Source organism: Sulfitobacter litoralis (assembly GCF_900103185.1).
GTDB lineage: Bacteria > Pseudomonadota > Alphaproteobacteria > Rhodobacterales > Rhodobacteraceae > Sulfitobacter > Sulfitobacter litoralis.
Window position 1 is genome coordinate 1 of sequence record NZ_FNJD01000006.1, and the last position, 178,890, is coordinate 178,890.

164 protein-coding genes and 1 tRNA gene are annotated in these 178,890 nt (G+C 59.5%); 63 read left to right on the forward strand and 102 right to left on the reverse strand.

Going from position 1 to position 178,890, the window contains the following annotated elements:
* On the forward strand, positions 1-205 hold a 205-nt coding region (locus BLQ98_RS06520; RefSeq protein ID WP_141135306.1), incomplete at its 5' end, for an integrase core domain-containing protein.
* A gap of 34 nt (positions 206-239) precedes the next feature.
* Here the strand turns inward: BLQ98_RS06520 and BLQ98_RS06525 are convergent.
* The 6 genes from BLQ98_RS06525 to pdxH form a co-directional block, all read right to left on the reverse strand.
* On the reverse strand, positions 240-473 hold the full coding sequence (locus BLQ98_RS06525) for a hypothetical protein (RefSeq protein ID WP_141135307.1): 234 nt from the start codon (positions 471-473) through the stop codon (positions 240-242).
* 872 nt (positions 474-1,345) lie between these two features.
* Complete coding sequence (locus tag BLQ98_RS06530) at positions 1,346-4,999, reverse strand: vitamin B12-dependent ribonucleotide reductase (RefSeq protein WP_093732538.1); 3,654 nt, start codon at positions 4,997-4,999, stop codon at positions 1,346-1,348.
* A gap of 642 nt (positions 5,000-5,641) precedes the next feature.
* Positions 5,642-5,718 (reverse strand) — tRNA-Pro (locus BLQ98_RS06535).
* Between the two features lie 74 nt (positions 5,719-5,792).
* A complete protein-coding gene (locus tag BLQ98_RS06540; RefSeq protein WP_093732539.1) occupies positions 5,793-6,302 on the reverse strand; it encodes a DUF192 domain-containing protein in 510 nt (169 codons plus the stop codon).
* Positions 6,257-6,805 carry a cold-shock protein gene (locus tag BLQ98_RS06545; protein WP_208596028.1) on the reverse strand — a complete coding sequence of 183 codons (549 nt, stop codon included), beginning with the start codon at positions 6,803-6,805 and terminating at the stop codon, positions 6,257-6,259. The genes BLQ98_RS06540 and BLQ98_RS06545 overlap by 46 nt, the downstream gene beginning before the upstream one ends.
* Positions 6,806-6,877: 72 nt before the next feature.
* Positions 6,878-7,483, reverse strand: coding sequence for a pyridoxamine 5'-phosphate oxidase (gene pdxH / locus BLQ98_RS06550; RefSeq protein ID WP_093732540.1), 606 nt, complete (start codon positions 7,481-7,483; stop codon positions 6,878-6,880).
* Positions 7,484-7,702: 219 nt separating this feature from the next.
* On the opposite strand from pdxH, the gene fabI reads away from it, so the two are divergent.
* From fabI to BLQ98_RS06580, 6 genes are all read left to right on the forward strand, one after another.
* Entirely contained in the window at positions 7,703-8,509 is an 807-nt protein-coding gene (gene fabI, locus BLQ98_RS06555) for an enoyl-ACP reductase FabI (RefSeq protein WP_093732541.1), read from the forward strand.
* A 4-nt stretch (positions 8,510-8,513) separates the two neighbouring features.
* Positions 8,514-9,026: a xanthine phosphoribosyltransferase gene (gpt, locus tag BLQ98_RS06560; protein ID WP_093732542.1), complete on the forward strand. Its 513-nt coding sequence runs from the start codon at positions 8,514-8,516 to the stop codon at positions 9,024-9,026.
* A 174-nt stretch (positions 9,027-9,200) separates the two neighbouring features.
* The gene (locus BLQ98_RS06565; RefSeq protein ID WP_414718558.1) at positions 9,201-10,328 is read left to right on the forward strand and encodes an aminotransferase; all 1,128 of its coding nucleotides are present in this window, start codon (positions 9,201-9,203) and stop codon (positions 10,326-10,328) included.
* Positions 10,329-10,395: 67 nt separating this feature from the next.
* Positions 10,396-12,240, forward strand: coding sequence for a peptidylprolyl isomerase (locus tag BLQ98_RS06570; protein WP_093732544.1), 1,845 nt, complete (start codon positions 10,396-10,398; stop codon positions 12,238-12,240).
* A 12-nt stretch (positions 12,241-12,252) separates the two neighbouring features.
* Positions 12,253-13,764, forward strand: coding sequence for an anthranilate synthase component I (gene trpE, locus BLQ98_RS06575; protein ID WP_093732545.1), 1,512 nt, complete (start codon positions 12,253-12,255; stop codon positions 13,762-13,764).
* A 2-nt stretch (positions 13,765-13,766) separates the two neighbouring features.
* Positions 13,767-14,807 (forward strand): succinylglutamate desuccinylase/aspartoacylase family protein, encoded by a 1,041-nt coding sequence (locus BLQ98_RS06580; RefSeq protein WP_093732546.1) that lies wholly within the window; start codon positions 13,767-13,769, stop codon positions 14,805-14,807.
* Between the two features lie 65 nt (positions 14,808-14,872).
* On the opposite strand, the gene BLQ98_RS06585 is transcribed toward BLQ98_RS06580, so the two are convergent.
* Positions 14,873-16,456 (reverse strand): divergent polysaccharide deacetylase family protein, encoded by a 1,584-nt coding sequence (locus BLQ98_RS06585; RefSeq protein ID WP_093732547.1) that lies wholly within the window; start codon positions 16,454-16,456, stop codon positions 14,873-14,875.
* Between the two features lie 160 nt (positions 16,457-16,616).
* Between BLQ98_RS06585 and BLQ98_RS06590 the strand changes: the two genes are divergently transcribed.
* The 7 genes from BLQ98_RS06590 to lexA all read left to right on the forward strand — a co-directional run bounded on the left by BLQ98_RS06590 (position 16,617) and on the right by lexA (position 22,103).
* On the forward strand, positions 16,617-17,198 hold the full coding sequence (locus tag BLQ98_RS06590) for an anthranilate synthase component II (protein WP_093732548.1): 582 nt from the start codon (positions 16,617-16,619) through the stop codon (positions 17,196-17,198).
* Positions 17,195-18,214, forward strand: coding sequence for an anthranilate phosphoribosyltransferase (gene trpD, locus BLQ98_RS06595; protein ID WP_093732549.1), 1,020 nt, complete (start codon positions 17,195-17,197; stop codon positions 18,212-18,214). Before BLQ98_RS06590 ends, trpD begins: the two co-directional genes overlap by 4 nt.
* Positions 18,211-18,879, forward strand: a complete 669-nt coding sequence (locus BLQ98_RS06600; RefSeq protein WP_093732550.1) for a uracil-DNA glycosylase — start codon at positions 18,211-18,213, stop codon at positions 18,877-18,879. The genes trpD and BLQ98_RS06600 overlap by 4 nt, the downstream gene beginning before the upstream one ends.
* Positions 18,876-19,700, forward strand: coding sequence for an indole-3-glycerol phosphate synthase TrpC (gene trpC, locus BLQ98_RS06605; protein ID WP_093732551.1), 825 nt, complete (start codon positions 18,876-18,878; stop codon positions 19,698-19,700). Before BLQ98_RS06600 ends, trpC begins: the two co-directional genes overlap by 4 nt.
* Positions 19,700-20,173, forward strand: coding sequence for a cyclic pyranopterin monophosphate synthase MoaC (gene moaC, locus BLQ98_RS06610; RefSeq protein ID WP_093732552.1), 474 nt, complete (start codon positions 19,700-19,702; stop codon positions 20,171-20,173). Before trpC ends, moaC begins: the two co-directional genes overlap by 1 nt.
* On the forward strand, positions 20,170-21,342 hold the full coding sequence (locus BLQ98_RS06615) for a molybdopterin molybdotransferase MoeA (protein WP_093732553.1): 1,173 nt from the start codon (positions 20,170-20,172) through the stop codon (positions 21,340-21,342). The genes moaC and BLQ98_RS06615 overlap by 4 nt, the downstream gene beginning before the upstream one ends.
* Positions 21,343-21,404: 62 nt before the next feature.
* Positions 21,405-22,103, forward strand: coding sequence for a transcriptional repressor LexA (gene lexA / locus BLQ98_RS06620; protein WP_093732554.1), 699 nt, complete (start codon positions 21,405-21,407; stop codon positions 22,101-22,103).
* A gap of 3 nt (positions 22,104-22,106) precedes the next feature.
* Here lexA and BLQ98_RS06625 read toward each other — a convergent pair whose 3' ends face one another.
* Positions 22,107-24,152: a ComEC/Rec2 family competence protein gene (locus tag BLQ98_RS06625; protein WP_093732555.1), complete on the reverse strand. Its 2,046-nt coding sequence runs from the start codon at positions 24,150-24,152 to the stop codon at positions 22,107-22,109.
* Positions 24,153-24,278: 126 nt separating this feature from the next.
* Here BLQ98_RS06625 and gltX point away from each other — a divergent pair, with 126 nt between their 5' ends.
* The 3 genes from gltX to BLQ98_RS06640 all read left to right on the forward strand — a co-directional run bounded on the left by gltX (position 24,279) and on the right by BLQ98_RS06640 (position 27,747).
* On the forward strand, positions 24,279-25,679 hold the full coding sequence (gltX, locus tag BLQ98_RS06630) for a glutamate--tRNA ligase (RefSeq protein WP_093732556.1): 1,401 nt from the start codon (positions 24,279-24,281) through the stop codon (positions 25,677-25,679).
* Between the two features lie 114 nt (positions 25,680-25,793).
* The gene (gene gltA / locus BLQ98_RS06635; protein WP_093732557.1) at positions 25,794-27,089 is read left to right on the forward strand and encodes a citrate synthase; all 1,296 of its coding nucleotides are present in this window, start codon (positions 25,794-25,796) and stop codon (positions 27,087-27,089) included.
* 364 nt (positions 27,090-27,453) lie between these two features.
* Positions 27,454-27,747 (forward strand): hypothetical protein, encoded by a 294-nt coding sequence (locus BLQ98_RS06640; RefSeq protein WP_093732558.1) that lies wholly within the window; start codon positions 27,454-27,456, stop codon positions 27,745-27,747.
* Between the two features lie 5 nt (positions 27,748-27,752).
* On the opposite strand, the gene BLQ98_RS06645 is transcribed toward BLQ98_RS06640, so the two are convergent.
* From BLQ98_RS06645 to BLQ98_RS06690, 10 genes are all read right to left on the reverse strand, one after another.
* Positions 27,753-28,529: an enoyl-CoA hydratase-related protein gene (locus BLQ98_RS06645; protein ID WP_093732559.1), complete on the reverse strand. Its 777-nt coding sequence runs from the start codon at positions 28,527-28,529 to the stop codon at positions 27,753-27,755.
* Between the two features lie 72 nt (positions 28,530-28,601).
* The gene (locus tag BLQ98_RS06650; RefSeq protein ID WP_093732560.1) at positions 28,602-29,054 is read right to left on the reverse strand and encodes a cytochrome c-type biogenesis protein; all 453 of its coding nucleotides are present in this window, start codon (positions 29,052-29,054) and stop codon (positions 28,602-28,604) included.
* Positions 29,051-31,012, reverse strand: a complete 1,962-nt coding sequence (locus tag BLQ98_RS06655) for a heme lyase CcmF/NrfE family subunit (RefSeq protein ID WP_093732561.1) — start codon at positions 31,010-31,012, stop codon at positions 29,051-29,053. The genes BLQ98_RS06650 and BLQ98_RS06655 overlap by 4 nt, the downstream gene beginning before the upstream one ends.
* 92 nt (positions 31,013-31,104) lie before the next feature.
* On the reverse strand, positions 31,105-31,680 hold the full coding sequence (locus BLQ98_RS06660) for a holin family protein (RefSeq protein ID WP_093732562.1): 576 nt from the start codon (positions 31,678-31,680) through the stop codon (positions 31,105-31,107).
* The gene (locus BLQ98_RS06665) at positions 31,671-32,282 is read right to left on the reverse strand and encodes a holin-associated N-acetylmuramidase (RefSeq protein ID WP_093732563.1); all 612 of its coding nucleotides are present in this window, start codon (positions 32,280-32,282) and stop codon (positions 31,671-31,673) included. Before BLQ98_RS06665 ends, BLQ98_RS06660 begins: the two co-directional genes overlap by 10 nt.
* A gap of 79 nt (positions 32,283-32,361) precedes the next feature.
* Positions 32,362-32,805 carry a cytochrome c maturation protein CcmE gene (ccmE, locus tag BLQ98_RS06670; RefSeq protein WP_093732564.1) on the reverse strand — a complete coding sequence of 148 codons (444 nt, stop codon included), beginning with the start codon at positions 32,803-32,805 and terminating at the stop codon, positions 32,362-32,364.
* Positions 32,806-32,811: 6 nt separating this feature from the next.
* Complete coding sequence (gene argC / locus BLQ98_RS06675) at positions 32,812-33,840, reverse strand: N-acetyl-gamma-glutamyl-phosphate reductase (protein WP_093732565.1); 1,029 nt, start codon at positions 33,838-33,840, stop codon at positions 32,812-32,814.
* A gap of 36 nt (positions 33,841-33,876) precedes the next feature.
* Positions 33,877-34,686: a glutamate racemase gene (locus BLQ98_RS06680; RefSeq protein WP_093732566.1), complete on the reverse strand. Its 810-nt coding sequence runs from the start codon at positions 34,684-34,686 to the stop codon at positions 33,877-33,879.
* A gap of 12 nt (positions 34,687-34,698) precedes the next feature.
* Complete coding sequence (locus BLQ98_RS06685) at positions 34,699-35,598, reverse strand: lysophospholipid acyltransferase family protein (RefSeq protein WP_208596029.1); 900 nt, start codon at positions 35,596-35,598, stop codon at positions 34,699-34,701.
* Between the two features lie 88 nt (positions 35,599-35,686).
* On the reverse strand, positions 35,687-39,103 hold the full coding sequence (locus BLQ98_RS06690; RefSeq protein ID WP_093732567.1) for an indolepyruvate ferredoxin oxidoreductase family protein: 3,417 nt from the start codon (positions 39,101-39,103) through the stop codon (positions 35,687-35,689).
* 262 nt (positions 39,104-39,365) lie between these two features.
* Here BLQ98_RS06690 and BLQ98_RS06695 point away from each other — a divergent pair, with 262 nt between their 5' ends.
* A complete protein-coding gene (locus BLQ98_RS06695; protein WP_093732568.1) occupies positions 39,366-40,271 on the forward strand; it encodes a LysR family transcriptional regulator in 906 nt (301 codons plus the stop codon).
* A 252-nt stretch (positions 40,272-40,523) separates the two neighbouring features.
* Entirely contained in the window at positions 40,524-42,683 is a 2,160-nt protein-coding gene (gene purL, locus BLQ98_RS06700) for a phosphoribosylformylglycinamidine synthase subunit PurL (protein WP_093732569.1), read from the forward strand.
* A 3-nt stretch (positions 42,684-42,686) separates the two neighbouring features.
* Here purL and BLQ98_RS06705 read toward each other — a convergent pair whose 3' ends face one another.
* Together BLQ98_RS06705 and BLQ98_RS06710 are read right to left on the reverse strand one after the other, a co-directional pair.
* Positions 42,687-43,943 (reverse strand): vWA domain-containing protein, encoded by a 1,257-nt coding sequence (locus tag BLQ98_RS06705; RefSeq protein ID WP_093732570.1) that lies wholly within the window; start codon positions 43,941-43,943, stop codon positions 42,687-42,689.
* Between the two features lie 76 nt (positions 43,944-44,019).
* Positions 44,020-44,931, reverse strand: coding sequence for an AAA family ATPase (locus BLQ98_RS06710; RefSeq protein WP_093732571.1), 912 nt, complete (start codon positions 44,929-44,931; stop codon positions 44,020-44,022).
* A 212-nt stretch (positions 44,932-45,143) separates the two neighbouring features.
* Between BLQ98_RS06710 and BLQ98_RS06715 the strand changes: the two genes are divergently transcribed.
* From BLQ98_RS06715 to BLQ98_RS06730, 4 genes are all read left to right on the forward strand, one after another.
* Positions 45,144-46,133 carry a phosphoadenosine phosphosulfate reductase gene (locus BLQ98_RS06715; RefSeq protein WP_093732572.1) on the forward strand — a complete coding sequence of 330 codons (990 nt, stop codon included), beginning with the start codon at positions 45,144-45,146 and terminating at the stop codon, positions 46,131-46,133.
* 71 nt (positions 46,134-46,204) lie between these two features.
* Complete coding sequence (pyrC, locus tag BLQ98_RS06720; protein WP_093732573.1) at positions 46,205-47,245, forward strand: dihydroorotase; 1,041 nt, start codon at positions 46,205-46,207, stop codon at positions 47,243-47,245.
* A 93-nt stretch (positions 47,246-47,338) separates the two neighbouring features.
* Positions 47,339-48,019 carry an orotate phosphoribosyltransferase gene (locus BLQ98_RS06725; RefSeq protein WP_093732574.1) on the forward strand — a complete coding sequence of 227 codons (681 nt, stop codon included), beginning with the start codon at positions 47,339-47,341 and terminating at the stop codon, positions 48,017-48,019.
* 157 nt (positions 48,020-48,176) lie between these two features.
* Entirely contained in the window at positions 48,177-49,679 is a 1,503-nt protein-coding gene (locus BLQ98_RS06730; RefSeq protein WP_093732575.1) for a replicative DNA helicase, read from the forward strand.
* 30 nt (positions 49,680-49,709) lie between these two features.
* Here the strand turns inward: BLQ98_RS06730 and BLQ98_RS06735 are convergent, their stop codons facing one another.
* Positions 49,710-50,435, reverse strand: a complete 726-nt coding sequence (locus BLQ98_RS06735) for a sterol desaturase family protein (protein WP_093732576.1) — start codon at positions 50,433-50,435, stop codon at positions 49,710-49,712.
* Positions 50,436-50,447: 12 nt separating this feature from the next.
* The gene (locus BLQ98_RS06740) at positions 50,448-51,779 is read right to left on the reverse strand and encodes an alpha/beta hydrolase family protein (RefSeq protein ID WP_093732577.1); all 1,332 of its coding nucleotides are present in this window, start codon (positions 51,777-51,779) and stop codon (positions 50,448-50,450) included.
* A gap of 220 nt (positions 51,780-51,999) precedes the next feature.
* Between BLQ98_RS06740 and alr the strand changes: the two genes are divergently transcribed.
* From alr to BLQ98_RS06795, 11 genes are all read left to right on the forward strand, one after another.
* Entirely contained in the window at positions 52,000-53,034 is a 1,035-nt protein-coding gene (gene alr, locus BLQ98_RS06745; RefSeq protein ID WP_093732578.1) for an alanine racemase, read from the forward strand.
* On the forward strand, positions 53,012-53,539 hold the full coding sequence (locus BLQ98_RS06750) for a paraquat-inducible protein A (protein ID WP_244148382.1): 528 nt from the start codon (positions 53,012-53,014) through the stop codon (positions 53,537-53,539). Before alr ends, BLQ98_RS06750 begins: the two co-directional genes overlap by 23 nt.
* A 122-nt stretch (positions 53,540-53,661) precedes the next feature.
* Positions 53,662-54,429 (forward strand): DNA repair protein, encoded by a 768-nt coding sequence (locus BLQ98_RS06755; RefSeq protein WP_093732579.1) that lies wholly within the window; start codon positions 53,662-53,664, stop codon positions 54,427-54,429.
* Between the two features lie 60 nt (positions 54,430-54,489).
* Positions 54,490-55,857, forward strand: a complete 1,368-nt coding sequence (gene radA / locus BLQ98_RS06760) for a DNA repair protein RadA (protein WP_093732580.1) — start codon at positions 54,490-54,492, stop codon at positions 55,855-55,857.
* A gap of 28 nt (positions 55,858-55,885) precedes the next feature.
* Entirely contained in the window at positions 55,886-56,440 is a 555-nt protein-coding gene (locus tag BLQ98_RS06765) for a CvpA family protein (protein ID WP_093732581.1), read from the forward strand.
* Positions 56,441-56,625: 185 nt separating this feature from the next.
* The gene (gene purF, locus BLQ98_RS06770) at positions 56,626-58,110 is read left to right on the forward strand and encodes an amidophosphoribosyltransferase (protein WP_093732582.1); all 1,485 of its coding nucleotides are present in this window, start codon (positions 56,626-56,628) and stop codon (positions 58,108-58,110) included.
* Positions 58,111-58,326: 216 nt separating this feature from the next.
* Positions 58,327-58,593, forward strand: coding sequence for a type II secretion system protein N (locus BLQ98_RS06775; protein WP_093732583.1), 267 nt, complete (start codon positions 58,327-58,329; stop codon positions 58,591-58,593).
* A gap of 104 nt (positions 58,594-58,697) precedes the next feature.
* Entirely contained in the window at positions 58,698-59,348 is a 651-nt protein-coding gene (locus BLQ98_RS06780) for an SDR family NAD(P)-dependent oxidoreductase (protein WP_093732584.1), read from the forward strand.
* A gap of 72 nt (positions 59,349-59,420) precedes the next feature.
* Positions 59,421-60,206, forward strand: a complete 786-nt coding sequence (gene surE / locus BLQ98_RS06785; protein WP_093732585.1) for a 5'/3'-nucleotidase SurE — start codon at positions 59,421-59,423, stop codon at positions 60,204-60,206.
* The gene (locus BLQ98_RS06790; RefSeq protein ID WP_093732586.1) at positions 60,203-60,862 is read left to right on the forward strand and encodes a protein-L-isoaspartate(D-aspartate) O-methyltransferase; all 660 of its coding nucleotides are present in this window, start codon (positions 60,203-60,205) and stop codon (positions 60,860-60,862) included. Before surE ends, BLQ98_RS06790 begins: the two co-directional genes overlap by 4 nt.
* A gap of 76 nt (positions 60,863-60,938) precedes the next feature.
* Positions 60,939-62,210, forward strand: coding sequence for a M23 family metallopeptidase (locus BLQ98_RS06795; RefSeq protein ID WP_093732587.1), 1,272 nt, complete (start codon positions 60,939-60,941; stop codon positions 62,208-62,210).
* Positions 62,211-62,297: 87 nt separating this feature from the next.
* Here the strand turns inward: BLQ98_RS06795 and BLQ98_RS06800 are convergent, their stop codons facing one another.
* From BLQ98_RS06800 to BLQ98_RS06815, 4 genes are read right to left on the reverse strand one after another with little or no spacing between them, the layout of a single operon-like run.
* Complete coding sequence (locus BLQ98_RS06800; protein ID WP_093732588.1) at positions 62,298-63,137, reverse strand: ATP-binding protein; 840 nt, start codon at positions 63,135-63,137, stop codon at positions 62,298-62,300.
* Entirely contained in the window at positions 63,134-64,018 is an 885-nt protein-coding gene (tatC, locus tag BLQ98_RS06805) for a twin-arginine translocase subunit TatC (protein ID WP_093732589.1), read from the reverse strand. The genes BLQ98_RS06800 and tatC overlap by 4 nt, the downstream gene beginning before the upstream one ends.
* Entirely contained in the window at positions 64,015-64,680 is a 666-nt protein-coding gene (gene tatB / locus BLQ98_RS06810; RefSeq protein WP_093732590.1) for a Sec-independent protein translocase protein TatB, read from the reverse strand. The genes tatC and tatB overlap by 4 nt, the downstream gene beginning before the upstream one ends.
* 6 nt (positions 64,681-64,686) lie before the next feature.
* Positions 64,687-64,923 (reverse strand): twin-arginine translocase TatA/TatE family subunit, encoded by a 237-nt coding sequence (locus BLQ98_RS06815; RefSeq protein WP_093732591.1) that lies wholly within the window; start codon positions 64,921-64,923, stop codon positions 64,687-64,689.
* Positions 64,924-65,099: 176 nt separating this feature from the next.
* Between BLQ98_RS06815 and BLQ98_RS06820 the strand changes: the two genes are divergently transcribed.
* Positions 65,100-65,801, forward strand: coding sequence for a helix-turn-helix transcriptional regulator (locus tag BLQ98_RS06820; RefSeq protein ID WP_237271488.1), 702 nt, complete (start codon positions 65,100-65,102; stop codon positions 65,799-65,801).
* A 51-nt stretch (positions 65,802-65,852) separates the two neighbouring features.
* Here the strand turns inward: BLQ98_RS06820 and BLQ98_RS06825 are convergent, their stop codons facing one another.
* The 3 genes from BLQ98_RS06825 to BLQ98_RS06835 form a co-directional block, all read right to left on the reverse strand.
* A complete protein-coding gene (locus BLQ98_RS06825; RefSeq protein WP_093732592.1) occupies positions 65,853-66,956 on the reverse strand; it encodes an ABC transporter ATP-binding protein in 1,104 nt (367 codons plus the stop codon).
* A gap of 43 nt (positions 66,957-66,999) precedes the next feature.
* Positions 67,000-68,358 (reverse strand): SLC5/6 family protein, encoded by a 1,359-nt coding sequence (locus BLQ98_RS06830; protein WP_093732593.1) that lies wholly within the window; start codon positions 68,356-68,358, stop codon positions 67,000-67,002.
* 156 nt (positions 68,359-68,514) lie between these two features.
* Positions 68,515-69,294 (reverse strand): SDR family oxidoreductase, encoded by a 780-nt coding sequence (locus BLQ98_RS06835; protein ID WP_093732594.1) that lies wholly within the window; start codon positions 69,292-69,294, stop codon positions 68,515-68,517.
* A 183-nt stretch (positions 69,295-69,477) separates the two neighbouring features.
* Between BLQ98_RS06835 and BLQ98_RS06840 the strand changes: the two genes are divergently transcribed.
* Positions 69,478-70,491: a Hint domain-containing protein gene (locus tag BLQ98_RS06840; protein ID WP_093732595.1), complete on the forward strand. Its 1,014-nt coding sequence runs from the start codon at positions 69,478-69,480 to the stop codon at positions 70,489-70,491.
* Here the strand turns inward: BLQ98_RS06840 and BLQ98_RS06845 are convergent, their stop codons facing one another.
* Positions 70,492-70,851 (reverse strand): nuclear transport factor 2 family protein, encoded by a 360-nt coding sequence (locus BLQ98_RS06845; RefSeq protein ID WP_093732596.1) that lies wholly within the window; start codon positions 70,849-70,851, stop codon positions 70,492-70,494.
* 132 nt (positions 70,852-70,983) lie between these two features.
* Between BLQ98_RS06845 and BLQ98_RS06850 the strand changes: the two genes are divergently transcribed.
* From BLQ98_RS06850 to BLQ98_RS06860, 3 genes are all read left to right on the forward strand, one after another.
* Positions 70,984-72,603, forward strand: a complete 1,620-nt coding sequence (locus BLQ98_RS06850) for a peptide chain release factor 3 (RefSeq protein WP_093732597.1) — start codon at positions 70,984-70,986, stop codon at positions 72,601-72,603.
* Between the two features lie 42 nt (positions 72,604-72,645).
* Positions 72,646-73,590, forward strand: a complete 945-nt coding sequence (locus tag BLQ98_RS06855) for a glycosyltransferase family 2 protein (RefSeq protein ID WP_093732598.1) — start codon at positions 72,646-72,648, stop codon at positions 73,588-73,590.
* 137 nt (positions 73,591-73,727) lie between these two features.
* Complete coding sequence (locus tag BLQ98_RS06860; protein WP_093732599.1) at positions 73,728-75,371, forward strand: DEAD/DEAH box helicase; 1,644 nt, start codon at positions 73,728-73,730, stop codon at positions 75,369-75,371.
* Positions 75,372-75,531: 160 nt separating this feature from the next.
* Here BLQ98_RS06860 and BLQ98_RS06865 read toward each other — a convergent pair whose 3' ends face one another.
* The 35 genes from BLQ98_RS06865 to BLQ98_RS07025 all read right to left on the reverse strand — a co-directional run bounded on the left by BLQ98_RS06865 (position 75,532) and on the right by BLQ98_RS07025 (position 107,440).
* Positions 75,532-77,199, reverse strand: a complete 1,668-nt coding sequence (locus BLQ98_RS06865) for a ribonuclease J (RefSeq protein ID WP_093732600.1) — start codon at positions 77,197-77,199, stop codon at positions 75,532-75,534.
* Positions 77,200-77,203: 4 nt separating this feature from the next.
* On the reverse strand, positions 77,204-77,977 hold the full coding sequence (locus BLQ98_RS06870) for a type III pantothenate kinase (protein ID WP_093732601.1): 774 nt from the start codon (positions 77,975-77,977) through the stop codon (positions 77,204-77,206).
* A 21-nt stretch (positions 77,978-77,998) separates the two neighbouring features.
* Positions 77,999-78,760, reverse strand: coding sequence for a biotin--[acetyl-CoA-carboxylase] ligase (locus BLQ98_RS06875; RefSeq protein WP_093732693.1), 762 nt, complete (start codon positions 78,758-78,760; stop codon positions 77,999-78,001).
* 37 nt (positions 78,761-78,797) lie between these two features.
* The gene (gene nuoN / locus BLQ98_RS06880; RefSeq protein WP_093732602.1) at positions 78,798-80,243 is read right to left on the reverse strand and encodes an NADH-quinone oxidoreductase subunit NuoN; all 1,446 of its coding nucleotides are present in this window, start codon (positions 80,241-80,243) and stop codon (positions 78,798-78,800) included.
* Between the two features lie 11 nt (positions 80,244-80,254).
* Entirely contained in the window at positions 80,255-81,811 is a 1,557-nt protein-coding gene (locus BLQ98_RS06885; protein WP_093732603.1) for an NADH-quinone oxidoreductase subunit M, read from the reverse strand.
* Positions 81,811-83,922, reverse strand: a complete 2,112-nt coding sequence (gene nuoL, locus BLQ98_RS06890; RefSeq protein WP_093732604.1) for an NADH-quinone oxidoreductase subunit L — start codon at positions 83,920-83,922, stop codon at positions 81,811-81,813. The genes BLQ98_RS06885 and nuoL overlap by 1 nt, the downstream gene beginning before the upstream one ends.
* Positions 83,923-83,926: 4 nt before the next feature.
* Complete coding sequence (nuoK, locus tag BLQ98_RS06895; protein ID WP_005853964.1) at positions 83,927-84,232, reverse strand: NADH-quinone oxidoreductase subunit NuoK; 306 nt, start codon at positions 84,230-84,232, stop codon at positions 83,927-83,929.
* Positions 84,233-84,412: 180 nt separating this feature from the next.
* On the reverse strand, positions 84,413-85,015 hold the full coding sequence (locus tag BLQ98_RS06900; RefSeq protein ID WP_093732605.1) for an NADH-quinone oxidoreductase subunit J: 603 nt from the start codon (positions 85,013-85,015) through the stop codon (positions 84,413-84,415).
* Positions 85,012-85,413 (reverse strand): carboxymuconolactone decarboxylase family protein, encoded by a 402-nt coding sequence (locus tag BLQ98_RS06905; protein WP_093732606.1) that lies wholly within the window; start codon positions 85,411-85,413, stop codon positions 85,012-85,014. The genes BLQ98_RS06900 and BLQ98_RS06905 overlap by 4 nt, the downstream gene beginning before the upstream one ends.
* On the reverse strand, positions 85,410-85,904 hold the full coding sequence (gene nuoI, locus BLQ98_RS06910) for an NADH-quinone oxidoreductase subunit NuoI (RefSeq protein WP_093732607.1): 495 nt from the start codon (positions 85,902-85,904) through the stop codon (positions 85,410-85,412). Before nuoI ends, BLQ98_RS06905 begins: the two co-directional genes overlap by 4 nt.
* Before the next feature lies 1 nt (position 85,905).
* Positions 85,906-86,946 (reverse strand): NADH-quinone oxidoreductase subunit NuoH, encoded by a 1,041-nt coding sequence (nuoH, locus tag BLQ98_RS06915; protein WP_093732608.1) that lies wholly within the window; start codon positions 86,944-86,946, stop codon positions 85,906-85,908.
* A gap of 6 nt (positions 86,947-86,952) precedes the next feature.
* On the reverse strand, positions 86,953-87,321 hold the full coding sequence (locus BLQ98_RS06920) for a YNQ4 family lipoprotein (protein ID WP_093732609.1): 369 nt from the start codon (positions 87,319-87,321) through the stop codon (positions 86,953-86,955).
* A gap of 11 nt (positions 87,322-87,332) precedes the next feature.
* Positions 87,333-89,348: an NADH-quinone oxidoreductase subunit NuoG gene (gene nuoG / locus BLQ98_RS06925; RefSeq protein ID WP_093732610.1), complete on the reverse strand. Its 2,016-nt coding sequence runs from the start codon at positions 89,346-89,348 to the stop codon at positions 87,333-87,335.
* 4 nt (positions 89,349-89,352) lie between these two features.
* Positions 89,353-89,754: a DUF5333 domain-containing protein gene (locus tag BLQ98_RS06930; protein WP_093732611.1), complete on the reverse strand. Its 402-nt coding sequence runs from the start codon at positions 89,752-89,754 to the stop codon at positions 89,353-89,355.
* A 117-nt stretch (positions 89,755-89,871) separates the two neighbouring features.
* Complete coding sequence (locus BLQ98_RS06935; protein WP_093732612.1) at positions 89,872-90,198, reverse strand: hypothetical protein; 327 nt, start codon at positions 90,196-90,198, stop codon at positions 89,872-89,874.
* A gap of 91 nt (positions 90,199-90,289) precedes the next feature.
* Complete coding sequence (locus tag BLQ98_RS06940; protein ID WP_093732613.1) at positions 90,290-90,697, reverse strand: MAPEG family protein; 408 nt, start codon at positions 90,695-90,697, stop codon at positions 90,290-90,292.
* Between the two features lie 6 nt (positions 90,698-90,703).
* Positions 90,704-91,999: an NADH-quinone oxidoreductase subunit NuoF gene (nuoF, locus tag BLQ98_RS06945; protein ID WP_093732614.1), complete on the reverse strand. Its 1,296-nt coding sequence runs from the start codon at positions 91,997-91,999 to the stop codon at positions 90,704-90,706.
* A gap of 11 nt (positions 92,000-92,010) precedes the next feature.
* A complete protein-coding gene (locus BLQ98_RS06950) occupies positions 92,011-92,238 on the reverse strand; it encodes a DUF5337 domain-containing protein (protein WP_093732615.1) in 228 nt (75 codons plus the stop codon).
* A 21-nt stretch (positions 92,239-92,259) separates the two neighbouring features.
* Positions 92,260-93,246 carry a helix-hairpin-helix domain-containing protein gene (locus BLQ98_RS06955; RefSeq protein WP_244148383.1) on the reverse strand — a complete coding sequence of 329 codons (987 nt, stop codon included), beginning with the start codon at positions 93,244-93,246 and terminating at the stop codon, positions 92,260-92,262.
* A 43-nt stretch (positions 93,247-93,289) separates the two neighbouring features.
* On the reverse strand, positions 93,290-94,591 hold the full coding sequence (locus BLQ98_RS06960; RefSeq protein WP_093732617.1) for an NADH-quinone oxidoreductase subunit E: 1,302 nt from the start codon (positions 94,589-94,591) through the stop codon (positions 93,290-93,292).
* 78 nt (positions 94,592-94,669) lie between these two features.
* Complete coding sequence (locus tag BLQ98_RS06965; RefSeq protein ID WP_093732618.1) at positions 94,670-95,893, reverse strand: NADH-quinone oxidoreductase subunit D; 1,224 nt, start codon at positions 95,891-95,893, stop codon at positions 94,670-94,672.
* The gene (locus BLQ98_RS18235) at positions 95,893-96,069 is read right to left on the reverse strand and encodes a hypothetical protein (RefSeq protein ID WP_167354516.1); all 177 of its coding nucleotides are present in this window, start codon (positions 96,067-96,069) and stop codon (positions 95,893-95,895) included. The genes BLQ98_RS06965 and BLQ98_RS18235 overlap by 1 nt, the downstream gene beginning before the upstream one ends.
* Positions 96,066-96,671, reverse strand: coding sequence for an NADH-quinone oxidoreductase subunit C (locus BLQ98_RS06970; RefSeq protein WP_093732619.1), 606 nt, complete (start codon positions 96,669-96,671; stop codon positions 96,066-96,068). Before BLQ98_RS06970 ends, BLQ98_RS18235 begins: the two co-directional genes overlap by 4 nt.
* A 9-nt stretch (positions 96,672-96,680) precedes the next feature.
* Positions 96,681-97,217 carry a NuoB/complex I 20 kDa subunit family protein gene (locus tag BLQ98_RS06975; RefSeq protein WP_093732620.1) on the reverse strand — a complete coding sequence of 179 codons (537 nt, stop codon included), beginning with the start codon at positions 97,215-97,217 and terminating at the stop codon, positions 96,681-96,683.
* On the reverse strand, positions 97,208-97,573 hold the full coding sequence (locus BLQ98_RS06980) for an NADH-quinone oxidoreductase subunit A (protein ID WP_093732621.1): 366 nt from the start codon (positions 97,571-97,573) through the stop codon (positions 97,208-97,210). The genes BLQ98_RS06975 and BLQ98_RS06980 overlap by 10 nt, the downstream gene beginning before the upstream one ends.
* Positions 97,574-97,646: 73 nt before the next feature.
* Entirely contained in the window at positions 97,647-97,817 is a 171-nt protein-coding gene (locus BLQ98_RS18240; RefSeq protein WP_167354517.1) for a hypothetical protein, read from the reverse strand.
* 56 nt (positions 97,818-97,873) lie between these two features.
* Positions 97,874-98,659: a crotonase/enoyl-CoA hydratase family protein gene (locus BLQ98_RS06985; RefSeq protein WP_093732622.1), complete on the reverse strand. Its 786-nt coding sequence runs from the start codon at positions 98,657-98,659 to the stop codon at positions 97,874-97,876.
* Positions 98,659-99,516, reverse strand: a complete 858-nt coding sequence (locus BLQ98_RS06990) for a hydroxymethylglutaryl-CoA lyase (protein WP_093732623.1) — start codon at positions 99,514-99,516, stop codon at positions 98,659-98,661. Before BLQ98_RS06990 ends, BLQ98_RS06985 begins: the two co-directional genes overlap by 1 nt.
* A gap of 53 nt (positions 99,517-99,569) precedes the next feature.
* Complete coding sequence (locus tag BLQ98_RS06995; RefSeq protein WP_093732624.1) at positions 99,570-100,235, reverse strand: glutathione S-transferase family protein; 666 nt, start codon at positions 100,233-100,235, stop codon at positions 99,570-99,572.
* Between the two features lie 11 nt (positions 100,236-100,246).
* Positions 100,247-102,181 carry an acetyl/propionyl/methylcrotonyl-CoA carboxylase subunit alpha gene (locus BLQ98_RS07000; RefSeq protein WP_093732625.1) on the reverse strand — a complete coding sequence of 645 codons (1,935 nt, stop codon included), beginning with the start codon at positions 102,179-102,181 and terminating at the stop codon, positions 100,247-100,249.
* The gene (locus BLQ98_RS07005; protein WP_093732626.1) at positions 102,181-102,597 is read right to left on the reverse strand and encodes an ASCH domain-containing protein; all 417 of its coding nucleotides are present in this window, start codon (positions 102,595-102,597) and stop codon (positions 102,181-102,183) included. Before BLQ98_RS07005 ends, BLQ98_RS07000 begins: the two co-directional genes overlap by 1 nt.
* An 11-nt stretch (positions 102,598-102,608) precedes the next feature.
* On the reverse strand, positions 102,609-104,213 hold the full coding sequence (locus tag BLQ98_RS07010; RefSeq protein ID WP_093732627.1) for a carboxyl transferase domain-containing protein: 1,605 nt from the start codon (positions 104,211-104,213) through the stop codon (positions 102,609-102,611).
* 52 nt (positions 104,214-104,265) lie between these two features.
* Positions 104,266-105,789: an AMP-binding protein gene (locus BLQ98_RS07015; RefSeq protein ID WP_093732628.1), complete on the reverse strand. Its 1,524-nt coding sequence runs from the start codon at positions 105,787-105,789 to the stop codon at positions 104,266-104,268.
* Complete coding sequence (locus BLQ98_RS07020) at positions 105,789-106,280, reverse strand: lysozyme inhibitor LprI family protein (protein ID WP_093732629.1); 492 nt, start codon at positions 106,278-106,280, stop codon at positions 105,789-105,791. The genes BLQ98_RS07015 and BLQ98_RS07020 overlap by 1 nt, the downstream gene beginning before the upstream one ends.
* Positions 106,277-107,440, reverse strand: a complete 1,164-nt coding sequence (locus tag BLQ98_RS07025; protein WP_093732630.1) for an isovaleryl-CoA dehydrogenase — start codon at positions 107,438-107,440, stop codon at positions 106,277-106,279. The genes BLQ98_RS07020 and BLQ98_RS07025 overlap by 4 nt, the downstream gene beginning before the upstream one ends.
* A 146-nt stretch (positions 107,441-107,586) precedes the next feature.
* Here BLQ98_RS07025 and BLQ98_RS07030 point away from each other — a divergent pair, with 146 nt between their 5' ends.
* A complete protein-coding gene (locus BLQ98_RS07030; RefSeq protein ID WP_093732631.1) occupies positions 107,587-108,057 on the forward strand; it encodes a pyridoxamine 5'-phosphate oxidase family protein in 471 nt (156 codons plus the stop codon).
* 95 nt (positions 108,058-108,152) lie between these two features.
* On the opposite strand, the gene BLQ98_RS07035 is transcribed toward BLQ98_RS07030, so the two are convergent.
* Together BLQ98_RS07035 and BLQ98_RS07040 are read right to left on the reverse strand one after the other, a co-directional pair.
* Positions 108,153-109,346, reverse strand: coding sequence for a DegT/DnrJ/EryC1/StrS family aminotransferase (locus tag BLQ98_RS07035; protein WP_093732632.1), 1,194 nt, complete (start codon positions 109,344-109,346; stop codon positions 108,153-108,155).
* 13 nt (positions 109,347-109,359) lie between these two features.
* Positions 109,360-110,031: an HAD-IA family hydrolase gene (locus tag BLQ98_RS07040; RefSeq protein WP_093732633.1), complete on the reverse strand. Its 672-nt coding sequence runs from the start codon at positions 110,029-110,031 to the stop codon at positions 109,360-109,362.
* 118 nt (positions 110,032-110,149) lie between these two features.
* Between BLQ98_RS07040 and glmU the strand changes: the two genes are divergently transcribed.
* The 3 genes from glmU to BLQ98_RS07055 are packed head-to-tail and all read left to right on the forward strand — an operon-like array spanning position 110,150 to position 114,044.
* The gene (gene glmU, locus BLQ98_RS07045) at positions 110,150-111,493 is read left to right on the forward strand and encodes a bifunctional UDP-N-acetylglucosamine diphosphorylase/glucosamine-1-phosphate N-acetyltransferase GlmU (RefSeq protein WP_093732634.1); all 1,344 of its coding nucleotides are present in this window, start codon (positions 110,150-110,152) and stop codon (positions 111,491-111,493) included.
* A 2-nt stretch (positions 111,494-111,495) separates the two neighbouring features.
* Positions 111,496-113,316, forward strand: a complete 1,821-nt coding sequence (gene glmS, locus BLQ98_RS07050) for a glutamine--fructose-6-phosphate transaminase (isomerizing) (RefSeq protein WP_093732635.1) — start codon at positions 111,496-111,498, stop codon at positions 113,314-113,316.
* Positions 113,313-114,044, forward strand: a complete 732-nt coding sequence (locus BLQ98_RS07055; protein ID WP_093732636.1) for a DNA alkylation repair protein — start codon at positions 113,313-113,315, stop codon at positions 114,042-114,044. The genes glmS and BLQ98_RS07055 overlap by 4 nt, the downstream gene beginning before the upstream one ends.
* Before the next feature lie 86 nt (positions 114,045-114,130).
* On the opposite strand, the gene BLQ98_RS07060 is transcribed toward BLQ98_RS07055, so the two are convergent.
* A complete protein-coding gene (locus tag BLQ98_RS07060; RefSeq protein WP_167354518.1) occupies positions 114,131-114,652 on the reverse strand; it encodes a hypothetical protein in 522 nt (173 codons plus the stop codon).
* Positions 114,653-114,737: 85 nt separating this feature from the next.
* Between BLQ98_RS07060 and moaA the strand changes: the two genes are divergently transcribed.
* From moaA to BLQ98_RS07075, 3 genes are read left to right on the forward strand one after another with little or no spacing between them, the layout of a single operon-like run.
* Positions 114,738-115,745, forward strand: a complete 1,008-nt coding sequence (gene moaA, locus BLQ98_RS07065) for a GTP 3',8-cyclase MoaA (RefSeq protein WP_093732637.1) — start codon at positions 114,738-114,740, stop codon at positions 115,743-115,745.
* A 7-nt stretch (positions 115,746-115,752) separates the two neighbouring features.
* Positions 115,753-117,039 (forward strand): 3-deoxy-D-manno-octulosonic acid transferase, encoded by a 1,287-nt coding sequence (locus tag BLQ98_RS07070; protein ID WP_093732638.1) that lies wholly within the window; start codon positions 115,753-115,755, stop codon positions 117,037-117,039.
* The gene (locus BLQ98_RS07075) at positions 117,036-118,097 is read left to right on the forward strand and encodes a glycosyltransferase family 4 protein (RefSeq protein WP_093732639.1); all 1,062 of its coding nucleotides are present in this window, start codon (positions 117,036-117,038) and stop codon (positions 118,095-118,097) included. Before BLQ98_RS07070 ends, BLQ98_RS07075 begins: the two co-directional genes overlap by 4 nt.
* A gap of 35 nt (positions 118,098-118,132) precedes the next feature.
* On the opposite strand, the gene BLQ98_RS07080 is transcribed toward BLQ98_RS07075, so the two are convergent.
* The 5 genes from BLQ98_RS07080 to BLQ98_RS07100 form a co-directional block, all read right to left on the reverse strand.
* On the reverse strand, positions 118,133-119,296 hold the full coding sequence (locus BLQ98_RS07080; RefSeq protein WP_093732640.1) for a M20 aminoacylase family protein: 1,164 nt from the start codon (positions 119,294-119,296) through the stop codon (positions 118,133-118,135).
* Between the two features lie 44 nt (positions 119,297-119,340).
* Positions 119,341-120,504, reverse strand: a complete 1,164-nt coding sequence (locus tag BLQ98_RS07085) for a M20 aminoacylase family protein (RefSeq protein ID WP_093732641.1) — start codon at positions 120,502-120,504, stop codon at positions 119,341-119,343.
* A 25-nt stretch (positions 120,505-120,529) separates the two neighbouring features.
* Positions 120,530-121,876: an NAD(P)/FAD-dependent oxidoreductase gene (locus BLQ98_RS07090; protein WP_093732642.1), complete on the reverse strand. Its 1,347-nt coding sequence runs from the start codon at positions 121,874-121,876 to the stop codon at positions 120,530-120,532.
* A 130-nt stretch (positions 121,877-122,006) separates the two neighbouring features.
* On the reverse strand, positions 122,007-123,167 hold the full coding sequence (gene argE, locus BLQ98_RS07095) for an acetylornithine deacetylase (protein ID WP_093732643.1): 1,161 nt from the start codon (positions 123,165-123,167) through the stop codon (positions 122,007-122,009).
* 13 nt (positions 123,168-123,180) lie between these two features.
* On the reverse strand, positions 123,181-125,013 hold the full coding sequence (locus tag BLQ98_RS07100) for an ABC transporter ATP-binding protein (RefSeq protein WP_093732644.1): 1,833 nt from the start codon (positions 125,011-125,013) through the stop codon (positions 123,181-123,183).
* A gap of 309 nt (positions 125,014-125,322) precedes the next feature.
* Here BLQ98_RS07100 and BLQ98_RS07105 point away from each other — a divergent pair, with 309 nt between their 5' ends.
* The 4 genes from BLQ98_RS07105 (at position 125,323) to BLQ98_RS07120 (ending at position 130,440) form a co-directional block, all read left to right on the forward strand.
* Complete coding sequence (locus tag BLQ98_RS07105) at positions 125,323-127,044, forward strand: peptide ABC transporter substrate-binding protein (RefSeq protein WP_093732645.1); 1,722 nt, start codon at positions 125,323-125,325, stop codon at positions 127,042-127,044.
* Between the two features lie 139 nt (positions 127,045-127,183).
* Positions 127,184-128,251, forward strand: coding sequence for an ABC transporter permease (locus BLQ98_RS07110; protein WP_093732646.1), 1,068 nt, complete (start codon positions 127,184-127,186; stop codon positions 128,249-128,251).
* Complete coding sequence (locus tag BLQ98_RS07115; protein ID WP_093732647.1) at positions 128,244-129,242, forward strand: ABC transporter permease; 999 nt, start codon at positions 128,244-128,246, stop codon at positions 129,240-129,242. The genes BLQ98_RS07110 and BLQ98_RS07115 overlap by 8 nt, the downstream gene beginning before the upstream one ends.
* Positions 129,243-129,405: 163 nt before the next feature.
* Positions 129,406-130,440, forward strand: coding sequence for a YeeE/YedE thiosulfate transporter family protein (locus BLQ98_RS07120; RefSeq protein WP_093732648.1), 1,035 nt, complete (start codon positions 129,406-129,408; stop codon positions 130,438-130,440).
* A gap of 2 nt (positions 130,441-130,442) precedes the next feature.
* On the opposite strand, the gene BLQ98_RS07125 is transcribed toward BLQ98_RS07120, so the two are convergent.
* The 4 genes from BLQ98_RS07125 to BLQ98_RS07140 form a co-directional block, all read right to left on the reverse strand.
* On the reverse strand, positions 130,443-131,726 hold the full coding sequence (locus BLQ98_RS07125) for a DUF3422 family protein (protein WP_093732649.1): 1,284 nt from the start codon (positions 131,724-131,726) through the stop codon (positions 130,443-130,445).
* Positions 131,727-131,859: 133 nt separating this feature from the next.
* Positions 131,860-132,759 carry an MBL fold metallo-hydrolase gene (locus tag BLQ98_RS07130; protein WP_093732650.1) on the reverse strand — a complete coding sequence of 300 codons (900 nt, stop codon included), beginning with the start codon at positions 132,757-132,759 and terminating at the stop codon, positions 131,860-131,862.
* A 123-nt stretch (positions 132,760-132,882) separates the two neighbouring features.
* The gene (locus BLQ98_RS07135; protein WP_093732651.1) at positions 132,883-134,316 is read right to left on the reverse strand and encodes an NAD(P)(+) transhydrogenase (Re/Si-specific) subunit beta; all 1,434 of its coding nucleotides are present in this window, start codon (positions 134,314-134,316) and stop codon (positions 132,883-132,885) included.
* 13 nt (positions 134,317-134,329) lie between these two features.
* Positions 134,330-135,904, reverse strand: coding sequence for a Re/Si-specific NAD(P)(+) transhydrogenase subunit alpha (locus tag BLQ98_RS07140; RefSeq protein ID WP_093732652.1), 1,575 nt, complete (start codon positions 135,902-135,904; stop codon positions 134,330-134,332).
* A 246-nt stretch (positions 135,905-136,150) separates the two neighbouring features.
* Between BLQ98_RS07140 and BLQ98_RS07145 the strand changes: the two genes are divergently transcribed.
* Entirely contained in the window at positions 136,151-136,903 is a 753-nt protein-coding gene (locus tag BLQ98_RS07145; RefSeq protein WP_093732653.1) for an SDR family NAD(P)-dependent oxidoreductase, read from the forward strand.
* Between the two features lie 261 nt (positions 136,904-137,164).
* On the opposite strand, the gene BLQ98_RS07155 is transcribed toward BLQ98_RS07145, so the two are convergent.
* From BLQ98_RS07155 to BLQ98_RS07175, 5 genes are all read right to left on the reverse strand, one after another.
* On the reverse strand, positions 137,165-137,941 hold the full coding sequence (locus BLQ98_RS07155; protein ID WP_093732655.1) for a gamma-glutamyl-gamma-aminobutyrate hydrolase family protein: 777 nt from the start codon (positions 137,939-137,941) through the stop codon (positions 137,165-137,167).
* Between the two features lie 75 nt (positions 137,942-138,016).
* Positions 138,017-138,442 (reverse strand): GlcG/HbpS family heme-binding protein, encoded by a 426-nt coding sequence (locus BLQ98_RS07160; RefSeq protein ID WP_093732656.1) that lies wholly within the window; start codon positions 138,440-138,442, stop codon positions 138,017-138,019.
* Between the two features lie 86 nt (positions 138,443-138,528).
* The gene (locus BLQ98_RS07165) at positions 138,529-140,670 is read right to left on the reverse strand and encodes a malate synthase G (protein WP_093732657.1); all 2,142 of its coding nucleotides are present in this window, start codon (positions 140,668-140,670) and stop codon (positions 138,529-138,531) included.
* Positions 140,671-140,775: 105 nt separating this feature from the next.
* Positions 140,776-140,940 (reverse strand): DUF2256 domain-containing protein, encoded by a 165-nt coding sequence (locus BLQ98_RS07170; RefSeq protein ID WP_093732658.1) that lies wholly within the window; start codon positions 140,938-140,940, stop codon positions 140,776-140,778.
* 111 nt (positions 140,941-141,051) lie between these two features.
* Positions 141,052-141,348 (reverse strand): hypothetical protein, encoded by a 297-nt coding sequence (locus BLQ98_RS07175; protein ID WP_093732659.1) that lies wholly within the window; start codon positions 141,346-141,348, stop codon positions 141,052-141,054.
* A gap of 115 nt (positions 141,349-141,463) precedes the next feature.
* Between BLQ98_RS07175 and pepN the strand changes: the two genes are divergently transcribed.
* Positions 141,464-144,016 carry an aminopeptidase N gene (gene pepN / locus BLQ98_RS07180; protein WP_093732660.1) on the forward strand — a complete coding sequence of 851 codons (2,553 nt, stop codon included), beginning with the start codon at positions 141,464-141,466 and terminating at the stop codon, positions 144,014-144,016.
* Positions 144,017-144,075: 59 nt separating this feature from the next.
* On the opposite strand, the gene BLQ98_RS07185 is transcribed toward pepN, so the two are convergent.
* The gene (locus tag BLQ98_RS07185) at positions 144,076-144,921 is read right to left on the reverse strand and encodes a transglycosylase SLT domain-containing protein (RefSeq protein ID WP_093732661.1); all 846 of its coding nucleotides are present in this window, start codon (positions 144,919-144,921) and stop codon (positions 144,076-144,078) included.
* A 240-nt stretch (positions 144,922-145,161) separates the two neighbouring features.
* On the opposite strand from BLQ98_RS07185, the gene BLQ98_RS07190 reads away from it, so the two are divergent.
* From BLQ98_RS07190 to BLQ98_RS18615, 4 genes are all read left to right on the forward strand, one after another.
* Positions 145,162-146,442, forward strand: coding sequence for a hypothetical protein (locus tag BLQ98_RS07190; RefSeq protein WP_244148384.1), 1,281 nt, complete (start codon positions 145,162-145,164; stop codon positions 146,440-146,442).
* A 112-nt stretch (positions 146,443-146,554) separates the two neighbouring features.
* Positions 146,555-148,066, forward strand: a complete 1,512-nt coding sequence (gatB, locus tag BLQ98_RS07195) for an Asp-tRNA(Asn)/Glu-tRNA(Gln) amidotransferase subunit GatB (RefSeq protein ID WP_093732663.1) — start codon at positions 146,555-146,557, stop codon at positions 148,064-148,066.
* A gap of 79 nt (positions 148,067-148,145) precedes the next feature.
* Positions 148,146-148,613: a thioesterase family protein gene (locus BLQ98_RS07200; protein WP_093732664.1), complete on the forward strand. Its 468-nt coding sequence runs from the start codon at positions 148,146-148,148 to the stop codon at positions 148,611-148,613.
* Between the two features lie 46 nt (positions 148,614-148,659).
* On the forward strand, positions 148,660-149,334 hold the full coding sequence (locus tag BLQ98_RS18615) for a DUF4177 domain-containing protein (RefSeq protein WP_335755013.1): 675 nt from the start codon (positions 148,660-148,662) through the stop codon (positions 149,332-149,334).
* Between the two features lie 10 nt (positions 149,335-149,344).
* Here the strand turns inward: BLQ98_RS18615 and BLQ98_RS07210 are convergent, their stop codons facing one another.
* Positions 149,345-149,602 (reverse strand): BolA family protein, encoded by a 258-nt coding sequence (locus BLQ98_RS07210; RefSeq protein WP_093732665.1) that lies wholly within the window; start codon positions 149,600-149,602, stop codon positions 149,345-149,347.
* 74 nt (positions 149,603-149,676) lie between these two features.
* On the opposite strand from BLQ98_RS07210, the gene BLQ98_RS07215 reads away from it, so the two are divergent.
* The 5 genes from BLQ98_RS07215 to BLQ98_RS07235 all read left to right on the forward strand — a co-directional run bounded on the left by BLQ98_RS07215 (position 149,677) and on the right by BLQ98_RS07235 (position 155,802).
* Positions 149,677-150,303: a J domain-containing protein gene (locus tag BLQ98_RS07215; RefSeq protein ID WP_093732666.1), complete on the forward strand. Its 627-nt coding sequence runs from the start codon at positions 149,677-149,679 to the stop codon at positions 150,301-150,303.
* A gap of 224 nt (positions 150,304-150,527) precedes the next feature.
* A complete protein-coding gene (cobS, locus tag BLQ98_RS07220; protein ID WP_414718557.1) occupies positions 150,528-151,532 on the forward strand; it encodes a cobaltochelatase subunit CobS in 1,005 nt (334 codons plus the stop codon).
* A 159-nt stretch (positions 151,533-151,691) separates the two neighbouring features.
* Positions 151,692-153,569: a cobaltochelatase subunit CobT gene (cobT, locus tag BLQ98_RS07225; protein WP_093732667.1), complete on the forward strand. Its 1,878-nt coding sequence runs from the start codon at positions 151,692-151,694 to the stop codon at positions 153,567-153,569.
* Between the two features lie 57 nt (positions 153,570-153,626).
* Entirely contained in the window at positions 153,627-155,417 is a 1,791-nt protein-coding gene (locus BLQ98_RS07230; RefSeq protein WP_093732668.1) for an aminopeptidase P family protein, read from the forward strand.
* Positions 155,418-155,457: 40 nt separating this feature from the next.
* Positions 155,458-155,802 carry a DUF427 domain-containing protein gene (locus BLQ98_RS07235; protein WP_093732669.1) on the forward strand — a complete coding sequence of 115 codons (345 nt, stop codon included), beginning with the start codon at positions 155,458-155,460 and terminating at the stop codon, positions 155,800-155,802.
* A gap of 58 nt (positions 155,803-155,860) precedes the next feature.
* On the opposite strand, the gene BLQ98_RS07240 is transcribed toward BLQ98_RS07235, so the two are convergent.
* From BLQ98_RS07240 to BLQ98_RS07320, 17 genes are all read right to left on the reverse strand, one after another.
* Entirely contained in the window at positions 155,861-157,612 is a 1,752-nt protein-coding gene (locus BLQ98_RS07240; RefSeq protein ID WP_279614907.1) for a calcium-binding protein, read from the reverse strand.
* Between the two features lie 154 nt (positions 157,613-157,766).
* Complete coding sequence (locus BLQ98_RS07245) at positions 157,767-159,452, reverse strand: chloride channel protein (RefSeq protein WP_093732670.1); 1,686 nt, start codon at positions 159,450-159,452, stop codon at positions 157,767-157,769.
* Positions 159,453-159,531: 79 nt separating this feature from the next.
* Positions 159,532-161,193 carry a DNA repair protein RecN gene (gene recN / locus BLQ98_RS07250; protein ID WP_093732671.1) on the reverse strand — a complete coding sequence of 554 codons (1,662 nt, stop codon included), beginning with the start codon at positions 161,191-161,193 and terminating at the stop codon, positions 159,532-159,534.
* 37 nt (positions 161,194-161,230) lie between these two features.
* Positions 161,231-162,103 (reverse strand): outer membrane protein assembly factor BamD, encoded by an 873-nt coding sequence (locus BLQ98_RS07255; protein ID WP_093732672.1) that lies wholly within the window; start codon positions 162,101-162,103, stop codon positions 161,231-161,233.
* A 211-nt stretch (positions 162,104-162,314) separates the two neighbouring features.
* Entirely contained in the window at positions 162,315-163,238 is a 924-nt protein-coding gene (gene lpxC / locus BLQ98_RS07260) for a UDP-3-O-acyl-N-acetylglucosamine deacetylase (RefSeq protein ID WP_093732673.1), read from the reverse strand.
* A 337-nt stretch (positions 163,239-163,575) separates the two neighbouring features.
* A complete protein-coding gene (gene ftsZ, locus BLQ98_RS07265) occupies positions 163,576-165,225 on the reverse strand; it encodes a cell division protein FtsZ (RefSeq protein WP_093732674.1) in 1,650 nt (549 codons plus the stop codon).
* Positions 165,226-165,397: 172 nt separating this feature from the next.
* Complete coding sequence (gene ftsA, locus BLQ98_RS07270) at positions 165,398-166,732, reverse strand: cell division protein FtsA (protein ID WP_093732675.1); 1,335 nt, start codon at positions 166,730-166,732, stop codon at positions 165,398-165,400.
* A gap of 4 nt (positions 166,733-166,736) precedes the next feature.
* The gene (locus BLQ98_RS07275; RefSeq protein ID WP_093732676.1) at positions 166,737-167,624 is read right to left on the reverse strand and encodes a cell division protein FtsQ/DivIB; all 888 of its coding nucleotides are present in this window, start codon (positions 167,622-167,624) and stop codon (positions 166,737-166,739) included.
* Positions 167,612-168,532, reverse strand: a complete 921-nt coding sequence (locus BLQ98_RS07280; protein WP_093732677.1) for a D-alanine--D-alanine ligase — start codon at positions 168,530-168,532, stop codon at positions 167,612-167,614. Before BLQ98_RS07280 ends, BLQ98_RS07275 begins: the two co-directional genes overlap by 13 nt.
* Before the next feature lie 89 nt (positions 168,533-168,621).
* The gene (murB, locus tag BLQ98_RS07285; RefSeq protein ID WP_093732678.1) at positions 168,622-169,545 is read right to left on the reverse strand and encodes a UDP-N-acetylmuramate dehydrogenase; all 924 of its coding nucleotides are present in this window, start codon (positions 169,543-169,545) and stop codon (positions 168,622-168,624) included.
* Positions 169,546-169,619: 74 nt separating this feature from the next.
* The gene (locus BLQ98_RS07290; RefSeq protein ID WP_093732679.1) at positions 169,620-169,901 is read right to left on the reverse strand and encodes a hypothetical protein; all 282 of its coding nucleotides are present in this window, start codon (positions 169,899-169,901) and stop codon (positions 169,620-169,622) included.
* Entirely contained in the window at positions 169,898-170,158 is a 261-nt protein-coding gene (locus BLQ98_RS07295; RefSeq protein ID WP_093732680.1) for a DUF2484 family protein, read from the reverse strand. The genes BLQ98_RS07290 and BLQ98_RS07295 overlap by 4 nt, the downstream gene beginning before the upstream one ends.
* Entirely contained in the window at positions 170,155-170,406 is a 252-nt protein-coding gene (locus tag BLQ98_RS07300) for a DUF2484 family protein (protein WP_093732681.1), read from the reverse strand. Before BLQ98_RS07300 ends, BLQ98_RS07295 begins: the two co-directional genes overlap by 4 nt.
* A gap of 32 nt (positions 170,407-170,438) precedes the next feature.
* Positions 170,439-171,854 carry a UDP-N-acetylmuramate--L-alanine ligase gene (murC, locus tag BLQ98_RS07305; protein WP_093732682.1) on the reverse strand — a complete coding sequence of 472 codons (1,416 nt, stop codon included), beginning with the start codon at positions 171,852-171,854 and terminating at the stop codon, positions 170,439-170,441.
* The gene (locus BLQ98_RS07310; RefSeq protein WP_093732683.1) at positions 171,851-172,951 is read right to left on the reverse strand and encodes a UDP-N-acetylglucosamine--N-acetylmuramyl-(pentapeptide) pyrophosphoryl-undecaprenol N-acetylglucosamine transferase; all 1,101 of its coding nucleotides are present in this window, start codon (positions 172,949-172,951) and stop codon (positions 171,851-171,853) included. The genes murC and BLQ98_RS07310 overlap by 4 nt, the downstream gene beginning before the upstream one ends.
* Positions 172,948-174,117 (reverse strand): putative lipid II flippase FtsW, encoded by a 1,170-nt coding sequence (ftsW, locus tag BLQ98_RS07315; RefSeq protein ID WP_093732684.1) that lies wholly within the window; start codon positions 174,115-174,117, stop codon positions 172,948-172,950. The genes BLQ98_RS07310 and ftsW overlap by 4 nt, the downstream gene beginning before the upstream one ends.
* A gap of 111 nt (positions 174,118-174,228) precedes the next feature.
* Complete coding sequence (locus BLQ98_RS07320; RefSeq protein ID WP_093732685.1) at positions 174,229-174,756, reverse strand: redoxin domain-containing protein; 528 nt, start codon at positions 174,754-174,756, stop codon at positions 174,229-174,231.
* A gap of 113 nt (positions 174,757-174,869) precedes the next feature.
* Between BLQ98_RS07320 and BLQ98_RS07325 the strand changes: the two genes are divergently transcribed.
* A complete protein-coding gene (locus BLQ98_RS07325) occupies positions 174,870-176,051 on the forward strand; it encodes a BaiN/RdsA family NAD(P)/FAD-dependent oxidoreductase (RefSeq protein ID WP_093732686.1) in 1,182 nt (393 codons plus the stop codon).
* Between the two features lie 83 nt (positions 176,052-176,134).
* On the opposite strand, the gene murD is transcribed toward BLQ98_RS07325, so the two are convergent.
* Positions 176,135-177,538: a UDP-N-acetylmuramoyl-L-alanine--D-glutamate ligase gene (gene murD, locus BLQ98_RS07330; RefSeq protein WP_093732687.1), complete on the reverse strand. Its 1,404-nt coding sequence runs from the start codon at positions 177,536-177,538 to the stop codon at positions 176,135-176,137.
* 46 nt (positions 177,539-177,584) lie between these two features.
* Here murD and BLQ98_RS07335 point away from each other — a divergent pair, with 46 nt between their 5' ends.
* The gene (locus BLQ98_RS07335) at positions 177,585-178,496 is read left to right on the forward strand and encodes a glutaminase (protein WP_244148385.1); all 912 of its coding nucleotides are present in this window, start codon (positions 177,585-177,587) and stop codon (positions 178,494-178,496) included.
* Positions 178,497-178,890 lie beyond the last annotated feature (394 nt).

Here is a 178,890-nt window from a genome sequence, read left to right on the forward strand (position 1 = left end):
CCAGCCGGGCAAGCCACAACAGAATGCCTACATTGAGCGCTATAACCGCACCGTTCGCGGCGAATGGCTCGGGCAATACATCTTCGAAACCATTGAGGAGGCACAAGACCAAGCAACTGAATGGCTCTGGACTTACAACAACGAGCGACCCAACATGGGTATCGGCGGCATGACACCCGCCATGAAACTGAAAACAGCCGCCTGAATTCTACGGTTGGACCCCATTAAAAATGGGGGGATTACCTTAGCCCTGGTGAAGCTTGTTTGAGATCCAGCACCGTTAGCGCGAAAACTTCGGTATCAAGATCAGTATTTTCTTCGACATGTTGCGCGAGCGTTTTAAAGGTATCATCTACAATTGATTGAGCCGGGAACCCGTGGGCGATCCGCATTGTATCGGCCTGAGCAACCCCAGCGGCTGACATTAAACTTAGCGCAGCGGCCACCTTTATTAGATTATTTTTCTGCATCACTTTCCTCCTCCTCGCTTTAGCCGCTTGGGCCAAAGCACTCCCCTCGCCAGACTCAGATATCTGACAAAAAAATGATGCACTGAGACGGATTATTTATCAAGTATACTCATTATATTGGTAAAACTCATTTACTATCATATAGTTAAACCAACATCCTACACTCAAAAGATACCAAACCTATGGCAAGATATGGAACGAACTTCAAAACCCGAGGACCAAATTTTAGGTAATTACGAAAAGTGTTTGATGATTCTGTATTTCACAGCCATTTCCAAAATGAAGAAACTTTACACCCTTGCACTAGCTCCAAAAATCAAGTCGTAGACACCGACGTTCGCTGAGCAGCAGCGCGGATTTCGAGTGCAATGCGGACCTTATTACTCAGAATTAGCTATCAAAGTTCAATCTATCACCACACTGCGAATTCCATAGCGCTATTGCTTGTTGGTATAGAAACGAAAAAAGGTGCCCGGAGGGCACCCTAAGTTTCTCATAGCCAAGCACATCGTTTACCACTCGTTTGTTTTATGCCTGCGGCTTGGCCGTCGCTAGGGGCTTGCGCACCGGCCCCCTGTTCGATGGAATGAGAGAAGAAACTATCTCTTTTCTCATTTCGAAACTGCTAAGATCTTGAAGCCGCACTAGGGCTCGATGCTATTCCGTTTGTACCCACATGCCCCCAAAAGATGTCTCGTTCCCCTCCGTGATTGCTGTACTAGACCATCAAACTCCATAAAGGATCTGCCCCCAGCCCGCGTGAATAAAATCAACAACTTACGCGAACTGGGCGTTAATCAGCCTGTAAATGGCCGCCGAAACACTCGAAATGGGCTTCATATGCTTGGCTTTTTAACACACCCGCTCAACTTGGCTTAGCTGCAGCCGGATGTGCCGCCGCAGGTGTTGCACTTCATGCAGGTGCCGTTGCGGACCAGAGTGTAGTTTCCGCATTCGCCACAGGCTTCGCCCTCGTAGCCTTGCATCTTTGCCTTTACCCGTGCGTCCATGCTGACTGCGCTGCTCGAGACCGCAGTGGTTGACCCCATGGTCGTGGAGGCGGAGTGCTGCACAGCCTGTGGCATCGCACGGTCCAGGGTCTGGGTGCCGCCCGGCCCCTGCCCGCCTTGCAGCAAGACCAAATCTTGCGGCATCCGGTTGCGCAGATAACCGGTAGAGCTGATCTGCCTGAGAACTTCCAGTGACCGCGTTGCCGCAGTTTCCGAGAGTTCTGAGACGTTCGCAACGCTCTCCTGATCTCCGCGTCCGATGCTGTCAAAGCTGGCACCTTCAGGCTGGACATGGGCCAGATCGGTCCGATCCAAATAAGACACGGCCAGTTCGCGGAACACATAGTCCAGGATCGAGGTCGCGTTCTTGATGCTGTCATTGCCTTGCACCATGCCGGCGGGTTCGAACTTGGTGAAGGTGAACGCGTCAACGAATTCCTCGAGCGGGACACCGTATTGCAGGCCCACGGACACGGCGATGGCAAAATTGTTCATCATCGCGCGGAAGCCCGCGCCTTCCTTGTGCATGTCGATAAAGATCTCGCCCAAGGAGCCGTCTTCGTATTCACCGGTGCGCAGATAGACTTTGTGCCCGCCCACATTGGCCTTTTGGGTATAGCCCTTGCGCCGCTGAGGCATCTTTTCGCGGTGCGATTTAATGATCTCTTTGACGATAACTTTTTCGACGATCTTTTCAGCCAGTACGACAGCCTTCTCGTGGGCGGTGCCGGATTCCAGCGTTTCTGCCGCCTCGTCGTCATCTTCGACCAGCGCAGAAGCCAGGGGCTGCGACAGTTTCGATCCGTCACGGTAGAGCGCGTTGGCTTTCACCCCGAGGGACCAGGAAAGCTCGTACGCGCTTTGGCAGTCTTCGATGGTGGCGTCGTTTGGCATGTTGATCGTCTTGGAGATCGCCCCCGAGATAAACGACTGTGCTGCGGCCATCATGTAGATATGGCTATTCACAGACAGGTAGCGCTTGCCCTTCTTGCCGCAGGGATTGGCACAGTCAAAGATGCTGTAATGTTCAGGTTTGAGGAATGGCGCGCCTTCCAGGGTCATTGTGCCGCAAACGTGATCGTTGGCTGCTTCGATGTCTTTCTTGGAGAAGCCCAAAGATTTCAGCAGGTCAAACGTCGGATCATTCAGCTTTTCGGCAGGGATGCCAAGGACTTGGGTGCAGAACTCCTCGCCAAGGGTCCACTGGTTAAAGACAAAGCGGATGTCAAAGGCCTGCGCCAGCGCCGCGTCGATCTTGGCCAGCTCATTGGGACCGAAACCGTGGCCAACCAACGTGGTGTGGTTGATCGCTGGTGCGTTTCCGATGGTGCCGTGACCGACGGCATAGCTTACCATCTCTTCGATCTGGGCAGATCCGTAGCCGAGCTTTTCAAGCGCTGCAGGTACGGATTGGTTAATAATCTTGAAATAACCACCGCCCGCGAGTTTCTTGAATTTCACCAGCGCAAAGTCAGGCTCGATCCCGGTGGTGTCGCAATCCATGACCAGACCGATGGTGCCCGTGGGCGCGATCACAGACGTTTGGGCGTTGCGATACCCGTGCTTTTCACCAAGGCGCAAGGCCTCGTCCCATGTTGCCGTTGCAATGGCGATCAGGTTGGCTTGAGGGCAGTTCGCATGATCCAGCGGTACAGGCTTGACCGAAAGTGCATCGTAGCCGTCTGCATTTCCATATGCCGCGTTGCGGTGGTTGCGGATGACGCGCAGCATGTGGTCGGCATTCTTGGCATGGCCCGGGAAGGCCCCCAATTCACCGGCCATCTCGGCCGAGGTTGCATAAGATACGCCGGTCATGATCGCGGTCAGCGCACCACATAGCGCTCGGCCCTCGTCGCTGTCGTAGCTAAAGCCCATATTCATCAGCAGACCGCCAATGTTGGCATAGCCCAGACCCAGCGTGCGGAAGTCATAGGACCGCTGCGCGATTTCCTTGGACGGGAACTGCGCCATCATCACCGAAATTTCCAGCGTAACAGTCCACAGACGCGAGGCGTGCATATAGTCTTCGACCATAAACTCACCGTCTTGCAGGAAGGTCAGTAGGTTCATCGACGCAAGGTTACAGGCCGTGTCGTCCAGGAACATGTATTCTGAACAAGGGTTTGATCCGCGGATCGCGCCGTCTTCTGGGCAGGTGTGCCAGTCGTTGACCGTGTCGTGGTACTGGATGCCCGGATCCGCGCAGGCCCATGCCGCGTGGCCGACCTGTTCCCACAGATCACGGGCGCGGATGGTTTTCGACACGCGCCCTGTGGTGCGGTCCAGCAGTTCCCAATCGGCGTCTTTTTCGACGGCATGCAAGAACGCGTTGGTCACACGGATCGAGTTGTTGGAGTTCTGGCCCGATACCGACGAATAGGCTTCGGAATCCCAGTCTGTGTCGTAGGTCGGGAATTCAATCGACGTGTGGCCCTGTTTGGCATAATCCAGCACGCGCTTGACGTATGTTTCTGGGATCGCGCATTTTTTCGCGCTGCGGATTGCTGCCTTCAGCTGTTCGTTCTTAGCGGGGTCATAGGCATCGGCCTGCGTCCCATCCCACGCCTTGATCGCGGCGAAAAGCTTGTTCAGCTCGCGTTCATGCATTTTGGAGCCGGCGACGATAGACGCGACCTTCTGCTCTTCGATGACCTTCCAGTTGATAAAATCCTCGATATCGGGGTGGTCCGCATCGACGATTACCATTTTCGCCGCACGCCGCGTTGTGCCGCCGGATTTGATCGCGCCCGCCGCTCGGTCCCCGATCTTGAGAAAGCCCATCAGACCCGACGACTTACCGCCCCCCGAAAGCTTCTCCCCTGCCCCGCGAAGGCTGGAAAAGTTGGTGCCCGTGCCCGAGCCATATTTGAACAGACGCGCTTCGCGGACCCATAGATCCATGATGCCGCCGTCGCCGACCAGATCGTCAGCAACCGACTGAATGAAACACGCATGGGGCTGCGGGTGTTCGTAAGAGGAGGTCGAACGCGTCAGCTTGCCGGTTTTATAATCGACGTAATAATGCCCCTGTGCCGGGCCATCGATGCCATAGGCCCAGTGCAGACCGGTGTTGAACCATTGCGGGCTGTTTGGCGCACCGCGTTGACTGGCCAGAATGTGGCGCATCTCGTCATAATAGGCTTGGGCGTCCTCTTCGGTGGTGAAATAGCCACCTTTCCAGCCCCAGTATGCCCAAGCGCCAGCCAGACGGTCAAACACCTGCTTGGAGGACGTCTCTCCGCCCATCGTGGCATCTTCGGTGGGCACGGAACGCCACAGGAATTCCGGCACCCCCTTTTCTTTGACCTTCTTGGTCTCGGAGGGCACGCCCGCTTTGCGGAAATACTTCTGGGCAATCACATCAGAGGCGACCTGGCTCCAGCTTGAGGGTACTTCGACGTTATCGAGGCGAAAAACCACTGACCCGTCAGGATTGCGGATTTCGGAGGCGGTGCTCACAAAGTCCAGTTCAGCATATGCATCCTGACCGGATTGCGTGAATTTTCTTTCGATTTTCATAAGTGCCGCCCCAATTTCCAAACTCTTAACCCGCGGCATGATGAAGCCGCACGACGCTGTCGCAGATGTGCACCGTCGCCTGTACACCGGTCAGGCCAGCCCCGCATCGGTGCCATTTTGACTGGCGCAAACCCGCGGTACCTGAAGTCACCTGATCCAAGCGCCGCCCCCATCTGACACCAGATATAGTGCTGCGCCCATCAACTCACACAAACTGACGTATGCGGCCCTATCGGGTCAACGGGTTTATTATTGTCTTTCGGAAACTAGAGGCTTGACCGGATCGGCATTTTTTGAAGCTTTGGCGAATGCGGCGATTCAGCAAAATGATATGCACAGAGCACAAACGGGGTGACCCGAATTTGGCATCTCGGATAAAGTTAACAGACACTGGAGTTTAGCACAGTTGCCTCATGCATCGCCTGAGTTATCCACAAAACACCGCACAGCCGGCTGGGGATAAGAAATGCTGAACTGTGGACTATTATTTTTTTAGCCGTCACCAGATCTAGGCTGCAAAGCGGGGCCATTTGGCCACATCTAGAAGGCGGTTCTGTTGCAAAAACGTAAGATTGCACACAAATACAGCGTTCTGATCTGCATGAAGCAGATCAGGAACACTATATGTGGTGGTTCTTAAAGTGGTCGGGGCGAGAAGATTCGAACTTCCGACCCCCTGTACCCAAAACAGGTGCGCTACCAGGCTGCGCCACGCCCCGACTGCGGCCTACTTAGCCCCAAGCAATCGGATTGAAAAGCCCTAACTGCACAGAAAACGATAGTTTTTGAAGAACTAACAGGGCCACGCGGGATTACGCCCTGCAAAGGCAGGATGGCGCAGCTGTGTGCCGGTGGTAATGCCCATGCGCGCGCTTAACCCGCCGTTGATTTCCAACACAGCAAGCAACGCATCACTGCCCCCCTCCAACGGAGATTCGTCGAGCGGAATGGCGTTGCGGTGGATATTCTGAACCACACCCCGCGCATCAATGAATAACAGGTCCAGCGGAATCAATGTGTTACGCATCCAAAAGCTAAGGCGTTGGGGACGGTCATAGATAAAAAGCATGCCCGCACTACCCGGCAGCGATGTGCGATGCATCAACCCTTGGGCGCGCTCACCGTCATCATCGGCGACCTCGACGCTGAATCGCGCCTGCCCCCAGTCCCCCCGCAAGGTCACGCTGTCTGCGCGACACGCAGCAGACGCGCCACCTGCGACGGCCACCGCAGCAAGCGCCAGAACGCCCGTGCGGATCAGCTTTGCGCGGTGCCAGATGAATCGAGCCGTATCGTTTCCCATGCATGTACCTCAGCCGCCATTTGCCCGCGCTCACCTTGGATCACGCGGAGCGCCAGCGCCTCGCCCGGCTGCAAATCCGACAAACCCGACTGGCGCAACACCTCTATATGTAGAAAGATGTCTTCGCTTTTGCCAAACACATTTGCGAAACCAAAGCCCTTTGACTTGTCGAACCATTTGACCCGAGCAGGTTCCAGTGGTGCCGCAGCCACGAGGGCGGGGTCGATGCCCACAATATCGGACAGGGCCATGGCCTGGGCTGTGGCAGGCGGGTGCACGGCATGGATCTGCGTCGCTTGCACACCGCGGTCGGTCTTGTGAACCGTAAGATCAATGCGCGCACCATCTGCAACCGAGCTTTGACCGTAATTGCGCAACACATTGACATGCAACAGGATATCGGGCCCGCCTGAGTCTGAGACAACGAAACCGAACCCCTTTGCAGGGTCGAACCATTTCACCACGCCGGAAACGGCAGAGCTATTGCTGGATACTTCTGACACAAATGTCCTTTGGTCTTCTCTAGGTCAGGCAACTAAGTGCCCGCGTACAAAATATCAGCGACAAAAATCGCCTTATGGGTTTAATCTCGTTACGCTCCAATCGTCGCTTGGTCCGGCACGTCGCCAGACAAAACGGTCATGCAATCTATACTCTCCGTCAGCCCAGAACTCTATCTCAACCGGCGTAATCCGGTAGCCACCCCAAAAAGCGGGGCGGTCTGGGTTTGGTCCCTTCTTGGCGGTAACCTTTGCCACCTCGGTGACCAAGGCCGCGCGGCTGGCAAGCGGGGACGATTGGTCAGAGGCCCAAGCCCCCAACCGGCTTTTGAGCGAACGTGATTTATAATAAGCGTCCGCCTGTGGGCCTTCTTCTTTCGTAATGGTGCCGCGCACACGAATTTGTCGGCGCAGCGATTTCCAATGCATCACAAAGGCGGCTTTGCCCGCGTGATCCAGTTCTTGCGCTTTGGCGCTGGTATAATTGGTGTAAAAGACAAAGGCCGCGTCTTCTATCTCTTTCAGCAGAACCATCCGAGCATTTGGCAACCCGTCCGCATCCACAGTGGAAAGCGCGATGGCGTTCGGGTCGTTGATTTCGGTCTTGGTGGCTTCATCGAGCCAGCGGCGTGCGATCTCGAAAGGGTTATCGCCGGCAAATATACCTTTGCGCGCTTCCATAATCCTGACCCCCTTCTATGCGCAGCAGCGCAATCTTGCGCCATTGCTGTATATCAAATGACATATAAGAACAACTAAAGACACCCCCGCGCCTGGATCCGCCAAGGCGGCTTACTACGGAGTGCTCTGAAAGAGCCGCGGTCATCGTGCAGCCTTGATGCCAAACTATCAATAGCATAAACCGGATAAAAGCTCAGTGACATAGTCGAAGGAAAAACAATGGCAAATGACTTTATGGCAGGCAAACGTGGACTTATCATGGGCCTTGCCAATGACAAGTCGATTGCCTGGGGAATCGCACGCACTCTTGCTGACGCAGGTGCAGAGCTGGCGTTTTCCTATCAGGGCGAAGCGCTGAAAAAGCGTGTTGGCCCGCTGGCAGCACAGTTGGGTAGCGACCTGGTTCTGCCCTGTGACGTTGGGTCGGAAGAGTCGATCGATGCGCTGTTCACTTCTCTTGGCGAACGCTGGGACGGGATCGACTTTATCGTGCACGCGATCGGGTTCTCGGACAAAAACGAATTGCGCGGGCGCTATGTGGATACCAGCCGCGCCAACTTTGCAATGTCGATGGACATCTCGGTCTATTCCTTCACCGCTGTGATGCAGCGCGCGGAAAAGATGATGAAGCCGGGCGGCAGTGCCGTGACCCTCACCTATTACGGTGCGGAAAAAGTGATGCCGCATTATAACGTGATGGGCGTCGCCAAGGCTGCACTAGAAGCTTCGGTGAAATATTTGGCCGAAGATCTGGGCAAAGACGGCATCCGCGTCAACGCGATCAGCGCCGGCCCGATCAAGACTTTGGCCGCCTCGGGCATCGGCGACTTCCGCTATATCATGAAGTGGAACGAATATAATTCGCCGCTGCGCCGCAATGTCACCATTGACGATGTGGGCAAATCGGCGCTGTTCCTGCTCAGCGATCTTGGGTCTGGCACCACGGGCGAGAACTTGCATGTGGACGCGGGCTATCATGTTGTCGGCATGAAAGCCGTCGACGCCCCAGACATGACAAAGGAATAACGACATGAGCAAGGATGCCTCGCGTCTGCCCCACGAAAAAGGGTTTCACATCAGCTGGGACCAGATTCACCGTGACAGCCGGGCGCTGGCGTGGCGATTGGACGGTATGGGCCCTGACGACGGCGGCTGGCGGGCTGTGGTCGCCATCACCCGTGGTGGTATGGCCCCCGCAATGATCGCCGCGCGCGAGCTGGACATTCGCACTGTCGATACGATTTCGATCAAGTCCTACGACCATCAGGATCAATCAGATGCGGTCGTGCTTAAAGCCCCTGATGCAGAGCTGATGGGCGATGGAACGGGCATCCTGATCATCGACGATCTAGTGGATTCAGGCAAAACCCTCGAGGTCGTCCGCAGACTTTATCCCAATGCACATCTGGCGACGGTCTATGCCAAGCCCAAAGGACGCCCGCAGGTGGATACGTTCATCACCGAGGTCAGCCAGGACACGTGGATTTTCTTTCCTTGGGACATGGCCTTGCAATACGTCGAACCCTACCGCGGCAAGGACTGAACGCGCGCCCGAAAATACATGCCTTCGGCGAGGATTTAGGACCATTTGGAAGCAGCGGCTACGCGCCGCGTCAGACTTTGCGCTGGTCTGCTCGCCGGATCCCCCCTCCCTCGCCCAGCCTGGAGCACCTTTGACATGATCCCGCGTACCGCTGCGACTTTCTCTCCCCCGGTGATGGAGGCGCGCCGGTGGTTGTCGGGCGTCCATTTTGACGCTGACCGGCCCTTGATCAACGTCAGTCAGGCTGCCCCTGTCGACCCGCCCCCGCAGGCAATGCGTCAGGCGATGGCGGATGTCGCGCTGAATAATGACGACGCGCATCTTTATGGCCCTGTGCTGGGCCTGCCCGAATTACGCGACGAGCTGGCCGCTCAGGTCAGCGCTCATTACGCCGGTGCCGTGGAACCTGCGCAGGCGGCAATTACATCAGGCTGCAATCAGGCATTTGCCGCTGCGATTGCCACGCTTTGTGCCGAGGGCGACGAGGTGATCCTGCCGGTGCCGTGGTACTTTAACCATAAGATGTGGCTGGATATGTCAGGCGTGGCAGCCGTGCCGCTGGCTGTGGGCGACGCGCTTTTACCGGATCCCGATCACGCAGCTTCGCTCATTACCGACCGCACCCGCGCCATTGCCTTGGTGACGCCAAATAACCCCGGCGGCGTCGAATATCCCGAAGAGCTGGTGCAGGCGTTCTTCGACCTGGCCCGCGCCCGCGGCATCGCGCTGATCGTCGATGAAACCTATCGTGATTTCGACAGCCGTTCAGGCCCGCCGCACCGTCTGTTTCAAGACCCCGACTGGCATGACACGCTGATCCACCTCTATTCCTTTTCCAAAGCGTACCGTCTGACGGGGCACCGCGTGGGTGCGATTGTCGCATCTGAGGACCGGCTGACCGAAGTCGAGAAGTTCCTTGATACGGTTGCAATTTGCCCCGGGCAGATCGGACAGCATGCCGCCCTTTGGGGCATGCAGAACCTTGACAGCTGGCTTGCCGGCGAGCGGCGCGAAATCCTTGCGCGGCGTCAGGCGATTGCGGACAACATGCACCAGTTGGACGCCAAAGGCTGGAAGCTCTTGGGGCTTGGCGGCTATTTTGCCTATATGTCCCATCCGTTTGAGGAAAGCTCTGCTTTGCTGGCCCCGAGGCTGGTACGGGATGCGGCGGTTCTGACCTTGCCCGGCACGATGTTCCACCCGACAGAGGACCCCACCGGCGCACGTCATTTGCGGATCGCCTTTGCCAATCTGGATGTCGCAGGGATCGACGTGCTGTTTGACCGCCTGACACAGGTTTAACGGGCCTCTTGCCCCCCTGCCACGCACCGCATAGACAGGGCAAAATGTGCGTTTAAGGGATGAGACCATGAAAGCCAAAGGCAACAGCTTTACGAAAACCGCAGTATGGGGGCTCATGGGTCTTTTGATCCTGGGTCTGGGCGGTTTTGGGGCGGTCAATCTGAACGGCAGCGCACGCACCGTTGGCGAAGTGGGCGACAAATCGATCTCCGTCGATAATTATGCCCGCGAGCTGCAACAACAGATCCGCGCCATCGAAAGCCAGTCCGGCGAGCAGCTTAGCTTCCAAGAGGCGCAGGCCATCGGTCTGGACCGCGCCGTGCTGCAACGTCTGGTGCGTCTGCGCGCGCTGGACAATGAGGCCGACGAGATGGGGCTGTCGATCGGTGACACAAACCTGCGCGAACGTGTTGTGGAAATTCCCTCTTTCCAAGGTGTTGACGGGAATTTTGACCGCGAGGGCTATCGTTTCGCGCTGCAACAGGCCGGTCTGAACGAAAACGAATTCGAACAATCGCTGCGCGAAGAAGCGGGCCGGACGCTGTTGCAACAGGCAATCACCGGCGGTGTTTCCATGCCCGAAGCCTATGCGAACACGTTGGTGTCCTATGTGGGCGAGCAGCGCAGTTTTACATGGGCCAAGCTGACCCAAGACGATCTTGATGCGCCCCTGCCCGACGCGACTGACGCCCAGCTACGAGCCTTTTATGACGACAATGCCGATCGTTTCATGCTTCCCGCCAGCAAGACAATCACCTACATCACGATGGGTCCGCAGGATCTTTTGGACGAGGTAGAGCTGACCGACGAAGAGCTGCAGGCAGCCTATGACGACCGCGCCGACGAGTACATCCAGCCAGAACGCCGTCTGATCGAACGTCTGGTCTTTCGTGATCAGGAAGCTGCCGATCAGGCCGCCGCCGCACTAGAGGTCGACGGCACCACCTTCGAGGCGCTTGTGGCCGACCGTGGTTTGTCCCTGTCAGATGTAGATCTGGGGGACCTGAGCCAGCAGCAGCTTGGCGCGGCGGGCGACGCGGTGTTCAATGCTGAGGTCGGCGATATTGTTGGCCCCCTACCCAGCAACCTCGGGCCTGCTTTGTTCCGTGTGAACGGCGTGCTGCCGTCGCTAAACACCACCTTCGAAGAGGCGCGCCCGACGCTGGTACAAGACCTGGCCGCCGACCGCGCTGCACGTCTGGTCGAGGTCCGCGCCCGTGATCTGGACGATCAACTGGCCGGTGGTGCCACGCTCGAACAGATCGCAGAAGACAGCAAAATGACCCTCAGCACCATCGAATGGACGCAGGACAGCAGCGAAAGCATCGCCGCCTATGCCGGTTTCCGCGAAGCTGCGACGCGCCTGACCGAGAACGATTTTCCACAGATCGAACAGCTGGATGACGGCAGCGTCTTTGCCATGCGTCTGGACGGCACGAAAGAAGAACGCCCCAACCCATTCGACGCCGCGCGCGCCGATGTGGCAGCGGCATGGCGAAACGAACAGTTGATCGACGCCCTGCGTGCCAAGGCAGAAACCCTGCAGGCAGAGCTTGCTGATGGGGGCGATTTCGCGGAGCTGGGGCTTGAGCCCAAGACCGGGTCTGACCAATCTCGTGACGCGGTTGTCAGCGCTGCCCCCCAAGGATTCATTGCCGCTGTGTTTGATGCAGCACCCGGTGATGTGAAGCTGCTTGAAGGCACCGACGAGGTCGCACTTGTGCGCCTTGATCGCATAAAAGATGCAGCCGAGGATGACCGGATGACACAGGTCAAAACCCAGATTGCCGCGCAGCTGGATGATCAGCTTTCTCAGGCGCTGTTTGCTGCGTTTTCCGACGATGTGATCCGCCGCACGGCACCGCGCGTCGACCAGCAGGCGATTGACGCCGTTCACGTGAACTTCCCCTAAGGTAGGTCTCCCATGTCGTTGACACCCGATTATGACAGCTTTGCCGCCGGCTATGTGGCGGGCAACAACCAGATCGTTTACACCCGCCTGGCAGCCGATTTGGACACGCCAGTCTCGTTGATGCTGAAACTCACCGGTGCCGCGCAGAACGCTTTCGTATTGGAATCGGTGACCGGCGGCGAAGTGCGTGGGCGCTATTCCATCATCGGCATGAAGCCGGACCTGATCTGGCGCTGTCAGGGCACCACGTCGGCGATCAACCGTGCGGCACGCTATGACGTTGATGCCTTCGACGACGTCGAGGGGGACCCGCTTGATACATTGCGTGCGGTGATCGCGGAATCGAAGATCGACCTGCCCAATGACCTGCCCCAAGCCGCCGCAGGGCTGTTCGGCTATCTGGGCTATGACATGATCCGGCTGGTGGAACATCTGCCGAATGTGAACCCCGACCCCTTGGGGCTGCCCGATGCAATGATGGTGCGCCCTTCGGTGATTGCGGTGCTGGACGGGGTCAAGGGCGAGGTCACCATCGTCTCCCCCGCTTGGGTGTCGGACGGACAATCGGCCAAGGCCGCCTATGCCCAAGCCGCCGAGCGTGTGATGGATGCGGTGCGCGATCTGGAACGGTCGATGCCCGGCACCAGCCGTGATCTGGGGGACGCCCATGAGGAATCCGCCCCTGTCAGCAACTTCACCCGCGAAGGCTATAAATCCGCCGTTGAAAAAGCCCGCGACTATATCGTAGCGGGCGACATCTTTCAGGTGGTGCCGTCGCAACGGTGGGCGCAAGGGTTCTCGCAGCCGCCGTTCGCGCTCTATCGCAGTTTACGCCGGACCAATCCGTCGCCCTTCATGTTCTATTTCAATTTCGGTGACTTTCACGTCGTCGGGGCCTCGCCCGAAATCCTCGTACGAGTGTTCGGTGACGAGATCACGATCCGTCCCGTCGCGGGCACCCGCCGTCGTGGTGCTACGCCAGAGGAAGACCGCGCCCTCGAGGCCGACTTGCTGGCCGACGAGAAAGAGCTGGCTGAACATCTGATGCTGCTGGATCTCGGCCGCAATGACGTGGGCCGTGTTGCCAAGATCGGCACGGTGCGTCCGACCGAGGAGTTCATCGTCGAGCGCTACAGCCATGTGATGCACATCGTGTCCAACGTTGTGGGCGAGCTTCGCGAGGATCGTGATGCGCTGGATGCGTTCTTTGCGGGGATGCCCGCAGGCACCGTTTCGGGCGCACCGAAGGTTCGCGCGATGGAGATCATCGACGAGCTGGAGCCCGAGAAACGCGGGCTGTACGGCGGCGGTGTCGGCTATTTTAGCGCGGGCGGCGACATGGACATGTGCATCGCGCTGCGCACTGCCGTCATCAAGGACAAAACCCTGTATATTCAAGCCGGTGGTGGTGTTGTTTATGACAGCGACGCAGAGGCGGAGTATATGGAGACGGTGCATAAATCCGACGCTATCCGCCGCGCGGCGGCCGACGCGGCGCGGTTTGCAGGTCAAGGGAACAGCTGAGGATGCCGACGCAAGCCCCGTTCGAGATTTCGGGTCAACAAGTGGCACCCGGCTCTCGGGCACAGATCGACTTGCCGATCTCGATCCTGCCGGACCACACGCCTGTCGGTCTTTCACTTGAAGTGATCCACGGCAAACGCCCCGGCCCTACCATGTTTGTCAGCGCCGCTGTTCACGGGGACGAGCTGATCGGGGTCGAGATCGTGCGCCGTCTGCTGCGTGCGCCGCAGTTGAAATCTTTGCGGGGCACGCTGCTGGTGATCCCGGTGGTAAACTCCTTTGGCTTTTTGAACCGGTCGCGGTATCTGCCGGACCGTCGCGATCTGAACCGCTGTTTTCCGGGGCATCCCTCGGGGTCATTGGGATCGCGGCTGGCGCATATCTTTTTGAATGATGTGGTGCTGCGCTGTGATTTCGGGATCGATCTACACTCTGCCGCGATCCATCGCACCAACCTGCCGCAGGTGCGTATTTCTCCATCAGACGCCGTCACGCGGCGCATGGCCGCCAGCTTTGCTGCGCCGGTGGTGCTGACCTCGCCCCTGCGCGACGGATCGCTGCGCGCGGTCGCTGCCGCCAAGGGCACGCCCGTGCTGCTGTACGAGGCGGGCGAAGGGCTGCGGTTTGACGAGATGGCTGTGCGGGCGGGCGTTGCGGGCATTCTGCGGGTAATGCATGTCGAAGACATGCTGCCGGCCAAGGGCATCGCCCCCTCGCGCCGCCAATCCCATGTTTGCTCCAGCTCTACCTGGCTGCGCGCGCCGGTCGGTGGGCTGCTGCGTACCTTTAGGGCCGAGGGGGAAACCGTTAAAGAAGGCGACGCTTTAGCAACCGTCTCTGATCCGTTTGGCAAGACTGAAGAAGACATTACCGCCCCCCATGACGGCATCCTGATCGGCCGCGCGATCCTGCCCGTGGTGAACGAGGGCGACGCGGTCTTCCACTTGGCAAAACTGTTGCCCAAGGCCGTCGCAGATACGGTCGAGGATATGATTACGCAGCTCGAAAGCGACCCGCTGTTCGACGAAGACGAGATTATCTAGGCTCGCCACATCCGGCCACGTCGAAGCTCACGCAGCGCGCAGGTTTCGACGGTTTTATCAGCAGATCATTCAGGCGTGGCGTTTTTCAGCACGGCCGAGACAGGGGCGAGTGCCACTTGGCTTGCACGGTCCTGCAATCCCCAGACCAACAACGCCGAGATCGTCTCGGGCCGCATCCGCCCCATCATGATCACCGACCCTTCGATGCCCGCCTTGAATGCGGCCTGATCCAGAAAGCGCCGGATCACGGTGGACGTCTGGCCCTTGCTGTCAAAGTCGCGGAACACTGGTGCTGCCGGCACCCCCTCTTTGACGGCCAGTTTCGGCATGGTGTTCAACCCTTTATCCTGGGTCACCAGCCCATAGCCGCCCTGCCCGAGGATCGCCGTCACCTGATCGGCCGTGGCCCGGTCGGGCTGCAGGCCGGCACCCAACCCTTCAAGCACACCGATCACCTCTGGCAATCGCGAAAAAGCCACCGCCAGCGTGGTTTCGGCATCGCTGGGCTGCGCGCCTTGGGGCAGGTCGACCATCGCCAGCACCTCGAAGCCTTCGTCGCGGTAGATCTTCATCCGTTCTGCCGCGTCCGGTAGGCTGACATCAACCGCAAAGCTTAGAGGGTAAGGAAAGCTGCGCAACGCAGCGATGCCGACCTCTCCGCCTTGAAGATCGCTGCCGACATCCATCAAGAGCACGCTCATCAGGGGTTTGTCGTCAGGGTTGGCAAAAGGCTGACCGAAACGGGTGATCGCCGGGCCTTGACCCGCGGCCTGGACCTGCGGCGCGACCTGTTCACCTGACTGCGCGGTTGGCAAGCGGTTGATCGTGACGCCTGTATCGCGTTCCGATGTAATTGCCGCTGGCGTTCCAATCGTCGGGCGCCCGTCCGTGCGTTGGTCAGGCGCACCAAAAACGACATCAGCCGGTGCTTCCGTTGGCTGCGCGTCTGGGGCACTTGGCGCGGTGGCAATGTCGGTATCCGGCGTGGGTGTCGCGGGGGCCGCAATGTCTGCATCGGCCTCGATGCGCGGTGCCGTCTGGGTTTCAATCGCGAGCGTATCCGGTGCAGTGGGCTCCATCGGCGCAAGCGCCATCGGATTCGGCAGGATCGGATCATCAAGCGCAATGTCCGGTGTGGCGGCGTCAGGTGCAGTGACGGGCGCGGCTGCATCGATATCCAGCGCGACCAACGGTGCAGGTGCGGGTGCAGGTTCAGGCGCTTGTTCTACCTCGGTTTCTGCCATCTTACCCGATTCTGCATCTGGCGCAGCATCGGGGGTGTTCTCTGCTTGAAGTTCCTCGGCAACGGCAGCCTCGCTCTCGAGCACCACAACGTCCGGTTCATCCGCCTCGGGCACCGCTTCACTCTGCGGTTCGGGCATGGGGTCTGCGACAGGATCAGGCTCTGTCACGATCACAACATTGTCAGTGCTTTCGGCCAAATCCTCGGACGGTGCAACGATCTGTGACCGAGGTAATTGCGTCGTCTCAGGGGCTTGGGGCACAATATCAAGATCACTCTCGTCGCTTGGCGTAGGTGCGTTTGACAACGGCGCTGGCCCGATAGGCACCATAAACGAAGCAACCCCAGCCACGCCAACACTGAACACCGCACCAATAAGGATACCGCCAATAAACCCGCGTGACATATTATGATCGCTCCTGTTTTTGTTCCGGTTCGCGCGGCTCTGCCGACCTGCTGCCCTTGACGATGGGTCTTAACCCTGAACATGTATTAGTGGACATTATACCGTGTTTTTGCGCGGTTCCTCTAGCCCTAAACCCTGCCCCAATACAAAGAATTACCGTATGCTGCTCTTGATCGATAACTACGATAGCTTCACCTACAACCTGGTACACTATCTGGGTGATCTCGGGGCCGAAGTTGAAATCCGCCGCAACGATCAAATCGACGTGCAGGCCGCGATGGCGATGAACCCGTCGGGGATCATCCTGTCACCCGGTCCGTGCGACCCTGATCAGGCGGGCATCTGTTTGGCGCTGACCGCTGCAGCTGCCGAAACAAGCACGCCGCTGTTGGGCGTGTGCCTTGGGCATCAAACGCTTGGTCAGGCTTTTGGTGGCAAGGTCGTGCGCGCGGGCGAGATCGTGCACGGCAAAATGGGCATGATGCACCACAAGGGTCAGGGCGTTTTTGCGGGGCTGCCGTCGCCCTTTGCCGCGACACGCTATCATTCGCTGATCGTCGAGCGCGCCACCCTGCCCGACTGCCTTGAGGTCACCGCAGAGCTTGAAGATGGCACGATCATGGGGCTGCAGCACCGCGATCTGCCCCTGCATGGCGTGCAGTTCCACCCTGAATCGATCCGGTCGGATCACGGGCACCAGATGCTGCAAAACTTCCTGAACAACGTAAAGGTGCCCGCATGAGCGATGCTCTGAAACCTCTGATCGATGCGGCCGCCAATGGCCCGCTGACCCGGGATCAGGCCGAGACCGCGTTCCAGATCCTGTTCGAGGGCGAAGCGACCCCCAGCCAGATCGGCGGCTTTCTGATGGCTCTGCGCACCCGCGGCGAGACGGTGGATGAATATGCCGCCGCAGCCTATGTGATGCGCGCCAAATGCAATCCCGTCACCGCCCCTGCTGGAGCGATGGACATCGTGGGCACCGGCGGCGATGGCAAGGGCACGCTGAATATCTCTACCGCGACGGCTTTTGTTGTGGCGGGTGCGGGCGTGGTTGTCGCCAAACATGGCAACCGGAACCTGTCGTCGAAATCGGGTGCGGCGGATGCACTGACGCAGATGGGGCTCAAGGTGATGGTCGGGCCCAAGGTCGTCGAAGCTGCCCTGCGCGATGCCGGCATCGGTTTCATGATGGCGCCGATGCACCATCCCGCGATTGCCCATGTCATGCCCACACGGTCCGAGCTGGGAACCCGTACGATATTCAACATTCTCGGTCCGCTGACTAACCCCGCTGGCGTCAAACGGCAGCTGACCGGGGCTTATCGCCGCGATCTGATCCGCCCGATGGCCGAAACACTTGGCGCGCTTGGCTCTGAAAAAGCGTGGCTTGTGCATGGCTCTGACGGGACGGACGAGCTGACGATCACGGGTACCAGCTGGGTCGCAGCCCTGAACCCAGACGGCACCATCTCCGAGTTCGAGATCACGCCCGAAGACGCCGGACTGCCCGTACATCCGTTCGAAGATATCATAGGTGGCACACCCGAAGAAAATGCTCGCGATTTCAACGCACTGCTAGATGGCACCCCCTCGGCCTACCGCGATGCGGTCTTGCTTAATTCGGCAGCGGCGCTGGTGGTGGCGGATGCGGCACCCAACCTGAAAGCCGGCGTTGAGATGGCGCGCCACAGCATCGACAGCGGTGCTGCGCGTGACAAAATCACCCAAGTCGCGCGGATCACCCAAACCGCATGAGCACCCTCGATCTGTCGCGGCTAGGGGCTTGGCGCAATCTTGCGTTCTTTGACGATACACTGCCGGGGATCGCCACTGCGCTTGCTGCTGAAGATCGCCAGATTTTACCCCCGCAACCGCAATTTTTTGCCGCGCTTGAACACACGCAACCCGATGCGGTGCGGGTGGTGATCCTGGGCCAAGACCCTTATCCTACCCCCGGCCATGCCCATGGCTTTGCCTTTTCGGCCCACGCCGACACCAAACCACTGCCCCGATCGCTATCCAACATCTTTAAAGAGATGACCGACGACCTCGGGGCCTGTCCGCGCACTGCCGACCTACGGTTTTGGGCGGATCAGGGCGTGCTGCTGCTGAACACGACGTTGACGGTACCGGCAGGGGATGCAGGTGGCCATGCCAAGCTTGGGTGGCATCTGTTGACGATGCAAATTCTGGACCGCCTGTCGGACCGTCCCCGTGCCTATCTTCTGTGGGGGGCCCATGCGCAAAAGGCAGCACGAGACGTGGACGGCGCAGTGAACCTTAAGCTGGAAACCCCGCACCCTTCGCCGCTGTCTGCGCGACGTGGGTTTTTCGGGTCACGCCCCTTCTCGCGCTGCAATGACTGGTTGCACGCCCAAGGCCAAGGCTCCATAAACTGGGCAACCCCGGAGACATCATGACCGATACCAACACTGGCACCATCCTAGACAAGATCAAAGCCTACAAGCTGGAAGAGATCGCCGCCGACAAGGCCGCCAAACCGCTTGAGGCCGTAGAGGCAGAGGCACGCGCCGCCTCGCCCGTACGCCCCTTTGCCGACGCGTTGTTCGACGCCTCGCGCGAGGGGTACGGGTTGATCGCCGAGGTCAAGAAGGCAAGCCCGTCAAAAGGGTTGATCCGTGCCGATTTCGATCCCGCCGCGCTAGCAGCCGCCTATGCCGCCGGTGGTGCGACCTGCCTGTCGGTGCTGACGGACACGCCCAGCTTTCAGGGGGCCAAGGAATATCTTGTCGCCGCCCGCGAGGCCTGCACCCTGCCCGTGCTACGCAAGGATTTCATGTACGACCCCTATCAGGTCGCCGAAGCCCGCGCGCTTGGGGCCGATTGCATTTTGATCATCATGGCATCAGTCAGTGACGCACAGGCGATAGAGCTTGAAGATGCCGCCGCCCAATGGGGCATGGACGCGCTGATTGAAGTGCATGACAAGCAAGAGCTCGACCGCGCTGCCGTGCTCAAAAGCCGGATGATGGGGATCAACAACCGCAACCTCAAAACCTTCGAGACTTCGCTGGATACCACGCGCCTGCTTTCAAAACATGTAGATGTAGAAAAAATGATCGTATCTGAAAGCGGGCTGAACACGCCCGACGATCTGGCCGATATGGCAAAGTACGGATCGCGCGTGTTCCTGATCGGGGAAAGCCTGATGCGCCAAGACGACGTAGAGGTCGCAACCCGCAACTTGCTTGCGACGCCGTTGCGTCCGGGGGGCATGTAATGGCGCTTACGCATTTTGACGGCAAGGGCGACGCGCATATGGTCGACGTGTCGGACAAGCCCGTCACATCACGCGTCGCCACCGCAAAAACTCAAATTAAGATGCAGCGCGAAACCTTTGATATCATTACCGAAGGCCGCGCAAAGAAAGGTGACGTCATGGGCGTCGCCCGTTTGGCTGGCATCATGGCGGCAAAGCGCACCGCTGACCTGATCCCTCTGTGTCACCCGCTGCCCATCACCAAAGTCTCTGTCGAACTTACACCAGACCCCGAACTGCCGGGGCTCCAGATCGAAGCGACCGTCAAGACCACCGGACAGACCGGCGTCGAGATGGAAGCGCTGACCGCCGCCTCTGTCACCGCGCTGACCGTCTATGACATGGCCAAGGCCGTGGACAAAGGCATGGAAATCGGAGGCCTGCGGGTCGTGCTGAAAGACGGCGGCAAATCGGGCCGGTACGAGGCAGAATGATCTCCGTCAGCGACGCCCTGTCGCATCTCTTTGATCTCGTCATCGCCACCGAGGTGGAAGAGGTCCCGCTGCGTCTGGCCGCGGGCCGAGTGCTGGCACGCGATGTTATTGCCACCCGCACCCAGCCGCCTTTCGCAGCCTCCTCTATGGATGGCTATGCCCTGCGCCAGACAGAGGTCGAGCCCGACGCGATGTTCAAGGTCATCGGCGAAGCGGCGGCGGGCCATAGGTTCGACGGTGTGGTCAAGGCAGGTCAGGCCGTGCGCATCTTTACCGGTGCCCCTGTCCCCGAAGGCGCTGATTTCGTTGTGATCCAAGAGGATACGACCCGTCGTGGCGATCTGATCATGCTGGGCCATGACATCGGCCCCAAGACCAATATTCGCCCCGCCGGTGGGGATTTCCATGCAGGCGACACGATGGATACCCCGCGCCAGCTGCGCCCCGCCGATATCGCGCTGCTGGCGTCGATGAATGTGGCGGCGCTGCCGGTCTATGCCAAACCACGCGTTGCGATTATCGCCACCGGGGACGAGCTGGTGCAACCCGGTGAGGTGCCGAACCCCGACCAGATCATCGCCTCCAATACCTTTGGCCTGGCCGCTTTGTTGGAACAGCATGGCGCGCAGTGCCGCATGATCCCGATTGCCCGCGACACGGTGCCGTCGCTGACCCAAGCCTTTACGATGGCGCAGGATGCCGATCTGATCATTACCATTGGCGGTGCTTCTGTCGGCGATCACGATCTGGTCGCCCCTGTCGCTGCGCAGATGGGGATGGAGCAGTCTTTCTATAAAGTCGCCATGCGTCCCGGCAAACCTCTGATGGCGGGCCGGTTGCGCGATGTGCCGATGATCGGCCTGCCCGGCAATCCGGTATCAGCTATGGTCTGCGGCACCGTCTTTGTCGTACCTGTCTTGCATAAAATGCTGGGGCTACCGGCCGTCCCTGCCACCCGTGTTGATATGCCCCTAGGGGTCGATTTACCCGCCAACGGACCGCGTGAGCATTACATGCGCGCGATGGTGCGTGACGGAGCGGTTCACCCCGAAAGCAACCAAGACAGTTCGCTGCTGGGTATCCTGTCACGCGCCGATGTGCTGATGGTCCGCCCGCCCGACGACGGCCCACGTCAAGCCAAAGAAACCATTGGTTGTATCCCCCTGTGACTGTTGACACAAAACAAGAACATCTCTAGAACAAACCCCAAATAGAAACGGGGAATGTCCGGATGCTGACCAAGAAACAACTCGATCTGCTGGCCTTTATTCACAAGCGCGTCCAACGCGATGGCGTGCCGCCCAGCTTTGACGAGATGAAAGAAGCGCTTGATCTGCGGTCCAAATCCGGCATCCACCGGCTGATCACAGCGCTGGAGGAACGCGGATTCATCCGCCGCTTGGCACACCGCGCCCGCGCGATCGAAGTTGTGAAACTGCCAGATACTCTGGGTGGTATGTCTGGTGCCGGCTTTACCCCGCGCGTGATTGACGGCGACCGTCCCGACGGACCGCCCCCCTCTGCTGCGCAACCTGTCAGCGCGCCCTCCTTTGATGTGCCAATGATGGGCCGGATCGCTGCCGGTGTCCCGATCGAGGCGATCAGCACCATGACCCAATCGGTCGCCGTCCCAGGCGGCATGATCAGCGGCAGCGGCGAACATTACGCGCTTGAAGTCCAAGGCGATTCAATGATCGACGCTGGTATCAATGATGGTGACGTGGTGATCATCCGCGAAACCTCTGTTGCGGACGATGGCGACATCGTGGTTGCGTTGGTCGAGGATCACGAGGCGACGCTCAAAAAATTCCGCCGCCATGGTAGTTCGGTCGCATTGGAAGCCGCCAACTCCGCCTATGAAACGCGGGTTCTGCCGTCGGATAAGGTCAAGGTGCAGGGACGTCTGGTCGGTTTGATCCGCACCTACTAACGGTTATTTTTCTTCTTTTGACCGCCATGCTGTCCACAATCGCGCGCCCGCCTTTTGGCGGGCCGTTTGCATTGTCACCTGCCCCTTGTTGATCTTTAGTACAACCGAACCCGTGCCGCGCAGCCTTTCGGGGTCAAATATCTTACATCCGCCTCGAAGCGGTGGGTCAGCCATAACCGAGAGCACCACGATCTGACTGGCCTGACAGTCCCCGAAGGCAGTGCGCGCGCGTTTGCCTGACAGGTGAATGACCTCTGCGCCCCCCAGCTTGGGCCGAGCGCGCCAACGCGCTGCGGCTTGGGCCTGATCTGCACCATCTCCGTCATTCTCTAGCCAGTTGAGCGCCACGAACCCCGCGCCTTTTGGCTTGCTGAGCGCTCGGCCTGCGGGGGTCATCACACCCACCAGACTGCCAGTGTCCGAGATCAACACCGCTGGACGCTGTGCACTGTTCCACAACACCCCTGCCGCAACGACAGCGCCCAGACCGGCAAACCGCAACCAGCCCTGCCACAGCAACAGCCACAAAAATCCAAACGCCAGCAGTGGCAGCACCCAGGGGCTGGGTGCTGGTACGTGCCCCTGTGCCCCGTCGATCCCTGCAACGCTTTGCGCGACCAATAAAATCCAGCGCAACCCCGCGCCCATGACCTGAAGGGGGATCCACTCTAGCCCCAGCGGTGCCATGATCAAGGCCGCCACGGCAGCGGGCATCACCATGACCCCCATCAAGGGGACCGACAGCAGGTTCGCTATCAGCCCAAAATGCGCGATCGTATTGAAATGCGCCGCCCCGATGGGCGCGGTAAATGCCCCCGCCACGGCCGAGGAAATCACCGTCGCCAAGGCAGGAGCCAACCATTTCGGCCCGAGCGAGACGTCGGCGCTGCGCAGCCAGCCAAAGATGGCAACCAATCCGGTGGTCGCAGCAAAAGACATCTGGAACCCCGGCCCCGTCAACGCTTCGGGGCGCAGGACGAGGACGATGGTCGCAGCAATTGCAACGGCGCGCAGGGTCAGCGCCCGCCGCCCGATGATCAATGCACCAAGCGCTACGGCGACCATGATAAACGCACGTTCGGTTGCGACATTGCCGCCCGACAGCAACAGATAGCCGCTGGCCGCAATCAGCGCGCCCGCAGCTGCCATGCTGCGCGTGGGCCACCTGAGCGCGACCCACGGCACCAGCGCCAACATCGCGCGCAGTGCCCCGAACACCACGGCGCTCAGCAGCCCCATATGCAGCCCTGAAATTGCCAAAAGATGCGCGAGATTGCTGGCGCGCAGATCGCGCAACGCGTCTTGGCTGATCGCACTCCGATCACCGGTCGTAATCGCTGTGGCGAACCCGCCTATGTCACCGGGCAACACGGCTTGGATATGTGCCGACGCCGCCATCCGCAAACGGAACACGGCCAGCCCCCGGTGCCCCTCGGTGGCAGGGCGCGCCGCCAGCAAGGGCGTGCGACTATAGCCGACGGCCCCTAGGCGTGCGAACCAAGCGTGACGCTGGAAATCAAATCCCCCCGGCTCAACAGGTCCGCTTGGCGGTGACAGATGCCCCGTGGTCATCACCCTCAACCCCGGTGTGATCGCTGCATCAAAGGCTCTGTCCCCGTGCAAGGACACGCGGACATGCAGAGGCGTACGCCTTGTCGAGATGCGTTCTAAAACCACCTGATCCAGCGTCAGACGTTGCGCGTCAGACTGGCTCCGGTCCAGGGCCACCACCCGCCCTGCGATGGGCCCATAGTAGCGCCACGCCAGCACCGGTCCGCCAACAGCGTGCGCCCGCCACGCCGCGAGATCAAACCCGATCAAAACCAGCGCAGCGCCCAGAATAACAGGCCCCGCAGCCTCGCCCGCCCATACTGCGAGGGCCACCAGCAGTGCAGCACCACCAGCCCCCCACAGCAAAACCGACGCCGAAGGTTCTACGCGCTGCGCGAAATAGGCCCCAATGCCCACGGCCAGACATACGGGCACCCAGCCGATCAGATGCCCGCGCTGCGCGCGCATTGTCTGCGTCCCATAGGACAACAGCCCCATACTTGCCCCCGTTCTCTGCACTGGGTAGATAGTCGGTAACGCTAGCTCCAAAGGAGTTAGCAAATGATAAACGGCACCCCGAACGGGCGTTTTCCGTGAACTTCTGCTGCAAAGGATCCTCCGCCCATGACAACGCCCGTCGTTACCCGTTTCGCCCCGTCTCCTACCGGTTATTTGCACATCGGCGGCGCGCGGACGGCGCTGTTCAGCTGGCTTTATGCGCGCGGACGGGGCGGCAAGTTCCTGCTGCGCATCGAAGACACCGACCGCCAGCGCCACACACCCGCAGCGACCGAAGCGATTCTGCAGGGCATGGCGTGGCTGGGTCTGGACCATGACGGCGATGTGGTCAGCCAGTTCGAAAATGCGCCCCGCCATGCCGAGGTGGCGCTGCAGCTTCTTGCCGAAGGAAAGGCCTATAAGTGCTTTGCCTCGCAAGAAGAAATTGCCGCGTTCCGGGATCAGGCCAAGGCCGAGGGGCGCAGCATCCTGTACCAATCACCTTGGCGTGATGCCGCGCCCGAGACGCATCCCGACGCCCCTTATGTCGTCCGTATCAAAGCCCCACAAACCGGCGAAACTGTCATCCGCGACGCGGTGCAGGGTGACGTGGTGATCGGGAACGACCAGCTTGATGACATGGTTCTGTTACGTTCGGACGGTAGCCCCGTATACATGTTGGCCGTTGTTGTTGATGACCACGACATGGGCGTGACCCATGTTATTCGCGGGGATGATCACCTGAACAATGCCGCGCGTCAGATGATGATTTATACCGCCATGGGGTGGGACGTACCGGTTTGGGCCCACATCCCGCTGATTCACGGCGCGGATGGCAAAAAACTGTCAAAACGTCACGGTGCCTTGGGTGCGCAGGAATATCAGGCCATGGGCTTTCCTACCGCCGGTATGCGCAATTACCTCGCCCGTCTGGGGTGGAGTCATGGCGACGACGAATTCTTTACCGACGCACAGGCGCAGGACTGGTTCGATCTGGACGGTATCCGCAAAAGCCCCGCGCAGTTCGATTTGAAAAAGCTGGAAAACATCTGTGGTCAGCATATTGCCGCGGCGGATGATGCTGCATTGCGGCACGAGATCGAGGCTTATTTGACCGCAGCCGGGCTGCCAGCGCTCACAATTGCGCAAGCGGACGGGTTGGAGCGGGCCATGTATTGCTTAAAAGAACGCGCGAAGAAATTCCCTGATCTGCTTGAAAAGGCTGAATTTATCCTCGCCGAACGCCCCATTCAACCGGACGAGAAGGCGATAAAGCACTTGGACAATGTATCCCGTGGTATGCTGACTGAATTGACGCCGCAGTTGCAGAATGTTACTTGGGACAGAGAAACGCTGGAGGAGGCGCTGAACGGCTTTGCTGCCGCTCACGATACCAAATTTGGCAAATTGGCGGGGCCGCTGCGCGCAGCACTCGCCGGGCGGGCGGCAACCCCATCAGTTTTCGATATGATGCTGGTACTTGGGCGCGACGAAAGCCTTGCCCGCTTAAACGATGCAGCTATCTAAAATATGCGAATGCATATTCCTGATATGCACAGAAATAACTGAGGGGCGGACCGTCTCGGTACCACCCCAGTCGATGGCATAACGCGCGTCGATACCACAATAGGAAGGGACTTCATGGCCGAAAGTACAAAATCCGCAACGTTGACCATCGACGGGAACAGCTTTGAACTGCCGATCTATTCCCCATCGGCGGGACCGGATGTTTTGGATATCCGCAAGCTGTTCTCCCAGGCGAATGTTTTTACATATGACCCTGGTTTCACCTCGACGGCGGCATGCGACAGCACGATCACCTTTATCGACGGTGACGAAGGTGTGTTGCTCCACCGTGGGTATCCGATCGACCAGCTTGCCAGCGAATCCCATTACCTTGAGGTGTGCTACCTGCTGCTATACGGCGAGCTTCCCTCGGCAGCCCAGCTTGAAGAGTTCGAAGATCTGGTCACCAACCATACCATGATCCACGAGCAAATGATCAACTTCTTCCGTGGCTTCCGCCGTGATGCGCACCCAATGGCTATCATGGTCGGCGTCGTCGGCGCGATGTCTGCCTTCTATCATGACAGCACCGACATCAATGATGCGCACCAGCGCGAAGTCGCGACGATCCGTTTGATTGCCAAGATGCCGACGATTGCTGCGATGGCTTACAAATACACCATCGGTCAGCCGTTCATCTATCCGCGCAATGATGTGGATTACGCCGGTAACTTCCTGCGCATGTGTTTCGCCGTCCCTGCCGAAGACTATGTGGTTGATCCGATCCTGTCGCGCGCGATGGACCGTATCTTTACGCTGCACGCGGACCATGAACAGAACGCATCGACATCGACCGTGCGTCTGGCGTCTTCCTCGGGCGCGAACCCCTTTGCGTGTATCGCAGCGGGCATCGCATGCCTTTGGGGTCCCGCACATGGCGGCGCAAACCAAGCCTGTCTGGAAATGCTGAAAGAGATCGGCACGCCGGACCGGATCCCTGAATTCATCGCCCGCGCCAAGGACAAGAACGACCCCTTCCGCCTGATGGGCTTTGGTCACCGCGTTTACAAAAATCACGATCCACGTGCCACCGTGATGAAAGAAAGCGCGGACGAGGTTCTGGAACTGCTGGGCGTGGAAAACAACCCGATCCTGCAGGTTGCCAAAGAACTGGAAAAACAGGCGCTGGAAGATCCGTACTTTGCAGATAAAAAGCTATTCCCGAACGTCGATTTCTATTCGGGTATCATCCTCGAAGCGATGGGTTTCCCAACGTCGATGTTCACGCCCATCTTTGCGCTGGCACGGACCGTTGGCTGGATTTCGCAGTGGAAAGAGCAGATCAGCGACCCTCAGTTGAAAATCGGTCGCCCCCGTCAGCTGTATCTTGGCGAGACACCCCGCGATTACGTCGATATCGAAAAGCGCTGAATTCCAGTGTGTTAGATCTGAAACGCCCCGCCTCAATGGCGGGGCGTTTTGCATTTTTGATCAAGGGTACAGGGTACAGGATCGACTCAAAGAGATTCGTTTCGCAGCGGCACCATCTGGGCAAATGTGATCAAAGCACCCTTTTCAAGCCTACTGTTTCGACAGACTTTTCAGTATTTCGAAACCATCCCGCTTGAAATATGACGGTTTTGTATCGTTGTTTCGAAACCGCGCATAATCGGCGATCGTCATTGACCAAGTGGCGCGATCACCCCAAGTTCAGCGTTAATACATCACAAAGGCGTCCGATCAGACGCACCGTCGCGCAAATGGCGCGCGCCGCCTATGCGGAAAGGACCACCGTATGAAGGACCCTCGGCCCCGACTACAATGGGATAACGCGACCAGTCTCAGCTGCAAAACCGCACGGCACCACCCGGCACCGCAGGGGTCTTTTGTGCACGACACTCAGCAGAAATGCGACCAGATTGCAGTGGTTTATGACAAGGGTCAGATGCCGCCAAGGATCACCGTTAAACAGGTGTCGGGCAGCGTACATACCGTGCTGGCAGACGGAATAGCGGTCGCCGTCGTAGCAAGCGCCTCGCGTCCGACCCTCAACCCCGATGATGTGTTGCTGGTCGAACGCTCAGTTTAGACGAATTACCGCCCTTCAAAGCGCGCAGGGCGCTTCTGCATGAAAGCTGTCACGCCCTCTTTAAAATCACGCGACTGACCGCATTTTCCCTGCTCCTGTGCCTCCAGCGACAGCTGATCCTCAAGCGTGTTGTCCCAGCTGGCACGGATGGCATTTTTTGCAGCCGCATATGCGCTGGTCGGACCTTGTGCCAGATGCGCTGCTTTGGCACGCCAATGCGCGTCAAAATCCGCATCGGCAACGGCTTCCCAGATCATGCCCCAATCATCAGCCTGGCGGGCCGAAATCTTGTCGGCGAACAGGGCTGCGCCCATAGCCTTGGCGGTACCCATTTGACGGGGCAGCGTGTACGTTCCGCCAGCGTCTGGCATCAATCCAATGCGCGTAAAAGCCTGAAGAAAATAGGATGATTCCGTCGCAAAGACCACGTCGGTCGCTAGTGCGAGGTTTGCCCCTGCCCCAGCCGCCGGACCATTCACGGCCGCAATTGTGGGCACGGGGCAGTTGGTGATCGCCTGCAACATCGGGCCATATTCTTCGCGCAAGGTCCGCTCTAGATCCAACGATCCCTTGCTGGTGCTATCGCTCAGATCCTGACCGGTGCAAAATGCACGGCCTGCGCCGGTGATGACGACGCAACGCGCGTCTTTGCCGGCTTGGGTAAACGCGTGTTCGATCTCGGCCCGCATCTGCGTCGTGAGCGCATTCATCTTGTCAGGGCGGTTCATTGTGACCACGGCTAGCCCGTCGTTGAGGTCATAGGTCAGGGTTTGATAGTCCATGGCGCGGGTCCTTAATTTACAATTCCTCTGCACCTTACCCATAAGACGACGCGCTGCCAGCGAAACCCCGCGTTAATCTTTTAGAATATCGTCCAGACGTGCCTGTTCATTGGCGCTCAGCGGGGCCTGTTCTTCACCCGGTGTCCGAGCACGGCCGCGCAGATAGACAAGCCCGACCCCGCCTGCCAGCAATAGCATCAGCGGCCCCGCCGCCCAAAGCACCCAGGTTGATCCGCGCGCCGGTGGGTTGAGCAACACATACTCGCCATATCTGTCAACGATATAGGCCACCGCCTCTGCATCGGTGTCGCCTGCGACCAAACGCTCGCGCAGCAAGATACGCAGATCACGCGCGAGGCTGGCGTTGCTTTCGTCGATGCTTTCGTTGCGGCACACGAGGCAGCGCAACCCTTTGGACAAGGTCCGAGCGCGTTGTTCCAACACCGGATCAGACAGCACCTCGTCTGGTTGAACCGCCCAGGCTGGCGTACCCAATAACATCAGCGCGAGGACGAGCGCCCTCATTGCGCGGGTACCTGCTTTGTTTTTGCGGCCCCCGCCGCAACACGGTAGCGACGGTCCGAAAGGCTTAGGAGCCCACCAAGCGCCATCAAAGCGCAGCCAATCCAGATCCAGTTGGTCAGCGGCTTGATATAGGTACGCACCACCCAACCGCCGCCGGCCTGTTCATCCCCAATCACGACATAGACGTCGCGCAGCAGGTTATAGTCAATCGCAGCCTCGGTCGTGGGCATCTGTGCCACGGGATAGAACCGTTTCTCAGGCCGTAGCTGCGCGATCTCTGCCCCGTCATGGAGCAGTGTCACGCTTCCGGTGGTCGATACATAGTTTGGCCCCTGACTGCGTTTGACATCATCCAGCTGTACCGTATAGCGCCCCACGTCATAGGAACCACCAAGCGGCACCGCACGGATATCGTCCATAGACCACGCGGTAAGGCCCGCGACGCCTGCCATCGTGACGCCAAGCCCCGCATGGGCCACCATCTTGCCCCAGTCTGCCCGCGGCATCCGGCCAAGCCGGCGCAGACGGTTCTCACCGCGTCCGGTGCGGCCCCAGAGGTCGACAATGGTGCCCATCACAATCCAGGCTCCTAAAAACAACCCCAGCGGCCCCAATAAGCTGCGCCCCGATTGTATCGCATAGGCAAGCGCCCCGATCGCAATTGCCAAGACAAACACATACCGCAGCGGTTTCAGTGCGCGTGTAATAATCGCACGTTTCCACGGCATCGCAGACCCGATCGGTAGGATCAGGCCCAACATAACCATGAAAGGTGTGAAGGCCGCGTTAAAGAACGGGGGGCCAACGCTTAATTTTCTGTCGAAAAACATTTCTGCCAGCAATGGCCACATGGTACCGATGAAAACCACAAAACAAGCGACCGCCAATAAGACGTTATTTACCAACAGCGCCGACTCGCGGCTCACCATGCTGAAGACGCCTTTCGCTTCTAGCGCACGGGCGCGCGCGGCAAAGAGTACAAGCGCGCCGCCCATGAAAAATGCCATGATCATCAAGATAAAGACGCCGCGTTCAGGGTCATTCGCAAACGCGTGGACCGAGGTCAGCAGGCCAGATCGCACGATAAACGTCCCGATCAACGAAAAGCCGAACGCAAGAATCGCCAAAAGAATTGTCCAGCTTTTCAAACTCTCGCGCTTTTCAACCACGACTGCCGAATGCAGCAGTGCTGCCGCCAGTAGCCACGGCATAAAGCTTGCGTTCTCAACAGGATCCCAAAACCAAAACCCGCCCCAGCCAAGCTCGTAATAGGCCCACCAGGACCCAAGCGCGATACCGATGGTCAGGAAAATCCATGCCGCAAGCGTCCACGGGCGCACCCATCGCCCCCACGCGGCGTCGATACGCCCCTCGATCAGCGCGGCAACGGCAAAGCTGAACGTCATCGAAAGCCCGACATACCCCAGATACAAAAACGGCGGGTGAAACGCGAGCCCGGGATCTTGTAGCAGGGGATTCAGATCCTGCCCATCAAACGGCGGTGTAGCAAGACGCAGGAACGGGTTAGAGGTAAACAGGATAAAAGCAAAAAACGCGACGCCAATTGCAGCCTGTACCGACAACACCCGCGCGCGCAAGGTTGGAGGTAGATTGCCTCCGAACCACGCGGCCATGGCCCCGAAAAGCGCGACAATCAGAACCCAAAGCAACATGGACCCTTCGTGATTGCCCCAGGTGCCGCTGATTTTATACAATAGGGGCTTCATTGAATGGCTGTTTAACACCACCAGCCGAAGCGAGAAATCGGAGCTTACAAAGGCCCACATCAGCGCGCCGAAGGCCAGTAATGTCAGCGCGAACTGCGCGCCAGCGGCGGGCTCTGCTACGGCCATCCACCCTGGCCAGCGTTTATGGGCACCGACAAGGGGTACCACCATTTGAACAATGGCGACGCCAAAGGCGAGGATAAGGGCGAAATGTCCGAGCTCTGTAATCATCCTGCGACCATAGGGCGGAGCGCGGTGCCGTGCCATGGGAATTCACACCTAAATCACGTCAGTGTGCGCTGCAAAGCGTCGCAGGGCCCGCCTTAGGCCGCAGCCTTGCGCCAATCGTCCAGTGCAGCGTTGTCCGTTTCCCCCGGGGCCACCGTTGAAACAACTGGGATCGTGTTTTCGGCCTCTAATTGGCCCTCATCAGTTTGCAGCACATTCAAGTGTTCGATGTGTCGCATTACCGCCGGCGTCTGCGCTATGGTACGCGCGATAGAGCGTTGAAATTCTTGCGTTTTCACCTGATGCCGCGCGCCAAAGTAGAACGATACCACAGCGCCTAGTAACCACCATAAAGGTTCGGGCACCAACGCCACGCCTTGCATGCGACTGGCAAACCAAACCGGATTAACCATTGCTGCGACGAACAATCCCAATGTTCCAAGCGCTAAGGCCGGTCGCGGAAGGCGATTCACACCGTTCATAATGCGATCAAAACGTCCCACCGGCGCGACGTTGAACTCAGCCGCAAACTGCACCATCGCCTGCTCTAGCGCGGCCGCATCACGCGCAGCGGTATTTTCGGCATTCTGGCGGAATACTTCGACAGTATCGCGCAATACATTCCGGCCATCACCAAAAACGAGGCCTAAAGCCTTATCAATCACCGCCATGCTTCGACCCTTTCGTTAAAGTCACGCGGGCTCAAATGATACTGCGGGGACATAAATTCCTCAGCGCGTTTGATCCATCCCCCTTTCGTGCCAGCCCGCGTGCGGGCGTATTTGCGACTTGCCGGTCGCTGATCGGCCAGCCCGAAATAATAGTTGCGCCGCGCCACAGCATAGGCGTCCACAAACTGTGCCGGCGCTTGCGCATAAGCGTGTCCCGTCGCACTCAAGGTCTGCGGCCCAAGCGCACCATCTACAGCCACATCAAACCCCATATCTCTTAACAATCGCTGAAGAATTTTCACCGCATTGCCGCCCGCATTGACGTACATATCGAAAACAGACGGCTGCAACGGTTCTGGCAGATGGGCGATTTTAGGTTTGTGGAAATAATGTGTGATGAAAATCTCGGTCGCCTGAGCCTGGCTAAGCGCTTGAACATCTGCAACATTCACCGCGCCATCGCGATTTAAATCCAGCCCCAGACGGCGCATTGTATGGATAGTGACACCATGTTTGGTCGCCCCACCCGGATCATCTGGATCATTTACAAAGCCCCCTTCACGCGCAACGATGGACTTGGCAATTTCTTCAACAGTTTGCATCAAATCGGCCCTTCTTACAATTTTGTCCCTGCAAGAATGGCTGTTCATATGTTAATTAATTCCGGCATCGCCGTACGCATCAGCCCTCGGGGGCCACGTAGACGCCTTGCTCTTTCAATGCGTCCACGACTTCTTTTGGCATGTAGTTTTCATCATGTTTTGCAAGGATTTCAGTCGCTTCGAACGTTCCGTTGATGTATCTTCCCGTTCCAACCATCCCCTGATTTTCCTCAAAAAGATCGGGCAGCACACCGCTATAGGTCACAGGAACCGTCGCGCCGCCATCGGTCACGGAGAAGCGGATGGTCAGGCCATCGCCGCGCACAAGGCTGCCCTCTTCGACCAGCCCGCCGATGCGAAACACCTCTGTCGGGGCGGGCGGCTCTGCGATCACCTGACTGGGCGCGCGGAAAAAGTTGATCCCATCACGCAAGGCATATCCAATCAGCGCGGTAGACAGCACAAGCGCCACCACCGCGACACCGATAACCTGTATACGCCGCTGCTTTTTAAGACTTTTCATGAGACCTCAGGGAAATAGCGGAGCCATCATCAGCCCCTCGACCTCGTCAATACCTAGCATCAGATTGGCGTTTTGCAACGCCTGCCCGCTGGAGCCCTTGGTCAAATTATCAAGCGCTGCGACCACGATTGCGCGCCCTTCAATCCGGTCAGCCACCACACCGATATGGCAAAAATTCGACCCACGAACATGACGCGTGCTCGGGGCCTCGCCAAACGGAAGCACCTCGATAAAGGGCTCGGCATCATAAGCATCGGCCAAGGTCTGGTGGATATTCTGTGCTTCACCTTTAACGTAGACGGTCGCAAGAATACCGCGGTTGGCCGGCAACAGATGCGGGGTGAACTGCACTTTGACTGGGCGGCCTGCGATGGCTGAAAACTCCTGATCGAATTCTCCCAAATGCCGATGCGTGCCCCCCAACGCATAGGCGTGGTACCCCTCGGACAGCTCTGCATGCAGCAGGTTTTCCTTAAGCGACCGCCCCGCACCGGACACGGCGCATTTCAGGTCCAGTATGATATCGTCCAGATCGATAACGCCCTTTTCTATCAAGGGGCGCAGGGCGAACTGACCGGTGGCGGCATTGCAGCCGGTGCCAGCAACCAAACGCGCGGATTTGATTTCTTCGCGGTAGAATTCGGTGAGGCCATAGACGGCCTCCTCCTGCTGGTCTAGCGCGGCATGAGGATTGCCGTACCACTTGGCATAGGCTTCAGGATCGCGCAGCCGGAAATCAGCCGAAAGGTCAACGATCTTGAGGTCTTGGGGCAGGTTCGCGATGACCTCTTGGCTGGTTTTATGCGGCAGCGCACAAAAGCACAGATCGATCTGTGAAAAATCGATTTCATCAATGGTCACCAGGGCAGGTAGATCCATGTGGCGCAGGTGTGGAAACACCTCAGCAATTGTTTGCCCCGCCTTAGAGTTCGCCCCCAAGGCTTTGATCTGCATAGAGGAATGGCCGGCAATTAGCCGGATAAGTTCTGCGCCGGTATAGCCGGAGGCACCAAGAATGGCGATATTATGGGTCATGTCGGGTTCCGTTTGGAAGGTGTTAGAAAATTCGTGTTAGGCCGCCTGGAAGGTCAACGGTCGTCGCAAGAATTGCGTTGCACGGCTGCTGACCTTTTTGGGGTCGCCCGTGGTCAGGAAAGCCGCCACGCCCGTGCCCAGCATATTGGGGTGACGCTTTAGATAGTCGCCTAGACTATGGGCGACCAGATTGGCTTGGCTGAACACTTTGACATCGGGGCCAAGCGCGTCCTGAAAGGTTTCCTGCATCAGCGGGTAATGGGTGCAGCCCAGAATGGCCGCTTCGGGCGCGGGCATCTTGCGTTTCAGCGCGTCCACATGGCTGCGGACCAGCGCTTCGGCGAGGATGAAATCACCGTCCTCGATCGCGTCCACGACACCACCACAGGCCTGCGCTTCGACATCGACACCGATCGCCCGAAAGGCCAGTTCACGCTGGAACGCACGGCTTGCAACTGTCGCAGGCGTCGCGAACAGCGCCACGTGCTTTAGATCCACCTCGCGCGGGGGGGAGTTGTCGCCCCATTGGCGCTCAGTCATCGCCTCGATCAGCGGTACAAAGACGCCCAACACGCGCTTGTCCGACGGGATCCACCCTTCCTGCATCCGACGCAGCGCCGCGGCAGAGGCCGTGTTGCACGCCAAGATCACCAGATCGCAGCCCGCATCAAACAGACGCTGGGTTGCAGCTGTGGTCAGGTCATAGATGTCATCCGCATTACGCACACCGTAGGGCGCATGGGCGCTATCGGCCAAATACACGAAATCCACATCCGGTAGCTGCGCCTGTACGGCATCCCAAACGGTCAGCCCGCCTAGCCCAGAATCGAAAATACCAACTGCCATAACACCTTGCCGTCACCTGTCGGCACGATGCCGATCTTCAAATTCAAACCCCAGATCAAAGTATTTTGACGGGCCTGGTGACAACTCATACGTCGCTTTGCGCAGGAAATCCATCATAGCTTTTGCGTCTTTTGCCATGGGGTCCAGGACGTTTCTGCCGATGGGTTCGCCGATGACCACGCGCACGGGCGTGTCGACCCGTTTGCGGAATTCCTTGATCAGCAGACCCATGCGCAGGGTGTGGTGCATGTGGCTGGCAATCTGGAATAAGCGGCTGGTGTGCCCGTCAAAGTAGATCGGCACGACGGTGGCATCCGATTTCGCGATCATACGGGCGGTAAAGCTACGCCAGCCTGGGTCCATGGGGCGCGAAAACGGCCGTGCGCTGGTGCTGACGGTGCCCCCCGGAAAGATACCAACCGCGCCGCCCTGCCCCAAATACTCCAGCGCGGTCTTGCGCGTGCGCAGGTTCAGCGCCAGCGCGGCCTTGTCCTCGTCAAAACTGATCGGCAGTAGATGGCGGTTCAGGTCGGGTGCGCGGTTAAAAACCGAATGGGCCATGATCTTGAACCCGTCCCGCCGGCGCGCCAACATATGCCCCAGCATCAACCCGTCCAGAATACCATAAGGATGGTTCGCCAGCGCGATGACAGGCCCCGTTTCAGGGATATTCGCCAGACTGCCGCCCACGACGTCAAGCGTCAGCCCATAGCGCTGCACCATCACATCAAAGAAGCCGATCCCGCGCGCCATGTCGTCTTCATAGCCGGTGGCACGTTTCATCAGCCCCAACCGCCCTGTGCTATTCTCCATCAGCCGGATGAAGGCACGCGCGGGCCGCGACTTGGCGGAATAGGCATAGCTGATGTCACGCGCTGTCAGAGGCCGAAGATCGGGCTGCAAGAGGGTCAAGGTCGGTTCCTTTTCACGGGCTTTGCCCTGCCCTCTAGCAGTGGATCATGACAGTCGCGTGACAGACAGCCTATTCAGACTATTCAGACTATTCTGCCGCCCGCGAGCTTTGCGTACCCCCCGACCGGATCACCGCCAGCAGTTCCTCGCGACGCTTTGCAGCCTTGGCTTCATTCGCCTGTTTCACCGGACCAAAGCCGCGGATCTGCAAGGGAAGCTCTGCCAAGGCGACAATCGCGTCACGGGTGCCCTCGGTCAGCTTGGGCAGGACGTCCTTCATGTCGGCCTCATACTGGGTGATCAAGGACCGTTCCATGCGGCGTTCCTCGGTGCGGCCAAACGGATCGAACGGCGTGCCGCGCAGGAACTTCATGCGTGACAGCAGCTTGAACGGTCCCTCCATCCATGTGCCAAAGGTCCGTTTCATCGGGCGACCATCAGCGCCGGCCTTCGACATGATCGGCGGGGCAAGGTTAAAGGTCATCTTGGGGTCACCGTCAAACGCCTCTGCCACCTTGGCACGGGTGGATTTCAACAGGCGTGCGACCTCGTATTCATCCTTGTAAGACAAAAGCTTGTGATAGCCCAAGGCCACGGCCTCTTTCAGGCGGTCATCCGTGATCTTATCCAACATCGCGCCATAGCGTTTAGCCAAACCCTTTCCCTGATAGGCCGTCAGGTGGTCTTTCCGGAAGGCGATTTTTTCGTTCAAGGTTTTTGGCAGCGCGACGACATTTGGCGTCATTACACGCTTGGCGTCTTCGGGGTGCAGCACGGCCCAACGGCCCAGTTCAAACGCGCGCAGGTTCCGTTCGACCGCAGCACCGTTTAAGGTGATCGCCTGTTGCAGGCTGTCCAGCGACAGCGGGATTAGCCCCTGCTGCCAAGCCGCGCCAAAGATCATCATGTTCGAATAGATCGAATCCCCCAGCGTCGCCTTGGCCAGATCAGAGGCATCAAACAGCGCGACGTCATCCTTTAGCCGCGCTTCAAGCGCGAGGGTCAGCCGGTCATACGGCATCTGGAATTCAGTATCGCGGGTAAATTCCCCCGTGATGATCTGATGCGAGTTCACAACCGCCCCCGTCCGCCCAGCGCGCGTCAGGCCAAGTGTCTTTGTGCCGGCAGAGACAACAAGGTCCCCCCCGATCAACGCATCTGCTTCGCCTGTTGCCACGCGAATGGCGCTGATGTCTTCGGGACGGTTCGCAATACGGCAATGGATATGTACGGCACCGCCCTTTTGGGCCAGCCCCGCCATTTCCATCATCCCAGCGCCCTTGCCGTCAATCTGTGCCGCTTGCGCCAGCACAGCACCGATGGTCACAACGCCGGTCCCACCAACACCGGTGATCACCACGTTATGCGTGCCATTGATCGCAGGTAAGGTCGGCATGGGCAGGTCGGGGATCTTGACCTCTGTCGTGGGGTCTTTGCGGATCTTGGCCCCTTCCAGCGTCACGAAGGACGGGCAGAATCCTTTGACGCACGAGAAATCCTTGTTGCACGATGATTGGTCAATCGCCCGCTTGCGTCCCAGCTCTGTCTCTTCGGGCACGATCGAGACGCAGTTGGACTGCACACCACAATCCCCACAGCCCTCGCAGACATCGGTATTGATGAACACCCGCTTGTCGGGATCAGGGAACAGCCCCCGCTTGCGACGACGACGTTTTTCGGCGGCACAGGTCTGGATATAGACGATTGCGCTGACGCCCTTAAGCTTTGCGAAATTCTCTTGCACGGTTTGTAGATCGGCACGCTCGTACATGGGCACGTCGCCAAAGGCCTTTTGATCCACATCCTCTTTCTCGTCATAGACTACAGCGATATTCTTGACGCCCATCGCCTTGATCTCTGCCACGATACGCGGCGCGTCCAGATCGCCTTCGTTATGCTGGCCACCTGTCATCGCAACGGCATCGTTATAAAGGATCTTGTAGGTGATGTTCGTCTTGGCCGCGATGGCCGCACGGATCGCCAGATTGCCCGAATGGTTGTATGTTCCGTCACCGAGGTTCTGGAACACATGCTCGCGGGTCGAGAATTTGGATTCACCGATCCAGTTCGCCCCTTCCCCCCCCATATGGGTAAAGCCCGTTGTCTCGCGGTCCATCCATTGCACCATATAGTGACAACCGATCCCGGCGTAGGCGCGGCTCCCCTCTGGTAGCTTGGTTGATGAGTTATGTGGACAGCCTGAACAGAAGTACGGCACACGCGCGGCAATGTCTTCGGCGTTATCGGCACGTCGCGCGGTATCCAGCGCTTCCATACCGGCCTTGATGCCGTCGGTCGTCCGACCTTCCTCGATAAAGATACCGCCCAGCTTTTCGGCGATCCAGATCGGGTCCAGCGCGCCACGGGTGGGGAACAGCTCTTCGCCATGCTCCATCCCGGCACCACCGCCTTTGTGCCAGCCATAGACGCGGCGATGCGTATCCGAGAACAGCGCCTCCTTGATCTGCACCTCGATCAGCTTGCGCTTTTCTTCGACGACAATGACCAGATCAAGCCCTTCGGCCCAGGAATGGAAGCCCTTCATATCCAGCGGGAAGGTCTGACCGATCTTGTAGAGCGTGAGGCCCAGACGTTCGGCTTCGTTTTCGTCGATGTTGAGCAGGCTCATGGCGTGGATCACATCCAGCCAATTCTTACCCGCAGCCGCGATGCCGATCTTAGCTCCGCGTTTGCCCCACATGCGTTTGTCCATCTTGTTGGCATGGCTGAACGCTTCGGCGGCATATCGTTTATAGTCAATCATCCGCGCCTCTTGCAGATGCGGCGTGTCTTGCAGACGGATGTTAAGCCCCCCTTCGGGCATATCAAACTGCGGCGTGACCAGCTTCATCCGGTTCGGGTCGCCATTCACCACCGATGTCGCCTCTACGGTGTCTTTCATCGTCTTGAGACCGACCCATAGCCCGCTAAACCGGCTTAGCGCCCATCCATAAATACCGTAGTCAAGGATCTCCTGCACACCGGCAGGACTGACAACAGGCATATAGGCATCCACCATCGCCCATTCGGACTGGTGCAGCACGGTAGAGGATTCACCCGTATGATCATCCCCCATAGCCATCAGTACACCACCATGTGTGGACGAGCCTGCCATATTGGCATGGCGCATCACATCACCAGAGCGGTCCACCCCCGGGCCTTTACCGTACCACAGGCCAAACACACCGTCGTACTTGCCTTCGCCGCGCAGCTCTGCCTGCTGACTGCCCCACAGGGCGGTAGCGGCAAGATCTTCGTTCAGGCCCGGCTCGAACACGACGTTATGCGCGGCCAGCGACTTGGCGGCGCGTTCCATTTGCAAGTCCACGGCCCCCAAGGGCGACCCGCGATATCCGGTCACATAGCCCGCGGTGTTTAGACCTGCGGTTTTGTCCCTTGAGGCCTGCATCATCATCATGCGCACCAACGCCTGTGTGCCGTTCAGCAACACTGGCGATTTCTCAAGGTCATACCGGTCAGTTAGTGAAATTTTCTGCGTACCCATAGCGCGTCCTCCCCTACGTGCAATCAATAGCTATTCCCTCACACTAGGTCACAAAAGCTGACCTGTCTAGCGTTGTGACCACCCCTAGATCGCAATGCAGCGGGCGCGCGCCCTTGATCTTTTGCACACTCACCCGATCTAGCCGTGATAAGATAAGCCTATATGCCCCGATGCACCCTGTCGCAGGGTTGTTTTTAAACCGTATTCCGCGCAAAGATGGCTGCTCTTGCGAACAGCGCGCACATCACAAAAGGTCGCCCTCATGGATTGGGACAAGCTCAGAATTTTTCACGCCGTCGCGGACGCCGGCAGCTTGACCCATGCGGGGGACAAACTGAACCTGTCGCAATCTGCGGTCAGCCGCCAGATACGTGGGCTGGAAGAGCAGTTGAATACCAACCTGTTCCACCGCCATGCGCGCGGGCTGATCCTAACGGAGCAAGGCGAGCTGCTGTTTGATGCCACAGTCGCAATGTCGAAAAGGCTCGATACCGCAGCGGCACGCATCCGCGACAGCGAAGAAGAGGTCTTTGGCGAATTGCGCGTCACAACGACAACAGGCTTTGGTACATTGTGGCTGGCACCGCGCCTGCCCAAGCTTTACGAGAAATACCCTGACCTTAAGGTCGACCTGATGCTGGAAGAACGCGTGCTGGACCTTCCTATGCGCGAAGCCGATGTGGCCATCCGCATGAAGGAGCCATCGCAGGCCGATTTGGTGCGCAAGAAGCTGATGATGATCAAGATGTGCATGTATGCCTCACCCGCCTATCTCGCGGCGAACGGCACGCCCCAGCGGCTTGAGGATATGTCGGATCACCGCCTGATATGCCAGAACACAGACAGCAATCAGGTGCACGCGGGCCTGAACCTGATCCAGCAGCTTATGATGCATGACGTGCGGTCGATGCTGACGGTAAACAACTACTTTGGCGTGCTCCAAGCGGTCATTAACAATCTCGGGATCGGGGTTCTGCCTGACTATCTGATCCAAGACTTCCCCGACCTCGTGCAGGTGCTACCCGAGACCGAGTCGGCGGATGTGCCCGTATTCCTTGCCTACCCTGAAGAGCTGCGTTCTTCCAAACGCGTCGCGGCATTCAAGGATTTTGTCCAAGACGAGATCATCACCCACCGCAAACTGCTGCGCGAGAAGGAATCCCGCTAGCTATGCGAAAACCGCATAACGGGCATGTCATAGATTAACGATTCCCGCCTTGATCCACGCACTCGCGCCACTTAATTGAGCGGTATGAAGACGGGCGGCTCCGTGCCGCTTCTTCATACCTCCCTGTTGGACTCGGCCGAGCTTCGTGCTCGGCCTTTTTTTTGGCTGACGCTCTTCTCCCGCCTTAGGTCTTTTCCCCGCGCTGCGCTTGATCTAAGAGGTGTGGCATATTGCTAGGGGAAAACGCGCATCATGACCGAACCAGCCATCACGCAAGAACTGATTACAAGCCACGGCATCAACGCCGATGAATATCAGCGTATTCTGGACATCATCGGGCGCGAACCCACATTTACCGAACTGGGGATCTTTTCGGCCATGTGGAACGAACACTGTTCCTACAAGTCGTCAAAGAAATGGCTGCGCACGCTGCCGACCGAGGGCCCTCAGGTGATCTGCGGACCGGGCGAAAACGCGGGCATCGTCGATATCGGCGACGGCCAGGCGCTGGTTTTCAAAATGGAAAGCCATAACCACCCCTCCTACATTGAACCCTATCAGGGTGCGGCGACTGGTGTGGGCGGCATCCTGCGGGATGTCTTCACTATGGGCGCGCGTCCTATTGCGGCGATGAATTCGCTTAGCTTTGGCTCGCCTGAGCATCGCAAGACGCGCCAGCTGGTGCATGGCGTCGTTGCAGGCGTTGGCGGCTATGGGAACTGCTTTGGCGTTCCAACTGTCGGGGGCGAGGTTCGCTTTGATACCGCCTATGACGGCAACTGCCTTGTGAACGCTTTTGCTGCCGGCCTGGCCGACACAGACAAGATTTTCTATTCCGCCGCTTCCGGCGTTGGCATGCCGGTCGTTTACCTTGGCGCGAAAACCGGCCGCGACGGTGTGGGCGGCGCGACCATGGCGTCAGCCGAGTTCGACGACACCATCGAAGACAAACGCCCCACCGTTCAGGTTGGCGACCCCTTTACCGAAAAGCGCCTGATGGAAGCCACGCTAGAGCTGATGGCGACCGGTGCTGTAATCTCGATTCAGGATATGGGGGCGGCGGGTCTGACCTGCTCTGCCGTGGAAATGGGCGACAAGGGCAACCTTGGTGTACGTCTGGACCTCGAAAAGGTCCCGACCCGCGAACATGCCATGACCGCCTATGAAATGATGCTGTCGGAATCCCAGGAACGTATGCTGATGGTCCTGCGCCCCGAACTCGAAGCCGAGGCGAAAGCCGTCTTTGACAAATGGGACCTCGACTTTGCTATCGTGGGCGAAACAATCGCCGAAGACCGTTTCCTGATCGTGCACAATGGCGAGGTCAAAGCCGACCTGCCGCTCAAGGCGCTGTCGGGCAACGCCCCCGAATATGACCGCCCCTACGTAGAGACACCCGCAGCCGAACCTCTGTCGGATGTGCCGGGCATTGATCCCATCGACGGGCTGCACGCGCTGATCTCCAGCCCGAACTACGCATCCAAAGCGTGGGTCTATGAACAATATGATACGATGGTTATGGGCGACAGCGCCCGCACACCGGGTCTGGGGTCGGGTATTGTGCGCATCCATGGCACAGACAAAGCCATTGCGTTCACCTCGGATGTGACACCGCGCTACGTCAAGGCGAACCCTGTCGAGGGCGGCAAACAGGCCGTGGCCGAAGCCTACCGTAATCTTTGCGCCGTCGGGGCCCTGCCGCTGGCGACCACCGATAACCTGAATTTCGGCAACCCCGAAAAACCAGAGATCATGGGCCAGTTCGTCGGCGCGCTGAAAGGCATCGGCGAGGCAGTTTCCGCGCTGGATATGCCCATCGTGTCGGGCAATGTATCGCTGTACAACGAAACCGACGGCAAAGGCATCCTGCCAACGCCCACCATTGGCGCGGTCGGCCTGCTGAAACACACAGACGAGATCATCGGCAAAGAGGTCCGTGACGGCCATGTCGCTTTGGTTCTGGGTGCCAGCGAAGGGCACATCGGGCAATCCGCCCTGCTGCTCGAAGTCTTTAACCGCCGCGACGGCGACGCGCCCCATGTCGATCTGGCCTTGGAAAAAGCCCACGGTGAATTCATCCGTGCCAACCGCGAGCTGATCAAAGCCTGTACCGACCTGTCTGACGGTGGCCTTGCGCTTGCCGCGTTCGAGCTGGCCGAGGAAGCTGGCGTCGGGGTCACCCTGGATTCCGCCGATACACAGGTTCTGTTTGGCGAGGATCAGGCGCGCTACCTGATTGCGTGCAACTTCGACCAAGCCGAAGCCTTGATGGTCGCGGCCCAAAGCGCCGGTCTGCATCTCGAAAGCGTCGGGAAATTCGGCGGCGACCAAGTGAACTTTGGTGGTGTCAAAGCGCCGCTGGCAGATTTGTCGGCGACCTACCGCGGGGCCTTTGCAGCCACCTTTGCCTAAGCCCTAACGGTCGATTAGACCCATCAAACGCGTTTTCTCGCCCCTGTCATCGGGGCGGGAAATCACCTCTGCCAGCTCCTCGAGCGAGGCAATCGAATGGCCGGCGCGAAAACTGTCAACATAGGGCAGCATCGCACGAATGCCCGCCGCCTTGGGCGCAAAACCGTCCCACCGCAACAACGGGTTCAACCAGATCAGCCGCCGCGCTGACAGGTGCAGCCGCTGCATCTGCCGCGCCAGATCGTCGGGCGCGTCGCGGTCCAGCCCGTCAGTGATCAGCAGCACAACGACACCCTGCCCCATGACCCGCCGCGACCAATCGCGGTTAAACGCCTCTATGCTTGCGCCTATACGGGTACCGCCTTCCCAATCCTGCGCCTGTGCCCCTGCCGCCTTCAGCGCGGCATCCACATCGCGGGTGGCCAGATGGCGCGTGATATTGGTCAACCGCGTCCCGAAGGTAAAGGCATGTACCTGTGCCCATCCCGCGCCCTTGGCATTGCTCACCGCATGCAGGAAATGCAGCACCATGCGGGAATACTGGCTCATCGAACCGGATATATCACAAAGCACCACCAGATTAGGATAGCGGGGGCGTGGGGTCTTAAATGCCAGTTTATCCATCTCGCCGCCGCGCCGCAGCGCGGCCCGCAGGCTGCGCGCCGCATCAATCCGCCCCCTCGGAGAAGCCATAGCACGGCGCGAGGGCATGGGTTTAACCGGCAGGCTCAACCGCGCCAGCATCTTCTTGGCCTCGGCCACCTCGGCGAGGCTCATCAGTTCGAAATCAAGGCTGCGCAGACGTTCGCGCGAGGACATCGTGAGGCTCGCGTCGACCTTGATCTCTGTCTCGCGATCATCATCGGGCCCTTCTTCTTCGCGGTCGGGCGCCTCGGCACCATCCAGCAGGGCTTCGGCGGCGCGTTTCTCGGCGGCTTGAGCGGGGCGGTCTTCCTGTACGCCACGGATCGCCGGCAACATCGCCGCCATCATATGTTCCAGATACCGCGGATCGCGCCAGTACAAACGAAAGAGCTGCGCAAAGATGATCCGGTGTTCGGGACGGTTCACGAAACAGGCGTGCAGCGTCCAGTAGAAATCTGTCTTGTCGGTGAACCCCGCCACCTCTACCGCGCGGATCGCGTCAATCACGCCGCCCGGGCCTATTGGCAGGCCCGCGCGACGCAAGGCACGGGCGAAATGGGTGATATTGCCGGCAAGTTTAGGATTATCCGGCAGCTCTAATGGCAGATGTTCCATCAGGCAGTTGCCCACCGGGGGCTGTCAGCCCCCAGACCCCCGAGGATTTTTGTCCATTTGGAAGCAGTGGCGCGGCTCAACTGGAGGGGTCCAGACTGGCTTTGGCTTGATCCAGAATCCGTTTCGCTTCGGAACCTTGCAGCTTGGCGATGTCATCTTGGTATTTCAGAATAGCCCCGAGCGTGTCGGCGATGGTTTCGGGGCTCAGGTTGATCACATCCAGTGCAAGCAAGCATTTTGCCCAGTCGATTGTTTCGGCCACGCCAGGCTTCTTGAACAGATCTTCAGTGCGCAACTGCTGAACAAAGGCCACCACCTCGCGGCTGAGCGCGCTGGAGGCTTCGGGGGCGCGGGCGGCCAAAATCTCCATTTCGCGGGTGAAGTCTGGATAATCGACCCAGTGGTAAAGGCACCTGCGTTTAAGCGCATCATGCACCTCTCGCGTGCGATTAGACGTCAGGATCACGATTGGTGGTTCGGGGGCCTTAATCGTGCCAAGCTCGGGGATCGTGACCTGAAAATCGCTGAGCGCTTCAAGCAAGAAGGCCTCAAAGGGGGCGTCCGTGCGGTCAAGCTCATCGATCAACAAGATCGGCGCACCCCGCTCGTCAGGGCGCATCGCCTCGAGCAAGGGCCGTTCAATCAGGAAATCATCGCTGAACAATTCGGTCGTAAGCTGACGTCGCGAGGTATCGCCCGCCGCCTCCGCCGTGCGGATGGCGATCATCTGTGCCGGAAAGTTCCATTCGTAGACAGCCGTCGAAGCATCCAGGCCTTCGTAGCATTGCAGCCGGATCAACTTGCGGTTCAGCGCAAGGGCAAGCGCTTTGGCGATCTCTGTCTTGCCGACGCCCGCTTCGCCTTCCAGAAACAGCGGGCGGCCCAACGTTAGGCTCAGGAAGACGACTGTCGCCAGCGGGCGGCCGCAGACATAGCCCTGCCCCGCAAGCAGCTCTTGTACGGCATCAATCGAAGGGGGCAGTTGCATGGCGTTCTCCCGTTTTGGCTGGCACGAGTGGTGCATTCTGATCCGGCGCGGTCAAGGGCCAAGCGCGTCTGAGGCCCGAGACTTTGCCTTGGATGCACCACACAATGTGCTATAAATATGCCTTAAATCTCCGCATTTTTGCCTTAATGCGCTGATACCTCATACCAAAGCCTAGGGTGCCTTGTGCCCGTTTACGATTGAGGACGTTTACCATGATCGATACCCCCTTCACGCTCGAGACTTCATTTGCCGATTTTTCGAAAGATGCGTGGCTAGATGCTGTTGTCCAAGTCGCGCAGGACGATGGGTTCTACGAAACGCTCGGGCGCAAACATCATGCGATCTTTTTGAAAAAGACGAAAACTCTGCTGGTCAGCTTTGAAACCATCAGCGGGATGCGCGCCCTGTCATCATTGGCACACCCTTTGGGGTGGGAAATGGTCCGCAACGAAGACTGGTCGCATCTGTGCATCGCCTCCGAAGGGGATACGTGGTTTCGCGACGAAAATGTCTATGCGTTCTTCGACCGGTTGATTGACGACGGGTTTTTTGACGAATTCGACCGCGTTGTTTTTTATGGTGCAGGTCCGGGTGGCTATGCGGCGGCGGCCTATTCTGTTGCGGCCCCCGGCGCACGGGTTGTTGCCATTCAACCGCAAGCGACGCTGGATCCTAGCGTGGCCGAATGGGACGATCGTTTCATCGAGATGCGCCGTACCGACTTCACATCCCGTTTCGGCTATGCGCCCGAAATGCTGGACGCTGCCGAAGCCGCATATGTTATTTATGATCCAGCAGTGCCCTTGGATGCGATGCACGCCAGCCTCTTTACCCGACCCAATGTCACCAAATTGCGCATGCGCCGTATGGGATCAGCATTGCAATCCAAGCTGCTAGATCTGGATCAGTTCGAAGCCGTACTGACCTTGGCCGCCGAGGACGACTTGACCGTCGAAAGCTTTGCGCGCTGCGCACGTGCGCGTCGCGATCACCGCCCCTATTTGCGTAGCCTACTGAACGCACTGGAGCAGGATCAGCGCGAAACCTTTATCCTGATGCTATGTCGCTGGGTAAACGAGCGCATCTCTGCCCCGCGTTTCGCACGACGTCAAAAGCAGATCGAGGCCGACATCGCGCTTAGAAACGCGCCGGCGGGCGACGCTGACACGGATCAAGACGAGGCCGCCCAAAAGTCGGGGTAACTGCAATAGAACCGCCGCAGGTGCCATCCCAAGACTAGCGCGCCTGCACGCCCTGTGCTAGCGGGGAGCCCATGACACAGACCCTCACGCTTCGACGTCCCGATGATTGGCACCTGCACCTGCGCGACGGCGCGATGCTGGATGCCGTATTGCCCTATACCGCCGCGCATTTTGCCCGTGCGATCATCATGCCAAATCTCGTGCCTCCGGTGGTGCGCGGTGCAGATGCCGCTGCCTACCGTGATCGCATCCTGCGTGCCCTGCCGGAAGGCGCGGATTTCACGCCGCTGATGACGCTTTATCTGACCGAAGACACCGACCCTGATGATGTGGCCGCGGCCCATGCCAGCGGTCTGATCACTGCGGTCAAGCTTTACCCTGCCGGCGCTACGACCAACTCTGCCAGTGGGGTCGCAAATTTCGACAACGTCGCGCCTGTGCTTGAACGGATGGCCGAGATCGGCCTGCCCCTGTGCACCCACGGCGAGGTGACCGACCCCGAAATCGATATTTTCGACCGCGAGGCCGTATTCATCGACCGCGTGCTGGACCCGATCCGCAGCCGCCACGCTGGGCTGAAAGTCGTGATGGAGCACATCACCACCGCCGACGCCGCCCAGTATGTGACTGAAAGTACAGGCAATCTGGCAGCAACCATCACCACGCACCATCTGGTGATCAACCGCAACCATATCCTCGCGGGGGGGATCAAGCCGCATTACTACTGCCTGCCCGTTGCCAAGCGCGAGATCCACCGGCTTGCCTTGCGTGCTGCAGCGACATCCGGCGATGCGCGCTTCTTTCTGGGCACGGATTCCGCGCCCCACACGGACGCGAACAAGCTGCTACCCTGCGGCTGTGCCGGTTGCTTTACCGCGCCCAATACCATGTCGATCTTGGCAGAGGTGTTCGAACAGGAAGACGCGCTAGAGCAGCTTGAACGCTTTACCTCGCTCAACGGGCCCGATTTTTACGGGCTGGCACCGAATGATGCGACGATGACGCTGACCCGCACACCGGCACGCTATCCCGATCTTATTGACACGCCTGAAGGGCCGGTCACCGTTTTTGATCCTCTGATGCCGTTGAACTGGTCCGTCAACTCTGATTGACCACCCCGCGATATAGACTTTTGCCGGCCCAGCTATGATGCGGGCCGGCAACCAACGACTGCCTTTGCCAAGGCCCCAAAAGGAACGCACGACATGATCCCTACCAGCTACCCCGACTCGACCGAAATGGCGCGCCTGACCGCGCGGATGTTGCTGGAGATCAAAGCGGTCCATTTCAACGCGACAGAGCCTTTCACCCTTGCTTCGGGTCTGCCAAGCCCAACCTATATCGATTGCCGCAAGCTGATCAGCTATCCGCGCATCCGCACCACTTTAATGGACTTCCTGACGGTGACGGTGATGCGCGAAGCCGGTTTCGAAGCCTTCGACAATATCGCGGGCGGTGAAACCGCGGGCATCCCATTTGCCGCGATGGTGGCTGAACGCATGGCTCTGCCGATGACCTATGTGCGCAAAAAGCCCAAAGGCTATGGCCGCAACGCCCGCATCGAAGGTGAGATGACCGAAGGCCAACGGGTCTTGCTGGTCGAGGATCTGACCACCGATGGCGGCTCAAAGATCAGCTTTGTCGACGCGATTCGCGATACCGGTGCGACCTGCGCTCATACGGCGGTGATCTTTTACTACGGTATTTTTCCGCAGACCGAAAAGACCTTGGGCGATCACGGGGTTACGTTGCACAGCCTGTGCACCTGGTGGGATGTGCTGGCCGAGGCCAAAGCGCAGAACGCGTTTGACACAGAAACCCTGACCGAAGTCGAAGCCTTCCTGAACGCGCCCGAAGCGTGGCAGGATGCGCGGAAAAAATCCTAGGAAATCCACATGATATTGTGTCGCGTGGTGTAAAATCACGCGACATATGCTACGCTAGCGCATAGATCAGGTTATCCACAGCTTATAAAGATTGCGGGATGACGGGCGGCTCGGGTAGATAAGCCTCGGGTCATTAATCAGTGGGGCAACACGTAGCATGAACGAGATTTCAAGCATCGACGGTAACCAGCTAACGGTTCAAGCGGCCGAGACAATGCCGCATTCCATCGAAGCGGAACAGCAGTTGTTGGGCGCGATCCTGACCAACAACGACATCTATGATCGGGTGGCGTCTGTCATCGGCCCCAAGCATTTCTACGACCCCGTTCACGCCCGCATCTTCGAGATCGCCGCCGCACGAATTGCCAAGAACAACCTTGCCTCCCCCGTGACGCTCAAGGCGTTCATGGAGGATGACGAAGGGCTGAAAGAACTGGGCGGGCCTGCCTATCTCGTGCGTCTTGCCGGTGCCGCGATCAGTGCCTTTGCCGTACGTGACTATGCGCAGATGATATATGATCTGGCGGTGCGCCGTGACCTTATCCAGCTTGGCCGCGATATTTCGGCCAAAGCAGCACAGGTCGATGTCGCGTCAGAGCCGCGCGAACAAATCGTCGAGGCCGAACAGAAGCTTTATAAGCTCGCCGAGCAGGGTCAGACCGAAAGCGGTTTTCAAAGCTTTCTGAAAGCCGTGACCGATGCGGTCAACGTGGCCAATGCGGCCTACCAGCGCGACGGTGGCCTATCCGGTGTCTCTACCGGTTTGATTGATATGGATAAAAAGCTGGGCGGCTTGCACCCGTCCGACCTTTTGATCCTTGCGGGTCGTCCGTCGATGGGGAAAACCTCGCTTGCGACGAACATCGCCTTTAACGTTGCCAAAGCCTACCGCCGTGGCACCTTGCATGACGGCACCGAAGGCGCTGTCGATGGTGGCGTTGTCGGGTTCTATAGCCTCGAGATGAGCGCAGAACAGTTGGCCGCGCGTATTCTGTCCGAGGCGGCAGAGATCCCATCGCAGCAGATCCGGTCCGGTGATATGACCGAAACCGAATTCCGGCGCTTTGTGGACGCCGCCAAGGCGCTCGAGGCCTGCCCGCTGTATATCGACGACACGCCTGCCCTGCCGATCAGCCAGCTGGCTGCCCGTGCGCGGCGGCTCAAGCGGACCCACGGGTTGGACGTGTTGATCATCGACTATCTCCAGCTGGTGCGCGGTACGGGCAAAGGCGAAAACCGGGTGAACGAAATCTCGGAGATCACCATGGGCCTCAAGGCCATTGCCAAGGAGCTGCACATCCCCGTGATCGCGCTGTCGCAGCTGTCACGTCAGGTGGAAAACCGCGAAGATAAACGACCGCAGCTGTCGGATTTGCGTGAATCCGGGTCGATTGAACAGGATGCCGACGTCGTGATGTTCGTGTTCCGCGAGGAATACTATAAAGAACGCGAAAAGCCCGGTGATCACGAGCTGGACAAAATGGCGATCTGGCAAGAAGAGATGGAGCGTCTGCATGGTCGCGCCGAGGTGGTGATCGGCAAGCAGCGTCACGGACCGATTGGCACCGTCGATCTGAGCTTTGAAGGACGCTTCACCCGCTTTGGCAACCTTGTGAAACCATGGCAGAGTGAAAACAGCGGCGGCGATCAGGAGTTCTGATCGCCCCTCACATACGTTACGCGCAGCGGTTTAGACCACTGCTGCGCGGGCGATCTCTGCCTCTGACAGGTTGTATTTCGCGGCAAAGCGGTCCCGTGCCGCGACCAGCCTTTGGTCATCGGGGCGCATCCCCAACGTTCGAATGAATTCGATCCGTTGTTGATGCTTCAGCGCATCTCGGTCGATTGATGTCCCCATCACGCGATCGATCACTTCCCCGCCGGGGCTGACGTGAAACCATTTACTAAAATCGCGGAAATGGTGCTGGTTGTGCAGCGTGGTCACGTACCGCTCTACCCGCGTTTTGGACACGTTCACATGTGCTGTCATGTGGAACCACTCATAGATCAAAAACGTCAGCACGCCGCCCACAGGCACCACTGCCATCGAAACCCACCCCGCCTGCGGCACCCCGATCAGCGCGAGCACCCCCCAAAGCACGCCCCCGTTCATCACCAGCATCGGCAACGCCACCCAGATCGGAACGAAAAACAGCTTGGTGTTCGTCGGAAAATCATGGTGGCCGTAGTGCGCCATATAAAGCAGGTCAAACGCCCACTGCGCCCTTGGGGGTGTCAGGTGGAAAACATAACGATGCAGATTGTATTCATTCAGCATCTGCGCAGCGACCCCCAACGGGACCAGCGCCCAGATCCACAGCGGCGCGAACAGCGCCAAGCCGATAAGCCCTGCCACGCATGCGACCGCCATCACCGCGACAGCCGCATGCGAGAACATGATACGCAGACGCATCATGCGCGTGCCTCCTTATTCAGGAGACATGGTTTCATAGCGCAACCCCTTGGCGGTGTCCTTGTCGAACCCCTTCCAATAGTTGTGGTCCTCTTTCGGGGTACCGTCCTCGTTCATCGACCAGACCCCGTCGTTGGAGTTTTCGACGAGATCAAGATAGCCGTCCATTTCGGCGTCGCCTTTCAGGTGCTGCCCCATCCAGACCGTGGCGAAATGCTGGGCAATATTGTTCATACGCGCCGTGTCCCAGACCGGATCGGTGTAGTGGCTCGAGACATTGAACCCCAGATCAGCGTCATCGCGGAAGGATTCTGCCGGTGCAGGCATGGGTGCCGCCGCATTGTGGCCGCCATTTTCAAAAGTCAGCAAGGCACGGTCGACGCTGCTTGCGTTCTCCCAAATTCCGCGCACCCCCTTTTCGTAAAGCGATACCATGTCTTCCGACCCTGCCATGAACAGCATCGGAATCTGTACGCCCTTCAGCCCTTCGGCGTCCCAAAAGCCTGTGTTCATACCCCAGGGGCCGATTGCAATCGCGGTCTTGATCCGCGGGTCAGGCAGGTTGGTATGCGTCTCTGATCCCGCCTGATGGATACCCAAGGTGCCGTGCGGTCCGCCCCAGCCATATCCGACCGAAGCTTCCGTCACGCCGCCGCCTGCAGTAATCACCGCGCCGTAGCCGCCCATCGAATAACCGATCAAACCGGTGTTATCGGCATCAACTAATCCGTTCAGGAATGAACTTTCGTCCTGCGACAGACGCGCCATTTCATCCAAAACGAACAGCTGGTCCAGCGACCGGTTCACCAGCGTGGAACCAAAGGCAGCCTGCGTGCGATAGGTCGAATCCGTGTGGTCTATCGACGCCACAACATAGCCTTTCGACGCGATGTTTTCGGCCAGATGCGACATCAGGAACCGGTTACCGGGATATCCGTGAGAGACGATGACCAGCGGATAGGCAGCGTCTGGCTGGGCAGGATCCACGTCGCGCATGGCTTTGCCTTGCAGGGTGACTTCGGTCTTGCCATCGCGGATGAACGCCTTGATCGCGGTGTCGCCCGTGGCCCCCTCTGCTGCGGGGTACCAGACCTCGACGGTTAGGGGGCGGTCATAGCGTGGCAGGGTTTCTGGCTTATCAGCCGCCGGATCAATAGACAGAATATCGATCTGGTCCTTATGCACCAGATCAAGCTGGCGCACCCCGATGGCAGCATCCCCGTAGGCCGCCATATCCGGTGCGTTCGGCATCTGTGTGTCGATCCGGTTCTCTGCTTGCGCCATGGGTGCGGCCATTGCTGTAATCACCGCCAAAGCGGACCCCGTCGTCTTTGTTGCAAATCGCATGATGTTTTTCCCGTCCTATAATCCGGCTGCTGATCGTAGCCTGTCTTTTGTCAGGCACAGGCTACCCAGTTCGCGGCACCATGCAAGCGTCATGCGAAGGTTTCGTTACGTTAGGGAAATCAGTTCGATAAACCGCCGGTGGTCCCCAGGATGACGGATATTTGAACGCGACAGGTGCTGGTGGCTTGACCTTCGCGGGTATCCGGTCGAAACAAATCCTATGACAACAGCGACCCTCTCCATCGACCTCAACGCGGTTGCCGCCAATTGGCAGGCGCTGAATGAAATGACCGGCTGCGAAACTGGTGCCGTGATCAAGGCCAACGCCTATGGTCTGGGGATAGACCGCGTCGCCCCCGTTCTGGCAGCCCAAGGGGCGCGCAAGTTCTTTGTTGCCGTCGCCGAAGAGGGCGTAGCGCTGCGCCGCGTATTGGGGCCCGGCCCTGCGATCAACGTCTTTGCAGGGCATATGCCCGGAGACGCCGATATGATCCGCTCTGCCGCGCTGACACCGATGATCAATTCGGTCGACCAGCTGATCGCGCACGTGGAGACCCTGCCCGGCCATCGTTTTGGTATTCAGCTTAACAGCGGTATGAACCGTCTAGGCATGGATCCCGCCGAATGGAGCGCGCTGCGCGACATCGCACTGGCCCAGAACCCGACGCTCATTATCTCTCATTTGGCCTGCGCAGACGAACCGAACCACCCGATGAACGCCCGCCAGCTGAAAACCTTCCACGACATGACCGACGGGCTGAACGTACCACGGTCACTGGCGGCCACGGGTGGCATCCTGCTCGGGCGTGATTATCACTTTGATATGACCCGCCCCGGTATCGGACTTTATGGCGGGCTGCCCTTTATGGATGCACAGCCCGTGGTTACGCTGGATGTGCCTGTTATTCAGGTACGCGAGGTCAGCACAGGCCACCCTGTCGGCTATGGCTGCGCATGGACTGCGCCGCGCCCGTCGCAGGTCGCCACAATTGCTGCCGGCTATGCAGATGGGCTGATCCGCGCCTTGGGCAACGGGGCCACCCTGACACATGAGGGCCGCAGATTGCCGGTCATCGGGCGTGTCTCTATGGACTTGATTACGGTCGATGTGACCAGCCTTGCCGAGGTGCCCGAACACTTGCAGTTGATCGGTGGCCATCAATCGGTCGATACCGTCGCAGGGTTTGCGGGCACCATCGGCTACGAGGTGCTGACCGCGCTAGGAGCCCGCTATGATCGGGTCTATGTCGAATGATCCACCGCAAAAAGACGTAGGCCGCACAAAGACGCTGCTGCGGTTTTTGAACCTGTCGTTGCTGATCCTTTATCCCGTCGCATGGGGTGCGCCGCTGTTGCGTGCGGGCGTGCTACCGCTGTTCGGACTGACCGAGATCTCGGTTCTGAGCGGCTTGAGATCGCTTTGGCAAACCGACATGCTCTTAGCGTTGGTCGTAGCACTATTTGCGTTGGCGGCCCCTTACGCAAAGACCGTCGGGCTGACGCTGGTGCAGTTTGATCTTATTCGCCCGCGCACCCTACCTATCTTGCAGGTAGCTGGCAAACTGGCGATGGCAGATGTTTTTTTAATTGCCCTCTATGTGACCTTGGCCAAAGGGATCGGGATCGGTCGGATAGAGACGGCCTGGGGGCTCTATCTCTTTACTGCATGCATTTTAGCGTCTGTTTTCATAGGGTATCATACGCAAAACATGGTCGACCCTCGGAGGCAAACCTCACACCCCACTTCACGCTTGGGTTGAATTTAGGGTGTTTTAACCCTGTTAAATCGATTCATTTGCTAAAAAAAGAAGATTTTCTTCGCCTTTTGCCGGCGCCGGCATATTCTTGCTTATAACAGACACACAAGCACAAGGTGAGACAGATGAACGCGTTGACAGCACTTATCCAGTATATCTTTCAAAGACTCGCAGTCGCGCTATTCGCTATTGCCGCCGTGGCGATTACCGTCTCGACTGTGATGGCGGCCTTGGGATTGTGGGCATGGGTCGAACTGCCCATTAGCTATGCCGGTGAACCGGTCGAGAAAGCGGGCATGTACGCCCAAATCGGGCTGACCTTCTTGGCTGTCGGTCTTTGCTTTTTCTTACCGACCAATCGCCGTGTGATGCAGCTTGAGACGTCGCATCGCCAGTTCTCGATGAATATGGATGATGTAACCCGCGCTTATGGTGCTGTGCATGCGGCGGATCGCGGTGAAGTGTTTCAGATGTCGTCAGAGTTCGACTCTGTGCGTGAACGTCTGGCCTATCTGCGTGACCACCCTGACCTAAGCACGCTAGAGCCCGCCCTTCTCGAAGTTGCGGCACAGATGAGCCATATCTCCAGAGAACTCGCGACGGTCTATGCAGACGCAAAAATCGAACGAGCCCGCAACTTCCTGAAAGAGCGTCAGGAAGAAGTGAACCTGTTCAACAGCCGTCTGGATCAGGCCAAAGGTATCACCACCGAGATGAAGCATTGGCTGCACGAGGTCGAGCTTGAAGAAAGCGTTGCTGCGGCACAGCTGGACCGTTTACGCGCCGAAATGCGCGAGATCATGCCAGAGCTCGGCATCGACCGCATGGTGACCGCCGCTGACATGGCGCGCGATTCACGGGTTGTCGAACTGCCCCCCAAAGCCGCAGAGTAACTCTGCGTGACCTAAACGGTTTTACTTTGACGTTGCTCGTTTGTTCGGCCAGAAAGACGCATGGCTAAATCTCCCGTTACATTCTCTTGCGCCGCCTGCGGTGCTACCTACAACAAGTGGTCCGGGCGCTGTGACGCCTGTGGTGAGTGGAACACGATCCAGCAGGATAAAGGCGCGGCCTCGGGTCCGCCCAGCAAATCGCTGGGCACACGGCGCGGTGCCGCGATGGTGCTGACAAACCTCACGACCAAGGACACCCCCCCGCCCCGCAGCCAGTCCGGCATTGCCGAGCTTGACCGCGTGTTGGGCGGCGGGCTTGTACCCGCGTCTGCCATTCTGGTGGGCGGTGATCCAGGTATCGGGAAATCCACTCTTCTGCTGCAAGCCGCCGCGCATTTTGCCCGCAGCGGATTGAAAACAATCTACGTCAGCGGCGAGGAAGCATCGGCACAGGTGCGTATGCGGGCACAGCGGTTGGGGCTGGCCGATGCCTCGGTGCAGCTGGCCGCCGAAACCAACCTCCGAGATATTCTGACCACGCTGGAAGAAGAGAAACCCGATCTTGTGATCATCGATTCGATCCAGACCATGTGGGCAGATAATGTTGATTCCGCCCCTGGCTCTGTCAGTCAGGTCCGTGCCGCTGCGCACGAGCTGACGAGCTTTGCCAAAAGACGCGGCGTATCGGTCATCCTTGTAGGCCACGTCACAAAAGACGGGCAGATCGCCGGCCCTCGGGTTGTTGAGCATATGGTCGACACCGTGCTCTATTTTGAAGGCGAGCGCGGGCACCAGTTCCGAATCCTGCGCGCGGTCAAAAACCGATTTGGCCCAGCGGATGAGATTGGCGTGTTCGAAATGACGGGCCAAGGGCTGGCCGAGGTGACCAATCCCTCTGCCCTGTTCTTATCCGAACGCGGCACCCCTGCGGCGGGGTCGGTTGTTTTCGCAGGTATTGAAGGTACACGCCCCGTCCTATGCGAGCTGCAGGCGCTTGTGGCCCCCTCGCCTCATTCGCAGGCGCGGCGCACGGTTGTTGGCTGGGACGGCGGCCGTCTGGCAATGATCCTCGCCGTGCTAGAGGCGCGCTGCGGCATCCCCTTTGCGGGGCTGGATGTATATCTGAACGTCGCAGGCGGCATGAAAATCTCGGAGCCGGCAGCAGATCTTGCGGTTGCTGCGGCGCTGTTGAGTGCACGAGAAGACGTGGCCCTGCCCGCAGAAACCGTAGTTTTTGGGGAAATCAGCCTGTCCGGTGCGCTACGCCCCGCCAGTCAGACCGAAAATAGGTTGAAAGAAGCGCAAAAACTTGGTTTTACCAGCGCCATCGCGCCCGCGGGCGGAAAACCTGTGGGCAAGAACGGCATAACGCTTAATACCATGAGCGATCTAACCGGATTTGTAGGCGAAATATTCGGGGCTGGTTAACCGCCCCTTCAAGGAAGGCAAGACGATCATGGAAGGTTTTACCATCATTGACGGGGTTGTGGCGCTTGTCATAATTCTGTCCGCTTTGCTGGCCTATGGCCGCGGGCTTGTACGCGAATTTATGGCCATTGTCGGCTGGATCGCCGCCGCGATACTCGCGTTTCTCTTTGCGCCGCAGGTCGAACCGCTGGTGTCAGAAATTCCGGTTGTGGGCGAATTTCTTGCCGACAGTTGTGAATTATCGATTATCGGGGCCTTTGCCATTGTCTTTGCCATCGCGCTGATCGTGGTGTCGCTGTTCACCCCGCTGTTCTCGTCGCTGGTACAGCGATCGGTTCTGGGGGGTCTTGATCAGGGGCTTGGGTTCCTCTTTGGTGTGGCCCGCGGCATCCTGCTGGTTGCAATCGCGTTCTTTGTCTACAGCACCGTGATCACAGGCCAGTCCTTTACCATGGTTGATGAAAGCCGCTCTGCTCAAGTGTTCGGGCGCTTTACCGGCCAGATCGAAGACCAAAACCCCGAAGCTGCACTGGGTTGGATCACCACCCGCTATGAAGCCCTGGTTGGTGCCTGCGACGTCTGATCGCCGCCAAAACTTCGACATAACATACCTACGCCCCCGTTTTCGGGGGCGTTTGCGTTTCGGCATATGTTGCATCGCAGCATTTGACAGAGCAAAATGTAACGGCGGGGTGACAAGGCGCGTTCGAAGTCCTACATAGCCCCTATCCCTTCATCGGATTCGGAGTTTCCCCGTTGTCCAAGATCATGCCCCCCGCACACCCGTTTGATTCCTCGTATCTGCGTGACGCAGATGATGGGGATAAACTTAAAGAAGAATGCGGGGTGTTCGGCGTGATTGGCGTTGCAGACGCCTCGAACTTTGTCGCCCTCGGCCTGCACGCGCTGCAGCACCGTGGTCAAGAAGCGGGCGGGATCGTCAGCTATGACCCCACCGCCGGCTTCCAATCGGCGCGCCGCTTTGGCTATGTGCGCGATAACTTTACCTCGCAAAAAATCATGGAAACACTGCCCGGCGAACTGTCGATCGGGCACGTGCGCTACTCTACCTCCGGTCACAAAGGGCCGACAGCGATCCGTGACGTGCAACCGTTCTTTGGTGAATTCGCCATGGGCGGTGCAGCGATTGCCCATAATGGCAATATCACCAACGCCAACGCCCTGCGTCGCGAACTGATTGAACGCGGGTCGATCTTTCAGTCCTCATCGGACAGCGAATGTATCATCCACTTGATGGCGCGCTCGCTTCAGCAAAACATCCCCGAGCGGATGGAAGACGCCCTGCGCCGTGTCGAAGGCGCGTTTTCGGTTGTGGCCATGACCCGCACCAAACTGATCGGCGTGCGCGATCCATTGGGTGTGCGACCGCTGGTTCTGGGCAAGCTCGGCGACGGCTGGGCGCTAAGCTCTGAAACCTGCGCACTGGACATCATCGGTGCCGAATTCGTTCGTGAAATCGAACCGGGCGAAATGGTAGTCATCACCCCCAAAGGCGTCGAAAGCCACTTTCCGTTCCGCCGCGTCGCATCGCGCTTTTGTATCTTTGAACACGTCTATTTCAGCCGTCCTGACAGCATCCTTGGCGGGCGGTCGGTCTATGAAACCCGCGAGGCGATCGGCCGTGAACTGGCCAAAGAATCCCCCGTCGACGCGGATCTTGTCTGCCCCGTGCCAGACAGCGGTACGCCGGCGGCCATCGGGTTCAGCCTCGAATCGGGTATCCCATATGCAATGGGGATCATCCGAAACCAATACATGGGCCGGACCTTCATCGAGCCGACCGAACAGATCCGCAATATGGGCGTCCGGCTAAAGCTCAACGTGAACCGGGCGCTGATCAAGGGCAAGCGGGTCATTCTGGTTGACGATTCGGTCGTCCGTGGGACCACCAGCCGCAAGATCAAAGAGATGATTCTTGATGCCGGCGCGAAGGAAGTCCACTTCCGCATTGCGTCGCCGCCCACAGCATGGCCGTGCTTTTACGGTGTGGACACGCCGCAGCGCGAAAAGCTGTTGGCCGCGACCATGTCAGAAGAAGAAATGCGCGAGCACCTTCAAGTGGATAGCCTCAAGTTCATCTCGCTTGACGGGTTGTATCGCGCCGTGGGCGAAGCAGAGGGCCGCAATAACAAATGCCCGCAGTATTGCGATGCGTGCTTCTCGGGCGACTACCCTGTCACCCCTAGTGACCAGATCAATCAAGGGTTCGAGATGAAGCCAGCCGCCGAATAGGGCCGCTTCGTCCAAATCAACGCCGCAAGGGCGGGCGCAGGGATCAACCCCTCGCCCGCCCTTTTGCGTTTTTGCCCCTGCGCCACTGGCAAGGCTTTGCCGACCTACAAGCCAGTCTTCGCCAGCCTCCGTCCTGCCCTCTTCCGGATGATGGGCGGCTTTGTTAGCTCCGCGGTCTAACCACCTTTCGACACCAGAGCGCACCAAGAGGCACCCATGGCGACCGACGATAAAAGCACACCGACACCGCAAAAAGTTCTTAGCCTGGCGACGCAGCAGGCATCCTTGCCCAAGCTTGCGCTGATTGGCACTTTTGGCAGTCCGACCGACCCCGGCGCATTGATCCGCGATGGCCGCGGGCGTATCCACCGGGTCACTTTGAACGACAAGATCAGCGACGGAATTGTTGCAGCCATCGGCGACGACAGCGTGGTACTGTCGCAGCGCGGTCGTACCGTGACGCTGAAGCTGCCCAAGGGCTAAGCCGCGCGCACGATTGCCGCCTATGTTGCCCCCGTATTGGCTCCGTGCCGCTGCGACGCCGCGCCCCTCTTGACGGGGGGCAGTGGCTCAGGCAAAGCCACTTCATGACAAAAACAGCTCTTATCACCGGCGCGTCCCGCGGCCTTGGTGCCGCTTTGGCCGAAGCGCTTTGCGACACGCATCACATCATTGCAGTGGCCAAAACCACTGGTGCTCTCGAAGAGCTGGACGACCGGATCCAGGCCCGTGGCGGCAGTGCGACGCTGGCCCCGATGGACATCATCAATGTCGATGCAATGGCGACCCTGTGCCGTGGCATTTACGACCGTTGGGGCAGCCTTGATCTTTGGCTGCACACTGCCGTCCACGCCGCCCCATTGGCCCCGACCGATCACATCGACGGCAAGGACATGGCGAAATCTGTCGCGTGCAACGTCACCGCCACCTCGACACTAATTACCTATGTGGCACCGCTGCTGGGGCAATCGGGTCAGGCTGTGTTCTTTGACGATCCCGTCGTGGCGACCAAGTTCTTTGGCAGCTATGGGGCCACCAAGGCCGCACAGATCGCGCTGGCCAAAAGCTGGCAAGCCGAAAGTGTAAAAATCGGGCCGCGCGTGCACGTCATGACGCCTGCCCCCATGCCAACCGCCACGCGCGCACGGTTCCACCCCGGCGAGGACCGCGAAACGCTGAACACGCCGCAGTCGCAGGCCGCTGAAATTCTGGCGCAACTCGCGGCTTCCCAGCCCTAAAACTTGATGCGGTGAAGGCTCCTGCCTTGCCGCGCCGCGCCCCGTCGCTTATCAAGGCGCAAAGGGGAATTTATGCGCATTCTGATCACGAACGACGACGGTATCCATGCTCCGGGTCTTAAGACCCTGCACGCCATTGCCACCGCACTGGCCGGACCCGACGGCGAAGTATGGACTGTGGCCCCTGCCTATGAACAATCCGGCGTCGGCCATTGCATCAGCTACACCAAACCCATGATGGTCGAGAACGTCAGCGACCGCCGCTTTTCCGTCGAAGGCAGCCCAGCCGACTGCGTGATGGCAGCGCTGCACGATTGTATGCTGGATGCCCGTCCCGATCTGGTGCTGTCAGGCGTGAACCGTGGCAATAACGCGGCTGAAAACACGCTTTATTCCGGCACAATCGGCGGCGCGATGGAGGCCGCTTTGCAAGGCATCCCCGCAGTGGCCCTGTCGCAATACTATGGTCCGGAAAACCGCGATCTGGACGATCCCTTTGAAGCTGCCGCATCACACGGGGCCGATGTGATCCGGCGCATTCTGGACGCCACGCCGCCCCACGGGTCGGGCTACCGTCTGTTTTACAATGTGAACTTCCCCCCCGTGGCTGCCGCCGATGTCCAAGGTATCCGCCTTGCCCCCCAAGGGATGCGCCGCGACACCACGTTCTCGACGATCCCGCAGCTGTCGCCTTCGGGGCGGCGGTTCTTGTGGATCAAGGGGGCCGACCAACAGATCCCGACGGACGCCGGCACCGATGCGGCGCTGAACCTCGATGGCTATATCACGGTCACGCCGATGCGCGCTGACCTCACGGCTCATGACACATTTGACGCGCTTAAAGCCATCAATACATGAGCGACGAAGAAGAAATCACGGACGCGACCCGCAAGATGCAGTTTCTTTACGCACTCCGCTCCAAAGGCGTGACCGACGCCCGTGTCTTGAACGCGATGGAACAGATCGACCGTGGCCCGTTTATCCGTGGCCTGTTTGCCTCGCGCGCCTACGAGGACATGCCCCTGCCGATTGCCTGCGGCCAAACGATCAGCCAGCCATCCGTCGTCGCCCTGATGACGCAGGCGCTCGATGTGTCATCGCGTGACAAGGTGCTCGAGGTCGGGACAGGATCTGGCTATCAGGCTGCGATCCTCAGCAAGCTGGCGCGGCGCGTCTATACCATCGACCGCCACCGTCGATTGGTTGTCGAAGCCCGCCAGATTTTCGAAGACCTCGCCCTGTCAAACATCACCGCGATCATCGGCGATGGCAGCTTTGGTTTGCCCGAACAGGCCCCCTTTGACCGGATCATCGTGACCGCCGCCGCCGAAGACCCCCCCGGGCCCCTTCTGGCACAGCTCAAGGTGGGGGGCATCATGGTGGTGCCTGTCGGCCAATCGGACACGGTTCAACACCTCATACGGGTGCGCAAAACAGAGACCGGGCTGGAATATGACGAGCTGCGCAAAGTGCGCTTTGTTCCCTTGCTTGAAGGGCTGGGAAAAGACGGATAATTGCAGTATAGCAAGGGGAACTCCGCCCGAACGGGGACCCCAAGGCGCATACGGCACCGAATACGAGGACGAGCAGATGACCCAACCAAACGTGACCCGTACCCTGAGGCTGACGGTACTGGCGGGCAGCTCTGCGCTTTTGCTCGCTGCTTGTGACCGCCCCCTGGATATGGATTTGCGCGGCGGCTTTGGTGACGGTTTTACCACCGCCCATGCAGCCACCGGACCGCTGGACGAACGCCCCGCACCGGACAACCGCGGGGTGATCTCTTACCCTAATTATCAGGTCGCGGTGGCGCGGCGGGGTGACACGCTGGCTGATGTCGCAACCCGCGTAGGGTCTGATGTGGGCAGCCTGTCGCGCTATAATGGCATCGACGCCACAGTCCCCCTCCGCAAGGGAGAGATCATCGCCTTGCCGACGCGCGTATCCGAACCGTCACCAGCAACGGGGGCATCCGGTACCGGCCCGATCACCACCGCTGCGGTCGATATTCAGTCCATGGCCGGCGGCGCGATTAACCGCGCGCCCGCCACCCCCGGCGTGCAAACCACTGCCCTACCATCGGCCCAGACCATGACCCGCGAAAACCCAGCGAAACAGACCGGGATCGAACCCATCCGCCACAAGGTCGAACGCGGCGAGACCGCCTATACCATCGCACGCCTCTATGCCGTACCGGTAGAAACACTGGCCGAATGGAACGGGCTCGGTGCTGATTTCTCTGTCCGCGAAGGTCAATTCTTGCTGATCCCTGTCGCGCAACAGGCCGCGCCAAAACGCAGCGCCGCTGTGCCTGCCACAGCAACAGCCACTGCGCCGGCCCCCACGGCCCCGACACCCACCAGCCTGCCGGGCACCGGATCCCCCACACCAACCCCGCCAAGTGCAGCAAAGCCCCTGCCCCCTGTGGATGAAAAACCCGCTGCACCAAAACCCGAACCCGCGGCGGCCAAACCCGTCGCTGATGTGGGCAAGACCACACAGCCCGCATCATCGGGGCGCATGTCGCCGCCCGTTCAGGGCAGCATCATCCGCGCCTATTCCAAGGGCAAGAACGAAGGCATCAACATCAAAGGCACCCCGGGTGCTGCCGTGAAGGCCGCCGATAGCGGTACCGTCGCCGCGATCACCAAAAGCGCCGAAGGCGTGCCGATCGTCGTGATCCGCCACCCTGACAACCTGCTGACTGTCTATGCCAACGTCGCCAATGTGTCGGTCGCCAAAGGGGATAGTGTGGCAAAAGGGGCGAACATCGCCAAACTGCGGCCGGGCGACGATTCATTCGTCCATTTCGAGGTCCGCAACGGGTTTGATAGCGTCGACCCGACACCCTATCTGAACTAAGCAGCCTGAACTAAGCTGAATTTTCTAATGTTAAATTTGGTCCTGTGGCCCCCCGAAGGGGACCGCAGCTAACCTATACTGGCGCAGTCACAAAGTGACGCCGCGCCGCCCAGCCAGATCAACAAAGTACTGCCACGCCACACGACCCGACCGCGCACCGCGCGTGGCCTGCCACTCAATCGCTTCGCTATGTAGGGTCTTGGCGTCAATCTCTACGCCATAGGCATCACAGTAGCCGCGGATCATATCCAGATATTGCTTTTGATCGCAGGGGTGAAAACCCAACCACAGCCCGAAGCGATCCGACAATGACACTTTTTCCTCAACCGCTTCGGCAGGGTTGATGGCCGAACCGCGTTCGTTTTCGATCATATCGCGGGGCATCAGGTGGCGGCGGTTCGACGTGGCATAAAGCACGACATTCTCGGGCCGCCCTTCGATCCCACCATCCAGAACCGCCTTGAGCGATTTGTAATGCGCATCGTCATGACCAAAGCTGAGGTCATCGCAATACAGGATAAAACGCTGCCGCGCGCCACGCAGAAGGTTCAGCAACCGGCCCACCGACGGAAGGTCTTCGCGCTGCAACTCAACAATGCGCAACCGGTCATGGCTTTCGCGGACATGGGCGTGCACGGCTTTCACGAGGCTCGATTTGCCCATCCCCCGCGCGCCCCAAAGCAGGGCGTTGTTGGCAGGCAGTCCAGCGGCGAACTGCGTGGTGTTGGCCAGCAACGTATCCCGCGCACGGTCCACACCGACCAGCAGCGACAGATCGACTTTACTGACCGTTTCTACCGGTGCCAGATGGTCAGGCCCAGTCTGCCAGACAAAGGCACCTGCCACTTCAAAATCGGGGGCTTTCAGCGGCGCAGGAGACATCCTCTCCAACGCCGCTGCGATACGGTCCATAGGGTCACGGTTCACTTCAGGTCGTCCTCATCCTCTTCGAACTCTGCAAGGATCGGGTCATCATATTCGTCATCATAGTACCCGTCTGCACGCAGTTGTTCTTCTCGTTTGCGTTCGACACGCCGTACAAGAAAGATAGAGATTTCGTAAAGCCCATAGACCACAACAAACAGGATACCTTGGGTGATGACATCAGGCGGTGTGACCAGTGCAGCCAGCACCAGAATACCGACAACCGCATATTTGCGCACGTTGCCAAGCCCTTCGGCGCTGACCAGACCGGCCTTGCCCATCAGCGTCAGCAGAACCGGCAGCTGGAAACACAGGCCAAAGGCCACAATAAACTTGATCGTCAGGCTCAGATATTCCTGCGCAGAGCCCTGAAAGGCGATCGCCGCGATCCCGCCTGCGTTATCCGTGCCCTCCCCCACAAGCGTACCGGCCTGCTGGAAACCAAGGAAGAAATCGAACGCCAGCGGCGTGACGACGTAAAACGCAAAAGACGCGCCCAAAAAGAACATCAGCGGGCTCGAGATTAGGAACGGCAGGAAGGCACCCTTTTCGTTCTTGTAAAGACCCGGGGCCACAAACCGCCACAGCTGATAGCTGATGTAAGGAAAGCCCAAGACCAGCCCGCCCAGCAAAGAGATAGAGATAGCGACGAAAAAGCCCTCTTGCAGCTTGATTAGGATCAACCCGCAATCGTCCTGACCGCGCTCGGCCATCGCTGAACACAAAGGGTGCGTCAGAAAGTTAAAGATCGGATTCCACACGGTAAAACAGATCACCATGCCGATGATAAAGGCGATCACCGAATGGATCAGCCGCGTGCGCAGCTCTGCCAGATGCTCGATCAGCGGGGCGGCACTGTCGTCAATATCGTCCGAAGCACTCATGTGTCACTCTTTTTGGCCGCTGGCGCTTTAGCCGCGGCTTTCTTGGCCGCAGGTTTCGCTGCAGCAGGTTTCTTTGCGGCTGGCTTTTTTGCAGGCGTCGTCTTTGCAGGCGTCGTTTTTTCAGGTTGGGCTTTGGCTGCCGGAGCCTTCTTGGCCGGCGTTTTTTTCGCAGGGGCCTTCGCAGCCTCTGTCGCCGTCTTTTCGATCTGGGGTGCTGCGGACGGCGTGGCTAGATTTGCCTCGGCGGCTTCGGCCTGCGCCAGCGCTTCCGAGGCTTCACGCTGCTTGCGCTCTGCTCCGGCGCGGGCGGTCGCAGCCTGGATCTTTTTCACATCCTCGGCGCGCTCGGCTGCCAGCTTGCCGGTATTGCTGTCGGGGTCAAACTTCGTAAGCGATTTGGTCGCGGATTTCACCTCGTCCATCGCTGATCCCAGCGGGTTTGTGGCTGTCTTCAACGACTTGCTCAAGCCCGCCGACATCTCGCGCATGCCGGTGTCGTCGGCCGCATCATTCATTGCGCTGCTGAATTCACGCGCCATACCCTTGGCCTTGCCGACAAATTGACCGACCTTGCGAAACAGCACGGGCAGGTCTTTTGGACCCACCACGATCAGCGCAACAACGCCGACGACCAACAGCTCTGACCACCCCATATCAAACATGAGAGCTTACACCCGGTCCTTGTCGGTCTTCGTTTCGGTGACAACAATTGTGTCATCGCTCAGCTCTGCGGTATCCTTGTCGCCATTTTTGACGTCGTCTTCGCCTTCGCTGATGCCCTTTTTAAAGCTGGTGATGCCTTTGCCCACTTCGCCCATCAGGCTGGAAATCTTGCCGCGCCCGAACAGGACCAACACCACAACTGCAATCAGCAAAAGACCCGGAAGGCCGATATTGTTCAACATAGTCTCTACTCCATATTCCGAATATAGGCACGGGCGGGACTGCCCCCGTGCCAGAAAACTCTGATCCTTTTTAGGCCCGCGCTCCGGCAGCTTGAAGAGCCAAACCAACGGCGGCGCTACATCGTGTCGCAAAATTTGTGTGACCGGACTGCGCCCCATACGCTCCTGACAGTTTTTTGGCAGTTGCCTTGCGCCGCCGTCCGACACGTGGCACATCCTTTACCATGCGTCGCAGTGATCGATTGTTTTCCTTGCTCTCCACTTTGGGTGACCACCAATTGCACCGTGCCGAAGATCTGGCGCGGGCGAAGGGCGTGTCCTTACGCACGCTTTACCGAGACATCGCGAGATTACAGGCGTCGGGTGTGGCGATCACGGGCACCCGTGGTGCAGGCTACCGTTTGACGCCCGCCACCGTGCTGCCGCCCCTGTCCCTGTCGCAAGAAGAGATAGAGGCCCTGCAGCTTGCCCTCGCGGTTGTGCTCGAAACCACCGATCCCGACTTGCAGGCCGCCGCGACATCCCTCGCACAAAAGATCGACGCGGCGCTGCCTGAAAGTGGGCACCCTGACACGCTGGACTGGCAACGGGTCGAACACCCATTCGCCAATGCTGCACGCGGAATGGCGCATCTACCGGTACTTCGCGCCGCCATTCGCGCGCGCCAGAAGCTCAGGATCGTCTATAATGCCGACAACGGATCACTCAGGACGTTGGTCTTGCATCCCCTTGCGCTGACCCACGCGGCCCGCAGCTGGCTCCTGTCAGGCTGGAATGAAGCTAACGAGAAAACTGAAACCCTTCGCCTTGACCTGATCGAAGACACGCACCCACTGCCCGAACTGTTTACCGCGCCGCCAGACTTCCAAATGGATTAAAATCCTCGCCGAAGGCATCCCGCGTGCACACCACAGACAGAGTTCCGCGTTTTACCTCGCAGGATGCACTGGGAAGACAAAACAGCGGTCGCGGCGCACGGTCAGCCACATGACGGCCCCCGGTTGCGGCAGGAAGACATTTGGCACGGTGGCACGCAGGGTGCTGCCGTCATGGTCCATCACGAATTCCACCAGACTTTCATTGCCCATGAACCGCGCACGGGCGACCACAGCGCGGGCCGCTGTCCCATCCGTAGACGTCGGCAAAGGCCCTTTGCCCCCGCGGTCAAAGTCGATCCGTAAATGCTGGGGCCGGAACACAATATCCACCTGCGTTCCATCCGGCACGCCGGGGGCCAGAAACCGGCCAAAGACCGTATGCGCCAGCGCCCCCGTGACCTCGGCCCGCAGCACATTTGCGTCTGAGAAAAACGCGACCGAGGCACGATCGACAGGACGCGTATAGACGTTATAGGGGGCCCCCTGCTGCACGATTCTACCGTCGCGCATCAACGCGATTTCGTCGGCCATGCGCATGGCTTCTTCGGGTTCGTGGGTCACGAGCAATACGGCGGTGCCCTCTTCTTTCAAGATACCCAACGTCTCGTCGCGGATGTCATCCCGCAGACGGTTATCAAGCCCCGAGAAAGGCTCGTCCATCAGCATGATCTTGGGCCGCGGGGCCAAAGCCCGCGCCAGCGCCACGCGCTGCTGTTCACCGCCAGACAGCTGATGCGGGTAGCCGTCGATGAACCGCAAAAGGTCGACACGCTCCAACAGTTCTTCGATGCGGGCGCGGCGTTCAGCCTTGTTGCCCGTTTTCAGGCCAAAGCCTACGTTATCGGCTACGCTCAGGTGCGGAAACAGGGCAAAGTCCTGAAACATCAACCCGATCTCGCGCCGCTCGGGCGGCACGCGGAACACCGTGTCGCAAATCAGCTTGCCGTCCACATGGATCGTGCCGCTGTCCTGCATCTCGACACCCGCGATCATCCGCAGGGTGGTCGACTTGCCGCAGCCCGACGGCCCCAACAGGCAGGTCACCTGCCCCGGCATGATCTTCAGGCTGACGTCATCCACGACAGCCCGCCCGCCATAGGCGCGCTGAAGGTTCTTGATTTCCAGCCGGGGATGCATCTCGGTGAAGTCTGTCATGGGCGCGGTCTAATCCGATCAATTCACTCGGGATCGACCGGTATCAGCCCCGCCGCGTGCCCGCAAGCACCGCTGCAAAGCCTGCGACCAGAACGCTCACACAAATCACCAAAAGCTGTTCGTATTTATGCCCCTCGGGCAGCACGGCAGCAAAGGCGGGCCATGCACGCGCGAAATAGGCAAACGCCCCCAGCATCGCGGCCCCAAAGGCGGCGAAATAGGCCCAAGCTGCAATCTGGCGCTGCATCACCAGCCCCACAATCAGAACCGGCGTCAAAAACATCGACGCAGTGCCCGACACGGCCACCGCGTCAAAAAGCGTCGCATTGCCCCACAGAGTCAGCACCGTGCCTGCGGCCATAAAACCCAGCATCACAACCCGCCCGCCATTCAGGCTGCGCGGCGCGAGCTTCAGCTCTTCGACCACCAGCCTTGCGGCAGAAGAGAGCGCGGAATCCAGCGTGCTCAGCGCCGATATCAGCAGCGAGATCATGAGCGCGACAAACACCCACGCAGGAAACATCGTGGCCCAGGTGCCAATCAGCTCGCCCTCGTATGCGGCACCGGCAAGGCTTGCCTGAATACCGAAAAAACCAAAACCGATGATGCACAGCGTCGAGATCCAGAACGCATGCACGAAGGACCGGCGCGTCGTTTGTGGATCAGCAATGAACCCGCGATCCATCATCACCGGATCATGTGCGGGGTAGGAAAACACCTGCAACAGCGCCACCGCCAGTAGCACCCATCCGTTATAGGCCCCTGTCGTCCCCGGTGCCGTGACAACCGCGCCCAGATCAAAACCGGGCGAGACGACCAGCGCCACAAAAGCGACGCCGAAGACCACCAGAAACACCACCATCTGCACCACATCGGTGCGCAGCGCAGCACTGAGCCCACCCCAAGCCGAATAACCCAAGCCCACAAGCGCCACGATCAGGATCGCCGGCGTGCCGCTGCCCTCAAGCACAGCGTTAAAGATCAGCCCCACCACCAGCAGGTTCGCAAATACCTCGGACAAGAGCCGCAGGGCGATCACCAGATTATAGCAAGCGTTCCCTGCTCCGCCAAAGCGTGCCCCGAGCCAATTCTGCACGGACATGGCCCCGTTCTGGCGCAAACGGCCCACGATAAAACCGCCGGACAGGAAGGACCCGTAATACGCGGCATAGGCCAGCGTCCCCGCGATGCCGTAGTAGTAGCCCAGGATCGCCGCATTCATCAGGCTGCGGGCGAAAATCCATGTGGTGACCTGGCTCAGCACCAGCGTCCAAAGCCCCGGTGCCCTGCCTTGGACCGTCACCCCGCCAAAGAACCCTTCTACAGAGGCACGCCGAGGTGCAGCCAGCAGACTTGCGGCGATGATCGCACCGAAGAGGACAAACAGAACAATGGGGGACATCAGGGGTTACCTTTGCAAAAGACTGTAACAACCATGGGTAACCGAGCAAAAACTGCCGCGCTATCTATCGCGCGGCAGTCTGTCGTAAACGTGATGGAATATGTCAGCCCGTCCGCTGCGCGCGCCCCATAGGTGCCGCAGCGTCAGGCCCACGGCTTACATCGTCATGTTTGTCGCGCCACCGTCGAGCAAAAGGTTCTGCCCGACGATAAAGCCCGCGTGTTGCGAGCACAGAAAAGCGCAGGCCGCGCCGAATTCATGCCGCGTGCCATAGCGACCTGCTGGGATGGTCGATGCGCGCTCTGTGCGGGCCTCGTCCAGCGTGATGCCCTTTTGTTTGACGACACCCCCATCCAGCGCATCGGCGCGGTCGGTGGCGTGGATGCCGGGCAGTAGGTTGTTGATCGTGACACCCTTGCCCGCGACCTGACGCGAGGTCCCCGCGACATAGCCGGTCAGACCGGTACGGGCAGAGTTGCTGAGCCCCAGAACACCAATTGGCGCACGTACGGATTGCGAGGTAATATTGACGACACGGCCCCAGCCACGGTCCATCATCGCAGGCACCAGCGCTTTGATCATCGCAATGGGGGCAAGCATGTTCGCGTCGAGCGCCTTGATGAAATCGTCACGGTCCCAATCGCTCCACATGCCGGGGGGCGGGCCACCTGCATTGTTGACCAGAATGTCGATGTCGCCTGCAGCGTCCAGCACCAGCTTTTGGCCTTCGTCCGTGGCGATATCGGCGGCAATGGTGGTGACTTCGACGCCATAGTCCTGACGGATGCGTTCGGCGGCTGTTTCCAGATCAGCGGCACCGCGTGCATTCATCACCAGATTCACCCCCGCTTCGGCCAGTGCCTCTGCACAGCCCAGGCCAAGACCCTTTGACGATGCGCAAACCAATGCGCGTTTTCCTTTGATTCCCAGATCCATAGCGATCTCTCCCGATTGATGTTCGCGCAAGTCGTAGCACTGTCTTCGCGGACAATGCCAGCAAAAGGCCAAAGGCTTGACCCGAATGGGACACAATCCTATGGCAAAGAGACAAGAACCACCGGCAGTTGTGTGACTACCGACCCCGATATCATTTACCTTTCGCGCGCAAAGGCCCGCCCCATGACCTCGCCCCGCCCTTCCCCTCCGCAAAGCGTCCCTGTCTTTCGTGCGACGCAATTCACGGCGACGGATGGTGCGAATATGGGCGACGCGCTGTCCTTTGCATCAGAGCTGCTGCTGGATGATGTTTACGAGCTTTCCTATGGCGCGGCCCCTGTGCGCCTGTCGATACAGACGGCAGCAAACGGCAGCCTGTCGATCGCACCTGATACGCAAACCGGCACCAGCGGGGCCACGCTGCATCTGGATTGTGCGCTGACCTTTATGTCGCCCGACGGGCAGATCAACGACGCGATCCTACTGGTCGAGGTGGCGGACGATGGCCACGCCGAGGCGATATATCTGATCCCGCTGAGCGCGCTGTCGCCGAAAGTGGAATACCGGCTGGTTGGCATCGACACCCAGACCATGCGTCAGAAATTCGCTCAGGTCGCCTGCGTATCCTTTACCCGCGGCACGCACATCACCATGGGCACCGGCGAACAGCTTCCGATTGAAGATCTGGTGGTGGGCGACAAGATACTCACCCGCGATGATGGCGTGCAGGCAATCCGCTGGATCAGCCAGAGCACAGTGCGCGCCGTCGGTGAATTTGCCCCGATCTGCATTGATGCGGGCACTCTGAACAACGAGAATGACCTGATCGTCAGCCCCGACCACCGCCTGTTCATCTACCAACGCCAAGACCGTCTGGGCGCGGGCCGCTCGGAACTGCTGGTCAAGGCGCGGCATCTGGTGAACGGTGATACGGTGCGGGTGCAAGATGGCGGCTTCGTCGATTACTTCCAGCTGCTGTTTGACAGCCACCAGATCATCTATGCCGAAGGGATCGCAGCGGAATCCATGCTGATCGACAGCCGCACCAAGGGCGTGCTGCCGCAAGAGCTGTCGGATGCCATGGGCGATGTCATCCCCGGCCATTCCGACCTGCCTCATGCGGGGCTTGATGTATCCGAACCGCTGCTTGACCGCCCCGACGCAGCTGAACTGCTGCGCCGCGCCAGTATGCGCTAATCAGCCAAAGAATTCCTCGCGCACGATCTTATCATTTTCCACGTAGTAAACGGCGACCTCTTTCATCTCCATCACGTTGCCGCTGGCCTTTTCGCGTGCGGCAACGTCGAACATAACGGCAAAGCGATCATCGCCATGGAGCATCGGGTCGCTGACGTTCTGACGCGTCACCTCCATCGCGCCGTCCCACCAGGCATGCTTGCCCTTGATCCCGTCGAGGCCCTTGGTTTCGCGCCCGTTACCATGATCCATTGCCTCAACCGACACGGCATCCGCCGCATAAAGCCGATCAAGGTTCGCCACCTCGTGCCCCTCGCGGCACCCTTTCACCAAAGCTTCTGCAATCTCTTTCAACTCCATCGTCTTCTCCCTTTCTATGACCTCACGCACCTCATAGTACCCGATTTCCACCCGCGGGCCCAAAGAAATGCCACCCATCGCCTGATCCAAGCAGCCTTGCGCGTGTGTTCGGGCGTGGATATATGCCAATCCATGTTGGATACCCCCTCAAACCGCCCCGCTTTGCCTGCCGAAATCGCTCGGCGTCGCACCTTTGCGATCATTTCCCACCCCGATGCGGGGAAAACCACGCTGACAGAGAAATTCCTGCTGTTCGGTGGGGCGATCCAGATGGCCGGTCAGGTCCGCGCCAAGGGCGAGGCCCGGCGCACACGGTCCGACTTTATGGCGATGGAAAAAGACCGCGGCATCTCTGTCTCGGCCTCGGCCATGTCGTTCGATTTTATGAACAAGGGCACGAATTTCCGGTTCAACCTTGTCGACACGCCGGGCCACTCGGACTTTTCCGAAGATACCTACCGTACGCTCACGGCGGTGGACGCGGCCGTGATGGTAATCGACGGCGCGAAAGGTGTGGAAAGCCAGACGCAAAAGCTGTTCGAGGTCTGCCGGATGCGCGACCTGCCGATCCTGACCTTTTGTAACAAGATGGACCGCGAAAGCCGCGATGTGTTCGAGATTATCGACGAAATTCAAGAAAACCTCGCGATTGACGTGACCCCCGCGAGCTGGCCGATCGGCGTGGGCCGCGACTTTATCGGGTGCTATGACATCCTGCGCGACCGGCTGGAACTGATGGACCGTGCCGACCGCAACAAAGTATCCGCAAGCATCGCGATCGAAGGGTTGGACGACCCAAAGCTGGCCGAACATGTGCCCGCCGCGCTGCTCGAAAAACTGCGCGAAGACCTTGAGATGGTGCGCGAGCTGATGCCGCCGCTGGATGCCGAGCTGATGGCCGAAGGGTCTCTGACGCCGATCTGGTTCGGGTCCGCAATCAACAGCTTTGGCGTCAAGGAACTGATGGATGGCATCGCTACCTACGGGCCGGAACCACAAATTCAGTCGGCGCAACCAAGGAATATTTTACCTGAAGAAACAAAGGTTTCCGGCTTTGTCTTCAAGGTTCAGGCGAACATGGACCCCAAGCACCGTGACCGCGTTGCCTTTGTCCGCCTTGCCTCGGGCCACTTTACACGCGGCATGAAACTGACCCATGTGCGATCCAAAAAAGTCATGTCTGTGACCAACCCTGTGATGTTCCTTGCCGCCGACCGCGAGCTGGCAGAGGAAGCCTGGGCCGGTGACATCATCGGCATTCCCAACCACGGGCAATTGCGCATCGGTGACACGCTGACCGAAGGCGAAGCGATCCGCGTGAGCGGAATCCCCTCCTTTGCGCCGGAGTTGCTGCAAGGCGTCCGTGCGGGTGACCCGATGAAATCAAAACACCTTGAAAAAGCGTTGATGCAATTCGCCGAAGAAGGTGCCGCCAAGGTTTTCAAACCCGCCATCGGGTCCGGCTTTGTCGTGGGCGTCGTCGGGCAATTGCAGTTCGAAGTGCTCGCCAGCCGGATTGAGCTGGAATACGGCCTGCCTGTGCGCTTTGAGCAATCGCAGTTCACCTCGGCACGCTGGGTGAACGGTGACCGGCAAGCTGTTGATAAGTTTACTGAAACCAACAAACAGCATATCGCTCTAGATCATGATGGCGACGTCGTTTACCTGACGCGGCTGCAATGGGATATCGATCGCGTCGACCGCGACTACCCCGATGTGCGCCTGACCGCGACCAAGGAAATGATGGTCTAACTTGGGCTTGCCAGCCCGACACGCGCGCCGCACATTGGCCCCATGACTGATGTGACATGGGGCATCGCCTCTACCATTCTGGCACCGACGCGCGACATATTGCAGTTCGCCGCCTATCATTTGGCGGCGGGCGCGCACCGGCTGTATATCTATCTTGATGCGCCTAACGACGAAGCCTTTGCCCATCTGGACGCCCATCCCAAGATCCGCGTCATTAGCTGCGACGCCGCCTATTGGAAGCAGCGCAAGCGCGAACGCCCCGAGGCGCACCAGCAACGTCAGACGGCCAATGCCACCCACGCCTATAATCGTCGGCGCGAGGTCGACTGGCTGATCCATATGGATGTCGACGAATACCTTGTCGCCGACCGCCCCATCGCAGACATACTGGCGCAGTGCCCCACCGATCCGCCCGCCACCCGCATCCGCCCGATGGAGCAGCTGTCGGGCGACCCGTCTGTGTTCAAGGATTTCATTCCCAGCGGCCCCGACCGCGCACGCATCGTGGCGGAACTTTACCCGACCTATGGGGCCTATCTGAAAGGCGGATTTCTCAGCCATCTGGCGGGCAAGGTCTTTGTCCGCACGGGGCTGCCGAACATGCATCTGCGCATCCACAATGTCTTTCAGAAAGGCGATATGCTGGCCTGTCATGATGCCGCGACGGGCATCTCGCTGGCCCATGCCCATGCAAAATCATGGGATGACTGGATCGGTGCCTATCGCTACCGCGTGACGAAAGGCAGCTACCGCCCCGAACTGCGCCCGAACCGCCCGTATGACCAAGGAGGCCTTTCGCTCAATGACCTCTTTTCGATGATCGAGGATGAAAGTGGCGAAGTCGGATTGCGCAGGTTTTTCGACGAAGTCTGCGCGGATACGCCCCAATTGCGCGCCCGTCTGCGCAGCCATGGCCTGCTACGCGAGGTTGATCTGGGCCTCTCCGACCATCTGGCAACACATTTCCCCCGCTTCACAGCGCCTTAGCGCATCCGTTTGACCTGACGGGCAGTTCTTGCTAATGGATGCGGAACATGTCGCGGAGAGCCTCCGCCCCTTGGGCCATGCGGGCCGACATGAATGCTGCCGCGGGCCAAATGAGCGTCCGCTATCATCGGACACACATGACAAAATTTTCTGATCTAAACCTTAATCCTAAAGTCTTAAAAGCCATTGATGAGGCCGGGTATGAAACCCCCACGCCAATCCAGGCCGGTGCGATCCCTCCTGCCCTTGAAGGCAAGGACGTATTGGGAATCGCCCAGACAGGTACCGGCAAAACTGCCAGCTTCACCCTGCCCATGATCACTCTGCTTGCCCGTGGACGCGCCCGCGCCCGCATGCCACGCAGTCTGGTGTTGTGTCCCACGCGGGAACTGGCAGCGCAGGTCGCCGAAAACTTCGACACCTATACCAAGCACCTGAAATTGACCAAGGCGCTGTTGATCGGTGGCGTTTCGTTTGGCGAGCAGGACAAGCTGATCGATAAAGGCGTCGACGTTCTGATTGCGACGCCAGGTCGTCTGATTGACCATTTTGAACGCGGCAAACTGATCTTGTCCGACGTCAAGATCATGGTCGTCGACGAAGCGGACCGGATGCTCGACATGGGGTTCATCCCCGATATCGAACGTATCTTCCAGATGACCCCCTTTACCCGTCAGACGCTGTTTTTCTCGGCTACCATGGCGCCAGAAATCGAACGTATCACAAACACCTTCCTGTCCGCCCCCACGCGTATCGAAGTCGCGCGTCAGGCAACCACGAGCGAGAATATCGAGCAAGGCGTGCTGATGTTCAAACCCTCGCGCAAGGACCGCGAAGCGACGGAAAAGCGCAAGGTTCTGCGCGCGTTGATCGACGCCGAGGGCGACAAATGCACCAACGCTATCATCTTTTGCAACCGCAAGATGGATGTGGATACCGTGGCCAAATCGTTGAAAAAATACGGCTATGACGCGGCACCAATCCACGGCGATCTGGACCAAAGCCAGCGGACCAAAACCCTCGACGGGTTCCGCAATGGCGATCTGCGCTTCCTTGTTGCTTCAGATGTTGCGGCACGGGGCCTTGATGTGCCGTCGGTCAGCCACGTCTATAACTTTGATGTGCCGTCCCATGCCGAAGACTACGTGCACCGCATTGGCCGGACCGGCCGCGCGGGCCGCGACGGCAAGGCGATCATGATCTGCGTCCCACGTGATGAGAAGAACCTCGAAGACGTCGAACGTCTGGTACAGCGCGAGATTCCGCGACTGGAAAACCCGTTGGGTGGCCAAGAAATCAAAGCTGACCTCCAGACAGATGCCCCTGCTGCTTCAACCGAAGCTGGAACCTCTTCGGATAAGCCCAAGCGGACCCGTTCGCGCAGCCGTAAGAAGCCTGAAACGGCTAAGACTGACGCCGATCAGGCCGTGACCCCACAGGCGGCATCGCCACAGGCAGATACAGCGCAGACGGATGCAGCGCAGGCCAGCAGCCCAAAGGCTGACGCGCCGAAAGGTAGAACCAAACCAGCGGCCACGCCGCAAGCGAACAAATCCGACAAACCTGCGCAGGGCAGCACCGAAAAGGCCGCTCCGCAAAAGGTGGACGCCACGCAGGACGACAAGTCGACCAACCGTCGCAGCCCCCGTGGCGGGCGTGGGGATAACACTCGCAATGACAACAACCGCCAGCAGAACAACCGCAATGACAACCGTGTCGTCGGTCTGGGCGATCACACGCCCGAGTTCATCGGCCTGAGCTTTGCCGAGCGCTGCGAATAACCCTTCGCTTCCCCTGACCATCTCATAAAAAGGCGCAGAGGATTCTCTGCGCCTTTTCTTTTGCGCAGTACCCTGTCGCGTGTCCCCCATCAGTCTTCCATACAAACGCAAAACGCCGCGCAGTGGCCTGCGCGGCGTTTCGATTTAATGTGTCGATGCCTTAGCTTAGACGGCTGACAACGATGGTGACTTCGGGCTTTTTGCCGATTTCATCATTGGCCGACTGGCGCACGGTGCGCTTCAGTCCGTCGTGCAGCTTGTCGTCGTCGCGCAGTGTCTTGGCATTGGCGCGGCCAAGGAACTGCGCCAGATCGGCCTCAAGCACTTCGACGAGCGACGTCTTGGACCGGCCCTGCTCTGGCAAGCCCATAGCGTCGACCCAAGGGTCGCCCAAAGCTTCGTCGTTTTCGTCCATGATCACCGTCACAGTGACGTGGCCGTTCAGCGCCATGCGAATACGGTCGCGTACAACGCCGTCCATCGCGCCAATTTGCGTCGACCCGTCCAGATAGGTGCGCCCGCTGTCGACATATTCAACAACCTTTGGCTCGTTGCCCGATAGGTCGATCATCATGCCGTTCACGGCCAGAACACCCTTCATCCCCTTGGCGTTGGCGATTTTGGCGTGTTCGCGCAGGTGGCGATGCTCACCATGCATCGGGATCAGGATCTGAGGTTTTACCACATCATGCAGCGTTTCCAGATCGGGGCGGTTGGCGTGGCCCGACACGTGGTACAGACCCGAACTGTCATCGACGATATCGACGCCCATTTCGGAGAACGCGTTGATCACCTTGATCACGCCACGCTCGTTGCCCGGAATGGTTTTGGAGGAGAACAGGAACATGTCCCCCTCTTTCATCTCCAGCCCCATGTATTTCCCGCGCGCCAGCTGTGCCGACGCCGCACGGCGTTCGCCTTGCGAACCGGTCACCAACAGCATCAGGTTTTCACGCGGGATGCCGCGGGCTTCTTCCGGGCTCACGACCGGAGGGAAGTCTTTCATCACGCCCGTTTCAAGCGAGGCTTCGACCATGCGTTTCATCGCACGACCCAGCAGAACGACGGAACGCCCTGCCCGTTCGCCAGCATCGGCCAAGGTTTTCACCCGCGCGACGTTCGAAGCAAAGGTCGTCGCGACGACCATACCCTGTGCGGTGCCCAGAAGCTTTTCGATCTCTGGCCCGACAGTCGCCTCGGAACGGCCGGCGTTCTGCGAGAACACATTTGTACTGTCACAGATCAACGCTTTGACGCCGTCCTTGGACACATCGGCCCAAAGTTCGGGGTCATAGGCCTCACCGACGCCCGGTGTCATGTCGATCTTGAAGTCACCCGAGTGGATCAAGCGATCGCCCGCTACGTCGATCACCAAGGACGACGATTCAGGGATAGAGTGGGACATGGGCAGGAAGCCGACCGTGAACGGCCCGACAGTCGTCTGCTGCGGCCACGGTGCCACGGTGGTCACCGCGTCTTCGGGGTGGCCGTATTCATCCATCTTGCGCTTGGCAATGTTCGCTGTGAACTTGCGCGTATAGATAGGGGCGCGCAGGCGGTCATAGGTATGGGCCACGGCACCGATGTGGTCCTCGTGGGCGTGGGTGATGAAAATCGCCTCGATCTGGTCGCGGCGTTGTTCAAGCCAGGCGATATCGGGGATGATCAGATCCACGCCGGGGCTTGTGTCCATGTCAGGGAAAGCCACGCCGAGGTCGACAACAATCAGCCGCTCCTTGCCGGGTTTCCCGTATCCATAAACATAGGCATTCATGCCAATTTCACCTGCCCCACCGAGGGGCAGATAGATCAATCTTTCGCTGCTCATATGACTAAGCGGTATCCTTGTTATAGTTATAAATCACGGTCAAGCCGTGCATCGTCAAATCATCTTGGTATGCATCAAACAGATCGACTGTCTGTTGAAACAGCGGGGCCAGCCCGCCTGTCGCAATCACGCGCATTTCACGGCCGCGTTCAGCCTTTATCTGGGCACATATCTCACGGACGAGGCCGACATAACCCCAAAAAATGCCCGATTGTATGCAAGAGACGGTATTTGTACCGATTACCGCCTGTGGTTTAGAGATGTCTACATGAGGTAAGGCGGCCGCGGCGTTATGCAATGCCTCGAGGCTCAGGTTCACGCCGGGGGCGATCACCCCGCCGATATAGGCCCCGTCGGTGTCGACCACGTCAAAGGTCGTCGCGGTGCCGAAATCGACAACAATCAGGTCGCCACCGAACAGATCATGCCCGGCGACTGTGTTTACCAGACGGTCAGGCCCCACGGCTGTGCCTACGTCTACACGCACATCAACGGGCAATCGGCAATCTGGTTTACCCACCACAATCGGACGCGTGTTAAAATAGCGGTCCGCCAGCACCCGCAGATTGAACACCACCCGCGGCACCGTCGAGCTGATGATCACATCGGTGATATCCGCCTCCACGCCCTGAAATTTCATCAAGGTGCTGAGCCAGACGTAATATTGATCAGATGTGCGCTGCCATTCGGTCGATGTGCGCCAAGTCGCAATAAACCGCGTTCCGTCCCAGATTGAAAAGACTGTATTGGTATTTCCGCAGTCAATCGCCAATAGCATGGCACATCCCTTCGCTCGCGTTTAGAAAAATACATCCGCCGCTGTGATGGGCACGCGGCCTTTCGGGGTGCGCAGGATCAGGTTGCCTTGGGCATCCACGTCCTCGAATACACCGCGGGTCTCGTCCTTCATGGTGCGGGCGACGATCTCTTCGCCCAACCGCGCTGCATGGGACAGCCACGCAGCACGGATTGGCGCAAAACCATAGGTCTGGAATTGGGTTTCCAGCTGCGCGTATTCCGCCGCCAAGGCATTCAGAAAAACCTCGGGCGGAACGACCTTGCCCGTTTCTGCCACAACCGACACAGGGCGCAATGCCCCCGCTTCAACCTGATCGGCACCCGGCGCATGGGCGAGATTGACCCCGATCCCGATGGCCAGAAAATCGCCGATACTTTCCAGTAGAATTCCAGCGACTTTGCCGCCGTTCAGCAGCACGTCGTTGGGCCATTTCAGGGTAAACGCGCCTTCGTCCCGCGTGGTCGCCACAAACGCACGGCGCAGTGCTAGGGACGCGACGAAGCTGCGTAATGCAGCAGTCGAAGGTGCTTCGGTGCGCCGCATCATCAAGGTTGCGGCAAAATTCCCCCTAGGCGTGGCCCAGGACCGTCCGCGCCGGCCACGTGCGGCGGTCTGTTCTTGCGCAAGGATCCATGTCGCACCGGCAAGCTGCGAGGATTGCCGCGCCGCTTCGCTAAGGGTGGAATCGACGCTATCGAAAACCTGCCGCCCATAGCCGTCGGGCCAAGCCGCTGTTTGCGCTTTGACCCCTGTTGGATTCATGCCGGAACCGGTGTTGCCCAGGGGTGCCACCTTCGGATCAGTTTACCAGCGTCGCCGCCGCAGAGATCGCAGCAGTCTCGACGCCGAACAGATTAACAATGCCAACCACCATGATCACGGCAGCGGCGACAACAACGCCGGATAGCAGGCTGCTTTTACCCTCATCCAGACGGTCATCCCCTTCGGCCCCGAAATACATCAAAAAGACGATGCGTAGGTAATAATAGGCCCCGATGGCCGAAGCGACAGCACTGGCGACAACCAGCCAGATCAGCCCCGCGTCGACGCCCGCTTGCCACACACCCAGTTTGGCGAAGAAGCCCAGCATCGGCGGCACACCAGCAAGCGAGAACAGCAGTACCAACATCGCCAGCGCCTTACCCGGTGCGCGCTTGGAATACATGTTCAACGCAGTGATGTCGGTGACAGGCTGGCCGTCTTTCTCCATCCCGAGGATAAAGGCAAAGGTACCGATGTTCATGGTCACGTAGATCGCCAGATAGACCAGCATGGATTTGACACCCAGCTCTGTACCCGCAGCTAGGCCGATCAACGCGTACCCCATGTGGGCAATCGAAGAATAGGCCATCAGACGTTTGATGTTGGTCTGACCGATCGCGGCGACAGCGCCAAGGAACATGGACAACACTGACAAAAGCGCGATGATCTGGCTCCAGTCGGCGACAGCATTGCCAAAGGCATCATGCAACACGCGGGCAAACAGCGCCATCGCGGCAACCTTGGGAGCTGTGGCAAAAAAGGCCGTGACCGGCGTCGGCGCACCCTCGTAGACGTCAGGCGTCCACATGTGAAAGGGCACAGCGGACACTTTGAATGCCAGGCCGGACACGACAAAGACGATACCGAACAGCAGGCCAAGCGAGGTCGGGCCTTCGCTCGCGAGGCTCATCACGCCCGCAAATTGGGTGGTGCCGGCATAACCATAGACCAGCGACACACCATAGAGCAGCAGACCGGATGACAGTGCACCCAGAACGAAATACTTCAGCCCTGCTTCGGTAGACTTCACGCTATCGCGGCGGAGGGACGCAACAACGTACAGTGCCAGCGATTGCAGCTCGAGGCCCATGTACAGTGTCATCAGATCGCCCGCGCTGACCATCATCATCATGCCGACAACGCTCAGTGCGATCAGAACCGGATACTCAAACCGTAGCAGGCCGCGCTTTTTCATATAGGCTTCGGACATGGCCAGTACCGCCGCCGCGCTCAGCAGCATGGTGACTTTGGCAAAACGGGCAAAGCTGTCTTCGATGAACAGACCGTTAAACGCGATGCGCGTTGTGCCACCACTGGTCATACCGATCCAGATCGCAAGCAACGCCATCACGATAGCTGTGGCCCAGACCATGACGCCTGCAGCGGCGTCCTTGTTGGTGTAAACCGCCCCGAGCAGTGCCAGGATCGCAAAAAGCGCCAGCAGGATTTCGGGCAGGATGACATTCAGATCAGCGGAAATCATCGCGCGGTCCTTTATTCTGAGGCCGTCTGGACAGCGGCACCTGCCGCCTCCAGGGCCGTATCATAGCTATCAACAAGGGCGGCGACCGAGGGGCCGATTATATCGAGCACCAGCGCCGGGTAGACGCCCAACAGCAGGGTCATCACCACCAAGGGGGCAAAGATCCAGCGTTCACGGCCCGACATATCGGTGATCGTGCGCAGGCTTTCCTTGATCAGGTCACCCATCACCACGCGGCGATACAGCCACAGCGCGTAACCCGCCGAAAAGATCACACCCGAAGCAGCAACCGCTGCAACCCAAGTGTTCACCTGGAATGTGCCCATGATCGTCAGGAATTCCCCGACAAAACCCGATGTACCCGGCAGACCGACATTTGCCATGGTGAAGAACATGAACACCAGCGCATAGGCAGGCATCCGGTTCACCAGACCGCCATAGGCGTCAATCTCGCGGGTGTGCATCCGGTCATAGATGACGCCGACGCACAGGAACAGCGCGGCAGAGATAAAGCCGTGGCTGATCATCTGAAAGATTGCACCGTCCAAGCCCTGCTGGTTGAAGGTAAAGATCCCCATCGTGACAAAGCCCATGTGGGCCACGGAGGAATAGGCGATCAGCTTTTTCATATCCTGCTGCACCAGTGCCACGAGCGAGGTGTAGACGATCGCAATCGCCGACATCCACAGCACCAGTGGCGCCAACACGTCAGAGCCCACAGGGAACATCGGTACCGAGAAACGCAAGAAGCCGTAGCCGCCCATCTTAAGCAAGATCGCCGCAAGCACGACAGACCCCGCGGTCGGTGCCTGAACGTGCGCATCTGGCAACCACGTGTGGACCGGCCACATCGGCATTTTAACCGCAAAACTGGCAAAGAACGCCAAGAACATCATGGTCTGCAATCCGCCGACCACAGTGATCCCCGCAATCGAGAAGGTGTCGGACGCGAAGGTATGCGTCAGAAGACTGACTTCGCAGCCTCCGATGCAAGTCGTGCCCGCATCCGCATACATCATCACCATCGCCACCAGCATCAGGACCGACCCGAGGAAGGTGTAGAGGAAGAACTTGAACGATGCATAAATACGGTTCGCCCCGCCCCAGATGCCAATAATCAGGAACATCGGGATCAGACCTGCCTCGAAGAACAGGTAGAAGAGCACGAGATCCAGCGCCATGAACACGCCCAGCATCAACGTCTCGAGAAGCAGGAAGGCGATCATGTATTCCTTGACCCGCGTCTCTACGTTCCAGCTGGCAGCGATGACCAGCGGCATCATAAACGTGGTCAGCATCACAAACAGGATCGAAATGCCGTCAACGCCCAGACGGTACTGAAGGCCCATCAACCATTGTGCCTCGTCGACAAACTGGAAGCCGGTGTTGGACGGGTCAAAGTCGAACAGAATGAACAGCGAGATCAGGAACGTGACTGTTGTGGTGATCAGTGCCAGCCATTTTGCATTGCGCCCCGCCGCGGCGTCTTCGCCCCGCAGGAACACAGCCAGAATAAGCGCCGCAAAGCTGGGCATGAAGGTAATGATGGAAAGCAAGTGATGATCCATTAGTGTGCCCCCCCGCTCATCGTCATCCAGGTCACAAAGACCGCGATGCCGATCACCATGGCGAAGGCGTAGGTAAAGATATAGCCGGACTGCGCGCGCCCTGCCAGACGGGTGAGGAACGGAATGATCCCCATGGCGACACCGTTCAGCGAGCCGTCGATCACATTACCGTCCCCGCGCTTCCAGAAGAAGCGGCCGATGGCCATCGCGGGTTTGACGAAGATGACATTATACAGCTCGTCGAAATACCATTTGTTCAGGAAGAACAGGTACAGCGGGCGTTGGTTGGCTGCCAGACGGGCCGGCAGGCTCGGGTTCCAAATGTAGAACCACAGCGCCATGACGAGGCCAAAGACCATCGCGATGAACGGGCTGACCTTGACCCATGCCGGTGCGGCGTGGGCGTCATCCAGTACGTGATTGTCTGGCGCGATGTACAACGCCCCCTCGCCCGGTGCGCCGGCAAAGGCTGGACCGTGATGGCCTGCGTCTTCACCGTGATCGCCCGCAGCTTGATCGCCAGCATCGGCGTGGTCGTCCTCGGCCCCTTCGACGTGGGTTTCACCACCGGCAGCCATTTCGGCCATCGGGATACCGTAGAACTCTCCTACATCCTCGGCGTGGCCGAAGAAGCTGTTGTACCACACCATACCGGCAAAGATCGCACCAAGGCTCAGGACGCCAAGCGGTACCAGCATGACCATCGGGCTTTCATGCGCGTGATCATGGGTATGCTTATCGCCGCGTGCCTTGCCAAAGAAGGTCAGGAACATCAGGCGCCAGCTGTAGAAGCTTGTCATCGCAGCAGCGATCACCAGCATCCAGAAGCCGTACATAGACCCGCCACCCCAAGCGCTTTCGATAATCGCATCCTTGGACAGGAAACCCGCGAAACCGAAGTGTGTCAGCGGAATGCCAACACCGGTGATCGCCAGCGTACCAATCATCATCGCCCAGAAGGTATAAGGAATTTTCTTACGCAGTGCGCCATAGTTGCGCATGTCCTGTTCGTGGTGCATCGCGTGGATCACCGACCCTGCGCCCAGGAACAACATCGCCTTAAAGAACGCGTGGGTGAACAGGTGGAACATCGCGGCGGAATACATGCCAACGCCAGCGGCCACGAACATATAGCCAAGCTGCGACATGGTCGAATAGGCGATCACGCGTTTAATATCGTTCTGCACCAAACCGATTGTCGCTGCCACGAATGCTGTGGTGGCCCCAAGGAAGGTGACGAACATCATCGCCTCAGGCGCGACCTCCATCAATGGCGACATACGGCAGATCAGGAAGACCCCTGCTGTTACCATCGTCGCCGCGTGGATCAGCGCCGACACGGGTGTCGGGCCTTCCATCGCGTCGGGCAACCAGGTGTGCAGGAACAGCTGCGCCGATTTACCCATCGCGCCGATAAACAGCAGGATCGCAATCAGGTTCGCGGCGTTCCATTCGGACCACAGAAAGCCCAAAGTGGTTTCGGCCAGATCAGGCGTCGCGGCAAAGACATCATCGAACTTGATTGAGTCCGTGAGGTAGAAAAGCGCCATGATCCCCAGTAGAAAGCCAAAGTCGCCCACGCGGTTCACCACGAAAGCCTTGATCGCCGCGGCATTCGCCGATGGCTTTTTATAATAAAAGCCAATCAGCAGATATGATGCGACGCCCACGCCTTCCCAGCCAAAGAACATCTGAACCAGATTGTCCGAGGTCACGAGCATCAGCATCGCGAAGGTAAAGAATGACAGGTAAGCAAAGAAGCGGGCACGGTAGGGCTCCGCATCCGAAAAATTCTCGTCGTGGGCCATGTAGCCAAAGGAATACAGATGCACGAGGCTAGAGACCGTGGTGATCACGATCAACATGATCGCGGTCAGCCGGTCCAGACGGATCGCCCAGTCGGTCGACAGGCTCCCGCTTTCGATCCAGCGCAGAATCTGGATGTGCTGGGTTTCGCCGTCAAACGATAGAAAGACAATCCAGCTGAGCAGCGCCGCAAGGAACAGCAGACCCGTTGCCACATACTGACCAGCTTTCTCGCCAATCAGCTTCCAGCCGAAACCACAGATCAATGCACCCACGAGTGGTGCGAAAAGAATGATCGTTTCCATGATCTTAGCCCTTCATCACGTTGACATCTTCGACCGCGATCGTACCCCGATTGCGGAAGAAGCAGACCAGAATAGCCAGCCCGATTGCAGCTTCGGCAGCGGCGACGGTCAGGACGAACAGTGTGAACACCTGCCCCACCAGATCACCCAGATAGTAAGAGAAAGCGACAAAGTTGATGTTCACCGCCAAGAGCATCAGTTCAATCGACATCAACATGATGATGATGTTCTTGCGGTTCAGGAATAGCCCGAAAATGCCAATGACGAACAGCGTCGCCGCTACCGTCAGGTAATGTTCAATTCCGATCATGTCGTCCCTCGGTTCTCTTGCCCTTTTCAGGGGTTCTTTAGTTCTTGCCGCGGAATGTTTCCATCCCGATCCCGTCGCATCTAGAAAATGCTGAAGCCGCCTACGACCACAATCAAAACGACGACAAGTACTACAATTGTATTACGTGACATGGAGTATATCCTTGATAGGACAGGCCGATTATAGGCCCTGCCCGGGTTTCACATCATTCAGTTTCATTGCCAGTTTCGGATCGCGCATCATCTGGTCGACCACGTTCTGCCGTTTGACATCGCCGCGATGGCGCAGCGTCAGTACGATTGCACCGATCATAGCGACCAGCAGGATCAGCCCCGACAGTTGGAACAGCAAAAAGTATTGGTCATACAGGATCAGACCCAAGGCGGCAGTGTTATGCACCTCGTCGGTGATCACCTGGGTACGCAGCCCTTCGGCGGCAGAGTTCGCATCCCATGCGCCAAACGCCATGACAAACTGCATCAAGATGACCAGACCGATCAGCAATGCCAGCGGCATATAGCGCGCCATCTCGGCCTTGAGTTCGGCGAAATCAACGTCCAGCATCATGACAACGAACAGGAACAATACCGCGACTGCGCCCACATAGACGATGATCAACAGCATCGCGACAAATTCGGCGTTCAGCAGCACGAAAAGCCCCGCCGCGCTGAGGAAGGACAGGATCAACCACAGCACCGAATGCACGGGGTTGCGGCTGATCACAGTGAACAGCCCGCCGGCGATCACGCTGATCGCGAAGAGGTAAAATGCGAAAACGCTCATGCGTCACCTTCCTTGTCATCCAAAACACCCTGCGCAATCTCCATCGCGCGGGTCATGGCGGGGATGCCGGCGAAAACCGCCATCTGCCCGATCGTCTCTATCACCTGCTGCTTATGCGCACCGGCCTCTACCGCGTGAATTACGGCTTGGCGCAGCGCAATGTCATTCTGGGCACCCTGCATGGTCAGCCCCGAAATCGTCAGCAACATCCGCGTCTTGGCATCCAACCCGTTGGGGTTCATCGTATTGCCAAAAAACGTTTCCATCATGTCTTTGGGCATCTTGCCCATCATCGCCTCGAACCCTTTTGGCGAAAACGCGTCCATTGCAGGAAAGCCTTTGGCCATGTCCTGCATTTGGCGCATCATCTCTTCAAAGGGGTTTTGGCTATCGGTCATCGGTACGGCGCGTCCAGTTCGAGGTTGCGGGCGATCTCTGCTTCCCAGCGTTCGCCGTTGTCCAGCAGCTTGGCCTTGTCATAGAACAGCTCTTCGCGGGTCTCGGTCGAGAATTCGAAATTCGGGCCTTCGACAATTGCGTCAACCGGGCAGGCTTCCTGACAGAAACCGCAATAGATGCATTTGGTCATGTCGATGTCATAGCGCGTGGTCCGGCGACTGCCGTCTTCGCGTGGCTCAGCATCAATCGTAATTGCCTGCGCCGGACAGACCGCTTCACACAATTTACACGCGATGCAACGCTCTTCGCCGTTGGGATAACGACGCAGCGCATGTTCGCCACGGAAACGCGGGCTTAGCGGGCCTTTTTCGTGCGGATAGTTGATCGTCGCCTTGGGCTTGAACATATACTTAATGCCAAGCTTCAGGCCTTGGTAAAAATCCTGCAGCAGGAAATATTTTACGTGACGGGTATAGTCGGTGTTAGCCATATCAGCCCCCTACTGTCCAACGGGCATAAATGCCCCAGAACCAATCGAATTTCGCGGCGAAGGAGACGAAGACAACCCAGAACAGGCTGAACGGCAAGAATACTTTCCATCCCAAACGCATAAGCTGGTCATAGCGGTACCGCGGGGTGATCGCCTTGACCAACGAGAAGAAGAAGAACACCAGCCCCATCTTGGCGATCATCCAGAAGATACCGTCTGGCAGGCCAGGGATCGGCGACAGCCAGCCGCCAAAGAACATCAGCGAGATCAGCGCGCACATCAGCACCACGGCGACCAGTTCACCGATCATGAACAGCAAGAAAGGCGTGGAGGAATATTCGACCTGATAGCCAGCAACCAGTTCGGATTCCGCTTCGGGAAGGTCAAACGGTGGGCGGTTGGTTTCGGCCAGTGCCGAGATGAAGAACAGGATCAGCATCGGGAAGTGCGGCAGCCAGTACCAGTTCAGCAGACCGTAGTCCCCGCTTTGTGACAAGACGATGTTGCCAAAGTTCATCGAACCGGAGCTGATGACGACGCCGATGATGATCAGACCGATCGACACCTCGTAGGAAATCATCTGCGCCGCAGATCGCAGTGACCCCAGGAACGGGTATTTGGAGTTTGACGCCCATCCGCCCATGATCACGCCGTAAACTTCTAGCGACGAGACCGCGAAGACATACAAGATCGCCACGTTGATGTTCGACAAGACCCAGCCGTCGTTGAACGGGATCACCGCCCAGGCGACCAGCGCCATGACCAAGGTCACCATCGGGGCCATAAAGAACACGGCGCGGTCAGCACCGGCGGGCACGATCACCTCTTTGACAATGTATTTCGCGAAATCCGCAAAGGATTGCAGCAGACCGTAGATGCCAACAACGTTGGGCCCGCGGCGCAGCTGGACCGAAGCCCAGATTTTCCGGTCGGCGTACATCAGGAACGCAAGGGCAAGAAGCAGGGGAATCACAACAAGGAAAATCTGGCCAATAATCAGCAGGATCGTCCCCAGCGTGGTGTTGAAAAAGAAGTCAGCCATAGGTCCTCACACCGTCGGTATGCCTTTTTCCATGCAGTTCTGCACGGTCACTTCGGCATCTATTGTCTTCAAGCCCGCAGGCAGGCTCGGCGAGATGGTGTAAACAGCATCTGCGTGCCAGACACCACCCTCGATCTCAACATTTGTACGCACGTGGCGGGCAAAACCAAAGCCCCGGATCAAAGTATATCGGGCCGCAGCACATTCCGCATATTCCGCTACATTCTCGGATGACCGCGCTTTGGTCATCGCCACGTCAAACTGGACAAGATCCCCGTCCAGCAATTTGGTTTCGACACCGCGATATTCAGGAATGAAATCTTCGGCCATGGGCGCTTGCGTTTCGCAGGCGCCCAGAACCAAAGGCAACATCATTCCCAAAATCCTCACTCCGCCGCCAGTGGTGTTTCACGGCGGGCTTTGGCGTTGGCCGAAAGCTCTGCCATCAACTGGCTCGCACGGGCAATCGGGTTGGACAGGTAGAAGTCAGCAATCGCGTGACGGAACGGACTGTCGCCCAAGCTGCCCTGCGCCACCGGCTGCCAGTCGTTTTCCGCGACCTGATCGATATCCCCCAAATGCGGCACATCAGCGACCAGTGCTTTGCGCAATGCCGCCAGCGAATCGAAGGGCAGTTTCGCATCCAGCTCGGCGCTGAGCGCACGCAGGATGGCCCAGTTTTCCTTGGCCTGACCAGGGGCAAAACTGGCGCGTGCCGCGAGCTGCGGGCGGCCTTCGGTGTTGACGAACAACCCACCCTCTTCGGTATAGGCGGCACCGGGCAGGATGATATCGGCACGGTGCGCGCCGCGATCCCCATGCGAGCCTTGATAGATCACGAAGGGGCCAGCAGGAATGTCGCCTTCGTCCGCACCAAGGTTATAGATCACGTCGGCGGCCAGCACATCATTGATGCCGTTTTCAGCTACGGCCCCTATATCCATCGCGCCCACACGGGATGCGGCGGTGTGCAAGACCATAAAGCCAGACTTCGTCGCTTCGGCCAGCGCCATAGCAGCGGCCAGAACCTCTGCCCCGTCTTCACGGGCCAAAGCGCCCATGCCCACAACGATGACCGAGGATTTCTCGGCGATGTCGGCATGATCCTTTTTCAGCAGTTCGTTCAGCAACGACGGGCTGTCGCCCAGATGGTCGTAGTCATAGGTCAGATCGACAGCGGAGCCCATCAGGGCGACGTCAGCCCCACGCGTCCAGGCTTTACGGATACGCGCGTTAAGCACCGGTGCTTCCACGGCGGGGTTTGCGCCGATCAACATGACGGCTTGTGCCGTGTCCAGATCTTCGACCGTGGCGGTTCCGACATAGCCCGACCGGTTGCCCGCAGGCAGCTTCGCGCCATCGGTACGGCATTCCACAACGCCGCCCTGCCCTTCGATCAGTTGTTTCAATGCATATGTAGCCTCGACCGACGCAAGGTCACCGATCAGACCGGCAACATTCTTACCCTTCATCGCAGCAGCGGCAGCGGCCAATGCTTCGGGCCAATCAGCTTTGCGCAACTTACCGTTTTCGCGAATATAGGGCGTGTCCAGACGCTGACGGCGCAGACCGTCCCAGACGAAACGGGTTTTATCGGAAATCCATTCCTCGTTCACGCCGTCGTGGTTGCGCGGCAAAAAGCGCATGACTTCGCGGCCTTTGGTATCCACACGGATGTTCGACCCAAGCGCATCCATCACATCAATCGATTCTGTCTTGGACAGTTCCCAAGGCCGTGCGGTGAAGGCGTAGGGTTTAGAGACCAACGCCCCCACGGGGCACAGGTCAATGATATTACCCTGCAGGTTCGAATCGAGCGTCTGCCCCAGATAGGCTGTAATCTCGGCGTCTTCACCACGGCCGGTCTGGCCCATCTGGTGAATGCCCGCGACCTCGGTGGTGAAGCGTACACAACGGGTGCACGAGATGCAGCGCGTCATATGGGTTTCAACCAGCGGGCCCAAATCCAGATCTTCGGTCGCGCGCTTAGGCTCGCGGTAGCGGCTAAAGTCGACGCCGTACGCCATCGCCTGATCTTGCAAGTCACACTCGCCGCCCTGATCGCAGATCGGGCAATCCAGCGGGTGGTTGATCAGCAGGAATTCCATCACGCCCTCGCGGGCCTTTTTCACCATGGGCGAATTGGTTTTAACGACCGGCGGCTGGCCTTCGGGGCCAGGCCGCAAATCGCGCACCTGCATGGCGCAAGACGCCGCAGGCTTGGGCGGGCCGCCTACGACCTCCACAAGACACATCCGGCAGTTACCGGCAATCGACAGACGTTCGTGGTAACAGAAACGCGGAATTTCCACCCCTGCTTCCTCACACGCCTGAATGAGCGTCATCGCCCCTTCGACTTCGACTTCCTTGCCGTCAATGATGATCTTGCGGGTATCGCTCATATGCTTATTTCGCTCTCAGTAACGAACCGATCCGGCTCGATTTTTGGATTTCTGCACGCCCTAACGCACAATAGCTTTGTGGGTCAGAAGTATCGACCCCCTTCGCCTTTAAATATGCAGCCCCCCGGGCCTTCATGCGCGCCTTTTCAGCATCGCTTTTGCGGTAGGCGTCAATTTCGTCCGACGTATAGCCCAAAGATTTGGCCGTGCTTTGCACATTGTTCAGATAGCTAAGCGCGCGCAGCATGCGGGCCGAGATATCAGGACATTCCTTGCGAATCCGGTCGGCCAGTCCAAGATCAAGCAGCGCATCATCAACAGCCGGTACATCACGCAGCGGCGGTTTTGCGGCGACAGGGCTGGCCATCAGGGCCACGGTGGTTACGGCGATCAATACGTTACGCATCTTACTCTCCTCATGTAGCGGGGCGGACTGCCCCTTGCTACACATGGGAACTGACCCCGATGTTATTCAATAACATCCCCAGATCAGCCATTTGCCAGCGGTATGTCGCGCAAACGATCAGGAAGGGCAAGCCCCCTGAAACGTCAAAGCGTCGTCCACAAGGCGCAAATTCTCGGGCGGGGTGTCCGGCCCCACGACCCATTTAATATCGGAACTGCCATAGTTGGTCACACAATACACCGTCGCCTCATAGCGCGCGGCTTCGCGGGCACCGGTGATCGACTGCGAGGCATTGCGCACCCGCAGGGTAAAGACATCGCGCTGCCCGTCGACTTTGCTCAGCTTGGTGCGGAAATATTTACCATCAAAGGCCAGACGGTCTTCGCGGGCGGTACAGCCAGCCAATACCGCAGCCGTTATACAAAATAGAACAATCTGCTTCATCTTCCCTCGCTCTGCCGGTGTGGCCGGACCCGTCTTTTTTATGCAGCCCCCTGCCGATCGATGGCGGGGGCTGTCGTTCCTCGGTCGCGCCTTAAAAGGCCGTGAAAATTGCCAGCACGGCCAAGGCCAGAATACAGACCAACCCCAGCGTAAAGAATAACGACCGCATGGGCTGGTTGGTTGTCCCGATATGCACCACGGCCATCGCGACCCGCACCGCCACGAAAAGCGCCGCAAAGAGGTTCACCCAGAACACAGGCGCGCCAAGTAGCACCGCCGCCAGCGTCGATGCCAGAAACGGGCCCGACGCCTCTATCGCGTTCATAAACGCGCGATCACGGCGATAGACTACGTCGTCATAGTTCCGCTTGGGCTTGCCGCACTCACAACGCCCCTCTGGCGTGCGCCCCATAGTAGAGAGCGCGCCCAGAACACTCATAAGAATGGCCCAAAAGGCCAAAGCTGCCAGCGCGTGGCTATAGGCGGCAAAGCTTTCCATCAAAGCTTACTCCGCCGCGACGGCGCTGACGCGCCCGGTGCGTTTGTACCTGATGCGATCCTCGATCTCGTCGCGGAAGTGACGGATCAGACCCTGAATCGGCCAAGCCGCCGCATCGCCTAGGGCGCAGATCGTGTGGCCTTCGACCTGCTTGGTCACGTCGAGCAGCATGTCGATCTCTTCGGGCTCCGCATCGCCGCGCACCAAACGGTCCATCACGCGCATCATCCAGCCGGTCCCTTCGCGGCATGGCGTACACTGACCACAGGATTCGTGTTTGTAGAACTTCGCCAGACGCCAGATTGCCTTGATTACATCGGTGGAGTTATCCATCACGATCACCGCCGCCGTCCCCAGACCCGAGCGTTGTTCGCGCAGGTAGTCGAAATCCATGATCGCGTCGCGCATCTGTGCACCGGGGATCATCGGCACCGACGACCCGCCGGGGATCACAGCCTTGAGGTTGTCCCAGCCGCCACGGATACCGCCGCAATGCTTTTCGATCAGCTCTTCGAAAGAGATGCTCATCGCTTCTTCGACGACGCAGGGGTTGTTCACGTGGCCCGAGATCGCGAACAGCTTGGTGCCTGCGTTGTTCGGACGCCCGAAGCTCGAAAACCATTCAGGACCACGGCGCAAGATCGTTGGCACCACCGCGATGGATTCCACGTTGTTCACCGTGGTCGGACAACCATAAAGACCGGCACCCGCGGGGAACGGAGGCTTCATCCGAGGCATGCCCTTTTTGCCCTCTAGGCTTTCGAGCAGCGCGGTTTCTTCGCCGCAGATATACGCACCGGCACCGTGGTGAACATAGATGTCAAAGTCATAGCCCGATTTACAGGCGTTCTTGCCGACCAGACCGGCGTCATACGCCTCGTCGATGGCGGCTTGCAGCGCTTCGCGCTCGCGGATGTATTCGCCGCGAATGTAGATGTAGCAAGCGTTGGCGTTCATAGCGAAGCTGGCAATCAGGCAACCTTCGATCAGCGTGTGCGGATCGTGACGCATGATTTCGCGGTCTTTACAGGTACCGGGTTCGGATTCATCCGCATTGACCACCAGATAGCTGGGGCGACCGTCGCTTTCCTTGGGCATGAAGGACCACTTGAGACCCGTCGGAAAGCCCGCACCGCCACGACCACGCAACCCCGACTCTTTCATCTGGCTGATGATCCAGTCACGCCCGTTTTTCAGAATGCCAGCTGTGCCATCCCAATGGCCACGCGCCTGCGCGCCTTTCAGCGTGCGGTCGTGCATACCGTAGATATTGGTAAAGATGCGGTCTTGATCCTGAAGCATGAAGCTAACCTTTATGTGTCACGGCTGGCCGCGCGGGCCCGCCTCATCTGATATATATTGACCATCGCCCAGATCAGGGCAGCCAGCGCTGCAAAGTCGAACAGCAGCGCATAGCGTCCGGGCAAGCCGAACTGCGGTGCAAGCCATTGCGCCGCGATCCAAAGCACCATTGTGCCGGCAATGACAAGGCCCACCATCCGGCCCTTGCGGGCCAAGGCAATTTCTTCCTTATCTGTCATTCGTGTGCATCCATGTCAGGCTCAGGTCTTTTTGTTGCTTGCAGAGACGTCGGTCTCTGTAGCGGCGGCAAGGGTTTTTGCTTGCCCTATCCAGTCGTCGCGTTGAATGCGGCCCTTGAACGGCAAGCGGGCGTCGACCCATGCGATTTCAGTCGCTGACCACTGCGCGATCTGGTCAAAGTGATAGATCCCCAGAGCGTTCAACGTCTGCTCGATCTTCGGCCCGACCCCGCTGAGAAGCTTGAGGTTATCGGCCCCGCCTTCGCGCGGCTGGTCCAGCGTTTCAGGGCTGCTCTCAACGGTGCCCACCGGAATATCAGCGATCCCCGGACGGGTTGAGGTCGCCCCCTCGATCGTCGCCGGTGCCTCTGGCACCTCGGCAGCTGTAGGCGCAGGGATAGAGGCAATGGGTTCAGCCGCCGCCTTTGGTGACGCAGCAGGTGCAGGCTCGGCGTCGATAGCCGCCGCCGGAGCTTCGTATTTGTAAGTACCCTTGCGCGCGGCAAGCTCTTCTTGGCCCTTCAGCTTGGCTGTGGGTTTAATCCCTGAAAAGCCCGCAGGCTCGACTACCGCCGCAGGAGACGTGCCCGCTGTCGCTTCGGATGCAGCACCGCCAACATCGGCTGTTGCTTGACCACCGGTCGTATCTTCGGGGCGGGTTTCGACAGTTTCGACTGCTGCGGGTTCAGCATCCAGCTTTGGCTCGGTCTCTACAGGCGCATCGCTGGTGGGGGCGGCGCTGGCGGCTTGGGTTGTTGCTGCCGTCGCAGGTGCTGCCGCAGCGGCTGGGGCGCGGGCCGGCTCTGCCGTGTCGTCCGCCACCGTGCTGCATAGCAGCTTTGACATCACCACAAATGTCACAAGTCCCAGAATAATCCCGAGGAACAGCGAGGCGATGAAGCCCCAGCCGAAGACCAGCCAAAATAGCAGAGCAAGGGCAAGGCCGACACCGCCCCCCCACCGTGTGCAACCGCGCTTGCATTGCTCTTTTTGCGTCAAATCAGTCATATCCGTCCCCTCGTCCGCCATTCAAGATGATCTATTGTGTTTGCTAGATATCATCTTTTGTGGCGCGGGACGAGAATTCTGTTTGATCACCAGCGGCGAGCTTTTTTGCCTGCTCAACCCAGTTGTCGCGGGACACGCGGCCCTTGAACCCTTCGAGGTTCTGGTCGACCCAGGATACCTCGTTCGGACCCCAGTCCGCGATCTGGCTGAAGTGGTAGAAGCCCATCTTGTTCACCAATGTTTCGAGCTTCGGCCCGATGCCCTTGATAAGCTTAAGGTCATCCGCAGCACCTCCTTCGGGGGCTTCCAGCGCCTTGGGCTTAGTGGCAGAAGCCTCTGCGTTGGCTTCCGCCGATTTCGCGATGGATGCTTGGTCGGTGCCTGCTGTCGGTGCTTTGGGCGCGGGTGCCGGATCGCCCGGTGCGACGCTGCCTGCCTCGGGTTTGCCGACGGCTTCGACGCCCTCCGCCTCTCCGGGTGCTTCGGAGCGTTTATCAGAGGCATCGCCCACATCGCGCGGTGCGTCTTCCTCGGCCGGCGTCCGGCCCCCTTGGGCACCATCGGGTCCTTCGGGCGGCATATTGTCATCGCGCGAGACGGGCTGTTCATTGTCAGCACCAGCGCTATCGGCACCGTCCTTGCCCTGCCACGGCGCGGTCAGGGGGACTTCGGTACCGTCAATGCGTTTGATCGTATCACCAATGTCGACCGCCAGCTGTGCGCTGGCATTATATTGTGTCTTGCCGCTGTCATGATCGGTCAGGCTGGTCAGCCCCGACAGGGGTTCAGACGCATAGCGCCCGTTCTGCGGCCCCGGCACAGGCACCTGCCCTGCAGCCATATCGTCAATCATGGCGCGGAAGCCGTCGACCGTCAGGTCTTCGTAGTAATCCTTGCCGATCTGCGCCATCGGCGCGTTCGAACACGCGCCCAGACATTCGACTTCTTCCCACGAGAATTTGCCGTCTGCGCTGATCTGATGCGCCTTGGGCGCGATGCGGTCCTTGCAGACCTCGATCAGGTCTTCGGCACCGCAGATCATGCAGGATGTGGTGCCGCAAATCTGGAAATGCGCGACTTCGCCGACAGGCTGAAGCTGGAACATAAAGTAGAATGTCGCGACCTCGAGCCCGCGAATATAGGCCATGCCCAGCATTTCCGAGACATGTTCGATCGCAGGGCGGCTGAGCCAGCCTTCCTGTTCCTGCGCACGCCACAGCAAAGGGATGATCGCGCTGGCCTGACGGCCTTCGGGGTATTTGGTGATCTGCGCTTCGGCCCATGCCTGGTTGGCGGGGGTGAAGGCAAAGCTTGTCGGTTGGTCAGGGTGCAAACGGCGCAGCATCAGATCAGGCTTTCGTTCTTGCGGAAACGGCGGGCGCCTCCGGCGGGAGTTTATTTAGCAAAATGAAGAGGAGCCGGCTCAACGGTCGACCTCTCCGAAAACGATGTCCATGGTGCCGATGATCGCTGCGACATCCGCCAGCTGGTGCCCCTTGGCGATGTAATCCATCGCTTGCAGGTGCAGGTAGCCGGGCGCGCGCAGTTTGGCACGGTAAGGTTTGTTCGATCCATCCGCCACGAGGTAGACGCCGAATTCGCCTTTGGGGGCCTCGACAGCGCAATAGACTTCGCCGGCGGGGACGTGGAACCCTTCGGTATAGAGCTTGAAGTGATGGATCAGGCTTTCCATATCGGTTTTCATCGCAGTCCGGCTGGGCGGCGTGATCTTGCCCCGCGCCAGAATATCGCCCTGCCCTTCGGGCGCGCGCAGCTTTTCGATCGCCTGCTGGATGATGTAGGTGGACTGACGCATTTCCTCCATCCGGACGAGGTAGCGGTCATAGCAATCGCCGTTCACACCGGTCGGAATCTGGAAGTCGAATTCATCGTAGCATTCATAGGGCTGCGCACGGCGCAAATCCCACGCCAAGCCAGAGCCGCGGACCATGACGCCCGAGAAGCCCCAATCCTGAATGTCCTGCTCGGACACGATGCCGATGTCAGCGTTACGCTGTTTGAAAATCCGGTTTTCGGTCAGCAGTTGATCCACATCGACCATGAAGCCCGACAGGAATTTATGCGACCACGCCTCGATATCGTCCAATAGCGCGGGAGGCAGATCCTGATGAACCCCGCCGGGGCGGAAATAGGCCGCGTGCAGACGGGCACCGCAGGCGCGTTCGTAAAAGATCATCAGATCTTCGCGTTCCTCGAATCCCCAAAGCGGCGGCGTCAGCGCGCCCACGTCCATCGCCTGCGTGGTGACGTTCAGCAGGTGTGACAAGATGCGGCCAATTTCTGAATAAAGCACGCGGATCAACGAAGCGCGACGGGGCACTTCTACACCGGTCAGCTTTTCAATGGCCAGACACCAGGCGTGTTCCTGGTTCATCGGGGCCACGTAATCCAGCCGGTCAAAATACGGCAGGTTTTGCAGGTAGGTGCGGCTTTCCATCAGCTTTTCGGTACCGCGGTGCAGCAGACCAATGTGCGGATCGCAACGTTCGACGATCTCGCCGTCAAGTTCCAGAACAAGACGCAAAACCCCGTGTGCCGCAGGGTGTTGCGGGCCGAAGTTGATGTTGAAGTTGCGGATCTTTTGCTCGCCGGTCAGGGCGTCTTCGAAACCTTTGGTGCCGTCCATCATTTACGCTCCAGCTCGGTCAGTTTGACGCCCATCCACCACAAAAGGGCAAGCGTACCCAAGGGCACGATACAGGCAACGGACCAGTATTTATTGATCCCGAAAAACGGCAACAGCTTGACCATCGGGATGATTGTGAGGGCAGACAGTACGAACCACCAAATGCCACCCATCATTTTGCCTCCGGCTTTTCATCGCCAGGCAGAATATATTCAGCCCCTTCCCAAGGCGACATAAAGTCGAATTGGCGATATTCCTGCACGAGGCTTACCGGTTCATACACCACGCGCTTTTCGCTCTCGTCATAGCGGACTTCGGTATAGCCGGTGGTCGGGAAATCCTTGCGCAGCGGATAGCCACGGAACCCATAATCCGTCAGCAGGCGACGCAGGTCGGGGTGGCCGGCAAAAATGATGCCGAACATGTCAAAGACTTCGCGCTCGAACCAGTTGGCCGACGGGTGGATATCGACGATCGACGGGACCATGTCCTCTTCGCGTGCGGCGACGCGTAGACGGATGCGCTGGTTCTGGTACATCGACAAGAAGTGATAGACGACATCAAAGCGTTTAGCACGCCCCGGGTAATCCACCGCCGTGATGTCCACCAACGAGGAGAAACGACAGGTCGCGTCGCCTTTGATAAACTCCACCAGTCCAGGCAGATTGGCCTGCGTGACGTCCATATTCAGCTCGTCAAAAGCGATGTCCCAGCCCAGGATACAGTCGGGGCGTTTCGCTTCGATGTACGCGCCAAGTTCGTTCAGTTGTTCTGACATATCAGCCCCTTAGCGAACAATTGTGCCGGTGCGGCGGATTTTGCGCTGCAATTGCATGATGCCGTACAGCAAGGCCTCTGCCGTTGGCGGGCAGCCGGGCACATAGACATCGACAGGCACAATCCGGTCGCAGCCGCGCACCACAGAATAGCTATAGTGGTAATAGCCGCCGCCGTTCGCGCATGACCCCATAGAGATCACATACCGCGGTTCCGGCATCTGGTCGTAAACCTTGCGCAGGGCCGGTGCCATCTTGTTGGTCAGCGTGCCCGCAACAATCATCAGGTCGGACTGACGCGGAGACGCGCGTGGCGCGGTGCCAAAGCGTTCCAGATCGTAGCGCGGCATCGAGGTGTGCATCATCTCGACGGCGCAGCAAGCCAGACCAAAAGTCATCCAGTGCAGCGAGCCGGTACGGGCCCAGTTAATGATGTCTTCGGTCGAGGTCAGCAGGAAGCCTTTGTCCTGCAGTTCCTTGTTAAGGTTCTGGGTGGCCACATCGCGGTCCATCCCGGCCACATTGGCCCCGGCGGCTGCTACTGCCATTCCAGTGCTCCTTTTTTCCACTCATATGCAAATCCGGCGGTCAGCACGGCAAGAAACACCATCATCGACCAGAAACCGGCCATGCTCACGTCCTGAAAGGCCACGGCCCAGGGAAAGAGGAAAGCAATTTCGAGGTCAAAAATAATAAACAGGATCGACACGAGGTAGAACCGCACGTCGAATTTCATTCGGGCGTCGTCAAAAGCGTTAAACCCGCATTCATAGGCCGACACTTTTTCAGGGTCCGGGTTGCGCACGGCCAGCACGAAGGCGGCCAGGATCAAAACAATGCCAAGGACAATCGCCACGGCTAGAAAAAGTAGGATCGGCAGGTATTCCCGCATCATGTCGTCCAAGGGGAAGCTCCTTTTGCGTATGTGACGCGCCACGCGCCCTGTCAGCCAAACGGCACTATTGGCTTTGGTCGGTTTACTCCGCTGTCCGGTCAGGGTCAACCGAGCCCGCCATATTTGCGTCATCCCAGCCAGAAGCGGTTTTACCCCTGCCCCGTCCTGTGCGAACGGCCCATTTTTCCAAGCCGATCGCGCCCTTTGCATACGCCTGCATCGTGGTGTTCTGATGCGGATCACTGGCGCTCAAAGCGCCTATGCGAAAGGCGCTGGATCAGCTTTCATTATCCGCGCCGCAGCTAGAGGTCACCCGGTGATCCACGACGCCTTGCGTTTGTCAAAAAAGGCACCGATTCCCTCGGCTGCTTCTTCGGTCTCCCAGCGGTCCGCGAGCGCCGCGATGGTATGCTCCACGACCTGAGCGTCGATCCGTGGCCCCAGATCCCGCGCAAGTTGCTTGGCGGCGGCCACAGCCCCCGGTGCACAGGACAGATAGGGGATAACCTCGGCCTCGATCGCGCCGTCCAGTTCATCCGCTGGCACCGCGCGCGCGAGCAGCCCCAGATCGACCGCCTCTGCCGCATCAAACAGACGGGCCGACATGAACACACGCCGCGCCCGCCCTTCGCCCATTCGCGCCAATACATATGGGCCAATTGTCGCCGGAATGATCCCCAGCCGCGTCTCGGTAAACCCCATCTTGAGCGTATCCACCCCGATCGCCACATCGCAGACCGACGCCATGCCGACACCGCCGCCAAAGGCATTGCCCTGCACGCGCCCGATCAACGGCTTGGGCAGCGTGTTGAGCGCGCCCAGCATCGTGGCCAGCTTTCCCGCCTCGGCCGACCGTGTCGGCCCATCCATATCGCGCTGCGCCTGCATCCAACCCAGATCGCCACCCGCGCAGAAGCTTTTGCCTGCGCCCGTGAGCACCACGACCCGTACGGCGTCATCGGCGGCCAATGCGGCAGCGGCTTGCGTCAGTTCGTCGATCATCTGCGCGGACATCGCATTGTGCTTCTCCTCGCGTGCCAAGGTCAAGGTGGCGACACCGCGATCATCGGTCGCCAGCTTCAATGTCTCGTACATCACCCTGCCCTCATGCCGCGCGCCATCGCGGCGGCCTCTTCGATTAACGCCTGATCCAGCCCTGTGTCATAGCCCAGCCCTACCAGATGCGCGTTGACCCTTTCGGTGGCGACGTTGCCGGCAGCACCCGGCGCATAGGGGCATCCCCCCAGCCCACCGACCGCGGCATCAAACACCCGCACCCCCATCGACAGCGAGGCATCAATATTATCCATCGCCCGACCGTTGGTGTCGTGATAATGTCCGGCCAGACGGCTCACTGGGACAGCTTCCCGCACTGCCAGCAGCATCCGTGCGATCGTGTCCGGCGTGCCTGCCCCAATGGTATCGCCCAAGGATACCTCATAGCAGCCCATCGAGAACAAGCGGTCTGCAACCTCTGCCACTTTCGACGGATCAACCGCCCCGTCATAGGGGCATTTCACCACGCAAGAAACATAGCCCCGCACCGGCATATCCACATGGCGCGCTTGTTCGAGGATCGGCGCGAAACGCTCGAACGCCTCTTCGATGCTGGCGTTAATGTTCTTCTGGCTGAACCCCTCGCTGGCCGAGGCGAATACAGCGATCTCCCCCGCTTTGGCCGCGACCGCATCCTCATAGCCGCGCATATTCGGCGTCAGCGCGGCATAGCGCACGCCCGTGGGCCGCGCGATCCCGCCAAGCACCTCGGCTGATCCCGCCATCTGCGGCACCCATTTTGGACTGACAAAGCTTGCCACCTCGATCCGCGAAAACCCCGCACGGCTAAGCAGATCCACCAGCGCAATTTTCTCCGCTACTGGTATCTCGCGTGCCTCGTTTTGCAGCCCGTCCCTCGGACCGACCTCGAAAATCTCGCAGAACCCTTTATCCATAACGCCACCTCCCCTTCATTTTGCCAAATAAACTCACCTGCGTGACGGTAGCATCACTCGACCGGCCACGGGTCATAAAAAGATCGGTCAAACAGCGGCACGTCTTTGGGTAGCGACAACTGGAACGCCTCGCGGTCGGTGATGCGCGCATACCAGGCCGCGACATTGGGGTGGTTGTCGAGCTTGGCGAAATGCTGCGCCATATAGACTGCCTGCCCTACATTCACATCCGCCGCGGTAAAGCCGCTCATCAACAGATAATCCTGTGTCAGGATCCCGCCGCCCAATCGCGCCTCGATCGCGTCGTAGCACTTCATCAAACGCGCGGCTTCCAGCTTCATCACGATGGGGCTGCGCATGGAATCGTCGCGCAGCGCCACATGCTGCTGGGTCAGCGCCGCGCAATGCTGCGATACGGTCTCGGCAAAGTGGATCCACACCAGCCACGCCATCCGATCCGGCGCCCCCGGCATCCGCCCCAAACGGTCGGGGCTGAACCGTTCGCAGAGGTATTCGGCAATGGCACCGGTCTCGAACATCCGCTCCCCGTCGATCTCGAGCGAGGGCACACGCCCCGCCGGCGAAATCGCCAGATACCCCGGGTCGCGCAAAGATTTGTCGAACGCGTGGATCGACACCTCAAAGGGCACCTCGAGCTCGTGCAGCAACCACAGTGTGCGCATTGATCTGGTCTGTTCGACATGGTGCAGGGTAATCATGGTGCGGGCTCCTATTCTTCGGGGTCTAGCCGCACCAGTGCTACACCCGCCTCGACCTGATCACCAGCCTGCGCCAGAACCTCGGCGACGGTGCCATCACGCGCGGCAAGCAGGCTGTGCTCCATCTTCATCGCTTCGAGCACGGCAAGGCGGTCGCCTTTGGTGACCTTCTGGCCAACCGTAGCATCCACGACACGGACAAGGCCGGGCATCGGGGCCTCGATCAGGTTGCCGTCGCCATGTCCGCCCGCAGCTCGCGCAAGCGGGTCGATGACGTCAAATACCAAGCCGTAACCGTCAAACACCGTCACGCGCCCTGCTGCGACAGAAACCGCGGCCGCGTGTTGCCCGCCCACAGACCAGCGCCCGCCGATCCGCTGCGCGATAACTTCGGTCCCGCCCACGGACCAGACTTGATGATCGGACGATACCACCTGCACATGCAGCAGATGATCCTCGCCGCCCCAGGTCAAGCCGACTTCACGGCGCAAGGGCTGCCACAGGGTGAATCCTGCCGCCTCGATCGGGTCCAGCAAAGACAGCGCCGCCATCCCCGCAAGGGCTGCATGGCGCGGCTGAACCTCGGGAGCTTGGGTTAACGCTTCGATATCGCGTCCGATCAGGCCGGTATCCACATCCCCCGCTGCAAACCCTTCATGCGCCGCCAACGCGCCCAAAAACGCAAGGTTTGTCACCGTCCCCGCGACCTCGCACCCGTTTAGGGCTGCGCGCAACCGCGACAAGGCGATCTCGCGCGTGTCTCCATGCACGATTACCTTGGCGATCATCGGATCATAGAACGGGCTGATCGTATCGCCTGCGCGCACGCCGCTGTCGGCACGACACGCGGGGGTAAACTGCAAATGGGTCAACGTGCCCGTGGCGGGCAAGAACCCTTTAGGCACATCCTCGGCATAGAGCCGCGCCTCGAACGCGTGCCCTCGGATCGACAGGTCTTCCTGCCGCAACGGCAACCCTTCGCCCGCAGCAACCCGCAACTGCCACGCGACCAGATCGACGCCGGTAATGGCCTCGGTCACGGGATGTTCCACCTGCAAACGGGTGTTCATCTCCATGAAAAAGAACCCGTCTGTCTGCAACCCGCCAGAGCCGTCGACGATGAATTCGATTGTGCCTGCACCGGCATAGCCGATTGCCTCGGCTGCTGTGACCGCTGCCTGCCCCATCGCCTCGCGCATTTCGGGCGTCATGCCGGGGGCCGGAGCTTCTTCGATGACTTTCTGATGCCGCCGCTGAAGCGAGCAATCGCGTTCAAACAGATGCACGGCTTTGGACCCGTCGCCAAAAACCTGCACCTCGATATGACGCGGCTTGGTGACGAATTTCTCGACCAGCACATCCGCATTGCCAAAGGCCGTCTTGGCCTCTGAACGCGCGCTGTCCAGCGCCGCCTGAAAGCCGTCTGCCGCTTCGACCAGTCGCATGCCCTTGCCGCCGCCTCCGGCGACCGCCTTGATCAGAACAGGATACCCGATCTTGTCTGCCTCTGACGCCAGCAAAGCATCGTCCTGATCCGCCCCGTGATACCCTGGCACAACTGGCACACCTGCCTTGATCATCAACGCCTTGGCCGCATCTTTCAGCCCCATCGCACGAATGGCTTTGGCTGACGGTCCGATAAAGACCAGCCCCGCCGCTTCGACCGCATCCACAAAATCGGGATTTTCGGACAGAAACCCATAGCCAGGATGGATCGCCTGTGCGCCGGTATCCAGCGCGACCTGAATAATCACCTCGCCGCGCAGATAGCTATCCGCAGGGGAAGACCCGCCGATATGCACGGCAGTATCCGCCATTGCCACATGTTTCGCCGCGCGGTCCGCGTCTGAATACACCGCCACACAGCGCACCCCCATTGCCTGCGCTGTCTCCATGACGCGGCACGCAATCTCGCCCCGGTTCGCGATCAAAATTGTATCAAACATCAGGCGTAATCCTCGATCAGAGTGAAGCGCTCGCACATCAGCTTCATGTCGGGCTTGAAGCCGCCGGTCCGGTGGAAATACGCTTCGTACTCCGCGCGCCAGTGGTCCAGATCCCTGAACTCGCCCTGTGCTGCGACAAATTCGGCATCTACCTCGTTGAACCTTCGGGTCGCGACCTCGACCGTTTCAATCATCACCGCCGGTGTGCCGTCCCAATTCAGCGCGATATCGCGACGGCCCACCTCGGGGTAGGCATCGCCACCTGCGCCATAAGCAGAGGCCGCCTCGCAGGTGGCTGTTTTCTTGCCCGCACGCACGAGGGCGATAATCTCGGCGCAAACGGTCGGGTTGTCACCAAACCGGAATGTCTCCGCTTCCGGATTGGCATCGACGATCTGTTGCAATGTTTTTGTCATAGCGTTTCCCCTTACATCCGGAACACGCCAAAGCGTGTATCCTCGATCGGCGCATTCAAACTTGCCCGCAGCGACAGCGACAGCACCTCGCGGCTGTGGCGCGGGTCGATCACGCCGTCATCCCAAAGCCGCGCTGTCGCATACAGCGGGTGCGACTGTTCTTCGAACATATCAATCGTGGGCTGCTTGAAGGCCGTCTCTTCTTCCTCGGTCCAACTGTCGCCGGCGCGTTCAATGGCGTCCCGTTTGACCGTGGCCAGAACGCCCGCCGCCTGCGCGCCCCCCATGACCGAGATGCGCGAGTTGGGCCATGTCCACATGAAGCGCGGGGAATAGGCGCGCCCCGCCATGCCATAGTTACCGGCCCCAAACGACCCGCCCACCAACATGGTGATCTTGGGGACGTTGGTAGAGGCCACGGCCGTCACCATCTTGGCCCCGTGCCGCGCGATGCCTTCGTTCTCGTATTTCCGCCCGACCATAAAGCCGGTGATATTTTGCAAAAAGACCAGAGGGATTTTGCGCTGCGAACAGAGCTCTACAAAATGCGCACCTTTCTGGGCTGATTCCGAAAACAGCACGCCGTTATTTGCGACGATCCCCACGGGACAGCCTTTGACATGGGCAAAACCGCAGACGAGCGTCTCACCAAAGCGGGCCTTGAACTCGTCAAAGCGACTGCCATCGACCAGCCGCATGATGACTTCGCGGATGTCATAGGGCGTGCGCAGATCAGCGGGGACCACGCCGAGCATCTCGGCCGGATCATAGGCGGGGTCTTCGGCGGGTTGCCACTGCACGTTCATCGGGGCCGCGCGGTTCAGCCCAGCCACGGCACGACGCGCAAGCGCCAGCGCATGGGCGTCATCCTCGGCCAGATAATCCGCCACACCTGACAGACGGGTGTGCACATCGCCCCCGCCTAGATCCTCGGCGCTGACCACCTCGCCCGTAGCGGCCTTTACCAGCGGCGGTCCCGCCAAAAAGATTGTGCCCTGTTCTTTGACGATGATCGACACATCCGACATCGCGGGCACATAGGCACCGCCCGCAGTACACGAGCCCATGACCACCGCGATCTGGGGGATGCCCTTGCCGCTCATCCGCGCCTGATTGTAGAAAATCCTGCCAAAGTGGTCACGGTCGGGAAAGACCTCGTCCTGATTGGGCAGGTTCGCGCCGCCACTATCGACCAGATAAATACAGGGCAGATGGTTTTCCTCTGCGATCTCTTGGGCGCGCAGGTGTTTCTTGACGCTCATCGGGAAATAGGTGCCGCCCTTCACTGTCGCATCATTGCACACGATCATGCAGTCGATGCCCTGCACCTTGCCGACACCCGCGATTACACCCGCCGCTGGGGCCGCCCCGCCATAGAGCCCGTGGGCCGCCAGTGCCCCGACCTCAAGGAACGGCGATCCGGGGTCGAGCAGATTGGCCACCCGTTCGCGCGGCAGCATCTTGCCGCGGCTCACGTGGCGGGCGCGAGATTTCTCGCCGCCGCCCAGTTCCGCCGCATCCGCCGCCTTGCGGATGGTTTGCAGCGCGGCCAGATGCGCGGCCTCGTTCGCCTTGAAGCTTTCGGACGAGGGCAAGGCTTGCGAAATAAGCTTCATGTCGGTCTCCTTGATCGGATGGAATGGGGGGGCGTCAAAGTCAGGTTCTGCATTACGCAGCCCCTTCGGCAGCGGCGCGGGCCTTGAGCTCGCGGCGGATCACCTTGCCTGTGACGGTCATTGGCAAAGCGTCCAGAAAGGCCACCTCGCGCGGGTAGGAATAGCTGGCAAGGCGGGTCTTGACCCAGTCTTGCAGGGTCTGTGCGTCAACGGTCGCACCGGATTTGCGCACGACATAGGCTTTAACGATCTCGGTCCTCAGCGCATCAGGCTTGCCGACGACACCGCAGGTTGCGACATCGGGATGGGTCAGCAGGCAATCCTCGATCTCTGCCGGACCGATGCGATAGCCGCTAGAGGTGATCACATCATCCTCGCGCCCGACAAAGCGCAGGTAGTCCCCGTCGAACACGCCGCGATCGCCGGTCAGCATCCAATCGCCGCGATATTTCTGCGCCGTTTCATCGGGGCGCTGCCAATAGCCCAGCATCATCGACGCCGATCCCTTGCGGATTGCGACATCGCCTTCGTCTTTTGTCGGATTTCCCTCCACGTCCAGCACCGCGAGATCATGGCCTGGAACAGGTTTTCCGATACATCCCGGGCGGGGTGGAAACTGGCTGCCTGCGCTGGTGGCGACCATGTTACATTCGGTCTGGCCGTAGAATTCGTTGATGGACAAGTCAAAGGCCTGTTGGCCCCACGCCAGCATCTCTGCCCCCAAAGGCTCCCCGCCCGATGCGACGGACCGCAGACCCGCAATCTCGGCTCCTTCGGCTTTGAGCATCCGCAGCGCGGTTGGCGGAAAGAACACGTTACGCACATCGCCGTCCCGGATAATACAGGCGCAGGCCTCGGGTGAGAATTTAAGCAACCGCGCGGCGACCACCGGCACACCAAGTGCCAGCGCCGGCATCAGCACATCAAACAGCCCGCCGATCCATGCCCAATCCGCCGGGGTCCACAGGCAATCGCCGCTTTGCCCCAAAATATCATGGCTCAGCGAGACGCCAGGCAAGTGGCCTGTAAGCAGCCGGTGCCCATGCAGCGCGCCCTTGGGTGGACCGGTTGTGCCAGAGGTATAAATCAGCACCGCCGGATCGTCAGGGCCGGTGTCGGCAAAGACGACAGGGTCGCCCGCCACGCCGACGCTATCCGCCATTAACGAGGTTGCCAGATCCCCCAGCAGATCGCGCCCTTCGGCATCGGTCAACACCAGCGTCACACCTGCATCGCGCACCCGCGACGCAAGCGCATCATGTTTGAAGAGCTTGAACAAAGGCACTGAAATCGCACCGATTTTCCAGATCGCCAAATGGGCAGCTGCGCACCATGGGCTTTGCCCCAGCAGCACGCCCACACGGTCGCCCGCCCGCACCCGTTGCGCCAAGGCACGGGCCAATCCGTCAACCATATCGGACAGCGCGCCAAAGCTGACATCGTGCCGTGCATCACCCGTCAGATCAATGATCGCCAGCTGCGCGGAATCCTGCGCCAGACATTGCGCCGCCATGTTCAGCCGCGCCGGAATATCCCATGCGCCCGAACGGTCCAGTCCTGGCAGGGCGCGGGCCATCAGTCTTCCCACACGTCCAGCGACAGCGCCTGACGCGCTGTCTGCTCCATCAGGCAGCTGATCGCAGCTGGCCCCTGACCTGTGCCGCCTTGCCATAGCGCCGCCTCATAGGTGCAGGCTTTGTCACGAAATTCGATCCAGGCGCGTTGCATCTCGCGCAGGGCGTCGGCCACACCGGCTCTGTCTTCGGAAGCGGGTACCGCATCCGCATCCCTTCGTTTTGCCTGAACCATCACAGCGGCGTAATTGTCATTCAACCGCTGGTCCCAGAATTGCAGTTCGCGGTCCAGACAGCCGCCCATGCCGTAGGTGCTGCTTCCGCCTGGCGTATCCTCCATACACTGGTTCGCCGACGCGCCCGCGCAGGCCAGCTTTGCCGCATAGCCCTCTGCGTCGGCCAGACAGAGCTCTGTCCCGCGATCGCTATACTGCAGGTCCTGCGCGGCAAGCGGTGCGGCGCATAGCATCAAGGCGAGCGCGACGCGTTTCACGCCATCGCTCCCATCATCTCGCGGCCCACCAGCATACGACGGATTTCCGAGGTCCCTGCCCCGATCTCCATCAGCTTGGCGTCGCGGAAGATACGGCCCACGGGGTTGTCAGACAGATAGCCCGCGCCCCCCATTGCCTGCACCGCCTGATGCGCCTGTTTCATCGCTTCTTCGCTGGCATAGAGACAGCAGGCGGCGGCATCGGCGCGGGTCACATCACCGCGGTCGCAGGCCTTGGCGACCTCGTAAACATAAGCACGGGCAGAATTCATCGCGGTGTACATATCCGCCATCTTACCCTGCATCAGCTGGAAGTTCCCGATGGGCTGCCCGAACTGCTTGCGCTCGGCCATATAGGGCATGATCTCGTCCAGACAGGCGGCCATAATCCCAAGGCCAATGCCTGCCAGCACCACACGTTCGTAGTCGAGCCCCGACATCAGCACAGCCACGCCGCGCCCTTCTTGGCCCAGAACGTTTTCGAACGGGACTTCGACGTTGTCAAAGATCAGTTCGGCCGTGTTGGACCCGCGCATGCCGAGCTTGTCGAAATGCTGACCGGTTGAGAACCCCTTCATATCTTTCTCGATCAAAAAGGCGGTGATGCCTTTTGATCCGGCGTCGGGGTCGGTCTTGGCATAGACGACCAGCGTGTCGGCATCGGGGCCATTGGTGATCCAATATTTGTTGCCCGACAGGCGGTAGTGGTCATTGCGCTTTTCGGCGCGTAGCTTCATCGACACCACGTCGCTGCCCGCAGAGGGTTCGGACATCGCCAGCGCGCCGACATGTTCGCCAGAGCACAGACCCGGCAGGAATTTCGCCTTCTGCTCGGGGCTGCCGTTCAAGCGGATCTGGTTGACGCAAAGGTTGCTGTGCGCGCCGTAGGACAGAGAGACCGAAGCAGACGCCCGCGCGATTTCTTCCACCGCGACGGTATGCGCGACATACCCCATACCAGAGCCGCCGAATTCTTCTTCAACCGTCATACCCAGCAGACCAAGGCTGCCCATCTCTTCCCAAAGCTCGGGCGGGAATTCGTTTTTGGCATCAATATCAGCGGCCATGGGTTTGACCCGCTCTTGCGCCCAACGGTGCACCATGTCGCGCATCTCGTTCACATCATCGCCCAAATCGAATTTCATGGTGGTGTTGAACATATAACCCTCCCCCCGAGTTTATTGAACAGTTGTTCATTACACTACACTTCTCGCGGATTCGGTCAAGCAAATGTCGCACGACCGTGGAACTGTAACCGCATCGCTAATGTTAGCACTGTAACACATTGCCGAAAGGACGCAGCGATATGAGCACCTCGATGAAGAAAGAATTCTGGGACCGCATTGATGAAACCCGCATCGGGATGCTGGCGACAGATACAGCCCGCGCCATCCCCATGAGCCACTATGCCGACCATGACGCGAACTGCCTTTGGTTCATCACTGCACGTGATACCGATCTGGCGAAATCGGCCCAAACGGGTGCCGCGGCCGAATATCTGGTGACCAGCAAGGACGAACATCTCTACGCCCGCATCGACGGCACCGTTCAGGCTGTGACCGACCCTGCCAAACTGGACGACCTGTGGAACGCCTTTGCCGCTGCATGGTTCAAGGACGGGCGCAAGGATGACGACGTGCAGCTCGTGCGCATGGACCTGAAACAGGCCGAGGTCTGGTTGACCGGCGGCAGCCTGTCGTTCCTCTATGAGATCGCCAAAGCCAACGTGACCAAGCAGGTTGCAGATGCAGGCGAACACGGGACGATCCGGTTCTGAACACCGAGTGTTGAACAGACCACCATGTCACAGAAAGGGGCCGGCACATGTCCGGCCCCTTGGCGATTGAGCCCGAGGCGGTGGGATCCGACCGCTTACCCCTGCTGGAATACCGCCGTGACCTCTGCGCGAATGATCCGTGCGATCAGCGCGCAATCGTCCAGCGAGAATGTTAGCGGTACGCGCATGTCGATGATGCTGGAAAGCACCGCATCGCTAGCGGGCAGCACGGGGGATTTGGCGTAGCGCCATGAATCATAGCGGCTGGTGAAGCCGACAGGTTCTGCGCCGCCGAACCACTTAAGCTCCACGCCGCGGGCGGCACAGCGTGACAGGACGGCTTTTATAGCTGGTGTTTGCCAGCCTGATAGCAGGAACTGAATGGATGACCCGACAAAGTGTTCTGCGTCGGGGCGGCTGATCACGGTCAGCCCAGGGGTATCGCGCAAGCCGTCCTCTACGACCTGATACCGCGCATTCCACTTTCCAATCTGAGCATCGAGCCGCCGCAGCTGCGGACGCAGGATCGCGGCGCGCAGGTTATCCATCCGGCCAGAGATATTGGGCGTATCGTATTTGATCGTCTCGAAGGTTTCTGGCGGGGGGCCGGCGACATGCCGATCAAAAAGCATATAGGACCCCGAAAGCATGATCGCCCGCGCTGCCACCTCGGGATCATCGGTGACCAGCAGTCCGCCCTCGCCTGCGTTAACATGTTTATACGTCTGGCACGAATAGCATCCCACAGCCCCACGCCGCCCCGAAGGCACGCCGTTCCAGCTGGCCCCCATGGTATGGGCGCAATCCTCTACCACCGTGACACCGGCGGCATCACAAAGCGTCATCAGTGCGTCCATATCGCAAATGTGACCCCGCATATGGCTTAGCAGCAGAACCCGCGCCTGATCCAGTTTGCCGGCGAGGTCCTCCAGATCGATCACAAGCCCTTCTGTCACATTGACAAAGACAGGCTCCGCCCCGACCGCGGCAATCGCACCGGGCACGGGGGCGAGCGTAAAGGCGTTGGATAGCACCCGGTCTCCCGGTTTGACGCCGACAGCCCGCAGGGCGGTGGCGATGGCATAACCGCCCGAGGCCACGGCAAGGCAGTATTGTGCGCCCACCATCGCTGCGAATTCCTGCTCCAGCAGCGCGGCCTCGGCGGTTTCGCCCTGAACGGTGTTATAGCGGTGCAGCCGTCCGTGGTGCATAACGGCGACGGCGGCGTCTATGGCATCCTCGGGGATCGGCTCTTGCTGGGTAAAGCTGCCGGTGAACACCTCGGCCATGTTTGCTACCATGTCAGGCTGCACCGATCAGACGGGTCACGATATCAGGCAGGTCGTCATAGTGATTCAGCAAGGCTTCGGGGGCCAGTGCCGCCATATCGTCGCCCGAGGGGCCAAAGGACACCAGAATGCAAGGCACCCCCGCCGCGCGCGCCGTCTCGCGGTCGGTATTGGTATCCCCCACCAGCAAGCATAGCGCCGGATCACCCCCGGCACGGCGAGCCGTTTCGAACAGATGTTCGGGATCCGGCTTGCGCATCGCCAGCGTGTCAGCCCCCACCATCGCGCCAAAGGCATCACGCACGCCGAGCCTTGTCAGCAGTGTATGGGCCAGCGCTTCGGGTTTGTTGGTGCAGATTGCCACGCGGTAGCCTGCGGCTTTCAACGCCGCTACTGCCTGCATCGCGCCGGGGTAAAGCACCGTATGGGTGTCGATCTCGCGGCCATAGGCCTCGAGCAGCATAGGGTAATAGCGGTCGATCGTTGCTTCGTCCTCAGCCCGACCCAGCCTTTCCATTCCCAAACGCAGCATCGCGCGCCCGCCCTTCAAAGCCGTGCCAGCGTCGGTTTTCACATCCAGAACATCACCCTCGCCCATATCCCGGAAACACGCATTGGCCGCGGCAATCAGGTCACCGCTGGTGTCTGCCAAGGTCCCGTCGAGGTCGAATACTACCGTTTTCATCGGCATTCCTTTGCTGAATGTATTGCAGGCGGAAATCTTCTTTGATGACCCCTAGCCTTGCGCAAAATCGTCAACAAGGTAAAGAGAGCGGACATTAAATTGATTAAAGAGATTATACATGGAAGTCGCACTGATCCTTTTGGCCGCAGGCAAAGGTACCCGTATGCAATCGGACCTGCCAAAGGTTCTGCACGCCGTCGCCCACGCACCGCTATTGGAACACGCTATGGCCTCTGGCGCGGCATTATCGCCTGCCCGTACGGTCGTTGTTGCAGGTCACGGTGCCGATCAGGTGCGTGCCGCAGCCCAAGCATTTGACGATGAAGCGCAGGTTGTGGTTCAAGAAGAGCAGCTTGGTACCGCCCACGCCGTCGGTCAAGCACGCGAGGCGCTGGCGGGGTTCGAAGGCACGGCTATCGTTTTGTACGGCGATACGCCTTTTGTGCAGACCGAAACCCTCGAAAAAATGTGTGACGCGCTGAAGTCGAACGATGTCGTTGTGCTGGGCTTCGACGCTGCCGATCCTGCGCGCTATGGCCGGCTGGTGATGCAAGGCGACAGCCTGGATCGCATCGTCGAATACAAAGACGCCACAGATAAAGAGCGCGCGATAACGCTTTGTAATAGCGGCGTTGTTGCTTGCAAATCTGATCTATTGTTTGACCTGATTGACGCCGTTGGCAATGACAACGCGTCGGAAGAATACTACCTCACCGACATCATCGGCATTGCACGGGATCGCGGGCTCAAAGCCACTGCTGTCACCTGTGACGAGGTCGAAACAATGGGCGTGAATTCCCGCGCTGATCTGGCCGCTGCCGATGCCGCGTTCCAATCGCGGGCCCGTGCGGCGATGCTGGAAGACGGCATCACGCTGATGGCCCCCGATACAGTCTATTTCGCACGCGATACCTATATCGGACGCGACACGGTGATCGAACCCAATGTGGTCTTTGGACCCGGCGTGACGATTGAATCCGGTGCCACCATCCGCGCGTTCAGCCACCTTGAAGGGTGCCATGTCGCCCGTGGTGGCATCATCGGCCCCTACGCCCGTCTGCGCCCCGGTGCGGAGCTGTCCGAGGATGTGCGCATCGGCAATTTCGTCGAGGTGAAGAACGCGCAGATCGCCGAAGGGGCCAAGGTGAACCACCTGAGCTATATCGGCGACGCAACCATCGGTGCCAAAGCCAACATCGGCGCGGGCACAATCACCTGCAACTACGACGGCGTGATGAAGCACCATACCCATATCGGGGCCAATGCCTTTATCGGGTCAAACACCATGTTGGTGGCTCCCGTGCATATCGGCGACGGCGCGATGACAGGATCAGGATCGGTGATCACGTCGGATGTAGAAGCAGACGCGCTGGCGCTTGCGCGCGCACCGCAGGTAGAAAAACCCGGCATGGCCCGGAAATTGTTCGAAATGTTAAAGGCCAAACAGCAGAGAGGCAGCTAATCATGTGTGGTATTGTCGGTATCCTTGGCCAACACGAAGTTGCGCCTACCCTCGTCGAAGCCCTGAAACGCTTGGAATACCGCGGCTATGACAGCGCCGGTATCGCCACGGTTGACGCAGGCAAGCTGGACCGCCGCCGGGCAGTCGGAAAGCTGGTAAACCTGTCAGACCTGTTGGTGCATGAGCCGCTGGCTGGCAAGTCAGGCATTGGCCACACCCGTTGGGCCACCCATGGTGCCCCCTCTGTCACCAACGCCCACCCGCATCAGGCGGGACCCGTGGCCGTCGTGCACAATGGTATCATCGAAAACTTCCGCGAACTGCGGGCTGAGCTCGCCGAGAACGGCGTGGAATTCGTGACCGAAACGGACACGGAAACCGTTGCGCTGCTCACCCAGAAGTACATGGCAGAAGGATTAGGCCCGGTGGACGCCGCAACCAAGACCATCGCACGGCTGCACGGGGCCTTTGCGCTGGCGTTCCTGTTTGACGGCGAAAACGATCTGATGATCGGCGCACGCAAAGGGGCCCCGCTTGCCGTGGGCTATGGCGACAACGAGATGTATCTGGGCAGCGACGCGATTGCCCTGTCGCCGATGACAGACCGCGTGACCTACCTTGAAGAAGGCGACCGCGCCGTCCTGACCCGTACGTCGGTCAAAATTTTCGACGCCAATGACGCGCCTGTCGATCGTGTGGTTAAGAAAATCAGCCTCGACACCACCCGCATCGACAAAGCCGGCCACAAACACTTTATGGCGAAAGAGATCGCCGAACAGCCCGCCGTCATCGGCGAGGCGCTATCGCGCTACCTGACCACGGACGGAGAGATCATGCTGCCCGATCCGGGCCTTGATTTCACCAAGCTCGACCGGATCACCATGGTCGCCTGCGGGACAGCCTTTTACGCTTGTCTTACGGCGAAATACTGGTTCGAGCAGATTGCACGCCTGCCCGTTGAAGTCGATGTGGCCTCGGAATTCCGGTACCGCGAACCGCCGATTTCTGACCGCACGATGGCCCTGTTTGTCAGCCAGTCCGGCGAAACCGCCGATACACTCGCAGCCCTGCGCTATTGCGCGGGCAAGGCTGATTTGATCGCCTCGGTTGTGAATGTCACTGAGTCCTCGATTGCACGTGAAAGCAATCTGGCGCTGCCGATCCATGCGGGCGTAGAGGTCGGCGTTGCATCCACCAAAGCGTTCACCTGCCAGTTGACCGTCCTGTTCCTTATGGTGCTGAAAGCCGCCGTTGACCGCGGTGCAATCACCAAGGAAGAGCTGGCAGACTACGTCTCAGGCCTGCGGTCCATGCCGTCGCTGATCAACACAGCGCTCGAGCAAAACGGGGCACTGCGTGACGAGGCCTACAAGCTGTCTTCGGCACGCGACGTGCTGTTTTTGGGGCGCGGCGCGATGTTCCCCCTTGCCCTTGAGGGTGCGTTGAAACTGAAAGAAATCAGTTACATACACGCCGAAGCTTATGCATCCGGAGAGCTAAAGCACGGCCCCATCGCGCTGATTGACGAAAACGTTCCTGTGGTGGTCATGGCCCCAAACGACGCGTTGTTCGATAAAACCGTCAGCAACATGCAAGAAGTTATGGCGCGCAAGGGCAAGGTCATCCTGATCTCGGACCGCGCAGGACTGGACGCAGAATCCGAAGGCACATGGGGGCAGATCGAAATGCCGCCGGTTGCAGATGCGCTCGCCCCGATCCTTTATGCCATCCCTGCCCAACTGCTGGCCTATCATACTGCCATCGCCAAGGGGACAGATGTCGACCAACCACGCAACCTAGCCAAATCGGTGACCGTAGAATGAACCTAGCCCCCTATATGGCGCAGCTGAACGCATTGGCTAACCCCACTGCGGTGGACAAACTGCACAGCGCGCACAAGGTGGATCGCCCCTATCTGGGCGTGACCAACCCGCAGATCAACGATCTGACCAAAACCTGGCGGGCCGAGCTGTCGTTGGCTGACCGGATTTCGCTGGCGGACGCGCTGTGGCAGACTGACATTTTCGAGGCCCGGCTCGCGGCCGCGAAACTGCTGACCCAAGCCCGCTTGCGCCCCGATGACGAAGCGGCGTGGCAGTTGATCCAAAGCTGGGTGCCCGATTTTGACAGCTGGGCCATCGCCGATCACGCCTGTATGGCCGCGCAAAAGCGTTTGCTTGCCGATCCTCAGCGTCTGGATGTGGTCGAAAGCTGGACCCAATCCGGAGAGCTTTGGTCAAAGCGCGCAGCCTTGGTCGCCACATTGCCATGGACCAAGCAGAATAACCCAAAACCCGAAGAGCTGGACGCGCGCGAGCGTATCCTTGGCTGGGCGGCGGGCTATCTGCCGGTCAAGAACGGCATCTTGCAAAAGGCCATCGCCTGGTGGGTACGCGACCTCAGCCGTCATGATCCAGCGCGGGCGGCAGAGTTTATCGAAGCCAACCGCACACATCTCAAGCCTTATGCGATCAAAGAGGCAGCACGGTATCTGCCTGACTTCCCGCTTGAAGCAGCAGCCGATGACACCGACGCAACGTCGGAAGACTGAAATTGCAAGGCTGATCCTGAACGAGAACGGGCGTCCAAGGTTTTCCTCGGACGCCCGTTTTGCATTTGATGTTATGGGACGGCGAGTTACCCGTTCGTTGACACTTCGACCTTGGTCAGATCCGTCAGCGACGCCCCGATCAACCGCAATGCAGACAGTGACATACGGCTGCCGCCCGATGCAGGTCCGTCCAGCGGGATCAGCTCTACGGTAGAAGATTTACCAGTCGCGGGGTTGGTCACGCGGCCCTGCATCTCTGATTTTACCAGCGGCGTTTTCAGCCACAGCCCCGGTTCCGTCGCACTGCCAAGCGAGGCCACGGTCGTGCCAAGCGACTTGGCCCCCGAAGCTGCGGGTTTGGACGCCTCGGCGCGTTGTTCAGCCGTCGTGGTATCCAGGGCATCCGCCGTCCGCGCAGCTGCAGGCGGGCGTGGCGCAGTGGTAGCCGGCGACGGGGTCGCCGTTTGGCCCGTTTCCACATCAGGTTCTGCTGCAACGGCGGGCGTAGTTTCGTCGCCGGCCTTGTTACCCAGACCCATACGATCCGTTACGCCGGCACATCCGGCCAGACCCACGACAGCGATACCTAAAATAAAATAATGTTTCATGCGATAAATCTAACCATCCAACGAACCCGCTTCAATCTCCTAAATGCTACTTGCCCCGCGATGGGCCGATGTTTACCTATGACATATGAATGCACCTTTGATTGACCCGTTCGCCCGCGCTATCACCTATCTGCGCGTCTCTGTTACAGATCGCTGTGACTTTCGCTGTGTTTATTGCATGTCCGAGAATATGACCTTCCTGCCCAAAAAGGAACTTCTGTCTCTGGAAGAGCTGGATCGGCTGTGCACCAACTTTGTCGATCTCGGGGTGCAAAAACTGCGCATCACAGGGGGCGAGCCTTTGGTGCGCAAGGGGATCATGACCTTCTTTAACAGCATGACCCGCCATCTGGACGCCGGCACGCTCAAAGAGCTGACGTTGACGACCAATGGCAGCCAGCTCGAGCGTTACGCCGCCGACCTTTATGCCGCCGGTGTGCGCCGCGTGAATGTGTCGCTGGACACGCTGGACGATCAAAAGTTTGCCGATATCACACGCTGGGGCCGCCTGCCCCAGGTCCTGCGCGGTATTGATGCTGCGCAAAATGCGGGGCTGCGGGTCAAAATCAACGCCGTGGCGCTGAAGGGCTTTAACGAGGCCGAGCTGCCCAGCATGACCGCGTGGTGTGCCGACCGCGGCATTGATCTGACGTGGATCGAGGTGATGCCCATGGGCGATCTCGGGAACGAGGACCGTCTGGGTCAGTACTGGTCCCTCAAAGACGTGCGCCGCGCCTATGAGGATCATTATACAGTCACCGATCTGGCAGAGAACACTGGCGGGCCTGCGCGTTATGTGCGGCTTGAAGAGACCGGTCAGAAGATCGGGTTTATCACGCCGTTGTCTCATAACTTCTGCGAAAGCTGTAACCGCGTGCGGATCACCTGCACGGGCGAGATCTACATGTGTCTGGGTCAGGAAGACGTGGCCGACCTGCGTGCGCCTTTGCGCAACCACCCCGAAGATGACGCCCCCCTAAAAGACGCCATCCGCGCGGCGATCAGCCTAAAGCCCAAGGGCCATGACTTTGATTATTCACGGCAAAAGCTGGATGGGCAGATGCCCCGCCACATGAGCCACACAGGCGGCTGACCCGACCGTGTCCGCACCTTTCCTGTACCGCGCCTGGGTTCTCGCCAGTCGCTGCCTGATCCCCTTTGCCGCCAGCGCAGAGGCGCGAAAATTGCACGGGCAAGATGTGCCCGCCGCCCGCGCGGGCGAGAAACGCGGTATTGCAACGCTGCCGCGCCAGACGGATGGAAAACTGGTCTGGGTCCACGCTGCCTCGGTCGGGGAAAGCCTGTCGGTGCTGGCGTTGATCACCCGCATGGGCATCATGCTGCCCGACGCGCAATTCCTGATCACATCGGGCACCGCGACCTCGGCCAAGCTGGTGGCGCAGCGTCTGCCGCCGCGCAGCGTGCACCAGTTCGCCCCGCTTGACGCGCCCGGCCCCCTTAAGCGCTTTTTGTCGCACTGGCGGCCCGATGCCGCGATTTTTGTCGAAAGCGAGATTTGGCCCCAGATGCTGCGCCGGACCCATGCGACAGGTGCGCCGATGGCTTTGGTTAATGCGCGGATGTCTGATAAGACCGTGGATTTCTGGGAGAAATGGCCCCGCACAGCCCGCTATCTGTTTGATGTCTTTACGCTGATCCTGACCCAGAATGACGCGATGGCACGCAATATGATACGCATGCACGCCCCTGCCGATCGCGTCTCGCGCGGGGTGAATCTAAAATCTATGGCGGGCCCTCTGCCGGTCGACGACAAGGCGCTTGCGCGGGTGACCGCGGCGCTTGACGGGCGGCCCGTATGGGTTGCCTCCTCGACCCACGAAGGCGAAGAACGCACCGTCCTTGCGACACACCGCAAGCTGTTGCGCGACCTGCCCGATCTATGTCTGATCCTTGCCCCCCGTCATCCTGAACGCGGCGACGCGATCGAGGCGCTGGCCCATGATGCTGGCTTGACCGTCCAACGGCGCAGCCGCGGCGACGCGCCGGGCGGGCAAGTCTATCTGGCGGATACGCTGGGTGAATTGGGTCTGTGGTACAGCCTGTCTGACGTGGTTTTTCTGGGCGGCTCTCTTTTGCCCATTGGCGGGCACAACCCGTTCGAGGTGGCGCAATCGGGCGCGGCTGTGCTGTCAGGCAACCATGTCGCGGCGTTTGCAGAGACCTATGCGCAGCTTGAAACCGAAGGGGCCGCGCGGATTGTGGCGGATGGCGAAGACCTGACCGCCCGCGTCCTGTCGCTCTTGACCAATCCCCAAGAGCGCGCGACGATGACCGCCGCCGCATCCCGTTTCATCGCCGCGCAGGACGACCAGCTGGATGCGATCGCCAGCCGTCTGATCACCACTCTCAAGTTGGATACCCCATGACCCACCCGCTTGCCCGCACCGATGTGATCGCCCCGAACTTCAAGCGCCGGCTGAGCGGCGTCACCGCCACTGTGATGCGGCTGGTGCCGGTGCAATCGCGTGACATATCGATCGTGGCGACCGGTCCTGTCGTCCCCGAGGACGTGCCACAGGTGCCTTTATTGTCGCTGATCACCATGTCGCGGCTGGGGCCATCAGCCTCTGGTTGGCGGGTCTGGCACGCGCGGCGCAACGTAGAGATGCTGGGCGGGCTGGCGCTGCGCTATCTGCTGGGCAAACGGCTTAAGCTGATGTTCACCTCGGCCAGCCAACGCGAGCAGACCGGCCTGACGCGCTGGCTGATCCGGCGGATGGATACCGTGGTTGCGACCTCGGACCGGACCAACGCCTATCTGGAAAACCCCGGCCATGTGATCATGCATGGCATCGACACCGAAGGTTTTGCCCCCTCGCCCGACCGCGCCGCCTTGCGCGCCGAGCTTAAGCTGCCAGTGAACGCGACGCTGGTGGGCTGCTACGGCCGTATCCGCGCACAAAAGGGCACCGATGCCTTTGTCGAGGCGATGCTGCCCATCCTGCGGGACAATCCCGATGTCGTGGCCCTTGTGATGGGGCGCGCGACCGAGAAATACGAAGCCTTCGAGAAAGGCCTGAAAGACCGCGCCCGCGCCGAGGGCCTGTCGGACCGGATGCTCTTTCTGCCAGAAGTACCCGTAGGCGATATGGCCGATTTCTACCGTGTGCTGGATCTGTATGTCGCGCCGCAACGCTGGGAAGGGTTCGGACTGACCCCGATCGAAGCGATGGCCTGCGGTGTGCCAGTCGTCGCCACCCGTGTGGGCGCGTTTGAAAAGCTTGTAGTGCAAGGCACAACCGGCCTGCTGGTGGACCCAGACAATATCCCCGCGCTTGAGGCCGCGACACGCGATGCCCTGTCTGACCGGACGCGTCTGGCCGCGTGGGCAGAGGCCGGGCGCAGCTATGTCGTGTCGGATTTTTCGATTGCGCGCGAAGCCGCGGCATTGGTCAAGATTTACCGTAAACTGCTGGCGGCATAGGGCGCGGGTTTCCCCACGCCCCATGCGCATGAGCTTTAGCCGATTGGCATACGCTGTTCGGCGATACCTGCCCACCAGCTGCAGCCAGCAGGGATGATATCGTCGTTAAAGTTATACATCGGGTGGTGCACCATCGCGGTGTCGCCATTGCCGACCAGAATATAAGCACCCGGGCGCTCTTCGAGCATAAAGGCGAAATCCTCGCCGCCCATGACCAAGGGTGCTTCGTCACATTGCCCTGAGATACCGCGTGCGACATCCGCCGCGAATTCGGTTTGCGCGTCGTGGTTCACCATCACCGGATAGTTGCGCACGTATTTGACCCGTGCCGTCGCGCCAAAGGTGGTGGCGATGCCTTCGCAAATCTCTGTCACGCGTTTTTCTGCAAGATCGCGCAGGTCGTTTGACAAAGTGCGCACGGTGCCCAGCAGGTTCACCCGCTGCGGGATGACGTTGAACGCCTTGGAGGAGGATTCAATCGAGGTGATGGACACCACGATATTGCCCACAGGGTCCGCATTTCGGCTGACGATGGTTTGCAGCGCGGTGATGATATGCGCGGTCACAACGCCTGTATCGATGGTCTCATGCGGCTTGGCAGCGTGGCCGCCCAGACCTTCGACCTCGATCTCGAGCAGATCGGTGGCCGCAAAGAACGGGCCAGGGCGAATGCCGAACTGACCTGCGGGAATACCGGGCCAGTTGTGCATGCCATAGACCTCTTGGATGCCCCAGCGGTCCATCATGCCATCTTCGCACATCTCGCGCCCGCCGCCGCCCCCTTCTTCGGCGGGCTGAAAGATCACCACGACCGTCCCGTCAAAGTTCCGCGTTTCGGCCAGATACTGCGCCGCGCCCAAAAGCATCGCCGTGTGGCCGTCGTGGCCGCAGGCGTGCATCGCGTTGGGCGTCTTGGAGGCATAGTCCAACCCGGTTTGCTCGTGGATCGGCAGCGCGTCCATATCTGCGCGTAGCCCGATGACCTTGCCCGACGCGGTGGAGTTGCCCTTGATCACGCCGACAACGCCGGTACGCCCGATGCCTTCGACGACTTCGTCACAGCCAAAGGACCGCAGCTTTTCAGCGACGGTGGCAGAGGTGCGATGCGTCTCAAACAAGATTTCGGGGTGTTCATGCAGGTCACGTCGCCATGCGGTGATGTCGGTGTGCAATTCGGCAAATCGGTTCTTAACGGGCATTTTCGAAGTCCTTGAGGGTCTGGGGGATAAAGGCAAGCCGGCGGCTAGGCTGGCAATCTTGTTTCAATCATTTCCGCGTACCAGCTACAACCTGCGGGGATCGCGTCATCGTTGAAATTATACATAGGGTGGTGAACGGTCGGCCCGTCGCCATTGCCGAGCATGATATAAGCACCGGGGCGCTGGTTCAGCATATACGAGAAATCCTCCCCCGCCATGATCGGGGGCGTGTCACGGTCCACACCGGGCGCGATGTTTTCGGCCACGTCAGCGGCATAGCTGGTGTTGGTCTCTGCGTTCACGGTGATGGGGTAGCCGCGCGCGTAGGTGATGTCGGCGGTACACTGATAGGCCGCGCAGGTGTGGGACACGACTGACTGCAAGCGGTCCTGCACCAGATCGCGGATGCCTGCATCAAGGGTGCGAACGGTACCGCGCAACCGCACCGTCTGCGGCAGGACATTATAGCTGTCGGTGTCGGATCGCATGGTGCAGACCGACACCACCGCGTTCTTGATCGGGTCGACATTGCGCGCGGCAATGGATTGCAGTGCCACGACGACATGGGCCGCAGCAAGGTTGGTATCAATCGCTTCATGGGGTGCAGCGGCATGACCACCCTGCCCGGTGATGGTAATATCGAATTCGTCCGCCGCCGCCAGCAACGCCCCGCTGCGGATCGCGAATGTACCGATGGGATGATCCGGCATATTGTGCATGCCGTAGACTTCGTCGATCGACCACCGCTCCATCAGGCCTTCCTCGACCATGACATTGCCGCCCCCGCCGCCCTCTTCGGCAGGTTGAAAGATCAGCACCGCGCGCCCATCGAAATTGCGTGTTTCCGCCAGGTATTGCGCCGCACCAAGCAGCATTGCGGTATGTCCGTCGTGGCCGCAGGCGTGCATCTTGCCCGGCGTTTTTGACGCATATTCAAGCCCAGTTGCCTCTGTGATCGGCAGCGCGTCCATATCCGCCCGCAACCCGATGCTGCGCCCCGAGGTATTGGTCTTTCCCTCGATCACCGCGACGATACCGGTTTGTGCCACGCCTGTCGTGATATCGGTGATGCCAAAACTGCGCAGCTTTTCTTCGACAAAGGCTGCAGTCTGCGGCAGATCGAACAACAGTTCGGGAATGGTGTGCAGGTGACGCCGCCATGCCGTGATCTCGGCGTGGGTTTCGGCAAAGCGGTTCTTGATCGGCATCGGCGCACGTTCCTTTTTATTATGACTAAACGTTGGGCCCCAATATCATGGGGGTTCCATCGGTGAACCGCGCAAGCCGGAACCGGCTAAGATCATGGCCAGCACCCTTTCCGGTTGCCAGACGAGCCAGAACGCGGCCCATACCCGGCCCGATGCCAAAGCCGTGGCCTGACATGCCGGTGCCAATCGTCAGCCCCGGTAGGGCTGCCACAGTATCTACGACAGGGACAATATCGGGCATGGTGTCGATCATACCTGCCCATGCGGATTTCAGCTTTATTGGACCAAATTCCGGAAACATTGCCGAAAAATCACGCAGCAGGCGGCGGATCTTGGCCATATTGGGGGCGGGATCCAGGATGCGCATCGCCTCGAACGGGGATGGGGCGTCCGGCTGCCAGCGCCGTTTGGTTCCCCATGCATCGGGGAAGCCTTTGGGTGCAAACGGATGGAGCCGTTGGCCAAAGGGATCGGCAAGCAATTGCGTCATAAAGTGAGGCAACGCGCGGAACGCATCCGGCCCGACGAACAGCTCGGGCGCGCCGGGTGGGGCAAGCGTATAGCCGCCATCCTCGCGGCGACGGAATGCGACCCGCCCGTCTGATACCGCACCAGCATAGACGTCGGGCAAGGGCTCTGTCGCTGCCACATTTTCGCGCACCGACAGCTGCGGCATCGAAATACCGTGGTTGCGTAGAAACAGCGCCGACCAGGCACCGCCCGCCAGAACCACCTGCGAGGATTTGATACGGCCCTGTTCGCTGATCACCCCTGCAATACGCCCCGCAGCGATGTCGAGAGCACGTACGGCGCAATTTTCGATGATCTGCACGCCCTCTCGGGCGGCGATACCGGCCAGTGCGGGCACGGCGACCCAAGGCTCCGCGCGCATGTCCGACGGCGTTATTAATCCGCCGATCTGCGGTGTGGCGAGGGTGGGAAACATGGCAGAGACCTCCGCCGCAGTCATCAGCCGGCTGTCCGCGCCATTGGCCCGTGCATGGGGCAGCCAGTCTTCGTAGCCGGCCAGCTGCGCCGGTTTCTGCGCCAGATAAGCAATGCCGCCTTGCCGCAGACCGATATCGACATCTGTTTGCCCTGCCAGATCACGCCAGATCGCCTGCGCCTCGGCCATGATCGGCATCTCGTCGGGATCCCGCCCCTGTTGCCGGATCCAGCCCCAGTTGCGGCTGGATTGTTCGGCAGCGATGCGGCCTTTTTCCAGCAAGGTCACAGAATGCCCGTCACGCGCAAGAAAGAGAGCGGTGCAGACCCCGATGATCCCGCCGCCAATCACAATGATATCCGAGGCCGCAGGGGGCGGGCCGGGATAGGTGATGGGGGTGGTGGCATTAATCGGGAACGGCTGCATGGTCAGGCTTTATACTGCGTGGGCGTCGCGGGCGAAGCAAGCCTGGGTCGGGGGCCAGCCCCCGGCGCCGCAGGGCGGCCCCTCCCCCGGGATTTGGTACCATTTGGAAAAAGGGGGCCGCTGCGCTGGGTCATTTCAACCGTTCAAGCAGGTCGCGCATGAATTGATGGCCAGCCTCGAATTGGGTGACTTCGATGTATTCGTTAGGCTGGTGCGCCTGCGCAATGTCGCCGGGTCCGCAAACCACCGCGCTGTAGCCTGCCTCCTGAAACTGCCCTGCCTCGGTGCCGTAGCTGACTTTGTGGCTGGCGTTGTCGCCGGTGATCTGGCGCACGAACGTTTCGGCCAGTCCGTCTTTCTCGGGCTGGAGTGCTGGCACGTCAAAACGGGGCGTGATCTCGATATAGGTTTCGGGGACGACCTCTTGCATCTGCTGTTCGACTTCGCGCACTTTTTCAAGATAGGCGGTGCCCCAGGCGTCTTTGTCCTCGCCCGGCACGACGCGGAAATCCATGGCAAAGTGACAATCCTTGGCGGTGATATTATGGGCCGTCCCGCCAGAGATCACGCCCACATGTGCGGTGGTGAAAGGCGGGTTGAACATTGCGGCAAGGTCGCTGGGTTTGCGCGCCATATTTTCGGTGTTCACCTCATTGGCCCATTCGATCAGCTTGGCCCCTGCCATGATCGCGTTGACGCCGGTGTGCAGCAGCGACGAATGTACCTCGAAGCCAACGACATGGGTGTTGAAGCCCGTGCCGCCCTTGTGCCCTGTCACCGCCTGCATCGTGGAGGGTTCGCCCACGATCACTAACGCGCCCTTGGGCAGCACCGGCTGCATCGCTTCGATCATTGGAGGCGCACCGGTGCAGCCAATTTCCTCGTCAAAGCTCAGCGCGATTTGCAGTGGGCGTTGCACGCCAGCATGATGTGCCTCTACCAAGGCCCAGATCGCCAAGGCGTCGAACCCCTTCATATCGCAGCAGCCACGGCCATAATACCGCCCGTCCCGTTCGACCACGGTAAATGGATCACTGTCCCAGGGTTGGCCGTCGACAGGCACCACATCTGTATGACCAGAGAGAACAACCGCGCCTTCTTCCCACGGGCCGGCATGCGCAAAAAGCGCGTGCTTGGGCTGATCGGGGTGAATATAGCGGTGTGACGCGATGCCGTGGCTTTCGAGATATTCCGCCACCCAGTCGATCAGCGGGATATTTGTGTCTCGTGAGACGGTGGGAAAGCTGACAAGTTTTTCCATCAGCTCAAACGGGGTCATGCGCGCAGTCATCAATTGAGGTCCTTTAGTATCCGCTATCGGTGATCAGCACCTGATGGCCCGCGGATACGGTTTTGTAAACAGAGGGTTCCGCGACATAGCTTGTCGGATGGATCGGCGACGGGATCGGTTTAAAATTCAGTTCGCTTTCCTTTTTCCGGCGACGCGGATCAGCGATGGGAACGGCCTTCATCAAGGCTTGGGTATAAGGGTGCTGCGGATTTTCGAACACCTGCGCCCGGGGGCCCATCTCGACGATCCGTCCCAGATACATGACGCCGACATAGTGGCTGACCCGTTCAACCACCGCCATATCGTGGCTAATGAAAAGGAAGGACAGTCCCAATTCCTGCTGCAGCTCAAGCATCAAATTGACCACCTGCGCCTGCACCGACACATCCAACGCCGACACGGCCTCGTCCGCCACAATCAGTTTGGGGTTCAGGGCCAAAGCACGTGCGATCGCGACCCGCTGGCGTTGCCCGCCCGACAATTCATGGGGGAAACGCCGCATAAAGCTGCGCGGTAGTTCCACGCGGTCAAACAGCATCTCGATGCGTTTGGTCAACTCGGCCCCCTTGAGCGTGCCATAGTTATGGATTGGTTCGGCCACTTGATCCGACAGCTGCATTTGCGGATTGAGCGAGGCAAACGGGTCCTGAAAGATCATCTGCATGTCCAGCCGCGCCTTGTGCAGGCCACGCGAATCCAGTGCCATGATGTCTTTGCCGTCAAGGTTGACCTCCCCCGACTGGGGTTCGACCAGCCGCAGAATAGACCGCCCTGCCGTAGATTTACCGCAGCCGGATTCGCCCACAAGGCTAAGCGTCTGGCCCTTGTTGATGGTGAACGACAGGTCTTCGACCGCGTGGACATTGGCAACCGTGCGGCGCAGAAAGCCGCCCTGCACCGGAAAGCGCGTGGTCAGGTTATTGACGGTCAGCAGCGTTTCCTCGGTCCCTTTAATGGGCACGATTTCCTTGTCTTGCGTGCCGAGCAGCTTCATCGGTTCGGGGTAGGCCTTGCCGCGCATCTCGCCCAGCTTCGGCACAGCGGCCAGCAGCGCTTTGGTATAGGGGTGCTGCGGGTTCTCGAAGATTTCCTCGACCGAGCCCTCTTCGACCTTGTTGCCGCGGAACATGACGACGACGCGGTCAGCCATCTGGGCCACAACCGCCATATCATGGGTGATGAACATCACCGCGGTGCCGGTCTCGCGTTTCAGCCGGTCTATCAGCGCAAGGATTTCCGCTTGAATGGTTACATCAAGTGCGGTCGTGGGTTCATCCGCGATCAGCAATCGTGGCGAACAGGCAAGCGCCATGGCGATCACAACCCGCTGGCGCATCCCGCCTGACAGCTCATGCGGGTATTGCTTCATCCGGCGAGCGGGTTCGGGAATGCGTACTTGGGTCAACAGCTCGAGCGCACGCGCCTCGGCTTGCGACTTGGACATGTTTTTGTGCAGGCGCAGCCCTTCGGTCAGCTGGCGGCCCACGGTAAAGACCGGGTTCAGCGCGGTCATCGGTTCCTGAAAGATCATACCGATCTCGTTGCCGCGAATTTCGCGCATCACATCCTGATCTGTGCGCGCCAAATCGACAGCGGGATCGTTCTGTCGCTCAAATAATAGGCGTCCGCCCGCAATTTTTCCGCCCCCGAACTCGACCAGACGCATCAGCGACAGCGAGGACACCGATTTACCCGAGCCGGATTCGCCCACGACGCAGACAGTTTCACCCGCATTGATGTCAAAGCTGACGTTCTCCACCCCCAAGACGGGTCCGTCCTGGGTTTGGAATTCCACCCTAAGTTCTTGAATTTGCGCGATTGGTGTCGGCTTTGCCTCGTCTAGCATGGTATTTTCCAGCGCTTCTCGTTTAATCAATCAGACGACGCTAAGGCCAATCATCCATCGGTGTCAAATCCGTCAGCGCGACCGCTAACATCCACAGCTTTGGAGGCTTGCTTTTTTTTTCAAACCTGTTTCGATGCTTCAACGTATTTGGCGTGGCCGGAAAAACGGGCATTGTAGCGGGCAGTTTTGCCAGCCCCGATGCCCCACCTCCCCTGTGTCGATCCAGCGTGACGGTTTTGGCAGTGCCAGAAAGACGGACCATAAAAAAGGCACCAAAAAAAATCACCGGTGTTCAACAAGGAGTAAGCTATGAACATGAAAACCCTGTTACTGGGGGCTGCGGCTTCCGTAGCGATAGCCCCCGCCGCGTTTGGCGCCGCCCATGAGGGCGAGCGTGGACGTGACGGCGAGGTAAAAGTGATCTACTGGCAAGCGCCCTCGATCATGACCCCCTATCTGTCGGGCGGCACAAAAGACCTCGAGGCCGCGAGCCTCGTGCTCGAACCACTGGGCCGCTATGACGAAACCGGCGCACTGGTGCCCTATCTGGCTGCCGAAATTCCCACCGTTGAGAACGGCGGTGTGTCCGAAGATCTGAAATCCGTAACGTGGAAGCTGCAAGAAGGCCTGCTTTGGTCCGATGGTACGCCGGTGACGTCGGCAGACCTGAAGTTCACCGCTGAATACTGTATGCACCCCGAAGGCGGTTGCGCGCAGGCGTCAAAATTCGATGGTGTCGAAAGCATCGATATCGTGGATGATCTGACGGTGACCGTCCATTTTTCTGACGCCAAGCCAAACCCCTATGGCCCTTTCATGGGTGCGCAATCCCCGATTATTCAGGCCGCGCAGTTCAAGGATTGTCTGGGGGCTAAAGCTCCGGAATGTACCGAAGCCAACTTTAACCCCATTGGCACCGGCCCATTCCGCGTCACGGACTTCCGTCCCAATGACGTGATCCAGATGGAAGCCAACCCCAACTACCGCGATCCGAACAAACCTGCGTTTGCGACACTGACCCTCAAGGGTGGTGGTGATGCGAATGCGGCGGGCCGTGCCGTAATGGAAACTGGCGAATACGACTATGCCTGGAACATGCAGCTGGCCCCCGACGTGCTAGCGAAGATGGCCGAAGGCGGTAAAGGTCAGGCGATCTCTGCATTCGGTACCTTGGTCGAACGGATCGAAATGAACATGACCGATCCGTCGCCAGAGCTGCCAGAAGGTGAACGTGCGACGCTTGCGCATCCGCACCCGATCCTGTCGGACTTCAAGGTCCGCAAGGCGCTTTCCATGGCGATCGACCGTCCTTTGCTGGTCGAAGTGGGCTACGGCCAAGCCGGCCGTGCAACCTGTAACCTTGTACCCGCCCCCGAGCTTTACGCATCCGACAACACTGAATGTCTGACGCAGGATCTTGAAGGTGCCAAAGCCTTGCTGGAAGAAGCCGGCTGGACCGACAGCGATGGCGATGGCATCCGTGACAAAGACGGTGAGAAACTGGCCCTGCTGTACCAGACCTCGACCAACGCTGTGCGTCAGGATTTCCAGGCGCTGATCAAAGACTGGTGGAACCAGATCGGTGTCGAAGTCGAGCTGCGCAACCTTGATTCTTCGGTCTTCTTCGGTGGTGACCCAGGTTCGCCTGACACCTTCCAGAAGTTCTATGCCGACGTTGAAATGTACGCGAACAACTTTGACGGCACCGACCCGCAGGCCTACTTGTCTGCCTACCGTTGCGGCAACGAACCCAAGCCATCCAGCCAATGGCAGGGTGAAAACATCAACCGTTTCTGCAGCGAAGAATATGACGCGCTGCTGGACGAACTGTCGCGTACGGGCGAGTTGGACAAGCGTGGCGAGATCGCCAAGCAGCTGAACAACATCATCACGCGTGACACCATGACCATCGTTCCGCTGGTCGACCGTGGTCGGGTTTCCGCTGCGTCCGACACATTGGGCGGCGTGATCCTGAACACTTGGGATTCCGAACTTTGGAATGCCGCCGACTGGTACCGCGTGAAAGAATAATCACGCCCCAGGTCAGAGGAGCACGCGCCCTGCGTGCTCCTCGTGACTTGATGCCTTTATGAATGTGTGCGAAATCGCGCCTCCCTCCGATTTTGACACGCTTTCCCTCCTCCTAGACCGACTTGCAAAGGCGCTGTGCATGCTGACCTTCACCATTCGTCGACTACTTTTGTCGATACCAACGCTTTTGTTTATCAGCCTGGTAATCTTCCTGCTGTTGCAACTGGCCCCCGGCGATCCGATGGCCCAGGTGCCGCTGACAGTCCCACCAGAGGTAAAACAGAAAATGCGCGAGGCGCTTGGCCTCGGGCAGCCGATCTATGTGCAATACTATAAATGGCTGATCCAGTTTTTCTGGGTTGAACCGCAGGTCTTCATCGACTGGGCCACCCGCGACAGCTTCCTGCTGGGCTGGCTGCCGGACACCAGCCTGTCGACCTTCATTGACCCCGACACCGGCGCTGTGCGCCCCGTACAGCGTGCGATCAGCTGGCAAACCCGCAGCCCGATCATGGATATCGTGATCCAGCGGATGCCGCAGACGCTTTGGGTGGTTGGGCTTAGCTATATCGTGGGCATCCTGATCGCGATCCCGATTGGCATCTATTCGGCCTACCGCCACTATTCGCTGTTCGATCAGGCGGGCACCTTTGTCACCATGATCGGCTTTTCGATCCCCCCCTTCTTCACCGGCCCGCTGCTGATCGTGATTTTCTCGGTCTCGCTGGGGTGGTTGCCGTCGATCTATGACACGACCCATGTCGTGACCGACTGGGAGAGTTTCAAAATCCAGTTCATGCAGATGGTCATGCCCGTGATGGTGCTGGCGCTGCAAACCACCGCGCAGATCAGCCGCTATATGCGCGGCGCGATGCTGGACAACCTGAACCAGGACTATGTGCGCACCGCCCGCGCCAAGGGGCTGCGCGAAAAATCGGTCGTTCTGGTCCATGTGCTGCGCAACTCGATGATCCCTGTGGTCACGGTGATTGCCCTTGGCATGCCCGCGATCTTTGGCGGCGCTATCATTACCGAGAATGTGTTCAAGGTGAATGGTATCGGGCAGCTGCTGCTGACCGCGCTTTTTGCCAACGACCTGCCGATGGTGATGACGCTGACCTTTATCTTCGCCATCCTCATCGTTCTGTTCAACCTGATTGCCGATGTTCTATACGGCCTGCTTGACCCAAGGATCCGCTATGACTGAGCAAGCCACCCCCGCAAGCCCGATCGAGGCCGACATCGAAGTCTATGGCGCGCTAGTCGATAAAGAGCCGCAAAAGCCGCCGCGCAGCCAGTGGATCGACGTCTGGCAGCAGTTTCGCAAACACAAGGGTGCTGTCTTTGGCGGAGGCTTCTTGCTGTTCATCACGCTCGCCGTGCTATTTGGCCCCTTCCTTTGGGACGTGGACCCCAAAGCGCTTGATATCCGCAACAAGAACTGGCGCCCGATCTATCAACTGCTGTTTGACAGCGAAGCAAAGGCCGGTTGGGCGCACCCCTTTGGGACAGATCAGTTGGGCCGTGATATCATGGCGCAGATGATCGCCGGCGGGCGCGTGTCAATGGCCGTGGGTTGGCTCGCGATGGGACTGGCACTGGTGATCGGGTCGGCCATCGGCGTCATCTCGGGCTACTTCAAACGGCTCGATTTCTGGCTGATGCGGTTCACTGACCTGGTGTTGTCGCTGCCGATCCTGCCTTTGACGCTGCTGGCGGTGACCCTGTTCCGGCAACCGCTGAATGCGCGGTTCGGCCCCGAAGGCGGGATGTTCATCCTGATCGTCGGCATCATCGGGCTGACGTCGTGGATGCAGACCGCGCGGATCGTGCGCGGCGACATTTTGGCGCTGAAAGAGCGTGAATTCATCCTCGCCGCGCGGTCCATCGGGACGCGGTCGGGCAAGATCATCCGCAAGCACCTGCTGCCCAACGTCATCTCTCCGATCATGGTCTCGGCCACGCTGGGACTGGCGACCGCGATCATCACCGAAAGCGCACTGAGCTTTCTTGGCGTCGGCTTCCCATCGGACTATCCGACATGGGGCAAGCTCTTGTCCGATGCCGTGTCACGGATGCAGGAATTCCCCGAGCGGGTGATCCTGCCGGGGGTCGCGATCTCGCTGACCGTGCTGAGCGTGAACTACCTTGGCGACGGTCTGCGTGACGCGCTGGACCCGCGGTTGCGCGGACGGTGATCCTCTGCCGGTCATAGCGCTTGGGGCTACGGCCAGGATTGAGTATTTATAAAAAGGGTGAAGGGAGGCTGCGGCCTCCCTTGGTCGTTGAGGCGCAAAAGACTTGAACTCGGGCGGTTTCCGCGTCAGTGAACTGGCGTGCTGTCGTCAGGGGAACGCAAAGATGTTTGAGCAATTCGGTTTTGAAAACACCACGCCACAGCAGGCGGCTGTCTGGTTCGCACTGGCCTTGGGCGTGATCTTTGGCGTTCTGGGGCAGATCACCAAGTTCTGTTTTCGCCGGTCGCTGATCGGCGAAGACCGGCGCGAGGCTAAAGGGGTCTGGCTGACGGCACTGGCCTTTGCTGTCTTGGGCACGCAAGCCGCTGTGGCGCTGGGCTGGATCAGCTTTGCCGATCATCGTTTTCTGGTGCCTGACCTCCCCTATCTGGCGATTGGGTTTGGCGGGCTGCTGTTTGGTGCGGGCATGGTGCTGACACGGGGCTGTATTTCGCGGCTGACCATTCTGGCGGGGTCTGGCAATTTACGGGCGGCCATGGTCGTTGTGGTGTTCGCAGTCGTGGCCCATGCGACATTGAAAGGTGTGTTGGCCCCGATGCGCGTGGCGCTTGGCAGCGTCACACTTGGGCTTGGTGAGTATATCAGCCTCGCCGCTCTGCCCGGTGGCGTGGCCCTTTGGGGTGGCTTGATCGTCGTAGCCGCATTGGCCGTGGCGCTGCGGTCGGGGAACCGTCCGGCCCATCTGATGATGGCAGCGCTGATTGGCTTGTTGGTCCCGTTGGCGTGGATCGGTACCGGCTTTATTCTGTTCGATGAATTCGATCCCATCGCGATGGAGAGCCTGTCGTTCACGTCGCCCTCTGCCGATACGTTGTTCTGGCTGGTGGCAAGCAGTTCAATCCCCGCAGGCTTTGGCGTCGGGTTGCTGGGCGGCGTATTTCTAGGAGCCTGTGCGGCCAGTCTGCTGTTTGGCGGCTTTGGCTGGCAGAGTTTCGAGACCCCCACCCAGACCGGCCGCTATCTGGCCGGTGCCGCGCTGATGGGTGTCGGCGGTGTGCTTGCAGGGGGCTGTACGCTGGGTGCCGGACTATCCGGCGTGCCTACGCTGTCGCTGGCTGCCATATTGGCGATCGTGATGATCGGCATCGGCGTGTTGGCCATGCATGCCCTATTGCGCGCAACCCCTGCAGGCAGCTGACGCTATTTGATCTTGTGGCGCAAACGGCGCAGAAGACCCCAAACGAGGATCACCACGACAGGCACGGCAAGGGCCGTCAGCGTGCCCTTGCTGATCCCGCTGCGTTCGGCCAACGGGTAGAGCATATAGCCCACCAGTGACACCGCATAGTAGCTGATGGCGACGACCGAGAGCCCTTCGACCGTGTGCTGTAGACGCAACTGCAGGTCCGAGCGTTTATCCATGCTGGCCAGTATCGCCTGGTTCTGCGCCGACCTTTCCACATCCACCCGTGTGCGCAGCAGTTCAGCGGCGCGGCTGGCACGGGCGGACATCTTGTTCAGGCGTGTTTCGGACGATTTCACCGTGCGCATCGCAGGCTCGTAGCGGCGCATCATGAATTCATCAAAACCCTGTCGCGCCATAAAGCGGGTTTCGCGCAGCGCTCCGATCCGCTGTGATACGATGGCCTGATAGGCCTCTGTTGCGCCTAGACGGTAAGACGCATCGGCCGACAGCGCCTCTAGCCCGACCGAGATATCCAGCAAGCGGTGCAACGTGTCTTCGGCCATAGCAGATGTGCCTGCCATGCCCGCCATCAGGTCAATCAGCTCTGCGTCGAGCCGGTCAAGTTGGGCGGCGAACTCGCGCACCTTTGCGAAGCCGAGCATCGACATGGATTTATAGGTCTCGATCTCGCACAACCTTTGCACGATGCGCCCCAGACGGCGGCTGCCGGTGCCTTCCGATGCGAAGACCGCCATGCGCATGTGGCCCGCCGGATCGATGCGGAAATCACTGGCGATGACTGCGGCATCTTCCAGCACAGACGCCACTGCCAAGCTTTCCGGGACGAACCAATCTTGCAGCGCCTCCGCGATCTGCGCGTCCTCGGCAGGACGCGGCACCAGCCGCAGCAGGATCGACGTAATGCGTTCTGCCTTCAGATCGGCGCGCCAATTTTCGGGAAAGACATCAAACTCTGCCGGATCAAAAGGGCGTTGACCGATCTGATCAAGAAACACGGTATAGGTCACGAATTCGGTATGCTGTTCCCATTTCAGGGTATATTTGCCCATCGGCCCGAAATAATGGGTCGCGTCCTCCGCCGGGAGGGGCGCACCGTAGTGGGTCAGCAAGGCACGTAACTGCTGCAGATCAACCGACCGGTCGCGCGTTACGGCGTCCCCTATCGGGCGCACCGCAAGATAGGCCGCCATATGGGGTGTTATAAGCGAGGGAAACGGGCGTGCGTGAAGCTCGCTATTCAGGGTATAGCGCAGGGGGTGATCGTCGAGAGCAGGCACGATGAGGGCTTTCTGCAGGGGTATGATCGGGGCAACCTAGCGCGGTTACCACCGTTCGCCTAGGGATATTTGACATAGCTTTCATGGGCTTATCCGTATACCGCAGGATACCGCCCGCAGTAGCATCGCTTTTTCAGAAACGGTTGAGCGGGATTTTCAGATAAGCGTGGCCGTCTTCTTCTGCGTCCGGCAAGCGCCCTGCCCTCAGGTTCAGCTGCAAGACGTGTAACATCCGGTCCGGTAAGGACAGTGTCTTGTCCCGTGCCTCTCGCAAATCGACAAAGCGGTCGAGTGAGACACCGCTCCCGATATGCGCATTATGTCTGCGCTGTTCAGCCACGGTCGATTCCCACGTGGGCTGCGGGCGATAGTCGGTCCCGTAGTCATGGCCAACGAACAGTCGAGTCGCATCGGGCAGTGCAAGAATTTCTTGTAGCGACTGATAGAGCTCAGCCGCCGTGCCACCGGGAAAATCGGCGCGGGCGGTGCCGACATCGGGCTGCATAAAGCTATCGTGTACAAAGGCGGCATCCGACCCCACCACATAAGAAATCGACCCCAGCGTATGCCCCGGAGACAACATCACGCGGACCGGCAGATCGCCGATGGTAAAGGTATCACCGTCGTCAAACAGATGGTCAAAATCGGAGGCGGGATCGAAGGCGTCTGGCATGTGGTAGTAGTCGCGCCAGAGCTCGGCAATCTCGGTTATTTTGGACCCAATGGCATTGGGTTTGTTCAACCGGCGTTTCAGCTCATGGGATGCCATCAGGTGATCGGCATGGGGATGTGTATCGAGAATCCATTCGATCTGGTATCCTGCCGCGTCGGCATGACGCAGGATCGTATCAACATTCTGCGTATCAGTGGCGGCGCTTTGCGGGCTGAAGCCCAGAACCACGTCAATCACCGCTGCTTTGGATGTGGCGGGATCAGCGACCAGATACTGGATACTGCCGCTATCGTCATCGTAAAAGCCGGTGACTTCGGGGGAACCGGGGCCGGTTGACGGGCTGGTGCGCGAAAACTTCATATTAAAATCCTCCTATATGACAATTCAACACTCGCAAGGCGCTTGGGTTCCATAGACCGTCCTGAATACAAAAAAGGGCGGCGCATCGCTGCACCGCCCATTGGTTTGTCGCCTGTCGCGTGATCAGTCGATCAACGGCAGCAGCTTGTCGAGGCTCGCCTTGGCGTCGCCATAAAGCATCCGCGTGTTGTCCTTGAAGAACAGCGGGTTCTCGATACCGGAATAGCCTGTCCCCTGCCCGCGCTTGGACACGATGACGTTCTTTGCCTTCCAGCATTCCAGAACCGGCATACCGGCGATGGGGCTGTTGGGGTCGTCCTGTGCGGCAGGGTTCACGATGTCATTGGACCCGATCACGATCGCCACGTCGGTCGACGGGAAATCATCGTTGATCTCGTCCATTTCCATCACGATGTCATAAGGCACTTTGGCCTCGGCCAGCAGCACGTTCATGTGACCCGGCAGACGCCCCGCAACGGGGTGAATGGCGAAACGCACGTTCTTGCCTTGGGCACGCAGCTTTTTGACCAGCTCGCTCACGGCTTGCTGCGCCTGAGCCACCGCCATGCCGTAACCGGGGATGATGATGACGCTGTCGGCTTCGTTCAACATCGTTGCCACACCGTCAGTGTCGATAGCAACCTGCTCGCCCTCGACTTCCATCTGCGGACCAGAGGTACCGCCGAAGCCGCCGAGGATCACGCTGACGAACGACCGGTTCATCGCCTTACACATGATGTAGGACAGGATCGCACCCGACGAGCCGACCAGCGCACCGACAACGATCAAAAGATCGTTGCCAAGGCTGAAACCAATCGCTGCCGCCGCCCAGCCAGAGTAGCTGTTCAGCATCGAAACAACCACGGGCATATCCGCGCCGCCGATGCCCATGATCAGGTGGTAGCCGATGAACAGCGCCGCCAGTGTCATGATGAACAGCGGCAGGAAACCACCTGTGTTGAAGTACCAGACCAGACACAGCAGCGACAAACCCGCTGCAGATGCGTTCAGGATGTGACCGCCCGGCAGTTTTGTCGCCGACGTATCCACACGCCCCGCCAGCTTGCCATAGGCAATGACAGACCCGGTAAAGGTGATGGCACCGATGAACACGCCAAGGAACAGCTCAACCCGCAAGATCGCGATCTCGACGCTGTCTTTTTTGGCAAGCAGGGCTGCAAACCCTTCGGTCGCTTTGCGGGCAGTGTCATCCATCGCCAGCAAGTTGCCGAGTTCAATATGCGCATTATAGCCGACGAAAACCGCCGCCAGACCCACAAGGCTGTGCATTGCAGCAACCAGTTCAGGCATTTGCGTCATCTGTACTTTTGTCGCCAGTTGATAACCGATGGCACCGCCACCCGCGATCAGGATCAGCGACAGCAGCCAGAACCCGGCCCCCGGCCCGATCAATGTCGCAACCACGGCCAAGGCCATGCCCACGATCCCGTACCATACGGCACGCTTTGCGCTTTCCTGCCCCGACAGCCCGCCAAGGCTGAGGATGAAGAGGATGGCGGCGACTACGTAAGCCGCTGTTGTAAAACCAAAATCCATTTACCTGAACCCTTTACGATTTTTGGAACATGGCAAGCATGCGCCGTGTCACGAGGAAGCCACCAAAGATGTTGATCCCGCACATAAACACCGACAGCGCGGCCAGAATAATCACCAGGAACGACCCGGACCCGATCTGCATGACCGCCCCCAAAATGATGATCGACGAAATCGCATTGGTCACGGCCATCAGCGGCGTGTGCAGGCTGTGCGCCACACCCCAGATCACCTGGAAGCCGATAAACACGGACAGCACGAATACGATAAAGTGCTGCATAAAGCTGGCCGGCGCGACCAGACCCACCGCCAACAGCAGCACGCCACCGATGGCCAGCAGGCCAACCTGATTGCGGGTCTGCGTCTTGAAGGCCGCCACTTCGTTTGCGCGTTTCTCTTCCGGCGTCAGTTCCTTGGGCTTGTCCTTTTTCGGAGCCGCCGCAATTGCCGCGACCTTGGGCGGGGGCGGCGGGAAGGTGACTTCCTTGTCGTGGGTGATGGTTGCCCCACGGATCACGTCGTCTTCCATGTTGTGGTTAATCACACCGTCTTTTTCCGGTGTCAGATCGGTCAGCAAGTGGCGAATGTTGGTCGAGAACAGCGTCGAAGCCTGCGTTGCCATCCGGCTTGGGAAATCGGTGTAGCCGATGATGGTCACACCATTCTCGGTCACGATTTTCTCGTCCATCTTGGTCAGTTTGCAGTTGCCGCCTTTTTCCGCCGCCAGATCGACGATCACCGACCCGGGCTTCATCGCCGCGACCATATCTTCGGTCCACAGCTCTGGCGCTTCGCGGTTAGGGATCAACGCGGTGGTGATGACGATATCAACTTCGGGGGCCAGTTCGCGGAACTTGGCCAGCTGCGCTTCGCGGAATTCAGGCGAGGAAACAGAGGCATAGCCACCAGAGGCGGAGCCGTCCTGCTGCTCTTCTTCGAAATCGAGGTACACAAATTCGGCACCCATCGATTCGACCTGCTCGGCAACTTCGGGGCGTACGTCAAAGGCCAGCGTGATCGCGCCCAACGACGTTGAGGTCCCGATCGCTGCCAGACCGGCAACACCTGCACCGACAACCAGAACCTTGGCCGGAGGCACTTTGCCCGCGGCTGTGATCTGACCGGTAAAGAAGCGGCCAAAGTTGTTGCCCGCCTCGATCACCGCACGGTAGCCCGCGATGTTCGCCATCGACGACAGTGCATCCATTTTCTGGGCGCGGCTGATCCGAGGGATCATCTCCATCGCGACAACAGTGGTGCCTTTTTCAGCTGCCTCTTTCATCTTGGCTTCGTCGGCCACAGGGCTGAAGAAGGAAATCAGCGTCTGGTCGGACCGCATCATCGCCATCTCGGCGGTGCTGGGGACACGGACCTTGGCCACGACATCCGCCGTTTCCCAAAGCTCAGCCGCTGTGTCGATCACCTCTACCCCGGCTTCAACATATTTATCGTTGGAAAAACCAGCCGCCTCGCCTGCGCCAGCTTCAATCAGACAAGTGTGACCGAGCTTTTGCAGCTGAAGTGCTGATTCCGGGGTCATCGCAACGCGATTTTCCCCTTCAAATGTTTCTTTTGGCGTCCCGATCTTCAATCCAGAGTCCCCCGTTGGTGCTTCTACGCCTCGCGTGGCGCAATAATATTACCCAGAGCGATAGCGCTTGGGTTCCTATAGTACAAGAGACGGACATAATTAGAACAGCGATTTGCACCATCAATAGCGCTAACAGCCGCATTTATGGGTTTGCGACGTTGCGTGAAAACGCGCGCGCCCTTGCACCTGTCCCTCGCTGCCGACAGCATGCCCGTCATCACGTTCCATTTCATAAGGGAGAGCAGAATGGACCTACAGGGAAAACACGCACTGATCACAGGCGGCGGCACCGGCATCGGTCTGGATATCGCACGGGATTTGGCGGCACGGGGCGCGCATGTAACGATCACCGGCCGTCGCCAAGAGGTGCTGGACGAGGTCGCAGGCGATAACATGACCGGTATGGCGATGGACGTACGCAGCGAGGAAGACGTGGTCGCCAAGATCGCCGCAGCTGTCAAAGCCCACGGTCCGATCCAGATTTGCATTCCCAACGCCGGTATTGCCGAGGGCAAGGCCGTGCATAAGACAGACATGGAATTCTGGCGCAACATGATGTCCACCAATTTGGATGGTGCCTTTCTTACGATCCGCGAATCGTTAAAGACGATGCGCGGCACCGACTGGGGCCGGGTCATTGCGATCTCTTCCATGGCCGGATTGCGCGGCCTGCCCGGCGCGGCGGCCTACTCTGCGTCGAAACACGGGATGATTGGGCTGATCAAATCACTGGCTGCGGACTATCTGGGGCAGCCCTATACGTTCAACGCGATCTGCCCTGGCTACGTGGACACCCCGATCGTATCGCGCAACACCGCGTCAATCTCGGAACGTGCTGGTATTTCAGAAGAAAAAGCACGCGCGATCATGGTGAATTCAAACCCACATAAACGACTGATCGACGTGTCCGAGGTCACAGCTGCCGCCACATGGCTGACCGGGCCGGGGTCACAAAGCATCAATGGCCAGTGCATTCAGGTCACCGGCGGCGACATGTAACTGCGATACTGGTCATAGTTTGTTAACCTTGGGGCGGCTAAGGTCGCCCCATGCAAAAGATCACAGCCCCCAATACACTGCCCCAAAATGCCGCAGCCTTTCGCAGCTGCCGGATAAGGCAAAGCTCCGGTTTGCAGCCTCAGAAACCTGCTGTGCAATCCAGCAATTTCACTTGGAAAAAGATCGACATATTGACGGCACGTTATCTTTCGCATCCCGTCAAATCATCGCGACGGCGCATCACGCTGTCGAGGTAACCTGTCAGGCTGACTTCAACATCCGCTGTTGCTTGCTGTCGGCCCATGCCCGCGCTGCCGCACCGAAGCGTTCAAACAAGGGGCGCGACACAGGGTCATTGCCCGCATCCCATTCGGGGTGCCACTGCACAGCAAGAGTGAACCCGGGGGCATCCTTGATATAAATCGCCTCTGGTGTGCCATCTTCGGCAAATCCATCGATCACCACACGCGGACCCGCCGCCTTGATCCCCTGCCCGTGCAGAGTATTCGTTCGCACCTTCGGGGCTCCCAACACCTCGTGAAACACGCCGCCTTGGGTAAAAGTCACATCGTGGCGCAGCTCGAACTTCTGCTCCATCGTGCCATCGGGCGGCATACGGTGGTTCATCCGTCCCGGCAATTCTCGAATCTCAGGATAGAGCGTCCCGCCCATGGCCACATTAACCTCTTGGAACCCACGGCACACGCCAAAGAACGGCTGCCCCCTCTCGACACAGGCGCGCACAAGCCCAAGGGCAATGGCGTCGCGGGCACGGTCAAAGGTGCCATGTGCCTCTGTCGCGGACTCACCGTATTCTTCGGGGTGCACATTGGGTCGCCCGCCGGTCAGCAAGAAGCCGTCGCAGCTTTCAAGCAACTCGTCGACCGACACCAAGGACGGATCGCTGGGAATGATCAACGGCAAACAGCCAGACACCTGCGCCACCGCGATGGTGTTCATCGTGCCCGCCGCGTGGATCGGGTATTGGTCATTCAACAGGCTGGTGTTTCCGACAATACCAACAACAGGACGCGCCATATTCAGCCTCAGATTTTGATTTCACTCAAAGCCTACCGCGTCCTCAATCCGACCTCAACACCCCAAAGCCCACCGCTATTCCTCGCCGATCAGCCCTGCAGCGCCAATCCCGGCCAGCGCAGCCAGTACATCATTGTCCGATGTATCCCCGGTCACGCCCAGCGCGCCGATCACAACGCCCGCCGCGTCGCGCAGCAGCAAACCGCCCGGTACAGGCACCACGGCCCCGCCATAAACACCGTTCACCGCCGCCATAAAATAGGCTTGCTGCTCGGCCCGCGCCATTTGCGCCCGCCCGGCCATACCCAACATCACCGCGCCATAGGCTTTGCCGTGGGCGATGCCGAACCGGCCAGGGGCCGCGCCGTCTTCACGCTCGAAAGCCTGCACGTGGCCGCCTGCGTCCAGCACCACGGCTGACAGGGGTTTCAACCCCAGCTCGTGGCCCTTTTTAAACGTTTCGGCGATCATGATCCGCGCCTGCTCTAATGTGACTGTCATTCTATCCTCATCTTTGCTTCATTTTGCTAAGTAAACTCCGGGGAGCACGAGGGGCTTGGCCCCTCGCCTCTTCCGGTAAGACACGTTCAGCCTTGTGCGGCTTTCAGCTCCAACCGGCGGGCGTGCAGGACAGGTTCGGTATAGCCCGACGGCTGCACGCGCCCTTTCAGCACCAGATCGCAAGCGGCCTGAAAGGCAACTCCGTCAAAGCCGGGGGCCATGGGTTGGTACAGCGGATCGCCCACGTTCTGCCGGTCCACCACCCCAGCCATCTTTTTCAGCGCTGTGGTCACCTGATCCTCGGAAATCACGCCGTGATGCAGCCAATTCGCCAATGCCTGTGCCGAGATGCGGCAGGTCGCGCGGTCTTCCATGAGGCCGACGTCGTGGATGTCCGGCACTTTTGAACAGCCAACGCCCTGATCAATCCAACGCACGACGTAGCCCAGAATGCCCTGCGCGTTGTTCTCGACCTCCTGTGCGATATCGGCGTCAGACAGGTTGCGCCCCGCAAGTACGGGGATCGTCAGCAGGTCTTCCAGCGTCCCACGGGCACCGCCCCGTTTAATCTCGTCCTGACGCGCCAGCACATTGACGGTATGATAGTGCATTGCGTGCAACGTCGCAGCCGTGGGCGATGGCACCCAGGCACAGTTTGCGCCTGCTTTGGGATGGCCGATCTTGGCGTCCAGCATGGCTTCCATCAGATCAGGCATGGCCCACATCCCCTTGCCGATCTGCGCGCGCCCCTGCAGGCCGCAGGCCAGACCGATATCAACGTTACGATCCTCATAGGCGCTGATCCAGGGGGCGTTTTTCATCTCGCCCTTGGGCACCATCGGCCCTGCCTCCATGGAGGTGTGAATTTCGTCGCCCGTGCGGTCGAGGAAACCAGTATTGATAAAAGCAACGCGGGACTTGGCTGCGCGGATACACTCGGCAAGGTTGACCGATGTGCGGCGCTCTTCATCCATGATGCCCAGCTTGACGGTATTGGCCGGCAGCCCCAGCGCGGTCTCTACCCGGGTAAATATCTCATCCGCAAAGGCGACTTCCTCGGGCCCGTGCATCTTGGGTTTAACCACATAGACCGAGCCCGCGACCGAGTTGCGCATACCGTCAGTCTTTTGCAGATCGTGCATCGCGATAAGCGTGGTCACCATCGCGTCCATCAGCCCTTCGCCGATCTCCAGCCCGTCGCGGTCCAGAATGGCGGGGTTCGTCATCAGGTGACCCACGTTGCGTACCAGCATCAGCGACCGCCCCTTAAGCGTCAGCGTACTGCCGTCCGGGGCGGTGTAGTCGCGATCGCCGTTCATCTCGCGCGTCACCTGCTGGCCACCCTTTTCGAACGTCTCGGACAGATCGCCCCTCATCAGGCCCAACCAGTTGCCATAGGCGACAACCTTGTCTTCGGCGTCCACAGCGGCAACGCTATCTTCGCAATCCATGATCGTAGACATCGCGGATTCCAGCAGCACATCGGCCACGCCCGCCGGATCGGTTTTGCCGATGTTATGCGTAGCGTCGATCTGAATTTCGATGTGCAAGCCGTTGTTGCGCAGCAAGATTGCATCAGGCGCAGCCGCATCCCCGCGGTAGCCGATAAACTGCGCCGCATCTTTTAACGCAGGTGTCAGTGCCCCGTCTGCGACGGCGTATCCGGTCACATTCGTATGGCTGCCAGAGACAAGCGGGGCTGCTTCATCCAGAAACGCCTTGGCCTGAACCACAACCCGCGCGCCACGCTCTGCGTCATAGCCCTTGCCCTTCGGCAAATCCCCTAGCGCATCCGTGCCGTAATACGCGTCATATAGGCTGCCCCACCGCGCGTTGGCGGCGTTCAGGGCAAAGCGGGCGTTGGTAATAGGAACGACCAGCTGCGGTCCGGGGACCTGCGCGATTTCGGGATCGACACCTTGGGTATCAATCTCGAATGCGGGGCCTTCGGGCACGAGATACCCTATCTCACGCAGAAAGGCGTTATAGACGTCGGCGTCATGGTTCTGGCCGGCGCGATCTTTGTGCCAAACATCGATCTTGGCCTGCATCTCTTCACGCGTCTGCAACAAGGCGCGATTCTTTGGGCCCAGATCATGCACGAGATCGCTTAGCCCCGCCCAGAATGTGCCCGCATCAATGCCAGTGCCGAGCAGCGCCGAGCCTTCGATAAATTCCACCAGTTCGGCGGCAACCTGAAGGCCGTTCTTATCGCTACGCTGTGTCATCTCTTAGCTCCTGTTGCTCGCATGGGTATCGCTTTGACAACAGGCTTAGAAGGTATGCCAGCGTGGGGCAACATTTATTGGTAATAATATATTACCAATGCGCCGCTACCTTACCGCTCGGCCGCAGAGCCCCCCCGCCTTCCGACACCTCTCAGAGCAGTACTTCACCGCTTCCCAATCACGTGCCCACTTGCGTCGCCAGCTAAAGGGCAGGCCGCAACGCTGGCAGATCTTTGTTGGCAACTCTGACTTTTTGCGCATTTTCGCCATGGCATTTCCCTCGTTCGCAATGCGGCACGCATAAAAAACGGCAGACCTTGTTGCCAAAGTCTGCCGTCCAAATCGTTAAATTCTCAATCGTTAATTAAGCGTCGCGGAAACTCAGTTGCTTTCGTTCGTTCCCGGTGCGACGGGATCAACCGGCGCGGCGTTTGTATCATCAGCTTGCGATGCGCCGTTGGGTTCGGCGTCGGTCACGGCAGGCACGGTGCTATCGGTGGTGATACCTTGCGTCGCTTCCTCTGCCGCGGGCTGATGGTCTTCGCGGCCATTACCCATCAGAATAAATCCGAGAATTGCGGTGATGACGACGCCGAAGATGATCGCCCCCTTTACGCCAAGCAGCGCAGGCTTGTGCTGTTTCTCTTGCTTCTCAATGTTTGTGTCGGGTGCAGACATGGTGCCCTCCGATGGGTCGGTGTAGGTTGATCTTATCGGGTGGCGACCTTGCAGGCGCCATTGTGCAGGGCTAACTTGGACATTGGACATTCGGTTCCAAACAGAAGGAAAATACATGCGCGACGCTGCCCCCCAGACGATATACTTGGCCGACTATACCCCCTACGGCTTCATCATCGACCATGTCGCGCTGCATTTCGATCTGGACCCGCGCAAGACCCGCGTCAAAAGCCGGATTGCCTTCCGCCCCAACCCCGATGCCAGTGATCGCACATTCTTCCTGCATGGCGAAAACCTGTCGCTTGTCACTGCTTCGATTGATGGCGCGCCGGTATCGCCCGAAGTGACCCCGCAAGGACTGACCTGCGACGTGCCCGACGCCCCGTTTATCTGGGAAGCCGAGGTGGAGATCGACCCGCAGGGCAATACCGCGCTTGAGGGGCTTTATATGTCGAACGGCATGTATTGCACCCAATGCGAGGCCGAAGGCTTTCGCAAGATCACCTATTATCCCGACCGCCCCGATGTGATGGCGGTCTTTACTGTCACCATCAACGGCCCGCACCCCGTTTTACTGTCCAACGGCAACCCCGTCAGCAGCGGTACCGACACAGCTGAATGGCATGACCCGTGGCCCAAGCCCGCTTACCTCTTTGCACTCGTCGCGGGAGATCTGGTGGCGCATCCCGGCAGTTTCACCACGAAATCGGGCCGCGCCGTCGACCTGAACCTTTATGTGCGCCCCGGTGACGAGGGCAAATGCGCCTTTGGCATGCAGGCGCTGAAAGACAGCATGAAGTGGGACGAAGACGTCTATGGCCGTGAATACGATCTTGATCTGTTCAACATCGTTGCAGTGGATGATTTCAACATGGGCGCAATGGAGAATAAGGGGCTGAACATCTTCAACTCCTCTGCCGTGCTGGCCAGCCCCGAAACCTCGACCGACATGAACTTTGAACGGATCGAGGCGATTATCGCGCATGAATACTTCCACAACTGGACCGGCAACCGGATCACCTGCCGCGATTGGTTCCAGCTGTGCCTCAAGGAAGGGCTGACCGTTTACCGCGACAGCCAATTCACCTCTGACATGCGCTCGGCTGCGGTAAAACGGATTGGCGATGTGATCGATCTGCGCGCCCGTCAGTTTCCCGAAGACCAAGGCCCGCTGGCCCACCCCGTGCGGCCCGAAAGCTTTCAAGAGATAAATAACTTCTACACCGCCACGGTCTACGAAAAAGGGGCCGAGGTGATTGGCATGCTCAAGCTGCTGGTCGGGGACGAGGCCTATTCAAAAGCGCTCGACCTCTATTTTGACCGTCACGACGGGCAGGCCTGCACCATCGAAGACTGGCTGCAAGTATTCGAAGACACCACTGGCCGCGATCTGGCGCAGTTCAAGCGCTGGTATTCCCAAGCCGGCACACCGCTGTTGTCCGTCAACGAAAGCTGGGACCACGGCACGTTGACGCTGCACTTTAAGCAGCACACGCCGGCCAGCGATGCCACAACCGATCCGCAGCCTCATGTGCTGCCGATTGCCGTCGGGCTGATCGGTCAAGACGGCGACGAGGTCGAGGAAACAACGGTGCTCGAGATGACGCAGGCCGAACAGAGCTTTGTCTTCGACGGTCTGGGGACGCGGCCCGTCGCATCGGTGCTACGCGGCTTTTCCGCGCCCGTGGTCCTGACCCAAGACCTGTCGGACGCAGATCGTGCGCACCTGCTGGCCCATGACACCGACCCCTTTAACCGCTGGGAACAGGGGCGCATGCTGGCCTATGGCTCGCTGCTAGGGATGATCCGCGAGGGCAAGGCCCCCAACAAGGACTGGCTGGCCGGTATCCGTGCGGTGATCGGTGATGAAACTCTTGATCCGGCGTATCGTGCGCTGATGTTGGGCCTGCCGTCGCAATCCGATCTGGCGCGCGCTTTGTCAGAGGCGGGCGACACCCCCGACCCCGACATTATCTATGCCGCCACCGAGGCAACCCGCGCCACGATGGCAGAGGCTTTTGCCGATCTGCTGCCGACGCTCTATCGCCGTCACACGGTCGACGCTCCGTTTGAACCCAACGCGAAACAAGCGGGCAAGCGGGCGCTGTCCAATGCTGCGCTGTCCCTGCTGACGCGCAATGACGACGGCGCACTGGCGCAAGAACAGTATGACGCGGCTGACAATATGACCCAGCAGCTTTCCGCGCTGGCCAACCTGATCCGCGCCGGTCGCGGCAACAAAGCCGTCGACGCGTTCGAGGGACAATGGAAAGCGGACCGGCTGGTCATGGACAAATGGTTTGGCCTGCAAGTGATAGAAGCCGACCCCGAAGACGCCCACGAAGTCGTCGAAACGCTGACCAAACACCCCGACTTCAACTGGAAGAACCCCAATCGGTTCCGCGCTGTGCTGGGGGCCTTTGCCGCGCATCACGCGGGCTTTCACCATGCTTCGGGCGCAGGCTACCGTTTGCTGGCGGACTGGCTGATAAAGCTTGATCCGGTGAACCCGCAAACCACCGCGCGCATGTGTTCGGCGTTCCAGACGTGGAAGCGGTATGACAGCGACCGCCAAGCGATGATCAAGGCAGAGCTGGACCGCATCCTGTCACAGTCTGGTCTGTCGCGCGACACCACCGAGATGCTGTCGCGTATCCGCGGCGCGTGACGAAAACTGAGGTGTCCCGCATGCGGGCACCTTGCCTACCCCGCTTGCATTGATCCAACTTAGGGACGGGCTTTCGGGCGCACAGCGTCTAGCGGTTTGCAATAGGTCTGCCGTTTCAACCAGCCCGCCATGTCATTGCGCTTTGCGGGGCTGCGCATGGGCCCCCAATCGGCGGCCACGCCTTTTCCGCCGCGCCCATAGATCACACCGTCGCGGGGCACCGTCACCGCCATGATCCGTATGGCGCAGCTCAGGTTCGCGCCGCCGTTTTGCAGACTAGCGCCCGTGCCAGCATTGCACCCATAGCCGCGTGCCGTGGCAGGTAAAATCTGTAGCAACCCATACCAAAGCCCGCCGCCACCGACGGCGCGCGCCTTATAGGTGCTTTCGTGTTTTGCGAGGGCCGACATAAACCCGACCCAGAACGCGCGACGATCCGCGTCCGAGGCGGTGGGATAGGCAGGGCACCATTCTTCGACATCGGCGGGCACCATATCAACCAAGGGCTTGCCATGAGACTTGAGCGCTGACAGCGCTGTTCGGGTCCAGATCGCGTGACCGCGCCGGTGTTGCCACCTTGTGCGCGGGATCACCGCGCTGCGCGCAGGCGGAGAGACATCGTAAAGGGTGATCGGCGCCGCAGTGGTGAGGTCAGGCTTGGACCCGCCGTCCTCCCCGGTCAGCGCAGGTGCGGGTTCGATCGGCGGGGCCGTCGGGGCCGTAGCCGGCGCAGGGTCACTGACCGCGCCGCGCGCGATCGGGCGCAGAACATTCACCGTCTCGGCGACAGCGGGCAGCGTCACGCCCCCCCACAGGCAAAGCGCGATCACAGCAGACCCCAGAATCACGCGCGGCGAGCCATCGCGTCGCAGTCTTTTGCGGCGTGCACTATTCTTTACAGACATGTGTCCCCTCACTCGTATTCGCGCACAACATAGCGCGTTCGGTGCCATCGTCTCCAGTCTTTGAACAATCAGGCATTATTCAGCCTTAAATTGCATTTCCGCGATAGGAAAATCCCAGACTGACCACCGCGATGCCATCTTGGTGCCCAAATATCCCGCCAGTTTCATCAGCAGAAGACGGGCTTACCCAAGACTGGACAACCGATGCTGCACCTCAAGAAATTATTCAAACGCAAAAGCATGCCAACGCTGCTGTTGGAAACAGGCGACCTTGGTTGTGCACCGCGTCGCCGCGAGCCCCATCCGCAGAATCAAGAAACGCCTGCCCCCTCTGCTCCTGCGTGCGCCGACACTGTCCCCGCGTCACCGCAAGAGATGCTTTGCATCGACTGCCCCGATCCCACCGCCGAAGACCGCCTATGCGATGAAAACCACCAGCTTGGGCAAAAACTAGTGCGGCAGGAAAACTGGGCTGGTCTGTCCAAGGCAATTCGCCGCGCTGACGCAGACAACACCCTTACCCCCGGATCTATGCCTGTGGCCGAGCTGATGGCCCTTGGTGCGCGCGCTGATGTTGTGATGGCGACGGAACACGCGATCGAAGATGTCGACAGCGGCTTTGCCAAAGCGCTGCTCAGCGGAATCGAGGATTTCGAACATGTGCTGGACGCGCATGAAGATGATTATGTCGTCGCCTGTGTCGTCGCCCAGGCCCATATCGACATCGGCTGGGCATGGCGCGGCAAGGGCGAAAGCACCGTACTGCCCCAACGCAACCGCGACGCCTGCATCGCCCACTTTGAGCGCGCGGGAGAGATTATCGCGCCGTTCATCGAACAGCATCCCACCAGCGCGCTGGTAGCGGCGACCCGTTGTGCTCATGTCAGCGGCCCGCTGCACCACCAAGGCGGGCTGCGCGAAAGCTACGAACAGCTCATTCTGCTCAACCCGCTCAACCCGCGACCGATGCGCGCCTTGGGCAACCACATGTTGCCGCGCCACCACGGTGGCTATACCGAGCTTGAGCTTGAGGCGCGCCGCACCGCCGCACGTGTGCAGAATGTCTGGGGTGCCGGTGGCTATACCTGGGTTATGTTTGACGCCATCTGCGCGGATGACACGGCATGCGCCAATCTGGACGTTGATTATTTCATCGACGGGCTGCGCGATATTCTAGCCCATCATTCGACCGCGTATTGTGCGAACCTGCTGGCGGCCTATTGCGCCAATATGCCCAGCTTTGGCGGCGGCGGGGATGAACGCGCCGACAATATCCGCGCCCAAATTGGGGCCTGCACCGATTGGATCATCCGTGCACATCTGACCGAGCTCCACCCGATGATCTGGGCCCACGCGGCCCACGGGTTCAACAATAACCTGCGCATCCGGTCGCCGCATAAATTCGCCGCCTCTGGCCGCGATGATGCGATGCAAGTGATCAACAGCCTGTTTCGCTCCGAACTCGCATCGGGGCAACGCATCGTGTTCACCAGCAATGGACCGCAGGCAATGACCGCCTAACGCCAACATCCAAAGCGGATCAGCACACGCATTGGCGCTGCCCCCCTCTTGCAGCACCCCGCCCCCTGTCTTATGACCAAGGCGTTCTGTTTCTGACGCCAAAGGTGCCCCCATGCTTGACCTGACCTATGACACCCCCAAAGTGCGCACCATTGCGGGTGCCAAACATGACTGGGAACTGGTCATCGGGATGGAGGTGCACGCGCAGGTCATGTCGAACGCGAAACTCTTTTCCGCCGCTTCGACGAAATTCGGCGCAGAGCCCAACAACAACGTATCTTTTGTGGATGCGGCCATGCCCGGCATGCTGCCCACCATCAATGAATTCTGTGTCGAACAGGCCGTGCGCACGGGTCTGGGCCTCAAGGCCGAGATCAATCTGCACAGCGCCTTTGACCGCAAGAACTACTTCTACCCCGATCTGCCGCAGGGCTATCAGATTTCGCAGCTGTACCACCCCATCGTGGGCGAAGGCGAAGTGCTGGTAGAGCTCGGCGACAATACAGCGCGTCTGGTGCGCGTGGAACGAATTCACTTGGAACAGGACGCGGGCAAATCGATTCACGACATGGACCCGAACATGTCCTTTGTGGACCTGAACCGCACCGGTGTCGCGCTGATGGAAATCGTCAGCAAGCCCGACATTCGCGGCCCCGAAGAGGCTGCTGCCTATCTGACCAAGCTGCGCCAGATCTTGCGGTATCTCGGTACGTGCAATGGCGATATGCAGTCTGGCGCGATGCGTGCGGATGTGAACGTGTCAATCTGCCTGCCCGGCCAATACGAGAAATATCAGGCGACGCAGGACTTTAGCCACCTCGGGACGCGCTGCGAAATCAAGAACATGAACTCCATGCGGTTCATCCAACAAGCGATCGACGTCGAAGCAAAGCGCCAGATCGCCATCGTCGAAGCCGGCGGCGAAGTGGTGCAGGAAACCCGTCTGTTTGATCCGGACAAGCAGGAAACCCGCTCCATGCGCTCCAAAGAAGAGGCGCATGACTACCGCTACTTCCCCGACCCCGATCTGCTGCCACTGGTCATCGAACAGGCGTGGGTTGATGACATCGGTGCCAACCTGCCCGAACTGCCCGACGCCAAGAAAGCGCGCTTTATCAATGACTTTGGCCTCAGCGACTATGATGCGTCGGTTCTGACCTCAGATCTGGACAGCGCGGGCTACTTCGAGGCGACCGCACAGGGCCGAGACGGCAAGATGACGGCGAACTGGGTGATCAACGAACTTTTCGGCCGCCTCAAGAAAGACGAGAAAGCCATCACCGACAGCCCCGTCAGCCCTGCCCAGCTGGGCGACGTTATCGACCTGATCGCGTCTGACGCGATTTCCGGCAAAATCGCCAAGGACCTGTTTGAAATCGTCTATACCGAAGGTGGTGACCCTGCCGTGATCGTCGAAGAACGCGGGATGAAGCAGGTCACAGACACCAGTGCCATCGAAGCCGCCGTGGACGAGATCATCGCCGCGAACCCCGATCAGGTCGCCAAAGCGCGCGAGAATCCGAAACTGGCGGGCTGGTTCGTCGGGCAAACGATGAAGGCCACTGGCGGTAAGGCGAACCCCAAAGCGGTGAACCAGATCGTTGCACAAAAGCTGAACGGCTAAGGCGTCGGGCCGGGGTTTACCAAAGCCCCGGCCCTTTTCTCGCCACGCTCACCCTCTGACACGCTTTGAAAGGTCTTTTATGGATACGCCCTTCCGGTCATCGCCGCGCCTTGTACAGCCCGAATGGATCGACTTTAACGGCCATTTGAACATGGCTTATTATTCGGTGTTGATGGATAACGCGGTCGATGATGCCTACCATCAGATCGGGTTCGGACCAGAGTATCAAAAGACAGGTCACACCACTTATGTGGCCGAATTCCACGTCTGTTATCTGCGCGAGTTGCACGAGGGCGCGTCAACCTATTGCACGTTCCAACTGCTCGACTTTGATGAAAAGCGTTTCCATTCGTTTACGCAGCTCTGGCACGAAGACGGTTGGCTGGCGGCCACCGGCGAAGCGCTGACGCTGCATATCGATCAGTCGGCCCCCCGTGTGGCCCCGATGCCCGCCGATATTATGGCCCGGCTAGAAGCGATGAGATCGGCCCACGCGACGTTGCCCTACCCTGAACAGGCTGGCCGTAAAATCGGGCTGAAACGCTGATCCGCGCCCTCTTGTTTGACCTCTTTTGACCCGAAAGCCAGCCCACATGCCACGCTATGAATACAAAGTTGTACCCGCCCCCACCAAAGGGCTGAAGGTCAAGAACATCAAAGGTGCTGAAGCGCGGTTTTCCCATGCGATTCAGGAGCTTATGAATGGTCTTTCAGGTTACGGCTGGGAGTATCAGCGGGCAGAGACTCTGCCATCGACTGAACGCGTGGGGCTGACCGGCAGCACGACGGAATGGCGTAATGTACTGGTGTTTCGCCGCCTACGCGAGGAAGCGCCGGACACGGCCCCTACTGAACTGCTCCCTCCTCCGTCAGATACGATGGAAGAGCCCGAAGCCACTGCTTTGGACGCGAACACGGACAACGCAGAGGACGAAAGCTATTTCGAGGATCAGCACGGTGAAACCGACGAGGATGAAGAAACGGCGGCGGTTGCTCCGACAATGCTGAACGCACTGGCGTCGCGACGCAAAGCAAGCACGGTCGAAGTCCCTGCGCAAAGCAAGCCCGAGGCCGAAAAGCTAGCGGCAAAGACGCAAGTCGAGACTGACAGCCAGACAAAATCAATCGACACTTCCGAGGAAAAACCCGCCGGCGATCCCCAGACAAAGTCCGTGGACGAAAAAGCTGCGAGGGCTTCGGATGAAACCAAAGACGCCCCTGCCCCCGAAGACGTCCCCGCGTCCAAGGTCGATAAGACCCCGGACTAAGGGGCCCCTGTCAGACGTCGAGATCCAGCGCCAGTGCGTGAATGCGGCCGATTAAGTCGGGACCAAGCGCATCATGCACAGCGCGATGACGCGCAACCCGGGACAGCCCCTTGAAATGGGCGGACCGAATTTTCACATTAAAATGACTTTCACCCCCCTCGCGGAAGCCACCATGCCCACGGTGGCTTTCACTATCGTCAACGACGCTTAATTCCGACGGTGCAAACGCCTCTTCCAGCCGGTCGGCAATTTCTTGTGTCACTGACATTTTTTAGCTTAGCCCCCTTCAATCTTTGAGCCCAAGGTCTAAACTGACCGGCCTGAGTCGGAAAGGTCCATATCATGCCCAAAAGTGATCCCTTTGGATTCGACATGTCTGTGTCGTCTTCGAAAAAGAAAAATCCCCGCGGCCGTCGCGGGATGTCCGGCGCGTCCGAGACATCACAACGCGTCTGTTCGCACGAAGGCTGCGAGGAAGCCGGCAAATACCGTGCGCCAAAAGCACCTGACGTGCTGGATGACTATTTCTGGTTCTGCCAGCAGCACGTGCGCGAATATAACCTCAAGTGGAACTTCTTTGACGGCACCACAGAGGCAGAATTAAACGCCCAGCAATCCAAGGACAAAGTGTGGGAACGCACCACCAAGCCGCTTGGCGATCCCGAAGCACGGGCTTGGGCGCGTTTGGGCATCGAAGACCCGCATCAGGTCTTGGGCAAAAACGCGACGCAGAACCCCGGCAAGGGGCCTGCCGCCGGACGCCGCCTGCCCCCCACAGAACGGCGCGCTCTGGAAATCCTCGAGGCCAAGGACACCTGGAGCAAGCCCGAAGTGCGCAAGGCGTATAAGGCGCTTATCAAGGTACTGCACCCCGATATGAATGGCGGTGATCGCAGTCAGGAAGAGCAGTTGCAGCTGGTCGTCTGGGCCTGGGACCAGCTCAAGGGCAGTCGCAACTTCAAGGACTGATGCAGCACCATTCCGGCCGGCCGAGGGCATCGGCCACCGCGTGAAGCGCGTGCCATAGCCAGACAGACGGGGCGGTGTAGACAGATGCGCCGCCCCTTTTTCGTCCCCCGCAGGTCTTTGCGACTTTGCCGCAGGTGCGAATTGCCCCTTTCCCTCACGCTCAGGAAAGATATGTTGCCGTGGACGCCACCCCCTGATCCGCAGGCGGTGCGCAGGACAGAAGCATGAAGGACGTACAGAATATGGCCGAGACCTCATTGGACCTCACAACCAAACCCACCAAAGAGATCTCCGTTCGCGAAGTCTTTGGCATCGACACCGACATGGTCGTGCACGGCTTTGACGAACGCACAAGCCGCGTTCCCGATCTGGACAGCACCTATAAATTCGACCCTGACACCACGATGGCGATCCTCGCGGGCTTCAACCACAACCGTCGCGTGATGGTTCAGGGCTACCACGGGACGGGTAAATCCACCCACATCGAACAGGTGGCAAGCCTGCTGAACTGGCCTTGTGTACGGGTCAACCTTGATAGTCACATCAGCCGGATCGACCTGATCGGTAAGGATGCGATCAAGCTGAAAGACGGCAAGCAGGTTACCGATTTCCAGGAAGGCATCCTGCCTTGGGCGCTGCGCAACCCGACTGCGATTGTGTTCGACGAATATGATGCGGGCCGTGCCGACGTGATGTTCGTGATCCAGCGCGTGCTGGAAGTTGACGGCAAGCTGACGCTGCTTGACCAGAACAAAGTGATCGAACCCCACCCCTATTTCCGCATCTTCGCAACCGCCAACACTGTTGGTCTGGGCGATACCACGGGCCTTTACCACGGTACGCAGCAGATCAACCAAGGTCAGATGGACCGTTGGTCGCTGGTTGCCACATTGAACTATCTCAGCATCGATGCGGAAACGCAGATCGTTTTGTCCAAGAACCCGCATTACAACACGGACAAGGGCCGCAAGACGATCAAGCAGATGGTCACCGTCGCCGACCTGACGCGGACCGCCTTTATGAACGGCGAACTCTCGACCGTCATGTCGCCGCGTACCGTGATTGCCTGGGCCCAGAACGCCGAGATCTTCCGCGATGTGGGTTATGCCTTCCGCCTGTCGTTCCTCAACAAATGTGATGAACTTGAACGCCAGACCGTCGCCGAGTTCTATCAGCGCCTGTTCGACGAAGAGCTGCCAGAATCCGCCGCAAGCCTGAGCCTTGGCTAAGCCACCATCCCCCCTGTGCCCGCGTTGGCAGGAGGGGTGACGAAAAAGACGTCCACCGGCACCTAGGGTCGGTGGACAACAGCCTGACCGCAGCGCCCCTTTTCGTGTGGCCGCGGTGACCAAAGCCGCACTTCGGCCGCACTCGGATGGGAGAATGACATGAGCAAACAATCAGATAACCCCGCCGACGCGTTCAAAAAGGCTTTGGCCGAAGCAACCAAAGTCATGTCGAAAGATCCCGATCTAACGGTGAGCTACTCCGTCGATCCATCGGGGCTGAGCGGCGATTCAATGCGCTTGCCACAGGTCAGCCGCCGCATGACCCGCGAGGAAGTCCTGCTGGCCCGCGGCACCGCCGACGCGCTCGCGCTGAACCGGCGCTACCATAACGGCCAGACCCATTCGAAATATATGCCCGCCGGTGACATGGCCCGCGACCTATATGAGGCGATGGAAACCGCCCGCTGCGAAGCCGTGGGCGCACGTGACATGCCCGGCACCGCCGGCAACATCGACGCAAAGATCAAATACGACTCCCTGCGCAAAGGGTACGATCAGGCCAAGCAACCCTCTGACGTGCCTTTGGCGACGGCAGCAGGCTATCTAGTGCGCCATCTGGCGACGGGGCGCGATATGCCTGCCGGTGCCGCCAACGCAATGGACCTGTGGCGCGGCTATATCGAGGATCAGGCCGGCGGCACGCTCGAGACGCTGAACGACACGTTGGATGATCAGGCTGCCTTTGCCCGCTTTGCGCGCAAGATGATCGTCGATCTGGGCTATGGCGATCAGCTGGGCGATGACCCCGACCAAGGCGACGATGATCAGGACAGTGCCGAGGAAGAAGGCACCGAAGAAGAGCAAGAGCCCGATAGCACCGGTCAAGACGAACAGGACGAGGACGAGGCGGAAGCCTCTCCCGAACAGTCGCAAGAGCAACAGCAAGATGAATCCCAAGCGCAGGTGTCGATGGATGACACCGCCGATCAAGAGCTTGGCGAAGAAGCCGAGATGCCCGATGGCGACGCCCCGATGGAGCCTCCCGCTCCGCCGCAGGCATCGGATGCGGACCCGAATTATCTGGTGTACCAGACCGACCACGACGAGGTGATCGGTGCGGCGGATTTGGCCGAACCGGCAGAGCTTGAACGGTTGCGCGCTTATCTCGACCAGCAGCTTGAACCATTGAAGGGCGCGGTGAGCCGACTGGCGAACAAGCTGCAGCGCCGCTTGCAGGCGCAGCAAAACCGGTCGTGGGAATTTGATCTCGAAGAAGGCACGCTGGATGCCGGTCGTCTGGCCCGTGTCGTGGCCAACCCCACGACGCCACTGTCGTTCAAGGTCGAACAGGACACCGAATTCCGCGATACCTGCGTGACGCTGCTGCTCGATAACTCCGGCTCGATGCGCGGGCGTCCGATCTCTATCGCCGCGATTTGCGCCGATGTTTTGGCCCGCACGCTGGAGCGCTGCAACGTCAAAGTCGAGATTTTGGGCTTTACCACCCGCGCCTGGAAAGGTGGCCAAGCCCGTGAGGCATGGTTGAACGATGGCCGTCCGGTCCAGCCGGGCCGTCTGAATGACCTGCGCCACATCATCTATAAATCCGCAGACGCCCCCTGGCGGCGTACGCGGCCCAATCTGGGGCTGATGATGAAGGAAGGCCTGCTGAAAGAGAACATCGACGGCGAGGCGCTGGAATGGGCCCACCGCCGGATGATCGCACGGCACGAGTCCCGCAAGATCTTGATGGTGATCAGCGACGGCGCGCCCGTAGATGACAGCACCCTGTCGGTGAACCCCGCCAACTATCTGGAAAAACACCTGCGCGACGTGATCGCGATGGTCGAAAAGCGCAAGGCGGTAGAGCTGCTGGCCATCGGCATCGGCCACGACGTGACCCGCTATTATGACCGCGCCGTCACGATCACGGATGTGGACCAGTTGGCCGGTGCCATGACAGAGCAGCTGGCCGCCCTTTTCGACACCGATCCGCGCAAACGCGCCCGTGTCATGGGCATGCGCCGCGCAAGCTGAGGGTCAAGGACGCTCCGCGGGGAGTTTTAAGAGCAAAATGAAGAATGGGGTGGGGATATGTTTCAATCGTTCGAGGTGACCTCGCGGCCGGAACAAGGGCCGCCACGGCTGGCCGCGCTGCGCAAGCAATTGCGAACCGACGCGCTTGACGGGTTTCTGGTGCCCCGCGCCGATGCCCATCAGGGCGAATATGTTGCCCCCCGCGATGACCGGCTGAAGTGGTTGACAGGGTTTACCGGATCGGCTGGCTTCTGTGCCGCCTTGCGGGATGTGGCGGGCGTGTTCATCGACGGGCGCTATCGCACGCAGGTCAAAGCGCAGGTCGCGGATGTCTATACGCCGGTCGCATGGCCCGAGGTATCGCTGGCAGATTGGCTGCGTACAGAGCTGCCTCAGGGCGGCGTTGTCGGTTTTGATCCGTGGCTGCATGCCGCCGGACAGATCGAGCAGTTAGAAACAGCTCTGGAAGGCAGCGGCATCACGCTGCGCCGCACCGATAATCTGGTGGACCGCATCTGGGAAGACCAGCCCGCCCCGCCCATGAACCCCGCCAAAGTGCATCCGATCGACTATGCAGGCGAGTCCCATGGCGGCAAGATCGCGCGGCTGGCCGAGGGGCTGCGCGACAAGGGCCGTGCTGCGGCAGTGATCACCCTGCCCGACAGCCTATGCTGGCTGCTGAACATTCGTGGGTCCGATATTGCGCGCAATCCGGTCGTGCATGGCTTTGCTGTGCTGCACGCTGCCGGTCATGTCGACCTATTCGTCGCCCCCGCCAAGCTTGAGGGGCTGGAGGCGCATCTGGGCCAGCACGTGACCATTCACGCACCAGAGGCGTTTCTGGCGGCTCTCGCCAACCTATCTGGTGCCGTTCTGGCCGAGAAAGCGACTGTGCCGGTGGCTGTCGCGGATGCTTTGGGCGACAAGATCGTGTGGGGCGATGACCCCTGCGCTCTGCCCAAGGCCCGCAAGAACGAGGCCGAGATCAACGGATCTATCGCCGCGCACCTGCGCGATGGCGCGGCCTTGGTCGAGGTGCTGGCCTGGCTCGATGCACAGCCAGCGGGCAGCGTGACGGAAACACAGGTTGTCACCAAGCTCGAGACCGCGCGCCGCCGCGATCCGGCGCTGCAAGAGATCAGCTTTGAGACCATCGCCGGTACCGGCCCCAATGGCGCGATCATGCATTACCGCGTGACCGAAGACACCGATAGCGTTCTGCAAGACGGGCATCTGCTGGTGTTGGACTCCGGTGGCCAATATCTGGACGGCACCACCGACATCACCCGCACCATTGCCATCGGCACGCCCCCGGCCGAGGCGAAAGAAGGGTTTACCCGTGTGCTCAACGGTTTGATCGCCATGAGTCGTCTGCGCTGGCCCCAAGGGTTGGCTGGCCGCAATATCGAGGCCGTGGGCCGATTGCCCCTTTGGATGGCAGGGCAGGATTTCGATCATGGGCTGGGCCATGGCGTCGGAGCCTATCTGAGCGTCCACGAAGGGCCGCAACGGCTCAGCAAACTAAGCACGGTGCCCCTGTCCGACGGTATGATCCTGAGCATCGAGCCCGGCTATTACCGCGAGGGCGCCTTTGGCATCCGGCTGGAAAACCTTGCGGTGGTACGGCCTGCGGGTGACATGCTGGGCGGGGACGCGCACCGCGCCATGCTGGCGTGGGAAACGCTGAGCTTTGCCCCCATTGATACGCGGTTGATCGTGCCCGACCTGCTGAGCATGGATGCGCGGGACTGGCTGAACGCCTATCACCGCGACGTTGCGGAAAAGATCGGACCGCAGCTATCACCGGTTGCGAAACTGTGGTTGGATGCGGCAACAGCGCCGGTTTGAGCGCGATATAAATCAGTTCATTCAGGGAGGACGGTCAGCAATGGCAGACCATATCAAGATTTTGAAGTCAAACGGGACATGGACAGTGCGCGCAGGCGGTGCGGTATTGGCCGAGACACGTAATGCGCTTGAACTGCGCGAAGGCGACCACGACGCGGTGATCTATATCCCCCGTTCGGATATCGCGATGGCGTTTCTCGACAAGACCGACAAGACCACCCACTGCCCGCACAAGGGCGATGCGCATTACTTCTCGGTCGTGACCAAAAGCCGGACGCTCGACAACGTTGCATGGTCCTATGAGGATCCGAACAACGCCGTGGCCGAGATCAAAGACCATCTGGCGTTCTACCAGTTGCCCGAGGTCGCGGTAGAGCAAATCTAGGGGCCCCCGCGAGGGCCCCAAAATTTCAAGGTTGAGGTAAGGGGGGCTGCGGCCCCTCTTATGCGTTCAGCAACCAGCTTGTGTCCGCGCTGAGATCGGCGGCGCTGGTATTTTGCACGATCACCACGACATTGCCGTTGACCACAAGTTCACTGTCGGTGCCATTGGCCGCGGCGCGGATTTCGAACATCCCGTCCCCGGGTGCGAAGCTGGCGGGCGATCCTTGGGTTTCTTGCAGGTACAGACCGTCTTCGGCAAGGTTGAAATCGGTCACGATCACCGGTGCCTTTCCAATCTGATCATAGCCGATGGCGTTGATTACATCAGCCCCGTCACCCCCTGTTACCGTATCGCCGTCGTTGGCGCTGATGGTGTCGTCGCCGTCGCCTCCCAGCACCACATCGGCCATCGTATCCGTATCGCCTGACACATTGCCGTCGAGGTTGAAGTCAAACGCACGGATCACGTCATCACCGGCACCGCCGTCGATGCTGTCAGCACCCAGCCCCGAGATAAGGAAATCATTCCCCGCCCCGCCGTTCAACGTGTCATCACCCATACCGCCGAACAATGCGTCATTCCCCGCATCACCATCGATCTGGTCGTCACCCTTGTTGCCCGCCAACTTGTCCGGCCCTTCGCCGCCCGACAGCGTGTCATCGCCAGGGCCGGCGTTGATCGTATCGGCCCCTGCATCGCCCGACAGGTCATCATTGCCGCTGCCACCATTGATCAGATCACTTTGGGTGCCGCCGCTAATCACATCGTCGCCGCCATTGCCATTGAGCGTGTCGTTCAACCCGCCCCCCATCAACGTGTCGTTCCCGATGTTGCCGTTCAGCAGGTCGTTGCCGCCCTGCCCGTCGAGCACATCATCGCCAGCTAATCCGCTGAGCGTATCGCTGCCAACGCCGCCCATAAGGGTATCGTTGCCCGCGCCGCCGCTGAGCCCGTCGTTGCCCGCGTTGCCCATCAGGATGTCGTCACCGTCATTCCCTTCGATGTAGTCAAAGCCTTCGCCACCGCTCAGCGTGTCGTTGCCTCGGCCCCCCAGCACTGTATCCGCGCCAAAGTTGCCCATGGCGTCGTCATTGCCCGACCCACCACTAACCAGATCATTGTTGGTGCCACCGCGCAGAACATCATTGCCGGAACCGCCAAAGAGCGTGTCCATCAGCCCGCCGCCCAAAAGCGTGTCATCATCGGCCCCGCCATCCAGATTGTCGGACCCGAGCCCGCCTAGGAGGGAATCCGCGCCTCCGAAACCGGCCAAGCTGTCGTCACCGCTGCCACCGATCAGGGTGTCATCGTCGGCACCGCCGTCCAGCGTATCGCTGCCGTTATTCCCGTTCAGCAGATCGTCGCCCACGCCACCGCGCAGCATGTCGCTGCCCTGCCCGCCGGACAGATCATCGTCGCCGCCGAAACCGGTCAGGCTGTCCGCGCCATTGCCACCCAAAAGCGTATCACTGCCGGGGCCACCGTTGACGGTATCGCGGCCCTCTTCGCCATTGCCAAGGTTGTCGCCACCGCCAAGGTGCAGCATGTCGTTGCCCGCACCGCCCTGGACGGTATCATCCCCACCAAAGCCGTTTACCGTGTCGTCCCCGCCAAAGGCATCGATGTCATCATTTTCCCCCGTGCCGGTGACCAGGTCAGGCCCATTGGTGCCCTGTTGCAGTACAATCTGCGGGGATGTGACATTTGGCTCTGACACGTCTTCGATGTTCTCCGACATGTCATCATCACCGTCGTCGCTGCCCATCAGCCCTGCCATTCCAAAGAGCGCGAGCGCCGGCAGTAAAGTCAATCCAAGCAGGTTCAAATCCCCCAAAACTATACTTAAGAGTGTAGTTCACGGGGACCGTCCTAGCAAAGCCAAATTCCTGCCGCAATTCGGCCGTATTTCAATATTTCACGACAATCATATTTCGCACGGCCTACTGTGCTGAAAGTAGCAACAATTAAGAATGTTCTTCGGCGGCGGTTTCGGCCAGGGCGCGGTTATAGGCCTTGAGGGCATCGACATGGAACAACGCGCCCAGCAGTTCGGGCGGCGATTCGGGTTTCAGCGTGACCACCGGAATAAAAGCAGCACCGGTCTGCTCGAAAATCGGCATGGCGGCCTCTAGTGTGGCGGTGCCGTCAATATAAGTCCCTTCGCCGATCAGATCCCAGCAGGTTTCTTCGTTCGCGGCGCGCAGGTCGTCGGGACGGCGCATGATGCGGCCGACCATGAACATGCCCAGCAAATAGGCCTGTGGACCAGCCGCAAGGTGAATACCGCGGCGTTCCATCTGGGTGAGAAAAAAGCTGCGGTCCACCAGACGTGACGCCAGCGCTGTCGACATGCTGACAGCGACCATGACCGCAAGACCCGTCTGCCAGTCACCTGTCAGTTCGAACACAATCAACGTCGTAGAAATCGGCGCGCCCAGAACGGCTGCCGCCACCGCCCCCATTCCCGCCAGCGCATAAAGCGAGGTCGCCCCCGACATCGTGGGGAATACGCCCGTGGCGATCAGCCCAAACGCCAGCCCCGTTAATGCGCCCAGCATCAGCGAGGGCGAAAACACACCGCCGCCCATGCGCCCCCCAAGTGTGATCGACACGGCGATGATCTTGAGCACGGCAAAAACGACCGCCTCGTGCAGGATCATATCGCCGCTCAGGGCGCGGGTTGTCGTTTCGTATCCGACGCCGATGATATGGGGGAACCACAGCGCGATTACGCCAAGGATCGCACCCGCCACGGCGGGACGCAGATACCGTGGCAACTTGCTGCGGGCCTGAATGAAATTGCCGATATCCTCGGCCCAAAAGATGCCGCGCATCAAGAATACCGCGACCACGCCGCAGGTCAGCCCGAGCAGCAAAAACGCCGGCAGTTCCGCGTAGAACGACATGTCGCCCACGGTGGGCAGGACAAATTCGGTCAGACCGCCGAACTCTAGCCGATTAATCACCGTCCCCGCGGCGGAGGCGATGACAATCGGGGCGAATGCATGCACGGCAAAGTGGCGCAACACGATCTCTAGCGCAAAAAGCGCCCCTGCAATTGGCGCGTTAAAGCTGGCCGATACAGCTGCCGCCACAGCGCAGCCCAACAGGTCGCGCCCGGTGATACCGCTTGCGTTGATCCGGCGACTGACCAACGTCGCGATCACGCCAGCAAGGTGAACAACCGGCCCTTCTCGCCCCGACGACCCGCCGGTGCTGAGCGTGATCAGCGAGGCCAAGGCGGACGCGATCCCTGCCCGCGTCTCCACACGCCCTTCGTGTAGTGCAGCCCCGAGGATCACATCGCCCACACTGCGCGCGCGGGCATCGCGGGTGAAATTATGCAGGATAAGCCCAACGGTAAGCCCGCCGATTGTCGGTATCAAAACGACCCAATACCAGTCGAGGCTGCCAATATAGCTGTGCAAACGCTGAACATCTTCGGTGCCATAAAGAAACGCCTGTAACGCGTTGATTCCTTTTCGAAAAAACAGCGCAGCAAAGCCTGCGCAGATACCGATCACCAGCGCGATAAACCAAAAGGTAACTTTGCCCGGCCCCTTTTCACGCAGCACGCCCCAGCCAAAACGCGCATGGCTGCACAGCGTGTCATATTGCTGGTTCAGAAAGGGGCGCGGTTTCAGAGGCATGGCGGCTTTGCTGTCAGGGTTTCCCCATGTCTAGGACAGAGCCGCCTGCGTTAAAACCCCTGCAATCAAGACGCGGCGCCTAGCTGGCGAATTCTTCGCCCAATAGTTCGCGTGCAGCGGCGCGGGCGGCGTCGGTGATCGTGTCTCCGGCCAGCATACGCGCGACCTCGTCCACCCGTTCGGGGGCCGAGAGCGGCGTGACCGTCGACAAAGTCATACCTTTGGATACGGCCTTGGACACGCGCCAGTGGTGTGCGCCCAAAGCGGCCACCTGCGGCGAGTGGGTGACAACAAGCACCTGACCGCCCTGCGACAGCGCCGCCAGACGTCGCCCCACTGCGTCGGCGGTTGCCCCGCCAACACCACGGTCGATTTCGTCAAATATCATCGTCAGGCCGGTTTGTCCCTTGGCCAGACACACCTTGAGCGCGAGCAGAAAGCGGCTTAGCTCCCCGCCCGATGCGATCTTGCCCAATGGCCCCGCTGGCGCGCCGGGATTGGTGGCCACGGTAAAGGATACCGCGTCACGCCCCTCGGGGCCCGGTGCCTCGGCTGTGATCTGGGTGGCAAATACCGCGCGTTCCATCTTTAGCGGGGCAAGCTCAGCGGCGACGGCCTTGTCCAGCTTGCCTGCTTTCTTTTGGCGTACATCTGTCAGTGCGTCAGCGGCGGCGTCATAGGCGGCTTGGGCATCACGCACGGCTTTCTCAAGGCCGGCCTGTGCTGCCTCGCCCGCATCTAGTGCATCCAGCTTGCCGCGCAGCGTGTCGGCAAAGCCCGCCAGCTCATCGGCCTGTACCTCGTGTTTGCGAGCCATGCCGCGAATGGCGAACAGTCGTTCTTCGGTTTCTTCGAGCTCGATCGGGTTGAACGACATCGTGTCGATCGCGGCAACCACGCCCTCCATCGCTTCGTCCAGTTCGACCATAGCACGTGACAGCGCGGCCATTGGGGCCTCTAGCGTGCCGTCGGCTTTGTGGGCGACTCCGTCAAGCCAGCGCAGGGCGTCGCCTAACTGGGTCTCTGCGCCGCCCTGTCCCATCATCTCGTAGGCGTTGACCACATCGCTGCGGATCTTTTCGGCGCTTTGCATCAGACGGCGGCGCGCGTCGAGCTGCTCTTCCTCGCCCGCTTGCGGGTCCAGCTTGTCCAGCTCTGCCACGGCGTGGCGCAGGTATTCTTCTTCGGCGGCAATGGCCTCGCGTTCGGCGGCGGCCTGTTTGGCAGCCTTGCGCGCAGCAGCCAATGCAGACCACGCCTGACGCACCTTGGCCCGCAGCGCAGCCGTGCCGGCGAATTCATCCAGAATGGCGCGGTGGCCCTTGGGGTCAAGCAGCCCGCGGTCGTCATGCTGTCCGTGCAACTCGACTAACGTCTCGGACAGGGCGCGCAGCACCTCGCCCGAACAGCGCCGATCGTTGACCCAAGCCGTTTTGCGCCCGTCAGAGCCGTTGATCCGGCGCAGGATCAGCTCGCTCCCGCCCGGCAGTCCGGCCTCTTCCAGTACCGCATGGGCCGCGTGCCCCTCTGGCAGATCGAACCAAGCCGTTACCTCGCCCTGAGACGCGCCCTGACGCACCAAATCGGCGCGCCCGCGCCAGCCCAGCACAAACCCGAGGCTATCAAGCAAGATCGATTTACCCGCCCCGGTTTCGCCCGTCAAAACGTTCAAACCCGGCTGAAACGCAAGTTCCAGCCGGTCGATGATCAGCATATCCGAAATATCTAGGCCGCGTAGCATGGGTCACTATCCGTGTGGGCCGTCAAAAGGCGCGTGGTCAGATCCATTCGCCCTTGATCGTTTGGCGGTAAATCGCGGTAAGCCAGTTATCCCCAAAGGACTTCATTTCGAGGCCCTGACCGGTCAGCAGCTTATAGCTCGCCTCGTACCATTCAGTGGACTGGTAGTTATGCCCCAGAATGGCACCTGCAGTCTGCGCCTCGTCCGTGAGACCCAGCGACAGATACGCCTCTACCAGACGGTGCAGCGCCTCGGCGGTGTGGGTGGTGGTCTGGAAATCCTCGACGACAACGCGGAAGCGGTTGATCGACGCGGTGTAATGCTCGCGGCGCAGATAATAGCGCCCGACTTCCATTTCCTTGCCCGCCAGATGGTCAAAGGCCAGATCGAATTTTAGCACCGCAGACCGTGCATATTCGCTGTCGGGGTAATCTTCGATCACGCGGCGCAGCGCTTGAAGCGCCTGAAAAGTCAGGCCCTGGTCGCGGCCAACTTCGTCGATCTGGTCATAATAGCTGAGCGCCAGCAGATAGTGGGCATAGGACGCGTCATCGTCATCGGGAAAGAAATCGATATAGCGCTGCGCGGCAGACCGGCTGCTGGGGTAGTCTTGATCCTGATGGAAGGCAAAAGCCTGCATGATTAACGCGCGTTTGGCCCATTCGGAATAGGGATACAGGCGTTCGATCTCCGAAAAGTATTCAGCCGCTTCGGCAGGGCGTTTACGGTTTAGTTCGAATTCGCCGCGTTCAAAAATCTGCTCAGCCGAATAGGTTTCAAGCGGGATTTCCTGAGGGTTGAAGAAGCTGTTGGTCGTCCGACCCGTATCCTGAGCACCACCGCACGCGCCAAGAACGCCCGCCAAAAGCACCGCACCGACCACCCGCTTGCGCGACATCGTACCCGTCATGCGTTTCACCCTCGCTTTAAACTCTGCGTCACGTTTCACGATACGCCTTTGCCCGTGACTAGCACAAGGTTTCGCGCAACAAAACGACCATTCGGTAGTCCCTCGCAAGGGCAGCTGTCGACCGGCCAAATCGTAAACAAAGGATTACCCAAGCACCACCGGAGTTTCAACCATCGTTAATGCCCTGACCTGCGTCACCGCGATCACGATTTCAGGCAACGGCGGGAATTTCATCCCACTCAAGGCCAAAGCCCGGCAGACGCGACGCCATCTGCGCGTCGCATTGTACCATGCGTACTGCGCCGGGAGTCGTGAACAGCGCACGCAGCAGCGTGTTGGTCAGGCTGTGACCCGCGCGAACACCGGTATAGTGACCAATAAGCGGCGCACCTGCCAGCGCCAGATCGCCCAAGGCATCCAGCATCTTGTGACGTACAGGTTCGTCCGAATGGCGCAGACCGCCCGGGCTGAGCACCTGGTCGCCATCAAATACGACCGCGTTCTCACCGGCGTTACCACCCAAGGCCAGACCGTTGGCTTGCATCGCATCCACATCCGCCTGACGGCAGAAAGTACGGCTGTCGCAAAGTTCACGCGCGAAGCTGCCGTTGTTCATCACCAGCGACTTTTCCTGATGGCCGATTGCAGCGTCTGCAAAATCGATGACAAAGTCGATCTTCAGCGTGTCCGCAGGCGAGATGGTGGCCGATGCTTCGCCGTCCGTTACAGTGACGGTCTTAAGCACCTCAAATGCTCGTACAGGGGCCGCCAGCATGCGCACACCGCGCTGCATGATACCACGCACGAACGGCGCGGCAGACCCATCAAGGATCGGCACTTCGGGGCCGTCGATTTCAATCAATGCGTTGTGGATACCGCAACCGGCCAGCGCCGCCATCAGATGCTCGACAGTCGAGACCTGCAGGCCTGTCGCATTCTCGAGCTTGGTACAGAGCGGCGAACGGTTTACCGCATCCCAACGCGCAGGGATCAAGCGATCACCCACATCCACGTCGCTGCGTGAGAACCAGATCCCGTGATGTACACCAGCAGGACGGATCGTCACAGTTGCGGGACGGCCCGAATGAAGGCCGGTGCCGCTAAAGCTGATCGCTGTCTTGATGGTTGTCTGCACGATTAATACTCACTGTCCAAAGATCATCTGTCTAAGTTGAACTCTGTCCTATCTGGGCCGTTCCGATTGCTCAATTCAATGATTGCTACCGTCTGAAACATGACTGTCACAATTGACGGTTAATATCCGCCAACCTACCGTAAAATACTGTTAAAAATAGATATTATACGTTTCAAACAAGTCGCGGGCTTGCCAAAGCGTGATGAGCGAGCTGCGATTTATGAACCAACATTACCGCATTTTCTGCATCGCAGCACACCCGAAGTTGTACCGCTAACAAAAAAGACCACCCCGAAGGGTGGCCTTTTAGACGCATACGAGGACGTCTTGCCGTTTCTTAGTTCGCCTGACGACGCAGGAACGCGGGGATCTCGATCCGCTCTTGATCTTCATCTTGCAGATCGCGCGGCTGTGGCGCGGCGGAGGACGCGCGGGTCTGGACCGGCGGCTGCTGGCGTGCGGGGCGCTGCTGTTGGGTTTCCGCCTCGCCGTGGCCGGTCATGCGGTTGATCAACGAATTGATCCCGAAACGCTTCTCGCCCTGATCTGCCGCGGCGGGTTGCTGACGCTGCTGCTGGGGCTGTGCCTGAGGCTGGCGTTGCGGTTGTTGCTGTTGGGTTGGCGACGCTTTCTGAGCGGCCGCGCGCAGGCGGGCCAAAGCTTCGGGCGATGGGGTGCCCGGTGCAGACGCGCGTGGCGCGACAAATGCTTCTTGCTGTTGCGTGTCGACATTCACCTCTTCGTGGCGCGGCTGAAAAGACGCAACCTCGGGACGGTAAGCAGGGGGTGGAAGATCATCGGCGTTGGACGCGTTGTCGTCATAGCGGTTGTCAGAGAAACCACCGTGCTGGGACGACTGATCTTCCTGGAACAACTGCTGCTGCGGCTCTTCTTCGTATTCCGCTTGGGCAGCAACAGGTGCAGGTGCCTCGGCGGCTGGGGCTTGTTCAACCTCAAGCGATTTAGCAGGCAACGGCTGCGACATCGAACGGCGTGGCACAGGCATTTCTGTGTTCACGTCAACCGCATCGATACCTGTCGCAACAACGCTCACGCGCATAACGCCACCCAGTTCGGTGTCGAGCGTGGACCCGACGATGATGTTGGCGTCTGGGTCGACTTCTTCGCGGATACGGTTCGCCGCCTCGTCCAGTTCGAACAAGGTCAGGTCGTGGCCGCCGGTGATGTTGATCAGAACGCCCTTGGCACCGCGCAGGCTGATTTCGTCCAGCAGAGGGTTCGCGATGGCCTTCTCGGCAGCCTGGATGGCGCGATCTTCGCCCTCGGCCTCGCCGGTACCCATCATCGCCTTGCCCATTTCGTCCATCACGGCGCGAACGTCAGCAAAGTCGAGGTTGATCAAGCCGGGACGGACCATCAGATCTGTCACGCCTTTGACGCCTTGATACAGCACGTCATCGGCAAGCGAGAAGGCTTCGGTAAAGGTGGTTTTTTCATTCGCCAGACGGAACAGGTTCTGGTTGGGAATGATGATCAGTGTGTCGACAACTTTTTGCAGCGCCTCGATGCCATCCTCGGCTTGGCGCATCCGCTTGATGCCTTCGAACTGAAACGGCTTGGTCACGACGCCTACGGTCAGGACACCCAGCTCGCGTGCGGCTTGGGCGATGATTGGCGCAGCACCTGTCCCGGTGCCCCCGCCCATACCTGCCGTGATAAAGCACATGTGAGCGCCGGCCAGGTGATCCACAATCTGTTCAATGCTTTCTTCCGCAGCAGCAGCACCGACCGGCGCCCGTGCGCCAGCACCCAGACCTTCGGTTACTTTGATGCCCAGCTGAACGCGGTTCTCTGCCTTGGCTTGTTGCAACGCTTGCGCGTCCGTGTTGGCAACCACGAAATCAACACCATCGAGTTCTTTTTCGATCATGTTGTTCACGGCGTTGCCGCCTGCCCCGCCAACACCAAACACTGTGATGCGGGGTTTCAGGTCGCCCTGTCCGGGCATTGAAAGATTGAGGGTCATGAGCCGTCCGCCTGTATTGTTTAGCTCGCTTACGGAGCATTTTTTGTGCAATTCCCCTTGTTGTATAGGGATAACGCCCTTGCGTCACCTAGAAAACACGGTTTTGACACATTATATGGGCGTTTTTTTGCCGGTTTTCTCATGATTTCGACGCGCGCACCGCATCTGGGGGTTACCAGTTGTCGCGGAACCACTTGACAGCGCGCTTCAACGATCGGGCCGGATACCGGTCGGCAGGAATGTCGAAATCCCACCACTCGTCCTGCGGGTGCGCGGCGAATAATGCCAACCCCACGGCAGAGGCGAAACCGGGTCCGGTTGCAGCCTGTGGCAGGCCGTGGACGCGCAACGGGCGGCCCAAACGGACCTGCTGGCCCAAGATCTTGCTGGCCAGCCCATCAAGGCCCGGAATTTGACTTCCCCCACCCGTCAGCACGATCTGCTGGCTTGGGAGGTGATCAAATCCCGCCGCATCCAGACGGGCGCGGACCTCTTCGAGAATTTCTTCGACACGCGGGCGCATAATGCCGATTAGCTCTGCACGGCTGACGGTACGGCGGTCGTGTTCATAGTCACCGGTATCCCCACCGATATCGATCATCTCGCGGTCATCCATGCCTGTCGCATGCACCCCACCATAGAACGTCTTGATCCGCTCGGCGTTGGCCGTCGGCACCTGCAATCCCATAGAGATATCAGAGGTGATGTGGTCGCCGCCCATACGGACGCTATCGGCAAAAATCATGTGCTTGCGGATGAAGATCGACACAGAGGTCGATCCGCCGCCCAAATCAATGCAGGCCGCCCCCAGTTCTTGTTCGTCTTCGACCAGCGATGAGATCCCCGACACATAGCCAGAGGACGCGATGCCCGCCAGTTCAAGGTCGCACCGTTTGATGCAATGGGCAAGGTGTTGAACTGCAGCGGCATCGACGGTCAGCATATGCATATCGACCGACAGCGAATTGCCCAATTGTCCGCGCGGATCGGACAGACCCGACCGGTTATCCAGCGCAAAGTTCACGGGCTGCGCGTGCAAGACCTCGCGGCCTTCGCCGTATTCCGGGACATCGCAATTGGCCAGAACCTGCGCGACGTCCTGCTCCGATACGACCTGCCCTTCAAGTTCAAGCGTGGCGTCCAGACCATAGCTGCGCGGCTCGGCCCCCGAGAAACAGGCAATCACGTGATCCACACGGATGTTCGCCATTTTCTGAGCCGCCTGCAGCGCGGTGCGCACGGCGCGTTCTGTCTCCTGCATGGCGCAAATCTCGCCAAAGCGTACCCCGCGCGACCGTGTGGTTGCAGCCCCGATTACCCGAAAGCCCGACTGCCCGGCAAGCGACCCGATCTCGCCCTCCTCGGACATGCGGCCCGTCCCGTCGAAACGCAAGACAAGGCAGGCAATCTTAGAACTGCCCACATCCAGAATAGCCACCACGCCGCGTTGCATCGCAAGCTTACGCATGTGGCGCATGGATCGCTGACTATCGTATAGGTCCATCATGTTTTCACTGTCCCGAAATCTGCCTGATGCGCCACAATTCTTGTGTGGCTTCTTTGTTCATTTGCACGGTGGGCCGTTGCGCCAACCGCATATCTACCCGCGCCACATCGCGGCTTAGCACCTCTTCCGCGCCTTCCAGCGCGATCACCCGTTCCAGCGCCTGAACGGCCTGTGTTTCGGGCAGAAGGATGCGCTGCTCACGGTCAAGAACGACGTCCCAACGGCGTTCCCCCATGCGCACCAAACCGCGCAACCTCTCCCCCAACGGAGCCGCCGCGCGGATTAATTCAAGCGCTTCGCTCACGCGTATGTTCGCCGCCTCGCCCACCACAAGGGGCAGATCCGTGCGATCGCCGCGCGATACAAGCTGGCCGATGGGGCTGCCCTCGGCGTCGATCAGCAGCAGCCCGTCCTGGCTGCGCCAAACGGCGACCGGCACCCGTGGCTGTACCGACACCTGCAACACGCCGCCCGGTTTCACCCGCAGCGATGCCTGCTTGACGCCGGGAAGATCGGTGATCGCCTGCCGCAATGCAGGCAGATCAAGATCGAAGGAACTGGTTGGAAATTCGACAGGCACAGCAGCGCGCACGTCAGCGGCCAAAACGCCTTCGACACCATCAATCGCCATCAGCTTGACCATGAATTCGGGGCGTTGCTGGATGCTGGTGCGGGCGTTGGCATAGACATCTGCGAGCTGCCCGCGCCGCGCCTCGTCCGACAGGTAGATGGTGCCCGCCGTCAGCGCGAGACAAAACGGCACGCCAAATCGTAACCCAAAACGAAAGGTCGGCGTCAGCATCAAGCGCTGCATCCGCCACGCCCAACGGGACGGTGCGGGATCTGCCTTGGCCAGCTTGGCGGGTTTGACGCGTTTGATCAACGATTGCATGACGCGTCCTCGATCATCCAGGCGCAAAGCTCGCCAAAGGAAATGCCAACCGACTGCGCCTGTTCGGGCGACAGCGACGTTGGCGTCATGCCGGGTTGTGTGTTGGTCTCGAGCAGGAACAACCCCGCAGCGCCCCTGCTTTCATCCCAGCGGAAATCTGTGCGGCTGACACCACGACAGCTAAGCGCGTTATGCGCGCGCAGGGCGTAATCCATGCAAAGTTCGAAAATCTCGTGCGGGATGTCGGCCGGCACCACATGGGTTGATCCGCCGGCTTTGTATTTCGCGTCGTAATCATACCAGCCGGTGGTCTGGATATCGGTCACGGTGAGCGCCCGCTGCCCCATCACGGTGGTGGTCAACTCGCGGCCTGCGACAAATTTCTCGACCATCACCTCGGCGGGCATGGCGTCGTCCAACTGCGGCGGGCCGTTGTTTTCGACATCGACCAGATACACGCCAACGGACGAGCCTTCGTTGTTCGGCTTCACAACGTAGGGCGGCTCCATCACATGCGACCCGCGCACGGTAGAGGCCGGAACGATCACACTTTCAACAACGGGCAGGCCTGCGGCACGGAAGACTTCTTTGCTGCGCTGCTTGTCCATCGCCAGTGCAGAGGCCAGCACGCCGGAGTGCGTGTAAGGCAGCCCCATCCATTCAAGGATCCCCTGAACGCAACCGTCTTCGCCCCAGCGACCGTGCAGACAGTTCAGAACAACATCAGGCTTGGCCGCGACCAAGTCAGCACAAAGATCGGGGCCGCAATCGACCTCGATGACTTCGAAACTCCGGTCCCGCAAAGCCGCTGCGCACGCGCGCCCTGTTGAAAGAGACACCTCGCGCTCAGCGGAGGGGCCACCCAACAATACTGCAACTCTCGGGGGTGTCCTGCTCGACAATCCCACTCAATCTGCCTTTTTAAATGGGCCTGTTGCGACCCTTATTTATTCTGTGTCGGGTCACTTACGGGCCCTGAATCACGACGCTCGAACGATTATTTTTCGCCGATCCGCATAATTTCCCACTCTAGCGTAATCCCGCTGGAATCGTAAACCTTTTTTCGCACCAACTCGCCTAATGCCTCGAGGTCGGCCGCCGTCGCGGACCCGGTATTGATCAAGAAGTTGGGATGTTTCGGGCTCATCTGCGCACCGCCCAAGGTGGCACCGCGCAACCCTGCATCATCAATCACCTTCCACGCTTTTAGATCGTGGCGGTCGCCGGCCTGCCCCGTGCTGGAGAATCCTGCCGGATTGCGAAAGGTCGATCCTGCGCTGCGATCCTTGGTGGGTTGGGTTTCGTCGCGTTTGCGCAGCTGCTCTTCCATCCGCGCATGTAGCGCATCGGCATCGCCCTGGGGCGGCGCAAACGTGGCCGAGGTGATGACACATCCGTCAGGCAACGCGGACTGGCGATAGGCAAATTTCAAGTCATCAGGCCCAAGCGTGACCTGTTCGCCGTCGCGGGTGATCGCCTCTGCGCTGACGAAATAATCAGCAGTGTAGGTGCCATAGCAGCCCGCGTTCATCCGTACCGCACCGCCAATGCTCCCTGGGATTGTGCGCAGAAACGTCAGATCAAGCCCCGCGTCCGCCGCCTTGCGCGCGACATGGGCGTCCAGCGCGGCTGCGCCCGCGGTGACGGTACCATCCTCGCAGCTGATGGTGTTAAACCCACGCCCCAATCGGATCACCACAGCGCGCAAGCCGCCGTCGCGCACGATCACATTCGACCCGACACCCATTGGCATGACAACCACATCGCGCGGCAACGCCTTCAGGAACGCCGCCAGATCATCCGCATCCGCGGGCTGGTAGAAATAATCGGCGGGGCCGCCCACACGCAGCCACGTCAGATCAGCCAAGGGACGGTTTTGCGTCAGCTTGCCGCGCATATCGGGAAAGGAAATATCTGTCATGGGCTTCGCGTAGCTTTCTTTGGCGGGGAGGTCAATTTTCCACGCGGCTAAAAGGCAGGTGGACCGCTGGCGCGTTAATCAAGGCGGTTTGCACGCAGGGCCCGTGTCAGGCGACCGGCGACCCATCCGACAAGGAACGCGCAGACCGCATATCCCGTGGCCGCGGCTTGGGCCATGAACACCGGTCGCTCGAATGGTTTTGCGCCTAAGCCCCAGATCATCCACGCCCAGTTCAGCGCCAATCCAATCAGCAAGACCAGCACAAAGCCGCCATAGCGCCGCGCCAGCCCACACCAACCAGAGGCCAGCATCCACACGACGAGAATGCTGATAAGAATGACCAGCGTCAGATTCATTCTGGCGCATCCCGCACAGCAGCACCGCGCAGCCAGCGCATAAAATAGATCACGGGCCAGCGCAGCACCGAACAGCCCGCCGCAAGTATCAGCATTCCGACCCAAGGGCCGTGCTGTACCGTAACATAGCCCAGTACGGGGATACCCACGGCAATCAGCACATAGGCGCTGCGCCAGTGCTGGTCAGAACTGGGCGTCATCGCCAGCACATTCGCGACGACGGCCCAGAAACAGGCAAGAACCAGGGATATACTCATTTGGGTACCTCGGGGTTTTGTCCGCGCAGCTTGGCCAGCAAAAAGCGCAAGGGATTGCGGAACATGGACACAAAGGCAGCAAGTGCGAGCAAGGTGAACAGCCAGCCCTCCTGAAGGCCGATCAGAACGATCAGCACAGGTGCGGCAATCAGCAGTAAGATACCGGGAATATATTGAAGACGCATCGGCAGCGTCGCCACCGTGGCCGAGCAAAAGACCCACAGGATGCAAGCCCAAAGCAAGGTCATAACCGGCCCCCATATACAGGGGTCGGTGCCATTTATACGGCTTCCTTCTTTAACGCAGCCAGCGCGTCGGGCAAGGCGTTGGCCCATGTACTGATGGTGCCCGCCCCGAGGCAAACAACCATATCCCCCGGACCTGCCTTCTCGCGCACAAGCCGCGCCAGATCTTCCTCGCTTTGAACGGCGCGGGCATCGCGGTGGCCGTGACGGATCAGCCCTGCAACCAGATCGTCGCGCCCTGCCCCTTCGATGGGGTCTTCGCCGGCGGCATAGACCTCGGCGATGCCAACCACATCGGCATCGTTAAAGCAGGCACAGAATTCTTCGAAATGGTGGTGCAGGCGGCTGTAGCGGTGGGGCTGGTGCACGGCGATGACGCGCCCTTCGGTGGCCTGACGTGCAGCCTTGAGCACAGCGGTGATTTCAACCGGGTGGTGACCGTAGTCATCGATTATGGTCACACCGTCGACTTCACCCACTTTGGTAAAGCGCCGGTTCACACCGCCAAAGCCCGCCAGTGCGGCGCGGATTTCTTCGGCTTTCATGCCAAGGTGTCTGGACACCGCAACCGCCGCCATTGCGTTGGATACGTTATGATCCCCCGGCATTGGCAAGCTACAATCCTTGATTGTGATCCCTTCGGCCTGAAACACGATATCGAAATGCGCCACGCCCGCCTTGTAGTGGAGGTTGATCGCGCGCACATCGGCTTGCGTGTTAAAGCCATATGTCATCACGCGGCGGTCGGTGATCTTGCCCACCAGCGCTTGCACTTCGGGGTGGTCAATGCAGCAAACCGCCAGCCCGTAGAACGGAATGTTTGATACGAAGTCCAGAAACCCTTTGCGCAGGGTATCAAAGTCGCCCCAATGCTCCATATGTTCAGGGTCGATGTTGGTCACGATCGCAATGGTCGCCGGCAAACGGTTAAAGGTGCCGTCGGATTCATCCGATTCGACCACCATCCATTCGCCCTGCCCCATACGTGCATTCGAGCCATAGGCGTGGATGATCCCGCCATTCACGACAGTCGGGTCGATGCCACCTTTGACCAGCAGTTCGGCCACCATCGTTGTCGTGGTTGTCTTGCCGTGGGTTCCGGCAACGGCGATGTTGGATTTCAAGCGCATCAGCTCTGCCAGCATCTCTGCGCGGCGCACGATCGGCAGCCCTGCCACCCGTGCCGCATCAAGTTCGGGGTTGCCCGGTTTGATCGCGGAAGAGATCACAATAACCGCGGCCCCTTCGATGTTCGCGGCCTGCTGACCCTCGAAAACAGTCGCGCCAAGATCCACCAGACGGTCTGTGATCTTGGTCGACTTCAGATCAGACCCCTGCACGCGATAGCCGTGGTTCAACAACACTTCGGCAATGCCTGACATGCCGATACCGCCGATGCCTACGAAATGGATCGGGCCCACATCAGTCGGAAGCTTCGTGGCTGCGTTCATCGTTTCTTTCCTTCGGTTGCCAGGGCTTCCACCATCTGGGCGAGTTCTTCTGCGGCGTCTGGTTTGGCGACAGATAGGGCGGCGCGTGACATCTGCAACGCGCCATCGGCGTGGGTCAGCACCATTTCAATTTGGGCGCGCAGGCTGTCGGGATTTGCCATGTTTTCGGGCACCATGATCGCGGCACCGGCGTCGACAAGCCCGCGGGCATTCGCGGATTGGTGATCGCCTGTGGCAGCCGCATAGGGGATCAGGATAGAGGGCCGCCCGATAATAGAGATATCGGCGACGCTGGACGCGCCCGCGCGGCTGATCACCAGCTGCGCTTCGGACATGCGGCGCGGCACATCGTGGAAAAACGGCTGCACATCTGCGCTGATACCATTTTCGGCATAGAAAGCCGCGACGCGTTCACCGTCTTCGTCGCGTGCCTGATGGCTCACGCGGATATTGCGCAATAGATCCAGCGGCAGATCGGCGATGGCGGGGGGGATGACCTCGCTGAGGATCCGCGCGCCCTGGCTGCCGCCCATCACTAACAGCTCCATCGGATAATCACCGGGCGCGATATAACCGGCACCGGCCCGTTCCAGCACGGTTGCACGCACCGGATTGCCAGTATGTTGCGCGCTTACCCCGTCGGGAAGCGTGGTCGGCCATGTCCCGCACGCCACCGCATCGACGCGTTTGGCGAACAGATTATTGACCCGCCCCAAGACGCCGTTTTGTTCATGGATCATGCGTGGTTTGCGCAGCACCCATGCCGCGGCCAGAGCGGGGATCGACGGATAGCCCCCAAAGCCGACAACCACATCAGGTTTATCGCGCAGCATCCCAAAGACGCCGCCAATCACACCGCCCATAATTCGAAACGGCGCAATCGCCTTGGCCACGAGCCCGCCGCGCGCGAAAGTTGCGCTGTTGACCTGCTGGATCTCGACCGCGTCGGGAAAGCCGCTTGTGTAGCGCGCACCGCGCGCGTCCGTCGACAGCTTTACCCGCCAGCCGCGGGCCAACATGACTTCGGCCAGCGCCTGCGCGGGGAACATATGCCCGCCCGTGCCACCCGCCGCGATCACCAGCATCGGGGCGCTCATCGGGCGCGACCTCGTCCAAGTAGGTCAGAAATCTGGCCCTGCGGCCGCGACCGTGTAAACGCCAGCAACATGCCCACGGCGATACCCGATGCAATCACCGACGACCCGCCATAGCTGACAAACGGCAATGTCATACCCTTGGCCGGCAGCAGCCGCACGGCAACGCCCATATTGATCATCGCCTGCACGCCGAACATACACGCCAGTCCGGTGCCTGCCAGACGCACAAAGGGATCCCGCTCGCGCACCAGACGCAGCAGCGACCGCACAACGATCACGGCATAAAGCGCGATAACACACATCACGAGGATCAGCCCGTATTCTTCGGCCGCAACGGCAATGATGAAATCGGTATGCGCATCGGGCAGCGACCATTTCACCTGCCCCTCGCCCACACCAACACCGAACAAACCGCCTTCGCGGATCGCATCCGTGGCATAGCCAAGCTGCGTGCGCGGGTCGATATCGGGCGACAAGAAGCCGTCAATCCGGCGGGCAAAGTGTTCTGAATTGGAATAGGCAAAAGTGCCTGCCAGTACGACGAGGCCAGCCATACCGACCAGCAGCACCAAAGGGGCACCTGCCACAAAATACATCACGCCCCAGCCGAACAGCACCAGACACGCCTGCCCAAAGTCGGGCTGTAGCGCCAGCATCAACACGATAGAAATACACAAGGCAAAGGACCACGTCTTGCCCGGAGGGCCGTTGATCTCGAGCGCCGCCGCCATCATCCACGCCGCGACGACCACAAAGCCGGGCTTGAGGAATTCTGACGGCTGGAAGGACGCAAAACCCATCGAATACCAGCGCACAGCACCCTTGCCGAAATCCGTTCCAAAGAACGGCAGCAGGGCCAGCGCGACAAAAGAAAGAAGAAAGCCGACAATCGCCAAGCGACGGACCATAATCGGTGTCATCATTGACGTCAGCACCATCGCGATCACAGCCAGCACGCCAAAGACGGCCTGCCGCTGTACATAATGGAACGAGTCAAACCCGTTTTTCGCGGCCAAGGGCGGCGACGCGGCCAGCCCTAGCAACATGCCCACGGCAAACAACAGGAGGATGCAAGACATCGCCCATTTGTCGATCGTACGCCACCATTTTGGAAGAATCGGTTCGCCATCCCGAACGGGAACCGCACCATAGACCATTTCTGTCATGGGACCTGCCTTACACTGCCTCGTTCCGCCCCTTTTCGGGGTCTAACTTGCAGTGTAGCGCGAAAGGTCACGCGGGGCTAGTCTGTTTTAACCAGCCCCGCGCAAAGCTGCCTATGCGCCCGCGTGTGTGCCGCGGATCGGATAGTCATTGTCACGCACGAACTTGATACCCTTCAGCAGCCCTTCCAGGTCAGGCCTTGCGAATGGCGCGTTCGAGATATCGAGAATCTGGATATTGCCATCAGCGTTGACGACAAAGACGCCCGGCTCGGCAAAGGGCTGGTCGGTCTCGAGCGGGCTACGCGGGTCGGAGACATACAGCCCAAGATCCTGCATTTGCGCGATGCTCAAATCATAGCCCACAGTCAGGGACAGGTCTTGCTCTTGCGCCATCTCGCGCGCTTTATTTTTCGGGTCGCCCGACACCGCCACGACGTCTACGCCAGCCTCGTTAAAGTCCGCGACCAACCCGTCCAGCGTCTTGAGATAGGTTTTGCAGATCGGGCAGTGCAGCCCGCGGTAGACGACCACCAATTGCCAGTCAAATTCGCCCCGTGGGGTGCCAAGGGTCAGCATCCCGCCCTGCAGCTCTGCCACGGTTAGTTTCGGAAATGCGTTGCCTGCGTCTAGTACGTTCATCGGGTCTCTCCTGTAATTGCTTCGTTACTGTCGGAGGTAATGCTCATCCGCGTGATTGCCACCCCGCTCACATCCACTTGACCGACCTGCCCTGCTCAGGCAAAGGCGGGACCATGCAATATGATACGGTCATTTTAGGCGCAGGGGCCGCAGGCATGATGTGCGCGGCCCACGCGGGCGGGTCGGTGTTGGTCGTGGACCATGCCAAAGCACCGGGCGAGAAAATCCGCATCTCGGGCGGCGGGCGCTGTAACTTTACCAATATGCACTGCACGCCCCAAGCCTTCATCTGCGCCAATCCCCATTTCGCTAAATCAGCCCTTGCACGCTATACCCAGTGGGATTTCATCGAACTGGTCGACGCGCATGGCATCGCATGGCACGAGAAAACCCTCGGCCAGCTCTTCTGCGACACCTCCGCCAAAGAGATTGTCGCCATGCTGCGCGGACTGATGCAAAAGGCTGGTGTGGATTTGCAGTTGCTCAGCACGCTAACCGATATCGCCGCGACGGATGCCGGCTACAGTATGACCTTGCACACGCCCGACGGCACAACGCCGATCACCGCGCGCAATCTTGTCGTTGCTTCAGGCGGGAAATCTATTCCCAAGATGGGCGCGACTGGTCGCGCCTACGAGATCGCGGCGCAGATGGGCATTCCCATGACCGACACCCGCGCAGGGCTGGTCCCCTTTACTTTCACCGACGCACGCTTTGCCCCGATATCCGGCACCGCAACGCCTGCGCGTGTGACCGCCCAAGGCCCCGCGTTTGACGAAGCCTTGCTGTTTACCCACCGTGGCCTTTCCGGCCCTGCGATCCTTCAAGCCTCCAGCTACTGGACTGAAGGCGCACCGATCACGGTCAACCTGCTGCCCGACATTGATCTGCTGAGCAAACTGCGCGCGCAACGCCAAAGCTATGGCCGCCGCAACCTCACGACCGAACTCGCCCATCACCTGCCCGCGCGGCTGGTCGATCACCTTGCGGGCATCATGGATTTGGGCGGCAACCTCGCAGATTGGTCGGACGCAAAGCTCACCGCGTTGATTGACGCGCTGTCGAACTGGACGATGACCCCTTCGGGCACCGAAGGCTACCGCACCGCCGAAGTCACCCTTGGCGGGATCGACACCGATGCTCTATCGTCCAAAACGATGGAGGCAAAAATACGCCCCGGTCTCTACTTCATTGGCGAGGCCGTCGACGTGACCGGTTGGCTGGGCGGCTATAACTTCCAGTGGGCATGGTCCTCGGCGATGGCCTGCGCCGCCCATATCGCGCAGAAACAGTAATTTCCAAGTGGCCCCAAATCCCGGGGGAGCCGCCAAAGGCGGCGGGGGCAGCGCCCCCCTCTGTCACGTCATCAAGGACGCGCTTACCCGTCTGCCAGATGCTTTTGCACCTGCGCGACAAAGTCCTCTCCGCGCCGCTCGAAACTGTCGTATTGATCAAAGCTTGCCGCCGCAGGGGCCAGCAACACGACGTCCCCCGCCTCTGCCTCTTCGACAGCGCGCGCGACTGCGACCTCCATCGTGCCGCAGACCTCTGCCTCTACGCCCAGCTTCATGGCGAACTGCGCCGCCTCGCGCCCGATAACATAGGCTTTGCGAACGGTCTCAATGGCCGCTGACAAGCTGCCCAAGCCCCCCTCTTTCTCCAGCCCACCGCAAATCCAACGTATATTCTGGAACGCCGCCAGCGCTTTAACGGCGCTGTCCACATTGGTGGCCTTGCTGTCGTTGACAAAGCGAACACCACCCGCCTCGCCCACGGTCTGGCTGCGATGCGGCAGGCCGCCAAACGAATGGAACGCCGCCTCGATAATCTTGGGCGCGAACCCCAGCGTGCGGCAGGCGGCATAGGCGGCGCAGGCGTTTTGGTGGTTATGAGCGCCGGGCAGTCCGGTCACACCGCGCAGATCGATCGACGCCACTTGTTTGCCATTGCGATACTCCGACAAGAACCCCTTGCGCGCAAAGACCTGCCAGCCAAGCCCGGTGAGCTTGCGATCAACCGAAACGCGGATCACCCTGTCGTCGGCAGCCCCTTCGCTCAGTTGTCCTGCAAGAAAACGCCCTTCGGGTTCGTCCACACCGATGACGGCGCGGTCCGGCCCGCCTTCGGCAAACAGCCGACGTTTGGCCGCGAAATAGCCGCCCATGCCTGCATGGCGATCCAGATGATCGGGGCTGAGGTTCGTGAACACGGCGACATCCGGGGTCAGGTTGCGCGCCAAATCGGTCTGGTAGCTCGACAATTCCAGCACCACGACCTCGCCATCAATCGCGGGTTCGATGTCCAGCACGCCGCGTCCGATGTTACCGGCCAGCTGTGTCGGTCGCCCTGCATGCTTGAGGATGTGATGCACCAACGCCGATGTGGTTGATTTGCCGTTCGATCCGGTGATCGCAATGATCTTGGGTACGACATCAAAGTTGTCCCAGGCCAAAGTCGCAAAGCTTTGAAAGAACAGCCCGATATCGTTGTCGACCGCGACGCCGGCCTCTTGTGCGGCCACGATGACGGGATTGGGCGCGGGGTACAGATGCGGGATACCGGGCGAGACAATCAACCGGGCGATATCGTCAAAGGCACCCGGTTGGCCAAGATCAACACAATCGAACCCTTCTGCTTGCGCCGCGCCACGCGCTGCGGGGTTATCGTCCCAACAAACCGGCACCGCCCCCCCTGCCGCCAGCGCGCGGGCCGCAGACAAGCCCGACCGCCCGAGCCCCAGAATGGCGACCTTTGCGCCGGTCAAACCTTGAACTGGTATCATGCCTGCTCTCCTGTTAGCGATGACCCTGAAACGTTCGGAGCCTTTAATGCCCCATCTGCCAGAGATTTTAGCCCAGCTCAACGCTGACATGCGCGCCACGGATGACTGGGGTGATATAGCAGCCTATATCCCGCAGTTGGCCTCTGTCGATCCCGCGCAATTTGCGATCGTCGTGACCACGGCGGATGGCGAAGTCTTCACCGCCGGAGACGTGGATACACCGTTCTCGGTGCAATCCATCACCAAGATCTTCACGCTCGCCATCGCCCTTGGCAGATCCGGCGACCAATTATGGAAACGCGTGGGACGCGAACCGTCGGGACGGGCGTTCAACTCTATCGTGCAGCTCGAGGCGGAGCAGGGCCGGCCGCGCAATCCCTTTATCAATGCCGGCGCGATTGTCACCACTGACGAAGTGCTGACGGGGCGCGAACCGCGCGAGACGCTGGCAGAGATCCTGCAGTTCGTGCGCGCAGCCGCCAGCGATGATGACATCCACATCAATGAAAAAGTCGCGGCATCCGAAACCGCTCACGGTCACCGCAACTTTGCGCTGGCGCATTTTCTGGCATCCTGCGGCAATCTGAACAATGCACCTGAAAAGACGCTCGGCACTTATTTCCACCACTGCGCTATTGATATGTCCGCGCGGCAACTGGCAATGGCCGGACGGTTCCTGATCGAAACCGACAAGCTGCCGCGCATGATTCTGCCGGCACGCATTCGACGGCTGAACGCGCTGATGCTAACCTGTGGGCACTATGACGGGTCGGGCGACTTTGCCTACCGTGTGGGGCTTCCAGCGAAATCCGGCGTCGGCGGTGGCATCCTCGCCATTGTCCCCGGTCGCGCCAGCATCGCGGTCTGGTCGCCGGGCCTCAACCGCTATGGCAATTCGAAAAAGGGCACCCAAGCCATGGCGCGGCTCGCCCGCGAAATGGGCTGGTCGATCTTCTAACCCCGCCCCGCTTCATTTTGCCAAATAAACTCCGTGGGAAGCGGCCAAGGGCCGCGTGGGGGCCAGCCCCCAGCCGTTCTGATTTATGTGGTTCGCTGACATCTAACGTTGACACTGGGAGGCCATAAGGCATTGATATGCCTTATGGCTATAAAATCCAATGACCTTAAATACGCAGAGAAACTCTCGAAGAATTCTTCGAGAGGAGCAATCAGTCAGAAGCTCGCCCCACGGACCGTGGGTGGATTCTCCGTGAACGCATGCAGAAACGCTCTCTGTTCCTCCTTCACATTGCCGCCGATTCTGCATTCAGTGAACGCGGGCCATGCGCGAGGGCAAATCAAAGGTTCAAGCGAAAATCGATCCTACTACTGCAATGAGTGCGGGAAGAGTT

Excerpts from the sequence above, each read along its gene's own strand:
- BLQ98_RS06530 (WP_093732538.1), bottom strand. The coding sequence starts at position 4,999 with ATGAAAATCGAAAGAAAATTCACGCAATCCGGTCAGGATGCATATGCT.
- BLQ98_RS06540 (WP_093732539.1), bottom strand. The coding sequence starts at position 6,302 with ATGGGAAACGATACGGCTCGATTCATCTGGCACCGCGCAAAGCTGATC.
- pdxH (WP_093732540.1), bottom strand. The coding sequence starts at position 7,483 with ATGGAAGCGCGCAAAGGTATATTTGCCGGCGATAACCCTTTCGAGATC.
- fabI (WP_093732541.1), top strand. The coding sequence starts at position 7,703 with ATGGCAAATGACTTTATGGCAGGCAAACGTGGACTTATCATGGGCCTT.
- gpt (WP_093732542.1), top strand. The coding sequence starts at position 8,514 with ATGAGCAAGGATGCCTCGCGTCTGCCCCACGAAAAAGGGTTTCACATC.
- BLQ98_RS06565 (WP_414718558.1), top strand. The coding sequence starts at position 9,201 with ATGGAGGCGCGCCGGTGGTTGTCGGGCGTCCATTTTGACGCTGACCGG.
- BLQ98_RS06570 (WP_093732544.1), top strand. The coding sequence starts at position 10,396 with ATGAAAGCCAAAGGCAACAGCTTTACGAAAACCGCAGTATGGGGGCTC.
- trpE (WP_093732545.1), top strand. The coding sequence starts at position 12,253 with ATGTCGTTGACACCCGATTATGACAGCTTTGCCGCCGGCTATGTGGCG.
- BLQ98_RS06580 (WP_093732546.1), top strand. The coding sequence starts at position 13,767 with ATGCCGACGCAAGCCCCGTTCGAGATTTCGGGTCAACAAGTGGCACCC.
- BLQ98_RS06585 (WP_093732547.1), bottom strand. The coding sequence starts at position 16,456 with ATGTCACGCGGGTTTATTGGCGGTATCCTTATTGGTGCGGTGTTCAGT.
- BLQ98_RS06590 (WP_093732548.1), top strand. The coding sequence starts at position 16,617 with ATGCTGCTCTTGATCGATAACTACGATAGCTTCACCTACAACCTGGTA.
- trpD (WP_093732549.1), top strand. The coding sequence starts at position 17,195 with ATGAGCGATGCTCTGAAACCTCTGATCGATGCGGCCGCCAATGGCCCG.
- BLQ98_RS06600 (WP_093732550.1), top strand. The coding sequence starts at position 18,211 with ATGAGCACCCTCGATCTGTCGCGGCTAGGGGCTTGGCGCAATCTTGCG.
- trpC (WP_093732551.1), top strand. The coding sequence starts at position 18,876 with ATGACCGATACCAACACTGGCACCATCCTAGACAAGATCAAAGCCTAC.
- moaC (WP_093732552.1), top strand. The coding sequence starts at position 19,700 with ATGGCGCTTACGCATTTTGACGGCAAGGGCGACGCGCATATGGTCGAC.
- BLQ98_RS06615 (WP_093732553.1), top strand. The coding sequence starts at position 20,170 with ATGATCTCCGTCAGCGACGCCCTGTCGCATCTCTTTGATCTCGTCATC.
- lexA (WP_093732554.1), top strand. The coding sequence starts at position 21,405 with ATGCTGACCAAGAAACAACTCGATCTGCTGGCCTTTATTCACAAGCGC.
- BLQ98_RS06625 (WP_093732555.1), bottom strand. The coding sequence starts at position 24,152 with ATGGGGCTGTTGTCCTATGGGACGCAGACAATGCGCGCGCAGCGCGGG.
- gltX (WP_093732556.1), top strand. The coding sequence starts at position 24,279 with ATGACAACGCCCGTCGTTACCCGTTTCGCCCCGTCTCCTACCGGTTAT.
- gltA (WP_093732557.1), top strand. The coding sequence starts at position 25,794 with ATGGCCGAAAGTACAAAATCCGCAACGTTGACCATCGACGGGAACAGC.
- BLQ98_RS06640 (WP_093732558.1), top strand. The coding sequence starts at position 27,454 with ATGAAGGACCCTCGGCCCCGACTACAATGGGATAACGCGACCAGTCTC.
- BLQ98_RS06645 (WP_093732559.1), bottom strand. The coding sequence starts at position 28,529 with ATGGACTATCAAACCCTGACCTATGACCTCAACGACGGGCTAGCCGTG.
- BLQ98_RS06650 (WP_093732560.1), bottom strand. The coding sequence starts at position 29,054 with ATGAGGGCGCTCGTCCTCGCGCTGATGTTATTGGGTACGCCAGCCTGG.
- BLQ98_RS06655 (WP_093732561.1), bottom strand. The coding sequence starts at position 31,012 with ATGATTACAGAGCTCGGACATTTCGCCCTTATCCTCGCCTTTGGCGTC.
- BLQ98_RS06660 (WP_093732562.1), bottom strand. The coding sequence starts at position 31,680 with ATGGCGGTGATTGATAAGGCTTTAGGCCTCGTTTTTGGTGATGGCCGG.
- BLQ98_RS06665 (WP_093732563.1), bottom strand. The coding sequence starts at position 32,282 with ATGCAAACTGTTGAAGAAATTGCCAAGTCCATCGTTGCGCGTGAAGGG.
- ccmE (WP_093732564.1), bottom strand. The coding sequence starts at position 32,805 with ATGAAAAGTCTTAAAAAGCAGCGGCGTATACAGGTTATCGGTGTCGCG.
- argC (WP_093732565.1), bottom strand. The coding sequence starts at position 33,840 with ATGACCCATAATATCGCCATTCTTGGTGCCTCCGGCTATACCGGCGCA.
- BLQ98_RS06680 (WP_093732566.1), bottom strand. The coding sequence starts at position 34,686 with ATGGCAGTTGGTATTTTCGATTCTGGGCTAGGCGGGCTGACCGTTTGG.
- BLQ98_RS06690 (WP_093732567.1), bottom strand. The coding sequence starts at position 39,103 with ATGGGTACGCAGAAAATTTCACTAACTGACCGGTATGACCTTGAGAAA.
- BLQ98_RS06695 (WP_093732568.1), top strand. The coding sequence starts at position 39,366 with ATGGATTGGGACAAGCTCAGAATTTTTCACGCCGTCGCGGACGCCGGC.
- purL (WP_093732569.1), top strand. The coding sequence starts at position 40,524 with ATGACCGAACCAGCCATCACGCAAGAACTGATTACAAGCCACGGCATC.
- BLQ98_RS06705 (WP_093732570.1), bottom strand. The coding sequence starts at position 43,943 with ATGGAACATCTGCCATTAGAGCTGCCGGATAATCCTAAACTTGCCGGC.
- BLQ98_RS06710 (WP_093732571.1), bottom strand. The coding sequence starts at position 44,931 with ATGCAACTGCCCCCTTCGATTGATGCCGTACAAGAGCTGCTTGCGGGG.
- BLQ98_RS06715 (WP_093732572.1), top strand. The coding sequence starts at position 45,144 with ATGATCGATACCCCCTTCACGCTCGAGACTTCATTTGCCGATTTTTCG.
- pyrC (WP_093732573.1), top strand. The coding sequence starts at position 46,205 with ATGACACAGACCCTCACGCTTCGACGTCCCGATGATTGGCACCTGCAC.
- BLQ98_RS06725 (WP_093732574.1), top strand. The coding sequence starts at position 47,339 with ATGATCCCTACCAGCTACCCCGACTCGACCGAAATGGCGCGCCTGACC.
- BLQ98_RS06730 (WP_093732575.1), top strand. The coding sequence starts at position 48,177 with ATGAACGAGATTTCAAGCATCGACGGTAACCAGCTAACGGTTCAAGCG.
- BLQ98_RS06735 (WP_093732576.1), bottom strand. The coding sequence starts at position 50,435 with ATGATGCGTCTGCGTATCATGTTCTCGCATGCGGCTGTCGCGGTGATG.
- BLQ98_RS06740 (WP_093732577.1), bottom strand. The coding sequence starts at position 51,779 with ATGCGATTTGCAACAAAGACGACGGGGTCCGCTTTGGCGGTGATTACA.
- alr (WP_093732578.1), top strand. The coding sequence starts at position 52,000 with ATGACAACAGCGACCCTCTCCATCGACCTCAACGCGGTTGCCGCCAAT.
- BLQ98_RS06750 (WP_244148382.1), top strand. The coding sequence starts at position 53,012 with ATGATCGGGTCTATGTCGAATGATCCACCGCAAAAAGACGTAGGCCGC.
- BLQ98_RS06755 (WP_093732579.1), top strand. The coding sequence starts at position 53,662 with ATGAACGCGTTGACAGCACTTATCCAGTATATCTTTCAAAGACTCGCA.
- radA (WP_093732580.1), top strand. The coding sequence starts at position 54,490 with ATGGCTAAATCTCCCGTTACATTCTCTTGCGCCGCCTGCGGTGCTACC.
- BLQ98_RS06765 (WP_093732581.1), top strand. The coding sequence starts at position 55,886 with ATGGAAGGTTTTACCATCATTGACGGGGTTGTGGCGCTTGTCATAATT.
- purF (WP_093732582.1), top strand. The coding sequence starts at position 56,626 with ATGCCCCCCGCACACCCGTTTGATTCCTCGTATCTGCGTGACGCAGAT.
- BLQ98_RS06775 (WP_093732583.1), top strand. The coding sequence starts at position 58,327 with ATGGCGACCGACGATAAAAGCACACCGACACCGCAAAAAGTTCTTAGC.
- BLQ98_RS06780 (WP_093732584.1), top strand. The coding sequence starts at position 58,698 with ATGACAAAAACAGCTCTTATCACCGGCGCGTCCCGCGGCCTTGGTGCC.
- surE (WP_093732585.1), top strand. The coding sequence starts at position 59,421 with ATGCGCATTCTGATCACGAACGACGACGGTATCCATGCTCCGGGTCTT.
- BLQ98_RS06790 (WP_093732586.1), top strand. The coding sequence starts at position 60,203 with ATGAGCGACGAAGAAGAAATCACGGACGCGACCCGCAAGATGCAGTTT.
- BLQ98_RS06795 (WP_093732587.1), top strand. The coding sequence starts at position 60,939 with ATGACCCAACCAAACGTGACCCGTACCCTGAGGCTGACGGTACTGGCG.
- tatC (WP_093732589.1), bottom strand. The coding sequence starts at position 64,018 with ATGAGTGCTTCGGACGATATTGACGACAGTGCCGCCCCGCTGATCGAG.
- tatB (WP_093732590.1), bottom strand. The coding sequence starts at position 64,680 with ATGTTTGATATGGGGTGGTCAGAGCTGTTGGTCGTCGGCGTTGTTGCG.
- BLQ98_RS06815 (WP_093732591.1), bottom strand. The coding sequence starts at position 64,923 with ATGTTGAACAATATCGGCCTTCCGGGTCTTTTGCTGATTGCAGTTGTG.
- BLQ98_RS06825 (WP_093732592.1), bottom strand. The coding sequence starts at position 66,956 with ATGACAGACTTCACCGAGATGCATCCCCGGCTGGAAATCAAGAACCTT.
- BLQ98_RS06830 (WP_093732593.1), bottom strand. The coding sequence starts at position 68,358 with ATGTCCCCCATTGTTCTGTTTGTCCTCTTCGGTGCGATCATCGCCGCA.
- BLQ98_RS06835 (WP_093732594.1), bottom strand. The coding sequence starts at position 69,294 with ATGGATCTGGGAATCAAAGGAAAACGCGCATTGGTTTGCGCATCGTCA.
- BLQ98_RS06840 (WP_093732595.1), top strand. The coding sequence starts at position 69,478 with ATGACCTCGCCCCGCCCTTCCCCTCCGCAAAGCGTCCCTGTCTTTCGT.
- BLQ98_RS06845 (WP_093732596.1), bottom strand. The coding sequence starts at position 70,851 with ATGGAGTTGAAAGAGATTGCAGAAGCTTTGGTGAAAGGGTGCCGCGAG.
- BLQ98_RS06850 (WP_093732597.1), top strand. The coding sequence starts at position 70,984 with ATGTTGGATACCCCCTCAAACCGCCCCGCTTTGCCTGCCGAAATCGCT.
- BLQ98_RS06855 (WP_093732598.1), top strand. The coding sequence starts at position 72,646 with ATGACTGATGTGACATGGGGCATCGCCTCTACCATTCTGGCACCGACG.
- BLQ98_RS06860 (WP_093732599.1), top strand. The coding sequence starts at position 73,728 with ATGACAAAATTTTCTGATCTAAACCTTAATCCTAAAGTCTTAAAAGCC.
- BLQ98_RS06865 (WP_093732600.1), bottom strand. The coding sequence starts at position 77,199 with ATGAGCAGCGAAAGATTGATCTATCTGCCCCTCGGTGGGGCAGGTGAA.
- BLQ98_RS06870 (WP_093732601.1), bottom strand. The coding sequence starts at position 77,977 with ATGCTATTGGCGATTGACTGCGGAAATACCAATACAGTCTTTTCAATC.
- BLQ98_RS06875 (WP_093732693.1), bottom strand. The coding sequence starts at position 78,760 with ATGAATCCAACAGGGGTCAAAGCGCAAACAGCGGCTTGGCCCGACGGC.
- nuoN (WP_093732602.1), bottom strand. The coding sequence starts at position 80,243 with ATGATTTCCGCTGATCTGAATGTCATCCTGCCCGAAATCCTGCTGGCG.
- BLQ98_RS06885 (WP_093732603.1), bottom strand. The coding sequence starts at position 81,811 with ATGGATCATCACTTGCTTTCCATCATTACCTTCATGCCCAGCTTTGCG.
- nuoL (WP_093732604.1), bottom strand. The coding sequence starts at position 83,922 with ATGGAAACGATCATTCTTTTCGCACCACTCGTGGGTGCATTGATCTGT.
- nuoK (WP_005853964.1), bottom strand. The coding sequence starts at position 84,232 with ATGATCGGAATTGAACATTACCTGACGGTAGCGGCGACGCTGTTCGTC.
- BLQ98_RS06900 (WP_093732605.1), bottom strand. The coding sequence starts at position 85,015 with ATGAGCGTTTTCGCATTTTACCTCTTCGCGATCAGCGTGATCGCCGGC.
- BLQ98_RS06905 (WP_093732606.1), bottom strand. The coding sequence starts at position 85,413 with ATGACCGATAGCCAAAACCCCTTTGAAGAGATGATGCGCCAAATGCAG.
- nuoI (WP_093732607.1), bottom strand. The coding sequence starts at position 85,904 with ATGGCTAACACCGACTATACCCGTCACGTAAAATATTTCCTGCTGCAG.
- nuoH (WP_093732608.1), bottom strand. The coding sequence starts at position 86,946 with ATGGCTGACTTCTTTTTCAACACCACGCTGGGGACGATCCTGCTGATT.
- BLQ98_RS06920 (WP_093732609.1), bottom strand. The coding sequence starts at position 87,321 with ATGATGTTGCCTTTGGTTCTGGGCGCCTGCGAAACGCAAGCGCCCATG.
- nuoG (WP_093732610.1), bottom strand. The coding sequence starts at position 89,348 with ATGAGCGATACCCGCAAGATCATCATTGACGGCAAGGAAGTCGAAGTC.
- BLQ98_RS06930 (WP_093732611.1), bottom strand. The coding sequence starts at position 89,754 with ATGCGTAACGTATTGATCGCCGTAACCACCGTGGCCCTGATGGCCAGC.
- BLQ98_RS06935 (WP_093732612.1), bottom strand. The coding sequence starts at position 90,198 with ATGAAGCAGATTGTTCTATTTTGTATAACGGCTGCGGTATTGGCTGGC.
- BLQ98_RS06940 (WP_093732613.1), bottom strand. The coding sequence starts at position 90,697 with ATGGAAAGCTTTGCCGCCTATAGCCACGCGCTGGCAGCTTTGGCCTTT.
- nuoF (WP_093732614.1), bottom strand. The coding sequence starts at position 91,999 with ATGCTTCAGGATCAAGACCGCATCTTTACCAATATCTACGGTATGCAC.
- BLQ98_RS06950 (WP_093732615.1), bottom strand. The coding sequence starts at position 92,238 with ATGACAGATAAGGAAGAAATTGCCTTGGCCCGCAAGGGCCGGATGGTG.
- BLQ98_RS06955 (WP_244148383.1), bottom strand. The coding sequence starts at position 93,246 with ATGACTGATTTGACGCAAAAAGAGCAATGCAAGCGCGGTTGCACACGG.
- BLQ98_RS06960 (WP_093732617.1), bottom strand. The coding sequence starts at position 94,591 with ATGCTGCGCCGTTTGCACCCTGACCAACCGACAAGCTTTGCCTTCACC.
- BLQ98_RS06965 (WP_093732618.1), bottom strand. The coding sequence starts at position 95,893 with ATGGACGGCACCAAAGGTTTCGAAGACGCCCTGACCGGCGAGCAAAAG.
- BLQ98_RS18235 (WP_167354516.1), bottom strand. The coding sequence starts at position 96,069 with ATGATGGGTGGCATTTGGTGGTTCGTACTGTCTGCCCTCACAATCATC.
- BLQ98_RS06970 (WP_093732619.1), bottom strand. The coding sequence starts at position 96,671 with ATGTCAGAACAACTGAACGAACTTGGCGCGTACATCGAAGCGAAACGC.
- BLQ98_RS06975 (WP_093732620.1), bottom strand. The coding sequence starts at position 97,217 with ATGGCAGTAGCAGCCGCCGGGGCCAATGTGGCCGGGATGGACCGCGAT.
- BLQ98_RS06985 (WP_093732622.1), bottom strand. The coding sequence starts at position 98,659 with ATGTACGAGACATTGAAGCTGGCGACCGATGATCGCGGTGTCGCCACC.
- BLQ98_RS06990 (WP_093732623.1), bottom strand. The coding sequence starts at position 99,516 with ATGGATAAAGGGTTCTGCGAGATTTTCGAGGTCGGTCCGAGGGACGGG.
- BLQ98_RS06995 (WP_093732624.1), bottom strand. The coding sequence starts at position 100,235 with ATGATTACCCTGCACCATGTCGAACAGACCAGATCAATGCGCACACTG.
- BLQ98_RS07000 (WP_093732625.1), bottom strand. The coding sequence starts at position 102,181 with ATGTTTGATACAATTTTGATCGCGAACCGGGGCGAGATTGCGTGCCGC.
- BLQ98_RS07005 (WP_093732626.1), bottom strand. The coding sequence starts at position 102,597 with ATGACAAAAACATTGCAACAGATCGTCGATGCCAATCCGGAAGCGGAG.
- BLQ98_RS07010 (WP_093732627.1), bottom strand. The coding sequence starts at position 104,213 with ATGAAGCTTATTTCGCAAGCCTTGCCCTCGTCCGAAAGCTTCAAGGCG.
- BLQ98_RS07015 (WP_093732628.1), bottom strand. The coding sequence starts at position 105,789 with ATGGCCCGCGCCCTGCCAGGACTGGACCGTTCGGGCGCATGGGATATT.
- BLQ98_RS07025 (WP_093732630.1), bottom strand. The coding sequence starts at position 107,440 with ATGTTCAACACCACCATGAAATTCGATTTGGGCGATGATGTGAACGAG.
- BLQ98_RS07030 (WP_093732631.1), top strand. The coding sequence starts at position 107,587 with ATGAGCACCTCGATGAAGAAAGAATTCTGGGACCGCATTGATGAAACC.
- BLQ98_RS07035 (WP_093732632.1), bottom strand. The coding sequence starts at position 109,346 with ATGGCCGAGGTGTTCACCGGCAGCTTTACCCAGCAAGAGCCGATCCCC.
- BLQ98_RS07040 (WP_093732633.1), bottom strand. The coding sequence starts at position 110,031 with ATGAAAACGGTAGTATTCGACCTCGACGGGACCTTGGCAGACACCAGC.
- glmU (WP_093732634.1), top strand. The coding sequence starts at position 110,150 with ATGGAAGTCGCACTGATCCTTTTGGCCGCAGGCAAAGGTACCCGTATG.
- glmS (WP_093732635.1), top strand. The coding sequence starts at position 111,496 with ATGTGTGGTATTGTCGGTATCCTTGGCCAACACGAAGTTGCGCCTACC.
- BLQ98_RS07055 (WP_093732636.1), top strand. The coding sequence starts at position 113,313 with ATGAACCTAGCCCCCTATATGGCGCAGCTGAACGCATTGGCTAACCCC.
- BLQ98_RS07060 (WP_167354518.1), bottom strand. The coding sequence starts at position 114,652 with ATGAAACATTATTTTATTTTAGGTATCGCTGTCGTGGGTCTGGCCGGA.
- moaA (WP_093732637.1), top strand. The coding sequence starts at position 114,738 with ATGAATGCACCTTTGATTGACCCGTTCGCCCGCGCTATCACCTATCTG.
- BLQ98_RS07075 (WP_093732639.1), top strand. The coding sequence starts at position 117,036 with ATGACCCACCCGCTTGCCCGCACCGATGTGATCGCCCCGAACTTCAAG.
- BLQ98_RS07080 (WP_093732640.1), bottom strand. The coding sequence starts at position 119,296 with ATGCCCGTTAAGAACCGATTTGCCGAATTGCACACCGACATCACCGCA.
- BLQ98_RS07085 (WP_093732641.1), bottom strand. The coding sequence starts at position 120,504 with ATGCCGATCAAGAACCGCTTTGCCGAAACCCACGCCGAGATCACGGCA.
- BLQ98_RS07090 (WP_093732642.1), bottom strand. The coding sequence starts at position 121,876 with ATGCAGCCGTTCCCGATTAATGCCACCACCCCCATCACCTATCCCGGC.
- argE (WP_093732643.1), bottom strand. The coding sequence starts at position 123,167 with ATGACTGCGCGCATGACCCCGTTTGAGCTGATGGAAAAACTTGTCAGC.
- BLQ98_RS07100 (WP_093732644.1), bottom strand. The coding sequence starts at position 125,013 with ATGCTAGACGAGGCAAAGCCGACACCAATCGCGCAAATTCAAGAACTT.
- BLQ98_RS07105 (WP_093732645.1), top strand. The coding sequence starts at position 125,323 with ATGAACATGAAAACCCTGTTACTGGGGGCTGCGGCTTCCGTAGCGATA.
- BLQ98_RS07110 (WP_093732646.1), top strand. The coding sequence starts at position 127,184 with ATGCTGACCTTCACCATTCGTCGACTACTTTTGTCGATACCAACGCTT.
- BLQ98_RS07115 (WP_093732647.1), top strand. The coding sequence starts at position 128,244 with ATGACTGAGCAAGCCACCCCCGCAAGCCCGATCGAGGCCGACATCGAA.
- BLQ98_RS07120 (WP_093732648.1), top strand. The coding sequence starts at position 129,406 with ATGTTTGAGCAATTCGGTTTTGAAAACACCACGCCACAGCAGGCGGCT.
- BLQ98_RS07130 (WP_093732650.1), bottom strand. The coding sequence starts at position 132,759 with ATGAAGTTTTCGCGCACCAGCCCGTCAACCGGCCCCGGTTCCCCCGAA.
- BLQ98_RS07135 (WP_093732651.1), bottom strand. The coding sequence starts at position 134,316 with ATGGATTTTGGTTTTACAACAGCGGCTTACGTAGTCGCCGCCATCCTC.
- BLQ98_RS07145 (WP_093732653.1), top strand. The coding sequence starts at position 136,151 with ATGGACCTACAGGGAAAACACGCACTGATCACAGGCGGCGGCACCGGC.
- BLQ98_RS07155 (WP_093732655.1), bottom strand. The coding sequence starts at position 137,941 with ATGGCGCGTCCTGTTGTTGGTATTGTCGGAAACACCAGCCTGTTGAAT.
- BLQ98_RS07160 (WP_093732656.1), bottom strand. The coding sequence starts at position 138,442 with ATGACAGTCACATTAGAGCAGGCGCGGATCATGATCGCCGAAACGTTT.
- BLQ98_RS07165 (WP_093732657.1), bottom strand. The coding sequence starts at position 140,670 with ATGACACAGCGTAGCGATAAGAACGGCCTTCAGGTTGCCGCCGAACTG.
- BLQ98_RS07170 (WP_093732658.1), bottom strand. The coding sequence starts at position 140,940 with ATGGCGAAAATGCGCAAAAAGTCAGAGTTGCCAACAAAGATCTGCCAG.
- BLQ98_RS07175 (WP_093732659.1), bottom strand. The coding sequence starts at position 141,348 with ATGTCTGCACCCGACACAAACATTGAGAAGCAAGAGAAACAGCACAAG.
- pepN (WP_093732660.1), top strand. The coding sequence starts at position 141,464 with ATGCGCGACGCTGCCCCCCAGACGATATACTTGGCCGACTATACCCCC.
- BLQ98_RS07185 (WP_093732661.1), bottom strand. The coding sequence starts at position 144,921 with ATGTCTGTAAAGAATAGTGCACGCCGCAAAAGACTGCGACGCGATGGC.
- BLQ98_RS07190 (WP_244148384.1), top strand. The coding sequence starts at position 145,162 with ATGCCAACGCTGCTGTTGGAAACAGGCGACCTTGGTTGTGCACCGCGT.
- gatB (WP_093732663.1), top strand. The coding sequence starts at position 146,555 with ATGCTTGACCTGACCTATGACACCCCCAAAGTGCGCACCATTGCGGGT.
- BLQ98_RS07200 (WP_093732664.1), top strand. The coding sequence starts at position 148,146 with ATGGATACGCCCTTCCGGTCATCGCCGCGCCTTGTACAGCCCGAATGG.
- BLQ98_RS18615 (WP_335755013.1), top strand. The coding sequence starts at position 148,660 with ATGCCACGCTATGAATACAAAGTTGTACCCGCCCCCACCAAAGGGCTG.
- BLQ98_RS07210 (WP_093732665.1), bottom strand. The coding sequence starts at position 149,602 with ATGTCAGTGACACAAGAAATTGCCGACCGGCTGGAAGAGGCGTTTGCA.
- BLQ98_RS07215 (WP_093732666.1), top strand. The coding sequence starts at position 149,677 with ATGCCCAAAAGTGATCCCTTTGGATTCGACATGTCTGTGTCGTCTTCG.
- cobS (WP_414718557.1), top strand. The coding sequence starts at position 150,528 with ATGAAGGACGTACAGAATATGGCCGAGACCTCATTGGACCTCACAACC.
- cobT (WP_093732667.1), top strand. The coding sequence starts at position 151,692 with ATGAGCAAACAATCAGATAACCCCGCCGACGCGTTCAAAAAGGCTTTG.
- BLQ98_RS07230 (WP_093732668.1), top strand. The coding sequence starts at position 153,627 with ATGTTTCAATCGTTCGAGGTGACCTCGCGGCCGGAACAAGGGCCGCCA.
- BLQ98_RS07235 (WP_093732669.1), top strand. The coding sequence starts at position 155,458 with ATGGCAGACCATATCAAGATTTTGAAGTCAAACGGGACATGGACAGTG.
- BLQ98_RS07245 (WP_093732670.1), bottom strand. The coding sequence starts at position 159,452 with ATGCCTCTGAAACCGCGCCCCTTTCTGAACCAGCAATATGACACGCTG.
- recN (WP_093732671.1), bottom strand. The coding sequence starts at position 161,193 with ATGCTACGCGGCCTAGATATTTCGGATATGCTGATCATCGACCGGCTG.
- BLQ98_RS07255 (WP_093732672.1), bottom strand. The coding sequence starts at position 162,103 with ATGACGGGTACGATGTCGCGCAAGCGGGTGGTCGGTGCGGTGCTTTTG.
- ftsZ (WP_093732674.1), bottom strand. The coding sequence starts at position 165,225 with ATGACCCTCAATCTTTCAATGCCCGGACAGGGCGACCTGAAACCCCGC.
- ftsA (WP_093732675.1), bottom strand. The coding sequence starts at position 166,732 with ATGATGGACCTATACGATAGTCAGCGATCCATGCGCCACATGCGTAAG.
- BLQ98_RS07275 (WP_093732676.1), bottom strand. The coding sequence starts at position 167,624 with ATGCAATCGTTGATCAAACGCGTCAAACCCGCCAAGCTGGCCAAGGCA.
- murB (WP_093732678.1), bottom strand. The coding sequence starts at position 169,545 with ATGACAGATATTTCCTTTCCCGATATGCGCGGCAAGCTGACGCAAAAC.
- BLQ98_RS07290 (WP_093732679.1), bottom strand. The coding sequence starts at position 169,901 with ATGAATCTGACGCTGGTCATTCTTATCAGCATTCTCGTCGTGTGGATG.
- BLQ98_RS07295 (WP_093732680.1), bottom strand. The coding sequence starts at position 170,158 with ATGAGTATATCCCTGGTTCTTGCCTGTTTCTGGGCCGTCGTCGCGAAT.
- BLQ98_RS07300 (WP_093732681.1), bottom strand. The coding sequence starts at position 170,406 with ATGACCTTGCTTTGGGCTTGCATCCTGTGGGTCTTTTGCTCGGCCACG.
- murC (WP_093732682.1), bottom strand. The coding sequence starts at position 171,854 with ATGAACGCAGCCACGAAGCTTCCGACTGATGTGGGCCCGATCCATTTC.
- BLQ98_RS07310 (WP_093732683.1), bottom strand. The coding sequence starts at position 172,951 with ATGAGCGCCCCGATGCTGGTGATCGCGGCGGGTGGCACGGGCGGGCAT.
- ftsW (WP_093732684.1), bottom strand. The coding sequence starts at position 174,117 with ATGACAGAAATGGTCTATGGTGCGGTTCCCGTTCGGGATGGCGAACCG.
- BLQ98_RS07320 (WP_093732685.1), bottom strand. The coding sequence starts at position 174,756 with ATGAACGTACTAGACGCAGGCAACGCATTTCCGAAACTAACCGTGGCA.
- BLQ98_RS07325 (WP_093732686.1), top strand. The coding sequence starts at position 174,870 with ATGCAATATGATACGGTCATTTTAGGCGCAGGGGCCGCAGGCATGATG.
- murD (WP_093732687.1), bottom strand. The coding sequence starts at position 177,538 with ATGATACCAGTTCAAGGTTTGACCGGCGCAAAGGTCGCCATTCTGGGG.
- BLQ98_RS07335 (WP_244148385.1), top strand. The coding sequence starts at position 177,585 with ATGCCCCATCTGCCAGAGATTTTAGCCCAGCTCAACGCTGACATGCGC.